The following is a 230686-nucleotide window of genomic DNA, read 5'->3' as shown; positions in this document are numbered from 1 at the left end:
TTCATATCCACGCTCTTTCGCTTCATTCTCCGTAAATCCGATGCTTGCCGCCTCAGGACGTGTATAGACACAGCGTGGTATCCGGTGAGATTCTACCGCGTGAACCTGCTCGCCCGCGATATGATTCACAGCGAGGATGCCTTCATGACTTGCGGCATGTGCCAGTTGCAATCCACCGATACAATCACCAATCGCATAGATATGTCCTTCACCAGTTTGCAGATGTTTGTTCACCGCAATGAATCCTCGCTCCAACTTGATATCTGTGTTCTCCAGTCCAATATTCTCAACATTCGCCTGTCTTCCCACAGATACGAGCATTTTCTCTGCCGTTAATGTCTCTTGCTTGTTATTTCCCAGCTCAACATCAACCTGGATCCCGTCCTTCTGTGCGCTATACGTTTCTGTCAGAATCTTGCTTCCTGTGAGGAAACGAACACCACGTTTGCCGAGCAATCGTTGCATTTCCTTCGCCACGTCTTCATCCTCTGCTGGAAGTACATGTTCCGCCGCTTCCACCACCGTGATTTCAACGCCAAAGTCATTCAGCATTGAAGCCCATTCTAGTCCGATTACGCCGCCACCTACAATAATGAGGGAAGCAGGAAGCTCATCCATCCGCAATGCCTCGTCACTACTCATAATGTACTGACCATCCGGCTCCAGACCAGGCAATACACGTGGACGGGAACCTGTAGCAATAATAAGGTTGGTCGGTACAACGGTGTCCATTTCACCATCTTCAAACTCGACAGCAACCGCTCCACTTTGCGGGGAGAAGATGGATGGCCCGATTACGCGTCCATTGGCGTGTACAACTTGAATTTTATTCTTTTTCATTAAATACTGGACACCTTGATGTAATTGCTCAACGATCGCATCTTTACGTGCCTGCACTTTCGGGAATACAAGCGTTGACCCGGTTGTTTCTATGCCATAGGTTTCGCTCTCTTGAATTTCAGCGTATACTTCCGCACTTCGGAGTAATGCCTTGCTAGGAATACAGCCACGATGCAGGCAGGTTCCTCCAAGCTTGTCCTTTTCAATAATCACGACTTGCTTACCAAGCTGAGCCGCTCGAATGGCAGCTACATATCCCCCGGTTCCTCCTCCAAGAATGGCAACATCACATGTAATAGGCATCTTATCTGTTCTCCTCTATGGTTATAATAATTTCAATCATGTTGTATGAGTAATAATACAATTCCGATAAATCTTTCTTATGTTGTAGCTATAATCCGCTATACTCCATTGTACTCTCCTTCACCTAGCAACTCAAAGTTTACCCTTAACGCCATGGACAGCTCAACGAAACCAAGCTATGATGGAATTAGACATCACCTGTAAGCGCAACCTTTATTTAACGTCGATATAAGGCAGAAAGGGTTATGATGATGAATACAAGGCTTGTCTTTGCGCGTTTCTTGGCTATTATGGTTCTGGTTATACCCGGATTGATGGCGATGAAGGGTTTTCTAATGATGAAAGATGCGCTTTTCCTCTTTTACGCCGAACACGGTAATGAGCAGATCTCACCAGGATTCCAGTGGCTGTCCTTTGGCGGCGGACTTGTCCTATTTGCAGCAGGTATGAGCTTTCTCGGAGGCTGGATTCTGTTTCGTGACCGCAAGAGAAATTATGTAGGCCCTCGTTTTCGTTCCAAAAGCACACCTGAAGCGACTGAGACGCCCGGAGGGACTTCATAAGTCCGGGCTTTTTGTCTGTGTATTTACATATAGCCAAATCGACTTTATAGTACGTTATGAAATGGATTCAGCCACTTGCATTGTTATGCCACAGGGATCGTCTGGAGACCCTGTTTCACATTTAATACAGATAGGATGAAATATACGTGATTTCTTTTTTACTTACACTCAAACGACTGCTGAAAGGAATTTTCCACGCTTTTAAAGACTCGCAGTTTATCGCTCTTTTCACACTGACATTGGCTACCTTACTTTCAGGCACTATATTTTACAGCCGTGTAGAGGGTTTACATTGGATAGATGCGCTCTACTTCTGCGCCGTAACTTTAACCACGGTAGGACATCCTGAATTCGTGCCGTCCACAGGTTTCAGTAAAGCGTTCACCGTGATCTATATGTTTGCAGGTATTGGTCTTACCTTCGCCATGATTGCCAAAATCACAGCAGGTATTCTATTTCCTCGCAAAAAGAAGACAGAAGAGAACCCGGAGTAGTCTCCGGGTTATTCGTATAACGCATCCCTAAGTTTTGTCGACATGCGTGATTCTTTGGAAGAAGATTTAAGAATTGTGCGACGCAAAGCTACATTGCTCGTCTGCAGCTTCTCTACTTCTGACAATAAATCAGCAATGAAGATCTGCGTTGTCTCATCCAATACGGCTTGTTCCATCAAGCGATTATATCTCGCCTGTAACTCAGTTAAAACTTCACTCAATTGTAACACCTCTCTCTTTCGTTGCTGGATGGTGACCTGCCGTCGCCAACCACTTCACATTCCATATAGTAACACAAAGCTGCTAGGATTAGTTCTGGCTCTGAACAAAGATTTTGTGGTACTCTGTAATGGTCGCTTTTTTTGTCAGCATTTTGCAAACTTCAATAATAGGATTATATTTTTGCAGAATGCTGTTCGTTAATTCTGTATGTGAGAGGAGTAGCAGCATCGTGCCAACAGGACGTATAACCGTTATTACAGGACCTATGTTTAGTGAAAAATCAGGGGAACTTATTCGCCGCTGCCAAAAGTTAAGCCAATTTGGACGTAAAAAGGTGGTTGCCTATAAACCCGCTGAAGATGACCGCTTCGCTCAAGACGAAATTGTTAGCCGGATCGGCTATCGACTGACTGCACACTCCATTCCCCGTCAATTGACGAACGAACTGGTGGAGACGATCATAACTCAAACGAAAGATGCAGATGTCGTTGCATTTGATGAAGTTCAATTTTTCAGTAGCGCTATTATGGAGCTTGTCTCAGAACTCGCTTATTGCGGTAAACATGTGATTGTGGATGGACTTAATATGGATTACCGCGGCAAAGAGTTTGGATATATCGGTGGTCTACTTGCGATGGCTGATGACATCGAGAAGCTCTCTGCATTCTGCGCAGTATGTGGAAGCCCCGACGCTGCTTTTACGCAGCGAATTGTAAACGGAGAGCCCGTAACCCTTGGCCCCGTAGTGATGATTGGGGATTCGGAAGCCTATGAGCCACGTTGCCGGAGCTGCTTCATTCCACCTCATAAGGTGGAGTGTTAGGATCCATTGCATTTATATAGGTTTTTTAACAGCGAGTTCTGCTACTCCTGAAACCTAATATATTCCCAAAGCCCTTAGGGGCTTTTTTTTCTACTATTTACTTCATTATATTTTCTTAAGCAATCCTGATTCAACTCCATCCAATTACCCTCTACCGAACTGCCCAATTATCCTCCCAATTTCACGTGTAGCAGAACAAAAAAAAGCACCGCGCACTGGCGATGCTTCCACAGATGAATCTCGCTAATCGCGAGAGACAAAATATTTGTTGGTCATGTAGTAAGCGTCACCTCGAGACGTTTCCACCATTCCTTTTTTGGCATCCAGAAATACAATCTCTTTACACTTCGTGCAATACCACTTCGTACGCTTGTAAGGAGATTCTGTCACGTAAGCCGTGCCACATTTGCAATCAATCTTCATCAATAATTCGGTTGATTTATAAGCACTGGACAAGCGTTCCAGGTTATCCTGTTGCTGTGTAGGCATAATCGTCTGTTGATAATCGGATAAATGATTCTGAACCTTAAAGTCTGCCACAAGACCAGCGTTTAATCCAAAGAACTCTTTGCCGATCTCAGTCACGAAGCGCTTCTCATTTCTGTAGCAATCCAGCCACTCAATAATTTGCTTGTTAGACAGTGGAACCGTACCCTTGATACCGCTGTTTAAGGTGTAGGTCATGATGTATAAAGTATCGTCTTGTCTACCTGAGTACATTAGAATCCTCCTTCGAATACATTTGCTAATGTACTACAAAAACGCGCATAAATCAAAGTAATGTTATTTCCTTAGCGCATCTTTTTGAATTAAATGGGAACCATTTCCTTACAATCAGCAGCCGTTTTACAGGAACTGCATACACCTGCAACTTTTCCCTGTGGGTCTTCATAAAAAACAATAATTTTAACCTTTTTCTGGCACAGCGAGCAGAAGTACCTCCTCTCTACTTGGGTAGTTTAATTCAATCATTTTACTGCGTTTTGAGACTATCTGGATCTGCATAAAAAGCCAAATCACTCCATCTCTCTTACTCTTCCTTAATGTCTACTTCTTCCGAATTGTTTCTTGAGGCTGTGCAATTATGCTCTTATGTATACGTAACCAAGTTGTGCATGGCTATCTCATAAACTATTCGACGTTTTTATTATATTTCCTGTTTTTATTATCGCTATACATATAAAAAAAACCGACAAAACATGTCTCTTCTCTTAACATCAAAAAGAAAAGCTGCGTCGGTTATGTTACTTTATTTATAATACGTACCTAGTACTTCAAGTGCAGATGACCTTTCAATACGAAAAGGATAGATATACCCCATGTTCAATCGTTTGAACTTTCTCCCCCATAGATCAAGGCCAGATGTAAACTGATAAGCCTGATATATAAATTTGGAGCAGTAATTGCGTTCAATGCTACGCAGATTCGTCTGTAAACGATACAGTTTGACTTGTGGATAATACTCTTGCACCCATTCTGCGGCTCTTAGACCTGCCATATTCATCCGAGAACGAAAAACAATAAAACGATCCCCTGCATAAAACCGATTTAGATACCACTCCATCGTATCTGCAAATACAGGTCCATAAGGATGCACATGATAGATCTTACCGTCGAGCCCAATAATACCCATATGCCCTGCATAATATGTGGACTCTGAGCTCGGCGTATATACGATGTCTCCTGGTTCCAGCTTAATCTCACGTATATCAGCAATCGGCCGATCCTGCTGCAGTCGTCTTGCAGCGGTACGTTCACGTCTCCGTTCCACCAACAATCGATGCAATGCACCTGCTAACGCCAAATAAATAACGGAGCCTTTTATTTTCTTTTTCCTTAATAAGTTAAACCACTGTACGATCTGGGTGGATGCACGTCGAAACACATTCTTCATTAATGTCTGCCTCCACAATGATTGAGTTGGTTTATCAAGCTGTTATGCTCTCTAAGCCTATTATAGACAGTGGAGCATAACCGATCAATTAGACTGCTTATATAGAATGTACAGATTAGGGAGATTCATACAATTCCCATGTAAAAAAAGCAGCTCTGGGTTATCCCAAAGCCGCTTCCTTTTTGAATACTTATTTAGTCCAAATCCACATATTCGATCCAATCCATTTACTCTTCTGTAACGCCAAGAGCTTTGTTTTTCTCTTTAAATCTGCTGTTATGGGAAGATACATAAGCTACTTTATCAGCCTCTGGATCCATATACAGCTTCGCACTATTTACCGCAAGTGCTGCGTCCGTAAACGTACCTGCAATGAGATGCAGCTTACTGCCATAGTTTACAAAATCCCCTGCCGCAAACACTCCGGGAATATTCGTATGTAACTTCTCGGATACGCTCACATGCCATTCACCAAGATCTAAGCCCCAATCACGGATAGGACCAAAATCACTCTTCATACCGTGGTTAACAATAATGGCATCCACATCGAGCAATTCACTTTCACCAGATTCAATGTGAGAAATGGTTACTTGCTCAATAACTTCACCATTCGTACTATGCAATGTTTCCACAGCATACGGGGTACGCACATCCACCGAAGATTCCTTCATACGCAGGACGTTACGCTCCAACCCACCAAACCGCTCACGACGATGCACGACGGTCACCTGTTCAGCCAGTGGTTCAAGCTCGTTTGCCCAATCGACAGCGGAATCTCCCCCGCCAGAGATTAATACCTTTTTACCACGGAAAGGTTCCAACTCCTGTACGGTATAATGAAGGTTGGTCACCTCAAATCGATCAGCACCTTCAATCTCAAGCTTAGCCATCTTGTAGATACCATAACCAATGGCCATGATGACGGTTCTAGTCCAATGCTTTTCCCCTGTGGAGGAAGTCAATATAATAGTTCCATCTGGCTGACGCTCGAATCCTTCAATCTGTTGCTCAAACACCAGGGTTGGCTCAAATGTTCTAGCCTGTTGTTCCAACTGCTTAATCAGATCAGCACATAATGTAGGTGTAACACCGCCCACATCCCAGATCATCTTCTCAGGATAAAACAACATGCGTCCTCCAAGCTGATCCCGAGCCTCAATTAATTTGGTCTTCATATCACGCATACCGCTATAAAATGCAGAGTACATCCCGGCTGGGCCTCCGCCAATAATTGTTACATCATACAATTCCAATGGTTGGTCCATTACGTTACCTCCGTTATTTCGATCCATAACACGCGACCATTTGATATCGATTCTCATTATCATTCAATACCTAGTGTAATGGGAAACTTATCAAAATACAATGGATAATTAACAAACATTTTTTGTACAAAGATGATATTTATCTCATCCTACTCTATTTACTTCACTTTCGGTGCATCCAGTAAGTGTTCAACAACGAAATCAAGTTGCTTGTTGATGGAATATACATCTGAATAATAAAAGAAATCGAAATCAATTTCTATTAGCCGTCCTTCTTTGACTGCTGGGATACTACTCCAGATTGGATTATCTGACAAATTGTCCATTCCCTCATATGTGGAGCGAAACAGGTAATCTCCTACGTATTCAGGGAGAACCTCCATGGATACGGTAGAGCCAGCAGCATCCGAAACCACTTCGATCTTCTGTTGAACAACCTCAGGCGCTTTCATCCCCAGGTACTCATAAACTGCTTGCGAGCCTCGGCCAAATTGCTTGCTTTCTACGATGACCATGCCTTTGAATCCACCTTCTACAATGGAAACTGTTTTATCTAGGATACCTGCATTTGCCAGTATTTTCTTACTTTCGTCAACTTTGCTGTTCAGATCGGAAAGCAATTTCTCGGCTTCTTGTTCTTTGCCAAATATAGTCGCGATATTCAAGAGTCTCTCTTCAGTAGTTAATTTCTCATAGGGAATATACACTGTAGGCGCAATATCTTTTAATAGATCATATGTCTCCTCCGAAGGAACAATAATCAGATCTGGATCAAGATCGATGACTGCTTCAGGATTAGGTTCAAACCAGGTACCCAACGAGTTAACACCTTCGAGTTCGTTTTTGTATGCAGCCCCATCATATACATCTGATGTAGCAATCGGTTTAATCCCCAGTGCCACTACATCTCCCTGAAGATAGAGTACAACGACTCTTTTAGGATTAGCTGGTACAACAACATCACCTTTAACCGTAGACACAGTGCGGGTTCCACTATCCGTGTTCACCTGATTGCCCGGCTCTGATGTTGCAGCTACTGTTGTATTGTTATTATTGGAGCTCGCTCCCGTACTCTCACTTGCCATTGGCGTGGCTGAACCCGCCCCACATGCAGCTAACAGCATGGTTAAGCTTAACAAGGCGACTAAAAATATACCTGATGTTGTTTTCTTTCTTCTCATCGGTGTAGACCCTCCGTCTATATATTGATAATGATTCTCATAACCAATATATCCTCGCTTCCATTTCCAGCCAATGGACGATTCGGAGGACTCTAATGGACGATCCTCTATAATCTCTTGCTGACGTACCCTTTGCTGATAGCGAATTGGGGAGATACCAACATGTTTTTTGAACAATCTACTAAAATAATAAACATCCGTATATCCCACTTCTACTGCAATTTCTCTAAGTGTCACATTAGATTTGATTAGCATTCTGCGAGCCTCAGCCAGTCTGATCTGAATTAAATAGTCAATCGGACTTGAACCCGTTTTCTGTTTAAACTGCATCGATAAATGACGAGAACTATAATTGAAGCGTTCAGCCAGATCATCCAATGTCACTTGTTCCCTGTAGTTGTCATGAAGATAACGGAGCGTGTGCTGCACCGGATCTGATATCGTCACTGAGCTCTTTTCTGCGGACAACTGATGCATCAATTCATGGATAAATTGATAAAATAGGCTTTTTACAAATAACCTCTCAATATTCCCCGGCTGAAACCATGCCTTCTCCAAATGATCCAAATGCTTCATTAAACTAAGCGGTGCTTGGGGGATAAATGCATATTGCTGGGCAAAAGGAGAAGACCATCTCTGCTCCCAACGCCCCGTGTTTCGAATATTGGGGAACGCTAGAAATGCTCGATAGAAGAGAAGCACATATTCAAATTCCTCTCTCACCTGAAGTTGAAGACGAGAACCTTTGGCTGCATGGAGCATATAAAATGAATTCACTTCATGCTCTTGCCCGTCTACTACAATCCATGCAGAGCCACGAGTAGCGTACATAAATCCGTTTGCCGGCAAATCATAGGGTTCCACCTCTTCTCCGGCCTTGAGTATCACCCTGCGAATATCGAGAATCTTCACAGCCGCTTGATTCCACTGTTTTATTTGTTCATTCAAATGCATCTGTGACTCTCCAATCCACCTGCGTTATGATCTCTCTATCTTTCATTGATAACCATTATCATTTAAAATGCGTATAGATGCAATACCTTGTTATGTATACAAGCTATATCTCAAATATGATATTCACTTCCTTCACATAACATCCGATATATGTAATTAAGTCTAAAAAATAACGAATAAGGAGAGAAGACGATGAGTTCAATATCGCCTGCATCCAAATCCAATAACAGTTTTAATCCTAGCCACATGCAGTCCAATCGGGATAAAGAAATTCAAGCACTGATGCAACGAAAGACCAAATTAAATGAAGATTTACAGAAAATTAGAGCTAATGATGAGCTTGATACCAAAACAAAAGCGGAACGAGTTAAATCCTTAACCAGCTCTATCGCCCAGGTTGACAGTCAGATTGCCCAGATTAAGGCAGAGGAATTACAGGAGAAGAATAAGTCTAGACAACCTGAAAACACCCAGCAGCAGCAAAACAATAAACCAGATGAGGAGAATCAGCTTCCTTACATGGATCACCTAATCAAGAATAGTCAAACCTATGATCAGCTAGGGAAATTAGTTGGGATGCGCGAACGGATGAACAGCTCCATTCAAACGATTGAAGGCGAAACCAAATTCGATCGGCTGGTCTTGGAGATTAATGCGGAGAATGATACAGGAAAATCAGATATGCTCGCTAATGCGGAACGTACCGTTTTTCAGAAGAAACGTGAGGCTGTGCAAGAAATTCAGTCCCAAATTCATAAAGTAGATCAGAAGCTCGGGGAACTAATTAAGGACATCCATCAGCCATCAAGTCAGAAATCAACAACGGTTCCTTCTACTTCTGCATCCGAAGAGCACACTGTTGAAGACAAACAAACGGGAGAAACTTCTAAGTCAGCGCAAGATTCGTCTCTTCCACAAGACCAAGGATCTAGCACTCAGACATTAAAGGATAGTGCAACCGTTCAATCCTACACGCCTATTGATGTCCGCATCTAAAAGGATTGACTAATAACTTACTAAAAAGGTACATCATAATTCCTAAACTTTACTACAGTCACGAACTACATAAGAACGACAGTCCAATGACATAGTTTATATATACACAAGAATAACCGTTACCGATCGAGATTCTGATCATCAGGTAACGGTTCTTATCGTTTTTAAGGAAAGCACACTTCACATTATGAGTTAAGATTTCTCACCGTTTCTTCATTGTCACAGATGATGCTGCCTATCGTCGATTTACAAATCTTCTTAATCCGTGTAGCTTCATGAATAACTTCATCAATATGAGCAAAGCTTTTGGAACGATTCGTAACTACGGCTATAGATAGAGAAACGAGTGGAATTTGTCCGTGTAACCCAGAGCGTCCTGCCCCTACAACGTGATTATTTTCTAGGTCTTGGCTGCTATAGAACTCTCTTTTGAGCTTTTCAAAACCTGCAACAACTTCCTCGCAGTCTTTCAGATAGTCATGGTGATTCAGGATGACAATAAAATCATCACCGCCGATATGACCTAAAAATGCCTCCGGCACAGTAAAATACTCACGTAATAAATCAGCGGTTGCTTGTATAAGCGCATCCCCCATTTTGAAACCATAGCTGTCATTATATGATTTGAAATAGTCTAGATCGAGATAAAGCACGCTAAAGCGCTCCAGCAGATAGGATTGGCATAAACGATCATCAATAATTCGGTTGCCAGGAAGACCCGTTAACGGATTCATAAAGCTTGCCATCTCGGCTCTAACATCAGCAACGGCTAATAACAAACGACGAATGCTAATCGCCCCGCTCAAAGCTCCCTTGGATGTAATCAGCACAAGATCGTACAGTTCTTCCTCAGAGCGATTCATAGCTTGAAAACTAACGTCCGTGATCTGTTCCATATAGTCAACCACGAGCGGGCTATTGTTCATCACAAGTTCTACAGGACGCCCCATGTACAAGTTATATCCATATTGCGTGCCAATCTGTTGAAAAAAACGGGCCCGCATTAATAACGACGGCATACCTTCTGCTCCTACAATGGATACACCTTCCAGATTCGGATTGGATCTAAAAAGACGATATACAGCTTCACATTTCGTGTCAGACGTAATTACAGGAATACTTTCTGCGATGTCGCCTATATGTGTAAATATACCGTTCACCTTCTTCTCATCGCTCTTTATGTAGAATCGGAAACTTCTATAAATCAAATATACTCCGGTATGCCTATAATGTTATAAAAATATGTAGTCATATCGTACCACCTTCACCTACAAAAAGAATCAATTTAACGTAAAGTTTGAAATTAAATCTGAGTTCAGTCTTGAGGTCTTGAGGTCTTGAGGAGACTTACCTCTATTTTCATTTTAAAGTATCTTATGTTCCTCTTTGCTCGCATAATAAATCCATCCTACGCCAAAACTGAATAATCATCATTTTATCTCTACTGAGAAAACGCATACTTCTATATACCCTGATCTTCCATTTGTCTCATCCATTTTCACCAATAAAAATAAAGCCCAGTAAACTGGAATAGTCTACTGGGTCAAGATAAGTTCATTTATGTGGATCGTGTCGCGGAATGACACCTATCATTAATAAGTTCTCAGATGTGTTGTTCCGGATCCTTTCAAGACACCTTATGCTCAATTCTGAGCTTGTCAGCGACCATCGCGATGAATTCCGAGTTCGTTGGTTTCGACTTGCTGATGTTGATGGTGTAGCCAAACAGGTGGCTGATGCTGTCGATGTTACCGCGCGTCCATGCCACTTCAATGGCGTGACGGATGGCACGTTCGACGCGAGATGGCGTGGTTTTGAATTTTTCGGCAATGGCTGGGTACAACGTTTTGGTGATAGCACCCAAAATTTCGATATTGTTATACACCATCGTGATGGCCTCACGCAAATACTGATATCCTTTAATATGCGCAGGAACGCCGATTTCATGTATGATCGATGTAATGCTTGCATCCAAATTTTTGTGTTTACCCATAGGTACCACATTAGACTTATTCATAAACATGGATGAGCTGCTGTTGTTATTCGAGGACATCGTTGTTTGCGAGCCTACAAGCTGACGCACACGATTCGCGAGAACTTCCATGTCAAATGGTTTCAAGATGTAATACGAAGCTCCGAGTTGCACGGCACGCTGTGTGATATTCTCTTGCCCGAATGCAGTTAACATGATGACCTTAGGCTGTGGAGACAGATTCAAATTACGCAGACGCTCAAGCACACCCAGACCATCCAGGTGAGGCATGATAATGTCCAGAATCAAGACATCCGGTACATTACGAGTCTGTTCCAGCAACTGCAGAACTTCTTCTCCGTTGTAAGCAATTCCGGTTACTTCCATATCTTCCTGTTCGGATATATATTCGGCAAGCAAATTCGTAAATTCACGATTATCATCGGCCAGCAATACCTCAATTTTTTTGCAAAACGGTATCCTCCTTTAATTTAAACATCATTTCGTACATTTCCTTACAGGTTAAATTTTCGACATGAGAGAGGAAATTCCTTCTGTCGAAAATTATTTTTCTTTATTTTTTTTTCTCGTTGCTATATAATAAATAATTTATTTCATTATCCGAGTATTTATGTATTCATTCGACAAAAAATCTTAAGGCGGATTAACCTGCCTTAAGATTTTTAGACGTTTCCTTTTTAAGCATGACTCCTGCATCTTGTAACATCCACTCAATAAAGCAACCATAACCTGATTTAGGATCATTAACGAATACGTGCGTTACTGCACCAATCAGCTTGCCATTTTGAACAATTGGACTTCCACTCATCCCTTGAACAATACCACCAGTCTTTTCAATTAACTTTGGATCGGTGATCCGCAAGACAAGCCCTTTAGTTGCTGGTTCAGACTGATCTGCTACATGCACAATGTCAATGGAGTATCGTTCAACCTGTTGACCTTCAACTACAGTTAGAATTTCAGCGGGACCTTCCTTCACTTCACGAGAAAAGGCTACTGGAATTCCCTTCGAATACAAGCTGTGATCAGGATTGTTAGACATCTTACCGAAAATGCCAAATGCCGTATTACGCTCAATATTGCCCAAAATTTTACTTTCCTTCAGGAAATGTGCTCGCTTTTCCCCTGGATCGCCTGATTCGCTTTTAGAAATAGACGTTACATTAGACTGCACGATCTGCCCACTGCCTACAACGATGGAAGTTTGAGTGTTCATATCGGTGATCACATGCCCCAGTGCCCCGTATACGCCTTGGTCAGGAGCATAGAACGTCAGCGTGCCAACTCCAGCAGCAGAATCCCGAATGTATAACCCAAGTCTCCACGCTTGATCTTCTGCATCATAGGCAGGTGTTAAACGGGTTTTGACCGTTTCGTTGCCGCGTTTAAGAACGACATCAATTCCTTTTTTACTCTTGCCTGCTCGTTCAACTGCCTCGGCTACACCACTTACACCCTCCAGACGTTTACCATCCATATGAGTAATCAGATCACCGAGCTTAATTCCTGCATCTTCTCCTGGCGAAACACGTCGATCTTGCCCAGCACCAATTAAGTGATGACCGACTACAAGAATACCAGCTGACTTGACTTTGACGCCAATGGTTTGACCCCCGGGTACAACACGCAAATCTGGAATAACATTTACGTTAACCGTCTTTACCGGTATTTTGCCCCACAATTTCAAGGTTAATTTAGCATGACCTGTTTGTTGTGGGTGAAGGTGAAGAGGCTCCAGCTTGGTTACGTTTACGGCTTGTTCTTGTCCATCTAGACCAACGATATCCGGTCGGTCCACAACTGCACTTGAAGTAGCAGGCACAGCAAGACGAACCTCTGCTTGCCTACCCGCAAATACCTGAACTTCATCAGGCAAAGAGGCATAACTTTGCACAGGCTGAATCGCCTGGCTAATTAAACAGAGAAAGAAGGCAAATAAAAGACCTAGCAATTTCTTCCTGAGGGGGGAATTCAATGGCAGTCACACTCCCTTTGCTTCTTTCGCTTGACGAAAGGTGGTCGCCAATTGCGTACCTATAAGATAACCTCGCCCCCAGGCTTTTATTACTGTCAATCATTACGCCAGTCGCTCGTTTCCCCCTTTTTTGGCTTCCGCCAAATTCAGCATTTCCTGTGCGTGATGCAGTGTTTTTTCTGTAATTTCCACGCCACCGAGCATACGTGCCAATTCCTTCACTCTACCCTCGTTTGACAGCGATTCTACTTGAGTCATCGTACGTCCATCCACGACGTGCTTCTCAATCAAATATTGATGATCAGCCATACAAGCCACTTGTGGCAAGTGCGTTATGGAGAACACTTGACAGGTCGACGACAGTCGGAATAACTTCTCTGCGATGGATTGAGCCGCTCTACCGCTCACACCTGTATCCACTTCGTCAAAGATCAGTACAGGAATACGATCATGACGTGCAAAAATACTCTTCATCGCCAGCATCATTCTAGACAACTCACCACCTGAAGCGATTTTGCCCAATGGACGAAGTGGTTCACCTGGATTTGGAGAAATTAAGAATTCAGCATTGTCCGCACCCTGACGAGTCAAACGAATACGTCGCCCATTCCATTCGATACCTTTCGGATCTTCAAAGGCAGTAATTTGCACACGTAGCGTTGTCCGCTCCATCTGCAGATCCTTCAATTCACTCTCCACCTGTGCAGCAAGGTCTTCCGCACATTGTTTCCGCACACGACTTAATTCCTCAGCCGATTCCATAACCAGAACAAGCAGCTCATCGCGCTGATTACGGAGCTTCTCTAAGCGCTCATCTTTATTTTCAAGTTGATCTGTCTCGTGGCTAATCTGTTCGTAATAATTCAAAATGAGTTCAACACTGTCTCCATATTTGCGGCGAAGTCCAGAAATTAAGTTTAGTCGCTGTTCGACTTCTTCCAGCCTGTCTGGATTAAATTCAATTTTTTCGCGGTAATCCCTTAGTTGGAACGTTACATCCTCCAATTGATAAAAGGCTGATTGCAACTGCTCCACAATTGGCTGTAGTCCTTTGCTATCATAGCCAGAGATATCCTCAATTCGTGAGAGAGCGATACTTATCGCTTCTAGGCCACGTTGCCCACTAAGCAAATCATATGCACCCGCAACACTGTCCATCATTTTCTCACTATGGGATAGTTTGACCCGTTCTTCACCGAGTAATTCATCTTCCCCGCTTGTAAGGCTGGCTGCTGCAATCTCTTCAAGTTGAAAACGATACATGTCCAGCAACTGATATGCACGCTGACTTGACTCTTGAAGAGCACGTAGCTCCTTCTCCGCAGCGATAAACTGGCTGTAACGAGCCTGATATTCTGATTTAATGGGTCCAATGATTGTAGCTCCGTACGTATCCAGAAGCCCCAGATGGCTCTCTGGTCGAAGCAAGCTCTGATGCTCATGCTGTCCATGGATATTGATTAACTTCTCGCCAACCTCACGGAGCATCGTTAAATTCACCAATTGGCCGTTAATACGGGAAGTACTCTTACCTTGCATATTCAATTCCCGACGAATGACCAAGTGCTCTTCTGGTTCACAGTGAATGCCCAGTTTCTCAAGCGTTTCCCATACCGGATGCCCTTGCTCCATTTCGAAGAGAGCCTCCATCTCTGCCTTCTCACAACCATAACGGATTAAATCAGCTGAACTCCGACCACCAGCAATCAAACCAAGGGCATCAATGATAATTGATTTACCCGCACCAGTTTCCCCTGAAAGCACATGAAAGCCAGCATGGAATACAACGTCCACCTCTTCAACAACTGCCAAATTGCGAATCGATAAAGTAACTAACATCTGCAAAAACACCTCCGGATGACAAAACTTAGCACTTCGATTTATATGATCTTCTAGGAAATATAACCCATTATGCGGTCAATCACAGTAACGCTGCTATCTTCAGTACGGCAGATAATCAGTATCGTATCGTCTCCACAGATCGTTCCCATCACTTCTGTCCATTCGATATTATCCAGTAATGCCGCAATGGAGTTTGCTGTCCCTGGCAAACATTTCATAACAACCAGATTATTCGCATGGTCAATGTGTAGAAAATTATCAACTAATGCGCGTTTCAGCTTTTGGATTGGATTGTATCTTTGATCGGTTGGAAGAGAATACTTATATCGCCCATCATCCATAGGAATTTTAATCAATAACAATTCTTTAATGTCACGGGATACCGTGGCTTGAGTAACTTGAAAACCAGATAGTCGCAATGCTTCAACGAGATCATCTTGGGTCTCAATTTCATTCTGACTTATAATTTCACGTATCTTAATGTGTCGTTGTCCTTTCATAAAAGCCTCCAGTTATAGTAATTGCCTTAATCTTAGTCCAAATCTTCACCATCGTATGCATCTTCCTCATAATCCATCAATCGGATTAGCTTCACACTTGAGTCCTCAAGATCCACATATAACAAGCCTTCACAGCCGGGATATAACAATAAATAATGAAGAAAACGATCGCGAAGGCCTGATCCCGTAAATTCCACAGGTTGCCTGCGTCTAGATGTCTTCACAAGATATCGATATCCATCCTGCTGCGCGACATAATCAATGAATAATCTACTGTGAAACACCGATTCATTCACTTCAAAAGCAAGCGGCACCTTCATCTTACCACCAATGACTTCGTACCCCTGTCCTTCAAGTAGGTCAATCACAGGCGAATCCTGAATAACTACATTCAATTGAATGCCAGTCAAGCTTACAGGCTGCGGCCGATTAATCCAGTTGCGTAACCCGTAGAATAACCACACGATCAAACAGATAGCAAACACACCAATCACGATTGTGTCATATTGCCCATCCATTGTCTTCACCTCGAAGACTTATTCGCGGTTGATCAGCCATTCTCCTGTTATTAGAATCACCTTTCCAGCGAAAAGAAACCCATCTTATGATGAGTTTCCCTTAAATGTATGCGCAGCTTGAGTTGCAACCTGTTGTGCCAGTGCATCTAGGTCAGCTACATTGTTCTCTGGTTGTGTTGCGCCTGGTTCTTCCAGTCGCCAATGTGCAAGGAATTCAATGTTGCCTTCCCCACCAGTAATTGGTGAGAAGGTTAAGTCTTTTAGCTTCAATCCGAGTTCATTTGCATAACGAAGCATCGTTTCCAACACTTCCTTATGCACCCCAGTATCCCGAACAACGCCTGACTTGCCCACTTTCTCACGTCCAGCTTCGAACTGTGGTTTAATCAGAGCTACGATATCCGCAGGTTGATGAAGCAGAGCGATTAGTGGCGGTAAAATAATGCGCAGCGAGATGAACGAGACATCAATACTCGCAAAGTTCGGTACAGGTCCTATCAGATCTTCTGGGGTAACGTAACGAAAATTGGTTCTTTCCATGACCGTGACACGCTCATCGTTACGCAAAGACCAATCCAGCTGATTGTATCCGACATCAATGGCGTAGACATGAGAAGCGCCATGCTGCAAGGCACAGTCCGTAAAACCGCCGGTAGACGAACCAATATCCAGCATAACCCGTTCATTCATATCGAGATTGAAATGACGGATCGCCTTTTCCAGCTTTAACCCGCCTCGACCAACATAGGGATGAACAGAACCTTTAACTTTCAATTCTGCTTCCCGTGGAATCTTCATCCCAGGCTTTTCAATTCGTTCATTATTGGCATACACTAGTCCAGCCATAATCGCCGCTTTTGCTTTCTCACGGCTCTCGTAATAACCTTGCTCGACCAGCAGAACATCAATTCGTTCTTTGGGGAGTGACATGTCTTTCTCCTATCATCAAGTTAATGCTAATCATTCAGGTGATGCGTCACAGGGATCACATCAAAAGTTAGTTGTGAATCGATCTTATGATCAAACTTTTGTAGCTCTATTTATTTAAGAAGGGAATTTGGTTCGTGTCATGCTATATGATGATTGTGCTGCCAACGAACGCAATTCGGAGCTTACATTTTCTACGGTAAGTCCAACTTCTGCCCGCTGCTCATTAATACTTCCATGCTCGATAAACCGATCAGGAATACCCATTAAATGCACCTGGACATCGTGTAATCCTTGTTCTGCGTAGAACTCCAGCACAGCACTACCCATGCTTCCCGCTTGTGACGCTTCTTCAAGCACAATAATCTTAGTGCCTCGTAAAGCCAACTCACGTAACATTTGCTCATCCAGTGGTTTGAGGAATCGAGCATTAATTACACCAGCCGTAATGCCCTCTCTTTTCACTAACTCAGCAGCTTCTTCCGCAATCTGCAACATAGAGCCTGATGCAATAATAGCGTACCCTTCCGCTGGTCTGATCTGCTCCCATGTACCGATCGGAATCGGCACGAGTTGCTCGTCAAGCGGTACCCCAACGACATTATTCCTTGGGTAGCGATATGCGATTGGTCCATCATTATACTCAATTGCAGTCTTCATCATATGACGCAGTTCATTTTCATCTTTAGGCATCATCAGTACAATGTTAGGAATATGACGCATGAACGCCACATCATACACACCTTGATGCGTTTCACCATCCGGCCCTACGAATCCAGCACGGTCGATTGCAAAGATGACGTTAGCGTTATGACGGCAAATATCATGTACAATCTGATCATACGCACGCTGCATGAAGGTCGAGTACACCGCAAAGATCGGTTTCAAACCTTCCATTGCCAGTGCTGCAGACATCGTGGCCGCATGTTGCTCTGCAATACCAACGTCAATCATCCGATCCGGGAATTCCTTACTAAATGGAATAAGACCCGAGCCTGTTGGCATCGCTGGTGTCACCGCTACAATACGCTTATCTTCCTTAGCCAGTTCAACTAACGTTTGGCCAAATATTTCAGTATACATTGGTTTTCCAACAGCTTTTAGAACTTGACCAGATTCGATCTTGTACGGTGAGATTCCATGCCATTTATGCGAATCGGCTTCTGCAGGCTGATAACCTTTACCTTTGGTTGTAAGGACATGAACTAACACAGGTCCTTCAACGTTATCCGCCTGTTTGAACGCTTCGATCAGCTTAGGAATATCATGTCCGTCGATCGGACCCAAATACTTGAATCCCAGCTCTTCAAAAAGAACGCCTGGAACCATCATATATTTCACGCTGTCCTTGATCCAACTCGCTGATTTAGCCAGTTTGTCACCAATGGCAGGAATTCTTTTCAGCATTCCCTCGACATCGTCTTTGGCTTTCAGATAGTGACGATCCGAACGAATTTTACTTAAATATTTATGCATCGCCCCTACATTTGGAGCAATGGACATTTCGTTATCATTGAGGATGACCATCATTTTCTTCTGCTCATGGCCAATATGATTGAGTGCTTCAAAAGCCATACCGCCTGTAAGCGCTCCATCCCCGATAATAGGAATAACTTTATTGTCTTCACCTTTAAGATCACGAGCAAGTGCCATACCCATCGCCGCAGACAATGAAGTACTGCTATGACCGGCTTCCCATACATCGTGTTCACTCTCATTACGTTTAACGAATCCGCACAATCCATTGTGTTGACGTAAAGTATCGAATCGATCCATACGACCTGTAAGGACTTTGTGTACATAAGCCTGATGCCCAACATCAAAGATCATTTTATCTACCGGACTGTTATAACAGTAATGCAGGGCAACCGTGAGCTCAACCACTCCTAAGTTGGGTGCAAGATGCCCCCCTGTAGCGGACAACTTCTCAATGAGAAACTGCCGGATCTCCGCCGATAATAAAACAAGGTCATCCTGAGACATCGGCTTCAGATCGCTGGGTTGTTTAATTTGTGGAAGCAGCACGAGAATCTCCCCGCTTTCCTAGAATGTTTGAATTTTGTGTAATATGTTCATGCATAATTCATAAATTGACATTAAATCATTATAACATAAATGAAAAGGAATCATAATGTACGGTACTTCACTACCCATAGCACGTATTATCGCCAGCAGGGACACCCTGTTCGATCATTATGTATCCTTGGTTAGCTAGACTCCATTCCTACAAAAAGGACATCAATATAATTACACGGTTCTTAATCAATTGAAACAGAACTTTCAGTACTCAATTGAGATGAATCATTAATTAATGATCTCTCCGCATTAAGTAATCTGCAATCTCCATTAGTCTGGAGGAATCGGTTAGATCCGCTCTGCCGAGTGCATCCTTAGCTGATTGAGTCAGCACGCTAACCTGTTCTTGAGACTGTTCCAAGCCAATAAAGAAAGGATAAGTGACCTTTTGTTGATTGACATCACTTTGCGTTTTTTTGCCCATCTTCTGTTCATCGCCAGTAAGGTCAAGAATGTCGTCCTGTATCTGAAAAGCAAGCCCCAAGTCTCTACCGAAAACTCGTAGTGCCTCCAGTTGCCCTTGCGTTGCTCCGCCAATTCGTGCACCTGCAATAAGAGAAAACACAATTAAGTCACCTGTTTTGTGCAAATGGATGTATTGTAGCTGTTCCAGGTTCGTCATTCCTTGCTCGCCTTCCATATCAGCTACCTGTCCGCCAACCATACCTCGAGCACCTGCTAACTCAGACAGATCCTCAACGATGGACAGCAGTGACTCCGCTGAAACTCCGCTCTTGCGCCCTGCTTGAACGATGCTGTAGAAAGCATGTGTTAACAGTGCATCACCCGCGAGGATTGCCGTAGCTTCGCCAAATACCTTGTGATTCGTTAATTTTCCCCTGCGATAGTCATCATTATCCATAGCAGGTAGGTCATCGTGGATCAAGGAGTACGTATGAACCATCTCTACGGCGCAGGCTACCGGAAGCGCAGCTTGACGCTCCGCACCGAAAGCTTCCGCCGCAGCAACGACCAGCAGTGGTCGAAGGCGCTTGCCTCCGGCCATTAATGAATACTGCATCGCATCACGCAGAGACTGCGGCACGTCCCATTCAGCAGGAAGAATTTCCTGCAACTCATTGGTGATCTGCTCTGTGATCTCCTGAAGATACAATTCAAATGCAGGACGATTATTCATTAACATCACCACTCTCATCAGCAAACGGCTTCTTACGAAGTTCCCCATCTTCTTCTACGATCATCTCGATCTTACGTTCCACTTGCTCCAGCTTTAAGCCACAAAGCTGCGAAAGCTTCATGCCTCGCTGAAATAAGTCAATCGCTTGCTCTAGAGGAACATCCCCGTGCTCCAGCTGACTTACGATGTCTTCCAACGCTGCCATCGCTTCTTCAAAATTCAGTTCCGGTTCATTCGCCATGGTCATCGTCCTCCTTCATCCCCCAAACCTGACAGTCCAGCTGCCCGTCTGTTAATTTAATCTTGATTGAATCACCTGGTTGTACATCCTTCAATGATTTAATTAAACGTTGCTCCTGATCGTCATACACGAGACTATACCCACGAGACATGACCTTAAGCGGACTGAGGGCATCCAGGTGCCGAATTGAAGCTTTCCAATGTTGTTGCTTGGATCTGGTTATCGCCTTCATAGCAAGCTCTAGTTGACGTCTAGCAGCTGCATGCTCACGCTGAGCAACTGCAACCTGTTCGCGAGGATTAAAACGCTGGAGCGCTGCAAGCAATCGCTCCTGCTTCTCCCCCGTCCACTTAAGCCTCGTGTCCACAGTTCGAAGCAGACGTTGATGAAGCATGTCCAAACGTTCCGTGTGCTGCAACAACGTCCGTCTAGGATGCACAAGGACTGAAGAGCGCTGCAGTCTTGCAAGACGCTCACGATTATGCACAGCTCGTTGACGCAAGCTTTGCTGGAGCTGACGCTGTCTCCGTTGAATCTGATCAAGCAGTTCAGCACGGTTAGGTACAGCAAGCTCTGCAGCAGCCGTAGGTGTTGCAGCACGTAAATCAGCCGCAAAGTCCGCAATCGTAAAGTCGGTTTCGTGTCCCACAGCAGAGATAACAGGGATTGATGAAGCGACAATAGCTCTAGCTACGATCTCTTCGTTAAATGCCCATAATTCTTCGAGTGAACCGCCCCCACGTCCGACAATGAGGACATCCGCTTCCCCAAGACGATTCAAATTGCCAATGGCTTTGACAATCGAAGGTGCTGCTCCTTTTCCTTGAACCAATACAGGATACAAAACCACTTTGGCAGAAGGATACCTCCGTTGTAACGTCGTTAAAATATCTCGAACGGCCGCTCCTGTTGGGGAGGTCACCACACCGATCGTTTGCGGATAACGAGGGATCGCCCTTTTGCGTGATGGAGAGAATAATCCTTCTTCCTCGAGCTTTTTCTTCAACTGCTCATAGGCCAGGTATAAACTTCCGATACCATCAGGTTGCATATGGGTGGCATAGAATTGATATTGTCCATCCCGCTCATATACGGATACGTTCCCTCTTGCAATTACCCTCGCACCCTCTTTGGGTAAAAAAGGTAATCTCTGATTATGTGACGCAAACATAATTGCTTTAATGCGACTGTCCTTATCCTTCAAAGTAAAATACATATGACCGCTGGAGTGATGTGTGAAGTTTGAGATCTCTCCGCGTAACCAAACGTCCGACAGGATCTGATCGGACTCCAATTTCATCCGGATGTACCGATTCAGATCTTTAATGGAGTAGATCTGTTGCTCTGCCACAGACGAACCTATGCCAATCCGTGCGCACGCTTAGCTGCGATCAATGTATTTTGCATCAACATCGTAATGGTCATAGGACCTACGCCGCCTGGAACTGGAGTAATTGGGCCCGATACAGTTTTTACACTTTCAAAATCAACGTCACCAGCCAATTTACCATTCTCTAAACGGTTCATGCCCACATCAATAACGACTGCACCCGGCTTCACATAATCGGCATCTACAAAATTAGCTCGTCCGATAGCTACCACCAAAATATCTGCCTGGCGCGTAATTTCTTTCATATTCGCTGTACGGGAATGACACATGGTCACAGTAGCGTTCTCCCGTTGAAGAAGCAGCGATACCGGTTTACCCACGATATTACTCCGTCCAATAACAACAGCATGTTTACCTGACATTTCAAGACCTGTACGTTTAATCAATTCGATTACACCAGCAGGGGTACATGGCAACAAGCTATCATCACCGATCACAAGGTTTCCTACGTTAACGGGATGAAAGCCATCCACGTCCTTTTCAACAGAAATCGCATCAATAACTGCTTTCTCTTCAATGTGCTTCGGCAGAGGCAGTTGAACCAAAATCCCGTTAATGTTGGCCTGATTGTTCAGCTTGTCCACAAGTGCAAGCAGATCCTCTTGTGAGGTGCTTTTATCTAAACGATGTACTTCTGAGTAGTAACCAAGGTCGTGACAAGCCTTTTCTTTATTACGCACATAAACTTGGGATGCCGGATCTTCCCCGACGAGCACAACTGCCAGACCAGGCACTACCCCCTGTTCGCTAAGCTGCTTTACTTCTGCTGTTATGCCTGCGCGGATCTCTTGGGACACTTCTTTACCGTTAATAATAGATGCTGTCATTGTACTCTCTCCCTTATGCGAATATATAGTTTGTAATCCTTGAATTAGGACAATTTTTCCTTGAGCGTGTTAACTTCTTGAATCATACGACCTAGCACACCGTTAACAAACTTACCGGATTCATCCGTACCAAAGTGTTTTGATAGCTCAATCGCTTCATTGACCGCAACTTTAGCTGGAACATCTTCACGGAAGACCATCTCAAAAGTCGCAAGACGTAAAATCTGGCGGTCTACACGGGACAGACGACTAATCTGCCAGCCTTTGAGGTAATCCACAAGCAATCCATCGATGGCTTCTTTTTGGTTCCATGTTTCTTTCACAATATCTGTAACATAGGTACGCATGGTATCTGCATCACGAATGACAACATCCGTTTCGTTTTCTTCAGCCGCTTCGTTAATCAACATGTTAACCGCTACAGCCGCGCTCACTTCGTTCATTTCCATTTGATATAGACTTTGTACTGCAATTTCCCTTGCTAAACGTCTTTTCATGTCCTGCCTCCTGCAACGCTTACTCTTAAGCGTCATCCTGCTTATTTTATAATCATTCAGGGCATCCCATCATCTACGAACAGATACAAAATGCCCTTGATGTCTAATTAGTGTTAACTCTTTTCACAAAAAAACCTGCAGTACGTTTCCTCCAAAAAACGGGCATATTAAACTAAGCTCTATTTTCGGAAGAAACCTATTGCAGGGCTCAGATGGTCTTACTTAAACATACGCCAGCGATCTCCCAACCATTGTCCCCATTCCCTCCAGGGAATGAAAGAGCCAAGCTTCGAATCACTTCGTCTGCCTAACGTATAACCGATGAACACCAAAAGTGCAAAGAACAACATATCCCAAAAACCGATCCATACATAAAGAAATCCAAAAAAGATACCAAAGGCAATACCTAATACTCTGCCTCTGTGACTATCCCATATCTCTCTCCACAGCATCAGTGAAACTCACCTCATTCCACTCGACTCTTGTAGTTAGGCGACTGGGTAACGTTGGCAATATATACTGTGACAAAAGAAACCGGGATACCCGTAATCTCCTGTACATGATCATGTATTGCCTTTTGTAGATCGGAAGTCAGTGCAGGGATCGGGCTCTCCCCGTCCACTACTGCACGAATCATAATCTCCAACCCGGACTCCACCACACGAATTCGTGCTTTTACATCACGAACCCCACGAAAACGCGAAGTCGCCTTCAAACAGAGATTCTCAATCGTCTCCATTGAGATCTGCACATCACCGTATTCTGTACGCTGATCTACAGATGGCAATGAAGCACGTTCACGCCGAACCGAGATATAGAAGAAACGTAAACTCAGGATAAACAAAATCGCTGCTGCAACAACGGCTGCAACAATGACGTTCTGTTCCTGCTGGTAATTCAATTCGTAAGGCAGCACTCCACTAACCAGAAGAATAACTGCTGCCGATATTGCTCCAACGCTTATGCTGTATATAAACAACAGAAGCCGATCCAGTATTTTCGCCACGAACTGCACAGCCTCCCTTGCTCACTAACATTGACATCTGTTTCGCATGTTCCATCTTCAGCCAAACTTCAGATGAATTCAAGACTTGTCCAAGACGGGATAACCCCCGGCAGTTATGCCGGGGGAATCTGCCCTTTGTTATTTGACGCGTTGTGTGTTCACGTCAATTTCTTCCACTTTCTCAGCATTCTTGAATTGAACGTCGTGAATATGAACATTAACTTCGTTTACATTCAGTCCTGTCATATTCTCAATAGAGCGTTTCACGTTTTGCTGAATTTCAGTAGCCACCTGTGGAAGGCGGTATCCGTACTCAATAATAACGGAAACATCTACAGCAGCTTCGCGCTGTCCTACTTCGACTTTTACACCTTTGGAAAGGTTTTTGCGACCGAGCAATTCAGCAAATCCGCCTGCGAATCCGCCGCTCATGCCAGCCACTCCTTTTACTTCGACTGTAGCCAGTCCAGCAATGACTTCAATGACTTCAGGTGCGATCTGGATTTCACCGATATCCGTTCGTTCAAATTCTGTCGGTAATGTACTCATAACTGTTCAACACACCTTTCGCGAGATAAGTTTGCGGCAATCCGTGAGGGCGCAGGTACCAAGGTCTACGACCGTCAGATACCGTTCCGATCCGGCTTCACCGGAACTCCTGCATTTTATCTCCGCAAAGCGGGCTTATCCTTTACAGGAGACATGCGCTCTTATTATTAAATACTATATCATTTGGGCTACATTATGACAAACAAGCCCAATATGCATATTAAATCTCGTTTTCTTCAAGAAATTTAATATCGAAGTCACCACGAATGAACGTTGGGTGCTCCAGCAATTTCTGATGGAACGAGATCGTTGTGGAAATTCCTTCGATTGCAAACTCCGCGAGCGCACGTTTCATTTTGGCAATAGCTTCTTCCCGGTTTGCACCCCACACGATCAATTTTGCAATCATGGAGTCGTAGAACGGGGAGATTGTATAGCCTGGGTAAGCAGCGCTATCCACGCGCACACCAGGACCACCTGGTGCCAGATAAAATCCAATTTTGCCTGGAGAAGGCATGAAATTACGATCAGGATCTTCGGCATTAATCCGGCATTCGATAGACCAACCGTTGATCACCACATCTTCCTGACGGAATGAAAGTGGATTACCTTCTGCGACCGAGATCATCTCCCGAATCAGATCGATGCCAGTAACCATTTCTGTTACGGGATGCTCTACCTGAATACGTGTATTCATTTCCATGAAATAGAACTCACCATTCGGGCTGAGCAGGAATTCCAGCGTGCCCGCGCCAGAGTAATTTACTGCAAGCGCAGCGCGCACTGCAGCATCTCCCATCAGCGTACGCACTTCTTCATTCAGAACAGGACAAGGCGCCTCTTCGACCAATTTCTGACGGCGACGTTGAACGGAGCAATCACGCTCGCCAAGGTGAGCTGCATTGCCATGTTTGTCAGCAATAATCTGAATTTCAACGTGTTTCATACCCGTCAAGAATTTTTCGAGATATACGCCTGCATTACCAAACGCCTTCTGTGCTTCCTGCTGAGCTGCGGTAATTTGTTTTACCAGCGACTCTTCATCCTCAGCGATACGAATCCCTTTACCTCCGCCACCTGCGGTAGCTTTGATAATGACTGGGTAACCGATATCACGGCTGAGCATCACCGCTTCCTCGATGCTTTCGACAAGTCCGTCAGATCCAGGGATAACCGGGACGCCCGCGTCCTTCATCGTTTGCTTCGCAACTGCCTTATCTCCCATTTTGGTAATGGCTTCTGGAGATGGGCCGATAAATGTAATATTGCAAGACTCGCAAATTTCTGCAAAGTCAGCGTTCTCTGCCAAGAAACCATATCCTGGATGAACGGCATCACACTCGGTAAGCGTAGCCACACTCATGATGTTAGTAAAATTCAAATAGCTGTCCTTAGACAACGTCGGGCCGATACAATATGCCTCATCCGCTAGACGTACATGCAGTGAATCTTTATCTGCTTCCGAATAGACGGCTACCGTCGAAATACCGAGCTCACGGCACGCACGAATAATACGAACCGCAATCTCGCCACGGTTTGCAATCAGTATTTTTTGAAATTTCATTTCGTTATTGTCCTCCTTCGAAGCTCATGCGGTTGCCAATCTAGGGCAATAAACGTTATTCCGGTTTAACCAAGAACAGAGGTTGTCCGTATTCAACAAGTTGTCCATTCTCAACCAACACTTCAACGATTTCTCCCTTGATATCAGCATCAAGCTCGTTCATCAGCTTCATCGCTTCGATGATACAAACCGTTGTTTTTTCGGCAACTTTATCACCAACGCTTACAAAAGGACCTGCTTCCGGAGAAGAAGCTCTGTAAAAAGTACCTACCATTGGAGATACGATTTTATGTAAATGGCTTGTAGTATCGGCTTGTGGTGCATTTTCAGTGACCACTGCAGCAGGTTGAACCTGTGGAGCAGCAATAATTTGAGGTTGCACAGCAGCTGTTTGAACATATTCCGTTTTACCCGGTTTGCGTATAGAGAGACGTGATCCCTCATTTTCAATTTCCAACTCCTGAACGGAACTTTCATCTACCAGTTTGATCAGTTCTTTGATCTCGCTCAATTTAAACATTAGCATTATTCACTCCTTCGGCATCATGCCAGTCTCACTTAGACGGTCATATGGCTTTATGTATTATATCATAATCGTTAAAAATGGAAAGAGCCCGGGACTTTAACAAGTTCCCAGGCCTCCATACAAGCCCTTTCCTTACTGTTCTGTCACGTATTGAACACTGATTTTATTCTGCGCGACAGCCAGTTCCTTCATCACCAAATCCACAATGGAAACCGCTTGTTTTACATCCAGTTTGTCACTAAGCACCACGACTTTATACTTATCTTCATTTTCTTCGATAATCGCATTGGAAAATTGCTGGGAGAGCGTCTCTTCAATCCCGTTAATCTTAGCTGTTCTCTCTTCAAGTTCACGAATCTGCTCCGTAGCTTTAGCGTTCTCTTCTGGCGTTTTGCTAAGATCCCCAGCCACGGTCATGAGTTCCTCATATTTGCGATTGTTGCTTTCTTCCCTCTGCCATTGATAGTTTTGGAACTGACTGCTTGCGGACACCGCTGTGTTCTGCTCTTCCATCTCTTTCAGAACTTCCTCGTCGGTTTTAGTTGCATTCTCTTCTGTAGCTCCACTTGCCTCAGGGCTAGTTGTTGTTCCTTTGTCTGATTCCTTACCAACCTCACTCTTGCCCTCATTCGATTCAGCAGCTGGGGTTTTGCCTGGTTCTGCCGTTTCCTTACCTTCAACAGCAGCTGGATCATTTGATTCGGCTGTCGTTCCTTCTGTTCCCGTACTCGCATCCGTTTCATCCACTTCTCCGCCAGTAACAACTTCGTTCACAACCAAACCTTCTGTTGGATCAAGAATACCTGCTGTCTCCGTGGCCTCATCTTGCTTCATTCCATCCACTTGCTGGCTATCCGCAACAGGTGGATTCACAGGACCCGAGTCTTCTGTAAAGAGGTAATATGCAGACAAAATAACCATCAGACTGAGCATAGACACAAGCCATACCGTTTGGCGTTTGTTATTCATTAATACTTCCTCCTCGAATTAGCTTCAATCTTGAGTTACATCCTTAGCTCTTGGATCATTGATCCAGGCTAATCCTGCTTGCGCGGTACAACCGAGATTCGATAAGCGGCCACATTCAAGCCTTTTTCCACAGCATCGGTAATGAGATCCTTCACAACTTTGTTCTCTGCGCCTTTGGCTACAACAAGCACTCCGCGAATTTGTGGTTTCAGTTTTTTGGTCACAATCGGTGTCTGATCCCCTGAAATTTCATAAGTAATGATCTCACCATCCCTGGTGTATTGGGTCATGTGCCTCTTGCCCCCATTGGCATCTGTCTCTTCCGTAAGCTGCTGAGAGTCTTTCACATTGCGCTGAACCACTAACTCCTCTGTTGAATCCACGGTAACCATTACATCGACCGTTCCTACACCAACGATGTTCTCCAACACACTCTTGATCTTGTCCTCAAACGCCATCTCAATCGCCTGAAAAGGGTTCGGATCAGTCAAGTCATTTTGCATTGTCGCCATGGATGTCGCTGGATCAGGCGGCTCCCGGCCGATATTTTCCGTATCAATCTGTTTGACGTTAACAAATGAATTGAATAGCATGATGCCAACGCCGATTAACCCCAAAATAATGAGCCATCGGAATGTTTGACTTCGTCGACCTCCATCTTCTCCGCCGCCCAGCCATACTTCGATTTTTTTAAGCCACTTCCTCACCGCACACCCTCCTTCTTATAACGCCTGCGCGTTCTTTTGTTCTGTAACCTGCACCTGGCTCGCATCAATATCCCATTTCTCCGTCAACAGCGAGATAATCTGTACAGCATGCTTCGAACGGGATGAAGTATCACCGCCTTGAGGTTGAGTGAGCGTTTCCTGGCTGTCAGCGCCCGGCTCAGCTTCCGAATCAGCACTACCTTCATGACCATCAGACTGTTCTGAGGGAGAGCTTCCTGGAGGTTGCTCATCGGTTCTCACCTTAATCTGGACAGAAGGAATGTGAATGGCACCAACTTGTATAGGTTCTTGTCGGGATGAGGGTTCAACTGTTGCCTGAGCATCGTCTACTTCAAACACAGAGGTACTGCCTGCTTCGGCTTTGTTTAGTTCATCGCGAATCCTCGTCCCCTCCGCCTGACTACTCATTTTGACCATCACGCTTTGGATCACTGGTAAATGTACTGGAGCAGACGCTTCGAATTCCGGTTGAACCGTATCCATCAGAAGCCTTACCTCTACAGACTGAACTCGTTCCCCCGTGCTTTGTTCAATCTGGCCTTTCATCACTTTGGCTAGTTCCTTCGCAGTCCACGTTAAGGATTGCTCCTGTTCATTCAGCTGCAGGCGTTTCCCCTGTGCCAATATCTGCTCCAAAGTGGCGTTCCCCTCTGATGGAGATTCCATAGCAGTCATTGCTCGCTTGAGTTCAGCAACTGGATCACTCTTAAGCAATTTAGTTATAGGTGATAGGAGGGTAAGCAGGATAAGGAGGCTCAGCACAAGCTTGACGTAACGCTCCATTGAGCGATTGGGCAGTAGCATATCCACAAACGTTGCGAGCAAAACAATCATGATTAATTCCTGGAGCCAGTTGCTCAGCCACCCCATCCTTCTCATCTCCTTTCTATGTATTGTTTCATCACCTCATCATGACAGTCAGGTTCCCTGCTGTGAGCAGGATGGTGATTGCCAAGAAAAACATGAGTCCGACGGCAGCTAATGCTGCGAATACATAAATCATTGATTTCCCAATCGCTTGTAGACATCCTACGATTGGTGTATCACCTAGTGGCTGCATGATCGCTCCAGTAATGTTGTATATGAGTGCAAGGGTTAGAATTTTGAGTGCAGGGAACGCACACAAAAACAGAATGATGATAACTCCCGTAAGACCAATTGCATTTTTCACCAGCAGCGAAGCTGTAATGACCGTGTCTGTCGCATCTGCAAATGTCCTGCCTACGACGGGAACAAAGTTCCCTGCGATATACTTGGCAGCTTTTAAACTAACCCCATCGGCAACGGAGCCTGATGCACCCTGCACCGAAATTACACCTAGAAACATCGTTAATAGAATACCGAGTAAGGCCACGCTGATATTACGCAGGAGATCTGCAAGCTGTGTGAGCTTGTACTTATCCGACAGCGAACTGACAAGATGCAACACGGCTGAGAAGAAAAGCAGCGGAAACACCAGCATGTGAATTAATGTGCTCACGAGGTGAATCATGAAGATAATCAGCGGGTGAGTGACCGAGACGGTCACCACATTCCCCATCGACGCAAGTAACGTGAAGAGCAGGGGAACCATCGCCATCATAAAACTCACCATGCCCTCAATGGCGTCCTTGGCATAACCTATGGCTACGCTGAAACTGTTGATGGCAATGACGATAATGACCATATAACAGATGGAATAGGCGATCTTACTAATGTTGTTTTTCTCAAATGCCGTCTGTAATGTCTCCAGAATCATACTTAGTACGCTTAACATCACTATGGTTACTAACAATTTGCCGTTATACAGGATTTCATGCAGCATGAATGTTCCAATTGCTATAAATACCGACTTCAGACTAAATCCTTCATTGCCCGGAATTAACATATCCATGAAAGAGGGTGTTTTCCCCTCTGGGAAAAATCCACCATATTGCCCCATGAGCTGATCCCAGTATTTCTCCACTTGATCCTTCGGAAGCTGGTCAGCCTGCTGCTGCATCCATCCTCCGGATGGTGCACTTGCGGTAACATGTCCCACCATCGCAAACAGAAAACATAGCATTAGTACAAAAGTAAGGCTCCACTGCGGCTTGAAATGGTTGTTGTTCATCAAAAGTCCGCATGCCTCCTTCTAAACCGGCATTAGTTTCATGACGGTTTCGATAATAATGCTAATAATGGGTATAGCGAGAACCAGAATCAGAACTTTTCCCGTAAGCTCTATTTTCGAAGCAATGCTCTCCTGACCTGCATCTCTTACAATCTGGGCACCGAATTCCGCAATGTAGGCTATGCCTATAATTTTCAATACGGTTTTCAGATAGATGCTCTCCATACCTGAGTTTTCAGCGAGTCGCTTCAACACCTCGATGACTGCACCAATTTTGCCAATCAGTAGCATAAAAATGACTATGCCTGTAGCCGCAGCGATGAGAAATGCAAACATAGGCTTCTGCTCTTTGATGACAAGAATGAGGACTGTTGCAATCAACGCTAGCCCTACCACTTGAATAATTTCCACGGGTCACCACCATCCTGGCTTCATGACCGTTTTCATTGGAAAAGGAAGATCGATTTGATCTCTTGCAGCAATCCGTCTAACATACGAACAACCATGAATAATACAACGACGAATCCGATAACAGTTACCCAGTGCGCCATATCTTCCTTTCCCATTTGTTTCAGCACCGTGTGAATCATTGCAATGATGATTCCGATGCCCGCAATTTGGAAAATTGCGTTCACTTCTAGATTCATGACCTTGGCACCTCACTATCCCGGCAATTTCAGAAGATCAGAATGACGATTAACGCTCCGACAAGCATCCCAAGGCTACGGCTCATCCGTTCATATTTCATTTGGTCAGCCTGTGCACGGGATTCTTCATGCATGAGTTGTTGAATGGCTAGCGAGATATGTTTGGTCTGATCCTGACGGTCGCTGGTGCCAAGACTGAAACTTAACTGCAACATGACTTCTCGCTCATCAGCTTTCATTGCGGACTTGTTCCACATGTATTCAATGCCAGCCTGAAGACTTTCACGTGCAGTGTGTCCGTTTGGCGGATTCATCTGATCTGCTGCATGGAGAAACAATGATCGTACAGGTTCCTTCGTTTGAGCTCCCATTTTCCCCATAGCATCAGGAAGCGGGGTCAATCCATAATTAATCTCCGTCATCAGTCGTTGTAATGCAGCAATTAATTCCCGCAACTGTCGTGGTCTGAGAGCAAATTGCCTTGCACGGTAAAAGCCAGCCAGTGTGCTTGCGAACAAGATAATGACAGCACCCAGCATGTTAACCAAATGCCTCACCTCCTGCATCCGGTTGCTGTAAAACACGCATTTTCCCATCTGCCAAACGAAAGTTCATCCCTCGGCTCGTCCGCCTAAGTTGCACATAACGCTGGAACATCTGTTCCTGGATGAGTGTTCTTAGTGCTGGCCTAGAAGATAACTCTCCCAGATCCCTCCCATGTGCAGTCGCAATCACCGAAACTCCCGAATGCAGTGCCTCCATAACAGCTTCCGCATCCTCTGGACGACCAATCTCGTCCACAATAATTACGTCTGGAGACATGGAGCGAAGCATCATCATCATGCCTTCTGCCTTTGGACATCCATCCATCACATCTGTGCGTGGGCCAACATCGAAGCCGGGTACCCCTTTATAACTCCCAGCGATTTCGGAACGCTCATCCACAATGCCTACCTTAAGTCGAGGACGAAGCCCTTGCACGAACTCGCTTCCACCTACCAGTCTGCAACCATTGCTTATTTGTCTTGCTAGGTCGCGCAGCAATGTCGTCTTGCCTTGTTGTGGAGGGGATAAAATTAACGTATGGAATACCTGCCCGCTTTTCATGTCCAGAAGGTAAGGCAGAATACGATCAGCCACACCATGAACTTCTCGGGCAACCCTTACATTGAATCCATTGATATCGCGTAAGGTTTCCACCCGTCCACCACTTAGCACCGTTCGACCAGCAAGTCCGATCCGATGTCCTCCGGGAATGGTAATGAATCCTTTACGAAGTTCTTCTTCCAATGTATAGAGAGAGTGATTACTAATCAGATCTAGCAGCCTGTGCGTTACTTCTTTCTGCGGAATGTAGGCTTCTTCAGGCTTAGCTGTCAGGCTGCCCTGTGCGGTAAGAAAGTGATAGGTATCTCCAGCATTGATCTCGAGCGGTCTCCCTTCCCGGATGCGCACTTCCTCCACTTTCTCTAATACGGCAGGCGGCATTCTCCCTAGAATGGTTCGGATCGGTTCCGGAAAAAGCTCCTTCCAGTTCACTTTCATGAGTAGGCTCCTCCAACCTTGTAATCAAATTGATCTCGTTGCTGGTGCTTGTTCATATCTCATGTTTATGCCTGTACATCGAATTTATGACGCTGAATCTAGCAATTCTTTTTAACTGCAAAATGAGAGACGTCACTTCTTGCTCCATGTCAAAAAAACCGAAATAGGAAAGCATCGTTCATGCTTCCCTGTTTCGGTCTTTTGTCGAATTAGTATAGAGGTTGTTCAAAAAGTCCTCTTTTGATTACGTAGCATGCCTTGAGGCACCTTACTCATCCATCAACTTGTTAGTGTAGCGGGTACCTCTTCGGCATTTAATGCTGATACGGTGATATGTTGATATTCAAGTGCTTGCCCATCTGCCTGACGTATATCAATGGTTCGCTGCTCCCCTGGAAGAAGATCAAAATAGTTATCACTCATGCGCACATTACCTTGCGGAATCAGAATTTGAACCATTCTAGCTACCGCATCGTTTGCTTGCACAAGCAATTGCTGGGTTTCTTCATTATATGAAGCGTGAATGCTGCTCGAACGAAGTTGTACATCTTTTGCATCGCGTAAATAATAAACGTTATCTAGGCACTCCCATGCAGGCGCAGATAACTTCAGTACCGCTTGTTCTGGAGGCAGATCTTGCAACACTTGCTTTTCGTCCCACTCTCCTAGTTTCACGACACCATTGGCTTCCACTTCGGCATGCAGCTCCATACGATGAATCGAATGACCCTGCATATCATAAACCTCGAGGATGACCAGCCCATAAAGAGAAGATAAGTGATCATTAATCACCCACAACTCTAACAGCTCCCCAGGTTCATGGTTCAGACTTAATAGTAATGGATGATAAAATTTACGTGCATAATAATAGGATGCTTTTGGAAGTAACTCATAATCAATTAACGACCAACTGGTTCCAGGCCAACTGTCGCCGTGCTGCCATATTAATGAGCCACTTGTGCGTGCTTTGTTACGTCTATAATGCTCAATCCCATATTTCAATCCCTCAGCCTGAGTTAGCATTGAGAACTGGATATACTCATCTAGATCTTGGGGTATTCCTGTGAACCCTTCCATAAGCAAAATGCCCTTCTGATGGTTCGTATCCTTGTTACGATAAGCCATTTCAACGCTTCCCCAATAGAATTGATCCTCTGGAATATGTCGTTCCAACGTATACTTCGTAGCCGAGGCATGCATACCAAATTCACTACTGAATAACGTGAAATCATTTTTATAGTTTTTGAACGTGACGCCCTCTACACTGTAATCTAGCAAAGGCACCTCACCAAATTTACGTGGATAGACGGAACCATGCCATACTTGCCAGTTGTGACGATCTCCATGATTCGGATCATTCGCATCATTCCCGCCATAAGGAGATGAGGGCCAATATTGGCGTGCAGGATCAAGCTGTTCTAGCAATTCTGGTAAAATATCATGATAAATGGTCTCACCGTAAAATGGTGTCGTGATTTCGCCAGATGACGATTTCATATCGTACAGCCAGTCAATTTCATTATTGCCGCACCATAAAGCCAGTGATGCATGATTGCGCAGCCTCTGAATGTTGCAAATGGCCTCCTGCCGTACATTTTCCACAAAATCAGCGTTGTAATCAGGGAAAAGTGCGTTGGCAAAAGCAAAGTCCTGCCATACTAATAACCCGAGCTCATCACATAGATCGTAAAAGACATCTTTTTCATAAATGCCTCCTGCCCAGATTCTTAGCATGTTCATATTAGCTTCTACGCCCAGCATAATCAGATGTTTATATCGAGAGTCAGGTGCGGCTCCAATTAGATTATCTACTGGAATCCAGTTTGAGCCTTTGGCAAACATCTTCACGCCGTTAATATGAAAAGCAAATGCAGGCTGTCCATGTTCATCTTCCAGCACCAGCTCCACGGTTCGGATTCCAATTCGTTGCTCTCTTCGATCTATCTCCACCCCGTCTGCATACAAGACAGTTTCCAGTTGATAGAGGTAGGGCTTACCTAGATCATGCGTCCACCATAATTGTGGCTGTGATACTTGCAGATCGAACCCTACCTTACCACTTAGCAACTCATCGTCTGCTTGAGCCACAACCTGCTGATTCTCATCAAGTAGACGAGCACGGTAGGTCAGATGACCACATCCACGATACTTTTTCGCTTCAAGCTCAACTTTAATATCCGCCTCTTGGTTGTCACAGCGCTTCGTGTATGCATATACCCCTTCCAACTTGGCTTGCACATGACGCTCCAGCCTAACCTTGCCCCAGATCCCTACGGTTACGATGCGTGGTCCCCAGTCCCAACCGTAATTCATCGCTGCCTTCCGAATCCATGGACGTTCCTTTGTGTACGACGACCATTGCATCAATGCTTTGTCTCTGTGATGAAGGTAGAGTGGATCAAAGCGGACAGCAATCGTATTTTTGCCTTGGCGTATAACGCGGGAGACATCATACACATACGTTCGGTGCATATTGCTGGCCGTTCCAATCTCAAGACCATTTACATAAACCGTAGCATGCGTATCTAACCCTTCAAAAATTAATTCCCAGCGCTCTTGTTTGGTTGGATCGGAATCCATCTGAAAGCGTGTGCGGTACCACCACTCCTTCTGCTCCACCCAGCGCGAATTGATATCATTATGACCATAATATGGATGATCAATTAGCTTACGTTCAATCAGCGTGGAATGTACATCACCCGGTACACTCGCACTGATCCAGAAACGGTCATCCAAGTCTGCATCCGCAATGGTCAGCGGCGGTTTCTCGCCCACTTCATATTGCTGAATTCTCCAATTATCACTTAATAGCATGGTTTCTGCCTCCATCTATATCATTCAATGTCCATCCAATGAGTTTTATTTATTTTATTTTACTTTCGGCCTGTTTACCTTTCTCCACCAATACATCATAAGCTGCATCCAATGTCACCTGTCCAAACATAACGCTCTCCATCTCCGACTTATACGTAGCCGTAAAATCTTCAGCACCAGCAGGCGCAGGATAGAAAGGTAATGCCTTCGGTTTAGCAACATCAAGCAATTCTTTACCGAAACGTTCTCCATCCGTAAGATTAGGCTCAAGGGAAGCGTACACTTCATCATCAATTGGAATACCGCGTGTCATCCCCAAAGTTTGACCTGCTTCCGGGTCAGATATGAACCATTTGATAAACTCTTTCGCCTGCTCAACATTTTTGGAATTTGCACTTACAGAGAAGAAAATCGTTGACTGAGCCCAGCCACCTCCACTCTCGCCGATCGGATTGCTGTTCACAGCTAGCTGACCTGGTTTAAGTGCTTCAATTGCACTCGCCGAGCCGACCGATGCTGTACGAAGCATAACTTTACCAGAACCCAGTGAGTCGAGCTGCGGATCATTCTCTTTAAAAGCTAACTGCTGATCTGCTGGCGGTACAACACCTTCTTTTTGAAAATCGGCATAGATGTTGTTAAATTCGAAAAAGGTATCTTTATCTAGATTGAATTTTCCATCTTGGAAGATAGGTCCTTTACCTTTGGCAGTCTGATAAAATTGATAGAATTCCCAGATGTTGCGCAGGTCGTCGATCGGATATTTATCCTCTGGCAACTTGCTCCGCGCCTCTTTTGCATAAGCAAAGAAATCATCCCAAGTCCAGTTGTTAAAAGGTAATTTGATTCCGTATTTCTCTAGTGTCACTTTATCATAGACTAATCCTGCACCATTGTAGCTCAAAGGCACTCCGTACAACTTGCCATCAATCTTAATGTTCTCCAGCACCTTCTCATCCACAATGCCACTCAAGTCCAGATCAGATAGGTCCGCCAATTGCCCACGCTTCGCATAGCCTTGAATGTACGCTGCATCCATTTGCAGAATATCTGGGAGAGAGGATGATGCCGCAAGGGTAGGGAGCTTCTGCCAGTATCCATCCCATGATGTAAACTCTGTTGTGAGTTTGACATCCGTATGTTTCGATGTGTATAGTTCGATTGCTTTTTTGGTTGCTTCATGCCGAGCATCCGACCCCCACCACATCATTTTGAGTGTGCCGTTGCCCTGGCCTTCACTTGCGCCAGAATTGGATCCTCCTGCACAGCCTGTCACCATGACCGCAGCCAGCACACCGATCGTCAAAGTCTTTAACCAACGTTTACCTTTGATCACCATTGAATGACACTCCCTTGTATGTGAAGTTAATGTGATACCTCTCACCAAAAATCAACCCTTGATCCCTGTTGTCGCGATACCTTCCACAAAATGCTTTTGAGCGATAAAAAAGACGATTGCTGAAGGAACAACGGACAGTAATGACATCGCGAGCAATTGACCCCACTGTACCTCAAACTGATCAATAAACATCCGAAGTCCAAGCCCCACCGTAAACTTTTCTACCGAATTGAGGTATAGCAATTGCGAGAAAAAGTCGTCCCAGCTCCATAAGAAGGTGAAAATCGCTACGGTCACAAGTGCAGGCTTGATTAGCGGAGCAATAATACGGAAGAAGATACCGTAAACGGAGGCTCCATCAATCTGCGCCGCTTCATCCAGTTCGCGTGGAATACCACGAATGAATTGCACAATCAAGAATATGAAGAATGCGCCGCCCCCGAAGAAATGTGGCAATATCAGCGGAACATAACTATCCACTAAACCAAGTTTGTTAAACAAAATGTACTGTGGCACAACGGTTACTTGCGAAGGCAGCATCATCGTTAGAAGCAGAACCGAAAACCAGAAGTTACGAAATCGGAAATTCAACCGACCGAATCCATAACCGACAAGAGCCGCTGTTACAACCCCACCTAGTACATTCCAAAACTCCATCATTAACGTATTGGCAAAAAAACGAGCAAACGTAAAATCAGACGTAAAGTTCCAGCCGTTGCTGTAGTTCTCCCATAACCAGGTCGTTGGCCATAATGACGGTGAGGATAGCTCCGTTGTGCTTTTGAAGGAGGCTCCAATCCACCACAACACCGGGTAAATCATGAGCAGTGAAAATGGAATCAGAATAAGATGTGCCTTCCATGTCTTCTGACTGCTAGTTATCATTTTGATTTACCTCCTTCGGATTCATAGAAGACCCAGTATTTAGATACGATGAAATTCAGTGCTGTAAAGACACCGATAATGACAAGCAGAATCCATGCCAGCGCTGAAGCGTAACCCATTTGAAACTGCTTGAACGCCTTATCGTAAAGGAACAATACATACATGTACGTAGAATTCGCCGGCCCTCCAGCGGTAATGACAAAAGCTGATGTGAACATTTGAAATGAGTTAATTATGCCGAGTACAAGGTTGAAGAACATGACTGGTGAGAGCATCGGGATGGTGATAGAGAAAAATTTACGAATACTACTAGCTCCATCCACAGAGGCGGATTCATATAGATCTTTTGGAATCTGCTTCAATCCAGCTAGAAAAATGACCATTGTTGACCCAAACTGCCAGGCATTCAGCAAGATCAGAGTACCCAGTGCTGTATTCGGATTGGATATCCAGCCGATTCCGGTAATCCCAAACCAGCCAAGTACGTGGTTTATGTAACCATCCATGCCGAACATGTTCCGCCACAACGCAGACACTGCAATGCTGCCTCCAATCAAGGACGGAAAGTAAATCGCAGTACGATAGACATTCATGCCCTTAATGTCCTTGTTCAGCAAAATCGCAACCATGAGTGAGAAGAAAAGCTTAATTGGTACCGCTAGTAGCACAAATACAAACGTGACTGTAAGCGATTTCAAAAATAATTTGTCAGATTGTAATATTTCGCTATAGTTACGCGTACCTACCCATGTTGGCGAATCTAAAAGAGAATAGTCTGTGAACGAAAGATAGAACGATTGCAGAATCGGCCACAGTGTTAATAGCAGAAAACCAATCAGCCAAGGCGAGATAAACACATAACCAGCCACATTCTGCTGGTAGATCCAGCCGATTCCCCGCTTTTTGCCGAACATAGCATTACCCCGTTTCCATTGTAGTCTGTCAGCGTGAAACGCTGTATCTGAGTACATCATAGTCATTTCCGAAGTATTCTGTCAACTAATTTATCAATAATATTATGTTTACAAAATTTTAATAGGTTTACTTTAAGCGTTTACATAAATAAATAATATGAATATTTCTCGTTTGATAGATATTCATTTCATACCAAATAGGCTATCCTTTACATTCACCTGTAATGGATAACCTCATATGGTTGTATGTTAGACTAGGCTATCAATGCTGCCTTTGATAATCAGCTCACCTTGAATTAGTCTCTTCTCATAAGGCATTGTGATATGCTTCAGCCTCCATTGCATGATTTCTACTGCCTGCACTCCTAGCGCCTCAGTCTCCGCGTTTACAGTACACAACTCAGGATATTGCGCCTGAACGTCAGGATCGTTGTCAAAAGCAACAACTGAAATATCGGCAGGGATTCGTTTACCTTGTCTCTCCAATTCAGCCATGCATAATGAAGCCACCTTATCGTTGGCACATACAATCGCAGTAGTCGAAGAGGCCTCTATCAACTGTTGCATCGCTGTGCGAATCAGCTCTAGATTTTCATGATGATGTGTCGGTCTAATCTGTAGCAGCTCTTTATGTGGGGTGTAAGGTATACCATTTTCATCAAGAATCGCCTTGAATCCACTCCAACGATCGGCAAAACTACGGGCATACGACCAATCTCCTACAAACTGAATATCTCGATGGCCTTTACCAATCAGAAATTTCGTTAGCTTACGATAAATATCATAATTGTTCATAAACACCGTATCTGAAGCAACCAACTCATCCTCGTGATCTATAATAACAAAAGGAATACCAAGTGAACGTAACTCAACCAGCATAGCTGTATCAATCAGTCCGATCCCGATGATACCCAGTAACGCCTCTGGGCGCATGAGTTTGTTAAAATTATGAGGACTGTCGTCTGTAATGAGTACGGATGAAATCCCATGCTCTTCTAAACCGCGAAACACCCCTTCAAGCACGCGCCCCCAATAAAAAGATTCTCTATTCTGACTACGGATATTGGGAAAAAGTATACCAATCATGCGCTCTTCTTCCTCTGTCTGCGTCTTAGGAGCCATCGTGCGTCTAGTTAGTTGCTGATCCAAATAACCTAGATTCGAAGCCACTTCAAATATTCGTTCACGTGTTGCCGTACTGATACCTGCCTTGCCAGATAACGCTTTGGATACTGCATATTTGGATACACCAACTCTATCGGCAATTTCCTGCATCGTTACCTTTTTCTTCTTGTCCAACGCTACTCCACCCGCCTCTTCTAAAAGGTTTACAAAACGATTTTGTAAACCAAACTGACACGTTTACATCATAACAAAAGAGATGCATGCTGTATAGGAATGATGTCGTCGTTCCTAAGACTCATCGGAAGTCAACAATGCGCTGAAGGCGGCATAACGTATAATAACGAACCAAAAAAGGCTAACCGAATGTGCTTCGATTAGCCTTTTCTTATGCCTATCGGTCTATGTTGCTACGAACCAGACTTCCAGACGATATACTGATGCAATTATCGACGAACTTGCGGCCCGCCAACTACAGCTTGTTCCGCTGTGTCGAGGTCATACGCTGTGTGCAATGCCTTGATTACATCATGCAGTTTCTCCCCATCAATGACACAGGAGACTTTGATCTCAGAAGTGCTTACCATTTTGATGCTCACACCTTCACCTGAGATCACTTGGAACATCTTCGCAGCCACGCCTGGATGGCTCACCATACCTGCGCCAACGATCGATACTTTAACCAAGTTATCTTCAGAAGTCACTTCACGATACGGTAAACGGCTATGGAGGCTCTCAATGACACGCAATGCGTTCTCACGATCAGACAATGCTACGGAGAAGGAGAAGTCTGCTTTCCCGTCCATTACACCACTTTGCACGATGATATCAACGTCAAGCTGCTCAGACGCCAGAGCACCAAACACTTCTGCCAGAACTCCTGGGGCATCTGGAACACCCAAAATGCTGATGCGAGCTACGTTTTTGTCATAGGCAATACCACTAACCACTACACCTTGTTCCATCGTTGCTTCCTCCTTCACAACCGTTCCTTCATTATGGTTAAAGCTGGATCTTACAATCAAAGGTACACCGGAATGCTTCGCGTACTCAACTGCACGCGGGTGCAAAACGGCTGCGCCCAGATTTGCTAATTCCAGCATTTCGTCATACGAAATTTCTTTCAGCTTACGCGCAACCTTCACGATCCTTGGATCGGTAGAATAAATTCCGTCCACATCCGTATAGATCTCGCACGCATCCGCTTGAATAGCTGCTGCCAGGGCTACGGCCGTTGTGTCCGAGCCGCCCCGACCTAATGTAGTGATCTCACCGTCTTCCGTCATCCCTTGGAAACCGGCAACGATAACAATATTTCCGTCCTCAAGCGCTCTAATCACTCGCTCAGGCTGAATATCGTTAATACGCGCTTTGCCATGAACTGGCTCTGTGCGGAAACCAGCTTGCCAGCCTGTAAACGACACAGCTTTGCGTCCAAGTGCTTGAATAGCCATGGATAACAAAGAGATTGAGATCTGTTCTCCAGTTGTAAGAAGCATATCCATCTCACGTGCTGGTAACTCACTATTCAATTGTTTCGCTTGATCAATCAAATCATCGGTTGTATCTCCCATTGCCGAAACGACAACTACACACTGATGGCCTTCATCCATTTTCTCTACAACACGTCCAGCTACACGTTTCATACGCTCCGTGTCTCCGACCGAGCTGCCCCCAAATTTCATGACGTACAATGACAACGCAAATCCACTCCCTACCTTGTGCAGTATGCATAATTGATGTCCATCGCCATTATTCTCTCCGAAAAATGACTTTAACCCAGTATATTACGAAAGCGTCTGATAGGCTAATCTTTTTTCGAAAAAACCCTCTGCCAAACAAATGGCAAAGGGTTGATCTGACCGTTTATTCGCTTACAGTCATTAAAAGTTACGCACGGGAAGAGTATTTACCTTCACGTGTATCGATCAGGAGAACGTCACCTTCGTTGATGAACAAAGGAACTTGTACATTCAATCCTGTTTCTACTTTCGCGTTTTTGGTAGCACCTTGTGCAGTGTTACCTTTAACGCTTGGCTCTGTTTCGATAACTTTCAACTCAACGCTTGTTGGCAAGTCAATCCCGAGGATTTCGCCTTGGTAGCTAACGATTTTTACGTTCATGTTTTCTTTCAGGAAGTTCAATTCCCATTCCAGTTGGTCACTAGTCAAAGTGAACTGGTCATATGTTTCGTTATCCATGAACGTGTGCTCTGCACCACTTGCATACAGGTAAGATACGCCACGGTTTTCGATGATTGCACGGCCAATTGTTTCACCTGCACGGAATGTTTTTTCAACCGTGTTACCATTGCGCAAATTTTTCAATTTGGAACGTACAAAGGCAGCGCCTTTACCTGGTTTAACGTGTTGGAAATCAAGTACGGTATAGATATCGTTATCTACTTGTACAGTCAAGCCTGTTTTAAAATCGTTTACTGAAATCACAAAGATCCCTCCTGGTATAGTTGAAAAGTAGGTGATACAGGACAATACGTTGATTGAAGGTGGGGAATCTTCTGATTCGCAGAAAATTACCGCAGAGACCGTTCCAGAGTCGGATCGTTCTTCCGATCGCTGTTGTCTCCCCATTTTTATTGATTAGACTATAATAAGGTTAAAAATGGGGAGACAAAGGCGAACGCTGACGCTTCTTAAGAATCGATTCCGTCTCTTCCACTACTTCGCAATATATTCCTCACCATTCAGGAGATAATCTCCCACCTTCTAAATCAAAACATGTCCTTTATCACCGGTGGATAGTTATTTAGCCGATAACGGTAAATTTCTTATCCGATTTTGTTAAAATATGAATGCCTGTCTCTGTGATAACCACATCGTCCTCGATGCGTACACCGCCAAGACCGTCGATATAAATACCCGGCTCAACAGTTACAACCATGCCCGGTTTCAATACATCGTCGCTAAGCTTGGACAAACGAGGAGATTCATGAACCTCCATACCCAAGCCATGACCTGTACTATGTCCGAACTGATCTCCGTATCCGTAGCCTGCAATGACATCACGTGCCAGTGCATCGGCTTCGCGTCCGGTCATACCCGGTTTCAGGTTCTCCAGCGTATGTAACTGGGCTTCCAGTACGATATCATAGATTTTGCGCAGCTCAGGTACCGGTGTACCTGTTGCAATGGTACGAGTCAGATCTGAACAGTAACCGTCCAGCAACGCACCAAAGTCAAACGTAATCAATTCGTTCTGTCCAATGACCTTCTCACTTGCTACCCCGTGAGGCATTGCGGAACGTTCACCTGAGGCAACGATCGTATCAAACGAAGAAGACGTCGCACCATGCTTACGCATGAAGAACTCCATCTCCAAATCGACCTCACGCTCAGTCATGCCCGGTTTCGCAAACTGTAAAACGTGGCTGAACGTTGCATCTGCCAAATCTGCTGCTCTTTGCATTACAGCGATTTCATCTTCGTCCTTGAACATGCGAAGTTGTTCCACAATACCGGATACAGCTTTTAGTTCAACCGGGTGAAGTGTTTCAGCATAAGATGCATGCGTGCCAAATGTCACGCTATCTTGCTCAAAGCCAACTTCTTTGATGTTTGCGGAAAGCAACAGCTCACGCACGGAATCCATTGGTTTTGGCCCGTGTTCCACAACGGTAAATCCTTTGGCTTGTAGGGGTGCTTGTGTCATATAGCGGAAATCGGTCAGCAAGTATGCTTCCTGTTCCGTAATAAGCACGTATCCCGCTGAACCCGTAAAGTTCGTCATGTAACGACGGTTAATCGGATTAGTAATCAGCATAGCCGTGAGTTCACGCTCGCGCATAGCCTCACGCAACTTATTCACTCGTTTGTTTTCCATCGGTAACCCTTCTTTCTCTCACATTCCCGGGTTCCCGGCTCAGGTTTGTTTGTCCAGATGACGCACGAGAGCCAGCAATCCCAGTTCATAGCTTACTTCGCCAAATCCGGCAATCTGCCCGATCGTTTCTGCAGCAATTACTGAATGATGTCTGAACGCTTCGCGTGCATGAATGTTGGATAGATGAACTTCCACTGTAGGGACTTTTACGGCATTAATCGCATCCCTTATAGCGTAGCTGTAATGAGTAAAGGCTCCGGCATTCAGCATGATTCCGTCGTCTTTCCCCATCGCTGCGTGAATACGATCAATGATGTCACCTTCGTGATTAGATTGATAAAAAGTGATGGAGACGCCAAGCTCTTCAGCCTGTCTGCGAATTTTGTCTTCAATATCCTTCAGACTAAGCGTTCCATAGATGCCTGGTTCACGTACACCTAGCATGTTTAGGTTCGGACCATTGATCACAACAATTCGTTTCATAGCTGCTCCATCCTCTCTGCAAATAACCATCTGCTATTTTAACACAGCCATTGCCGGATTGAGAAGCTTTTTTGCGGCTATGCTCCTGCTTTCTCTGGCTCACGCTTACGTTCGTCTGTGTACTCCATAGCTACTGTATAACCGATGAAGAGTCCCCACAGCAGGAAGAAGCAGAACTCAGTGATGATTGAATCCCAAGTTAATTCATTCTGAGGCTTCATCATATGCACCTTAGGTCCGACCAACACAAAGATAATAAGCCACCAGACGATTCCGTAGATCATACCGGGGATCGGCCCTTTCAGCTTGCGAAGTGTATAGGTATAGAGAACAGAAGCTAGGATCGAAAACGCGATAAAAAACAACCATCCTGTCAGATGCCCTGCCATGGAATACACGAATTCATGTTTAAAAAAGGGCTCTGCCAAAAAACCTAAAGGTACAATCGTAAAATGGATGACATAAAACAGTAAATATATTGCACCCCATATAAATCCCGCGAAAAATCCTAATTCGAGAGCAAACGGAAATGGCTTGGTCAAGTAATGAGCTTCTCCTTGTTTTTGCTTCCTACGACTTTTCCGCTCAGCCGGCCTTTTACTATCCGAAATTTGGTCTTTCCGATGATCTTGATCTTCTATATGCTCAGTCATGTGTTAAGCTCCTTCCATTTCTCTCTTCTGCATCGGTACAAGGTTGGTATCTCCCAATGTGAAGCTTCGATTCACACGGATTGTTTATGGGGTAGTATGTTCCATTCTGACCAAACTTAACAACATCCAGCACGGATTGTCCTGCAAACTAGAAATTGCTCTCAAAATTCGATACAATAGGGTTATTACACCGCCTTCTACCATGAAGGCATAGAACAGAATAGGAAGGTGAGTAATTTGCCTCAACAATCCAAGCCTGTCAGCTATGGGGGGCAAGCTGTCATTGAAGGCGTAATGTTTGGTGGGAAACACGTCAATGTTACGGCTGTGCGAAGAAAAGACGGCGAGATCACGTATTTGGAAGTTCCCAAGCAAGACAAGTCCTGGGTCATGAAATTGCGGCGGATTCCGTTACTGCGCGGGATTGTCAGCATTATAGATTCGAGCGTTAAGGGCAGTAAACACCTGAATTACTCTGCTGACGCGTATGCTGATGATGAACTGGAACCGGAAGAAAAAGCAAAACAAAAAGAAAAAGAAGGCTCTGGCTGGAGCCTGAGCATGATTATTGGAGTAACCGCAGTAGCCATACTCTCATTCTTATTCGGGAAGATTGTACTTACACTGCTACCGGTGGTCATTGAGAATTTTCTTTTCAAGAATGCATTCGACAATCAGTTTTTGCATAATTTACTGGAAGGCGGCATTAAGCTGATTCTGTTGCTTGCTTATCTCTGGTTGATCTCACAGACACCTATGATTAAACGTTTGTTCCAATACCACGGTGCGGAGCATAAAGTAATCAGTGCTCATGAAGCGGGCGAAGAGCTCACGCCAGAAAATGTGCAAAAATACAGCCGACTTCATTATCGTTGCGGCAGTAGCTTTATTATGTTGACGGTGATTATTGGTGTATTCCTATACTCCCTCTTCACTTACGACAACCTATGGGAACGCATGGGTCAGCGGTTGATTTTGCTACCTGTAGTTCTGGGCATTTCCTTCGAATTGCTGAAAATCACCAATTCCGTTCGTGATATTCCACTGTTACGCTATCTCGGATATCCGGGGTTGTGGCTACAGTTATTAACGACGAAAGAGCCTACGAATGAACAGGTTGAAGTATCGATCGCTTCATTCAACCGTATGCGTGAGTTGGATGCAAAACTTGCAAATGCTTCTGCAGTATCAGAAATACCTGTTGCATCACTTGATCCTGTGAAAGGGTGATTGATATGAATAAGCAGGCGATCTTATTTTGGACGTTCATCACACTTGCTGCTGTTGGAGCATTAGGTTTTTTAAGCAGCGGTGGAATCTCCCGAATTGTCATACCTCTGATTGTGTTAGGCGGAATATTCCTGCTGTATAAGTATCCTCCCCAGCGCTGGAGACGTAAATCAACGCCTAAGGTTAAACCATCGGCACGAACGATGGCCAAAGTTAATGCACAACAAGGCAGCACCAAAAAGAGTACTAGCGGATCATCCAAGAAACGCAAAGATTATCCGTTCCAAGTCATTCAAGGTCAAAAGGGTAAAAGTGATGAAGATATTCCTAAATTTCACTAACTTTGAATAAAGGGAATCACCAAAAACAGCAACTCTCTATCATGAGAATTGCTGTTTTTTTGGGTAGTGCATCTGAACAGTTGCATCTTCTTATACAGGTGTCAGGGGTAGTGATTCGGTTTGTTTTTTCCGAAGTTCTTTGCGCTGCTTATTCAATTGTTCGTCATACCATTTTGTATTCCACCCACTAAAAAAGTCCGTGCCAGCAGCTAACCCGGATAAATATAAAGCTGTGCTATCCTGGGCTGAAAGGTGAAACTGTGTGGGTTTAATTCCTATGGTCGGTATTTTGATCGTACGGAAACGATTAATCTGTTCGATATATCGCTCATCATGAGCGGTAAGCATCGTCTCCACCAACGCCTGAAGCATGCTGAGTGGCCCTCTAATTCGTGCTGACTTCCCTTCTGTCTTGCCAACCATTTTAAATCCAACGACCGGAATCGGTTCACCGCTTCGCTCTAAGCGTTCCCCATCAAACAACCACAACGGAAAATTACTGAGCAAACCACCATCCACCACATACACAAACTGATCGGGAAAACGCATGCCTTTAGACAGGATCGGAGATCTTCGAATGACAACCGGATCAAAAAAGTAAGGAATGCTACAGCTCATGCGAACAGCCTTGGCTACCTCAAGCTTACTAGGATCAATGCCAAAGCGCGCAATGTCGTCAGGTAAAACCAATATCGTGCCGTTCGTAATATCCGATGCGGTAATGAGTAATTTGCCTTTTGGAAGATCCGCAAAGGTTCGAATTCCTTTTTGCTTCAGCATATTTCGAATCCATTCTTCAAGTGCTTCCCCAGAGTATAGCCCCTTCTTCAGAAACAACCTTGCCGCAGGACCGATCCAGCGTACATCAAATATAGGAGAACGACGCAACAATGAAGCAAATGGCATATTCTCGATAATGGTCTTCATTTCTTCCGCTCGGTATCCTGCCGCAATCAGAGCAGCCACAATGGAACCAGAGGATGTACCTGCCACACGGTGAAACACCATATCGTAATCCTGCGCTGCCTGCACTGCACCCGCAAGTGAGATCCCTTTAACGCCTCCACCTTCAAACACCGCATTAATTAACATGCTAAATACCCCCGTTCTCCAGACAGCCATGTTTCTACTGCAACTGTATGTGAACAGGGGTTGGTTATATTACGTATATCACACTAAAACATTCTATAGTCCATAATATGCTTTGAGTCTGGCAATCAAGCCCAATGTATTCTTCGTCAAATGCTGTGAGCTGAAGTAGATATCACCCTTGATCATGTCATACTTTTCATTATAGATGAGCTGGTCTATAATCTCTTGTGAAGTATTCCAGCCAATCTCGGATGTCCCCAGCTTATAAGGGGCGTGGCCAATGTACAGTTTAACGTTGGTGTTCGCTACCTCGTTAACCCACCAGTCCACAACTTTATCATAACGAGCAGCACTCAGTGTCATACTCCAGTACACTTGAGGTGCGACATAATCAATCCACCCTTGCTTGATCCATGTGCGAACATCTGCATGCATGCTGTCATAAGCCGGCACTCCTGCTCTTGTATCCGATCCTGTCGGGTCATCCGCTTTATTACGCCACACGCCAAAAGGACTAATGCCGTATTGAACGTTAGGCTTCACACGGTGTACACTCTCTCCAAGCTGTTTCACAAATTGATTAATATTATCGCGTCTCCACTCTGCACGATCCTTGGTATTCAATGTATTATACGTCTTGAATGCCGCATCATCATTAAACGTAGCGTTAGACGGATAGAAATAATCATCCAAATGCACACCATCAATATCATACTGATTAACCACTTCCATGATTGTATCAATAATATGTTGTCTAGCTTGCGGCATACCTGGGTTGATATAAAGCTTGCCTGATACATTGACAATCCAGTCTGGATGTAATTTCGAAACATGATTTGCTGCCAATCCGCTGGTACTCGCTGAATTCGTAGCACGGAACGGATTGAACCAAGCATGGAACTCCATTCCACGTTGATGTGCTTCTTCGATCATGAACGACAGTGGATCATACCCTGGATCTTTACCCTGAGTTCCCGTGAGAACCGTATTCCATGGCACAAGTCCTGATGGATAGATTGCATCAGCATTCGCCCGAACCTGAACGAATACCGCATTGATTCCCATGTCCTTTAATGCATCCAGCTGCTGAGTATACTCTTGTTTTTGCTTCGTAATGTTGTTTCTCGCCCCAGATGACGGCCAATCACCGTTTACTGTTGCAATCCAAGCCCCACGCATTTCTTCTGAAGCAGGCGTCTGTCCAGTTCCGCCTGGTTCAGCAGGGACAGCTGGGGTAGGTGTAGGTGTCGTTGTTCCATCTTCTGTCGTCAAATCGATAACTTGCTCCGATTGATTCCAATTCACACGAATCCCGAGATTCTCACTGACAAAACGAATAGGAACCATGACGCGGCCTTGCTTCAGTTCTACTGAAGCATCCAAACCAACCACTGTGTTATCCACGGTAGCCTGCTGACGACCACTGGTCATGCTGATGACTGAATCAGCCTTTTTGATTGTAACGGTACGTGTCGCTTGAGACCATAATACAGAAGCCCCCAGCCCTTCACTAATGACACGCAAAGGAACCATGGTTACATTCACCTTAGGGATAATGTAAGGCGCTACATCTGAGTCTAAGCGTTGTCCGTCCAAGTTAATGACGATTTCCTTCTGTCCTGCTGCCTGTGCCGTCATTCCTGCTGTCTGCAAACCCAGCACAAAAATAAGCAACAGGATCAATCCTTTACGAAACTTCATCGATAGCAATCCTCCATCATTTTTTAAACTCGCGGCAAATTCTGCTAGTTTAATAGACGCTCCTACCGATGGTTTAGTTGCGATCAATCACCAAATGTTGGGTAGAAAAAAACCAGCTTGCGCGCTTTATCACATGACGATAAGCATCATTGGCTGGTTTTTAGAAGGCTTTTAAAAGCATTCATTTTGCATCATTTCATTACTTACAATCCTATTTCGATGTTATGAATATCTATTATGATTCTGTATTACTCATAACATCCTGCAGGTTTTTGAGGTCACGCAATCGACTTTCATCTTGACGGAAATACTCGACTAAAGACTCGATACACGTAATTGAATCCCAGCTTAAGTGGTGTTCAATTCCTTCTACGTCCTTATAGATATTCTCCTCTTGGACACCAATCGTTGTCAAAAATTGCTCAAGCAGATGATGGCGCTCCATCAACCGTTTCCCCATCTTTTTACCTTTTGGAGTGAGTACCAAGCCGCGGTACTTCTCATAGATCAAGTACTCGTCTTTGTCCAGCTTCTGGATCATTTTCGTCACCGATGAAGGATGCACTTCCAATCCTTCAGCTATATCAGACACACGAGCATAGCCCTTTTCATCAATTAATTTGTATATACGCTCCAAATAATCTTCCATACTGGGCGTTGGCATCTGCTTCCCTCTCTTCTCTCTGATCGGCAGCTGTTCCTGCCTGATCCCTATCTTATAATGATACATGTTATCAATGCGCATTGGCAAGTCCTCTGGAACTGCATGAGCCTGTATTGCGATTTTGAATGTCTAAAAAACACCATCCGCACGCAAGTATTGGCAAGGTTGACATCACCCTTCTTGAGACAAACTAAGTACAGTTTCGTATCGAAAGGAGTGTTGATGTGAGTACAAGTGTAGCGCAGCCCCCAGTTCGCAAAGCAAAGGGTACTAAACCCTTTATTCCCGATTTAGTGTATTTTGAACCTGGTGCGCTGGATTATGATAAAGGAAAACGAATCATGGAATGGGTGACCTCTAGAGATATCCCATACCAGATGACGACATCCCATAATCGCATCACGAACCTCCCTGGTGAGACGGAGCAAGAAAAGTATCGGATGGCTAAGCGTACACTGGTGGTAGGTGTTCGAAAAACGCTTAAGTTTGATCAATCCAAGCCTTCGGCAGAGTACGCTATTCCAATTTCCACAGGTTGCATGGGTCATTGCCATTATTGTTATCTACAAACCACATTGGGTGCCAAACCTTATGTGCGTGTGTATGTGAATACGGAAGAGATTATTGAAGCTGCCAAAGGTTATATCGAGGAACGCGCTCCTGAAATCACACGATTCGAGGCAGCCTGTACGTCAGATCCGGTTGGACTGGAACACATCACAGAAAATTTAAGTGATCTAATTCGATTTATGGCTGATGAAGAGTACGGGAGATTGCGATTTGTAACCAAATATCATCACGTTGATCCATTGTTAAACCTGAAACATAACGGTCACACCCGAATCCGTTTCAGCGTTAATTCCGATTATGTCATCAAAAACTTTGAACCAGCAACGTCCCGCTTTGAAGAACGGATCGAAGCTGCCGGTAAGATTGCTCATGCCGGTTATCCCTTAGGTTTCATTATTGCCCCAATCATGTGGTATGACGGATGGGAAGAAGGCTATTCGGACTTGCTGCAAAAGCTTGCAGATACATTACCTGAAGAAGCAACCAAGGATCTCACGTTTGAGATGATCCAGCACCGTTTTACCAAAACAGCGAAAGCGACCATTGAGAAGCGTTACCCCAAAACGAAGCTTGAGATGGATATGGAAAAACGCAAGATGAAGTGGGGACGCTGGGGACAGTATAAGTATGTGTATAAAGACGACCAACAAGACGCTCTGCGTGAATTCATTACAGAACGGATTTTTGAGCATTTTCCTTTAGCCAACATTGATTACTTCACCTAAAATTTCAAACGATCCAGGGTATGATATGGATACGGACTTCTATATGGATTCCTACAAACAAAAAGCAGGTTACAATGATCCAGAATAATCTGGGCTCACATGTAGCCTGCTTTTTTATACCTTTTTATTCATATCCCTTTAAAAACTTACGGGTTCACACATTAAGCCATTCGTCAGATGATCATCCAATCTGGTGTGATACTCTGCAACCAAATCGTTATTTTGGTCATCTGACCTGTGTATAGCAAAATACCCATAAAGACCATCAAAGTTCCGCCAATCTTCATCAAAACATTCGAATAACGCAAGATCCAGCGTGTTGAACCGATGAAGAAGGCTAATACAAAGAACGGCAAAGCAAAACCGACTGTATAGCCTGTAATCAATGCAAACCACGTCGTTGGTTCGCTAGCTGCCATAGCAATAATCGTAGCCAGAATCGGTCCGATACACGGCGACCAACCAGCGGAGAAACCTATACCGAAAATAAAAGAGCCAAGGTACCCAGCTGGTTTCCATTTCATATCCATTTTACGCTCTTTCATAAGAAATTGCGGTTTGAATACCCCGAGCAAAAACAACCCCATCAATATAATTAAAATAGCGGACAATTGACGGATCAATTCCCGATGATCATTGAAAAACTGACCAAATAGTCCGGCTCCCAGCCCAAGTGTATAAAAAACAGCTGAGAAGCCTAAAATAAATGCCAGCGTATGAGTCAACGTCTTAAAACGAACTTCTCGCAAATTACGATCATCCTTCAAGCGTTGCACCGTCATGCCTGTAATATAAGACAAGTATGACGGATACAATGGAAGACAGCATGGTGATATAAACGAAGCTACTCCTGCAACAAAAGCCACCCATACATTAACATCAGGCATGATGCGGATGTCTCCCTTCTCCGGGCTCGCTTGCTTACTCGTTCAGTCGTTAGGCACGGAACCCTTTTTTTCCAATCATCGTCAGAATAAGCATCATGATGAGCAGCAATACAATGGTTGCTCCTGGTGCGAGATTCCAAATTCCGGCTACAACCAGTCCAATAACAACGGCAATTTCACCAATAACTACGGACAAAATAATAGCTGACTTGAAGCTCCGCGCCATCAGAAGGCTGACAGCCACCGGAATCGTTAATAGTGCTGATACAAGCAGCGCACCTACGATTTTAATAGCTGTACTGATAACGAGCGCAGTCATTATTGTAATCAACATGTTTAACAATCGGACGGGTAAGCCCGTAACTGCCGCAGCATCCTCTTCAAAACTAAGCAGGAAAAATTCCTTATGTAACAGAGCTACAACGATGACCACAATTAGAGTGACCACCCCTACTAGTTTCAAATCCGTAGCATCCAGAGTATAAATACTTCCGAATAAATAACTCATAACATCTGTGTTGTACCCTTTGCCTAACGTGAAGAACAGTGACGCCAGTGCAACGCCTCCGGACATAATAATCGCAATAGATAGTTCTGCGTAACTCTTGTATGCCTTACGCAGCTTCTCAATCGCAAACGAAGCCAGTACTGCAAATACAAGTCCTACGCCAATCGGATATACCTCAATTAGGAATCCAAGTGCAACCCCGGCAATCGTCACATGAGAGAGCGTGTCCCCAATCATCGACAAACGTCGTAATACCAGAAATAACCCGATCAGCGGAGCAGTGATGCCAATTAACAAACCACCGGCTAGTGCCCGCTGAAAAAAATCACTCATTAATATTTCCAAAACATACACGACTCCTTCTTCGGCCTTGCTCTAATCCTACCGTACGCAACACTGCATCTATTTTACCAAGGAAGTAGTATGCTGTAGATTCGTTTCCGCACAGTCTTCAATCTCATGGGAATGGCGAACATGAAAATGAATTTTACCGTTCGTTACAGCCGCCTGCGAACCCAGATAGTTCTCCATCCGATCCATATCATGGGATACCATCAAAAACGTCATCCGATGGTGTTCATGCATATGGGTAATTAATTCGAAGAAGCTGTCCTGCGATTCCGCATCGATTCCAACCGTTGGTTCATCCAGAATAAGCAAATCTGGATGATTGATCAGTGCTCTTGCGAGAAACACACGCTGTTGCTGTCCTCCGGATAATTGTCCAATCCGCTTGTTCGCCAGATCCTCAATGCGCATCACCTGTAAGGCATCTGTACATTGTTGCTGCGCTTTACGCGACATTCTCCGAAACATATTTTTGTTATTGTACAAGCCAGACATGACCACTTCACGCACTGTTGCTGGAAAAAGTGGATTAAAGGCATTTTTTTGCGGCACGTAACCGATTCGCTCCCAATCCTTAAACCGGCGGATGGATTGTCCGAACAACTTAATATCACCCTGCGCGGGAGGTAATAGTCCTACCAGCATCCGCAATAATGTTGTTTTCCCCGCTCCATTCGAACCGATTATACCAACAAAATCCCGTTCTTTAACCATAAAGTTAAGATCATTGATCACTTTCTGATCTCCGTAGGAGAACGAAAGCTTCTCGATCTCGATGATTGGATCATGACATAGTGGCATGATTTGCTGCATTGCAAAGCCGCCCTTCATTATATATGAGGATTCTAAGTTAAAATCCTTCAGTCTACCTTATTTTAATGCGATCAATAGATTTTGCAAATTTTTTTCCATCAAAGTGAAATAATCGTCACCATTATCCACCTGTTCTTTGGTCAATCCTTCAACTGGATTCAATACCATCGTCTCTACGCCTGCTTCACTCGCGAGTGTTTTGGCAAGTTTATCAGATACAAGCTCTTCAAAGAAAATATACTTAATGCCTTCATCCTTAACGAGCTTCGCCAGGTTAACGATGTCCTGACCAGTCGGTTCAGCATCAGGAGATAGTCCCATAATAGCATGTTGAGTCAATCCATAATCGCGCGCTAAGTACCCAAACGCCTGATGAGATACGACAATTTCTTTATTAGGGACTTGAGATAACTGTTCCGTAAAGCGTTGATCAAGTGCTACAAGTTTAGAATGAAGTTCTTCATAACGCTCTTCATACCCTGCTTGGTGGGCAGGATCTGCTTCAACGAGACTATTTTTAATATTCTCTGCCATAATCATAGCCGATTTAGGACTTACCCATGTGTGTGGATCAACATGATGGTCCGCAACTTCTTCAGTGGCCGCTTCTTCATCAGAATGTTCACCCTCGTGCTCATCTGTATGTTCGTCTGCGTGCTCTTCATCATGCTCTGCACCATGTCCGTGTCCGTCATCACCTTCAGCTGTTAACAGCGCAACGCCTTCACTGACAGCAACAGATTTCACTTGTGTATCACTGTTCAGTGATTTGAGGAAATTAGGAACCCAACCCTCAAGGCCTGCACCATTATAAAGGAACAATTGAGCTTTGGATGTATTAACAATATCCTGGCTCTTAGGCGTCCATTCATGGGGTTCAACACCCGTAGGTAGCAAATTAATTACATTCGCATCTTCTCCGCCAATAGCCGCTGTAAATGCATATACAGGATAAAAGGTCGTGACAACATTCACTTTATCTTCCACAATCTTGGCATTATTCGATGTACTCTGGCCACAAGCCGTTAGGAGAATTAAGCTAACAATGAGGAAGCAGCTCCATACCCACTTCATCCGGTTCATCCCTGTATGCTTCGATGCATGATTCTGCCCATCTTTATTACTGTTTATTAAACGCATGTTTATAATCACTCCGTATCTCTTAATCGTAAATATTACTGAAAGAATTATAGGGAACCTGTCTCTCATTGTCAAGCATCTCTCCTATTCATTCTTACCTGGTATACAGAGTTCATAACAATATATGCTTGTTTTCTCACGATCAGATCAGAAGTTACAGAATATGCAAAGAAGATGACCCGAATGATCGGGTCACCTCTTGGGGTAGCCATATGTTGCCATTGATTCGATATGTCCCACTGAACGGTTACATATGAGTCTCGGTGTTAAAGCTTCTTATTTAACTTGAGCACCGTTAGGCATGCTGTCAGGTACGGTAGCGAGTGTAAGCTGATCTCCGTGCGATGCAGCTAGAATCATGCCCTGAGACAGCTCTCCACGTAATTTTACAGGCTTCAGGTTCGTGACACAGATGACTTTGCGGCCAACCATCTCTTCTGGAGAGTAGAATTTGGCAATGCCGGACACAACCTGACGTTTCTCATAACCAAGATCGAGCTGAAGTTTCAACAGTTTATCTGCTTTTTTGACAGGCTCGCAGGCAATAACTTGCGCAACACGCAGTTCTACTTTTGCAAAGTCATCAATGCCGATCTCTTCTTTGCCTTCTGGCGCAGAAACAGGTTCAGTCGCCTCCGAAGCAGCTTGTGGAGCTTCAGACTGTTCTTCGGATTTCTTACCACCAGTCATCGCCTCGGAGATATAAGCAATCTCCTGTTCGGAGTCAAGACGTGGGAAGATTGGATCACCCTTCTGCAAAGCATTTCCAGCCGGAATTACGCCCCATTGTTTCGCAGTATCCCAGGCAGTAAGCTCGCCTTCTTGGATACCTAGCTGTTCCCAGATTTTACGCGGAGCGCGTGTCAGGAACGGCTGTAGCAGGATGGAAGCAATCCGCAAGCTTTCAATTAAGTGAGCCATTACAGAGGCAAGTTCATCGCGTTTAGCTTCATCACGAGCTAGTGCCCATGGCTGTGTCTCATCAATATATTTGTTGCTGCGGCTAACGAATTGGCTAATAGCTGTCAACGCAACGGAGAATTGCAGATTCTCCATAGCTGTTTCTACTTTATCCACAGCTGCTTGACCTGCTTCTTCGAGCGATACATCAAATTCTGTTACACCTGATGTAAATGCAGGCGCTTGGCCTCCGAAGTATTTATCAACCATAGCGACTGTGCGGTTCAACAGATTACCAAGATCGTTGGCTAGATCCGAATTCACACGATCTACGAAGCTTTCTGGTGTAAACGTGCCATCTGAACCAAATGGAACTTCCCGAAGCAAGTAATAACGAAGAGAATCCAGACCATAACGATCAATCAAGGTTACCGGATCAACAACATTACCTTTGGATTTGGACATTTTGCCATCCTTCATCAACAACCAACCATGTGCAAACACCTTTTTCGGCAATGGCAGGTCAAGCGCCATTAGCATGATTGGCCAGTAAATCGTATGGAAACGAACAATCTCTTTACCTACAAGATGAACATCCGCAGGCCAGAATTTATTATACAGTGTAGGATCAGATGATCCGTAGCCTAATGCTGTGATGTAGTTAGACAACGCATCGATCCACACGTACACGACATGCTTCGGATCGCCTTTTACTTTTACGCCCCATTCAAATGTTGTACGTGAAACAGCGAGATCTTCCAAACCTGGCTTGATAAAGTTGTTAATCATCTCGTTTTTACGGGACTCCGGTTGAATGAACCCTGGGTTATCCTCATAATACTTGAGCAAGCGATCAGCGTATTTACTCATGCGGAAGAAGTAAGATTCCTCTTTCACAAGTTCAACGGGATGTCCGCTATCCGGGCTCTTCGCCGAAATGATCTCGCCTTTATCATTCTTCTCTACATCGACTAATTGAGTCTCCGTATAATACGTTTCGTCTGGAATACTGTACCAGCCCTCATACTCACCTTTGTAGATATCTCCTTGTTTCAGCAAACGGTCAAAAATATCTTGAACCACCGTTTTATGACGCTCTTCCGTTGTACGGATAAAATCATCATTGGAGATATCCAGCTTGTTCCACAACTCTTTGATGCCTACCACGATGTCATCTACGAAAGACTGAGGCGATTGACCTTTTTCCTGCGCTTTACGTTCAATCTTCTGTCCGTGCTCATCCGTGCCTGTTAAGTAGCGAACCTCGTATCCACGTAGACGCTTGTAACGCACCATTGCATCACCAGCTACCGTTGTGTACGCATGCCCAATATGCAATTTGTCGCTTGGATAATAGATCGGTGTTGTTAAATAAAATGTTTTTTGATCAGCCATGAATGACTTCTCCTCCTTTAATCCGTTACACGATTAGTTTAACTTGAAAAAGAACACAAAAAACTCCCGTCCCTATGGGACGAGAGTTGTTCTCACGTGTTACCACCCAAATTCCCTGTATCTTTTGCAAAACACAGGCTCTGTCGGTCCTTCGACCGTCCATTAACGCTGGATCACGCCTCAGCCTTACGACAACGGGGTCTCAATCCCTGTGTGTACGCTCGAAAGAGGTTCCTCCAGGACCATTTCCATCCTCCTCCCAGACCGGTTCTCAGCTCATCCGGCTCTCTGCACTGGGGGTGTGTCTGTACTTATCCCTTCACTGGAAATCATTATACGAAAAATATACTGAAACACGGCCCTATTTGTCAAGTTCATAGCGACATTCACCTAGCCTGCCCAGATGAAAGAAAATTCCTCTTCACTCAAGACCTTTACTCCGAAATCACCATTGATTTCTCAGTCTTAGGTGGCACTAAGTCGACTCCTCCTGGGTGAAAAGGATGGCATTTAGCGATCCGTTTCGCAGCAAGCAATGAGCCTTTCAACGCCCCATGTACTTCAATTGCTTCCATTGCGTAAGCTGAGCACGTTGGATAGAAGCGGCAGCTTGGCGGCTTCAGAGGAGAAATATAATTACGATAGACCCGTATAGGAGCTTGCATAATTCGACGAGATATTTTCATTATTAATGTTTCCCGTGGGAATGTTGATGTCCTGATGCAACTTTGGCTGGTGCATGTTCAGCGCAGTCTTTGCAATATCCGAACACTTCAAATTTATGATCCACGACCTGAAATTGTTCGGGCGCGTCTGCGAGTTGCATTGGGCAGAACACGATTGGATATGTCTTCTGACATTTCAGACAGATCATGTGGTGGTGGTGGTGATCCTCACTACAAGAAGCTCTGAACTTCACACCATCTTCAAAAACGACCTGCTCCAATACGCCTAACTCCTGCATGACACGAAGATTACGATACACCGTATCAAAGCTCAGTCCACTATAAGTTTTTCCCATATATTCATAAACATCCTTAGGCGTTAAATACCCTGGAGATTCCGCAAACAAACGAGCCAATGTCTTCCGCTGATCCGTTATGCGAAGTCCCTGCGAGGACATCGTATTAATAATCTGTTCTGTTGACAGCATTACCTAAGCACCTCCTGTCATTCAAGCACTGCAATGATTGTTCAATAGTCTAACAAAATGAAAAAGATTCAACAACTCTCTTATCATAATGCCCTAAATTGAGTTTAGAGTCAACGAGGCTCCTTAATCGCCTATTTTTCACACTGTCTATATTAAAAAAGGACTCCATGGATGGAGTCCTTCCCGACGGTTCAGAAGAAATTAATCCTTCAAAGTGCGTGTTCAAAAAGGTCGGTTTTCAGTACCAAGAAGATGGGATGACTTTTTGAACAACCTCTCATAGACTTTTGGGGTGACAGGGTATATATGATATAAGCTTCACTCCAAACCGTCTTTTGCTGAAACAGTAGCATGTTACGGCTCAACTACTTCTCTTGCGGAAGTGGTGTGAACAGAAGATTTACAGGAAGATTACTTCCTGGTGCAGCCGAGAAGATAATCGTTACACTCTCACCGAAAGAACCAGTACGATGGAGAACACCTTGCTCGTTTGGTGCACTTAGAGATCTGCTGTCACTTGCCAGTTGTACAACTTGACCATTAACAAGCGCTACACCTGAGTATTTACCTCCACGAGGGTTAAATGAAATCAGTGTATTTGGAGCCACGTTATTGAGTGTGATTTTGTAAAGAACACCAAAGTTACCTGCGTTGGAAGCTATTGTGTGAGCCATTGGATCTGTTCCTTCCAAGTTTGGATCACTTGAATTGTCTCCGAGTGGAAGACGGGCAGGCTTCGAACCTACTTCCTGATCGTACGTAATTACACGAGTTGCGTTAGGATACGTTCCACGGTTATGAACCCCGTCACGATCCAAAACTGGCAGCGTCGCTAAAGCTTCAAAAGGATCTTTATTTTCATCAATCATGATGACGTTATAATCGAGTGTATAATCGCTGAAAGCATCCGAATAAAGGGAGATAACTTGCCCTTCTTTCATTGGAATAGCATTAAGCTCAGTCAAGATCAGCTTGCTTTCGCCAGGGAGAATATACATTTTCTTCGTATCGACTCCAGTTTGAATCGATTTGAACCATTTATCAATGGACAATTTACCAGCTACGGTAGCAAACGGTGTAGGTCCGGCAAAGCCCATGTTTTGCTGTTCGAATACAGCTGTATACGGGTTATTATTTGTTGCGATAACGTACATTTTCACTCGTTTACCTGTGTTGTTTACATGGTGAATCATGAAACGTGTCTGTCCGAATGAAGATTCCTGGTATACAATCCCTTCCGTATTTACGGTTTCTGGGCTGTTACTACGAATCAACAAGCTTGGCTCATCAGTGTACGTATAAGGAACTTTCTCCATCGCAGGCACTTCGCCACCGTTGAAGGTAAACTTGTCACCTACTGGCGTGAACAACTGGTTGAAATCGGACAAGCTGTAAAGCGTTTCGCCCGTAATACTAATCGTCTTGGTGTAGCTATCGCTTGCACCATGTTTATCCGTAACGGTAATCGTTACAGTCTTTGGTCCCGGTACAAAGAATGCAAGGGCATTATTGTCCCATACCGTTTTGGTAATTGCATTTTCGTCATCCGTGCTTTGGTCAATATAGGTGATTTTTTCACCCATTTTGTACTCTTCTTTATCTGTTGTAAACATCGCTACTGGCGGAAGGTTTGGTTTCTCCACCTTGATCGTCAGCGAGTATGGGTCACTCCATTGACCGCTTGAATCTTGGACCGCATAGGTTACCGTGTATGTACCTGGTTGGTCAAATATTTCTTGACGGCCTGTCCAGCGCTCGTCCACAATGGCAAGGCCTTTGGGAGAACTGGATTTCGTTGTATATGTCACTACATCACCAGCAAAAATTTCTTTTTGAACAGTGAAGCTAGCTGCTGGCTTTGTATTCAGGTTCAATACTACAGTCTTCGCAGATTGATTTACTGTATAAGTAATGTTGAGCGCCTGTGTAATGGAAGTCAAAGGCACCATAAACGTATTTTTCTCTTGATAAGCAGGACCCTTCATGGATCTGGATTCACCATTTACGGTATAGATCGTGCTGTTTGTCTTAAAACGAAGTTCATCTTCACCACTAATAATAATGGTTTCTTTCGTTGTGTTATCGTATTTCACATCGTATCCAACCCGATCTACCAGAGCACGGATTGCGACATAAGATACACCATTTTTGACAGCCATCGGTTGTCCTGCAAGGTACGTCTTGCCATCTTGCATCATTTTGTTGCTGTTCATGTACAGCGTCAGGTCACCACCTGTGCTTCCTTGCAATGATTGGTTGCCAGCGGACGGCTGTTCAACTTCTACCGGTGCAGGTGCAGGCGTTTCTCCCTCTTCAGCTTCAGCTTCTGGCGTTTCTGTTTCCGTTACCGGCTCAACAGGAGTAACATCCGTCGCTGGAGGTTCTGTTGTTTCAGGACTTACTTCTTCGGTTGCATCATTCTGCGTTGGTTGTGTTTCTGCCCCGGATTTCACATCCGATTCGGAAATCGTTTGTTCTTTTTTCAATACCTCCACGGATTTAACTGTGGCTTTATTTACGGGTGTAGTTTCACTTTGGTCAGTTGATTGTGCGCTAGCTGGAAGTACTGCAAACGCTTGAAAAACAGCTAAAGCGGTAAGTATGGACAAGTTCTTTTTCAGATTCATTCTTTGTCTTTGGCTCCTTCTGCTCCCATTTTATAAATATCCCCCTCAAAAAGTCATACTATTAGACGCTTATAAACGGGAAAAGTTGCTAAAAATATTTTAATAGAAATGTAAACTTTGAATAATGTGAACAAACCTCGCCAAAACTTTACGGACAAGGCTTTAATCAAGCTCATGAATTTCTTCAATACTATGAAACTACTGATCTATCAACATTTACACCTGGTATAAACGTTTGAACAGACGTTTTGGTTTCAACCTATTCAAACAAAAAAGCAGCCTTGCGATTCTTCATCGCCTTGGCTGCTTCTGTATATTCATCATTGGCTTGAACAAGCTGCCCCTGATGTTTCCTCTCTCCCTTGCTGGATCAATCGATAAGCGCGCTCAACCTCTTCTTCACTCGGAGAAGGAACACCTTCAAGCGGGTACACCTTGCCAAGCGCTTCCCATTTGTAGATCCCCATCTGGTGATAGGGAAGAATTTCGAACTTCTCGACCCCATTTAATGTACCAATGAATCTTCCGAGGTTAAGTAAGTCCTCTTCATCATTGTGAATGCCAGGCACATATACGTGGCGTATCCACATTTTACGTCCTTGCTCAGACAACCACTGAGCTGTCTTCAGCGTTCTTTCATTGGATTTTCCAGTCAACTTCATATGTTTCTCATTATCGATGTGCTTCAGGTCGAGCAACACTAAGTCTGTGTTATCCAGTAGTTCATGAATACGCTCAGGTTCGTTGAATCCATTACTATCTAGCGTGGTGTGAAGTCCCCAGCGGCGTTTGACTTCCTTGAACACTTGGGCTACAAAATGAGATTGGAGCGTTGGTTCTCCACCGGATACGGTGAGTCCACCCCCTGAACTACGATAATAGGAAAGGTAAGGCTCGATCTCAGCCAATACCTCCTCTACGGTCGTTTCCTTGCCTCCGTCCAGTGCCCATGTATCGGGATTGTGGCAATACTGACACTTGAGTAGACATCCTTGCATAAAGAGCACGAAGCGGATGCCTGGGCCGTCAACCGTCCCGAAAGTTTCGAGTGAATGAATATGTCCTTTAACCATGCTGCCTCTTCCTTTCTATATCCGCATCCGCTGTGCGTTTAATTTATGACCAGATGTTCCACTGGATTTGTCTTCACACTGTAATACTTGGTTTACATGGAGCCATGGAACGTACGGTTTATGACATCGAGTTGTTGTTCACGAGTCAGCTTGATGAAGTTAACCGCATATCCGGATACCCGTACAGTAAGCTGTGGATAATTTTCCGGGTGCTCCATCGCATCCATCAATTGCTGACGATCAAACACGTTGACGTTCAGGTGATGGGCATTTTGACCAAAGTATCCGTCCATCATCGCAGTCAGATTAGATTTGCGTGTATTCTCCTCTTTACCCAGTGCTTTTGGCACAATGGAGAAGGTGTTAGAGATACCATCAAGGCTGTGTTCATAAGGCAATTTGGCTACAGAGCCAAGGGATGCCAGTGCACCTTTTTTATCACGCCCATGCATTGGGTTCGCACCTGGTGCAAATGGTTCGCCTGCTTTACGGCCATCTGGTGTAGTTCCTGTTTTCTTACCGTAAACTACGTTGGAAGTGATGGTCAGTACGGATTGCGTTGGTACCGCGTTGCGGTATGCTTTGTGCTTACGAATCATGCCCATGAAGCTCTCAACCAGTTCAACAGCGATGCTATCTACGCTGTCTTCGTTGTTACCGTAACAAGGGAATTCTCCTTCAATTTCAAAATCAACGGCAATGCCTTGTTCGTTACGAATCGGTTTTACTTTGGCATATTTGATTGCGCTGAGTGAATCCGCTGCAACGGAGAGACCTGCAATACCACAAGCCATTGTGCGAACAATGTCACGGTCATGCAATGCCATTTCGATCCGCTCGTAGCTATATTTATCGTGCATGTAATGGATGACGTTAAGGGTGTTCATGTACAGCTTCGCCAGCCATTCCATCATCGGTTTGAAGCGTTTCATAACTTCATTGTAATCCAGCACTTCGCTTGTAATAGCAGGGAATTCAGGCCCTACTTGTGCTCCGGACTTCTCGTCACGACCACCGTTGATTGCATACAAGAGAGCTTTTGCAAGGTTCGCACGTGCTCCGAAGAATTGCATTTGTTTCCCGATCTTCATTGCAGATACACAGCAGGCAATACCGTAGTCATCGCCATAGATCGGACGCATCAGATCGTCATTCTCATATTGGATCGAGCTCGTTTCGATAGATACTTTACTGCAGTATTCTTTGAATGCTTCCGGCAGTTTAGTAGACCAGAGTACAGTCAAGTTTGGTTCCGGTGCAGGTCCCAGGTTATGCAGCGTGTGCAAGAAACGGAAGCTGTTTTTCGTTACACGTGTCTCACCATTTACAGACATACCGCCGATGGACTCAGTCACCCATGTTGGGTCTCCACTGAACAGTTCGTTATAGTCCGGCGTACGCAAGAATTTCACGATCCGCAGCTTCATAACAAAATGGTCAACCAGCTCTTGAGCCTGTTCTTCCGTCAGAATACCTTCTTGCAGATCACGTTCAATGTAGATATCCAGGAAGGATGATACACGTCCCAGTGACATTGCAGCACCATTCTGCTCTTTGATCGCTGCGAGGTAACCGAAGTACAACCATTGGAACGCTTCTTTTGCTGTTGTTGCTGGTAAGGAAATATCGAAACCGTGCATTTCGCCCAATTGTTTCAGTTCTTGCAGAGCACGAATCTGTTCAGACAACTCTTCGCGCAGACGGATAACATCTTCATCGATAACATCTACTTCCAAGGCGTTCAATTCGCCTTTTTTGTTACGAATCAGGAAGTCCACTCCGTACAATGCTACCCGGCGGTAGTCCCCGATGATCCGGCCACGACCATACGCATCTGGTAAACCTGTAATGATCCCTGCTTTACGCGCTGCACGCATGTCAGAAGTATAAGCGTCGAATACACCTTGGTTATGTGTTTTACGAATATTTGTGAATATATCAATGACGCCTTGAGGCATTTCGAAGCCATATGCTTCACATGCATCAATCATCATGCGAATTCCGCCGAATGGCTGAATGGAACGTTTGAATGGAGCATCGGTCTGAACGCCGACAATTTGTTCTTTGGATTGATCCAGATAACCAGGTTGGTGAGAAGTAATCGTCGCAGGCGTATTTACGTCTACGTCAAGGACACCACCGTTATCCCGTTCTTTTTTGGTCAGATCAGATACGATATCCCACAATTCTTTTGTATTCTGGGTTGCACCTTCGAGAAATGCTTCATCTCCATAATAAGGAGACAAATTGTGTTCCAAAAAGTCATTCACATTAACGGTTTTAGTCCAAGTTCCTTTGGTAAAGTTTCTCCAGCCTGTTTGTTGTTTGACATCTTTTTCGATCACCGACATCGTAATCCCTCCACTAATTTGGATTTCTGGACACATAACATGCTGCGTCTTCGTATCATTGTGTGTCCAGAGCCGCGATTAATGTGAATTGTTTCACATAAACCGGAACACGTTCTCTCTACTTGGGAACCGGAACCGCGGAATGAATGTTTTTCTTACATTTTCAGTATACGTCGTGGCGATTTCATCATCTGTGATTTTTATCACAAAGTCAGTGAACTTACTCACTCCACCTGCGCTGTGTTATGTTGAACCCTGGGATGGTTCACACTGGCCACTCCGCTGACAGAACAACCTTCCGATCGCTGTTATTCCCGGATTTTTCAATTTACTTTTTCAAAGGTGAAAATCCGGGAATAAAGGCGAGCGCTTCGCTTCTGCAGGTTTTTTCTGTCCTCTCCGTTATCGTGTGAACAACTGGTTCAAACTACCACATCACGGATTCCGTACTACATCTTTAAAGGATAAGTGGCTCCTACTCGATCTGGAGCCCGAGATTAGTGATGAGGTTCCTGAAAAAGCGGGGCTTCGCTTCTCGCTTTTTCTGCCCATCTCCTTTTCGTTGTGAACTGTTGGTTCTACCTGCTACAGCGTGGACTCCTCGTTACTTCTTTTAAAGGATGGGTGGCTCCCTCTCGATCTGGAGCCCGAGCTTAGTGATGAGGTTCCTGAAAAAGCGGGGGCTTCGCTTCTCGCTTTTTCTGCCCATCTCCTTTTCGCTGTGAACCGTTGGTTCTACCTGCTACAGCGCGGACTCCTCGTTACTTCTTTTAAAAGATGGGTGGCTCCCTCTCGATCTGGAGCCTGAGCTTAGTGATGAAGTTCCTGAAAAAGCGGAGGCTTCGCTCCTCCGTTTTTCTGCCCTTTCCGTAACGTGTGAGTGCATTGGTTCCAACTGTTGCATCACGGATTCCGTATTTCCTCAAGACATACGGCAATCGGGGCTCCCCATTTCGGGGAACCCTGAACCTATTGCCCATCCTCACCAAGTGTTGCATGACTCGGATGATTATTATTCAAACTTACCGTAGAATGCGTTGCGGTATACATCTGCTAATTCTGTTACCAGTGGTAGCTTCGGATTCGCAGTTGTACATTGGTCTTCGAAGGCACGATCAGCCAGATAGTCTACATGTGCTTCGAAGTCTTTCGCATCGAATCCAATTTCTTGGAATGATTCTTCGATACCCAATGTTTTGTTCATTTTGCGAATAGCGTTGATTAAGCTGGTAACCCCTTCTTCGGTTGTGCGAGCAGGCAATCCGAGAATGCGGGCAATTTCGGCATATCGTTCATCTGCCACAAAGTGCGAGTATTTCGGGAACGATGCAAATTTGGTCGGTTTTTTCGCGTTGTAACGAATAACGTGCGGCATCAAAATCGCATTGGTACGTCCATGGGCTGTATGGTACTGACCGCCCCATTTGTGCGCCAAGCTGTGGTTAATACCCAAGAATGCGTTAGCAAATGCCATACCGGCAATCGTTGAAGCATTATGCATTTTCTCACGTGCCAGTTTGTCGCCTTGTAATGCTGATTGCTCCAAGTACTGGAACACGAGTTGAATGGCTTTGATCGCTAACCCATCTGTATAGTCATTCGCCATAACGGATACATAAGCTTCAATCGCATGTGTCAGTACGTCCATGCCTGTGTCAGCTACAGCTGTTTTGGGCAGCGAGTATACAAACTCAGGGTCTACGATTGCCACGTCAGGAGTCAGCTCATAGTCAGCCAGTGGATATTTGGTGTTTCCTAGATTTTTATCCGTGATGACAGCAAATGATGTTACTTCCGAACCCGTACCGGATGTTGTTGGGATCGCTACAAATTTTGCTTTTACGCCGAGTCTTGGATATTTGTAGATCCGTTTGCGGATATCCATGAACTTTTGCTTCAGATCGTTAAAGTCTGTATCTGGATATTCATAGAACAACCACATCGCTTTGGCAGCATCCATTGGTGATCCGCCACCGAGAGCGATAATGCAGTCCGGTTGGAAGCGGCGCATCATTTCGGTTCCGCGATCTACTGTCGTTGTGGATGGATCCGGCTCAACATCCGAGAACACTTCAATGGCTACAGGCATTTGGCGTTGGCGTAGATAATGCTCTACTTTTTCCACATAACCGAGCTTCACCATCATGGCATCCGTAATAATTGCAACACGGGTGATATCTGGCATTTTGGCGAGATACTGCGTCGCACCTTTTTCGAAGTAGACCTTGTTCGGTACTTTGAACCATTGCATATTCACGGTACGGCGAGCCACCCTTTTCACATTGATTAAGTTGACAGCAGTTACGTTCGACGAAGTCGAGTTACGTCCATATGAACCACATCCCAGTGTGAGCGATGGCATATTCGTGTTGTAGATATCGCCGATTGCTCCGTGTGTGGAAGGTGAGTTGACGATGATACGTCCTGTTTGCAGGCGATCTGCAAATTTGTTAATGACTTCTTCGTTGTTGGAGTGAATAACGGATGAGTGTCCCATACCGCCAAAAGCAACAACTTCTGCTGCACGTTCAATGCCCTCTGCTGCCGTTTTGACTTTGTAACAAGCCAGTACCGGGCTTAATTTTTCCGCAGACAATGGGAATTTGACGCCAACACCTTCGATTTCGGCAACCAAGATCTTGGTGCTTGCTGGAACTTCAATACCGCACATTTGAGCAATTGCTACTGCAGATTGACCTACAATCGCTGGGTTAACTGCACATTTCTCAACATTGATAGCGCCTGCTGTCAGCTTTGCTGCTTCGTCCTTGTTAACGAAGTAACATCCATTGGCAATCATTTTCTTTTTGACTTGGTCGAAGATAGGCTCTTCAATAATGACCGCTTGCTCGGAAGCACAGATCATTCCATTATCAAATGATTTGGACAAAATCAGATCCGTCACTGCCTGATTGATATCCGCCGTTTTCTCAATGAAGCAAGGTACGTTACCTGGCCCTACGCCGAGCGCCGGTTTACCACAGCTATATGCCGCTCGCACCATGCCTGATCCACCTGTCGCCAGAATGAGTGCCACATCGTTGTGGTTCATCAAGGCGTTGGTGCGATCCATGGATGGATCGTCAATCCACTGAATACAGTCGGCTGGAGCACCATGCTTCACTGCGGCTTCAAGCAATATCCGGGCTGCTTCACGGCTACAGTTCTGTGCAGATGGGTGGAAACCGAAGATAATCGGGTTACGAGTCTTAATAGAGATCAGTGCCTTAAACATCGTCGTTGATGTTGGGTTGGTAACAGGGGTAATCCCCATGATGATGCCAACCGGTTCGGCAATTTTCTGGAAGTTCTCATATTCGTTATCTTCAATAACGCCAACCGTTTTGTCATATTTGATGCTATGGTACACATATTCTGTAGCAAATATATTTTTAGTGATTTTATCTTCATACACACCGCGGCCGGTTTCTTCCACAGCCATTTTGGCAAGCATCATGTGTTTATCCAGACCTGCAAGCGCCATTGCTTGCACAATTCGATCAATCTGCTGTTGATCCATGGACATGAATGCTGCGTGTGCTTTATTCGCTTTGTCAATTAACGTTTGAATATACTGACCTGCTGTCGGTTCTTTTGCTGGGGCGACCTCGTTCTTTACAGCCATCTCCCTCATCCTCCTAAAGGTTCGTATTATGTTGTCTCTCTTCTTTACATTCACATCGTATCATGGGACATGATTTAATTATGTGATTTTTTTCACAAAGTATTCCGAATTTAAATTTAGTTTCTTAATGTCTGCTAACAAGTACACTACTACTGCATTTCCAACAAGGATCTTTCAGCTCCATACTTGCCCACAAAAAGTGAATTTAATCACAATGTTTGAAATATCGCCATTTTTGTTTCCTTTCTATCCCCCTCAAACGGTAAGATTAGGTATATACTGAACTTAAAAATTGAACCACCGCAATTTGTACCGTCCTTCCCGGCCGAGATGACCCCGAACGGACGGCAACCGTTTGCGGCGAACCACAAAGGTCATGTAAGACACATGCAGCCTTTGACTGGAGACAAAGGGGAGATAGACTTATGAGAGACCAACTAGTCATTGAAAAGCGCGGAAATACAAACTGTTTCTCGGACGCGAACTTTAACCATTTGCTTGTAACGATGAAAGATAGAACCTATCCCGAAGGAACTCATCTGTATTGGGAGGGCGATGTCTCCGACAAACTTTATTATATGAAAAGAGGCCGTGCCCAGATTACCAAGTCAACAGATGAAGGTAAAGAATTGATCATGTACATGTATCAATCTGGAGATATGATTGGGCAGGCTGATCCTTTCTTCGGTTCGAAGCATACCTTCTCGGCAGAAGTGCTGGAAGACAGCGAAATAGGTGTACTGGAGCATAAAGACCTGGAAATGCTGATCTGTCAGCATTGTGACTTTGCCATTGATTTTATGAAATGGATGGGTATTCACCATCGACTCACCCAGACCAAGTTCCGTGATCTCATGTTATACGGCAAACCTGGCGCGCTCTGCTCTACCTTAATTCGTTTGTCCAATTCTTATGGTGAACCACACGGCGATCATACCATCATCCACAAAAAAATTACGCATACGGATCTGTCCAACATGATTGGCGCTACCCGTGAGAGTGTAAACCGTATGTTAAGTGATCTACGTAAAAAAGACGCTATCGAATATGATAATGGCATGATCGTCATCAAAGATCTGAAAATGCTGCAAGGCATCTGTCACTGTGAACTATGCCCTAGCGAAATCTGCCGGATCTAAAATGACTAATCACCTACAATAATCCTAAATTTCAATATGTATATAAAAAAAGCCCAATCTTCTCGCTTTAGAAGATGGGCCTTTTGGTATTTAGGATGTCGTTAATTCAAGTTTAATCGCGTCACGTGGACTAAGCTTCATGTCCAAGCCATTATCCATCAATTCCTTATCATTCACCTTAATAACCCAGCGTTGATTCATTCGTGGGATGACATTTTCAACAGCAACCACATATTTGTTATTCTCAGACATTCTGACAACGCCACTGGACTTTAATACATCACGAACGGTGCACTCCTGAATATACACACCGGCATATTGCCGATTAAGATTTGGCATAATGTTGCCGCCGCTCACTTTGAGTAAAGTCGTCTGATACGCTACGCCCTCTCCTGTACTGTCAGCGGCTTTTACATATATTATCACTTCATCTTTGGCATGAAGCTCCATATTCCAATCTTCTGGATCAATATCTTTGCCATTCAATTTAACAGCCCAGGTTAACGAGGAATCAAGCGAGACCTCTCCGACGGATTGAATTCGTTTTCCATCAGCCGTAAAATCAACAAGCCCACTATTGGATAGGGCCTTCTTGAGCGTTAATCCTTCGCTAAAATCCCGTTTGATCGACTTGGTTGCATCCGGTAAAAAGGTACTGCCGTCTACGGCAACCGTAATAGAATTCGTAGGTTCGGTTTCCTGTACCACTGGCTGCTCCGAAGGCCGCGTCTCTGTACATCCGCTGAGAATAACTAAAATAAGTAGGCATATGCCTATGAAACCGGGGATTTTCTTATTCATGTAGGTAACACCACCCTGCGTAAAATCATTCACCCTGTTGTCCATACCCTCTATTATGGCACAGAATCTAGCTAAAAAAAGTGTCAATGCCGTTACTTTTATTGGACAGCATGTGTATAAAGTGGAACGTTCATACATTTTTCTGCTGTGATTGAACCCTCTTTATTACAAAAAGACGCTACAATTCACATCTCAGTGAAATGTAACGCCTCTTAATTTAGAGTGGTCATAACTGCCCCACCACGAATTGTTGTTGTTTGTTTACCTTTACTGAACGCAAGCTTGCATATACGTCCTGCCCCCGTCCCCATCTTTTAAATACGGATTCAGCCCAGAGAATTGCTCCCCGGAAACATATACACCTGTAAGTAATCGTCCCTCTAACATCTCACCATCAAGCTGCACACACAAAGAAGGTGCTGTCACATATTCCTGATACAGCGGAATCTGACCATAAGGACGATGAACCTTGAACAATTTGCCTTGCTCGTTGAGTGGACGCTCTGAGAAGTAGGTAGGTACGATGTAGCGAGCAATGGTATCCAGTTCATCTGCTGTGTAGAATGCTTCATCACCAAGCCATGGGGCAAACATTCGAATCTTCTCATATTGAGCCCACACAATCGCTTGAATCAGCATTTCCGGCTTGAACACATGTCCTTCCCCATTCGCTGTAGATTGAGGGTCACGTAGGAAGTCATCTGCATCTAATGGCATGATGACATCTTCGTTATGTCTCAATTCGCATCCAATGCATTTCCAGCCTCTTGAGGTCTGAATCCATTTCTGCAGCACAATCGGAGCTAATCCTGAGCCCTTGCTGCGATCCAACCGTTGCTTATCGGAAACTTGATTTCTAAACGATTGAGAATACGTATTGCGGACAAATAGTTCTGCTGCCTTCTTATAAATCAAATGTACCTGAATGGATGCGTTCTCAAGTTCTGCAATATCTTGTTTGCCGTATCGTACTTCCCGGGATAAGCTTTCTTCTCTCATGACAAGTGGCCTCCTCGCTCCGACCGTATACGGCCATAGTTGTAAGGAATAGACATTGTTCTTATTCTTACAATTATACTACAACTCATGACAACATGTGCAGAACACACAAGAATTATGTCAAGGATTCCATTATCTATATCATACATAGTTAAGGCTCATAACATACCTATATTGAATTGAGAGTGTACGAACCGACGAAGTTTCTCTACATGCTTTCCTCGTATCTTAAAACAAAAAGCTCTCGATTTCCAGTGAAATCAAGAGCTTTTGCTATTGCCTACTTCGAAATTGGGATTCAAATTGAATTACATCAATTAGTCAACCCAATGCTCTGCCCAGTCCTGAATTTGATTCATAACCGGCTGAAGCGCCTTACCTTTCTCCGTCAACTCGTATTCAATACGAACCGGCGTCTCTGGATACACATGACGGATTAGAATGCCTTCACTTTCCAGATCCTTCATCCGCTCGGATAACATCTTGTCGCTCATTGATGGAATGAGGTTGGAAATATCCTTAAATCGCTTAGACCCACTCATCAACGTTTGAATAATTAGACCGTTCCAACGTTTACCCAAAAAGGAAAACGCGGTTTCAAAACGCGGACACATCCGCAAATCTTGGCCTTCCACATTAATCACCTCTTTAGAGATCACTACACTTACGTTTTGTTAGTATATTTCATAATAACATATTTTAGAGCTAAAGGAAACGTCTCTCGCTAAAAACTTTCAATTGGATAAACCGGTTCCATCTTCTATGATGATATTACACAGTATACCATTACATGGGGCTGAAGAACCATGGGAAATATCGTCTCAGGTTCTTACAACTAAATTACCCAAAAAGAACCCTACTGCCACAGTCATAAAGACTTGGAGAAGGGTTCTTCGATATACCGCTACATTTATCCATTCACGAGAAATTGCGGCTTAGACCAGCACGCCACCAAATGGTCTTACAGGTTCGCTTTTACCGAATTCCGGCTTGAAGCTACGGGCAGGATATGCCCATTTCACTGCATTGCTGATCACTCTTAAGATTTCCGGTTTGTAATAGGTCGGGTATGTCTCATGACCTGGTCGGAAATAAAAGATCTTACCTTCGCCGCGTCGGAACGTGCATCCGCTCCTGAATACCTCTCCACCCTGGAAATTACTCACAAACACCAGTTCATCCGGTACTGGAATATCGAAGAATTCTCCGTACATTTCTTCTTTTTCCAATACAATCTTGTCTTGGATGCCATCCGCTATCGGATGGGATGGATTGACACACCATACGATCTCCTGCTCGTCAGCTACACGCCATTTCAGATCACAGCTTGTTCCCATCAGCGCTTTAAACGGTTTGGAGAAGTGACCGGAGTGTAGCACGATCATACCCATGCCGTTTAATACGCGCTGTGTTACCTTCTGCGAAACTTCATCACTTACGCGATCATGTGCCATATGTCCCCACCATATAAGCACATCCGTGGAATTCAGCACCTCATCACTTAACCCGTGTTCAGGCTGATCCAGTGTAGCTGTACGAATCACAAAACCTTCGCCGCCAAGTCCGTCAGCCAATGCTCTATGGAGACCGTCTGGGTAGACTTCTCTAACTTCATCGTGAATTTTCTCATGGACAAATTCATTCCAAATGGTGACGTTGATCATCATTGATTTCCCCCTAATGTAGCTCTAAACCCACCACATGTCGCCCAGCGGTTCTTCAATTAATACCTGCTGGAGATTCTGTACGGCTTTAGAGAATCCTTCTTCAACCGACATCAGACCGTCTTCGTGTTCAATACTTACAACATAATCATATCCGACAAGACGCAGAGCGCTCATAATATCTGCCCACGTTTTGTTATCATGTCCATAACCAACCGAGCGGAACTGCCAAGCTCGATCCAGCATGTTTGTATAATCTTGCATATCCGTTACACCGTGTTTATTCACGTTGATTGGATCAATGGTTGTATCTTTCGCATGGAAGTGATGGATTGCGCCTTCACGTCCGAGAATGTGAATTGCCTGTACAGGATCAATGCCTTGCCACCACATGTGACTTGGGTCAAGGTTAGCTCCAATGACTTCCCCTGCTGCTTCACGCAGTCTGAGCAATGTAGCAGGTGTGTGTACTGAGAATCCGCCGTGTAGCTCCAGACCTACTTTAACATTGCGATCTGCGGCAAATTTACCCCACTCTGTCCAGTAAGGAATAACTTTGTTCTCCCATTGCCACTTCAGAATTTCTTGGAAGTCATTCGGCCACGGTGCAACAGGCCAGTTCGGATATTTAGCATCCTCATGATCACCCGGACAGCCGGAGAATGTATTCACTACTGGTACTTCCAGCTTCTCAGCCAGCTCTACTGTTTTGACGAAGTCATCGTGGAATCCTTTAGCAATATCCTTTTGTGGATGCAGTGGGTTACCGTGACAGCTCAGTGCGCTGATCATCAAACCACGTGATTCTACGGCATTCTTGAAGTTTTTCAGTGCGGCTGGATTATCAAGCAATTCTGCTGGGTTACAATGTGCGTTCCCCGGGTGTCCTCCTGTACCAATCTCAACGGCTTTCAACCCTTTGGATGCCACATAATCAAGTGCGTCTTCTAATTTACGTCCTCCGAATAGTACCATAAATACGCCGAGTTTCAAGTGCGATTCCTCCCTAGAATAGATGTCGTATAATTGCTAATTCGTTCATTTGTATAAATAACCGCTCGGATCATTTAATTGTATCGTTTATTGTGGAAAATGAAGATCATTTCTATCCCTTTAGGATTCAAAATAAACGGCTTTTCCGGTTTGAGCCGATTCATAGATCGCCTCAAGAATCTGAGTTACAACGAGAGCTTGCTCTGGTTTAACGACAGGTTCTTTGTCTTCAATAATCGCTTCAAGCCACATTCTAGCTTCGCGATCTGCTTCATTTTCAGCACTGCCGCTGTAGAAGGCTACTCCACCTGCATCCAGATCAACCTTCGTTTCGTACAATCGGCTTCGCTTCTCACCATTGATTCGCAAACCATCCTGCATATCAGCACCGCCTTCGGTACCACATAGTAATGATTTGGCTTCACCAAACTCAGCAACATTCAATGCCCAACTTGACTCGATGATAATCGTAGCTCCATTCTGCATGGTGATAAAACCGAATGCCGAATCCTCCACCTTAAATTGTTCTGGATCCCACGGTCCAAAAGCATTTGCCGCATTTTCACGCTGACCAAGCTTGTGGAAGGTAGAACCCATAACACTCTTCGGTTTGTAATTGTCCATTAGCCATAGTGTCAGATCCAGGGCGTGAGTACCAATATCGATTAACGGACCACCACCCTGTTTCTCTTCATCCAAAAACACACCCCAGGTTGGAACAGCCCGTCTGCGAAGGGCAATTGCTTTACCAAAGTAAATATCCCCTAACTCGCCATCCTCACACATCTGCTTCAAATACTGACTATCGCTGCGGAAGCGGTTCTGGTACGCAATCGATAACTTCTTACCGGTACGTTGTGCCGCCTCGAGCATCGCTTTGGCCTGTTCAGATGTCTTCGCCATCGGTTTCTCACACATGACATGTTTACCAGCTTCCAGAGCTGCTACAGTGATGACGGAGTGCGAATCGTTTGGCGTACACACATGAATCACATCGATACTTTCATCCTTCAGTAGTTCATGATAATCCGTGTACACTTTGGCGCCCTCTGCTCCGAATTCAGCTGCCGCCTCTTCCGCTCGTTCTTTCACAATGTCACAGAAAGCGACCATTCGACCCTGAGATTGTTTGGACAGACTCGGCATATGTTTTCCTTTGGCAATGCCACCACAACCAACAATAGCTATGTTAAGTACTTTAGACATGGATAGGTCCTCCGTTAGCGGCATATTGGCGAATCCAGTTCATGCTATTCTCAATGCTTATCAATGATGGATTCTGGCATTCATCCTGTTCCACTACCAGCCATTCAGCTCCAGCTTGGTCTGACGCTACAGCAACCGCTTCCAAGTCTACTTCCCCCTGGCCAAATTCAACGGTTAACACGCGCCCTTCGGTACGACTCATATCCTTCCAATGCACCAGCGGCAGACGTCCTGCATACTTCGCGATCACTTCCGTTGGTGGATAGCCAGCAGCATGCGCCCAACATGTGTCCAGCTCTACCTGTAGGTGAGAAGCAGGAACGGTCTCGTACATCGCGTACAATGCCGGACGACCACCGACTTGCGCTGTAAATTCAAAATCATGATTGTGATAGAACAGCACCAGATTCTCTGCCGAGATCTTCTCACCGATTGCATTCAGCGAAGCGAATACGTCCTCCCACTGCCGTTGTTCCTCTGACAAATAAGGAACGATTAGATTCCGATTGCCCAGTGCTTTGTGATAAGCGATAACCGAATCCAAATCTTCTTTCAAGCTGTTATATTGTACATGTGTACCTACAATTTCCAGTCGGAGTTCATTTACGATAGCTCTGACTTCCTCTGCGCTATGTCCATAGAAATTATGGAATTCCACACCTTGGTAGCCGAGTTCCGCAATCTTAGCAAGCGTTCCTTTAAAATCGCGTTCCAGTTCATCCCGCACGGTGTATAACTGTAATCCGATCTTCAACATTTCCTGCTTCACCTCATCTGAAATCAATTAGTGGATGGTACGGTCTCCGTCTGATTGTCATCTGTCTTCGTTGCAGCATTGTATTCATAGTTGCTTTCAAGCAAAATGTGTTTGCCCTCAAGAGACGAGCGCTGGAATGCATGCATAGCTTCAAGTACATGGTACGCCAGTTTGCCACTTGCTTTGCTCTCACGTCCAGCACGAATGGATTCAACCATCTCGTTCACACCTATGCCACGCTCATTTTGACCACTTTCAAATTTCGGTGTAACCGTCTCCCATGTATCCTGACCATATTTGCGAAGCTTCACTTCTCCATTAAAATAATTCGGGTCAGGTACACTGAGCGTGCCTTCTGTACCGTAAATTTCAATGCGTGGCAGATCTGAAGCGCCTCGAATATCGAAGCTTGTAATCATCGTTGCAATGGCACCGCCATTAAAATCAATGGTTCCCGCAAGATGCGTTGGTGTTTGTACTTGCAACGACGTACCTTCCTTAGGACCAGAACCAATCGTACGATCTACAATCTGAATCCCTGCCGAAGAACTAATTCTACGAATAGATCCAAGCAATGTAACTAAGGCTGTGAGGTAATATGGTCCCATGTCAAACATAGGTCCGCCTCCATCCATATAGAAGAATTCTGGATTCGGATGCCATGCTTCTGGTCCACCACCCATGAAGAAGGAAGTAGCTGCAATTGGCTTACCAATCAGGCCATCTTCGATCGCTTGACGAGCCGTCTGGATACCTGATCCGAGGAATGTATCCGGTGCCGAGCCAACATAGAGTCCTTTTTCTTCAGCCAGTTCAATGACTTTGCGACCATCTTCTATAGAAATAGCCAGCGGTTTCTCAGCATATACATGCTTGCCTGCCTCAAGAGCAGCTATGTCCGTCATTGCATGACTTCCAGGAACAGTCAAGTTGATGACAAGCTCAATTTCCTTATTTTGCAGCAACTCATCTACATTGTAAACGTTTGCGATATTAAATTCATCTGCCCGCTCTTGCGCACGTTCAAGGATCAGATCCGCGACGGCCACAACCTCAATGACGGGACTGTTCTTCAGATTCTCCAGATAAATGGCGCTAATATTGCCGCACCCTATGATGCCTGCTTTCATTTTGTCCACGTTGACGTTCATCTCCTTACGTATCGTGAGAAGCTGTTTTTATTAAATTGTAATTACTGTATCTTAAATCTAACACTATGGTATTCCTTTTTGGCTTCAATTAAAATGAATAATATGATCGAAACATGAACTATCTGATCATAATTTTTGATTTGCAAGGAGTATGCCTATGCCGACCGATCATTCCTGCCAGGTTCTCACGGCAGGCTTCTCATTTCACCGTAAACCCTACGCTATGGTACAGCCCGATGGGGTCAAGAACTACTTGATGAGGCTTCAGACGGATGGACGTTGCAGGGCTCGTGTAGATGGTGCCATGTCACTAGTTGATGCGGGTGATCTGCTTGTTTTTAGCCCGGACGAACCTTATGAATTGAAAATAGACAATGAGCTTAATCCCATGGGAGAACGTCTCGTCGAGAGTGGAGATTATCATGTCTTCTTCAATGGCTCTTGGGTGGATGAATGGTGGAAACGACACAAACGACCAAACCGAATTAAAGTGGAACTTTCGGAGAGCCTGCTTACGCTGTTTCGCCAGCTCGTCTTAGAGCAACGCCGGATTTCCAACCCTTATCCCGAGATTGCAAGTTATTATATGCGTATCCTATGCCTCGAGAGCGATCGGCTATTATCTGAACATCCGACCATTACGAATACGAATTATGTAGCTTATGAGATTAAAAGTTATATTGAGGAGAATGCGTCCTCGTTGTTTAAGCTTGAGGATGTTGCTTCTTCTGTGGGGATCAGTGTTTCGCGGTGTGTTCATCTCTTTAAAGAGGCATTTGGCAAAAGCATTATGCAATATACGCTGGATGTGCGGCTGAACATGGCCAGGGAACGGATTATCTTCAGTCCGATGACCCTGGAACATGTATCCGAGTCCTCCGGTTTTAACAATTATACGTATTTCCACCGTGTATTCCGCTCCCGTTTTGGCATGTCACCTAAGGAGTTTCGCATTATCCATCGGGAGCAGATGTAACAATCAAGGTGCTGAGTTTACGTACAATACACGTTCAAGAAGTCTCAACTTACTTTCTTGAAGCAATAGCCTCTGATACGACCATAGCCAGATCATCGTTGCCAAACATCGATAGAACACCCAGCACGGTATCATCCGGAATATCACCGGCTTCCTCCTTGGATACAACCAGTTTTAGCACCTGCTGTAAACGCTCGTTGCTCTGCTGATCTGGGTAGGCTTGCCGGTACATCTCTTCCGGGTTCAACCCTTGATTGACACACCACTGGGCAAAAACCAGAATCATCATTTCTTCTTCCTGTTTATAACTTTCAATGACAGCTTCCTCAATCTGTTTGTTCCGTTCCTTCTCATACTCGTCCATACGTTACTCCTCCTAATGTGTACACTATGCCAGATTATTTACGAATCAATTGTTCAGCGAGCTCATGACTCTCCATGACATGGCTCGCACTGATTAGACAATCGTCAGGTGTTTCCATGGAAGCGAGGAAATGATCTACCGCCCCAGCAAAACCTCTTCGTGCCAAAATACCATCCCAGCTACCAAACACCTCTTGCTGTTCAAGTCCACCACGTTCTGTATATCTGGCAATTTCCATGTTAACGACTTCCACAGATCTCCCTCTGCCGTGCAGCTCAATCTTCTCTAGATCTGCGCCAGCCTCGCGCACCATATCATATCTTCCGTAGGCTGTTCTTCCAAGCTTCACCGCGCCGGACGCATGAATTAGCCTGTCTGTATCGGTTTTACGAATCCAATGTTGAAGCAACTCGACATCGCCGTCTGAATACCAATATAACAAATCAAGAATGTGAATAAGATCATCATAAATGGTTTCAGCCGAAGGACGATCCTGAATACCTGTCCGATGCTTCGTCACGGTTAAGGAATCATAGCCTCCACCGGCACGCATCCATTCTTTGGCCTTTTGATACATGGGAGCGAATCTACGGTTAAAGCCTACACCTAGCAGCAGGCCTTGTGCTTCTGCAAAAGCGGTCATCTCTTCAGATTCACGCAGCTTATACGACAGCGGTTTATCCACATAGACGGCAAGTCCCTGCTCCAAACATTGCATCACTATTTCAAAGTGCGCTTCCGTTGCTGTATGTACAAATACGGCATCCAGTTCCCAGGATAACAATTCCTTGATATCCGTTGTCCCATTAGTTAATCTATAGGCTTGTTGCACGTTCTCCACTCGTTCTATGGAGCGATTCATTACACCTGCAATCTCTACCTTCGAATGCGTACTTAATAACGGTAAATATACTTTACTTGCAATTCCCCCGAGACCAATGATTCCAACACGGGTTCGCTTAGTTGTGTCCATGATGAGCATTCCACCTTCAACGAGAGTTCTTTATTTCCACGTCCTATAGTTTAACCCTTCAGAGGGCAACATGCCAGTAAGGTTCCTGAGCAGATTCCTGAGTCAGCTTCCAACTAACCGCTCCCTGAACGAACATGGTACAATTACTAGATGTGGTTTTAGGCAAGTTTACTTTTGATTAAACGAGGTTGTTCAAAAAATCCGCTTTTGATTACGAATATGGGATTCAGCCGAAATGTCCGTTGCTCACGTAGTTTTGCCTACGCTCCGCTACTCCATTTCTATCTTCATCCCATCTTCTCGGTACTGAAAACCAACCTTTTTGAACACGCACTTAAACGTAGCTCAGAATGTTCTGATGCTGAAAGGAGCATTAAGATTTTGCGAAAATGGTTTTGGCTCCTGTTATATGTTTTGCTTGCCGGAGTCATGTTTATGTACAGATATGAACTGTTGGAATGGACGGATTCCCATCAATCCATCCCTATGCTTATTATCATTGCGATGTTATTTGCCCTTGTCCCTGTAATTCCATATAAGTTTGTTATTGCTGCTCTGGGTTACAGTTATGGTACCACCATGGCTGCCTGGGTAAGCTGGTCAGGAACAACACTCGCGGCATTGCTGGTATATGCAGGTGCTCGATATGTATTTAGAGCTCAGGCTAGATCCTACTTAGATCGTATACGAGGACTTAACCGATTCACTTCTTGGATGGAAGCACATCCTTTTATGGGCGTTATGACTCTTCGATTGCTTCCCATCGTTCCTCAGACTGCTGTCAATATTTATGCAGGCATCACCTATACTCCCTTCTGGACGTTCATGATCGCTACTGCCATTGGCAAAATGCCCGCTATTTTTGTATTTGCATACGCCGGAGCCCAAGCAAGCGAGTCCATCTGGTTGAGTCTTCTCGTTCTTGGGGTTTATTTATTGTTCATGACGGTTATTTTACTCGTGTTTCGTTTTCGTTCTCGAAAAAAGGTCTGAGTGCCTGTTAGATGAGGATCGGCTAAGGATTAGGTTAGGATCATAAGAATCTTGCTCTCTCTCCGACTTGGTTGGCTTGCCAATTCAGGATATAATAGAGGAGTAAACAAAATTCTTGTGTAATAAGTTTCAATAAAACGATAGATTGCTGGAGTAGTGATCGAAACGGCGTGGCCTTTATTTTTGGACGAACGTGCAAACCGAAGGCACGACAATTTCGACCACGAGCCTAGATCTTCATCAGAAATGGAGTGACTATAGTATGGAACAACAACACACAAGTGAAAAAGCAACTTTTGCAGGCGGGTGCTTCTGGTGTATGGTATCCCCCTTTGAGGAATTGCCTGGTATTCATGGAATTGTATCAGGCTATACAGGTGGACATACCGAGAACCCAACATATGAAGAAGTGTGCTCCGAAACAACTGGGCACGTAGAGGCGGTTCAAATTACGTTTGACCCATCGATTTTCCCTTACGAGAAACTTGTTGAACTGTTCTGGCAGCAGATTGATCCTACGGATGCAGGCGGCCAATTTCATGACCGTGGATCGTCTTACCAAACCGCGATTTTCTATCACACAGAGGAGCAGCGTGAGATTGCGGAAGCATCAAAAGCAGCACTAGAACAGAGCGGACGGTTTGATAAACCGATCTTTACTCCTATTTTGCCAGCAAAAACGTTCTATGAGGCTGAGGAGCATCACCAAAATTACCATCGGAAGAACCCTGCCCACTACAAGCGGTATAGCAAAGGTTCTGGTCGTCAAGACTTTATCGAGCATAACTGGTCGACCAATGTGGACAAAAATAGCCTCAAAGAGCGCCTGACCCCTCTGCAATTCGAGGTTACGCAGAACAATGCAACAGAGCCTGCTTTCCATAACGAATTCTGGGATCACCATGGAGACGGCATTTACGTCGATATCGTGTCTGGAGAGCCACTCTTCAGTTCTACAGACAAATACGATTCCGGTTGCGGCTGGCCAAGCTTCACACGCCCTCTTCGCGACTACAACGTGAAGGAGAAAACCGATCTTAGTCACTTCATGATTCGTACTGAGGTGAGAAGTCGGGAAGGCGATTCCCATCTGGGTCACCTGTTCAACGACGGCCCTGCGGAAGCTGGAGGTATGCGGTATTGCATTAACTCGGCTGCCCTGCGTTTTGTACCCAAAGAGGATCTTCAGAAGGAAGGCTACGGCGAGTATGCCGTACTTTTTAACGAAGCACGTTAAACGTAGGATGCATACACTGAACTGAAATATGAACGATACACAGAAAAGCAACGGCATACTCGCCGTTGCTTTTTATTATGGCTATAGCCTAAACTTCTTGGATGGATTCAGAAATATACATATCAGCGGCTCAAATACGTTGGTACCCCTCAAGATCAGGAGAGATCAATGTATTAAACCTACGATCCAGCCGATCCAATATGCAAAAGGAATCAACAGCAGCTGTGCAAGCAACGTACCGAACAAACGGGATACGAGCATACAGCCATAGATTTGGTTCATCCGATCCAACCGAATCTCGCCGCGTAATGACTTGTCACTAAGAAGAGAAATGCGTGGATCAATCAGGATGGTGAGCAAAATGGTTGCAATACCATTGATTAATCCTGTGGATTGGGAAGCAGCAATTGCCTGACTAGGATACAGGTATGCCGCATACAAACTTGAAAGTACACCCGTTGTATAGATTGCCGTCACGGCAATGTTCAACATCATCAGACGTCTAGGCATGCCATGTTGGACTAATCGCTTCGCCATCACCCATGACGGTGGAGTAATATAATACATCGCATTCTTCATCTTACTACGCTTCAGCATACCACGAACCATCGTTGGAATGGAGCCCGCTGCTTCGAAATGTACGACCATTCGGGAAGACAGCTTGACCATCGTTGGAAAACAAAGAATAGCAAGTGCTGTTCCGATCGTTGCCGCTCCCATTAACCAATGAAGCTGTGTTGCAAAATTCGTTGTTCCCCCATTGGAAGCTGTATCTACCAAATTGCCGACCATCGGCCCTTGTGCCATATTGGACGTGCGTGATACTAACAATAAAATCCCAGATAACGATATCGCTAATGCAATTCTACGAGTACGAAGTCCACCAAGACGCAAAGCATAGGATAAACTATCCGCTGCATGAATTAACATGGTAAATACCATTGGAATAGCTAAGCTTAGACTGAACATATGTAAATCTCCTTTATTCCCCTAATTAGTTCATTAATACCTGAACAGCATTATACCCCTCGTTCCTTCAAAAGTATAGGATCCTCCTCTATGCAGATCAGCTTAGTCACTTTCTCTTCAAACAAAATCCTTTCGTTTATCCCTTCCTGGAGAGGGTAATATACAACTAATCCAATATTGCACAGGAGGGAATTCATATGCCTTGGAACAAACATGATTATCCTGTCTCAATGAAAAATCTAGAGCCACGTATCCGACACAAGGCCATTGAGATCGCTAATGCTCTACTGGAGGATGGTTATGAGGAAGGACGAGCTATTCCTATCGCTACAGCTAAAGCTGAAGAGTGGGGCGAGAATCATCCTGAATCCCCACATTCTAATCCCGACTCCTCTTCCCCTAAAAAATCTGACAATCGCCATTCATCCTCAGCGGAGCGTCGTCATTCTGAACCTGTAGCTTCTTCGAAGAGTCATGATAACATTCATGTTGTGCCTACAGATTCTGGCTGGGCTATTAAGGAGGAAGGAAAATCCTCTTATCAGTCCACTTTCGAGACAAAAGCAGAGGCCGTGGACGCAGCCAAAGCACTCAGCCATAAACAGAACATTCGAGCCATTATCCATAATCAGGATGGACAGATTGCTTCATCGATTAAATCCTAACATGTCCTGAAAAACAAAATCCCATCTGCCGCTGATATCGCAGGCAAATGGGATTTTGTTCATTCAAATATCTTGTTGTACCGTTCATCCATCTATGGTTCTGAAACGTATGGTTAATGTGTTACCCCTCTTGCTACCGAAGTGCGCTGCGAAGCAACGTTCACAGCCTTGGTCGCTACCGATGGGATCGGCAGTTTAACAGCAGAAGTTGTAACAACCGTTCCGCGTGCTGGGATACTCACGACGTACGTAATGACTTTACTCGCAATCCATACGGCCAGAATCGTATATAAAGTTTCTTTTACCGGAAGAAAGAAAAGCGACAATCCCAATACAAATGCATCACTGACAAAGAAAACTGTTCCCAGTTTCCATCCCTTCCAGCGGCTAACCAGTACCGCCAGAATATCGTCTCCACCTGTCGCTCCGCCAAATCGAAGCACAATCCCTGCCCCTACCCCTGTCAACACACCGGATAGAACTGCAGGAATCCACAGGTTCCCATTAAACGACATCACTAGTGTAGAATATCGTTCAAAGCCATCATAGAATAGGGAGAATGCACCTACACCAAGTAGCGCCTGAATCATGAATCTCCAACCCTTAAGGTACCAGGCTAGAATCATGACAGGAATGTCCAGCAGCAGCATGCCAATTGCCGGAGATAAACCTGTTGCGTATTTCCCTAACAGGGCCAGACCGACAAATCCGCCCTCCGATAAATGATTCTGAAAATTAATGTGATAGTAGGCAAACGCCAAAATAAATGTACCGAGCAGCATAATCGCGAGCTTGCCCGCTTCTGTCTTCACTTGTTGCATTGTTAACGATGTTCTCTTCATACAGGTTCCCTCGCAGTTTGTAGGTTGGTTTTTTAGACCGACCGTACCCTGCAAAAGGCAAGCCTGGAAGAAATCATCGTATATGTCCTTCGAATCTTCATTTCCAATCCCCTCTTTCGCAGAGTCAGCCGTTTTTTTTCTACGGTTGGTTTACTCTACAAGGGGCGCTATGTGTATGAGAGATCGTAACGTTTCCAGATCGTCCTTGGGGAGATTGTCCTTCGGGAACTCATGGTATCCTGATCCTTTCTATCTTTTGTTGGTTAGCTGTGCCTGGTTAAACGAACTGAAACATTACAGAGGCACAACATTGAACACCTTGTTTCACACCTAACCACTCCGATTGCAGTACCCTCTTTCGATCGCTGTTATCCCCGGATTTTTGTGATTCCTTTTTTTAAAAGGAAAAATCCTGTGATAAACGCGAGCGCTTCGCTTCTACAGATGGGTTCTGCACTCTCCGTTCCTGTGTGAATATAAGTTCAAAAACGTGACTCCAAATCTGTAATCATTCAATTCTGCTTAAACACCAAAGCTAACTTGCTTGTTCTTCTATTATATAACACCGACGGGAGTGGGTCTAAACAACCGACCCATCAAAAACGCGCATAAAGCAGGCTCTGTCCTTGATTAACCGTCAAACAGCCACACCAGTACTAGGTTCTCTTACTAATCGTGCAACCTGCTCCTTCATTCTATGACCGATGGCTTCAAATATAACTGTCCAGTCACCCATCTGTGACAATTTGGGGCTTTTTTTATTTTTTCGAGAAAAGTAAAGCAATCATCTACCCGTCATACATACACTGTAGCAAATGTATTTTTAAATATTTGGCAACAGGTGCAGACGTTTTCCAGACTTACTCTGCTTTTTATGGTATAATATAACAATTGAATCCCACTACCGTTTAAGCGAGGCGGATTGATGAAAACGTTAAAGCCAAGAGTGTTTATTGGCTGCTCGCTGGAAGCGAAGCCGATTGCAGCAGCAGTACACGAAAACTTGCGTTTCTCGGCCGAGGTTACCCCTTGGTACTCTGGGGTTTTTAATCCAAGCAGTTATACAATGGATGATTTGGAAGCAGAAGTACGTACAACCGACTTTGCCATTTTTATCTTCCATCCAGATGATATATCCAAAATCCGTGGAAAGTACTACGCCTCGGTTCGTGATAATACAATGCTGGAAATGGGTTTGTTTATGGGACGTCTGGGACGAAAACGTATTTTTTTCATTCTTCCTGAGGATATTACAGATATCAAGGACGCTGCAAAAGTCGAAGGATTACGTATGCCTACAGATCTACTGGGGTTAAATCCATTGGTATATGAAATTCGATCAGATGGAAAATGGGCGCCCGCCGTCTCGGTAGCTTGTTCCAAAATTGCGGACAGCATCGAAGAACAGGGACGCTGGAGCGATCCTGAGATGGAGCGAATTATTGAGAAACACAAACTAACCGAAGGAGAGGCGCGGGTGCAGCTGCTCAAGCTGCTGCGATTCTTTAGGGAATTGCTGCGCACCCGCAGAGCAGATGACAAGATGCTGGAGCGAATGAGCGACGCACTGCGAACTGCCTTTGTATCTCAATCTCCATTCGCTGTTAGGGGTACAGCCATCTACCGTACAGATGACCGTGGTTATATAGAGCAATTATGTGGTAATGTTGGGGAACCGGGAAGAAAATATGACTTATCTGCTAATGATGACAAACAACCTGATGATCCAAAACGAATACTAGTCATTGATTCTTACCGCGAAAATAAAATCAAAATCAATCTATACGACGATTACCTTGAGAAAGAATATCTGCTATGCTATCCTGTAGCCAAGAGGTATGTCATTACGGTGCATATCATTGGCCATATTGAAGCGGATGAGGCGGTATTCCAGCAGATTGACCTCCAGAACCGTCAACTGTTCAACGCCATCAACGATTTGTTAGGAGGCGACCCGGAATGAGACCGGAAATGAAAAAAATAAGCAAGCGCTGGGGCAGCGAGAAAAAGGTACGCCTCAGTTCTGCGCCTGAATCATCACGACCGGTTCCGGAACCTAAGGAAGAGGAACGTTTCCACAAACCGGCCGTGCCACTCATTACAATTGGTCCTTCTCTAAAGGGTAAAGAACGACCTTATAAGGTCATTTTGGAAAAAGAAGCTCTTTACGAGAAACCACAATATCTTGCTTAAACTCTCGCTTGTAGCATTGTATTTTAGTCCGAACATATCATTTGACTGCCGCTGAATCGGCAGTATTTCACAGGCTCTGCCGCCCAAGGCAGAGCTTTTTTATTGCTTATACCTACGACTTCAGAAGCTTAACGAAATCTCACCTTATCTGGGATTCCTCCGCATCATCCTTGTTTATTTCGAAGTATTCATTTGTTTCTAATGTTCCTATGGTCATTTCTATATCGCAATTTCATTTCATATATTACTGATTTCACTTTATACTCTACTCCATCAATTCTAAAAGACCTCGTTAGACATCATCAGGCTCAGTTGTTCATGCCCTTATGTTTCCTTCTGCACGCCAAAATTATACCTTATTTTGGAGTGAGCCTGTCCCTTCTCTCATCTCCGAATTACCTTCTAATGGACTTGCACATTCAGTCAGACCTCAACAGCTATCCATCGTGTCTGCCTGCTTCCAATAATTCTCTGTTGTAATACGTATCTATATTGCATATATTGATTATAATATAAGAACATACGTTCTGTAAATAAAAAATTCCAATTATAGGATAAGGAAGTGAACTTATGTCATCCTCTGCTTCCGCCCCATCCCCTGCGGATGAGGATCACCGCCTTATTAAAGGTCTCGTTGTTCGCACATTGCTTCTTGATGTACTTGAACGGGATATTCACACACTAGACACGTTACTGCTAAAGATGCCCGAGGTATACATCCTCTCGTTAACGAACATTCAGAATAATGTACTTCAAGAGATGCTGCAGCTTCGTCAACAGATGAGAACACGCGGAGTGAAAGTGCTGGAGGAAAAAAGGCAAGCTGAGGGGATCGAAACTGTGTATCTATGTAGAGGATACTGGCAACGGTTCTATATGTTATGGACATTTGCACGCAATGAAGTGAAAAAAGAGCTTAGCCGCCATCTGCAAACGGACCTAACACAATCTTGATGAATACATACAGAGGATAGATTCTCTGGACATTTTAATAACAGGGGATCTGCCCACCTGTTCTTCTTTTCCCTTTACACGTACCGCTTATACGCTTCTCCCCCTCCTGAGGCTTCAGCTCGACTTAACTAGTTTAACCAAATAGGTTGACCTCTCAAGGTCGCTTTCATTAAGATGGAAATAGAACATATCCAACCATTCCAATAAGACATGAATTCAAATCGTTTGTGGACAAAACAACAAACCCAGCAGCTTATTGGCGGACAGACTTAACTAGTGGAATGACATTTATTTCTCAACATATCCTAACGTTATCAATCAAGGAGTTGTACTTATGGATTCAAACTCTATACAACCATCAAAACAATATACAGGAATTGCCGCCGATGTCACCGAGCTCATCGGTAACACCCCTGCTGTCAAGCTGAGCCGGCTCACGGGCAGCGATTCTGCCGAGGTGTACGTTAAACTGGAGTATTTTAATCCAAGCGGAAGTGTTAAAGATCGTGCGGCCTACAACCTGATTTACCAGGCTGAACAAGCCGGGCTGTTGCTTCCTGGAGCAACCATCATTGAACCAACCAGCGGCAATACGGGGATTGGCCTTGCAATGAATGCGGCAGCCAAAGGCTACAAAGCCATTCTGATCATGCCTGATAATATGTCGAAGGAACGTATTAACATCCTTAAGGCATATGGCGCAGAAGTTGTGCTTACTCCAGCTGCCGAGCGGATGCCTGGTGCTATTCGCAAAGCGAAAGAGATTCATGCCAGCTTGCCCGGAAGCTTCATTCCACAACAATTCGAGAATCAGGCCAACCCTGATATTCATCGCATCACCACCGCTCCTGAGATTATAGAGCAAATGGACGGACAGTTGGATGCATTCATCGCGACGGCTGGAACAGGCGGTACAATTACAGGCACTGGAGAAGAATTACGTAAACAATTGCCTGGCATTCGCATCTATGCAGTGGAGCCCAAAGGTTCACCAGTGCTGTCCGGCGGCGAGCCTGGACCGCACAAGCTTGTCGGTACAAGTCCAGGGTTCATTCCGGACATTCTCAATACCGACATATGGGATGCCATCATCCAAGTGTCCGATGAGGACGCACTAGATACGATGCGGCAGCTTGCTGCCCGTGAAGGGCTACTGCTTGGCCCTTCATCTGGCGCTTCGGTATGGGCCGCCCTTCGCATCGCGAAGGAATTGGGGCCAGGACACCGGGTGCTCTGTATTGCGCCGGATACCGGGGAACGGTATCTGAGCATGGGTATTTTTTAACACAGCAAGAATCTGTATAAAAAACAAAAAAAACGCCCATCAACGTACTTCCACAGAAGACGGCAGACGGCAGACGGCGTTGGAGTGCACTCTTTAGAATAGACATTGGAAAACCGCTAGGTTAACGATGAACGTCTAGAGGGTGTACTTTTTTATGGTGATAACTGAATTTTCAGGGCGGAGGCAGATTGGTGGAAACATATCACTTCTTGAAGATTCTAAATTCTATCACCTTCAAAAAAGGCTAGTTCTACGTCATGTCATGGCAAAGAGCATGATACGCGTGGCCGAGAAGCCCCCTGTTGTTGGTACTTTCGCTACCCACTCTAAAGCTGATCCCTTGGTAATCTTGATCATGTTCGTTGGTTCTAATGGTTCTAACGGTTCTAATGAACCTGATACACGTTATTGGCTACAATTGGTGGAGGTTTGAATTGTAACGAATCACAGTGACGTTATTTTATGAAAATACAGCCGATTTACAGGTTTTAAAGTTATTTTGTAGCGGGATAGCGTGAATGAGGTTCGTTAAATTTCATCTCTCTTCAATATGACCTCAATAAGGTGAGCTGGGTTCGTTAGATTTAGAGCAAGAGTTTGAGAGAAGGATGATAGGGTAACCAACAAAAAAAAGTCCTTGCTCTCACACGGATCGTGAACCCGCAGAGAACAAGAACTTATCTAGTAAAAAGCCTATCTACTATCTATAACAAACCAAGACGATTTCAATTCCATCGAACGAAAGTTAATTAATGGGTCAAGGTTGTCCATTCCACACCTTCAGGAAGCAGAGCTGCAATGCGGTCTTTGGCTTCCTTTTTGGTATGCAGCGATTCATCAAGGATCGCCGCCGAACCAGAGTCACTGCTCGTCCGAATCAAGCGTCCGAGACCTTGCTTCACACGAAGCAACATATACGGAAGATCGATCTCTTCATAAGGGGAAGAGGATGCATTCCGTTTGGCATTGAACACAGGATCCTGCGGTGGATATGGAAGCGACCAGATCATAACGTTGGACAACGACGGCCCAGGCACATCCAAGCCTTCCCAGAGGTTAACCGAACAGAGTACACTTTCCTCATCTTGTTGGAATGCTGCGATTAAATCGCTAATCTCCCGGTCTCCCTCATACATGAACCGCAATCCTTGTGCCTCCGGAACATGAACGATATCTTGCTTAAACGTCCGCAGCTCTTCCATCGTACGGAATAGAATGAGTGCACGTCCCCCACTCTCTTGGAGCAAGGACACTGCTTCACTCAAACGATTTTCGTTTTCGGGGTGACCTGCTGTTGCTTCATCCGTAATCTTCATCTGCATTTTATCTGCATAATCATATGGAGAAGCTACCGAGAATGACACAAAATCGTCGATACCCAGACTGTCCGCCACATAACGGAATGAATTGTCCACGGATAATGTTGCTGAAGAGAACACAATCGGGATACCCGTATTAAACACACGCTCATTCAGAATTTCCTTCACGGTACGTGGCATAATGGACAATGTCGTCTCATCCTCATTCTCTTCCGCCCAGCAGATGTAGCCATCTTCCTTACGGAATAGAGATAACGCCGTCTGAATCATATCCAGATGTTCTTCCACGACACGCATCTGATAACCATCCAGCGAGAACAATCCGCTCTCAAATACCAGTTCCTCGCCAATCGCATCCAGCACGTTGGTCAGTCGTTCAATCTCACGCAGCAATGGCGGTTCTACCCGAACTTCCTTCCGTTCCGACCCGGGAATCGCCACCGTATACGTATCCAGCAGTCTGAACAATCGCTCACTGCTCTCAATCGCTTCATCCACTCGCTCCGCAAGGGATTCACGAATCTCACCTTCAAGCAAGCGAGTAACCAACTCTTCAAAGATACGATGTTTCAATTTGTAGCTCAGTGCGTTCAGAGCCGCTTCTTCCAGCAAGTGCCCTTCATCAAATACAACCGAGCTGTGATCCGGTAGCAGTGGCAATTGTCCTTCACGCTTGCGCGCTTCATAGGTCCACACATGCTCCATGTAATAATCATGGGAACAGATAATGATGTCTTTGGAACGACGGTAATGATCGCGTGATAGCGTCAGGCCGCAACGTTGTCTTTTTGGACATACAAAACAATCCTGGAACGGATCCCAGTTGATTTTGTTCCACTGACGATCATTCAGATGTGGGTATTGCTTCCGATCCCCATACGGATGGAATGCTTGAAGTGTGCCGGGAGAATTCACAAAGTCTGGTAGACTCTCGTGCACTTCTTCGATCACCTGCGCATCTTCATCCGCGAATCGTACCGCACTTAATTTGTTCAAACATACATATTGATCAGGGGATTTACCTAGACGTGCATCCACTTGCAGATCCAAATGCTCTGCCAGCTTCGCAATATCTCCACCTGGTTTCACGAGTTGTTCAATCAAGGACTCATCGGCACAAGCAATCACCGCTGGTTTCCCCGTATAACGTGCATAACAGACCGCATAGAGCAGATAGACTAACGTCTTCCCTGTTCCAACACCGGCCTCTGCCATAATTGTCTTTTTATCTCCATAGGCCCGTTCGAGCTGGTACGCCATAAAAATCTGTTCATCCCGCACCTCGAAACCGGACTCAGGCAAAATATCATAGAAAACATCGGCAACCCATTCTCCCAGACGGGATACAAAAGGTTCTGCCGGATCATACGCAAAAGGATAACGTTGTGTAGACAATCCTAGGTCAGCCTCCATTCTTATATAGGTGGTGCATTTTTATCTAAAAACCGTCCATAGGGCAAAAGTTAATTATCTCACACCATAAAGTGGGTGACAAGTTTTTTTTGGTAGATATCATGCATAGAACGAGCTAAGAGGGAAAATATATACAGGAATCCATCTTAAGGAAAGGCGGTGCTCCATGAATAACCATTCTTCACCATCCGAGCATTCCTCAGACAAGGCCTCGGACACATTAACAGATCGACAGGGTCACCCCATCACAGATAATCAGAATGTACGCACGGTTGGCAGCAGAGGACCCACGACGCTGGAGAACTATCACTTTCTTGAAAAGATTACACACTTCGATCGGGAACGCATCCCGGAACGGGTCGTACATGCCCGCGGTGCTGGCGCTCATGGCGTATTCGAAGCATATGGAACGGCAGGAGATGAACCGGTATCGAAATACACACGGGCACGCCTATTTCAGGAAAAAGGCAAAGAAACCCCTGTGTTCGTTCGCTTCTCAACCGTCATCCACGGCGGGCATTCTCCCGAGACGCTGCGTGATCCGCGCGGCTTTGCTGTCAAATTTTATACGGAAGATGGCAACTGGGATCTCGTCGGTAACAACCTCAAAATCTTCTTCATTCGGGATCCGCTCAAATTCCCGGACATGGTGCATGCTTTTAAACCCGATCCACTGACGAATGCACAAGATATGGAGCGTTTTTTCGATTTTGTGTCACTCAGTCCTGAGGCTACACATATGGTGACGTTTCTCTTCTCCCCCTGGGGTATTCCGGCTAATTACCGGCAAATGCAAGGATCAGGCGTCAATACATACAAGTGGGTGAATGAGGAAGGCACGGGCGTGCTCATCAAATACCACTGGGAACCGCTCAAACAAGGCATACGCAATCTACTTCAGAAAGATGCTAGCGAGATTCAAGGTCAGAATTTCAACCATGCGACATTGGATCTGTACCATGCCATCGAACAAGGAGACTATCCCGAATGGGAACTGAACGTTCAGGTGATGGAGGATGGAGAGCATCCAGAGCTGGACTTCGATCCGCTCGACCCGACCAAGCTATGGCCACAGGATCAATTTCCTTTTTTACCTGTAGGCAAAATGACGCTGAATCGAAATCCCGAGGATTATTTCAATGAAGTGGAACAAGCAGCGTTTGGCACAGGCGTTCTGGTGGATGGACTTGATTTCTCGGATGATAAGCTGTTGCAAGGTCGTACCTTCTCCTATTCGGATACGCAGCGCCATCGGGTGGGCGCAAATTATCTACAGTTGCCTGTGAATGCGCCGAAAAACCGGGTTGCCACCAATCAAAGCGGCGGACAGATGCAGTATAAGGTGGATCGTGCACCAGGTCAAAATCCGCATGTGAACTATGAGCCTTCCTCGCTTGGCGGACTGAAGGAGGCTACTCCACGTGGTAAGGATCATGAGCCGCTAGTGGAAGGTAGATTGGTTCACGAGAAGATTGAGCGTACCAATGACTTTGGACAAGCCGGTGATACCTACAGAGCTTTCGAGGATTGGGAGCGAGACGAGTTGATCAGTAACATGGTCGGTGCGTTGGCAAAATGCAAACCGGATATTCGGGAGCGTATGATCTCTCACTTTACCCAGGCGGATCGTGACTACGGACGGCGTGTAGCTGAAGGGCTCGCATCAGTATCAACAGACGATAGTGCAACAGTACAACCCAAACATGAACCAAGTGTGGAGCAAGCGGAGCAACGCAGTCGGGAGACGGACGGGTATTAAGATATGTTTTGCTTTTAGATGATGTACCTTAGACGATACACTTTTGGATGGTCTGCTATGAAAATGTTATGCTTCATTGCCATAAACTTTGGAATGAAGTCATGAGTTAGTATGTGGTGAATCGGCATGGCTACATGAAGACATGCTAAGTTTTATTTTGAATTATGCCCGATGGTATGGTTGCCTCTCGCAGCCTCTGTTGGGCTTTTTTTATTTTTCAATGCTTATCCTCTATTGGTCACTCAGTACAATTGGATGGGGAGAATTGATTATGCGCTTACGTTGAATGGATTGTCGTCTTGAGTTGCACTTTGCGGAGGTTGAATGAAGTGGATCATGAGTAAGTGTTGTGCCGTAAGGACGATGAAACAGGGTTATTATATGTTCATTTCGGATGATTCACCGTTAAAATAAGGCGATTAGCCAACAAGCGGATTACATGCAGCCTTTGAAACTTGAGCATTTGGACGTAACCACGCCTGACCTGCCTGCATTTAACTCCATCTGATCAAATGATTATTGATGAGAACGCTTACAACATTTACCATGAACCTGTGTCACATGGATGCCATTCACTCAGCGAATTGCTATTCTCACCCTTTTTAAGTTGTATGGCATTCCACACTATTCACAACTTATCTATGTATCCAATTAACCAAGGAGGTCTGCGTAATGAAATTATTCCCTTCCACATCTACCCATGCATCTGCTCGATCGGAACGTTCCTTGAAATCGAAAATGGCTCATATCTGTCTGAGTGCCACATTTCCTCTATTGTTGCTAGGTGGCGGATCAGTTGGTGCTGCGGAAGTGCTAGAGAATAGCTCATCTATTTCTTCTGAATCGGCTGTGGTTAATTCCAATATCACACTTGCTGCTGGGGATTTATATGTGTCACCTAACGGCTCAGCGAGCAACCCGGGAACGATCAACAGTCCGACTTCACTAGCTAACGCGCTAACCCAGATCGCTCCAGGCAAAACGATCTATCTGCGCGGAGGCACATACAGCTTCTCGGAAACTATTACTATCGAGCGTGGTAATAACGGTACCTCCTCCCAACGTAAAAATCTGGTGGCATATGGTTCAGAGAAGCCGGTTTTTGACTTCTCAGCACAATCGTTTGCCTCCACAAATCGAGGATTGCAAATGTTCGGCGACTATTGGTTCGTCAAAGGGCTGGAGGTTAAAGGTGCGGGAGATAACGGCATTTTCATCGGGGGCAGCTACAATCGTTTAGAACAAATCGAAGCTCACCATAACAGGGATACAGGTATCCAGATTGGTCGTTATGCTTCGACTGCAGCCAAAAGTGAATGGCCTTCATATAACGAAGTCATCCGTTCCTATTCCCATAATAACTACGATCCAGATGATGGCGAAGATGCCGATGGTTTTGCCGCAAAATTAACAGTTGGTCCGGGTAACGTATTCGACGGCTGTATTGCCGCCTATAACGTAGACGATGGTTGGGATCTGTATAGCAAATCGGATACAGGCGCCATCGGCGTGGTCACGATCCGTAATAGTATCGCTTTCGCCAATGGAGCAACCGCAGATGGCACCTCCACCTCTAACAGCGACGGTAACGGCTTCAAACTCGGCGGTGAGAAGATCTCCGTGAACCACATCGTCGAGAATAGCATTGCCTTCAATAACAAGAAGCATGGCTTCACGTATAACAGCAATCCTGGTTCAATCCAGATGAAAAATAACACGTCCTGGAACAATGGGCAGAGCAATTTTGCTTTCGATAAAGGCACACACATCTTCACCAACAACCTGTCCTTCCAAGGCGGCGCAAGCGACAAAACAAGCGGAACCGACGTCAGCAGCACCAATGTTTGGTGGAAAAACAAAAAAAGCGTTAACGACAAAGGTCTTCTCGCTAGCGCAGCCGACTTTGTCTCCCTCGTACCTTCGGTGACACGTAGTGCAGATGGTACACCTATCTTGGGTGATTTCCTGAAGCTTGCCAATGGCAGTGATCTCATTGGTTCGGGCACGCCATCTGGTACGAATGTTGGAGCACGGTAGGTTTAATTTGGATTGAGCTTGAATAGCAAATCCCCTTCATCAAACCAGCTTGTAACGTGGTTATGACCAAGGGGATTTTTGTTATGTATGTTATAGAGATTTTACAACACTCCACAGACTCTATCTAAACTCTAACTCATACACCTCTATACATTTTTTATTGATCCAGTCTACTGCTAATTCTGCTTCATCTTTCAGCATAACGCCTCGCTTACACTTATACTGAAAATTCTCTTCTGCCCATATGAGAATGATTTTTGTGAATTCTAAAGTCTCAATTTTACATGTACCGTCCTCTTCATCATCTTCAGCAAAGATGTCATCAATGGTTGTAAAAATTTTATCAGATCTAATTATGTTCACATTTCCTCCACCCTCGTATAAAGCTGACTTTCCTGCTATTAAATCAAGTAATTTTTCGATTTCATCCTTCACAGTAGCAAAATCGCTAAAAATATCCGAACCCAGTGAATCACTAATCAAGTAGCCATTCTTTAAATATGTATCCATACTGAAATCCAAAATAACTTCATTAAAATCTTCATTATATTCCGTTATGTATTGATATTTTATCATGTCGATATCTCCATTCTTCTTCATAAAACTGGTATAAAGACACCAAAAAAACAGATTAATTAAGGTAGTGTCTGACCATAATTAATCTGCTTGATGTATCGGTGGAGCGTTATTTCGGCTATAAAATTAAATCATCTTATATGCTTACACCCGTGTTGACGAAATCTTTATACGGATATTACATGCGTTAATTGTGTTATTGGTTGAATGATGGATTCATTCGGCACCGGATGTTTTTTTATGGAGATCCGTCACAAAATTAATCAATATCTCCATTATCAAGTGCATCTAAAGTTTCATCGCTTATATCAAGTGGCTCCCTTTCAACTCGATTTGCAAGCGCGAAAGAAGATCAGTAGCACCAGCTACATTTAAATAGCCCGACCTTATAAAGAAATGTCCCCCTCTTTCATATAGCTTTATTGCTGGCTCAAACAAATCTTTATTATCAATAGCAATTTGATTACCTTCATCTATGAGTGCGTTTAACTCTAAATAACTTTTTGCAATATCTCTAACATAACTATTGTCAATCTCCTGTAATATTTTCAAACCATCAACATTCGCTTGTGTCTTAGTTATCGAATTTGAAATGATAATAAAAGGATACCTACACGCCCCAGGATAATATTGGAGGAATATTGATGATCTTCTTAAGTATTCTTTACTCAAATGAATATGTGATCTTGCTTGTTTGTTTCCAATACAACTCCAATCTATTGCAGAGATACGCTTAACTGCCTGATTAAAATTTTCCATTAATTATTTCGCTCCATCTTTAAGATTTTCATGGATCAAATATTATTTGGAAAAATAATTACAATGTTACTATATAATCTTTCATTACAATCCCCTTGAGGGTTTAATTTGGACAATGTATTACATCAATTTGACCCATTCTAGATTCGCTAAAAGTCTTCTGTCAATATATGACTCTGTTATCACTGAGAAGTCGTCAGAATTGTTGTGAAGCCCGTGGGACAGTATAAATTTTTCTCCATTATCCATAACCAGCTCGACACCAACTTCATTCTGTAATTCAGCAAGCAATGCATTCTGTGGGTCTCGCTTGATAATGTTTATCATCTTTATATTCTGCCCTACTATTTGACTCCAGTAAGAATTGCTGTATTGATTATCCAAAGCGCTAATGGTATAGAGATCAGTATCATTTTCGGTAGGCTCTTCAGTTACATATCCTGTATCATTTCTTTCAACCCATATAACAACAGAATTCTGTGCTGGGTCACTCGCTGCTCCTAATACTAACCCTGATTGAAAATATAATAATACTGGCCCCGCAGTTAATGAGAAGACGTCTTCATGTGCTATCTCACATTGCTCCATTGCTTCACTACTTTCCCACCAGCTAAATCGTGTCAACTTGCTGAGTGTCTGATTCTTTAAAACTTCAAACAATTTAACTTTATCAGATGGGATAGAACTTTTTTTATCGTCTGCATTCATCAAGAGTTTCCTCATTTTTAATCTAATTTTTTCGCAGCCTCAATAAGTAGATCTATCATTCTTATATTTGTTTTTTAGCAATTAGGTCATTAATACTTTGTTGGTTTAATAAAGGCGACTCCCCGACTATTCTTATTTTACCATTCTGTAACCTTACTATGTCCTTGGAACCTTGAGCAAATCTGTCCTCTCCAGGAGGTTCGACATTCACAGCTTGCATTTTATTAAAATCCAGATGTCCTTGATCCTTCTGTTTGGATTCTACGTGTCTGTACTACCGACAACCAGACCTAGGTCTTTATATCCAGCAGATATAACCCCTCGCTAGTTTGAACTTATCCGAAGTTGAGTCGTTCTTCTCATGGTACGCATGCCTCATTTTGCTATGATGATTATACTGTTCGTAAATTCACTTAACTGGAATCAATCGGTGAACTTATGTTATTTAAGAAAATTTTTTAGAAAGAAAGGATGTCCCGCATTTATGTTCATTGTCCATCTACTACTCGCTCTAGCACTATTAAGCGGATCGGGCAGTTCGAGCGATACGACTGTTGCCCAACAGGAGAACTACAAACCACACCTCCAATTCACTTCTCCAGAACAAGTCCTGGCATCTGGGTTAAAGCCTTTTCGGCCTAGTAGCGAGATCGATATTTCAAATCCTAATCAGGTTGAGCAGGCTGTGAAACTTCTTAGAGAGAAGCATTCTGAGATCTTTCTATCTACGGACTTCAACAGTGAAGAAACGTTTGATTTTGGAGGTCAGATAACTTCTCTGAACAATGTCCCAGTGAATGTAAGTTTTGATCACGGCTCTCTTAAGATACATATTACGAAGGCTCAATTCATGGAAGCAAGCGATATTCCTGAAGAATCTCAGAAAAACATTTCTATATTAAATCAAGGAGAAATCAGCTCTAAAATCAACTATTTAGACATCCTCTACTCTGTTGAAAATACATCCGAACAGAATATCGGTTTCTATGGACTGAACTCCGTTCATCCAAACACGGGTGATCCAATCTCTTCAGATCGAAATTTTATGAGATCTTTATTAGAATATAATCAGTATGACGGAGTGGTTATCGATAATAAAAATTATGGTCTAGTTTATACAGATGAACCAAATGAACTTCAGTCTATTGAGCTTGTTTTCAACAAAGTCTATGACTATGAAACTGAAGAAACCATTGCGGAGCCCATGTCGCTCATTATTCCTCTTAACACTGAAGAGTTATTTTGATCGATTCTAAACTAAACCTTATCCAACATAGTTTTGTTATGTTATGGCATTACAGCGCAAAAATCCACTTGCTTCTAGCAAGTGGATTTTATTCTTTTGTATCCTATTCAGTTGGTTAGAAAGCAACGCGTGCATTTCAGACAACTAATTAAGGAGATACGTTGCCAGCGCTGCTATTCTGTTCTACTTTAGTACCCGGTAATTGAATCATTGGCGTATTTGATCCACTTACATATGGCAGAGCTCCATCCCATTTCTTGATGGTTTCATATTCAACGAGTTGACTCGATAATGATTGTTGAAGCTCTTTATTCGCTTTGGCTTGACCTTCTGCTTCGATCAATAGTTTGTCTGCATTACCTTGTGCCTCTACGCGCTTGCGCTCTGCTTCTTTCTTCGCAATCTCAAGTTCAGTTGTCTTACGTTCCAGCTCTTGAGAAGCCTCGACACGCTTATCGATTGCTTCCTGAGTTTTAGCATCAGGTTGAGGAACACCTACGGTAACGTTAGATACAATAAAGCCTAATTCTTTAACATCATCAGAGAAACGTTGTTGAACGTCTACGCCTGCTTCAGATGACTTTTCACCATACACATCAATGACTGTAAACTTGGAAATACCTTTACGGGCTGCGTCACGGAAACGTGTTTTGAGATATGTATCCTCAATTTCTTGAATGCTAATGGGCCCAAATGTGTTGAAGATAGAAGATACTTTACTTGGTTCTACCTGGTAGTTGTAAGCAAAATCGATTGTGATGTTTTTCCCGTCAGAAGTAGCAATCTGAATATCCCTGTATTCAACCGTTTGAATTCGAATTGGATATTTCGTCACTTTATCAAACGCTCCAACGAGTTTCCACCCTTGACTCAGTGTACTATCTTTTACCCCTCCGTTTGGTGAATACACGACTCCAACATATCCATTAGGAATTCGTGTGACAAAGAAGGTCACCAATAACACGCCCAAAATAATCACTAATGCAACCGCAATTGCCCCTGCTCTAAACGTCTTTGAATTTTTCATCTGCATTCTCCTCTTGTTTGAATTTATCGTACTTTTTCAGAATTCTACTACCTATTTTATTGAATAGCGGGATCATTAATGCCCATAGAATAAATGCTAGGATAAAGATTAAAATGATTCCCCCAATAAATGGCATGTTTGTCCTCCCCTCTTTGTATGTATGCGGCGCAAACCTCATCTGTACGAAGAAACCCCATAGTTAAATTCGTCTGCGCTTCATCAACATTCATTAGATCCATCCATTTATATGTTTTTTCTCCATACATCTAATTAATAACTACAAGTTATATCCTTAATTATATATACTTTGTAAATACATATTCGGTTTCACAATATCTAGCGCTTCTTGTAGCTCTTGAACATTGAATAGGATTCGATCCAACTTATTTTAAGGCTTGTGAGCATCCATAATTGAACTACTTTAGGCACATCTTCTTTAAAAATGCGCTCACAAAAAAGAGCCATCCGTTTGATGGCATCTTCAAATTCGAATCTTTTTTTCGTTTTTATCCAAATTTAATAACAGAATCCTCACCATATGTACAGGAAACCAACATGTATTTTAGTCTAATTTCTCTCTACGTGTAAGAATACATAAGTTCTCTCATCCGATAATGCTTTGGAGAAAATAAAGTCTAACCGATCAAAGCTTCTAACGTCCTTTATGTCTGTAATCTTATGCTCCGCCATATAACGCACCATCTCACCTCTGGCCATCTTGGCACGTGTTGCCTTCTCAACAAGCTTCCCTTCGACCATCTGTCCAAATACACATGTGATGAACTCTGTTTCCTCGCTCAGAAAAGGCGTGATATTCTTGCTATACTCTTTGGAAGCTAGATTTAGGATGCAGTTACTTTCCGTTTGAAGCTGATCTGCCAACTTGCTGTCCCAGAATTGATAGAGCGACTTGAATCCTGGCCCCTGCAACTTGCCCTGCATTTCCAACCGATATGGAGTGACACCATCCAAAGGCCGTAACATACCGTAGAAGCCGGATAAAATGCGTAAATGCTGTTCCAAATACGCCAGTTCCTCCTGTTGAAAAACACCAGGCGCCATATACTGATACTGAATTCCCTCATAGGCATAGATGGCTGGCGTAAGATTTGTCTTCAGATTCATATTCTGAATTCGCTCCACATTCTGCTCGGCGATGGCATCGTTACACTTCCACATTGCTTTAAGTTCGTCGTAAGTTAATTGTTGAAGCAATCCCAGGAGTTGCTCAGTTTCGTTTATAAATTGGGGTAACTGCTTAGATGCCATCAGATCGGTATCAATCTTCATCTTTTTGGCTGGTGAAATAATCATTCGTATCATGGTGATCATCCTTAATCTACTGTTGTTTTGTCGTTATTCATTTTACAGGATTGGACAGATGAATCCAATGATGAGGCAGATTAACTTTTCCCCAGGTCTTCCTGCCTCTTGACCAAATGGGGTTTTAAGTCTACATTATCCTGAAGAATATTCGATCCTGATCAATCCACGAGAGGAGGAGCTCTTATCACACAATCCTATGACGTCATTATCGTTGGAGCAGGTTCCATGGGGATGAGTGCAGGTTATTATCTGGCACGAAGCGGGCTAAAAACTCTGATGATTGATGCTTTTGATCCCCCACATACCGAAGGGAGCCATCATGGAGAGTCCCGATTAATTCGCCATGTTTACAGCGGGGGGCCTGATTACATCGCGTTGGCGCTTCTTGCCCAGAATTTATGGCAAGAGCTGGAGGATACAACGGGCAATAACTTGCTTGTACGTTCAGGGGTTATCAACCTGGTTAATCCAGAATTCCATTCGTTTCGTGACCGCTTGACTCATGCAGATGATGCCGGAGTCCGATATGAAATGCTGCGTGCAAATGAAGTGATGAAGCGCTGGTCAGGGATTACAATACCTGACCATTATGAAGGCATGTATGAACCGGATGCTGGTTATCTGTTCAGTGAACGCTGCGTTCAGACTTATCGGCAAGCCGCAGAACAAGCAGGTGCCACCCTGCTAACGCATACCCTTGTGGAACATGTCGAATGTGGATCTCAATCCGTATCCGTAAAAACCGCTGGAGGAGATACATATCACGCTAGTAAGCTCATACTTAGCACAGGTGCTTGGTTTCAGACACTGAAACCATTTGTGAATCTCCCGATCCGGGCCGTTCGCAAAACGGTAGGATGGTTCGATGCACCGGAAGCATTGTTCGGTGAAGAACATTTCCCTGGTTTCACCATAACCGAACAGGCCGGTGTCTATTATGGATTTCCCAGTATCGGCGGAGCTGGAGTGAAGATTGGCCGTCATGATACGGGACCTACATGGATGCCAGGAGAGCAACAAACACCGTTCGGAGCGGAAGAAACAGACGAGGGTGAACTCCGGAGGCTGCTTGAGCTTCGAATGCCACTAGCGGCAGGCCAATTAAAGCGTGGCAGTGTATGCAAATACGAAATGACGTCCGATGAGGACTTTATTATTGATCGTCATCCGATGCATGAGCATGTTTGGCTTGCAGGCGGATTCTCGGGTCACGGCTTCAAATTTGCAAGCGCAGTTGGCCAGATCCTGTCCGATTTAGTCCAGACAGGGCATACGGATCAGGATATTAGCAGGTTTGCCCTGTCCCGATTCGCCAAGACCGGCATCTCATCATCACTATAAATCCAACAGACGTGCAGGGACACCATCAATCATTATCGATTGGCGTCCTTGCACGCCTTTTTCATGAACACGCTTAATATTAGAAAATGATTCTGGTGATGCTTGCTTAAAGCAGGATGAATTACAGCATTGAGTCGTCTTTCAGAAAGATCTGAAAGACTCCCCTTATGAAGACCCACACACTGCTGCACAATCATTGAAACGGCTGCTAATATATAATCTTGCGTACGTGAATCCATTGGATCGGTGAACATGCTGTGGGTGGGTGAGTATTCAACGACTTCACTTCACCATTCCGAAAAAAAACCGACGCTTTCGAGCCAAACTCAAACAGCGCGCACCGATTAAATATCGATGTGCGCTGGTGGCTTAGATTTTTTCATCTGTCTGTTGACAGGGGGATGATCAAATTAGCAACTTGTTGGTTTTTGAGCACTGTTGTTTTAATGATCATGATCTACAGCTTATCTCACCTTGTAAAATCATGCTGCCCAATGGTCAACAGTGTTGGTCTGCTCTTACTCCACAGCGAGGTGGCAATCTTCGGATTGTAATAATAGAGCGCACCATGTGTTGGATCAGCGCCGTTCAAAGCCTTACGTGCTGCTTTGTACGAGGTTGCCGTCGGCTTCTGATTGAACTGCCCATCGTCTACTGCTGTAAACTGACCTTTCTGGAAAATAACCTTCGGAATCGACGAAGGGAATTCTCCCGAGTGTACCCGGTTTAACACAACAGCTCCGACAGCCACCTGTCCCTCCAACGATTCCCCGCGTGCTTCCCCATGAATCAGCTTGGCGAGCTGGCGCAGTGTGTTGCCTTCGGCTTTGACCTTATGGTTCAGCCTATTCAGCGTTTTCGGGCCTGCCACACCATCGGCGCTCAGCCCTTGCGCCTGTTGGAATTCGCGGACAGCACTCTTGGTAACGGTACCGTAATACCCCGTCATTCCTGCGTCAAAGTAACCCAGATTGCTTAATTGCTCCTGCAATTGCAGCACATGTTCACTACGAACACCTTGTTCCAGCTTCTGCGCTCCCGCAGAAGGGGCTGCTACTGTAAGCCCAAGAGCCATCGCGCAGGTACCGAGGAGCATACCAACCTTTCCTGCTCGTTTGTTCGCTTTTCTCCCTCTCTGATGGGTTACTTTACGACTCACGGTTATAGAACCTTCACTCACACTATTCTGTTGATTCATCATATTCTTTTTATCCATTGTACTCATATGATCCATTTTAAAATTACGCTTTATCATGTCATTACCCTCCATTTTTCTGAATCCAGATCCCACTTCTTCCCCTGAATCCTCACGGTTCGACATCCCGAGTGTCATTATAGGATATCACCCAAGGGGCGTCTATCGGACCGATGGAGCATGAAAAAATGAGTCTTGAACATAGCAAAAAGAGGCATGAGCCCATGGTCGTATCAGGGTCACACCTCTTCTTATATCAACCTTGTACCGCTTGCCCAACCTACATTTCCGTAGGCAAACAGACCCGCACAAAAGTTGCGCTTGAATTTAGGACGTTTTCTCAAAACTCGCTGAAGTACATCTTTTACCCCCTTTTCGCCCCCTCCTGCGTCAATTTCCCTTGACGTGCCCCGGCACGCCTGCTGAAAATTTCCTTGCTTGGAACGAAAATTCGGCAAAATCTGATCCTTCGGAGTTTTAAGACACGCCCTAATAACAATTACTCAGCCAGCTCTTGTCCTTTCGTTTCCCGGCCCCAGAACAGCACAGCTGCTGCACCAATGAGGATGGTTACGAAGAAAATGGTGAAGATCAGGCTGATTGGAACTGCTCGCTGAACCAGCATACCGACCATGAATGGTGCAATGACGCCCCCAATCCGGCCAACCGATGTAGCTAGTCCAACGCCTGTTGAACGAACCGAAGTTGGGTACAATTCCGGGCTGTAAGCATACAGTCCGCCCCAAGCTCCCAAATTGAAGAATGACAGACAGATTCCTGCGGCCAAGATCGTGGCTTCCGTCGTTGCTAGTCCAAACGCAATTGCACTAATCGCGGTCAAGGTAAGATATACGACAAGTACGAATTTGCGACCATAACGTTCAATGAAGTACGCCGCGGTAAAGTATCCTGGCAACTGTGCAATCGTCATGATTAACACGTACTGAAAGCTTTTGACGAGCGTAAATCCTTTAGCCATAACTACCGAAGGTAACCACAAGAACATGCCATAATAGGAGAAAATAACGGTAAACCACAAGATCCACAGCATCAACGTTGTACGGCGATGAGGTGCTGACCAGACAGTAGCCACTTTTTCGCGGAACGTGATTTTATGCAGCTTCGTATGATTCTTATACCGCGGTGGGTCTTGAATAGCACGGCGCAGATATAATGCATAGAACGCCGGAAGTGCTCCGATGGCAAAGGCAATTCTCCAACCGTACTCCGGGATAACAAAGTTAGCAATGAGTGCCGATACAATCCAGCCTCCTGCCCAGAAGCTCTCCAATAATACAACCGCACGCCCACGTTCTGCCGTAGGCATCGATTCCGATACCAATGTAGAGGCTACGGGCAGTTCTCCACCAAGTCCAATCCCTGCAACCAGACGCAATGCACATAGGACTGCAAATCCGGTAGCCAGAGCAGAGAGACCGCTTGCAATTGTGAAGATTAGCAACGTCCACATCAGAATTGCCTTACGTCCAAAACGGTCTGCAAGTGCACCTGCAAGCAGGGCTCCTAACGCCATACCGATAGAGTTAATACTTGTTAACACGCCGACTTGTCCAGGGCTGAGGCTCCATTCCTTGGCAAGTGCAGCCACGATGAAGGAGATCATGCCAACCTCCATCGCATCAAACAGCCAGCTCATGCCGGCGCTGAACAGCAGCTTGCGCTGCTTGGGATTCCGCAATACTTCCAATTTGCTCATCACTTATAGCTCCCTTGATCTCTATGTAATCATTCTGCCATAGGGCGTTCCTTAAATCTCACTTATCTTTCGGAGTTATAAGCCACGCCCTAAACCATTATTATGCAGAATGATGTAGAAATCAATGCAAAATACGTAAATCTATATCAGACTATTAATCTTATCTTAGAACCTTACCCTTTGAGTGAACCTGCTGTCAGACCTGCAACAAAATAACGCTGGAGCAAAAGGAACAGCACGATCATCGGAATAGCTGTAATCATCACACCCGTGAGCATCATCGGATAATTAGTCACGTATTCACCACGGAACTGCATAAGCGCGAGCGGTAACGTCAGCTTGGATTTACTTGTAAGCATGAGCATTGGAATCAACAGGTCGTTCCACACCATAACGAGCAGGAATGTTGCTGTTGCCGCGAGCGATGGTGCAGCAAGTGGCAACGCAATCTTGGTGTAAAGCCTCCACTCACTGGCTCCATCCATGCTGCCTGCTTCCAATATCTCTGCGTTAAGCATACGCATGAAACCTGTCAACATAAATACCGAGACAGGCATCAGCATTGCAGCGGACACAATGATCAGACCAGTCAGACTGTCCGACCATCCCAGTGTACGTGTTAGGGAATAAATCGGCAGCATACTCACCTGAGAAGGAACGATCAGACCTGCTACGAACAGAGCAAATACGATTTTGCCTACACTTCCGCCCCAGCGCACAATCGCATATGCAATCATACTGCTTAGCAACAACTCAATTGCAACCGTACCTAGCGTCACGACTAAGCTATTTCCGAAATATTGCCACATAGGCTGGTTACGAAACATGCCAATGACGTTGTCCCACGTGAATGGATCAGGCCAGCTGAATGGACTGGTGAAGAAATTACTGCTTGTTTTGAACGAGGACACAAATACAAAGTATAGCGGTACAATGATCAGTAGCGCGTACACCAATAGAATTAGTCGATTAAACCATTTTAAAACCATACGAACTCCCTTCTGCCTAAGATCTGCTTCAATCTCAATAGTTTACCCGGTCAGCGCGCAGTGCCTTGAACTGCAACAGCGTTAAGAGCGCGAGCAATACGAGGAAGATCATCGAACCCGCAGAAGCCAGACCAAATGAATAGCTGCCAAAGGCGGTATGATAGATATATGTCGTCAAAATTTCGGTTGCATAGTTCGGACCGCCGTCCGTCATTGTAAAAATGAGGTCAAACGCCTTAAACGATTGAATGGTGGTGTATGCCACAACAATTGTTGCTGAAGGAGCTAGCAAAGGCCAAGTCACGGTACGGAATACCTGCCACTTGCTACCTCCATCCATTCGAGCCGCTTCGTACAGTTCTGCTGGAATGCCTTGCAGACCTGCGATGAACACAATCATCATCTGTCCGGCATGAGCCCAGACCTGTACTGCAGCGATAGAATAGATGGCAATCTTGGGATCACCGATCCAGTTACGAGCTATACTGCTCATGCCCGCCTCATTCAAGCCGTAGTTGATTAGCCCAATCGATGGATCATACATAAATGCCCAGATTAGTCCGACCGATACAGAGGACAGAATGGTAGGCAGGAAATACAACGCCCGAAGCACAATACGTGTCTTTGTATTACGAACCAAGAGCAAGGCAAGTACAAGTGAAATAAAGGTTTGAGCGATAACTACCGTTAACATGAATTCTACGTTGTTGCCAAAGGCTTTGCGAAATACGATGCTGCTGAGACTGTCCTTATAATTATCTAGCCCTACAAATGCATACGACGGGGATACCCCGTCCCAATCCGTAAAGGAGTAGAACAGCCCCGTCAATGTAGGAAATACGAACAATCCAACGTACAGCAGCAACCCAGGTAACAGAAACAGGGATAGCTGAATACGGTTTTTCATCGTTTATTTCCCGATATGCTGATCAATGATCGCTTGTGCCTGCTGTGCTGCTTCTTCTGGCGAAGTTCCGCTCAGCACAGCCTGAATGGAGTTCGTAACAGCCTTTTGGTTATCTCCATTTAGGATGGTGAACCGTGGCTGGAACACGGTCTTTTTGCTTGCCCATTCTCCGGCAACTTGAAGCTCAGGTGTATCGTATTTCACATCATTAACCGTTACATTCTGTCCGGTCTGATTGGCATACTCGCTAGCTACTTCCGGTTTGCTCAAGAACTCAATGAACTTCTTCGCTTCTTCCGGATGCTTCGACTTGCTATTCACCGCAAGCATAAATGTCGTTGTATGCACACCTTCATACTTCGCCTGATCGGCACTTACTGTAATCGGTGCAAGCAATTTTTGCTCCAGATTCGGGTTTTGTAACTTGTTCTGAGCAAGTTGATATGATCCACTTGCGAGCATCGCTGCTTTTTCTTGAATAAACAACGCACCTGCCGCAGGGTCTTTCGTACCCAGTGCATCCTGCTGGAAGTATCCTTTATCGTTCAGTTCTTTGATCTGCGTCAACGTTTTTACCCAGAACTCATCCGTCAGTTTGGCTTCGCCTGCTTCTACTTTGGTAAAAATGTCGTCACTCGGCGCATTGTTCATGACCATCGTGTTCATGAATTGGCCTGGGCCAATATCCGCTCCGGCAAAGGCAATTGGAATGATGCCATTGTCTTTCAGCTTCTGGCATAGCGCCAAGAAACCTTCCCAATCCGTCGGTGGCGTCAGACCATACTGTTCAAACAGCTTCACATTATAGATGGGATCGTTATATACAAGTTGATACGGAACCGCATATTGCTTGCCATCGTGTTGCCCTGCTTCAATCAGCTTCGAATTAAAAGCAGACAAGAACGATGATCCCGTCAGATCCGTGAACAACCCAGCTTTGGTGAAGGCTTCAAACTGTGCACCCGGGAAGGATGCAAAGACATCCCCGACCGAACCATCACTGATTTTGGATTGTACGGTGGATTGATACTGATCCGAAGGTAATGTCTGCATTTCCACCTCGATGTTTGGATTTTCCTTTTCAAACGCATCGATGGTTTTATTCAATGCTTCTACATCTTCTCCACGCCAGTGGATGAAGCTGATTTTCACTTTCCCTGAACCTGAACCCGAGGAACCATTCTCTCCGGATGCCGCGTTATCTCCGCCACCGCAAGCCGACAGTACGATGGACATGACCAGCATACTGATCAGGGGCAGGATATACTTTTTCTTATTTTTCATTAAAGACGACCTCCTGAGGATGATTAATGTGTTATAAGTTCAACTGCTAAATGGTTTATACTGACCACTCCGATGACAGAATAGCCTTCCGATCGCTGTTATCCCCAGATTTATTTGATTCCTTTTACAAAGGGAAAAATCCGGGGATAGCTTATGCTTACGACGTAGCTTTCTTTCAGAAAGCTTTTAGGCGAACGCTTCGCTTCTTCACGTTATTTCTATCCTCTTCGTTTTTGTATAAAAAGATGAGTTGAAACTTACTTAATTAGTAGTAACGGAGTGCTGCTTTTGTCTTGTTTTCCATCGGTCACGAATGATCGGCATAACCGTCCGTCCGAAGATTTCAGCTTCTTCCAGATGTGGATAACCAGAGAGAATGAATGTAGTCACACCCAGATCCCCATACTCCATCAAACGTTCTGCGACCTGTTCTGCTGTACCCACGATAAGGATGGCTCCGCCAGAGCGTACTACAGACAAACCTGTCCACAGGTTAGGCCCTACAACAAATTGCTGTTTCTCCGACAGTTCACGCAGTTCGTTTTGTCTACGCTGGTTGGTGGCATCCGTCTCAGCAAAGGCTGCTTTGGCCTTCTCGATTGCCTCTGGCGGTACTTTGCTAATAATCTCCCAAGCGGCTGCCCATGCTTCTTCTTCGGTATCCCGAATGAGCACTTGCGCACGCATGCCATAACGCATCTGACGATCTTGTCCTGTTTCCGCTTTTACCTGCTCACGAATGACCTCGATCTCTTCGATCTGCTCTTGGATCCAGTCATGGGGTTCGCCCCACATGAGGAATGTATCCGCATGTTCCACAGCAACTCGCTTTGCAATCGGGGAGCTTCCTCCCAAATAGAATGGTGGGTGAGGTTTCTGTACTGTCTCTGGCATGCCTACTGGGCCTTTGAAGTTATAGTATTGACCGTTAAACTCTGGATATGGATCATTGGACGCATCGGAATTCGATTGTGCACCGCTGCCTGCAAATTCAGTCAGATTGAGTCCTGTGGACTGGGTCCATGAACGTTTCATAACTTCCATATACTCGCTCGCACGTACATACCGCTCATCATGTGCATGTGCCAGCGGATCACCCAGCTCTTCCAGGTCTCGAACCGAGCTCCCCGTAACGACGTTCATCATCGCGCGGCCTCCCGAGAGCTGATCCAGAGCCGCACCCATACGTGCAGCAAGAACGGGTGTAACCAGACCAGGGCGAATAGCGACAAGGGGACGCAATGTCTTGGTATGACTCATTACAGCCGAGCCGACCACCCACGCATCCAGACAGGCTCCCCCTGTCGGAATAAGTACGAATTCAAACCCTGCCGTCTCCGCCGTCTGTGCTACCTGCACCAGATAATCCAGACTCGCCGCTCGCTCTGGTTCAACTCCTACATACTTACCATCGCCTGCTGTTGGCAAAAACCATCCAAACTTCATCTCTTCCTGTTCGCTCACCAAAGTCATTCCCTTCTATGAATAAATAAAGTCTCATGTTAAAAAAAGTTACCGTTGTGCTTCCTTGACGTTCCGCATACGAATCGTTCTTTCGATCACTGTTATCCCCAGATTTTTTTTAATTCCCCTTTTCCAAAGGGAAAATCCGGAGATAAAGGTGAACGCGTTGCTTCTCCAGAATCGATTTCGTCCCCTCCACTACGTTGGCACCTCTTGAAACTTATTTTTAAAGTGCGCCTAATTTCTGTTCATTTTATTAGTACATATGCTCCAAATACCAATTAATTAACTTGGTTTAATAGGTATGGACATCATATCAATTGATTTGTCTGTGATCAATGTCATTTCGCGGCAATTTTATTTTGTCATTTTGTGGTCTTTTCTCAGAATTAGGTCTCGTCGATCTTGAATATGTATAAAACCCACCTGTATAATAGGTTATAAGCAAACCTTTCAGATCGTATCTACACTACTTATTCATTAAAGAGGTGTTCCCGATGACCGAGAGCATGAAGGAGGACCACCACGAGTTTTTGGATATTATTTTCTTCACTCCATCTGAATTCGAGAAAGCCGGTGGCGCCTGGCCGATTCGTATCGGCCGCAATCTAGCCAAGAGCAACTATCATATTGGCCCTCGCACCACACCTTATCATTATTTGCTGTTTGTGTTAGAGGGGGAAGGTACGTTCATTCAGAATGGGCAACATCATGCCTTGCGAGCACGAGATGCGTTCTGTCTATTTCCGCATGTCACTCATGAGTACTGGACCACCCCTGAGAACACATTGCAGAAAATATTTATTGCCTTTGACGGCTCACATGCGGCAGAACTGCTCTCCCGGATTGGTCTGACTCCAGACTCGCCTTATCGTTCAGGTGTGTTAACGCCAGAGACAGCAAGTGCGATGCGTGCATTTATGGAGGATGTTCGCAAACCGCAGGATGGAGCAAGTGATCTGGGAAGACTTACTCGGTTTCTAAGCCTCTTCGACCGAATCGCCCGTTCTCCGGCAATCAAGGGACTGCAGCCAGACTCCGCTACTCCCTGGCTCCAGAAAGGCAAAGAGTATATGGATATCCATTTTGCTGGCGGCATTACAGTGGAAGGCGTGTCTGCTCATGCGGGCGTGGATCGAACCCACTTTGCCAAACAGTTCCGCAGAGCGTACGGTCTCTCTCCCGTCCAGTATATTCAGCAATTGAAAATGGATCAGGCCAAGCGCTTACTAGTGCAGACCTCGCTAAGCTTAACTGAAGTGGCTCATTCCGTCGGTTACCCCGACTTGTTCTCCTTCTCCAAAGCGTTCAAAAAACAGGTTGGACTGCCCCCCAACCGTTATCGGACAACCGAGAGCAGTAAAGAATAAGAGGTGCACAACCTCCCTTACGCCTTCATCCACCTTTGACTATGATGTTTGATCTTTTGAGCTAAGCCAATTTAGCGACTTGGGATGAAGTTTTAACCATCTATGGCATCTCTTACGAGCGTCCCTTAGCATTCGTAACAAAAAGAAAGGCAAGTCCTCTTCATTTCAGGACTTGCCTTTCTTGTTCACTTCATTTGTTCATCTCATATCGCCTGCGCGCTGTAAGATTCCGCTGATCCTTGATTCTCATTACGGTGATCTCTATTTCTGCTCATCATCCTTACGCGCAAGCGGAATACCGTTTTTCTTCGCATACCATGCTTCATAATGATGTACGGCAACACCTGCAAAGGAAGAATGAGTAGAACCAAGTTTGAACACCTTCTCCATTTCCTCATCCATATTGCTGATCGGTTTACGGAAAAAGGTCAGGTGATCTCCCTCATGCGTATCTGCCAATTCTGCTCCGATCCAGACTTTCTTGCCTAGGTCGTCCGCCTCGTCCAGTTCCTCCTTGGACAGATCGTACATCTGTTGCCCACTGTCGCGATACGCCATGATAGCTACTGCATCGAAGTGAGAGATGACCCAGTGGCTGAACGTCCCTTCATTCCCAGATGACTGACGGGCATCGAGCCAGAACGGAATGGCAGCGCTCATGTACAATCCTGCATCCTCTCCCGCTTCCGTCCAAGCCTTCATGTTGTCTTGCCACTCTGCAATCACACGGCTCTCCTCATTCTCCCAGCGTTCCAGTTGATACGGCTCTACATCCAGTTGGACGCCTTCAAAACGTTCATTCTTAGCGGAAGCTGCATTATATGCCCGCACTCGTTCAATAAAAGCCAGCCCTTCTGCTCGTTTCTCCGTATAAGCCCAATCCGCATGACCATTCAAGGCGTGTACCTCAATCTCCGCCACCTTCGCAGCGGCAATAAATGTACGGTACGTATCATCTGATACTTCATCCTGTATTTGCAGGAAGATCACATTCACGCCCTGCTCTTTGGAAAATGAGATAATTTCCGGTGTCTGCTCTGCAATAATGGAAGCGTCCCACAGCCAAGTCGCTTTGTGTTCCTCATGAGAGAACCACTTGAGCAGCCAGGGCAGAAGCAGCAGGCAAAATATCAGCGCCAGAAGTACCCATTTTGCCTTCACCGGAACCTGCTTCCATCGTTTCATCGGATTCCTCAGACGAGCAACGCTTCACTAGGTTCAAGCACAGGGTGTTGTACCGAGTGACCAATCTTATAAATATGAGGCTGTGTATATGTGCGGAATGCATTACGTGTATCAAGAATCGGTACACCGAGCTCTGAAATTTCACGATATGGAAGATCCTTATGATTGGTAATCAGCACGATGCAATCGTATGTTTTGAACTGTTCCAGATTGAACACTTCGCTGTGTACGGTATCGCCATGTTTGTCCAAGAATGAATCAGCATACGGGTCGTAGTAGCTTACATTAGCTCCACTTTCCTTGAACAATTCATATACTTCCAGTCCTGGGGACTCACGCAGATCTGCAATATTCGGCTTGTATGACATACCAAGCAGCAATATATTGGAATTCCGAACAGACTTGGCATATTCGTTCAGAATGGTTGACGTTTTATTCAGAACATAATATGGCATGTTATCATTCGTCGATTGTGCCAGCTCAATGAATTTACTGTAGAAACGGAATCCTTTTGCTTTCCAAGACAGATACATTGGGTCCAGCGGAATGCAGTGACCACCGATGCCGGGACCCGGATAGAATGGCATGAAGCCAAACGGTTTGGTTGCAGCTGCATCAATGACTTCCCAGATGTCGATGCCCATGCGATCACACATCATCGCCATTTCATTCACGAAGGCGATATTCACGCTGCGGAATGTATTTTCAAGCAATTTAGACATCTCCGCTACTTTTGGTGAAGATACGGGTACAACGGTTTGCACATATTTACCATACAACGCCGTTCCTAGCTTAAGGCAAGATTCGGTGGTGCCTCCAATGACCTTAGGCGTATTAAACGTAGTGAATCGTCCGTTGGACGGGTCAACCCGCTCTGGAGAGAAGCAGAGGAAGTAGTCTTTGCCTGCTTCATGTCCGATTTTGTCCAGCTTCTGTTGAATCAGCTCTTCGGTAGTTCCCGGATAGGTTGTACTCTCCAGCGTGATCAACATGCCTGGTTTCATATGCAATTTAATCTGATCAACTACCGTCTCAATGTACGACGTATCTGGATCTTGGTTTTCGCTCAGTGGTGTTGGCACACAGATGCTCAACGCATCGATGACACGCAGCATACTATAATCTGTCGTTGGTTGGAAACGACCTGTCTCCATCACTTTTTTCAATTCCTCAGATGAGATGTCGTGAATGTATGAATCTCCGTGATAGATACTCTCTACCTTAGAAGCATCGAGATCAATTCCGATGACAGTGAAGCCTTGATTCACCATTTCTACAGCAAGTGGAAGCCCTACATAACCGAGCCCGACCACGCCGAGTACCGCTTCTTTATTCTCAATCGCATTTAATAATGAGTGGAAATGTTGATTATGCATGATAGTCCCTCCAACAATGATTTGATTTTGTGTGAAATTTGTTCTTTTTGTCTATCGTTATCTTCTTTGGCATTTGCATAAATTCACAACTATCTAGTGCAGGCACCGCCGAATACGAGCATCCAGCTCTACAGGTGAGAACGGCTTGGTCATATAATCATCAACCCCGCTACGGAAGCATTGGCTGATCGTTTGCTCCACACGCTGCTCCGTCAGAACGACGATTTTGGGTGGCTGCTCTATCTCTAACTTCTGGATATGGTGAATGAACGGCAAGCCGTCGATGCCATACAGGTTCAATTCGGTCAGTACCAGATCTGGTGCCACCTTCTCGATAAGTTCCAGTGCAGCCAGACCATCTACAGCTTCATACGTCTCGTAGCCTTGCATCTTCAATCGCAATTGCAGAAACTCACGTACGGTCGGATCATTATCTACAATCAAAATACGTTCTGGATCTGCTGATGTCTTGTCCAGCGTGTAGATATGAATCTCAGATGAGTCTACTAGCTTCGAGGATTCAGCCATATGCTGAATGGTCGCTTGTGAAGGACGATCCTTATCCGTGAAGCTAGCCAGTGTAATCTGTGGATCGGCACCGGGTACCGTTTCCTGTAGTTCATGCTTGATCCGAAGTCCTGCATAGTGAATCTCATCCAAGGTTAATCTCGGCAATAGAACTGCAATCGTCTGCGTAGCTCCATCTTTCCACAACTGGAAATCATAATCATGTGTCTGTTCCAAATGTGTTCGGATCTGCTGTTCTGGCTGAATATTCCCTGCACAGTGGATGAACATTAAACCGCATGTTCCGGCACCCGTTTCCTTCAACCCTTGCTCTACACTTCGATACACATTGACCGCAGTCTCACGCTGCAATGTTGCCGTATTTGGCATGTTCTTTTCCACCCTTCTCCTTCAGTTATGATCAAGCAGCTTTGCTTGTACCCTTTTCTTCTTCTGACCAGCTCTGGCGAGTCATCGTGCCCCATGAATTGTTGTTTTGCATAAACTGAACGTGACCCTGCAATCTCCAGAGCACACCGAGCTGATGATAACCTACAAATTTTAAGGCAGAGAATACCAGCATTTTGACCAGATCGGATAGCTTGTTGTAACGCTTAAATGCGATTTCCTCCAGCACTAGCGCGCCTACACTTAGCAGATAACCACTCACAAAGTTCAACAATCCGAACAACACGAGAACCGGCCACTGCGTCATATCCATCAGCACGTATCCGGCAAGTGCCAGAAGTCCGGTAATCCGGAAATACGGGTTGAGCGCTTCAAAAATGACATTGTACGGCATCGTCACCATGCCCATTACTTTGTATTTCGGGTTGAACAGCATGCCACGATTCTCAAGCATGTTCTTCAGATTTCCCCGTCCCCAACGCTTGCGCTGACTGGACAAGATCCGGTAGGAATCCGGCGCCTGTGTCCAACATACCGCTTCAGGACAGAACGCCACGCGATACTTCAATTTATTTTCCAGCATATAGCGGTGAAGCTTGATAATAATGTTCATGTCCTCCCCAGGATAACCGTCCCGGTAGCCTCCGACGGCAATCACTGCATCCTTACGGAACATACCGAAGGCACCTGATACAATGATTAAGCCATTCATATGGCTCCAGCCAATTCGTCCGCCGAGAAAGGCCTTGAGGTACTCAATGGACTGGAACATCGGCCACATTTTGCGAGGAAGAGATACATCCTGTACGGCTCCATTTTCAATCTTACAGCCATTAGCTATACGAACGTCGCCGCCAATCGCTACCGTCTCTTCTGGGTTCTCCATATACATGCGAGCCATACGGATCAAAGCATCCTTCTCCAGAAGCGAATCGGCATCGATTGAAGAGATAAGAGGGTAGTGAGACAGATTGATTCCTGCATTAAGTGAATCCGCCTTACCACCGTTCTCCTTATCAATGACATAGAGATCCGGGAATTCCGGATTATGATAGATACCTCGTATGTTTTTACATGCGATTTTGCCATGCATTTTGGTGTTGGTCACGAGCTTCAGATTGTACTCTTGCAGTAACTTTTTCAACGTATCATCACTCGAACCATCGTTAACCACGATGACCTCATACGTTGGATAGTTCAGCGTCATCAGACAGTTTACATTTTCAATAATCGTCAGTTCCTCGTTGTATGCCGGTACCAGCAAGGAAACCGAAGGCACCAGTTCCGAGCCTGACAACGTATTATATTTGGAATAGTGCGAACGCCGGAATATCGTCCATATGTTGCGGAATGAAAGGGCTAAGATGGAGAAATATAGTGTGTTAACAAAAACCACATAATATATAGCCACCATACCGTAGATTAATAAAAGATCTCTAAGCAGTGTAATCCCCTCCTACCGTTGCCACACCTGTACGTTTCTTGCTTGTGCGATGGTCTATTGGTGAGCCAAAATACCGATCATAAAGCAGCCTTTTTTTGTTATGTGCGATCATCTGTTCAACAGCTCTATGATCCGTTCCCGTATGTTGCATCGTGCTCTCAATCTGCTGCATCGCGATTTCACGCTCTACATTTGTACCCTGTACAGCAGCTTGGCACAGTGCTTCGAATCCAGGCTCACCCAGCTTCGCCAAACTCTCGGCACTGTTGTATCGCACTCTCCAATCTTCATCTCGCAGCGCTTTGCGCAGTAACGGGATACTGCCTGATGCATGCTTCGAGCCCAGCGCTTGAGCGACTTCGGCGCGTACCTCGGGATCTGCATCCTGCATTAATTTCAAAATCGTCTCATCTCGCAGTGCAGGACTTGCACTAAGGTACAGCTTCACTGCCTCAGCACGTACATCCCGCTGCTCCGCACCCACCAGTTTGTGAAGAGCAGGCATCACTTCTGGAACAGCCTGTCCCCACATGGCTACAAGTCCTACTTTTACAAAGTCGGGATTACGGTCTTCCAATAATTCAATCAGCATCTTACTCGTATCCATGCTTGTTTCAAGTAGAATATCTGCAGCTAGATGATGAATGGATTTGCCTTTGGTTAACAGCACCTCAAGCATTTCCTTTAACTCTCCTTGACGAACCGTGCTTCTCGCAATTGAGCGAGCAATCATGATCGCCATCGGACCAGGCTTCTCATCCTTCAGCAATTCCATAAGTCCCGGAACAGCCTCTGGACAACGCATGCCCCCTAAGCGATACGCTGCATCGATCTGACGACCATAACGCAGTCTGCCCAGTTCTTTCAGGTCATGCTCTACAAACCCCGACTCACGGCACAAGGCAATCAACTTATCGCGGTACTCTCCCTTGAACTGATCGATCCATTCAATCAACTTATTCTGGATAACCCTGCGCTCTAACGGAGCAAGCTTGCCTGGTGGCAGCTTCAGTTGATGATTCTCCGTCAGTGCAGTTTGCAAGTACGTAAAGTAGTCCCGCTGCTTGGATTCGTACCACTCCATCTTGCGCTGTTTGCCATTGTGGGACATTTTCATGGCAAACAGCAGGATTACGCCTACAACAACAAGCGCTATACAGATATATAGAAATAGATAAGCTAGTGCCAAATTGGGAAACATTCGAAAAAGTCCTCCTTTATACTAATTTATTCGGTCTGAAAACTAGGTATTTGTTCAAAACGTTTCTTCATTTCCTCATAACTTAGCTTCAAACGCTCGCTGTACTCTACCTGTTCCCAAGGTTGCCACTTGTACATAGGCAATGTCTTCAAGTCCAGTGTGTTCGCTTCGCCTCCTGGCCATGATACTTGACCAGTAGAACGCTCCATTAACCATGGAACCAGTGTAACGCCCTCTACTGTTTCAGTTTGGAATTGTCGTCCTTCCTGAAGTGCTCCATAGTTGATGACTTGCAGTGAGCTTGGATCACCGAACCCAAGCAACATCCAAGGAATTCGCATCTCCACCTGGTTCCCGTTATACTGCCACGCCGTTAATGAATCGGTATCAGGCTGCCCGGAAGCTGTAGTTCCCCGCTTCAACGCCCCCACCTTTTCGTTCATAAACGGATGAGCCGATCGGGTATCCGGTGGTGTCATCTTCAGGCTTACCGCCAGGTTCCATGGCTGGAATGGATTAGCTGAATCCGCCGAATCCTCAGATAACATGCCATAGCCATCCTTACCATACAGACGACGATTAAAATCATAATCCTTGGCAATCTCCACTTGCGATTCAGCATCCTGTCCCAGCGTGATCACCGTTTCGAGTCCATCACTGAACGTTCGACCAGGAAGTCGCTCGCCAGGCTGGTTACCTCCTGCAAGTGTATCTGTACCAATGTGCAGCACCGTCTGCTTCGGATCAAACGGCTGATCTAAGGTCATGCCAATGTACAGGTAAGCTTCGTCATGAGTCAGCTTCATCTCCTGAATGCCCTCCACTTTACCCTGCCAGACCGTTACCTCATCATCCTTCAGCTGCTCCCAATCATCCAAGCTGCCATCAATGGTCAACTGCTCCTGTTTACCAGGATCCATCGCGAGCAAACCAAACATCTTCTCGTTGGTCAGCACGTTTAACCAATACGCACGTCGGTCTGCTGGAATTTCGAGTGGCATCGTGTTCCAAGTTTTCTTGAACCATTCGTCCTGCCACATGAACAAAATCGCTCCTGCATACCCTTCATCATAGATATCTTGAGTTAGGGAAGCATCGATCTCACCTTGCTCTGCCTCGTTATGTCCTCCCTGATTCCTTCCTCCCATCCCCAGATGAGAAATACCAAGCGAGGAAGGTACACCGTACTCTGTAATCATTACAGGCATATCGGAAAACTCGGCTTTAAGCTTGCGTAGATAGCTTTTGTACGTGTTGTATTCTCCATTGGCATCCTTAATGGTTTGAAGCGTCTTATCGATGTGGAACAAGTCAGGATAGTAAGGATACACATGATACGCTGCAAAATATCCTCCTTGCCAGTCCTTCGACTCAATATGACGGGCATCCACACTGACCAGGTCCTCTTCATACAATGGTTCACCTGGATGATCAAGCACATCGGTCGTCACCCAATTCGTAAACGTCATTGGATGCTCCCAACCGTACTCTTTCTCTAATACAGCGGTGTAGTCCATCAATTCTGCCAACCAGTTCTCAAATGGTGAAGCATCCGGGGTTCCCGAAAAATGAACTCCCTTGTACTGCGGCACATCAGGATGTGTCTTATTGGTGTTATCCACCATCATAGGATCCCACTCGGTTCCAACATGCCACGCCATCAGATATTTCCCTGCATTCACCTTATACTTCCCGCTAGAAGCTCCCGGTTTATCAGGAATGTCCGCATCCCCATAGACAGCAGATACTGCTTTTTCAATTTCCTGTTTAAATGTTTGCTCGATATGGTCGAGATAAGCATCCTGCTTCTCAATTAACTCTTCCTCAGGTGACCATATCCCCTGTATAAAATATAAGGGCTGCTGCCTACCGCGATTATAATCGACCAAGGCAGTATAAAAAATCGGCTCATGAACCGTATATACCCGGATTACATTAGCGCCCAGATCCTGAATTTGCTGGAACCACCTCTGATAATCCTCTTTAGTCAGCGGGAATTCACCCGGATAGTGTCCTGGTGACGTTGCGCCCAGATTGACGCCTTTGACGAACATCTCCTTCCACGTACCGTCCGATCCGTATTCCATGAATCGGTCTCCCTCTGTTTTGAACTTCATTTCTGTACCATTCTGCGCTGTATAAGTGACCAGTTTGGGCTGCATATAGTACATGCCGGCAAATATTCCTCCGGTCAATACTACGGCTCCAGCCAGCACCGTTAGCATCCAGCGTTTTCGTCTTCGTCTACTCATGCTCTCGATTGCTCACCTCTCTAGTATGCATCCCGTCTTATGCCTGTGTTATCGATCAAACATGAAGACATGCGGCATATTCCGCATGGGATGACCGCATGGAATAGAGCTGTCAGCGGTGTAGTTCTCACTATAGCGCTAAGCGTCTGCATTTGTAACTAGGCTGATGGGAGCAAACATAAACTGCAACATTCTGCCCATTATTCGTAAAATACGCCATCAACTAGCATGCTTTCCCTCTAAACTTCATCCTCTGCTCACCATTGTATCTTTCCCCTGTGAACTGAGGATTTAAGATCCGTTCCTGTAGGGACGTATATGCCTGTTATTGTTATATGCAACGCGGATTACAGCATCTGAGTGTGCTTAGACACTTATCCCATTAAACGCAGGTTGTTTTTTAAAGTTGCGGCCTTTTTTACAGTATTAACCATAAAGATTACAAAATTGATACTATAGTCCGATAACGTATCCGTGAAAATCCGCGTCCTATCAAGCTTTTCTGAAAAATGCAGAAAATGAAAAAAGGACATCAGTCCTGCACTGTAGGACTGTGCCTATTTATATCCCTTTTACAAATTAGTGAATGAACAGGGGGTCATCGCCCAGAGGTCACAGATCTCTAACATTAAATGTAAAAATCCACGTCTTATTTCCTACAATCTGGTCTTCAGCAAGCAATGTAGTAATTGTGTCCAATTTGCAAAATAATTCCGCTTGCCGCATTTTAAATTGTCAGATATGCTTATAAAACAAGAACACATGTTCCATACTGTAAATAAACTGTAAAACAATCACCGGAATGAACCTATTTTGATTCAAACCCTATGGATTGAGAAGTCAAAGGAGAGACTTGTTATGCCCCGCAAAGCCACACGTGTCATTATGCTAGCCGATTGCCAGTCGTTCTATGCCAGCGTAGAGAAATCTGCACACCCTGAATACAGGGACCGTCCACTCGTTGTAACCGGAGATCCCGCACGACGTTCGGGCATTATTCTGGCTGCCTGCCCTTTGGCCAAATCTTATGGCATTACTACTGCTGAACGACTAGGCGAAGCCTTAGCGAAATGTCCGGACGTTGTCGTCATTCGCCCAAGAATGGCAGAGTATATTCGGGTCTCCCTGCACATTACGAGCATTCTACAGACGTACACCGATCTCGTTGAACCTTACAGCATTGATGAACAGTTTCTAGATGTCACCGGAAGTCTCGATCTGTTCGGCAGTCCGGAAGAGATCGCTAAGAGCATTCAATCCAGAGTCATGGAGGAGACCGGCGTATACATCCGTATTGGTATTAGCGACACGAAGGTCGTAAGCAAAATGGCTTGTGACCTATACGCCAAAAAAGTCCCTGGAGGCATCTACACCCTTCCTCGTAAGGATGTACAGACAACATTATGGCAGATGCCAGTCAGAGATATGTTTATGGTTGGTTCTCGTATGGCGAATCATCTCTATAAGATGGGGATTCATACCATTGGTGAGCTGGCTCAGACTCCACTCTCTCGACTTCGAGATCGTTGGGGCGTAAACGGCGAGGTATTGTGGCGAATCGCTCGTGGCATAGACGATTCTCCGGTGAAGCCGGGAACATATGCCCACCAGCAAAAAGGGATCGGGCATCAGATGACTTTACCTCGTGACTATGAGTCCTGGGAGGACATCAAGGTTGTTTTACTTGAGTTAGCCGAACTGGTTAGCCGGCGTGCACGGGACAAATCACTGATGGGGGATGTTGTATCTGTCGGATGTCGTGGACAGGATTATGATCGTCCTACTGGCTTTTCGCGCCAAATGAAGGTAAATGAACCTACGAACATTACGGATGAGGTATACGATGCTGCGGCAGCCCTCTTCTTACGCCATTGGGACGGATTACCCATCCGACGAATCAGCGTATCCTTAACTGGGCTTGTCGCTGATTCCGACATACAACTATCCTGGTTCGACGATCGTGAACGAAAAAGAGAACTGGAACGCGCCACAGATGATATCAAACGTAAGTTCGGAGACACCGCGATTATGCGAGCCTCTTCCTTATGCTCATCTGCCCAGGCACAGGACCGTTCTCATAAAATTGGAGGTCATTATAAATGAGTAAAAAATTACAGCAAAACGGAATCTTTGAATCTTCTCGTATGATGCTCCCTGAACACCGAGAAGCTTACATTCTTCATCAAGAGCATCTGGCTCCACGTACTCGTCCTTCTCTGGATGCTCAGGCGGCAGAGGAAATGTCTCGTTTACTCAGCAATTCGATGGTGTTAGGAGATGCCATCACCATTACCCTGTTCGACGAATATGACGATATTCGTATCACCGGGCAGGTGCTGCGAATGAACCGTCCCGCCCGCACCCTTAAGCTACTTACGAATAACGGGACTCGGGACATTCAGATGAATCTAATCACAGACGTCACCCTAGCCGGTGAGTAATACATCGCCACATACTAACGTCTATATCGTCAATAGGAACTATTGGCTCGTGAAGTCAGATTTGCGGATTTTCGGAGATAGTTGCAGTTCAATTCACGGGGACAGGACTGCTTTCCTACACGAAATGGACTCACTTCATGTATCAAGAATAACGATATAGAAGGCAGCCCTCTCGTACTAAAGGAGCAAAAGGAACCAGAAGTGATTCAAAATATCATCTTAAGGGTATATTTCGCTTTTTTAGAAGAAGCTCCAGTCGAACTCCTTAGAGAGACGCTCAAGCAGATGCACCCCGGCAATACTATTTCCTTTGCGATTTAAAGCTGGCCCCACCAGTCCTATACCGAATTGACCTGGTACAAGTGTCAAAATTCCACCAGATACACCGCTCTTCGCAGGCAGTCCAACCTGGATAGCAAATTCACCGGATGCATTGTACATTCCGCAGGTGGTCATAAATGTTTTGGCAATCTGTACATAACGACGCGGAATTAACTCTTCTCCGGTGACTGGGTCTGTCCCGTTGTACGCAAGCACCAATGCCATACGTGCGAGATCCGCACAGGTTACCTCAATGGAGCAATGACGGAAATACACGGCAAGTACATCTTCAACATCATCCTTCAGCACCCCGTTGTGCTTGAGGAAATATCCAAGTGACCGGTTTAGATGACCGCTCTCTGACTCAGACTGAAATACGGCCTCGTTGTAGTTTAATCGTTCATTGTTTGCGAGCTTACGGAAAAACTCTAGGATACGTCGGGATTTCTCTTCCTTGCAATCTCCTGCGATTAGAGAGGACACGGTGATTGCACCAGCATTGATTAACGGATTAAATGGGATTCCTGGATCAACTAATTCCAGCTTAATCATGGAGTCATAATCGTCGCCGGTCGGTTCTTTTCCTACATTAAAGAACACAGCTTCTTCTCCATGATCCATCAAAGCGAGAATTAAGGTAAACACTTTAGAAATACTCTGCATCGTAAAAGGTACACCACAATCGCCGGCTGATACATGGTTACCCTCAGCGTCCATGATATGTATGCCAAGCTCATCCTGCGAAGCTTTGACCAGCTCCGGAATATAGGAAGCCACCTTACCTTGCCCTGTATGCAAACGACTCGTTTCCAACCATTCGGGCAGTAGGGAGTTCAATTGATCCATCGTAGAATTGCTCATCTCCATCTCCTCCATCTCTCTAATTATTATCATAGGTATTAGAAAGGATTACCCGGAGTGGGTAATCCTTTACCATACGTTAACGTCATTTTACCGTTTCGCTCGCAAGCTCAGTTCCAGAATCTCCCCTGGTAACCCGTCATAATCGCCCACCCAAGTGGAAACAAAGTTCTGTCTAAGCAGAATTTGACGTGAGGCTGCATTCGTTGGATCAATCACAGCGTAGAGCACGCTAATTCCTGCTGCCTGCGCCTTTATAATTAACCGAGCGGCAATGGAAGTCCCATGACCTTGTCCCCAATGTTCAGGCAATATCATATATCCGATCTCCGCGCGCTCTGGATTGGTCTCATCCGGAATTAATTTGGCGTAGGCAATACCATTCCCCTCCTTGCTGGAGACCCGATAGAATCCGGTATCATTGTTGAGGTTGTAATCCAGCATGCTTCCGAATTCCTCTTTCGCTTCCTGTTCAGGAAATGCACGTTCGGTAATCTGTTTCATCACTTCACTATTGGAGACAAGCGCATAATAATCTGCAAAATCAGGCTCTGTGTATTTCATAAAATTCATTATATTCGTACCTCCTCTGAATGAACATCAGGGCTTGCCCTTTTGATTTCCCCTAGAGTATACCAGAAGCAAAGTATGCAATGCACATCCCCCCCACATCCCCGATTCGAACCCCTCCGTTCTTCTCCCTTACGAACCGTATAAGAAAAACGTCAATCGACGTACTTCCACAGAAGATAGACCGGTGTAGGTTGGGATTTTTCTTGCGATAATCGAATTATTCAGCTCCGCTAAAAACGTAGACTTTCAATTAAATTCAAAAAAGCGACCTCATAGAGGTCGCCCAATTCATTACAGATTCTAATATATATGTCCGTTCCGTATTAGCTTGCCCGGGATGAAGGATGCAGACTCAGCTTTTCTTCCCGCTGACGTGTACGACGTTGTTGCCCCGGAGGTGTGATTATACATGCAAGCAACAATGAGATCGTACAGAGAACGGCAATCACGATAAAGGTAAGATGGAACCCACCCAGCAATGCGCTGATAAATGATCCGGCAAGTGCACCAAAACCAAAACCTTGATAAATGACACCATAGTTTTTGCTCTGGTTTTTTAATCCAAAATAGTCTGCCACAATGGCTGGAAATACAGTGATATTCCCACCAAAACAAAAAGCAATGGCTGCCACACAGGCGAAGAACACTCCAAAACTTAGCGGAACCAGGCTCAGTGTCATCACGGCTATCGCCGTAACTAGCAACGCTCCAGCGATAACCTTCATCCGTCCTACTTTATCTGACAATGCACCTAAGATGATGCGCCCAGCCGTGTTAAATATAGCGACCATAGCAACCGCGTTAGCAGCCGTGGCTACATTTAGACCCGCGAGCTGAACACCGATATCTTTCACAATCCCGATAAGGTACAGACCACTCATACATGCCGTGAAGAAAATAACAAACAACATGTAGGCTTCTTTTGTACGCAGCATTTGTTTGACCGTATAATCCTGGCGTACATTCGAGGGCTGGTCTCCCTCTTTTTGACCCGCCGTAGCTTGATTACGAACCACCGCTTCACGGATCAAGAACGAGCCTGCCACGATTAGAACAAGTACGATAATTCCCCAATACATAAATGCCTGAGCAGGACCTACCGAACTAATGAGTGCAGAATTCACATATTTGAACAGAAGACTACCTGTACCAAAGGCTCCGACCGAAATACCTGAGATCAGACCTTTGCGCTCGGGAAACCACTTAATCAGATTAGACAATGAAGTGATATAAGCAGTACCGTCTGCGAATCCAACCACAAATCCAGCCAGAAGATAGAGCAGCGTTAACGAAGTAACTTGAGAACTAAGAACAAGTCCGAGCCCAAGCAGGATTCCTGCAATACGGATCAAGCGCTGAAGCCCCCATCGTTCCTGCAAACGTCCTGCAAACAATGTAGCAAATGCTAATGCAAAACTCGTTATTGAAAAAGTGATCGCTACAGAGCTCACGTCCCATCCGAATCGATCGGAGAGCGGTTGGTTGAACAAGCTCCATGTGTAAATTGTACCTAGGCCCATCTGTACAATAATGGTGCCCAGTACGATAAGCCAGCGATTAATGGATGTAGATCCAGTCGTTGATGTCATATTAGGTGCTGATGAAATGATTGCTTTCATCGTAATCTCCCCTTTGCCGATGTCAAATGCTTGAATGCGTTCACAAGCTAATCATACATGAAAGGGGATTCATTACACCGATTTTGGCATGAGTTGCATCAGAGCGGGAATGAAATGCCTCTAAATGCGCATGAGCTGCCTGAACTCTTTTACCTTCCCACGACTTACAGGCACTTCTGCCTCCAGATCACGCAGGCGTAACAGATAAGTATTGTTAAACCAAGGCACAATTTCACGAATTTGAGCCAGATTCACCACGTACGAACGGTGGCAGCGGAAGAAGGTTTCCTGTGGTAAACGTCCCTGGAAATCCGTAATACTGACGGGCATCGTAAATTCACCATTTTTCGTATATACCTTCGTTACCTTTTCCTGTGCTTCCGCATAATAAATATCCGTAGTATCCGTCACAATGATGTTGTCGTTCCGTAACAGGTTAATCCGCCTCACATCATGGCTGTTCGCTTCCCTCACCTGTTGCGTTCCAGAGGATGAGCTTAATACAGACGAGGAGTCATGTACAGAAGTCGTATGCTGAACTGATCCGTCGCCCATACCACGTTCATGCTCCCCCTGCTCCTGATCCCGGCGGAATGTGGATTCAAGCTTGTTCAGCATAGCTGCAATCCGTTTCTCGTCATAAGGCTTCAATATATAATCCAACGCTTCCAGCTCAAATGCCTCCACTGCATGTTCCTTGTACGCTGTCGTAAATACGATGTAGGGCTTACGGGCAAACTTTCCAATATGATGAGCCAGCGTCATGCCGTCTAACGAAGGAATGTTAATGTCCAGAAAAATAACGTCAACTTCCTGCTCCTGTAGAAACTTCAGCACATCCAGTCCATCTTCAAGACAAGCAACAACTTCAATCTGGCTGTGCTCCTGAATTAAATAATTCAACTCCTCACTCGCCAGGATCTCATCTTCAACAATAAGGGCTCTCATCGACCAATCACCTTGTTATGCATCTCCTTTAGGCACATCAAATAAAATATCTGTTCCTTGTTCCAACCGAGTAATGGTTAAGCCTTGTCCATATATAAGTTTCACACGCCGGTGTACGTTATATAATCCAATCTGATTCCCAGGCATCCGGTCATGGTACACCTGTTCAATAATGTCTGGATGGATGCCTGATCCTGTATCGCTGACACCCACCCGCACAAAATTAGGATAATCCTGTACTCGAATGCGAACCGTTCCCGGCCCTTTCACTTTAAGAATGCCATGGATAATGGCATTTTCAACAAGTGGCTGAATCACCAGACTTGGAATATGCACAGCCACCTCATCTATCTCATAGATTACTTGCAGCCTGTTACCGAAGCGCGCCTTTTCAATTTCCACATAATTACGAACCTGCTCCAATTCCTTATGAATATCGATCAGCTCGTCTGACAGCTCCAGATTATAGCGCATATATCCCGACAAATTCACAATTAACTCCCTTGCTCGATCGGGCTTGGTACGAATGGAGGAGGCAATGGCATTTAACGCATTAAACAGAAAATGAGGATGGATGGTCGTTTGCAGAGCCCTAAGCTCTGCTTTGTTCGCAGCAGCCTTAATCTCTTCAACACGGGATACCTCCATCTGCGTAGAAATAATCTGTGATAGCCCTACTGCCATGGTCTGCAGAGGATACGTGATCTTGTACGCTTTTCGATAATAAATTTTTAGTGCTCCAGTCACTTCGCCCCGCTCTTCTAGCGGAATAATAAGCAGGGAGTGAATATCCGGCGTTTTCTCATCAATCACATCATTACTAATGGTAATCTCTCCGCTGGAGATCGTTTTCTTCGTCATCTCACTAATAATCTCATTTCCGATATGATACCGTTCTTCACCAAATCCCACATAAGCGAGTACATTTCGTGTATCGGTAATGGCCACCGCATCTGCCTGGATGTCCTCCTGAATAATTCGGCAGATTGTACGAAGAGAGTCTTCGTCAATGGAACGGAAATACGGCAGCGTTTTGTTGGCAATATCTAATGCGAGCTTCGCCTGGCGAGCTGCGATCATTTCTTTTTCCCCTTCAACACTCTGCACGAGAAGCACAATCAACCCAATATTCATCTCACCTAGAATCATTGGTAGTGCAATCTGAGACACGATATCCGCCCCCAGTGGGTCTGGGTAGGAATACAACAAAATGAGTAACATCGTAAGTGCTTCACAGATCATTCCAGCAGCAATCCCAATAATCCAGCGTTTGGACTTCGGCGTATACTTGTGAATATAACCCGATCCGAGACCTGCAATAATACTTGTAATGAGACAAGGAATAGCCGTTACTCCGTCCATATCAATCAAATAACGGTGTACTCCGGATACAATCCCCGTAATAATCCCTACTGGCGCTCCAAACAAAATACCACCAGATAACACGGCGATGATTCGTACATTGACAAGAGAACCTTCTACATTAATCCCCGTATATGTCCCGAAAATCGCAAAAGCACAGAATAGTAGTGTAACTGCTACATATTCTTGCCACCTTAATTTGCCCTTCTGCAGGATCTGCCGAAATCGGGGTACTCTGGACAAAAAGAATAAAAAGATAATTAATAATGCCGCCCGTTCAAACAAACCAAGCAGCATAATAAACATTTCAGACAATCGAACTTCCTCCATATCTATTAGACATTAGCGTACCTATGTTGGTACAAGCTCCTATGTGTAGAACCTACTCATCATGCTCGTATGCAACAGTTTACCGCTCCCCCTGCAGGAAAGCAAAGCTCTAACCGAAAATTCAAAATCCATAGGTAATCCATCAATAGCATTCATTCTACATTTGCGGAGTACTTCATCGACACTTATCTGTTAAATTTCATTGTGATATAATTAGAATGTTATTCCAATTTGCTACAACTTTTGTTGAGAAAGGTGTATTTCATGCTTGTATTACTACTGCTCCTAGGTTCAGTGCTTTTGTTTGGTTTATTAGGGGGTATCCTCTATTTTATCTCCACACGATCCAAAAACCCTCAGCGATTCTCTGTTCATGCGTTGAAAGTGATCTTAAGTATTTCCATTCTCGTACTCATTGTTCAGAACTACGTATATAAAACCGTACCTTCTAATGCAATTTTAATAGTAATTCTAATTGTCTCTTTGATAGCTATTGGTTCTCCACATGTCCAACATCATAACAAAAACAAGAAGTGAGAATCCACGCGCATGCATCAGTTTCCTAACTTACATATGTACTTATTCATTATTCTTCACTATCTATTTATTAGACGGATTGCCATAACCCTCGTACAGATAAATCGATTGCGTCACCAAACTCCTAATTCCATTGAAATAATAAATAGTAAAGGAGCTGTCCCGCATGACTATTGGGACAGCTCCTTTGTAACCTATCATTGTTCAATGTCATTTGACATCACACCGAACACCTATCTAAACATTCCCCATAGCTTAATCAGATGGAACGTATTATTCGGGTCAATCTTCTGTGCGATAACAAAAGCTACAAATTGCTCCTCTTGAGCAGACGAGAAGCTCTCATTCATAATGACTGCTGAAGACTTCACAAGTCTTCTCACTTTTGCACGATCCTGAAGATCCGACTTGGTTACTCCATCGATCAGTTTTTTGATACGCTCTTTTACAGCAGGATTTTTCATCTTTGTTTTGATCCGCTCCACTAACTGCGGACTAATTCCATATTGTTGATAACCCAACGGACTTAGCACCTCCTGAATAATGAACTCACTTCTTATTCATATGACAGGAGGGCTTGTACACTTGACCTTTTTCCCAAGGAAATACGGAAAGCAGCAATATCTTCTATTCGCTAAAGTCCTTTTTTTCAGTACCAAGAAGATGGGACGAAGCTAGAAATGGAGTAACGGAGCGTAGATAAGACTACGTGAGCAACTACATTGTTTCTGAAGGAAACAACCTTCGTAAGCATCTACTTATTTCGGCTGAGTCCCAGCTTCGCTGCTGATGATGCCACTAGGCATCCTTCGTAATCAAAAGCGGACTTTTTGAACTACCTCTTTACAATCGAAGTTCAAAAAGTCCGGTTTTCAGTACCAAGAAGATGCGATGAAGCTAGAAATGGAGTAGCGGAGCGTAGATAAGGCTACGTGAGCAGCGGACATATCGGCTGAGTCCCATATTCGCCGCTGATGATGCCGCTAGGCATCCTTCGTAATCAAAAGCGGACTTTTTGAACTACCTCTAAGTTAATCAATGAGGTCGCCTTGAAACACTTGTTGCCCCTGTAAATACTCACGCAGTGGTGCGTAGTCGATGGATGTCCAGAAGTTTGCATCTGTAATTAAACTGGAGACGTCATCTCTGGCCTGCTCCAATACCGCAAAGTCAGCAACCATATCTGCTAATCGAAACTCGGGCAATCCGCTCTGCTTGGTGCCGAAGAAATCACCAGGACCTCGCAGATCTAGATCGCGCCGAGACACCTCGAAGCCGTCATCCGTTTCCGTCATGACCTTCATGCGTTCTTGTCCAACTTCTGACTTCGGATCAGCAATGAGCACACAGTAGGAAGCATGAGCCCCACGGCCAACTCGGCCTCGAAGCTGGTGAAGCTGTGACAGACCGAAACGATCCGCATCCATGATCACCATAAGCGTAGCGTTAGGTACATCTACCCCTACCTCGATGACCGTCGTCGAAACGAGCAGCTGAATATCGTTACTGTAAAAGTCACGCATCATTTCCTCTTTTTCCGTCGCCGTCATTCGTCCATGAAGCAAACCCACACGATAGTTTGGAAAATTCTGCTGCATCTGTATATGCAGATCAATTGCATTCTGAACGTCCAGCTTCTCCGACTCTTCAATGAGTGGACAGATCAGATATGCTTGCCGCCCCTGATCCACTTCTCGGGATATAAAGCCCAGCACCCGCTCCATCTTGTCATGCTTCACCCAGTAGGTGGAGATCGGAATACGCCCTTTAGGTCGCTCTGAGATCGTAGATACTTCAATATCGCCAAAAGCTGTAATCGCCAGTGTCCTAGGAATCGGCGTAGCTGTCATCGTCAACACATCCGGGTTATATCCCTTACGGCGGAGAACACTGCGCTGATTCACACCGAAACGGTGCTGCTCATCGGTTACCACGAGTCCTAAATCACGGAAGAATACATCCTCCTGAATCAGAGCATGCGTGCCTACTACGATATCAATCATGCCCATTTGCAAAGAAGCAATCAGATCTTTACGTTTGCGGCCGTTCACACTACCTGTCAGCAAACCAACGGTCACCCCAAACGGTTCGAACAGCTTTTGTAATGATCTCATATGCTGCTCTGCCAGAATCTCTGTAGGTACCATTAGAGCTCCCTGAAACCCAGACCGCACCGTGGTATATAGGGCAATCGCCGCAATGACGGTTTTGCCTGACCCTACATCTCCCTGAAGCAGACGATTCATCGAATACGGCGAGCGCATATCATGCAAAATTTCAAGCTCTACCTTCTTCTGTGCATCTGTCAGCTCAAACGGCAAACTGCGTACAAATTCCCGAATAGTCGTATTATCCGTCGTATGCACGACCCCGTCCATACGATCTCGGTTAAGAGCACGGTATGCCTGCATTTTAAGTTGGAATAAGAAGAGCTCTTCATACACCATCCGTTGTCTGGCTCGCTGGCCTTCTTGGTTATCCTGTGGATGATGAATCCCAGCAATCGCTTGTTTGCGAGGCAAGAGACTGTATTTATTTAATAAGCTTCGAGGCAAAATTTCAGGAATTAACTCCCCATATTGCACGAGTCCTTGCTGAATGGTTTTGCGCATCCACGTTTGTGTGAGCTTGCCCGTTACTGAGTATACAGGTTGAAGTGTACCTGAACGCCCTTCCCCTTTATCGGGAAATTCAGAATCGGATACCGTCATCTGCATGCGCTTTTGTTCCCATTTGCCTGTGATGACAATCTCACGGTTAGGTGTTAGCTGGTCTTTCAGGAAATGTCGATTAAACCACGTGGCTGTAATCATCCACTCCTCTATCATCACCTTACACGTAAGCCTGGATTTTTTCCCGTATCTCTGCAGCACAGGAATGCCCATAATTTTGCCCTGAACGGTAATCTTGTCTCCATCCTTCACTTCACTGAGAGAACGCAGTCGATAATCCTCGTATCTGAACGGATAATATTCTAATAAATCTTTTACAGTAGAGATGCCAAAGGCGTGAAGCTCTCCCTCTTTGAGAGCACTCACGCCGTTGATTTGTTTTACGGATATTTCATCCCATTTCATGTCTAATCCCTCATTCCGGAACAGGCCACATAAAGATAGCTATTACACCAGGACCGACATGGCTACCGATGACAGCGCCGATGTTGGTATACACTACCTCATTCAGTGTAAAATGCCCACGTAACTGCTCTGCACAAGCAATGGCTGATCCGGGATCTGCGGTGTGGCCGATTGCCACATTTACGCGTTTACCCGCGAAATCCTGCTGAAACAGCTCAATGATGCGAGCCATGGCCTTTTTTTGACCTCTGACCTTCTCAACGGCATAGATAATGCCTTCTTTATCAATAGATAGAATTGGCTTAATATTCAAAAGGGTTCCAAAAATCGCTGCCGCTTTGCCGATTCGACCGCCTTTCTGTAGATACTCTAGCGTATCCACAAGGAAGAACAGCTTACGAGTCCGGTGCATACCTTCTACAGCACTAGCAATATCGGCTGCTGATTTGCCCTGTAAGGCAAGCTCAGCGGCCTGCACCACCAGCAATCCATATCCGTAAGATGCCGACTTGGAGTCCAGCACCGTGATGTCACCTTCACGCTCTAACAGAGACTTGCCAAGCAGAGCAGATTGATAAGTGCCACTCATGCCAGACGACAAGTGAATGGATACGATGGCACGTTCCGGATCCTCGTCCAGCAGTGATTGATATACGTTCATGAACTCAGTAGGAGAAGGCTGTGACGTCGTTGGCAATGTCGCAGCCTTTCCAAGTTTCGTATAAAACTCCTCTGGGGTCAGTTCAACTCCGTCAGCATACGTTTCTTCACCAAACAATACACGCAACGGCACAACATGAATCCCATACTTGCGAATCAGTTCTTCCGGTATATCTGCTGTACTGTCCGTTACGATCGCAACCTTATGGCTCACTAGATCCCCTCCTTCTTGGCTAGGTGAACACTACGACTCTACAGAGAACAAATAATAATAAACAGGCTGTCCTCCAGCATGTACCTCTACTTCAGCATCCGGATACTGCTCTTCGAGCCAAGCAACCAGTGCAGTTGTAACCTCAGAAGACGCCTCTTCCCCTTCAAGCAGGGTAACAACCTCGTCTCCACTCTCTAACATGCGCGCAAGCAAACCTTGGCAGGCCTGCAACAGATCTTCATCCGTAGCCACAATTTTGGAGTTGTGAATCCCGATATAATGACCTTCCTTAATATCCAGCTCATCATATTGGGTATCTCTCACCGCATGGGTCACTTGACCAGATTGCACCCGTGCCAGAGCATCCAGCATCTGATCCCGATTCACCTCTGCCGATTCATCTTCTTGGAAAGCAAAAGCAGCCGCCATACCTTGTGGAATGGTCTTACTTGGAATTACAGTAATACGGCGTTCATCCTCCAGCAATTCACGTGCCTGCTCTGCAGCAAGTACGATATTAGAATTGTTTGGCAAAATAAAAATCTGTTCCGCTGCGATTGAACGCACCGCTTTTACAAAATCCTCCGTGCTCGGATTCATCGTTTGTCCACCAGACAAAACGACATCCACACCGAGGCTACGGAAAATTTCAGCAATACCATCACCTGAAGATACAGCGATAAATCCATATGGTGCCATCTCATCCGCAGGCGGCACAGCTTCCTCGTGACCACGCGACACTTCTGGTGGAATCTCTGCGAACAGTTCAGGCGAAGGTGCGATATCCATGCCAGCAGTAAGCAGGTCTCTATGCTGTTCACGCATGTTCAGAATGTGAATCTGCGTAATTTCACCATAGCGTAGAGCCAGGTTTAATACATCGCCAGGTGTCTTGGAATGCACATGCACTTTAATGACTTCATCATCGGCAATAATGATAATGGAATCTCCGTTCACTGATAACGCTTTCCGGAAAACATCCTCATCGAATGCGACTCCTGCGTTGTCGCCAAGCTGTCGGTTAATGAAAAATTCCATATCATACAGGAATTCAATATCTTCCGTAACAAGTCTTGCTTGTGCCGATAAAGGCATCTCTGGCGCGATAACCTGTTGTACAGGTTTAGCAGGTGTTACTTCTGGCTTCGCAGCAGGTTTGAGAGCAGAAGACGATACCGAAGGTTGAACTTCTTTTGGCAGAGTCGTCAGGCTTCCTCCATCTTGCTGCAATAGAACTTCCATGAAACCTTCGTAAATATATACAAGCCCCTGACCACCTGAATCCACAACGCCAACCTGTTTCAGTACAGGCAGCAATTCTGGAGTCATCGCCAGTGCTTCTTTTGCTTTTAACAATACTTCATTCATTAATTCTGTAATATCATTCGTCCGTCTAGCGTAATAGTTGGCATGCTTAGCAGCTTCCTTAGCTACGGTCAGAATGGTGCCTTCTACAGGCTTTACCACTGCTTTGTATGCTGCATCCACACCGTTCTGGAGGGCTGCCGCAAATTGGATTGTATTCAGTTCCTCATAAGGCGCAGCGGAACGGCTGAATCCTCGGAACAATTGCGATAAAATAACTCCGGAATTGCCGCGAGCACCCATAAGCAGGCCTTTCGATAAGATACCAGCAGCTTCTCCGATTGAGGCAGAGCTCTTGCGTTTAATCTCAGCGACTCCTGCACTCATTGTCAAATTCATGTTCGTTCCCGTGTCGCCATCTGGCACAGGGAAAACATTCAGGGAATTGACGTGCTCTGCATGCTGCCCAAGTTGTTCCGCTCCGGCAAGTACCATTGCGGTGAAATCTGTTCCATTTAAAGAACGTATACTCAAGTGAGAATTCCCCTTCCTAGCTTGATACACGAACATCTTGCACCAAGATGTTATCTGGTCTGTTCATGCGTTAACGCTATTGCGTTATTCTTCGTCCATACCTTGTCCGGCATAGGCATATAATACAACATGTCAGCCGGGTTTAACGGTCTGGGCGGCCTGGCCACCGATATCCTGCAACCAATTACAGCCCCAAGTTCGGGGCATACGGATATGCACCGGTATCGAGAGCCGGCATGAATGCCGCATGGAGACTGGTGCCAATGATGGAATGCCGCAGCGCGCAGCGTTGCCAAAAAGCAGACCCCCGACCTTTAAGGCCGGTCTTTTCTCCGGCTTCCCCGCGGCAAAAGCCTGTTCACCGCTGTATTATGGACTATTCAACATTGTACTATATTAGACAGGAGAAATAAATAAAGTTTTTGGATCAGTTGACGAAGCTTTTTTAGATATGATATTATATTCAAGTATTGTTTTAAGCAGGTTTAGTAATGGAAATGATCCGGCGATGCTGGCTTGAACAACCCATTAGCTACTGGAAACTGACTTTTCTAGTCAGGTAGAACAATTTAGTCCTTATGGAATGACTTTCGTCTCTCCGAAGGCACTGGTTATTTTAGGATAGGAGGTGTAATCTATGTCTCGCAAATGTTATGTGACAGGTAAGAAACCGGGCACCGGTAACCACGTATCCCACGCTAACAACCGTAACCGTCGTTCTTGGGGCGTAAACGTTCAGAAGGTCCGCATTCTCGTGAACGGCAAACCGAAACGTGTATACGTAAGCACCCGTGCACTGAAAGCCGGTAAAGTGACTCGCGTATAATCACGCAAAGCTACTATAAATCGGATAAGCAAAAAGCACCTTGTCTATCGCAGGTGCTTTTTTGGTATTTAAACATGAAAGCCCCCACCTTAAACACCATAGACATGTGAATGGCCGCCGCATCGTGCTTCGTAAGCTAATTCTCAGGACGCCCTGAAGCTAACAAAGCGGCGGTATTCGCATTGTAATGGATCAGTTCTTTTGAAACGTATTAAGAATCGCCTTTACAAACCCTCCCAAAAACTTCGGCAGTTTGAACGTGTAAAATTTCATACTTCACCCTCCCCATCATGCTCATACATCCGCCGCATCCTATGCTTCATGCCTTCCCTACCGCAAACACGACAAAAAAGGCTACATGAGAAACCTGCTCATGTAACCATATTTATGCGGAACTACCTGTCCCTATTCCATAATGACGAGCCTGAAACAAGGGATTTACATCTGGGTCGGAACAAATTGATAGACAGCAATCATGAATACACTCATTAAGTAGTAGAGTATGCTAAAAATGACAAATGTAACCCGAAGTCTCGTTCGGTCAAATTTACGGAAGTACAAGATGACAATTCCAACCCCAAGTAAAGAGGTAAATGCATTAAATGGAGATTGTACTACCGCAAATAAAGCGAGCACTAGTCCTGTAACGAGACTTGCAGCCATGGTCCACAGCGTCTCTTTCAGATTCATGTTTAGCCCCCGTAGCTGTTGCGAATGTCAGTAATTGCAGCTGCACGATCTTCACGTCCAAATACTGCACTTCCTGCAACGAGCACATCCGCGCCAGCTTCCACCACAAGTGGAGCCGTATCGGCAGCAATTCCGCCATCCACTTCAATATGAACGTCATGACGTCCTTTTTCATTCAGCCAACTGCGAATTTGCTTGATTTTGTTCATTGTTCCGGAGATGAAGGCTTGTCCACCAAATCCTGGGTTAACCGTCATGACCAGCACCAAGTCCACATCATCAAGAACTTCTTGAATCGCACTTGCAGGTGTACCCGGATTCAGAGCAACGCCTGCTTTTACACCTTGTTCTTTGATTAAGTGAATAACACGGTGAAGGTGCACACAAGCTTCGGCATGAACAGTAATGACCGCAGCGCCTGCTTTGGCAAACTCCTCAACATACCGCTCTGGATTCTCAATCATCAGATGCACATCAAGCGGCAAGCTCGTATGAGGCGCAATAGCTTTTACAATCGCAGGGCCAAGCGTAATATTAGGGACAAAGTGACCGTCCATGACATCAACGTGAATCCAATCTCCACCTGCGGTTTGAGCTTCCGCTACTTCTGCACCAAGACGGGCAAAGTCAGCAGATAAAATGGATGGGGCAATTTTAATCATGTTAGTACCTCCGCTTCTTGTCTTTCATTTCTGTAAGAAACAACACATAGTGCCGGTACCGGCTTTCGGCGATTAGTCCTTCTTCCTTAGCTTCAAGTACCTTGCATGATGGTTCGTGGGTGTGTGTACAGCCTCGGAATTTGCACTGATCTGCATACTGAGCAAATTCACGGAAACAGGTAGAGAGCTCCTCTACACCAATCTCTAGGAAGTCCAGCTGGCTGAAACCAGGAGTATCGGCAACAAAGCCCCCATTATCCAGTGGAATTAATTCTACGTGCCTAGTGGTGTGTCTGCCTCGTCCTAGACGCATGCTGATCTCACTCGTTTCCAATGTAAGACCTGGCATCAAAGCATTCAGCATGGAAGACTTACCTACCCCGGATTGACCAGCAAATACGCTAATCTTACCTGCAAGCCGTTCCTTCAGCATTTCACTGCCTTCTCCGGTTCGCGAACTGGTAGAGATGACTTCATAACCAATCTGTTCGTAGAGCGCCTTTACTTCAGCGACAGTATCTTTGTCATCTGCTCCTGGATTAGCCAAGTCTTGCTTCGTTACGACGATAAGCGCATCCAGCCCTGCCTGTTCGATATGAACAAGGAACTTGTCCAGCAGATTCAGATTCATATCCGGTTCCTTGACGGAGAATAGGAGAACAGCCAGATTGACATTAGCCACAGGAGGACGGATCAGTTCCGTGTCACGCTTTTTAATTTCATCTACTGTTCCTTCCCCATTCTCAGTCAACATGTAGCTAACACGGTCACCCACAAGCGGTGAAGTGCCCCGCTTCCTAAAGATGCCTCTAGCTCGGCATTGAACGGCAGAGCCTTCAACCGAAGGCACCCCGTTATCTTCCAGTGGCATGACATAGTAGTAACCGCTTAGCGCTTTAACGATGATACCTTCAGGCATAGCTCCGTCGCCCTCCTTTGATTTGGCAATACGATTGTGCAAGTTCCAGACGTACGATTTTCAGTGAATGGTTAGAACTAACCTTTACTGGCTAAACGTCAGCAATAAGCCGTCCTTTAAGGACGGCTTGATGCATTAACAACTTCCTTGGTTCTACCCTTAGCCTTACCGTTACCATTGCCATTACCATTCCCTTGATCCATCGCTGAGGTGTCTCCCTCTTCGTTGTCAGTTTCACCATCCGCAGGTGTTGACTCAGGTTCACCTTCCTGGTTGGTTTCCGTACTATCCTCTTCCACATTCCCTGGATCCGGTTGTTGCTCATCCGGTGGTGGCTGCACGCCGCCCTCAGGCTCAATGGAAGGTACAACAACGGTTCCATTCTTGGCATCAATGTAGGTAACAAGGTACGTATCAAGGAATTTCCCATCCCGATAGACGGACACAGCGCCATTCTCATTTGGTGCAAGTACCAGTGGGATCGTCAACGCTTGGTTAGACTTGTTAATGGTACGTGTTCCCCACTCTTGGTTTTTGCCACGTGCATCTTCAAATGTAATTCGAATACTGCTGTTTTTGCCCTCTTCTTTTGGTGAGACATTAATATTAAACGAATATTCTAACGCTTCTGGTGGATAACCTGTACTGATGTAAATGGTAATATTGTCACCAGGACTAACCTCTGCACCCGCTTCAAAAGGCCATTGTTGGGTTACTTTACCGCGGTCAATGGTATAACTTGACTCCTCTTGAACCTGAGCCAGCGTTAATCCGGCGGATTTAAGCAAACGCTCCGCTTCACTACGGGTTTGATTTTTAAGATCAGGCATCTTAATCGTTTCAGCGCCTCTACTTACGGTTAAAACAATTTGAACTGATTCCAGATCGAATTCTTCATTGACTCCAGGCGTCTGGGAGATCACGTTTCCGGATGCGACTTCATTGGAGTATTCATCCTTACGTTGGATCTGATCCTCCTTAATGCCTAAAGCGGTCAGACTCTTCACAGCAGCATCATAAGAGGAACCTTTTACATCAATCATTGTAGATGGCTCTTTCTCTATACTGACACTAAGCTGGATCTCCGTGCCCTCTTTGACGACATCGCCTTCTTTTCTGCTCTGGTCAAACACAATCCCTGGATCAAAACCTTCTTCGTGAGCTCTAATGACTTCATTACTTATGACAAGGCCACTATCCTCCAAGATTTTACGGGCATTTTCCTCAGTCTCATTAATGACACTAGGAACCTGCACTTCAGGAACAACGAGCATGCCCTTGACGTACCATACCACGCCAACCATGGCTATCAGAATTAGAAGCGTCAACGAAATAAGAAGAGTTGGCTTTTTCCAATTCTTTGTTTTGCCCTTTTCTTTGCCCGCCTCGACGTCAGACTCCATCACAGGTACTGAACCTGTTGAAGTAATACCACGTGGCTCAGGCTTAATTGCAGGCATGACACGGGTTTGATCAATATCATCCTCATCCGGAAAATCAATCTTGTTTTCATTGCGACGCTCTGGCATCAAACAAGTTTCCAGATCGGTCTGCATTTCTTTTGCTGATTGATACCGCTCTTGAGGATTCTTACGCATAGATTTCAGAATTACATTTTCCACACTTTGCGGAATCAATGGATTAAATTTGCGTGGTTCATCGAATTCTTCCTGCAAATGCTTCAAAGCAACGCTAATTGGACTCTCTCCCAAAAACGGAAGCTGCCCAGTCAGCATTTGATAGAGTACGATACCAAGAGAATATAAGTCCGATTTTTCGCCTGTTACAATGCCTTTGGCATGCTCAGGCGAGAAATAATGAACAGAACCGATCACAGAACCAGTCTGAGTAATTGTCGTCGAGGTTACGGCACGAGCAATTCCGAAATCCGTCACCTTCACACGTCCATTGCGTCCAATCAAAATGTTATGCGGTTTAATATCCCGATGAATAATCTGATTATGATGTGCGTGATCCAGGGCATCTGCGATCTGAGAAGCGATACGAACGGCTTCATCGACTTGCAGAGGCGCCCTTTCCTTTATAATTTCATTCAAGTTTTTGCCTTCGACGTATTCCATAACAATATAATGCACATCATCTTCTTGCCCTACATCATAGATACTCACTACGTTAGGGTGAGACAAAGATGCAGCAGATTGTGCTTCTCTGCGGAAACGTCGAATAAACTCTTCGTCATGGACGAATTGCTGTCTTAACACTTTGATCGCGACATTTCGATTCAGCAGAAGATCCTGTGCTTTATATACAAGCGCCATACCGCCGCCACCGACCCGCTCAATCACTTCATAGCGTCCGCCTAGCTGGTGCCCAATCATGACTCGCACCCCGTTTCCGCAACTACGGAACTTTCCTCTTGAGCCTCAAACAACGCAACGGTGATGTTATCATCTCCGCCAGCGAGCAGAGCCAGCTGGAGTAGACGATCCGCTCGTTCCTCAAGAGGAAGATCCAAATTGCCAGCAACTTGAATGAGCTGCTCATTGCTGACTAGGTTGCTTAACCCATCACTGCATAACAAAAGGACTTCGCCCTTTTCCAGCTTAACGGGATCCAAATCTACCTTTACCTCAGCGTCTGTGCCAAGTGCACGAGTCAGTACGTTACGACGTGGGTGATGAGAAGCATCTTCCTTTTTAATGATACCGTTCTTTAACAAGTCATTGACCAGTGTGTGATCTTCCGTCAACTGAGTTAATGATTTGTTGGCAATTTTGTAAGCGCGGCTATCTCCGATATGACCGATAACTCCCTCAGCATCATTCAATAAGGCAGCAACCACTGTCGTCCCCATGTTATGGTACTTTTCATCTGCAGATGCTGTGCGGAATATTACCTCATTCGCATGCAGTATCGCGTCGCTGAGAGCAGCAGACAAAGAGGCATGCGACAAGCCCGGTTCTAATGTACCGAGATCGCTCACGAGTGTCTCCACCGCAAGACGACTTGCGGTATCTCCCGCAAGATGTCCGCCCATGCCATCGGCAACAATGCCTAAGATATAACCTGTTTCCAAATTGCGAATCCAAGCTGAATCTTCATTAACCGAACGTACACGTCCGATATGGCTCACATGAACTGTTTTGATCAAAACGTTCTCACCTCAACTCCATATGCTTGGCACGAAGCTGACCGCAAGCGGCAGCAATATCATGTCCCTGTTCACGACGAATCGTTACATTGACGCCTTGCTCCGAGAGAATTCTCTGGAAGTTAAATATATCGCTTCGTGATGTTCTTACGTATTTGCGCTCAGGCACGTGATTGACCGGAATCAAGTTAACGTGGCACAGCATGTTCTTGAGCACACCTGCTAGTTCAGCAGCATGTTCAGGCTGATCATTAACTCCACCAATCAGGGCGTACTCAAACGTAATTCTCCGACCTGTTTTGGCCAAGTAATAACGCAAGGATTCCATAACGTCTTCAAACGGGAAACGACGGTTAACCGGCATCAATTTGGAACGAAGCGCATCGTTCGGTGCATGAATGGAGATCGCCAGATTAATCTGTGTATCTTCATCAGCAAATTTGTAGATGTTTGGTACGATTCCGCTCGTAGATACGGTAATATGACGTTGACCGATATTCAATCCTTTTTCATGAATCATCGTGCGCAGGAAGGTCATCGTAGCTTCATAGTTTTCAAATGGTTCACCTGAACCCATGATAACAATGCTGCTGACACGCTCGCCACGTTCATCCAGAATTTTCTGTGCCTGTACCACTTGAGCAGTAATCTCTCCAGCCGTAAGGTTACGTTTGAGACCACCTAGAGTAGATGCACAGAATGTACAACCAATTCGGCAACCGACCTGTGTCGTTACACAGATGCTGTTCCCGTAGTTATGCTTCATGATAACTGTTTCAATGGCATGATCATCATGCAGACCAAACAGGAACTTAACCGTTCCATCCTTGGATTCAAATTTCGTAATTTCTGTGAGCGTTACAAATTCGAATTGCTCTGTCAATTTTTCGCGTAGTGCCTTCGGTAAGTTACTCATTTCATTAAAATCATTCACACGTTTCACGTAGATCCAGTCAAAAATCTGACCCCCACGAAACGCAGGCTCCCCATTATTAACAGCCCACTGCTGCAGCTCTTCTAGGGAATAATCATATATAAAAGGTTTCATTTTGTTTTCAACACCTATTCCTTCTTTTCATTTAGATTGAACCATAAATATTTACACTTCCACTCCGATGACAGAATAACCTTCCAATCGCTGTTATCCCCAGATTTTTCGAATTCTCTTTTGCAAAGAGAAAATCCGGTGATAGCTTATGCTTTCGACGTAGCTTTCTTTCAGAAAGCTTTCAGACGAACGCTACGCTTCTTCACGTTATTTCTGTCCTCTCCGTTCTCGTGTAAATGTCTAATTCAATCTATATAGCTTCCTTCTTTTCGTTCCATCCGTCCTATTCTATCATAAAGACCACTTTACATCCATGTATACCCTCGAAGCACACACTTCATGCATTATAACACCTCTATGCGCCTATCGCACCCTAAGATCGTTCGTCAATCACGAAAATCGCCCACTTCTATAGCTTAATCATACGATATTAAAGTGTTCAACCATTTCATTATGACCCCATAAAAAAGGCATGCTTCTCACAAAGAAATCCGCCGAAGTTACCCTCGGCGGCCCTTGCTCATGCACTATACAATTCATCAATTCGCCGTGCGGATCAAACGGGCAATGTAAAATCCGTCGCTGTGTGCATATTGCGGCAAAATTTGCACACCTCCGTTGACGGATTTCAATTCAGTCAATGCCTTATCAGACCATGTCGAATCAGCCGCTTCGAATTCAGGATGACGTTGCAAGAAGTCAGACACCATCATTTCATTTTCCGCTGGTTCGATCGTACATGTGCTGTATATCAGCACCCCTCCTGGCTTCAGAAGTGGGGCTACACGATCCAGCAACTCACGCTGTAGACCTGAAATGTCGTCGATATCTTCAGGAGACTTGGTCCATTTGACATCTGGCTTGCGACGGATAACACCAAGACCTGAGCATGGCGCATCCAGCAAAATTCGATCAAATGAAGCGGCAGGATAACGTTCATTCAGATCTAGTGCATCACCAGTAACGGCATCAATGCAGCCTAATCCCAGACGATCCGCCTGATCCATAATCAATTGACGTTTATGAGCATGCAGGTCATTCGCTATAATTCGCCCACGATCTTGCATTTTCTCAGCCATATGTGCTGTCTTGCCACCAGGGGCTGCACAGCAATCCAGCACGGTTTGTCCTTCTTCGGGTGCGACTGCTTCAGCCACCAGCATGGAACTCTCATCCTGCACAGATAACAGACCATCACGATACCAGGATGTAAGAGCCATATTGCCTCCGCTACGCACCAGAATACCATCAGGACTCAGTCGGGAAGGCTCTACCGTTGCTCCCGCGCTCTCCATCTCGCCCATCAGCTTCTCTCGTGTTGTCATCGTTGTATTCACACGAACACTGACTGCAGGAGGCTCATTATTGGCACGGCAGATGGCTTCTGCTGTCTCTGCACCATATTGAGCGATCCAGCGCTCTACCATCCACAGCGGATGTGAATGCTCCAGCGCAATCCGTTCAGCAGCAGGTAGATTATCCGGTATTCGAAGCTCATCACGATTACGAATCATATTCCGCAAAACGCCATTCACCATACCAGAAACACCTTGGTGACCCAGCTTTTTCGCCAGATTCACCGCTTCACTGACAACTGCATGCTCAGGAATCCGATCCAGATACAACATTTGATACACACTAATCCGTAACAAGCTTCTTACCCACGGCTGTAACTTAGACACACCTTTGGCTACATAACGCTCCAAATAATAATCCAGTGTGTTCAGCCTTGCGATTGTTCCATAGACTAATTCGGTCGCTAAACCTACGTCTGCTGGGCTTAAATCAGCTTCTTTTAATCGGCGATTCAACTCTAGATTGCTGTATGCCCCGTCTTGTTCAACTGCACTAAGTACCTTTACGGCAACGTTACGGGCAGAGGTTTTGGGACCAGACGAGCGTTCAGCCCCTCGTGAAGCAGACCTAGCAGCGGTTTTAGTTTGAGCATGAGCAGGCTTGCCGTTGCTCTGACCCTTCTTAGAGTGGGTACGTTTCGTTGAATGTTGTGCTTGTTTCCCCTGGCTTGATGTACGGCCTGATGTATTTCCGTTCATCGCAGCACCGTGCCTGGTTTCAAAGTACCGCCACGACCAAAGTCTACAGCCTTCATCACTTTTTTACCTGCCGGCTGAACTTCGGTCAACCAGAGTGAACCGCTGCCTGTTGACACCTCGATACCATTAGCACCCAGTTGCAAAACAGTGCCCGGCTCGGTTTGACCCGTTTGAGAAGTCCCTTGGACATCTGAATTCGGATTCATCGCTGCCCATACTTTGAAGACTTGATCATCCCACATGGTGAATGCTCCAGAGAATGGTACAAGACCACGGATCTGATTAAACAGCTCTCGTGAGGAGCGACTCCAGTCTAGTTTCTCATCTTCTCGAGTCAGATTGCGGGCATACGAAGCTGCGGCATCATCCTGAGGGACAGCCGTTGTTTCTCCTGCAATTAATCTAGGCATTTCTTCCTGTAACAATTTAGAGCCCGCTTGACTCAGCTTGATAAACATCGAGCCTGATGTATCTTCATCTGTGATCGGTACTTCTACGCGCGAGATCATGTCCCCGGTGTCCAGTCCTTCTGCCATATACATGAGCGTTACTCCAGTAACCGACTCCCCATTGATAATGGAACGTTGAATTGGGGCACCTCCGCGATACTTAGGCAAAAGTGATCCATGTACGTTCACACAGCCACGAACAGGCATGTCCAACACGGCTTTGGGCAGAATCTGCCCAAATGCTGCGGTAACAATGAGATCAGGTTTCCACTCTGCGAGCCGAGCCACTGCTTCTGGATCGCGAAGTTTAACCGGTTGAAATACAGGTAAGCCATAACGCTCGGCTGCAGCTTTTACAGGTGTTGGTGTGAGTATCTTTTTGCGGCCTTGTGGTTTATCCGGCTGTGTTACGACACCGACCACATTGTATCCTTCCGCAATTAGCATATCTAGAGAAGGAACAGCAAAATCTGGGGTTCCCATAAAAACAATATTCAAATCCATCACTCCTTAATTACGTCGAGGTCCTGTCTGATCCGCAGAAATTTCGTATACTTTCTCGGCAATATCAGTAAAGAGCACTCCATCCAGATGATCAATTTCATGTTGGAATGCACGGGACAACAGACCGCTGCCCGTAATAATCAGTTCATTACCTTCACGATCCAATCCTTTGACGGTCACTGTCTCAAAGCGACGTACATCCCCATTAATTCCAGGAATACTCAGGCAGCCTTCCGGTCCGAACTGCTCGCCTTCACTTGAGATAATTTCAGGATTAATCATTTTGATCAGGCCCTGTTCATCTCCAGCATCAATAACAATCAAACGTTTCAAAATACCTACTTGTGGCGCCGCAAGCCCTACACCCTCAGCATCGTACATCGTATCTGCCATATCATCCAGCAGCTTTTGTACATTCGGTGTGACTTTAGTTACTTCTTTAGCTCTTTTGTGTAGCACTTCATCCGGTTCTTTCACGATAATGCGAATCGACATGTTGTAAGCACCTTCCTAATCCTCATCATAATTTCAAAACATCAAGCTGTGTAGTTATATCTCCAGCTACGATGCATGTTTTTACTAATCTATGTTTATACCGCCTGTTCACATTAACATTTGCGGGTCTACATCAAGACTAATTAGCAACTTCTGCGCTTGCACATCATCGTCCATGCGCCGAGCTGTCGCTAGAGCGAGCCCAATAGCGTCTACATCCCCACGCCATTTTATCATACATTGGAATCTGTATCTATTCTTGATCCGAGGAATCGGCGAGGCTACAGGCCCGAGTACGTCAAAGGCTTCGTTGCTGAAACGATCCATACTTCCTAACCACCCTGCTGCGTTTGCACGTTCTTTTAACATTCGGGTGTAGTTTTCAGCAAGCCGGATCAGTACCGGTAGTTGCTCGTGTGAAAAAGTCACCAGAATGAGCCGACAGTATGGCGGATATTGAAGATTACGTCGATGCAGCAATTCTTCACGTACAAACGATACATAATCGTGCTGACTAGCATGACCGATCGAGTAGTGCTCTGGCGTATAAGATTGCACAAAAACTTCACCTGGAAGCTGATGTCGTCCTGCCCTGCCGGCAACTTGAGTCAGCAGCTGGAATGTTTTTTCCGCAGCTCGGAAATCAGGTAAATTTAATGCCGAATCGGCCGTAATGACCCCTACCAGCGTCACATCTGGGAAGTCCAGCCCTTTAGCGACCATCTGTGTACCCAGTAGGACATCCGCCTTCTTCTCCCGAAACTGTTTCAGCAACTTCTCGTGTGAACCCTTCTCTGTTGTTGTATCCACATCCATCCGAATGACGCGAATTCCGGGGAATAACTTAGCAAGCTCTTCCTCTACACGCTGAGTCCCTGTTCCAAAATATCGAATGTGTTCACTTCCGCAATCCGGACATACTTCCGGAGCCGCTTCCGCATAACCACAATAGTGACAACGAAGATTATTAGATCGTTGATGGTACGTCAGAGAAATATCACACTCTGGGCAACCGGCTACATAACCACAACTTCGGCACATCACAAAAGTAGAGTATCCGCGGCGGTTTAGAAGCAGCACCGTTTGTTCTCCACGTTCCAAGCGTTCCTCCAGACCTTTGTGTAACGCCCGGCTGAACATCGAACGATTGCCGTCCTTAAGTTCCTCACGCATATCAATAATACGTACATCAGGTAGGTTATTACCAAGCGCCCGAGTGGGCATCTCTAGCAGGAGTGGCGCGAATTCATCATTACTTTGAGAGCGAGCAGCGTAATAACTTTCTAGCGAAGGCGTCGCAGAACCAAGAACCACAACGGCCTGGTGCTGCTGAGCTCTTTTTACCGCAACATCACGAGCATGATATTTTGGTGTTTCCTCCTGCTTATAAGAGGTCTCATGCTCCTCATCCATAATAATTAATCCAAGACGGCTGAACGGTGCAAATACCGCTGATCGTGCGCCAATCGCTACCTTGACCTGACCCTCTCTAATTTTACGCCATTCATCGTAACGCTCCCCACCTGACAGACGACTGTGCATGACCGCGACTTGATCCCCAAAGCGCCCTTTAAAACGCTCAACCATTTGAGGAGTCAGGGCAATTTCGGGTACAAGCACTATGGCTTGACGATCCTGATCAATGCACTGTTGTATCGTTTGCAGATAGACTTCCGTTTTGCCACTTCCCGTTACACCATGAAGCAAAAAGACGCCGTGGCGTCTCTCCAGTAGTCTACCGTTGATGCTATCATACACATGTTGTTGTTCCGGTGTGAGCAAGAGCGGTTCGGTCGCCCGAAACTGTCTGCCCTGATAAGGATCACGAAAGACTTCAACGTCCTCTGTTACGAGTAATCCCTTCTCTTCCAGTCCTTTGACAGTAGCCGCAGATACCTGAAGCGTTGACAACAATTCCTTCATTGGCATAGGCAACAGTTCTTTCATCTCGAGCAAAAAGGACAATACTTCCTTCTGACGCTGCGCCTTCGCTGGGAATGCATCAAGTGCTTCTTGTGCTGCCATCGTGTCAACCGCAAGATCCACAGACTTCATCGTCTTTTTGCCCATTTTATCCTTGATGGCCTGGCTTTCTAACAATATGCCACCTAGGAGCAGTTTTTTGATCAAGGGTGCATGATTAGGGTACTTTCGACTTAGCTGTTGAAGAGGGACTTGTCCACGGCTTTGTACGAATCGAATGATATCCTGCTGTACCTTCTCCGTAGTTGATTCTTCTCCCCACACAAAAAGAACCTCTTCATTCGGCGACGAACTCGCCGTCTTAGCATCGAGTGCATCTCCAATAGAGATGTAACGCTCCGCTTTCCCTTTTAAAGCTGTGGGTACCATCACTTGTAGAGATAGAATGCGATTGCTCGCATAACGATCACTCATCCATTCTGCTAGTTCCACCAGATCTTTGGACAAAGGCGGAACAATATCCAGCAGCTCCTGAACAGGCTTGAGCTTAAATGTCTCATTTCCAGTGCGAGGTACGAGATCAACGACGAATCCCTGCACCGTCCGATGTCCAAAAGGTACACCTACCCGACTGCCAATTTCGATCCATTCTCGCATCGATTCTGGCACAAGATAATCAAAAGGTCGGTCGGTTTCCTTCACAGGAACATCGACAATAACCTTGGCGATCTCCATATTAATTCCTCCCGGCAATGCGCTCCGCCGCAATTGAAAGCAACTGGCGTGCCACGTCTTCCTTGGCCATTACCTGAAGCTCTTCTACCAAACCCTCACGGTCATAAATGTTCACCGCATTGGTATCTGTTCCAAATCCTACACCTGCACGGGTGACATCATTGGCTACGATCAGATCACAGTTTTTCCGTTCCAGTTTTTCTCGTGCATACCGTTCAATATCATTCGTCTCTGCTGCAAAACCGATCAGAAATTGATGGGTTTTCTGCTTCCCTAATGTTTCGAGAATATCTATATTTTTAATAAGTTCAAGCGATAATGTATCGCCAGTTTTCTTCATCTTTTCCTTATAAGTTTCCTTAGGACGATAATCAGCCACAGCCGCTGCCTTCACTACAATATCTGCTTCATTCCATTGGCTTAGGACAGCATCATACATTTCATCAGCAGACAGCACCCGAATCACCTGTACATTCGCGGGTGGGCTGACCTGTGTATTGCCCATGATGAGTGTAACTTCAGCTCCAAGCTCCTGCGCTATAGCCGCAACTGCAAAGCCCATCTTGCCTGAAGAGTCATTCGTAATGTAGCGAACTGGGTCAATACGTTCAATGGTACCTCCCGCTGTGACAACGACTTTTTTTCCTGTTAATAGCCGTGCTTCTGTAGCCGTTTGTGTAGTCGTTTGCTCGGTTGCTGGTGCCGAAACATAAGAGACGTGTCCAGTATTGTTACCACTCGCTTTATTCGCAAAAAATTGTTCAACCACGTCAACGATTGTGTCTGGCTCTTCCAGCCTTCCTTTGCCTACATAACCACAGGCCAATTGTCCTTCGCTTGGCTCAATCATTAACGTTCCACGCTGGACTAATAGGTTCATGTTATGTTGCACAGCCGGGTGATCATACATATGAACATTCATAGCCGGTGCAATCATTACTGGAGCAGTAGTAGCTAGGAGCGTGGTGGATAACATATCATCCGCCATACCATGTGCCATCTTCGCAATCACATTCGCGGTAGCTGGAGCTACCAATACAAGATCGGCGAGATCAGCCAAATGAATATGTGAAACAACCGATGGTTCGCGCTCATCAAACGTATCGCTATATACAACATTGCGCGTCAAGGTTTGCAGTGTTAACTCCGTAATAAACTGTTTAGCAGATTCCGTCATGATAACATGAACATCCGCTCCTCTTTGCACAAGTCTACTGCATAGTGTTGCTGCTTTGTAAGCAGCGATGCCTCCTGTGACTCCAAGCACGATCTTTTTGCCGTTCAACATGTTAATTTCCCCCAGTCTATGCGACATATAAACGATGAATAGGAATCTATCTTGTCATCCCTTTAGAGGTTGTTCAAAAAGTCCGCTTTTGATTACGAAGGATGCCTGGAGGCATCTCAGCGTCGAAGATGGGATTCAGCCGAAATGTCCGTTGCTCACGTAGTTTGGCCTACGCTCCGCTACTCCATTTCTACCTTCATCCCATCTTCTCGGTACTGAAAACCGACCTTTTTGAACACGTACCTTTGGTTCCTTATAAGAAGAATTCAATAGAGAAAAAAATAACAACCTCGCGGTTGTCAAATAAATCCGGCTTACGCCGTATGCAGTTGAAGAGCAGCCGCTGACGGCTTACTCTTCCTCTTCTTCGTCCTGTCCTTTGATGACAACGAGCAAGTCACCATAAATCTCTTCAAGCGCAACGCCAACCTGTTTATTGGATTTTGCATTTCTCAGATCGGATTTTTCGCCTTCACGAAGTTGTCTAGCCCGGCGAGAAGCAGCAACAACAAGAGAATACTTGCTGTCGACTTTGTTCATCATTTCATCAATAGAAGGATACAGCATAGTTACAAAACACCTCTTCACATTAGTATAGTCACCCTTCACCGCCAGACCGAACTTCAAGAGGCTGTTCAAATAGATCATTTTCACGGTAATGAAAACACCACGATTAATTCGAACATGCACCTACACAGTCCAGTCTGTATCCGTCATCCTCACGAACGCGTTCTTTATCTATATATCCTATGACTGTAGTCGTGTGGAATATCGCATGTTGCTGCGGTAAAAGAGATTATTTATTGATCTTACAATGTTCGGCGATAATGATGCTTTCTATTCGTTTACACGCCAAATCAATTTCATCATTAACAACTGCGTAATCATACTGCTCCAATAAGCTGATCTCATCTACAGCAACGGACATCCGGTGGTCAATTGTTGCCTGACTTTCCGTACCGCGGCCTTGAATGCGATCTTTAAGCTCGTCCAAAGAAGGAGGAAGTAGAAACACAAAGATCCCTTCCGGGAACTTTTCTTTTACTTTTAACGCACCTTGGACTTCAATCTCAAGAATGATGTCCCGGCCTTCGTTAATTGTTTTCTCCACAAAATCACGCGGAGTTCCATAATAGTTGCCAACATATTCTGCATGTTCCAGCAGTTGATCTTCAGCAATCATACTTAGAAACTCATCATGCGAATGGAAGAAGTAGTTGACTCCATGCTCTTCACCCAGACGAGGCTGGCGGGTTGTTGCCGATACGGAATAAGTCAAATTCGGCACCCGTTTGCGCAGCGCGCTGCATACTGTACCCTTCCCGACCCCAGATGGGCCGGACAACACTATCAGTAATCCCTTAGACATATTACACTCCATTTTATTCGTCGTTATCATCATCTTTCGAAGAAAGACGATGGGCAACCGTTTCTGGCTGTACCGCAGACAGAATGACATGATCACTATCCGTAATAATTACGGCACGAGTACGTCTTCCATACGTTGCATCAATCAGCATATGACGGTCTCTTGCCTCTTGTATAATCCTCTTGATCGGCGCCGATTCCGGGCTTACGATGGATATAATCCGGTTCGCCGATACGATGTTACCGAATCCAATGTTAATGAGTTTGATTGCCATAATCAGGTTCTTCCCCCTATACATGCGACTCTTCTGCCGAAATATGACCGTTCATTCGATATTCGCTGCTTGCTCACGAATTTTCTCCAGTTCCGCCTTCATCTCGACAACACGGTTCACTAGAGCCAAATGGTTGGCTTTTGATCCAATCGTGTTAACTTCACGATTCATCTCTTGAATAAGAAAGTCCAGCTTGCGTCCCACAGGTTCATCACTCTTCAGCAGTTCCCTGCTCTGTCCAAAGTGACTGAGTAAACGCGTAAGCTCTTCTTCTATGTTAGAACGATCGGCAAACACAGCAATTTCCATACCCAATTTATGCTCATCAAAAGGGAAAGAGCCTTCTTCCTGCATTTCCGTAAGCCTTTGTCTTAGCTTGTTGCGGTAATCACTTACCACAGTAGGTGCAAGAGTAAGCATCTCGGTATGCAGTGACTCCAGACGACTCATTCGTCGTTCCAGGTCACTGGCCAGATGAAGACCCTCGCGAGCGCGCATCTGTTCCAGACCGGACAGAGCTTCTTCAAGTCCCTCCTGCAGAACACGTTCCCACTCGTCCTTCTGTTCTTCCGTCAGGAGATTAACCCCTTCCGAATGAACCATGACATCTGGCAACGAAAGTATGTCCATAATGGTCGGCTTGCCCTGCATCCCATACCGGGTCTCCAACTGCTCTGCAGCCTGCAGATAGGCTCTAACCGCCTGCTCATTGAGCATGGCAGGGAGAGCCTGGTCTTCATCTTTTTCTTTCATTACATAAACATCAATCCGCCCGCGTTTCAAACGGCCCTGTACGATTTTCCTCAATCCGTCTTCATAACATGTCCACTCTTTCGGTAGACGCATCATCACTTCACAATAACGATGATTGACCGATTTGACTTCCAACTGTACCTTATAGCCGCCAAAATGAAAAGCGGATTGACCGTATCCGGTCATACTGAATGACATCGGCATCACATCCGTTACACTATTGTAATTGATTATTAGGGTTGAAACAAGTAGGACATTGGTGCTCTGACTTCTCCCACACATATTGCGTAAGTTCCGCCGTCATGTTGTAGAACATAAATGGCGTCATTAGATAGATGCCTTTAAAATACATGGTGGCTACATCCAATAGTTCCTTGGCGATTTTCACGCCCATCGCGCGGCCTTCTTCGCCTTCCAAACCAGCCATGCGTGACCGCACTTCATCCGACAGCTGAATTCCCGGTACCTCGTTATGGAGATATTCCGCATTTCGTCCACTTGCGAGCGGCATTACGCCAACGAAAATAGGGATTTCCAGATGTTTGGTTGCTTCATGCATTGCGACAATTAATTGTGGATCGTAAATCGGCTGGGTCATGATGTAATCAGCGCCGGAGGCAATCTTTTTCTCCAAACGTTGAACGGCTTTGTCCAGATGTTTCACGTTTGGATTGAATGCGGCTCCAATTACGAACCCCGCTTTTTGCTTGAGTGGTTTACCCGAGAAAGCTACACCATCGTTCAGTTGCTTGATCATTCGAATAATTTCGAAGGAAGTTAGATCATATACCGAGCTTGAACCCGGGAGGTCACCGAAACGGGCTGGATCTCCGGTTACGGCGAGCACATGATTAATTCCGAGCGCATCAAAGCCCATCATGTGGGATTGCGTACCGATGAGATTACGATCCCGGCATGCGATATGCACAAGCGGGCGCAGTCCTGTGCGATCTTGAACGAGATGTCCCAGAGCCATATTACTCATCCGGGTAACAGCAAGCGAGTTGTCAGCGAGTGTTAATGCGTCAGCTCCTGCTGCCTTTAGTACCTCGGCACCTTTCATGAATTTAGCGATATCTAGATCACGTGGTGGGTCAAGTTCAACGATAACCGTATGACGTTGCTTCACTAGATCAACAATTGTAGGTTGTCCTCCACGACCAGCACGCTCATCCACATGTTCATGTAGGACAATACGTGGTTTGGGATCCGTTAGGTCAGGCTGGACAATTGGAGCAGCTTGGTAGTCGGCTAAGGCTCCAGCCATAGCAGCGATATGATCAGGCGTTGTTCCGCAGCAACCACCGATAATCCGAGCACCCAAGTCGGCAAACTGTACTGCTGTCTGACCGAAGTACTCCGGAGTTGCACCATAACGGAATTCACCATCTACGTAATCCGCGGCTCCCGCATTAGGATAGACGGACATTGGAATACCAATTCGGCCAGATACCGTTTCCATCGCACGCATAATACCGTTAGGACCTGTGCGACAGTTGAAGCCAATCACATCGGCACCTTGTTCACGCATAATCCGGAACGCCTCAGGCATTGTATATCCATCCAGTGTATGACCAACATGCTCAACCGCAAATTGTCCAATTACGGGCAGGTCACTCAGCTTACGAGTCTGCAGAAGGGCAATGTCCATCTCCTCGATATCATAGAAGGTTTCAAGGAGAATACCATCTACTCCTTCGTCAAGAAGTGCAAAAATCTGTTGCTCATAAAAGCGTTTCAGCTCGCTTGTAGATACATTCGTGCGTTTCCCCCCGCGAATTGAACCTACAGCACCAAGCACATAACCTTGGCTACCTGCCACTTCCTTGGCGATACGCACACCAGCCCGGTTCACACTCTCAACCTTAGACTCCAGGCCAAACTTGGATAACTTATCATAATTGGCAGAGTATGTGTTCGTCTCGAATATTTCTGTCCCTGCATCTCGATAACGACGATGTACATCAGCCACTACTTCAGGTGAAATTAAATTCAACTCTTCATATGAAATACCTACCGGGAATCCCATTTGATAAAGGAATGTTCCCATCGCCCCGTCTCCCACGAGAACCCGCTCCTGCATTACGCTCCGTAAATCCGCCTTCATCCCATTTCCCCCCGCCTGGCTGTGATCAATTTCATACTAATGTAACACAAAAAACGCTAAAAAACGAAGGAAAACACAGGTTTTTTCCCGGAATTATGATGATATATGTTCTGTTCTGTCTGTTCTCATGGAATGTATGACTGAACATATATACCCAATTTCTATTTCTGCAATACAAAAAGAGAGGCTCACAGGCCTCTCTTGGCTTAAATCTTCATTTTATGAGGTGATCCCTTTGAAAACAACTTCCGCAGGCCCTGTCATATAAACATGGTTATCTGATTCATTCCACTCAATGTGCAAATCTCCACCTTTGAGGCTAACGACAGCAGTACGGTCGGTATGTCCGTTCAGAACTGACGATACGAGTGTTGCACAGGCTCCTGTTCCACATGCCAGCGTTGGCCCCGCTCCACGTTCCCATACACGCATATCTACATAACCGCGGTCACGAACAGTGGCGAATTCCACATTAATTTTTTTGGGGAACATCGGATGTACCTCTAGCAGTGGCCCCCATGTTGAGAGATCAAAATTCACAGCATCTTCTACATAAATAACAGCGTGTGGGTTCCCCATGGATACGGCGGTAAACTTAAATTGTTGACCATTCGCTTCAATGGAATGATCAACCACAGGATTTGCATCCACTGTCGTTGGAACCTTAAGCCCGTCCAAAATCGGCTCACCCATATCCACACGAACCGTCTCTACCTTACCATCACGAATGTTAAGGTTAACCGGTTGTACGCCTGCACCAATCGTCTCTATCGTAATATTCTCACCGGATACATGACCGTGATCATACACATATTTTGCGACACATCGAATGGCATTACCACATTGTTCGGCTTCGGAACCGTCTGAATTCATAATGCGCATCTGAAAATCTGCTTTCTCGGAAGGCAGTATATAGACGAGCCCATCCGCACCAATTCCGAAAAATCGGTTACACCATTTCACAGCCAATTCTGGCGCGTCTGCGGGAAGCTTCTGTTCTCCAAATACAACGATAAAGTCGTTGCCTAGTCCATGCATTTTCGTAAATTCCATATTATCTTCCCACTCCTTTTGGCAGTATGCTGCCAAAGCGTTTATTCATTTCAAGTTATGTTTTTTTTGAAAAGTCAGGCTCTCATGACTGGAAGAAGAGATGAAGCTCCGCTTCCAAAAAAAGCTATCCTGCAAAATGGCGAAGCCGTTTGCTTCGACGCATTTTGAGGATAGCATAACGAAAATGGGAAGTAAAAGGTATTGATTTTATGCAGAAAACTTTGTACTTTTCGGAACGAAACGCCCTGGCCCCATACGGCGACGGTTGCGACGGCCTCCCCACACGCTGCCTGCTCCCATAAGGAACGTAGGAATTCCGGCAGCAACGATACAGATCGCCCATTCACGCAAGCCGAGCGGTACAGTTTTGAAGATCGGTTGCAACGGCTCTACGTACATTACAATCAGCATCAGCACGACAGATGAAATGACGGCAAGAACCAAATATTTGTTTTGGAGCGGATTCCGATGAAAAATAGAACGTGAACTCCGGCAGTCAAACACATGGATCAGTTGAGCCAGAACCAACGTCGCAAAAGCCACAGACTGCGCTTTGATCAGTTGACCCGGATGATCCGGAGCCGCTTGTAAGGTAAGCCAGAAAGCGCCCAGCGTACATAAACCGATCAGGACACCACGACTTATAATTTTCCAGCCCAATCTACGGGCAAAAATATTTTCCTTCGCACCACGTGGCTTGTGTTCCATGAGATCCTTCTCTGGCTGATCCACGCCCAGCGCCATAGCCGGAAGACCATCCGTCACGAGATTGACCCATAAAATCTGGATCGGTACGAGTGGCAAAGGCAAGCCCATCATCATTGCGAAGAACATGGTCAATATCTCACCCACATTGGAGGCAAGTAAGTAACGAATAAATTTACGAATGTTCTCATAGATGTTACGCCCTTCTTCAATAGCAGCTACAATAGTTGAGAAGTTATCGTCACTCAAAATTAGGGCAGACGCTTCTTTCGTTACATCGGTGCCGGTAATCCCCATCGCGATGCCGATATCTGCTGCTTTGATGGCTGGAGCGTCATTAACGCCATCCCCCGTCATCGCAACGACATGCCCTTTCCTTTGTAGCGATTTGACTATTCGTAATTTATGCTCAGGAGAAACCCTTGAGAAGACATAAATCCCCTCAACATGTTTATCCAGTTCTTCATCCGCCATGCCCGCTAACTGAAGTCCACTTAATGACTTTCCTCCTCGCGGCAGAATACCGAGTTGTTGTGCAATTGCTTCAGCGGTGGTGCCATGATCACCCGTAATCATCACGGTTCGTATACCTGCTCTGCGGCAGGTTGCAATAGCATCCCTAACTTCACGGCGCGGTGGATCAATCATGCCTGCTAAGCCAACAAACACAAGCTGGCTCTCCGCAGTGTTCTCATCTTCGACTCTTTCTTCTGGTCGTACATCACGATAAGCCATCCCAAGCACTCGAAGTGCTGATGCAGCCATATTTTCGTTCGCAGCCATGACCTTCTGTCGTAAGGTTCCTGTGAAGGGTACTACTTTACCCTCCCATAAGATGTAGTTACATTGTCCAATCAGGACATCAGGAGCACCCTTGGTGTAGATCATTCGTCCTCCCTGATGATGAACAAGGACAGACATACGCTTCCGATCAGAATCGAATGGGAACTCTTGCTGACGTGCGTATAATTCTTTGAGCCCGTTAGGTGTAAGTCCCATTTTGGAAGCCAGCGTAACTAGTGCGCCCTCTGTCGGGTCACCTTTCAGTTCCCAAACCACACCTTGGTCGGAATCTTTCTTCGAATCTTTGCCTTTTTTCTTATTCCGAAGCTCTTCTCCTCTATTCTCAACAATACTGGCGTTATTACAAAGAGCACTGATCTGCAATAGGCGTCGCAACGTCTGGTCACTCTTCAGATCAACAGGACGTCCATGCTCAAGCATCTGTCCTTCTGGCGAATACCCATCCCCGGTTACCTTAATTCCGCGGCCTTCTAACCAGACATCTGTCACCGTCATTTTGTTTTGGGTGAGTGTACCTGTCTTATCTGAACATATGACTGATGCGCAGCCTAACGTTTCGACAGATGGCAATTTCCGCACGATGGCTTTTCGCTTGATCATACGCTGCACACCTAACGCCAAAGCAATGGTAACAATTGCGGGCAATCCTTCTGGAATTGCGGCAACCGCAAGGCTGACCCCAGCGAGAAACATACCTACAGCTGGTTGTCCATGAAGAATACCTGCAACGACAACCATGACGGTGAGCCCGAGTGCTACGAAAATCAGTATTTTCCCCAACTGTTCAAGCCTGTGCTGTAGTGGTGTTTCTTGTTCATCGGTATTTTGGATCAGATCAGCGATTTTGCCCATCTCGGTATCCATACCTGTACGAATAACAACACCGCGTGCCGTTCCGCGTGTAACCATCGTTCCCATGAATCCGATGTTCTTCTGATCTCCCAAGGGCACATCATCAGCGGCAATAGGCATACAATGCTTGCTTACAGGTACGGATTCACCAGTCAGAGCGGATTCTTCCACATCCAGGCTGTTCGTTTCCAGCCAGCGCACATCGGCAGGAATACGATCCCCACTTTCAACCAGCACAATATCACCAGGCACAAGCAGTTTAGCCGCAACCTGAATCTCTTGTCCTGATCGAAGTACTTTAGCGGCAGGAGCTGATAATTGCTTCAAGGCACGAAGAGATCGCTCCGCCCGAAATTCCTGTACAAACCCTAGAATAGCGTTGAGTACAATAATGGCTACAATTGTTACCGCGTCCAGATACTCCCCAAGCAGTCCGGATACCAGCGTCGCTCCCATCAACACCAGTACCATAAAATCCTTAAACTGATTCAGCAATAATGTGATTGGAGATATGCGTTTTCCTTCGCTCAGTTCGTTTGAACCGGCAACTTTCCTCTTCTCTGTTACAGCTTCGTCCGTTAATCCCTCCTGCGGGCTAACGCCAAGAGTATTACGTAACTCTTCATCACTTAGCTGATGCCACTTGGTATGTTCCATGCTTCTTGGTTCCCTCCCAGTCTGTATTTCATCTGCAAAACTAGCTCACATGCTTCACCGGCGCGCTGGTCGACAGGCTGTACACTATGCCGGACAAACTACCTAATCTATATGTATTCGGACAGGGCCTTGATTAGCACACGGAAGGTGAATCCTTTCCCTAAGGGGCATAATAGGCTAAAATAAAAGTCTGTGGTTATATACGCAATCGAGTTTAGCGTTCCATAGGTAAGTAACAGCAAAACTACAACCGCCCTATCTTTTGTATACATAGCCCGGTTGCTCGTTTCAGTTAAAGAAGTAGTTCAAAAATCGGTCTTTTTGAACACACACTTATAGATGTAGCCTCTGGCATGAAGTCAGACGCTCGATAGAGAGGAAGTGGAGAAAATGGCACTCGACGGCATTGTAACCCGAGCCATTGTTCATGAACTGCAAGGTTGTATCGGTGGACGTATTAGTAAGATCCATCAGCCTAATGGTCATGATGTCGTGCTCACCCTACGTGCTCAGCGCGGTAACAGTAAACTGCTTGTATCAGCAAGTCCAACCTATCCCCGCGTGCATTATACAGAAAAGACATTTCTGAATCCCACGGAAGCACCGATGTTCTGTATGTTGCTTCGTAAACATTGTGAAGGGGCAATTATAGAGAACATTCGTCAGATCGGCATGGAGCGTATCATCCATATCGATGTGCGGCAACGCGACGAATTGGGTGATGTTTCAGTAAAACGCATCATCATTGAACTTATGGGAAGGCACAGTAATATTATTTTGCTTGATCCCATCACCGAAACTATTTTAGACGGTATTCATCATGTCACTCCGTCCATCAGCAGTTACCGGGTGGTCATGCCTGGTTTCTCGTATACTGCACCGCCAGAACAACATAAGAGCAATCCGCTTGAAATAAGTAAAACGGAGTTCGAGAACAGCTACACCACTGCCGAAGAGGATGCTTCACGCTGGCTCGTGAATGCGTTTAGCGGTCTTAGTCCGCTAATTGCAGGTGAGATTACTGCTCGGGCAGTTGCTGCTGACAGTGAAAAGCTAACTTCAACTGAGGGTGAGCACCGCATCGAGGCGGAAGCGCTCTGGAATACTTTTGAATCCCTGATGGGACTCGTTAAGAACAATGCCTACACCCCTGTCACTGGCATGAATGCCAAGGGCAAAATGATCTTCTCTGCCATCCAGCTTCAGAGCATTCAAGATGGCGAGAAGACGTACGACACGATCAGCAAATGTATGGAAGATTACTACGGAGATAAAGCCGAACGGGATACCGTAAAGCAAAGAGTAAGTGACTTGCTCCGCTTCCTGCAAAACGAACGAAGTAAAAATATCAAAAAGTTGGACAACCTGAATAAGGATTTACTAGAAGCGGATGATGCGGACAAGTTCAGATTGTGGGGAGAGCTTCTATTTGCCTCGCTGCACCAAGTTAACAAAGGCGACAAAACGGCTCAGCTTGTTAATTTCTATGATGAAGATCAAGCAACCATTACGATCCAGCTTGACCCGTTACTTACGCCGTCCGATAACGCCCAGCGTTATTTCAAGCGGTATAACAAGTACAAGAATAGTCTAGCTGTCATTCATGATCAGCTTGGAAAAACGAAAGACGAGATTGCTTATCTCGACAACCTGCTGCAACAGCTATCCATCGCATCCATGAACGACATTGAAGAAATTCGAGATGAGCTTGTGCAACAGGGGTACCTTCGTGACCGTAACAAAAAGGGCAAAAAGAAAAAGAAAAATGATCGTCCTACTGTGCATCAGTTCACCTCCTCAGAGGGGATTGATATTCTTGTAGGTAAGAACAATTTGCAGAATGAATATGTGACGAACCGCCTTGCATCCGCTAATGATACGTGGCTGCACACAAAAGACATCCCGGGATCACATGTCGTCATCCGCAGCACCGACTTTGGCGAAGCTACATTGGAAGAAGCCGCACAGCTTGCAGCCTATTTCAGTCAAGCCAAAGAGTCCAGCAGCGTACCTGTGGATTACACATTTATCCGCCATGTGCGTAAACCAAGCGGTGCCAAACCTGGTTTTGTCATCTATGATCATCAGAAAACCTTGTTTGTTACACCCAATGAGGAACTGATCAAAAGTCTGCCTTCCACCATCAAAAATGGATAAATCATTTCTCATCCTAAACTGAGTGTAAATAAAGACAAGTAATCCCCTGACCATCGCATGGTTAGGGGATTTTAATTTTTCGGGAATAGACGGGCTTACGTATCAATCCCCATATGCAGTATTGCATTTTTATTCAATAAACAGTATTATAATTCAATTAATATTTTATTACCTTATCGAAAAGAAGGTTATTACATGACTGTTATTATTCGAACTACCCAACCTGAGGATTTAATCCCACTTACTGCACTTATGCATGAATATGTAGTAGGATTTTATAACAACCTTTGGCCTGGTGACGAAGCTATCCACCTATTGATCAACAACCTGCTCAATCATCAGATCGGGGTTCAATTCGTGGCGGAGCAAGATAATCAACTGATTGGATTCTCCACATTATATTTTACCTACAGCACAATGAAAGCAGAACGTGTAGCGATTATGAATGATCTTTTTGTGGTAGAAGCATTCCGAGACAGCGAAGTTGAAACTAAATTATTCGAACAGTGTCAGCAATATACGCGTGAACACGGGTGCCCTTATATGTCCTGGATCACAGCAGAAACCAATGTACGCGCGCAGCAATTATTCGAACGTCTTGGAGCAACGCGTGGTGCATGGGTGAATTACTCAATCACATAATTTTATAATTCAAAAAACATGTGAGCACGATGGGTTACCCCCTCATGTTCACATGCCCTACAATGATTATTTAACCTGACTACCCATCTTCGGAAAAGAGAAATCATTTCTACGTTGTTCTTAGGCTCTCTTCTCTAACCAACGATCAAGACTCCCTATTGCGCCTCGCTGCTATTTGCAAGCTCTGCAACACGTCAACTGCGACTGACTTGCTGCCAAGATCGCCATGGAAAACCACACCTTGTCTCACACCGTGATAATCCGACCCTCCGGTCTGAATCAAGCCAAATTCTAGGGCAAGGTCAGCATACTTGCGCTCCTCTGCCAAATCATGATCCGCATGGAACACCTCAATGCCGTCGGGTTTCGAGTTCTGAATGATCTCTCGAACAAGCTCGTCATTCCCATACAAACCAGGATGCGCTATAACAGCAGCTCCGCCTGCCTCCCGAATCCATCGGCACGCCTCCTCTGGAGCCACCCGGGGAACTGACACAAATCCGGGCTTTCCTTCTGCTAGATAACGATCAAATGCATCTCGCATATCCGTCGCATATCCTTTACTTACTAGTACATCAGCCACATGTGGTCTGCCAATACTCTCATCCGGCTCCAGTGGTCGTCCGAGTCCTTCAATTACTTCCTGCCAGTTAATAGCGAGCCCAAGCTCTTGCAGCTTAGCAATAATCCGATGGTTGCGCTCCTCACGGGCTTCCCTTAAGTTTCGCAAGCGTTCCAGAAACGTCTTATCCTCAATATCTACATAATAGCCAAGCACGTGGATGTCTTTTCCACCCGCACGAGTACTAATTTCAACGCCAGCAACAACCTCGATTCCCATTTCTTCACCTGTACGTAGTGCTTCAGCAACACCGGCCACCGTATCATGATCTGTGAGTGCCATTGCCGCTAAACCTTTTTGTTTAGCAAGCTCCACATTCGCGGCGGGTGATTGCATTCCGTCAGAAGCTTGGCTATGTGTATGAAGATCGCAACGTCCGTTAGGCTGATTCATCAAGAACGACTCCCTTCGATATGGCTTGAATTATTGTTGTAACTCGACCTGCTCCTGCTCACGCAAATAGTTTAGAAAAGCTACCGCTGATAAGGGCAGCAACGAAGATTTGAGATGAATCGCATAGAATTGACGTTTGAATTCCAGCCCACGAATATCAACGATATGAACCAGACCAAGCGCAATTTCGTGTTGAACAGATGACGGTGATAACATCGTTATGCCCACACCAGCCTCAACGGCTGATTTTACCGCACCTGTACTGCCGAGCTCCATGACTACGTTCATATCCTGAGGGTCTATTTTTCTTTTTTGCAGCTGATCCTCCATCACTTGCCTTGTTCCTGAACCCTTCTCACGCAACACAAATGGATATGACATCACTTCTTCCAGCTCTACCTCACCCCGCTGAGCAAGGGCATGACCCGCTGGAACGATTAGCTTCAGCTCATCCCGCATAACAGGCTCTACGATCATATCTGGATGATGAATAGGCGCTTCAATCAAGCCAAAGTTTAACTGGTGCTTCAGAATCTCGTCCATAATTTGTGATGTATTCATGACTTTCATCACGATTGAAATATCGGGATATTGACGAGCAAAAGGTCCCAGCATTCGAGGTAACACATACTCTCCAATCGTCAAGCTAGCTCCGAGCTGTAATCTCCCCTGAAGCTTTTTAGTGAATGCAGACATCGCTTCATCTGTGTGTCTAACCAATTCAACACTTCGTTTCGCATGAGGGAGTAATGTCATTCCCGCCTCAGATAATTCTATTTTTTTGGTGGAACGGTGCAGTAGTTTGGTGCCAAAGTAATCCTCCAGCGACTGAATCTGCATCGTCACTGCAGGTTGAGTCATATGTAACGCCTGAGCAGCCGCAGAGAAGCTTCCCTTCTCGGCAACCGTATAGAAAATGTGTAATTGATGGAAATTCATATCTTCGCCCCTCTTCTGTACACTTACCTCATTGTATCCGATTTCGCGAATTCCAACAAAAAAGCATGCAGCTTGTCTGCATGCCATGTAGCCTGAATCTATCATTTAAGAAAATGTGAGATCTCCCGATATCACTTATGCTTCCGACTGTTCTTGACTAGAGTCATTCGTCTTGAATGTCTTAGCCACGAATAATACGATTTCAAATCACGTAGCTCAATAGTCTCTGACATACGACCCAAAAACGTAACCACAATCATTTTGTGAAGTGGGTTGCCGGCAATATCATATTCCCCTTCAAGTTCGGAAAATTCAGCAACAACAACCAAATCTTCATCAATGAGGTATACATCCTGCTCATTACGGTAGTATGGTGTAATACGATCCTGCTTCAGACACTCCCATAACCATGCCGCAATATGGTCATCATCATTACGTGTGGGCTCAATGCGATCTGCATACCGCATCTTGGCATGATGGGTAATGACGATGTCTGCCACTTTTTTGTCTCCAAGAGCTACGAAAAACGGCTCGTAGGTGCTCCAACGTTGCATCACCTTATCACGCATGGGAATCACTCTCCACCAGATAGGACTTTCTATCTATTTATTACCAAATATATTACAACATAAGTCCCGTAAGCTCAAGGTATATGTTAAGATTTTTTTCACAAGACATGTACGATGTCAATTGAATAAAAGAGCGACTCCGAGGAGTCACTCTATATACTTGATGCACCATGAATCATGGATAATCGTTTGTTATGCGATCATACATTGATATTTAGATGCCGTAATAACTTGTCTTGTCCATCGTTTTACTTGCGTACTCCGTTTTGATCTCATTCCGATAGGAACGTTCAATTTTGCGCACATAGGAAAGTCGTTTCACATTTTTCATCGTATCTTCAGCACGTTCTGCATTAACATACATCACAACATAATGCATACGACGGGAGATGTAATGAACAGTGCCATACTTTTCTAAATTACGAGCCGCTTTCAAATCACTTACCCATATAATGAATCCTGTCCTTTCCGCAAACATCTTCTTCCCCCGCCTTTCGATCATGGAGACCGGATGCTCCTGCATCCGGCCTAATGGATTAAATCAAACGTCATTTTAACCGCAGCTGCACTTCCCGCCGCTTCCGCAACCACCTTTGGGATTCGGATCATTGCTTGGAACTTTAATCGTAGTAGACACAGCATATGCAATCGTCTCTGACATCTGATGCAGCATGTCGTCCAGGGATTTCTCAGCCTGCTTGAAACGTGCCACTGCCTCAAAACCCTCTAATTCTAATTCCAACGCTGTAACCTGATCCTTGGCTGCATGGAAGTCTGGATGAAAATGTCCAAAGCGCTGGGTTTCCTCGAATAGCTCTTTCTTGGCATTCAGCTTTCGTATACCGGCTTGAATCTCCGGGTTTGTCTCAACTTGCTGTTTCCAATATAAATAATCCGATACTTCGGCAGATTGGTTAATCATGTCGCCTAATTCATATGCGCCCGTTAACACTTGGGCCATATCGACCGTGTTCATTTCCGCTACGCTCATGAAATTCATCCTATCTATATATAAAGTTCTACGTAATGTAGATTACATTATCATAGCATATCCCCGATTAGTTAAGAAGCGTTTTTCCTGCAAATAGAAAACAAGGTAACGCAGAGGGTTATGCTGATCAAGGTCTATTGGTGTTATCTACCTCACTCTTAGTCCCATACTATGTGTCACTTCGTTCATGCTCAGGAACAATTAACCGTATGTTGCCCCAGTCTGTTGGAGAGAGCACCTGCCGTTCAAGGACATTCTCCCCGTTACTGGATGTCACCCAACCCGATAATGTCCAGTCACCGTGACCCTCAATCCGATCCGGTATCACATAGACTATATCTTCATTTCGTTTCAGCTCTAGCTTTGTCTGCCACTCAATCGCTTTAGAGGCAATTTGCCGAGTGGTTGATAGGTGGTACTTCCTCCATTCTCTGTGCCACATTTCAGGAATATCCTTATAGCCAGGCCATAAGTTATCTCGTTCTGTGATCACGTATGGCTCATCTTCTTCCTCGTAAAGCTTATCCGCTATGTGTATGATGCCCTGGCTTCGTACATTTAGATTGACGGCTGATTCATCGCCCTGATGTGCCACTTCGAGAGTGGGGTCACTTGGGTTAGGTGGTTTAGCTAGACGTTCTTCCGGTTCTTGTCCCCATTGCTGCATCGCCAAGTGTACATGTTCTGGAATGCCAGTCATGGCATGATTATTCAGGAATAGAACGATCTGATCCAGCGTAAAGCCAATCCTTACTGCTTTCATTACCGATTCCCTTGTAAGCCGGTAAATACTCATTCGATCACGAGTCACAAGCTCAGCACATAACCCCAGTCTCCAGCAAACATGCGAAGGTGCTTCGGAGGGAAATAAAATCTCAAAATCAGGCTGTATAAACAGTCCCGATTTTTCCCCCTCTAACCTTTTATCATGTAGCGGATGACCCGAGCAGCATAAATCAGCCGGCTGAACTAACCAACGATAAACCACTTCGCCTGCCGCATCGTGACCTACTTCGCCGAACCCCAAGCCTACAAGAGCTCGTAGCCAGCCTTGAACAACATGTAGAGACGATAAACTCTTTGGATTGGGATTCTCGCATCTCAATAAATCTTGGACTTCGACCTGTAGCTCGTCCCTCCATGGAAGCAAAGGCCCTATAGGAAACCACTCATTCATTGCAGGTGCAAGTATAAGCAATCGAGATCGAAAATGCTGAGCATAAGGATCGGGCATCCCGTAACGCTCTACGCAAATGTTATAAATTTCACAATGCATAGATGACCAAGATCGTTTAATCCAGGCTTGCAACTGTTCATTGGATACGAACACGTGTTTATCACTCTTTTCAAGCAATCCTAAATGCAAAAGCAAATCCAGTACGATGGCGATATGAACAGGATATACCTCTGGATCATCATAACGAATATGCAGTGCTTGAAAATGACTCTCGTGCAATGCAGTTATGTTACATAATTGTCGAATCGATTTTTTATGTATTGTACCTTTACTGGTTAATGGCAAACCCTCATGTATGATCCACGCCATAAGATGAAGAAGCTCAGCAGCAATATCTACTTCAGCCTCATAAAGCACCTGCATGTGATCCTTTGTTATCATTTCAGATCGCTCAACATGCTGTGCATCTGCTGATCCATCATGTGTGTTACCAGCGCCAACTTTAATGGCAAAAACTTCAGTCAATTGGGGAAGCAGGACATTAGGAATATAGTACAGATGCTCCCCCCAGGTTTTGCGAGTCGTTTTGATCCAGCCCTTCTGTCTAAGACCGATCAGAGCCACCTTGGCTTCGGCACCACTCAATCCTTCTGTTACCCACACTGCGGAAGAAAACTTCGGAGAGAAAAAGGCTGCAGCATGCTGCCGAAAAAGAATACTTAGTACAATTTGCTCCGCACGTGATAGGAGCTCTGTACTCAATTGTACTTGTTGTGTGTTATGATTCCGCATTGGTTAGTGCACTCCTTTCCCGAACAATTGCATATTCATAACCCTGCTCCACCAAAAACATCTGCCGCCGCAATGCAAACTCTTGTTCTTTGCTATCCTCGGATACAAGCGCATAAAAATAAGCTTTATTATCCCCTGGCTTAGGCCTTAGAATTCGTCCCAAACGTTGTGCTTCTTCTTGCCTTGAACCGTAACTACCCGATATTTCCAAGGCAACAGCAGCATCAGGCAGGTCAACAGCGAAGTTCGCTACCTTAGAAACAACGATCGTTTGAATCTCGCCGCGCCGGAATGCAGCAAACCATTTCACTCGTTCTTGTTGTGACATTGCACCAGATACAAGTGGAGCCTCAATTTCCCGGGCAATGGTCTCCAGTTGATCTAAATATTGCCCAATGACAAGTGCAGGAAGACCTCGATGATGATCTAAAAGCCTTCTAATCACATCTAATTTAGCTGGATTCTCAGCGGCTAAGCGAAACTTATGCTTCCCTTCTGCCTCCAAATAGGTCAATTTTAATTCTGGAGGCAACGGAATCCGTATTTCCTGACATTTCACATCCGCGATCCAGCCCTGCCGTTCTAGCTCCTTCCAAGGCATGTCGTACAATTTAGGACCAATCAGCGAAAAAACATCTTGCTCACAGCCATCTTCTCGAACCAATGTTGCTGTCAATCCCAATCTTCGAGTAGCTTGAATATCCGCTGTCGCTCGGAATACAGGTGCTGGAAGCAGATGAACCTCGTCATAGATGATCAATCCCCATTTTCGTTCACTAAGCAGTTTGATATGGGTAAAATCAGCATCCTTGGACTTTCGATGAGTTAGAATCTGATACGTTGCCACAGTGATTGGCCTCACCTGCTTTTTCTGACCTGAGTATTCGCCGATGAGTTCACCAGTAATCGTTGTCTTACGCTGTAACTCTTCAATCCATTGGCGTACCGATGTTGTATTTGAGGTCAAAATAAGACATTCACATTGCAGCCGTTCTAATACGCCCATGCCAATAACCGTTTTCCCTGCCCCGCAAGGTAATACCAACAGGCCACTTCCGCCCATCCCTTCACTGCCCTCGAATGCTTCTATCGCTCTTTGCTGATAGGAACGTAGCTCAAACGCATCATCGTTGTCTGTCTTCTTCCAGCCAAAATGAAGATGTGTTCCTTGACGATAGCCTGCATAATCAAGAACCGGATAGCCTAGGCGAGTGAGTTCCTGCTTCAACAACCCACGCTGTTCTCCTCGCACGATGAATTCCTCAGGTGCAGCACGCTCCATTCGAAAGGCCGCAACTGTTTTCATCATGGATAATTCATTCAACAGCTGCTCCCGGTCTCCAACTAGACGCATATTCTCCTGATCTTGATCCCAATGCAGCTTCAGCCTGCCATACTGTTCAACTATTCTCCGAATATCTTGTATCAATGCTGCCGGCACAGTCCAACGCGAAATAGACTCCAAGCTATGGATGATGCGATCAGCATTCCAACCAATGGCCGCAGCATTCCACAGGGATAAGGAAGTCATCCGATACGTATGGAAGCCTGTAGGGGTTTTAATGAGTTCAGCATACATGCCGATCTGTGATCTAGCTTGTTCAAATTGGGGATGACCTACCTCAAGTAATAGGGTAAAATCCCGTTGGACAATACAGGCACCTGAGATTTCCATTACACACGCCTCCTAACTGCTGGTCTGTTCGTTGCTGAATGGGTATCACATGCATGACAAAAAGCCCAGTCCCGGTAAGCTCCGAAAATGAACCTTATGAACCTACTAACGATCTAGCTCACCAAATAAAAAAAGAGCATCCTATGTTTAAGGATGCCCAATGAGTTGGTTAATCATTCTATACTTCAGCCGTGTAACCTGTCGCCATAGCAATAAACAGCTTAACTGCATGCTGCATCGCATCTTCATCAAAGTCAAACTTCGGATGATGGTGCGGATAGACTGCGCCTTTATCTGGATTGCCTGCACCAACAAACATAAAGCAGCCAGGAATCTGCTGTAAATAATAAGCAAAATCCTCTGCAGGCATGATCATCGGTGAAGCTTGTACATTTTGCGCGCCAAACACATGCACCGCTTCTTGGAAGAACCGTTCTGTTTCCCGCTCATCATTAACAACTGGCGGGTAACCCATAATATATTTGATATCCGTCTTAGCTCCATAAGCTGCACCCGTCTGAGCCACCATGGTGTGAATGCGTTCTTTCATCCCCGATCGGGTCTCTTCATCAAACGTTCTGACCGTGCCACTCATTTTACAGGATTCCGCAATAACGTTCTGTGCAGCTCCAGCTTGCATTGTACCAATCGTCAGCACCGCCGGGCGCAATGGATCGACGGAACGGCTAACTACGGTCTGTAATTGCATCACCAGTGCTGAACCTGCCACCAAGCTGTCCACAGTCGACTGCGGCATCCCCCCATGACCCCCTTTACCTATGATCTCAATATAGAAATCATCCGCCGCAGCCATCATTGATCCCGCCGTACTCGCTGCAACACCTACAGGTAGAGGGGTCCACAGATGAATTCCATAGATGACATCTACGCCATCAAGCCCACCGTCGGCAATGACGTGAACTGCTCCGCCAGGCAGTAACTCTTCTGCTGGTTGGAACAGAAAACGAATCTCCCCTTTAATCGCAGCCTTATTACGACTGAAATACAATGCTGTTCCCAGCAGAATCGAAACGTGTCCATCATGACCACACGCGTGCATGGCTCCATCTTTTCTAGATGCATATTCTACATCCTTCTCGTCATGGATAGGCAAAGCGTCCATATCAGCTCGAAGCATGACCACAGGGCCTGGCTGATCTCCGCGGATCGTACCGATAACTCCATGTCCCCCTACATGACGCTTCACTTCCACGCCAAAGCTCTCCAGCATATCTGCTATAAAAGATGAGGTCTTCTCCTCATGAAAGGAAACTTCAGGATTGCGATGAAGATGACGGCGCCACTCCACCATATGGATTTGCAGATCATCCCACCATATATTATTTGTCATATTTCCTCATCCTTTCGCTCTCGATCGGTACTTTCATCAAGCCCGAACCTCTCACTTCAAACCTATTGCAGTATATTGTAGCAGAATTGGAAGAAAACCGATATGAACAAGCCCTTGAAAGCTTGCACGGGAAGGGGAAACATACTATCATAAACTAGAGAAACAACGAGAAATTATACTCGGAAGCTTATGAGGAGGATCAAACGCTTATGATATTTGAGAATACAGGCTTAGATGGCTTGAAAAGCGACTTGGCATACCTGGATGAGAGCGCCGAGAAAGTCGGATTTGTCCGGTGGCAATGGGAGTATTACCGTGCTACATATGACTACAAAATTGAAGATGAACTTACTAAATCGGAATACTTTGTACGTATTAATACTCGTGTTGTGGATGGCAAGCTTGAAAAACCAGATTCTGTTCTTTCTGTAGAAGCAGTCTATCTTGGAAAAGCTACCTTCCCGCATGGTCTGGATTATGATACTACCGTTCCACAGCCAGTCGTGAAGCTGGCCGCTCAAAAATTACAGCAGCTCAAAGAACTGCTGGAAGCTTAGGTTGGGCTGAGCGATGAAACAACAAACAGCCCAAACGAAAACGAAGAGAGGCACGCCGGATTTCCAACTGCTAATCCTCACTTTATTGTTGGTGGGCTTTGGACTGGTAATGGTATTCAGCTCCAGTTCCAGCATTGCAATTGCAAGCGAACGCTTCAACAATGATCCCCTGTTCTTCACGAAAAAACAACTTATGTGGGCGCTCATTGGTGTAGTTGGTATGTTCTTTGCTATGAATATTCGTTTTAATAAGTACAAAAAGCTGTATGCACCTTTTTTTCTCTTCACGACCGTCATGCTATTGCTTGTTCTCATTACGGGTAAGGTGCTCAACGGTGCTCGAAGCTGGATTCATATTTTTGGTTTTAGTGTTCAACCAGCCGAATTCGCCAAAATCGCCATTATTTTGTATCTCGCTGCGCTAATCACCAAGAAAGGCGAACGCTTTAGAGATCTTAAAACTGGTTATTTTCCTGTCCTTATCATTGTAGGTTTCGTTGCCGGACTCATTATGCTGCAGCCTGACTTCGGTACGTGCTTCATTCTCGTCTCCACGTGTGGTTTGGTGATCTACGCAGGTGGTGCGAGCATGAAGCATATTATGGGTTCAATTCTGCTCGTTGTCCTAGGAGGGGCGCTGGCTTTTGGAGCCAACGCCTTGTTCTCCTCTATGTCTTCGCCAGATGATGCGACAAGTACGGTAACAGAAGCCAAGACGAACTATAAGATCGGACGGATTCAGGCATTCCTTAACCCGCTCTCTGACCCTACCGATGGAAGCCTTAACCTCTATCGCTCCCTTGTAGCGATTGGAGATGGCGGAATTACGGGTTCAGGAGTTGGACAAGGTACAATTAAATTACATTACCTGCCCAATGCATATAACGATTTTATCTTCTCCGTTATTGGTGAAGAGCTTGGATTCTTAGGAAGTACCTTGTTCCTACTTGTCTATCTCTACTTTATCTGGCGAGGCATCATTGTGTCTCTTCGTTGTCCCGATCCATTTGGTACATTGGTCGGCATTGGAATTATGGGACTCATCGCCATCCAAGCCTTTATTAACATCGGCGGTGTTACTCAGACCATACCTGTAACAGGGGTCACGCTTCCGTTCATCAGTTATGGAGGTACGTCACTTTTCGTTATGATGGTCGCCATGGGCATCGTGCTCAGTATTTCACGCACCAATAATCTGGACGTCATCAAGGAAGAGAGAACAAAGTCCGTAACCGTACAGACTCGAACCTCTCCTGCCCTTCGTTCAAGAGAAGCGATCCGTCGTATTCGATAATCATAGAACGTAAAAAAAGACTTCCCATCCATTATGGATAGGAAGTCTTTTTTTGTTGAGTTTCACTTCGTGAGCGCACGCTACGAATGAACACTCTACGCTGGAAGCCGATCAGCTTATACGTCGTCACCTTTGAAAGATACACCTTCTACCTTCACATTAACTTCGACAACTCGTAATCCCGTCATGGTCTCTACCGCTTCTCTCACATTCTGTTGAAGCATGCGGGAAACTTCATGAATCGGTGTCTCGTACAGGACGATGATGCGCAGATCAATGGCTGTTTCCAGCTGGCCGACCTCAACGCCCACGCCTTTCTGTACGTTTTTACCGCTGAGACGTTTGGCCCAGCCCTCTGACAATCCTCCAGACATTGCGGCAATCCCGGGTGTCTCAAGCGCAGCCATTCCGGCAATTTTCGCCACCACGTCGTCAGCAATCCGGATGTTACCGCCATCTAGTTGAAGTTGTTCTGCCATGCCACATCCTCCTTCACTTCGTTAATCGTATTTTAAATCCTTTCCACCCCAAAAAGCAAATTAAACTCAAAAAGTTGCGTTTACAACCTACTATGATTTGGTTATATTGAAATATGAAAATAATCTCATAATCATTTCGTCACCTTTTCACAAGATTTGGCATGATTCGAATGATTATGATGACCAACATGTGATCACGTGTTGCAAACCAAATAATATGTAACCGAGGTGTGTGTTTGTGAGAAACCGGATTTCATCCATTCTGCTGATTGTTACTTTTGCACTCAGCGCGATTGCCCACTACATGAAATGGGATTCGATTCTACAGTTTGTGATTTCAGCCATTTCGGTTATTTTTGTCGCTGGTTTTTTAGGCAAAGCTACTGAAAATGTTGCCCACTATGCCGGACAGCGGCTGGGTGGTTTTTTGAATGCTACCTTCGGCAATGCTGCCGAGCTGATTATTGCGATCTTCCTCGTTAAAGAAGGATTGTTCGACATGGTCAAAGCCAGTCTGACGGGCTCCATTATCGGAAACCTGTTACTTGTTCTAGGACTGAGCATTTTCGCCGGTGGTCTCAAGTTCAAAATCCAGAATTACAATGTTTCGCTTGCAGGCCTAAACGGCTCCTTGATGATTGTAGCTATCATCGCTTTATTCATTCCCGCCGTGTTCCTTAACACCCATTCTATCACTCAACAAGACACAAATACACTCAGTCTTATTGTTGCGGGACTGTTGATTGTGGCCTACATTGCTTGGTTGCTGTTCTCTATGGTCACACATAAGAAGTATCTTGCCGATGTCACGGTAGACGAGGATGAGGAACTTCCGCATGAACATGCACCTGAATGGTCGAAGAAAAAATCAATCCTTTATCTCGTATTGGCAACGGTTATGGTGGCCTTTGTCAGTGAGTGGCTAGTTGGCACGCTTGAAGTATTTACAGAGCGATTCGGACTGAGCGAGCTATTTGTCGGTGCGTTCCTTGTTGCCATCATTGGTAATGCAGCGGAACACAGTGCAGCCATTATGTTAGCGATGAAAAATAAAATCGGTGCCGCAGTAGAGATTGCGGTCGGCAGTAGTTTGCAAATTGCATTATTTGTTGCACCTGTCCTGATTTTTGTCAGCTACTTCACAGGCAGAACAATGGATATTGTATTTACCACCATTGAACTTGTCGCGATCGGTGTATCCGTGTTTATTGCGAAGTCGATCACGCAGGATGGTTCAACGAACTGGTATGAGGGCTTGCTGTTACTTGTGGTCTATATCATCCTTGGGGTGTCATTCTTTCTGGTATAAAATAAAGCACATAAAAAAGGTAGCTAGGTGATGTTTCACCAGGCTACCTTTTTTACATCCATTCCTCTGAAGCTCCATTCCGCTCTCAGGCTGCAGTTAGTTAACTACCCTTAGCATCAAGCTGAGCAGAGGACTACTTGCTGGAACTGCACACATTAGCGAGGAGCAATTCAAGAAAGAGCACACAAAAAAAGCATGCAATAACCTGCATGCCTTCTATTCTGACCCGCGCATATGCAGGCTATTGCTCATTCTTTTTGTTCAAGGCTTCATATAGAATCGCTAGATTCCGCTCAAGCGCGCTAACCATCTGCTTACCAGCACCTTCTGGAAGGAGACCTGCACGAACAGCAAAATCAACTTCTTTGGAGAACCCATACATCTGTGTATCCAATACTTCCTCATAGAGAGGGCAGTAGCGGGTAGCCAGATTCTCCATCTGTACTTCAATAAGCTTCTGTATTTTATCTGCATCTTCTTGAAGAAGACTGATCGCTTTCAAATTCAGCTGGTCCTGCAGATCAGATGAAGTCATGCATTTTTCCCCCCTATGTCCCAAAAATCGCGTAAAGACGTTCTATCTCTAATATTAGACGAAATCAGTAGGTAATACAAGAACCTGACCAAAATATCCGAACAAAGTGAGTGTCTTCAGGATTGCTTATTTCAGATACAGCGCAAGGGGCTTTTCGTATGATTCAGCTCAGAATACAAAAGAAGCACCCTCGCCGCCATTGGCGAAGGTGCTTCTCATAACCATTACTCCGATGCGATCTTTACATTCAGTCCATGCTTAGCAAACACATCAGACATGGCTGCTTTAGCCTCATCGGCATCTGGACCATGAACATGCAATTCATAGCTATGAGTGCTGATCAGTGTTGTAAACAATCCCAAGATACTTTTCACATCAATATACTTGTTGTCTGAATGAAGCACGATTGAAGAAGTAAACTTGCCTGCTGTTTGAGCAATTTCCACTACAGCCACATTATTACTCGACATAGGAATCCCTCCGTCTTTTCACTTTTGGTATCATCTATTAATTACCACTACATGATACCGTGAATCCGCTTTCCTAGCAACAGCAAAATACAGATGCTATTTCAAACGGTCTGGATTCAAGCATTCCAGTTCAGGAATAACGAAAATACCGTCTTTACGGATCAGTACATCGTCAAAATAAATCTCTCCACCGCCGTAATCTGGACGTTGAATCAATACCAGATCCCAGTGAATGGATGAACGGTTTCCATTATCTGTTTCTTCATATGCCTGTCCTGGTGTAAAGTGCAAGCTACCCGCAATTTTCTCATCAAACAAGATATCTTTCATGGGGTGAAGAATGTATGGATTGAACCCAATGGCGAATTCACCAATATGACGTGCACCATCATCCGAATCCAAAATATCATTCAGGCGCTCTGTATCATTGCTTGTCGCCTCAACAATTTTGCCGTCTTTAAACGTGAACTTAATATTCTCAAACGTAACACCGTTATACAGTGTTGCCGCGTTATAGCTGATAGATCCATTAACGGAATCCCGTACAGGAGCACTATACACTTCTCCGTCTGGAATATTTTTTTGACCAGAGCACTTCACAGCACCGATATCCTTGATGGAGAAGCTAAGGTCTGTTCCAGGACCTGTAATCCGAACTTTATCCGTACGATTCATTAGGTTAGCCAGTGCGTCTTGTGCTTTATCCATTTTGGCATAATCGAGGTTACATACATCGAAGTAGAAGTCTTCAAATGCCTCTGTGCTCGTGTTCGCGAGTTGTGCCATACTTGCATTCGGGTAACGCAATACAACCCATTTGGTATGCTTCACACGCTGCTCGCTATGTACAGGATGAGAATATAATGAATTATACATTTTCATCTTCTCTTCAGGTACATCGGACAGATCGTTTACGTTCTCGCCCGCACGAATCCCGATGTAACAATCCATTTGTTTCATCCGGTTCAGATCAATCTCTGCCCATGTTTTCATCATTTCTTCCGTTGCATTCTTGAGCATTGCACGCTGTACCGTTCGGTCAGTCAACTGCACAAATACGTTACCGCCCTTTTTCCCTACTTCCTCAACCACAGCGTTGATTAAGTCACGCTCACTTCCGATCATCTCGACCAGGACGTTCTCGCCTGGTTGTACATCTACAGAGTAACCGACCAAGTTAGCCGCCAGCTTCTGAATTCTTGGATCTTTCATCTTGTATAATCCTCCTGTCATGTGTCATTCATAATTGAACGACGGTAAATTACGATACTATTGTAGCACGCTACCGTGATCCCGTCAGCAAGCAACCCTTAACTAGGGCTGTCTTTCATCACACTGAAGGGCTTCTTTAAGCGCTTTTTCCGCCCCACTGCGTCACTTTCTCTTAACGCACTCCCGGTATGCCCGGTACGCCTAAGAAAAGGTTTCTGACTTTGAGCATAATTTCAGCATAACTGCTGCTTTTGGAGCTGTAGCAAACTCCCTTGTCTACTCATAAGCTCCAAAGTTTACATCTGTAACGAGAGCCTCTGTATTCTTTTTATTATTCATATCCCGATAGCTAACCTGACTTTCAGATGAGAGCCGAAGAGGCAGGCTGGTTTTGCGATCGACGGTAAGATGGTACACGGTCTGCACACTAGCTTGCTTCATCATCTTATCCATCGTTACCTCTCCCTGCTCCCATACCCGCTCCAGCTCCTGCTCAAGCTTCTCCTGATTTGTACCCCCGATTGCTTTTGCCTTACGCATGTACTCCTCTCGCATAGCACCCATCTCAGCATCCAACTGTGTCGTAGCCCATGCCTTGGCATCCTCAGGCTTAAGCTCAATCCGCAGAATCTGTGTGCGTCGTCCTCCGCCATATTCCGCCTTAATCGTTTTATTCATACGATCAATATTCTCTAGCTGTGAAATAGGGTTATAACGAGACAACGCCCCACGTAATGGCTCCTGTTCATTAGACATAGCCATCCATTGCCCCTTCTTCCGCTGGAAGGATGCACTGAAACCCCCTGGTTGCCCGGCAGGTTGCACAGAGGTAGCGCTCATCTGTGTACCTCCTGAAGTAGCTACACCGGGAAGCCGAGTCTGCAAAGTCAGACGGTTATGATCTTCCAATTTGCCTGCAAATTTGAATTGGTTCTCAAACACGCCGTTGCTCTCAAGTCGCAGTCCAGCCTGACCCTCAAAACTGAGCTTCTCCTTGCCAGCAAGTCCGGATAAAGCAAGCGAAAAAATCTCCTCTGGCGTTTGATCTTTCTGTATAAATCCGCAACCTGGCGTGCAGATCAGTATCAAACTCAAAATCAGTAACATTACGCGTATATTCCGATAACTAACCATGGCTACCCCCACCTTTTTGTCAAACGTTCTCCATAGGCTACCCCTCCGTTAATGACTTATACTGTGTGACCCACAATCTGTTTGCATAAAAAAAGAGAGAACGACTCCGACTTCGGAATTGTTCCCCCTTAACGCGTTACTTCTTGTTCTTCTAATACGATACGGTTACGTCCTCCGTGCTTAGCTTGGTAGAGAGCCATATCTGCACGATAAAACAGCGACTCAACACTCACCTTTTCATCCATCCAGCTCCACTCCGCGATGCCGCTTGAGACAGTCACCGATGGCCTTGTCTCTTCCGACACCCGGAGACGTATCGTCTCGGCATATTCAAGAGCCTGTCGTATCCCCAATTGAGGCATATAAATCGCCAACTCTTCGCCGCCCCATCGGGCACATATATCCTCTGGACGAACTGAACTGACAACGATGTCACTTACCTGCTTAAGCACCTGATCCCCGGTTTGGTGTCCAAATGTATCATTCACTTGCTTGAATTGATCGATGTCAACCACAATGAGAGAACCACAGAACTCATGCGCCTGCCGTTCATGAATAACGTTATCTAGATAATGACGAACATATAATCCTGTCAGCATGTCCAGATTAGCCAAACGTCGTACTTCGGCATGGAGCGTTGCATTGGTCAGCGCAAGTCCCATATGAATCACTAACATCTGCAACAAACGATAATTATCGTAAGAGAAAAATTGCTCCTGAGTATGTCCAAGCATGATTACACATTTCACTTCACCGTTCACCCAAACTGGTGACGCAATCAGAGATAACGATTTCGTTTGCTCCATAAATTGAGAAGGAAATTGAGCATGTTGACGATAGTTAGACATAATAAGCGGCTCTTCCGACTGATACAACGCACCGGCAATACCGTAATTATTCGGAAATGATTGGCGCGTTAGCTGATGAACGTTAGAGGACATCACTTCAAATTGGTTCGTACTATCATTCAACTGGAGAATACAGCATGATTCAGCTTGAAATATACCAAGCATCTCTTGCTCAGCAAATTGAAAAATTTCCATCAGTTGAAGACTTTTATTCAAACGTTGTGTCAAATCGTTAATTAGACGAAGTTCCTGGATAAGCATATTGGATTGTTCATGCAATTTCGCATTCTCGAAGGCTGTTCCCGCCGTATCTGCCATCATCGTAATCAATTGCAGATCTGACTCTTCCATTAGTTCATCATTCATTTCAATGTAAAACACACCATATATGCCCTGTTTGCCTTTGAGAGGCAACCCCACCTCAGTAATTCTGTTCTCCCCATCGATCGATCGAGCAACAATCAGTCGTCCTTCCATAAAAGAACGTACACAGATATCCTCGCCTCGTTCATGAACCAATAAAGGTTTAATCCGGGCATTAGTGCTACTCTGATCCTGAGACATAAAAAGCGTAATTCGCATTGTAGGATATAAATAATCCATACTACCAAACACTTCATCCAATATCGTATCCACATCCATGTTGTCGTGCATCCGTTGAACAATCTGGAACAGTATTGATCTCCGATGTTCTTCACGTGCCGTTTGCTCATGAGCATGTAACAGATCCGTCATGAATATGTATTCAAACCTGCGGTAAAAACAAGTCCGATAATGTGATGCCTCAGATCGAACCAAGGCTTCTGACGTTTCATATGGATTAGGTTCGTAGATCAATGCAGTGAATACAGCGAACATATCCTTATTGCTTCTCGAATAGAGAGGAAGGGCAAGCAAATGAAACTGACCATGTTGATCACTGCTACGCAGGGTTTGTTCTTGTCCCGTTTCCAGACATCTTAATACGGTGAGACTCACATCCATACTTACGGCATCCTCATATGGATCTCCCACCCTAACGCCTTCAGTATTCCATACATTAAATATCATCGCTGCATGGTCTTGTGCGGGGCTGCGTTGTTGCTGCCAATCGGCAAAAGCCTGCTGTAGCAGGCTCCCCAAATATGAAAAATCAAAAGGTGTGATATCCACTTGCTGCATCCAGAGCGCATGCTCGTTATGAAGAGATGCAGCAGATGCGGGATCGCCCGAACTTGGCGAGTTCAAACTGGCTGGTAAACTTCCTAGATGTTCTAACATGTCAGGCGCTCCTTTGCACCGTTTTTGCATCTCATAGATGCATTAATCTGCATAGGTTATCGCAAACCTGCAAATTCGTCTGATAACCTTACAGCATAAGTTTATTTAAAGTTAAGATAGAATCTATTTTACTCTCTTTGCAACTTTTTTGCATCCATATTTCAGAAAATTGTCCCATTATTTTAGGCCTAATGACCTATCGACAAATTTAGACGTTTTTTTCTTTTATCTTAACCTTGACTTTGTTTCTCCTAAACTGTAATATGAATTGTTGATGAAGACTACTAAATGGGTCTTTAAATTTGGGCATTACCGGTTGTGTCACCCTCATTCTTTTTGTTGCTTTCAGGACAGCGGCTGAACTCTCCTGATCGTCCTATGCGTGGCTGAGCCCGCATCAACAAATTGGAGCGCAAACAGAGCCCTATATGAACTTTAACTAAAAAGGAGCTACTTTAAACATGGCACGTTACACTGGTCCTAAATTTAAATTGAGCCGTCGCCTCGGCATTTCCCTTAGCGGAACAGGCAAAGATTTGAAACGTCCTTTCCCTCCAGGTCAGCACGGAGCTAACCAACGCAGAAAAATGAGCAACTACGGTATGCAGTTGCAAGAAAAACAAAAACTGCGTCATATGTACGGTTTGGGCGAAAAACAATTCCGCACTCTGTTCGCTAGAGCGCAAAAAATGCAAGGTATCGCGGGTGAAAACTTCATGTTCTTGCTTGAGTGCCGCCTTGACAACCTCGTTTACCGTCTTGGATTTGCTAACTCCCGTGCAGGAGCACGTCAGTTGGTATCCCATGGTCACATCACAGTAAACGGTAAAAAAGTCGACATTGCTTCTTACCAAGTAAGCACTGGCGACGTAATCAGCTTGCGTGAAAGAAGCCGCGGTTTGTCTTCTGTTAAAGAAGCATTGGAAAACCGTACGCATCTTCCAGCATACGTTGAATTCAACGATACAGCAGTTGAGGGTAAATTCATCCGTCTGCCTGAGCGTTCGGAATTGTCCCAAGAAATCGATGAGAAACAAATCGTCGAGTTCTACAACCGTTAATCGTTGCGATTACATTAAATCTTCAAATAAAACAGCTGTCGAGATTTTCTCGGCAGCTGTTTTTCTATGTTTTTGACTAAGCAAAGTAGAATTTAGGGGTGATATTGAGAAATTCGCCGTATCCATCAGCAGAATAACACGCGAAGGATACCGTTTTGATCAGGAAGTGATGATCTAATAACGTAAGAACTTATATGCAAAGTACGTCACAGCTGAAAAAATACCACTCACCATGATAATAATTGCTGATTCAAACATCTCTATTTCGATTCCAAACTGATATATCACAAGCATTGTGATTATGACTAAAATCATGACTATAAATCCAAGTGAAAATGAAGATTTACAATGTGAAATTATTCTTTCATCATGTTCCGAGTCCATAACCCGTTTAATCCCCTTGTTGTCCATAGCCAACACACTGAAATTTAAAATGGAGCACCCAAGCAACCCAAAACCTAAAGGCATAGCAAACGACAGGTTAGAATTATTTAACGCAAACTTCTGGTAAAGCGCAATTGAAAAAACAATTAACCCGACAATGCACATAACAACAGATACTAAAGTCCACTTCCTCACTCAACATCCCCTTCTTCCTCAAAAATAAAAACTTGTTCAATGTTTTTATGAAATACCTGGGCTATTAGATAAGCTAGCATAATCGACGGATTGTAGCGCCCTCTTTCCAATGAAATAATGGTCTGACGTGATACGTTAACCTTCTCGGCCAGATCCTGTTGTGTCATGTTAAGCTCTCGACGGTAGATCTCAATTTTATTCTTCATGGATTTCGTGACCTCACTCTTTATTTGTAAAGCTAACTTTACAAAAAATATATCTCTCACGCCTCAAAATGTCAAGCTAACTTTACACCATATCCGTAACTTAAAACAGGCTGATAGAAAGGAACCCCTCTGGCCATATTCTTATCTCATTATGATATGGTACATTTACAAGCATAATAAATAACATAATTTCGAAAATAATGGCATTATTCGACTATTGCTTGTATTTCTCAGGCATGCAAAGCCACCTTTTTATGCTATAATAAGTGCTGTTAAAAGGAGGAAGACACTGAATGGTTGATGTTAATAAGAAAAAGCCCGATGAACAGCCTGTCCGCAAACGTAGCTTCATTCGCAGACTAGGCAGTGTCGTCAAATGGATGGTCGTCCTGGGTATCATGGGGGTACTATTTGTAGGCGGCGCTTTAATGGGATACGTCAGTTCCATTGTGAAAGACGAGCCTGTCCGTTCCAGGGCCCTGATTGAACAGAAAGTCAGCGAAAACTCCATCACAGGCTTTGCTTACTTTGCCGATGGCAGTCCAATCGGTCAATTACGTACAGAAGAAGACAGACGTCCAGTCACCATTGACCAGATCCCACAGAAGGTTATTGATGCAGTTATTTCGATTGAAGACAATCATTTTTACGAACATAAAGGTGTAGACATGAACGGTACACTTCGTGCCGTAAAACAGAAAGTGCTTAAAGAGTCTGTCCAAACAGGCGGAAGCACACTTACACAGCAATTAGCGCGTCGTGTGTTCCTCAATCTAGATCGTACCGAGGATCGGAAAGTAAAAGAAATTCTTCTCTCGCTCCGTCTGGAACGTTTCTTGACAAAGGACGAAATTATGACTGCGTACTTGAACAAGGTTCCATTCGGTAATGGCTCCAGTGGATATAATGTCTATGGCATTAAGGCTGCTGCCAAAGGTTTGTTCAATATTAATGATCTAGAGAAAATAAATACGGCTCAGGCTGCTTACCTTGCTGGCTTACCACAGCTCCCCTCTTCATACTCTGCTTTTAATGGAAAAGGCGATTTTGTTGAGGATAATTTTGAGCGCGCTATTAATCGCCAGCACTTGGTTTTACGTCGAATGTTAGAACTGGGTAAAATCAATCAAACCGAATATAACGAAGCGCTTGCTTTTGACATCAAGAGCTCTCTCGCGCCCAAAACGATTAAAGCTTACAACACTTATCCTTATCTTATGATGGAAACTGAACGGCAAGCTGCTCAAATCTTGATGACGCAGTTGAATACAGATACTACCAAAGGCACAGATGAAGCTACCGACAAGGATGCAGCACCTAAAGATAGCAGTGCATTATTGGAAGAAGCTCAGCAGCAATTGCGCACAGGTGGATATCGTATCTATACCACAATTAACAAAAGTGTATATAAAACCATGCGTACGATTGCTGAAAATGATAGTAATTTTGCCGCAGACGATCCCAAAAAGGGAAAAGAACAAACGGCAGCTATGTTGATCGACCATAAGACTGGTGCCATTCTGGGCATGATCGAAGGTCGAAGCTTCCAAGATGAGCAAATGAACTACGCTACTCAGATGGTGCGTCAACCGGGTTCTGCTATGAAACCAATTGCAGCATACCTACCTGCTATGGATGAAGGTTTAGTTCAGCCAGGTTCCATCGTAGATGATTCACCAATTATTCTTAAGAATGGCCCAAGCGGATATCATATTCCGAAGAATGCAAATAACCGCTACCAAGGCCTGATCACTGCTCGTAGAGCACTGAATTACTCACTGAATACCGTGGCACTTAAGTTGTTTAATGAAGACGTTGGAATTGATAAAGCCTGGGCTTTCGCCCAAAAACTTGGCATTACCACCATTCAGAAAAACGATTATCAAGCACAAACTGGTGTTCTCGGCGGTCTTCAATATGGTGTAACCGTTGAGGAACTCACCAATGCCTATGGTGCCATCGCCAACAACGGTGTGTACAACGATTCATATATGATCAGTAAAATTGTAGACTCTAAAGGAAACATCGTATATAAACACGAAGCTGCCCCTGTTCAGGCGTTCTCCGAGCAGACAGCATACCTCATGACTGACATGCTTCGTACAGTTGTCACAGAGGGTACAGCGGATAAAGTACGTGAGAGCTACAAATATTCGAAGAGTGTACCGATTGTCGGAAAAACAGGCTCTACCCAGAACTATGCCGATGTCTGGTTTGAAGGTTACTCCCCAGATGTCACTTTGGGTGTATGGGTTGGATACAAACAGCCTGTTAACACACTAGAGACCAAGTCTCAGCGTAAACGTGCACAGCAATTATGGACTCAAATTATGAATGAGGTCATCGCCTCAGACAAAGAGTTATTTGTTACAGATAAGTTCGAGAAGCCATCAGGCATAGTAACGAAGACCGTTTCCGCTTATAGCGGCAAACTGCCTACGGCTCTGACAGACCGCTTTGTCACAGATATTTTCAACAGTAAATTTGTTCCTAAAGATAGCGATGATGGCGTCGCCAAAGCGAAGTACATCACTTACAATGGTGTGAACTACATCCCTCGTGATGAAACGCCTAGCGATATGCTAAAAGAAAAAACCGTAATCAAACGTAAAAAACCAATCTCCGATCTCATTAAAGAGTTGCAAAATGCATTCTCTCGTATGAGCCGGCATGAGTCACTTGCTTATTACCTGCCACAGGACGCAGATTCAGACATGCCAACTCAGATTGATCCACGACAAGATAACGGTAAAGCTCCTGATGCTCCAGGAAATGTAAGACTGTCTATGTCCAATGGCAGAGCTATCATTACATTCAATGCTACACCGGAAAGTGATGTTGTCGGGTACCGGTTGTATCGTTCTGTTAATGGCGGAGGCTTCCAGAATCAAGGGCAAGTCGTCCTTACAGGGGAATCTCGATCATTTACGGCGTATGCACAAGGTGGTAACTTCTCCTTCTACGTTACAGCAGTTGATGTAGCTGGCAGAGAGTCTGCACCAAGCGCAATTGCTACTAGTGCTGCCGTTGTAGAGCCGCCACCAGAGGAAGAAGTGAAGGAACCGATTAATGTTCCTGGAACGATCATCACGCCTGGCGAAGGATCAGACGATACTGCAGCAACTTCACCAAGCACACCGAGTCAGGTAAGTGTTACAGCTCTATCCCAGGGTATTCGTATCCAATGGGGATCAAATGCTGAAGCAGAAGGTGTACAGAGCTATTCCGTCTATTACAGCGAAACGGGCAATGCTCCATTTAACAAAATCGGCTCTACCTCGGGTACCTCGCTTGACTTCGGCGTACCCGCAACAACCAGCGGATGGTTTAAGGTCTCTGCGAACAACAGTGCAGGAGAATCTGAACCTTCAGTAGCGGTACATTATCAACCTTAAAGTTAGATCAATACGATTACACCAAACGGCCTCCTAAGTTTAATCTTAGGGGGCCGTTTGTTTAACACGTCAAAAAGCCTGATCTGTTAGACATCGCAGATCAGGCTTCTTCATGATTATATCAATTGCAATACGGCGAATCATGGCTTGCCACATTCAACATTTAGTCTTCAATCGTGGACAGGTCTCCTGTCGGCAAATCGAGCTCCCAGGCTTTCAAGACACGACGCATAATTTTACCAGAGCGTGTCTTCGGCAATTTATCCTTGAATTCAATCTCACGCGGTGCAGCGTGGGCAGACAGGCCTTCTTTTACAAAACGATAGATCTCTTCCTTCAACTCCGGTGTCGCCTCATACCCATCACGAAGCGCTACAAAGGCTTTGATGATCTCCCCCCGTGTTACATCCGGTTTACCGATTACGCCAGCCTCAGCTACAGCAGGGTGCTCTACGAGCTTACTCTCTACCTCGAAAGGGCCGATACGTTCGCCAGATGAATTAATCACATCATCAATTCTGCCCTGAAACCAGAAGTAGCCGTCTTCATCCATATAAGCAGAGTCCCCAGATACGTACCAGCCAGAGAGCCGGAAATACTCCTCGTATTTAGCTGGGTTGTTCCAGATCTTCGCCATCATCGACGGCCATGGGCTACGTATTGCCAAATTCCCCATACTGTACGGAGGTAACTCCTGCCCACGATCATCGATAATTGCAGCTTCAATTCCGGGCAAAGGTCTTCCCATTGAACCTGGCTTAATCGGCATACCCGGATAGTTACAGATCAATTGCGCACCTGTTTCCGTCATCCACCATGTATCATGAATTCGTTGATCATACGCTTTCCAGCCCCAACGAACCACTTCAGGATTGAGCGGCTCGCCGACAGACATGACGTGACGCAGACTACCCAAATCATGCTGAGCGATCGTCTCGTCTCCTGCACCCATCAACATCCGGAACGCCGTTGGTGCACTGTACCAGACGGTCACTTTATTTTTTTCAATCGTGCTATACCAGTCTTGTGGACTGAAACGACCTCCACGAATAACATTGGTTACCCCGTTCAGCCATGGTGCAAAAATACCATAAGACGTGCCTGTGACCCAACCAGGGTCTGCGGTGCACCAATAAACATCATCCTCGCGTAAGTCGAGCACAACTTTGCCTGTATAATAATGCTGAACCATTGCATTCTGCACATGATATACGCCCTTCGGTTTCCCAGTAGAACCCGAAGTATAATGGATAATGAGTCCATCTTCACGAGTGAGCCATTCCACGTCCATCTCATCCGAAGCAATAGACATCTCTGCATCAAAATCAATGAGTCCATCTTCCGTCTGCTCCCCACCACCAACGACAAATATATGCTTCAGCTCCGGTAATTCGGAGCGCTTAATTCGTCCAAGAAGCTCAGGTGTCGTTACAAGTGCAACCGCCTCACTGTCCTCCAACCGGTCTTTGACGGCGGTCTCCATAAAAGCTTCAAACAGCGGCCCTGCGATTGCACCCACTTTCAAGATACCCAAAAGGCTGAAATATATCTCAGGGCTTCTCGGCATAAAAATAAATACTCGATCCCCCTTGGTCACGCCATATTTCCGAAGTACATTACCAAACCGGTTGGATTGCTCGCTAAGATCGGCAAAGGTGTATGCCTCTTCCCGTGAAGCATCACTGTATAGCAATGCCGTTCTACCGCCTCTTCCTTCCAGCACATGGCGATCTATCGCCTCATGAGCCATATTCACTTTTCCGCTGGCGTGCCACGTAAAGTGCCTTTCCACCGATTCCCAATCGAATCGGCTTCGAGCCTCCGCGTAATCGCCCAAGTTAGATTCAGACACAACCGTTTGCAGCATCTCTTCAAATGCTTGACTCATGCTTGCCAGCCTCCTTCAACTCGACATTTCGATTCCCTTAAATGGGTGACTTCTCATTGCCTTGTGTTGACTGAACTTCCAGTTAGCGCTTACATTAATAGAGAGAGCATTCTCTTCATTTACTTGCTTGACCTACTGAATGAATTTTGAGCTGCACTTGAATTGTGAACATTTTTTGTCTACGCCATTATAGCAAATCTTCTCAATCATCGTCTAGGGGGAAGAAAGGAGCATGAACCATGGAGCATATTAAGAAGCATCATATGCGTTCCATCTTCAAATCCGGTCACCACATCACGATTGAAGGCCCTATACCCGCTGAGGCCATTTCACAGTTAGGTTTCCATCCGGATCTCGATGCTTTTCGGAGACCATCAGAGCAGCAGGAAGCTCTAACGGAGATTGCCGATCTGCCGGAAGGTCGTATCATTCTAGCACATGAAAATAGCATCATTATTGGTTACGTTACGTTTCATTACGCTGACGAATGTGAACGTTGGTCTGAAGGTAATATGACGGATCTCATAGAACTGGGAGCTATCGAGGTGGCTGACGAGTATCGCTCTCTAGGCATAGGACGTGAGATGTTGCTCACTGCGTTCGAAGGTGAACAGATGGAGCGATATATCATTTTTACGACCGAATATTATTGGCATTGGGATCTGAAGGGCAGCGGTCTGTCCGTGTGGGATTATCGTAAAATGATGGAGAAGTTAATGCAAACTGTAGATATGACTTGGTACGCGACCGATGATCCTGAGATCTGCTCTCACCCGGCAAACTGTCTTATGGTGAGAATCGGCAGCCAGGTACCACTCGCGTCTGAGGAACAGTTCGATCGTGTGCGCTTCCGCTATCGGTTTATGTATTGAGTTAACCTTGAATTATGCTTACATAAAAAACGTCTATCGTCTTACCTCCACAGGAGACAGACTGCGTTTAATTGTAGTTTTTCTTGCGATAATCAAATGGTTCAGCTCCGCTGAAAACTTATACATTCTATCATCTAAAAAAAACCGCTTCTCACCTAGCTCTGCATACCTTAGGAGCTATCCGTTGAGAAGCGGTCTTTTTATTTTTTTTGTTCAGGCGGCTCACTGTGAGTTTTTTTATTTATCACATAAAAACTTACATGTTCTCCAACATATGCTCCACGATGCGATGTGAGCGCTGGGAAGACTGCACTGTAAATTCAGCAAAGTTAACATGTGCTGAACCATCTGCTTTATCGGACATGCCTCTCAGAACGACAAAGGGTACACGATTCATAAAACTTACTTGAGCAACAGCCGCACCTTCCATTTCTGCACAAGCTCCATCCATTTGGTTGTATAACATATTTACCGTTTCTTTGCTCGCGATGAATTGGTCTCCAGACAGAACTTTTCCGATCAAGTACTTCGCCCCTTGCGCCTTACAAGCTTCTTCAGCAAGAGCAATCAGTGAAGCATCGGCAGGAAATGCAGAGATTTCTTGATAAGGGATAACACCCCGTTCAAACCCAAGTGGAGTAACATCCATATCATGCTGCACGCATACCGAAGAAATGACGATATCTCCGATATTTAGCTCAGGGTGAACTGCACCTGCAACACCTGTAAAAATAATTCGATCCACTTGGAAGCGGTCAATCAGAATCTGCGTAGTTACTGCCGCATTAACTTTACCTACACCCGATTTGCAGACAACGATTTGTTTACCTAACCACTCGCCTGCAACATAGGTTATTCCGGTCTGTTTGACCGTTTCTAATTGCTTCATACCTGCAAGTAACAGTTCTACTTCCTCATCCATAGCACCAATAATACCGATTGTTTCGCGCATGTCCTAAGCCCTCCAGTAGATTCTATTCAGCACAAAAGCTCCGTCTCCGGAGCTTCTGCTAATTCGATATGTAGAGAGAATGTCTTCTCCCTGCCCTATACCATTTCCAATGCTATATTTACTTATCCAGCATGGCTTACAGACAAACGTAGAATCGTTTCATGCGGTAGAATAACCCGTGGGTTCTCCACATTTTCTTTTTTCATCAGCTTCGTCAACAAACGCATCGCAACAGCACCAAGGTCATACATTGGCTGAGCGACCGTTGTCAATTGCGGACGCACCATAGAAGCCATACGAATGTTATCCACACTAATGATGGAGAAGTCATCCGGTACTTTCAGCCCCTCATCCTGAATGCTGTGAATCGCACCAATAGCCATCTCATCTGTTGCAGCGAAGATTGCTGTTGGTTTCTTCTTCAGTCCGAGGAAATATTTCATTGCTTCCACGCCGGACTCATAACGATAGTTACCGATGCGCACCAGATCCTCCTGATAGTCCATACCTGCTGCTTCAAGAGCTTTCTTGTACCCTTGGAAACGCGCGTAGCCGTTAGCAGGATCTTGTAACGTGCCACTAATCATCGCAATTTCCTTATGACCATGACGAATCAATGTATTCACCGCATCAAATGCTGCAGATTCATGATCGATATCTACAGAAGGATATGTTCCCTTCTCGTCACTTGTCGCACAGAGCACGATAGGTACTGCTGCGGATTGAAAGGCTTGGATATGTTCATCCGTTACTGTTCCGCCCATGAAAAGCAAACCGTCGACTTGCTTTTCTAGCAACGTGTTAATAACACGAATTTCTTTTTCTTTCTTCTTGTCCGCATTACATAGAATGATATTGTAGTGATACATATTAGCAATATCCTCAATTCCGCGAGCAATCTCAGCGAAAGTCGAGTTCGAAATATCAGGAATTACCACACCGACTGTTGTCGTCTTTTTGCTAGCCAAACCTCTGGCTACAGCATTTGGACGATATCCCAACCGATCAATGGCTTCATATACTTTTTTACGTGTTTGTGGCTTCACATTAGGGTTATTGTTAACTACCCGTGATACCGTTGCCATGGACACCCCAGCTTCGCGTGCCACATCATAAATGGTTACCGTCACAGTACTTCTCTCCATTACCAGTAAATTTTCAACCCATTTTCATTAAGAATTATATTACGACAAATTTTTGCATTAATCAATTAAAATAGGCTCTAGGACTCACTTAAAACCTGCGTGAGCGTGGTCGAAGTAATATCAGAATGGGAAGTATGCCATATAGGCGTTCCCTTTTTAACTAGAATTGCCTGTGGAGATTCATGCTTAACACCCAGTTTTTCTGCTGCTTCGTTTGATACAGGGCGGTCTTCCACAACATAAATAATGCCGTATTTCACTTGTTCATTAGGATTGTTTTGCAAATAGTTGTTCATCTCCTGATAAGCATTCGCGCTAATTGGGCAACGTGTACTATGCTTAAACAGAAGCAAAGGTTGTTCCTCGGTAGCCTCCACTGCGGAGTTTAGCTGTTCAATACTTGTCATTTTAGTCATGTCAGCCATTGAATATACATCCCCCTTTTTCAGGAATACCGCTATGTTGAGCGTTTTCACTCTTCGATATCTTAACAAAAAGCGCGCGAAAAAGCCAATTTTCATGAAAACAAGCATTTCACACGTCAAAACTAGACAGCATTCGAGAAATGCGCCTGCCAAACAAACCCCGATAACTGACCCAGTCTACGCTGCGTTGTCTCAATCCATTCTGCATCACCCGACTTTTGAGCATAACCCAAAATATCAAGCAATAAATTAATCCTTTCCTTCACAGCATGCTGCATCTGGTCTTGCATCTCTTGATCCGTTGCATTGGGTCTAGCAAGCAGTTGCTCGTGGAACAGGTCTGCAAGCTCATTTTGTTCACCAAATAAGACATCCTGCTTATTGGGCTCTTCACCCAATTTACTAATACATTCTTTCAGGTCAGGCTTGACCGGTTGAAGCACTTCGTATGAAATACAATCTGTACATGCAAATACAGGTACGTTACGAATCTCTACTTTTTTGGCGTACACAACCGTTCTTAGTTCTAATTCCATTACATGTCCGCATCTGCACGATTTGCGCACATTCATCACCTCATTCGTTCTATACTCGTATACTGTTACCATTCGACCTTTTTCCGCTTAAATCCTGCTGCAAACCAAAGGTTGCACAAATTACCACTGACGCCAGGTTAAGGGTTGCTTGCGTATGCTAACAACGATTGAAATCGGTTACTCATCTTGGAGGGTTATGTGTCCCGTGAAGCGAAGCTAGGAATCTGTTACAATGAAGTCGATTCATGCTACCGCAAAAGGAGAGATGGATATGAGATTAACAGGTAAAAAAGTTATCGCTCTAGTTGATGAAGAATTCGAGGATCTGGAGCTATGGTATCCCGTACATCGTGTACGTGAAGAAGGTGCCGAGGTGCATCTAGCTGGAGAGAAAAAAGGTAAAACCTACATTGGAAAATACGGTGTTCCCGCCGAAGCGGAATACAGCTTCGACGAGTTGGACAGTTCTGCATATGATGGTATTCTTGTGCCTGGCGGTTGGGCGCCGGACAAGCTCCGCCGCTATCCTAAAGTGCTTGAACTTGTGAAGGAGATGCATGCAGATCGCAAGCCGATCGGACAAATCTGTCACGCAGGCTGGGTGCTGATTTCCGCCAAAATTCTGGAAGGTGTTACCGTGACCTCCACTCCAGGCATTCGAGACGATATGGAGAATGCAGGTGCAATCTGGAAAGACGAACCGGTTGTTGTGGATGGACATATCATATCGGCGCGTCGTCCTCCAGACCTTCCCCCTTATGGAAAGGCGTTCTGTGATGCGCTCGCTACAGCCAAAACGGAATAAACACTGAATCACCAAAAACCCCCTCGCTCTGTCGCGTGGGGGGTTCATGGTTTAGGTGGAACTCTTCTCATCAATCCACTTAACAGAATACGTGAGGATTGATTGATGTTTAACCTATTAGTTAAGACCATTTAAGATATTTTTACTACATTCAGATCATTAAGAGGCATTCGAGCCACTCTGTTCATCCGGACTGCCTGCTCCGTCATTAAACGTCTGTAGACGTTGTTCGATATCCAGGCTTGTTCGCAACGTGAAGCACTCGTGTGCTATTTCTTTGGCCGCTGCTGCAGTTGTGTTCAACACTCTATGCTTCACACGCAAAAGTGATTGAGGAGACATACTTAGATTGCGTATGCCTAGCTCAAGCCATAGTGGAATCGAACGCTCGTCCCCTGCCATCTCTCCACATACACTAATCTCAATCCCAGCAGTGTGGGCTGCTTCTACCGTTGCTCTCAGCATACGCAACACAGCTGGATGATATGGATGATACATATGAGCGATCTGTTCGTTCATCCGATCGACAGCCAAGACGTATTGAACAAGATCATTCGTACCGATGCTGAAGAAATCCGCTTCCTCTGCCAATAAGTCTGCAATCATCACCGCTGCAGGCACTTCAATCATAATACCCACTTGGATATGTGGATCATATGGCAATTTACGCTCATCCAGATCGGCCATAGCTTCACGCAAGATTTCATTCGCCTGTTGTAGTTCTTCAACTGACGAAATCATAGGGTACATTATTTTCACATTCCCTGCAGCACTTGCGCGCAGAATTGCCGTAAGCTGTGTTTTGAATAGATCCTTACGATCCAAGCTGATGCGGATGGCCCGGTATCCAAGAAACGGATTATCCTCTTCAGGTAGCTCGAAATAATCAAGCTGCTTATCTCCGCCAATATCCAGTGTACGAATGACGACAGACTGACCAGCAGTTTTTTCAGCGACCAATCTGTATACCTCATACTGTTCCTGCTCACCAGGGAACGTAGCACGATCCATATAAAGGAACTCCGTACGGAACAACCCTACCCCCTTCGCCCCATGCTTCAGAGCGAGATCCAATTCCTTCACAGAACTGATATTGGATGCTAGATGAAGTACTGAGCCGTCTTTGGTCACGGCATCAACTGTAGCAAGCACCTGCAATTGTTCCTTTTTCTGAAGCTGTTTGCTACGAATCATCGTGTAACGCTCAATCGTTTTGCGATCCGGCTCAGTAAATACAAGTCCGTTGTCCCCATCTACTACAAGCATATCACCTGTCTCAACTGGCATGCCAAGACTCGCCTCCAGACCGGAAACGAGAGGTATACCCAGGGCACGAGCCATAATAGCGGAATGAGATGTTTTGCCACCAATTAGAGTAACGATGCCAAGCACATGCGTAGGATTGAGATGCGCCAGTTGTGAAGGCGACAGCTCCTTTGCTACAAGGATATATGGCTGAGTATCTGAAGGAAGGGTAATCTCTGGTGCACCCAATAGATGCTTTAATAATCGATTGCCGACATCCTTGATGTCGATCGCCCGCTCCTTCATGTACTCATCATCCAACAAGTCAAACATCGTTACAAAGTGGTCAATCGCTTCTTTTACCGCCACTTCGGCAGCCTTATATTGCCGTTCAATAATGCCTCGAATTTCGTTCATAAACACAGGGTCTTCCAAAATCGCTAGATGAGCATCAAAGATGCTTGACTCTTCTGGACCCACAACTTCCTTGAATTCATTCTTGATGTACTCTATCTCATCCCGTGAAGTCCGGATGCCCTCATACAGCCGTTCGAATTCCTGGGCGAGATCCACCGAATCCATCTTCTGATCCGGCAGATCCCATTCCCAACTGGGCAGGACAAATGCTTTGCCGATGGCTATGCCTGCAGCGCCGTTGATGCCTTGTATCTTCATTCTACCCCTCCAACGTTCCTGTCATAGAGCACCACGGACATAACGGATGCCTGACCTTTCTTGACTTGCTTGAATGGAGCAAAACTCCATGATTTGACACGATCCGGATTGGTAATTACCATCGGCGTTGTCAATGATGCTGCTTGTTCCCGAAGAACCGCAAGATCGAATTTAATCAGCAATTGTCCTGGCTCAACCGTATCGCCTTCCTGAACAAAAGCTTCAAAATGACCTTTCAATTGTGAAGTATCAATCCCGATATGGAGCAGAACCTCTAGCCCTTCTCGGGTGGAAATGCCTAACGCATGCATCGTTGGATATAGGTGCATAATTGTACCGAAGACAGGAGAAACCAGCTCTCCCCGCTCTGGGACAAAGGCTACCCCATCCCCGACAAGCTTGGCTGCGAATATCTGATCCGGCACCTCTTCGATCGGCAGCATTTTCCCTTGTACGGGCGCACAGAACAGCACTTGTGGCAGATCTCGTTCCAGTAGCTTCGCAATCTCCTCACGGATCAATTCGGAATAGGTACCGAATACCACCTGCACATTGCCTCCACCGAGCTTAATTAACCCAGCCGAGCCCATGCTCTTCATCGCCCCTGTATCAATCAGGCGATCATCGTGCACCGTCAGACGCAGACGTGTGATACACGCCTCCACCTGCACAATGTTACTCTTGCCACCCAATGCTTCCAAAATCAAAGGTGCCTGATAAGGAATATTGCCTACCCAATCCTCTAACATCGAACCTTCTTCACGTCCTGGTGTAGGAATCTTAAATGTACGAATCGCCCAGCGGAATAAGAAGTAATAAACTAGCCCATATAGTATGCCAATCGGGATAAGCTTCCAAGCATTCTCTGATAGATGGAAATTGAGTATGTAATCAATTATACCTGCCGAGTACGAGAACCCGTGGCGTATATCAAGCCAATAACTAATCCACATCGCAACACCAGACATAACCGCATGCACAATAAACAGATAAGGAGCTGCAAATAAAAAGGCAAACTCAATTTGCTCAGATACTCCTGTCAGGAAGCAGACTAATGCTGAAGTAAGAAATGTTTTCTTAATCTTCGGCTTCAAGTCTTCCCGAGCTTCCTGAATAATGGCAAAAGCAATGGCTGGAATAGCGAACATCATGATTGGGAACAACCCGGCCATGAAGAAACCTGCCGATGGATCACCTGCAAAGAAACGGGGCAAATCCCCCTGTACAATGTTTCCGTCAGGCGTTTCGAACGTTCCCAATTGAAACCAGAATACATTGTTCAGCAGATGATGTAAGCCAAAAGCAACCAATACCCTGTAGAGCACGCCATAGATGAACAATCCAAAGCCACCGAGACTGTATTCCCATGTGGCAACCGCATTCAATCCATGCTGTAGTATTGGAGCGATCCATAACATAAAGCAGGAGAACAACGCCGAGCAGAGCCCAACGATGAGCAAAACGAACCTTGAACCGCCAAAAAATTGCAAAATCTCTGGCAGCTTAATGCTTTTAAACCGATTATGCATTACCCCAGCCAGTGCGCCGAGTATAATTCCGATTAAGGAAGCAGGCTGAACGGTGCCATCACCGAAATTACGAGTCACCTGATCATATATGACGATACCAGCCAGTGCAGCGAGTCCCGCTTGTCCGGCCTGGTTGGAGAGTCCCAGCGCTACACCGACCGCAAATAAATAGGGCAAAAAATAAAAAATACCGTGTCCAGCCACGGTAGACACTTCACCAACAACTTTTATGCCCCAGGCGTCCCAGGGTAAACTGCCAACACTAAGCAATATTGCGGCGGCGGGCAGGACCATTGTAGGCAGCATTACCGCTCTTCCGAGCTGCTGCAAGGATCCGAGCCAATTCATGGCGACCTCTCCTTTCTATCCTTGATGGTAAGCTTTAAGAAACGTTTTGTCAAAGCAAAACAGCAACCTGTTGGAAAGTTAATTAGACTCCGCAATCACATACCAAAAAGACCACATGTTGATGTGGCCATAACAATAACAAAACGTTATATAGTCTCTAGAAAGACAAGATGCTCATCTAAGCCACTGGTGTTATATTCCGATCAACCTAATGCAGTTATGCTATAAAAAAAGAAATATCCCGTTAACTTATTCTCCGTTAACGGGATTCTCTACGTGCATAGCCTGATCCTATAGAATGGACTTTCCTAACACCTGGCATAACACAATACCAAGACCGCCACAAAACGACGGAAATAGCACTTAGTCGCGTCCAGCACCGCGCAGAACGATGGAATCTTCGACCTTGATACAACGATTCGTAACAGCCGTCAGACCGTTCTCAGCCGCAATCTGCACTGCTTCATCATTATGGATGCCCAGTTGCAGCCACAATACGTTAGCTTTGATCGCCGCAGCCTCTCGTGCTACATCAGCACAATACTCTTCGCGACGAAACACATTAACGATATCTACTGGCTCTGGAATATCTGCGAGCGTGGCGTACACCGTTTCTCCAAGAATCTCACCTTGCACCTGCGGATTCACAGGAATGATGCGATATCCTCTGCTCTGCATAGCTTCAGCAACCATGTAGGATGTGCGATCCGATTTGTCTGATAAACCAACCACTGCGATGTTGCCTGCATTACGCAAAATTTGTCCAATTTCTTCACGAGTAGGGTTGTTAAATTCCATGTTCAAGCACCATCCTTTTCTGCTTAAAGATATCAGCTGATTTCCAACTTCGATGCTGATCATACCGCCAGGCATGTTTCGTACTCACAAGCGGACTTTTGGAACTACCTCTTAACGTGAGTGTTATTTACTCTTTTACCCATTGTACAGAGGCACCAAGCGCCTGCAAGTGATCAAAGTATTGTGGATAAGACTTGGCTACATGGTGTGCATCCCGAATGCGGAGCGGTTGCTTGGCACGAAGTCCAACAACGGTTAGAGCCATGATGACCCGATGATCATAATGAGCATTAATCTCAACGCCACCTTCGACGCCTTCTGGACGTCCATGCACGATGATCTCAGCCTGACGCTCTTCAACGTTAGCCCCCGCCTTACGGAGCTCATTCAAGTAATCCGTAATTCGGTCACATTCCTTATAGCGTAGGTTCTCTACATTATAAAACCGTGAGGTTCCTTCCGCAAATACAGCCGCTGCTACCATGGCCAGAACAGCATCTGTTGCAGCATCTCCGTCGAATTCAATTGCCTTTAATTTTCCGTTACCTTGCACGTGTACAACATTGTTCTCATGCGTCAGAGGCACTTCCATCATTCGCAGCACATCCACGATAGCACGTTCCCCTTGTTTGCTCTGTTCCATCAAACGCAAGATTTTCACATCCGATTGTGTCACCGCTGCCGCTGCGAGAACTGCTGCTGAACCTGGGTAGTCTCCTTGAACGGTATACGTCTGTGGTTGGTATGACTGGCCGCCAGGTACACGGAAGGACATATAATCATCGCTTGCATGGATAACGATTCCTGCTTGCTCCAATACCTCCAGCGTTTGTCCGATCACGACCTTGGATTTCAGGTCATTCAGCACTTCAATCGTGCTGTCTTCTGCTAGCATAGGTGTCACAAATAGTAATGCACTGAGATATTGGGAGCTCACAGAACCGGACACGCGGATATGTCCACCTTTGGGCTTGCCACCTTTGATTGTAATAGGTAGACGTCCTTGTTCATGCTGAACCTCCACACCAAGTTGTCCCAAGGCATCGATCAGATCATCATGTGGCCGCTTGCCGAGGGAATCTGGATACGTATTAACAAAAGTAACCTCAGGACATAATGCCGTTACACCCATCAGAAAACGTAAAACAGCACCTGCATTACCTACATTTAGTTCACGTACATCGCTTGGGCGACTACCGAAACCTTGGATTACGATTTTGCTATCGTCTTCTTCCAGAACTGCACCTAGATCACGAATACATCTACGCATCGCGTCACTATCTTCACTATGCGCAGGGAAATGGATAGTGCTTGTACCTTCTGCCAATGCAGCAGCTAGCAAATAACGTGTTGTGTAGTTTTTGGAGGACAAGGCTCCAATTTCCCCTTTCAGGGAGGGAGTAGGTGTTACGATAACGTCCATGAATGAATTCTCCTTCATTATTCAAATTAATTAAACACTAGAATCATACCCAAGGGTATCTTGCCTAAATTGACATTCCCTGCATCGCTTGGGTATCATTATAAGCGTAAAGTCGATACAGAAAAGAGGATCTGAAAATGACGCAAATTGCTGAAATTGAAACGTCTGAGCTACGCCGCCGTTTACAAGCTGGCGAGAAGTTGCAGATGATAGACGTCCGCGAGGACGAAGAAGTCGCACAAGGCATGATTGAGGGAGCGAAGCACATCCCCCTTGGACAAATTCCAGACAGATTGTCTGAAATTGAGAAGTCTGGTGAGATTGTCCTCATCTGTCGCAGTGGTTATCGCAGCGAGCGTGCTGCTGAATATCTACAACAACTCGGCTACGAAGGCTGCACCAACATGGTTGGCGGCATGCTGCAATGGCAACAGGAAGACTAATTGAACGAGCCGATCGGCTCGTTTTTTTCTTTCACCTTCACTTCTCACACCTCTATCGAAAACACACAACGATTACAGGCTTAGACGCGGTAATGCGCTAAAATTAAACGAGTCACTTCTGCCGCGGATAACGACGTGGTATCCACCGTGTAATGTGCAAACCGATATGCGTCTTTGCGTTCCTCCATAATCGTCTGAATCCGTTCCTCCGCATTGCCTGCCAGTAATGGACGATTGTCACAACCACTCACACGCTCTACAATCACTGCGGGATCTGCAGTCAGCGCAACGACCCAGCCATTCTTGGACATCACATCACAGTTGTCAGCACGCAGTACAACACCGCCTCCAGTTGCAATGACCTGCGCCTTCTTCTCTAGTACAGAGCACAGCACCCGACTCTCTGCATCCCGGAAGTAAGTCTCACCTTTGCCTGTGAACAATTCAGGGATGGTGCAACCTTCCTCTTTTTCCACTGCGGCGTCCACATCAACCAGTCGATAGCCTAGTTCGCGTGCAAGCAGATCTGCAACTGTTGATTTGCCGGTTCCCATCATACCGATGAGTATAATATTGTTAGCCTTGCTCAAAAGGTACACTCCTTTATTTCAAGAGGTTATTCAAAAAGTTCGCTTTGGATGACGAAACATCATTTTGAATTCGCATTTCAAGCATTTCTTGAGCACTTTTGTCCTATCATAACACAGGCCTGCTAACTGGGGAAGGCTAGAGCGCCGACGGCAGAGGTGAGAGCCATCTATGACCTTCTGTATGAAATAAAAAAGACCCACAACTCGGCATTGCCGAAATTGTGGGTCTCTGGGTCAGAGGTCATTTCCGCTCTAAAACTACTCCATCCAGTTGTGGTGGAAGCTGCCTTCTTTGTCCAAACGTTTGAACGTGTGCGCACCGAAGTAGTCACGTTGTGCTTGCAACAGGTTTGCAGGCAAACGCTCTGTACGGTAGCTATCGTAGTAGGACAGTGCGCTGGAGAAGCCAGGAACTGGGATTCCTTGTTGTACAGCTGCTGCTACGACTTCACGCCATGCGCCTTGGTAAGATTCAACGATGTTTTGGAAGTATGGATCTAAGAGCAGGTTTTTGAGCGCTGCATCTTTATCATATGCTTCTTTGATGTTTTGCAAGAACTGTGAACGGATGATGCAACCACCACGGAAGATCATAGCGATGTTGCCGTATTTCAGATCCCAGCCGTACTCATCGGATGCAGCACGCATCTGAGCGAAGCCTTGAGCATAGGATACGATTTTACTTGCGAACAGTGCCTTACGCACGTTCTCAATGAATGCTTTTTTGTCGCCAGAGAACGCTTCTGTCGCAGGACCATTCAGAATTTTGCTTGCTGCTACGCGCTCGTCTTTCATCGCAGACAAGAAACGGGAGAATACGGATTCGGTAATCATGGACAGTGGTACGCCGAGATCAAGCGCACTTTGGCTTGTCCATTTACCTGTTCCTTTTTGTCCAGCTGCATCCAAGATCACGTCTACCATTGGTTTGCCGGTTTCTGGATCGTATTTGGAGAAGATGTCTGCTGTAATTTCGATCAGGTAGCTATCCAGCTCACCTTGATTCCATTCTGTGAAGATTTCATGCAACTCTTCTACGGAAACGTTAAGTACGGATTTGAGCAGGTGGTATGCTTCGCCAATCAATTGCATATCACCATATTCGATACCATTGTGAACCATTTTGACATAGTGTCCTGCGCCATCTGGTCCGATATATGTACAACAAGGATCATCGCCGACTTTAGCTGAAATTGCTGTCAGAATCGGCTCTACTAATTTGTAAGCACTCTCTTGTCCACCTGGCATAATGGAAGGACCTTTCAATGCGCCCTCTTCACCACCAGATACGCCTGTACCGATGAAACGAATACCTTTGTCTTCCAGCTCTTTGCTGCGACGTTGGGTATCAGGGAAGTATGCATTTCCTCCATCAATGATGATGTCGCCTTCATCCAAATGAGGTAGCAATTGTTCAATGGTTGCGTCTGTCGCTTTACCTGCTTGAACCATGATCAAAATTTTGCGCGGGGATTCCAGGGATGCTACGAATTCTTCAATCGAGAACGTACCTGTCAAATTTTTACCCTCGGCTTCTTTCAGAAGATCCTCTGTTTTCTCTCGGGAACGGTTATATACCGACACCGTGAAACCTCTGCTTTCAATGTTAAGGGCCAAATTCTTGCCCATGACAGCCAGTCCGATTACGCCGATCTGTTGTTTAGTCATCTGGTCTCCCATCCTTTACTCCAATTGATTTTTAATGATATTGTCTCTCAACAACACTCTCATTTTAACGGTTTTATGTATAGAAGTGAACCCCGCAGAGCATCTACACAACGAGAAAACGCGCCAATCCAACAAGGTGTCATTGTATTTTCATAATTACCTAGGTTAGGGCAGACACATCGTGTGCAAAACACCAGCTGGTTGGAATGCAACTGCTCTACTTATTGATGAATTACGTGGAGAAAACGAATCTTTGGAACAAATCCAGGTAGGCCAAGAGACGATTCCCCTACTGTGGGTCGTACCAATTACTCCATATGAAGCTGACCTGATCCTGAATCAAGGGATAGAAGACTTTGATGTCTTGGTTGAAAGCTCGCACTTCTCTATTATCGACCCTAGTCGCTCGTAACGTCACCATTGTCCCTTTCACGAGAATTTTTTCTATACAGCAATAAAAGCCCTGGCGTGTGCCGGGGCTTTGTTTACAGGTGTAGTCTAGAATGGGTATGTTTCATGCTTCCAGCATCAACAGATGTCCGGATAACCGCTGTAATACTTCGCGGCAAGCGTTTGCTTTTTCCATGTTATTGAGCTGTATAGCGTTATGCAAACGTTCCAGTTCATCATCCACTTCCATGCGCAACAGCATTAGTCGCTCCTCTCCTTCACGCGAGAGGAACATTTCTTCCATCTCTTCCGCCGTAGGCGCAGGTTCCTTTTGAAAAATAACACGTTGCTTGAACCCAGATACCTCCACCAAACGAATCACTTCACCAAATAAAATGTTCTCTACCGTCATCTGCTGATCCTTGAATCGTTTTACAACGGCATGCCCTCGTGTGTCACCAATAAGCTTCTCCAGCCATTCCGCTAGCTTCGCGTCTTTGATGATGTAATCACCCGTCATTTTGTAGTTGCCACTGCGTGTTTGTTGAAAACGGAGCTTTACCAGCTTACGCCCAGTGCGGACTGACAAGATAAAGAAGGATTCGTCCTCGCTCCAATATAGTGAATAGCCCTCACGAATAAGGTCTTTGATCAAATTTTGGATATGCCGACGGTTGAACCGCAGCTCCAGATTGCAATATTCAACTTCATAACTCTTATTCACGGCACTCCCCTCCATCTGTACCGGATCTACACCGGTTCGCTTCTTACATCGCTTTTTACATGGCTTCTTCTACATCGGCTTACCCTATTTTATACTTCATTTTATGTAAGGGTACTTGGTTATTTGACTATTTTTCACCGAATCAGCCCAGTGATCGGACCTTTCCGCAAGCGCACAGGGGCAAGCCCCCTGATTTTCATGATATAATAGACGCGAAATGGAGGAATACAGATGAATTTTTCTGGGTTTAACAGTCGTGATTTCGATGTATTTCAAGTTCCTGGGCTAGAGCCACGTATGGAGATGCTGATTGAACGAGTTCGTCCGAAGCTAGAAGCACTTGGTGCAGAGCTAGCACCTTACCTCACTGAATTGTGCGGGGAAGAGATGTTTGTGCATGTCGCCAAACACGCACGTCGTACCGTTAATCCTCCCATAGATACATGGGTTGCCTGGGGATCTTCCAAACGGGGATATAAAGCACTGCCTCACTTTGAGGTGGGCATGTTCGATACACATATGTTTGTCATTTTCGCTGTCATCTACGAAAGTCCGAACAAAATTACGTTTGCCGAAGCACTGGAGCGTGAGTTGGATGAGGTGCGCCGCAATCTGCCTGGAGAGTTCTATTGGTCGATGGATCATATGGATCCACAGGGTACATTTCATAAGGATATGAAGTCTGAGGATTATGACAAGATCATCACTAAGCTTAAGACGGTTAAAAAAGCTGAGGTTATGTGTGGTCTTCGTATTGAGCGAGATGATCCACTTGCTGCAGATCGGGAACAATTACTCAAAACGATTCGTTCCACGTTCAAAACGTTACTACCGTTATACAGAATGTCTTTCTAGTAATGGGATGGATGTCATTTTTTAAAAAATGCAGCTTGTTCTCTGACGGATTATAGATATCTACAACAGGATACAAATAACAAAGGGAATGTCACAACCGATCTGGTTGACGACACTCCCTTTTTTGAATTGAATCTTTTATTCATTAAAATGCGCTATTTGGCAGGTGCTGTACGATATGGATTGCGTGACAATATAAAATGCACTATCGCAAGTCCAGCCATCACAATCGCGCTACCGATAAATGGTGCTGGGTGGCTGATATGATCCCACAACAACCCGGAGACGATCGGTCCAACCACCATGCCTGACCCCTGTAATGTAAGGAAAAATCCCCAGATGGCGCCCCGTTCTCCTTTGGGAATAAGTGTGGCTACGAATGCGTTCCACGCCGGCAAAATCATAGCGTAACTAACTCCAACGAGCATTACAATTCCAAAGACCACCGGTATGGCGGTAATGGAAGCGAACGCGAACAAACTTGCGGATGCCATCAAAAAACCGATGTGCAAAAACACGGATGTTCCGAACCGATCCACCATTTTCCCTACGGGCAGCAATGCAATCACGGTAATGCCTCCACCCGCAATCAGTAACAAGCTGTAGAGATTGGGTGAGATATGCAGATCGGTACGCGTATAAAGTGTAATGACTGGACTGAGTAACCCAATAACGAACGATTGCATGAACAATGCAGGATATACGAGCGGGTTCACATTCAGTGTACTTCGCACACGCTGTAAGGTGGCTTGAATGCTTTTTTTGAGCTTAATAAATGGTGTAAGCAGGTTAGGCTTAGGTGGATAAGGTACAGGCGTGCTTGTTGCCTCTGCATGCGCATGCTCCCCTTCCACAACGACACGTCCTGGCAAAATTAAGGCAACCAGAATGACGAGAATGGCACAACCCATTAACACTAGAAACACCATACGGTAATCATGATGAGTACGTTCCAGCATCCAGTTCATACCGACAGGTCCAAGCCCCGTTCCTCCAAGAGCGGCCATTTCCAGTGCACCCATCGCTGTTCCATTTTTGTTCTGTGGGCCTGACATCGCCGTCACACCTGTCATGGCACAAGGCCAGAGTGGTGAAGTACCTATGCCCAGAACGAGACAAGCCATAGCCAGACCGAAGGCACTTTTGAAAAATATAATCATAATGACCGCAATCAACGTACAGATTAAAGCAGTCACCATCGTTGCACGAAACCCAATTCGTTCAGCTGCCCAACCCGAGGGCGCTCGGAATAGGTTGTCACCTAAATATTGAAGGGCAAATGCTACACCAATCACACCTGCTGACAATCCCAAAATGTTGTCCATATACACAGGTAAAACAGCGACCAGCAAGGCTCCTTTGATAATTTCGACTAAGAAAAGCGTCAGCCACATTGCGATAAAAAAAGGTGACCGCAAAATTTTGGCAGGTTTCGTGTTGGTTTGCATTCTTTTTTCTCCTTTCGACGCTTCATTGCCCTTCCCTTAACCTTAGTGTAACCGCGGGGAATGTGACCAAATCTCGGCAATTCAAAAATTTGTCGCTCATACCGCTTGCATTCGGTTCTTAATTTGCTATACTCATCTTTGCTTACCAATTTTATTAAGAAGGGTTGTGACAGCACTGATGAATCACCACCGTACGCCGCTGTTTACCGCTTTAAAAAATCATGCGGCACTCAATCCGGTACAGTTTCATATTCCGGGACATAAAAAAGGATTGGGAGCGGATACCGAATTCCGTGAATTTATTGGCGATAATGCCTTCTCCATAGATTTAATCAACATCGCACCACTGGATGACCTGCATCAGCCGACAGGTGTGATCCAGGAAGCTCAGATGCTGGCTGCCGATGCCTTCGGAGCAGATTATACCTATTTTAGTGTACAAGGTACAAGCAGTGCGATTATGACGATGATTCTATCGGTCTGCGGACCTGGCGACAAAATTATTGTGCCCCGTAATGTGCACAAATCGGTACTGTCTGCCATCATTTTCTCAGGTGCGAAACCTGTCTTCGTTTCTCCTGCACAAGATGTGAATCTTGGTATCGATCACGGAGTAACGATTCAATCCATACGTCGCGCTCTTGAGCGCCATCCGGATGCTAAGGCGTTACTCGTCATTAATCCAACCTACTACGGCGTATGTACAGATCTAAAATCAATCGTTGAGCTGGCGCACAGCTACCAGGTTCCTGTCCTTGTAGACGAGGCACATGGCGTGCTTATTCATTTCCATGAGGATCTTCCCCTGTCTGCAATGGCAGCAGGAGCCGATATGGCTGCAACAAGTGTCCACAAGCTCGGTGGCTCCATGACACAGAGTTCCGTACTCAATCTGAATACGAAGAATGGATTCGTGAATCCACAGCGTGTACAGACAATCCTGAGCCTGCTCACATCGACATCAACTTCATACATTTTGCTTGCTTCACTCGATACATCTAGACGCAATCTGGCTCTGCATGGTCATGAGATTGCACAGAAAGCAATTGACTTAGCTGAATTCGCAAGACGAACCATTAATGATATCGATGGATTGTATTGCTTCGGCAAGGAACTGCTGGGTACGGAAGCGACGTTTAATTACGATCCAACCAAAGTTACGATTCATGTTCGCCACCTGGGTATTACAGGTTACGAAACGGAGAACTGGTTACGTGAACATTACAACATTGAGGTCGAACTCAGTGATATGTACAATATTCTGTGCCTTGTGACGCCAGGTGATACGGACGACTCTGTAGGAATCTTACTCAATGCCTTGCAGGATCTGTCCAGAACCTATTATCAGGTTAATCCAGCTCACGAGCTTGTTGTTAAAGTTCCAGATATTCCGCAACTGATGCTCACGCCGCGTGATGCTTTCTACGGAGATACGGAAGTCATTCCTTTCAGAGAATCTGCAGGACGTATTATCTCGGAGTTTATCTATGTATACCCACCAGGCATTCCAATTCTACTTCCAGGTGAAGTCATTACTCAAGAGAATATTGACTACATTATCGACCATGTTGAGGTTGGATTGCCCGTTAAAGGCCCTGAAGACCGAAGCGTGACGAATGTAAAAGTAATCGTGGAAGCAGATGCGATCTTCTAGAAGATCTTACTGCAGTCATATATAAATGTTTAGACCAAGAGCCAGGCTTGCCCGCCTGGTTCTTTTTTTGTGCAAAAGAACAAACAAAACAACAAGACCCCTTGATATCAAGGAGTCTTGTTGTTATTCCGAAAGAATGACTATTCTTGGCTTGCAACGAGTTCGTTGTACGCCGCTTCAACACGGCCCCACTCGGCTTCGTCTTCAATATTGTAGAGCACCATTTCTTCGTCTTCTTCTTCCATACGCAGAATGATGCCGTCAGCTTCAGGATTATTACGTTCCAGCAGGAGCGCATAAACATGGTTCTCCACGTCAAACGTCTCCACCAAAACCATCTCCACGTCGTTTCCGTTCTCGTCTGTTAGTGTCAGAAGAACTTCTTCATGCTCGTGGTCGTGGTCATGGTCGTGACCGCATCCGCAGTCAGCGCCGTGTTCATGTGTGTGATCGCTCATTGAAATACCTCGCTTTGTAAATAGTAATAGTGTAACCTTGCATATCGTAACATGTTCATGAATCCAGGTCAATTTACCCAGCTAGGTTATTTTTGGTTCAATCGTTCAGAGCGGTAATGATTTTCTCAGCTACCAGAACGTAGTTACTGTTTGCATTTTCTTTAATATGAAATCCGACTTGGTATTTACCAGCACGGTTGAAGTCATACGTAAAATCATAGGTGCGGAACCAGAAGTTATCTTTCTGCGTTGTAAGCTCCTGTGACTGAATATCTTTCACTTGACCATTTGGATTCGTAATGGTTACTTTAACGGCAGCCACATCTGCTGTTAGACTGTCCACTTGAGAAAACACGTTGAATTTCAGTTTACCTACGTTGACGTTACCAAACACAGTGTCTCCTTTGAACAGAAAAATATGTACATTCGGCTTGATCACCGTGACTCTCTTGTTGTTACTATCCCATCTGGCGATACCGCCAGCTTCTCTAACAGGTACATATGTCGTTCCATCAATTAAATAACCGCCATCGGCCGCTTCCTTGCCATTAATTAGAACTCGAATTTTCTCATTCACTGAATCAGCAAATAATAAGGATCCGCCGAGCAAGGAAAAAACCGTGACACACAGCAAAACTCTCTTCCATTTCATCCCGTCATATTCCCTCCCCGCTGCTAGGTGTTGTACATTTATACTCCATATTCAGCCACAAAGTTGCGCTGTTTTTCATCATTTTTCATTTTTTATCCAGAATTTTTTCCACGCCTTGGAACGTTCAAAAAGAAGCACTCCCTAAAAGGAAATGCTTCTATAATATGTTTCTTATGAATGCACTATTATACGCAGCTGCTACATGTCGCTTGTTACTCCATCTATTGGGTCAAGATGACGTATGACGGGTCAAAATGCAAGGTACGCCTTTACCGATTGCTCCATCCACCCGCATTCTGGCTGCATAGCCCATGCCCCGGGTACAGGGCGTTTTACAGCGTTCACATACATCCGATGTAACCAGCTTCATGGATACACGCACTTTGTCACTCTTTAATGCAGCCGTCTTTTTGCCTTTTGCTTTTGCCATCCTGGATTCCCCATTTCCCCAAGTGCTTACTGATGTAGTGCATCATATGGGGGTTCGCCCAGTTTGGTGTCAATCTTAGGTCTTTTATCAAAAATTTCAGGGTTATTCCTCGGAGAAGTAGTGAGCAATTGGATTTTCTACTTTTTTGACAGCTACCTCTTTACCTTGCTCATCCATCACATAGTACTGATAGTAGTCGTTAGTAAATCTAATTGTGTTCTGCATTTGTAATACGTAAGCTTGGGCAGCCTCTTCACTCAGATGATCCTCATTCCAGAAATAATGTAGCATCAACCGATTCTGGTTATACGGATGTTTGGTGATATATGCTCCTGAGGCATGAGGCTGCTCCATCGTATTTTTCCAAGCAAAACCAATCTGCTTTGCTCGATCCATAATGCTAGGCTTCAACGCTTGCACGAATCCATTGTTCTCTGTGTTACCAAAGACAATCAAGTTGCTTGTTGATATCTCACTCTTCATCTTTTGCTTTAATTCCCCGCGGTCTTTCACCACATCATATTTCACACCACTTGTATTGAAAAAAGCCGTTAATTGACTCATTATCGCCTCTTGCTGCTTGTCAGCTTGTTTACTTACCTGATCACTGAGGACAATAGTTAATGGCTCATCCTGAAGAACCTTGGCCATCAGACGATTCATCACTTCAACAGGCAGATCGGGAACCAGATTTAATGATGCTTGATATTGCAATTGAAAAACGTCATGAAAATAGGCGGTTCTCTCTTCGAGCGATAACTGGAATTCAGGCTCCAGCACAAAATTAGGCTGTAATAAGGCGGTCTCCATCTCCTTGCGCTGTTCATTACCTAACACATCTTCAATGGTCCGAAGTAGTCCATCAACCGTCGCATTCTGGTAGACATATCGCTTGAAATAGGCTTGCATAAAAGCATCAAATTTCTCTTCGCCAACAGAGCGGTATAGCTGATAGATGGCTTGTCGTCCTTTCTGATAGTACAACAGTCCTGCCATGTCTCCTGCCTCTTCATTCGTTGAAGCGATCGCTAAGTCTACAGGTTCATTATCGAAACGTAAGGCGTTAAAGCCATTGAGCTTATCTCCCTGCTTCTCTTGAAAATATACCATGGAGAAGTCAGCAAATGCCTCATCTAAGAACGATTCGTTCTCTGAATCATTACCAATTAAGGCATGAAACCACTGATGCGCGATTTCGTGTATGAATGTGGTGTCTTTCTCTGGCAAAGAGTCCGTTGACAACTGTCCCATCTGAATTAGTCTTGAATACTCCACAGCTACATTCTCCACATACGATTCAACAATTCGGAATTCTGGATAAGGATACTGCCCATACTTCTTGCCAAAGAAATTCATGGCTTTGAATGCCTGATCGATATATTGTTCAGCAATTTCTTTCTTCCCAGGCTCGTTGTCCAAATAATAATATTCAACCGTCAAACCATTCCGGGTAACGCTGGCCACTGTGTAATTCGGGCTGGCAAATAAAACAAATTCCCGCGTATTGTTCGCCTGAGCGGATATGATTTTTCGACCTTGCTCTGCATCCTCCCTTGTTGTCATGACACCAGGCATCGCGACCTCATAATCCGCTGGCACGCTCAGTTGCACGTCAAAATCGGATGAGGTGTAATAATCACTCTCGAAAGTGCGGCTATATGGCGCTGTATTCCATACTTGTTTACCTTCATCGTAGACAGACATAACAGGGAACCAATGTGCTCCATTAATAATGTCATTGTAGTGCGATATGCGTTGCAATCCATACGGTATCTTCAAATGAAAATCAATCTGCAGGGATACGGATGCCCCTGGTTGAAGCGGAGCCTGCAACTTCACCGTTAATGATTGATTTTTATTTTGATAATTAAGAGCTTGACCTCCTACCATTGTCACATGCTTGATGTCGATCCCCCCGAGAAAATCCTGCGCTGTTTTATCCGGACTATTCTGGCTGATCTGCTCATTAGATTGTTCAAAAGTGTCTGCCTGCGTGGATGCTGAGCGGTTCGCATCCGCATATGTATGAAGAACCAATTGCTCCAATGTATCCTTACTTGTGTTGAGATACGTAATTCGCTCACTCCCCTCCAAGGTCATGTCCTTCTCGTTCAGTTTAGCTTGAATGTGGTATTGGATCGATGCCTGTTGCTTAACATTGTCTTGGATCGTTTGCGTTAACCCTGTAGTTGGGATCGTTGCAGATACCGATTGTGCGATAGCATAATCGGTGTTCACAAGTGGATAAGCTGCAAACATGAGTGCAAGTGCACCCGTAATCCCTGTTTTGACAAACTTCGACTTGAATGGACTGGAATGTTTCATATGTTCTCTCCTCTACGTTATGTTGAATGTTGATTTAAGTTTAGAAGAAGAACCTTATGTTGAATTTGTGTTTTCTTTAATTTTGGTTTAAAAAAAGGCAGTGTTTCGTTTAAAAGATAGAAATTGTACATTTAACGATACGGGGGAAATGCTGTTATGATTCTGGTGCAGGCACTTTGTCTTGATCTGTTGAACAAGCTGAGATGGGATAAGTGATGTATGTTGATCAAGTTAGGAAGCCCCATTTGTTGGTAACAGATTTGACAGCATGTGGAGTATTACATAATATGGAATAAATATCATTTTACAAATGATTGGTGTTTGGGGGAGAGTAGATGAAGCAGGTTTACTTGTTATTTTTACTTTTAATCATGCTTAGTGCATGTACGAATGTTAATGAGGACAACGAGGAGTTAGTCCGCCCTGTTACAGATGTTCAGCAAGAAGTTATAAATCCAGAGAATCAAACGACTGCGATTACCGAGAACACTCCGAATACACCATCCACGTTTGTAGCATTAGGTCCGAATAGTCTATCTGTACGAGATTTCGAATCAGCTTATGCCATGTGTGTATCTGCTCTGACAGCGTATTACAAAGCCACTTGGAATGGCTCAGAATTTGATGTGAACACTTATTTGGACAACGATAACTTAAAACAATATATGCAAGCGAAAATTGATTCCCAGCATGAATTATTTCTCCAAAATAACCTTACGGATAATACAGTAACAGGTCTTAAAGCAGGTGTTGAGAAAGCAGAGTTTCATGATGAAGGTGACTTTTTCTATCTTAAAATAGACGCAGAGGTCATTAAGGATGTGGGAAGTTATGCCGAGCCTACTGAATTTATCATTCAGAACTCACGTGGAAATTTAGTTATCATGGATTGGTATACTAGCGGGAAAGATAGCTATGATTCTATGATCCGCGGGGAAGACCAGGTGATTGATAATCCTGATATCTGGAAAGATGGTGAGTGGGTTGAAGGTTCCCCAATTCGTCCCTAAAACTATTATTCACCTTCCTGTCAGAGGTTGAAAAATTAAAAAAGCCCTTGATAATCAAGGGCTTTCAGCTATGCTCTGTAGTGAGCTCGAACCCCTAAGCTGTCAAGATAGTTATCTCCCAGCATCTTTACTTTCACCGGAATAATGATCTAGGAATTCTTTTAATCTTACCTTGATCTCCACTGAAATCTTCTCTTTGCTTACGTAAACCACATCAATAAGTGTACTCAGCATCATTTTCTTCTTTTCCGTAGACGCTTTATCAAATACATCTTGCCAAATAGGAATGTACTCTTTTAACGTTTCCATTTCAGATATCACAATTTTCTTCGACGAGAGTAATTTTTTAATCTCATTAATCTCATTTGAAGTTTGCGTGATTTCATTCTCTTTAGTCTCTATGAGTCCACTAAGCATATCCGGCTTAAAGGTACTCTTACCCATAATCGCCTTTGGAACTTCAGCATTTAAGACAGAAAGTTCATTATAATGCTCTTCGAGGATACTTTGTAATTTCTTTATCTTCTTTTCTTCCTCATTTGACGTTTTCTTTTTAATAGATTCAATTTTTGATCCAAAGTCTATAGTTTGAAGTTGGTTTAAATAAATATTGACTTGCTTCATTACCTGTCCTTCAACTTTCCTAGATGAAAAAGTTGCTTGACCATTGCAATCTGTTTTGCCCTGCAATTTGCCACTACAACGGTAACTTTTATTTTGATTGTATCTGAGTATTTCTCCATTGGCTGCTTTATACTTATTTACAAACGTTGTTGAAGTTAATCTTGAATTACAACATCCACATCTAGCTATTCCTGTAAGAAGCAGACTTCCTTTTGTGCTCATGGGTACAGAATTGTCTTTATTTTGTTTACTTTTTGGGTTTTTCTTTTCTCTGATATCCTGTACTGAATTCCACTCTTCTTCGGGGACTATAATTAACTCAGGAATAGGCTTTGAAAATGTATCATCTCCAGATTCTTTCCTATACCTCATTACCCCTTTGTATATAGGATTCTTGAGTATAACATTCACAGTAGCTGCACCCCATTGTTTAGCTTTTCGAGTAGGAATCCCCTCTTCATTTAACAATTTAGCTATTCTCAGTTGTCCATATCCCTCATCCAGCACCAGTCTAAAAATTCTATGTACTACAGCAGATTCTTCCTCATGTTTGACTAATTTAAGTAGTATCTTACCTTTCTTGTTTACATCTCCTGAATCAATACCCTTGTAGCCATAAGGTATTCCGCCACCCCTGAAAATTCCATCCTCAACCATCTGCATGTGTTTTTCGTTGACACGGTCAGATGTCTTTCTGCTTTCTCCACTTGACTGCCAAAACCTTAAATAGTTAACAAGTCTATCTGTGTGTGCCTCAATTTTTTGTTGCCCTTCTATTACAGACCACATTTCGATTCCCATATTTACAAACCACTCAAGTACAAAGGGAGTCTCATCATCTTTCCTTCCCAATCTATCGAACATGAACACTAACAAAACATCAAACAAACCGTTTTCTGCATCCTCTTTAGCCTGTTGAATAACATCACGATTCGAGGCAGACACTTTGAATCCTGAGACGCCTTTTTCGGTATATTCCTTAACTAACTTCCAGCCTTTTTGCTTTTCAATCATTCCTCTGCATGATCGCTGCTGCATCGGTATATCGTTTCCATCTAACTGTCCTTTTGTAGATACACGATACAGAGTTGCTACACGTTTAATTTGCACCAATTTTTGCACCACCATATCTTTTTTCTGTTATAAAATAACGATATCTCTTTCTCTACTTTAACTATAAAATTATACCCAGAATATTCCATTAAGTCAATAAAATAAAGTGAAAACAACCCACATAATCTGTTGTAGGTAGTCCTTTGGTTTATATCTCTCTTATTTGTTGTTCTATGTATTCATCCGATAGCATACGGAACCTTCATTTTACATGAATCCGGCCATGGGCCATTTTTATTTATTTCCAGTAGGTGTCGCACTTTCTATTACAATCCGAAGGCTCCTGATTTAGAATACACACATGATATTGAAAAATCCTATATAACTAAAATGTTAGTTGAGTTCTTTTTGAGAGATACTAATACATCGGGATAGTTAGCTTTCTTCGATAGAAAGACAGAATATTTATTTAGTGTAAACTTCAATTGATAATAATATTTAACTACACGTCAGAGCCATATTTATAATGCTCACAAATTGCACAGTATTCTTCTTTTCCTGTTATTCATTTAAATGCAAAAAAATCAATGAACAGCCATAGTTGACTGTTCATTGATCTCATGTATATAGGACGAGTGGGGATCGAACCCACGACCCTTACCCTGTCAAGATAATGCTCTCCCGCTGAGCTATCGCCCTTCAATAATTGTATTATATCCACTGATAAAAAATATTTCAATATGGCTATTAACTCATTAGTCCCAGCTGAGCTAACAGATCATGTACATATATATGTAAATCAAGTAACAGTATCATACCAAGTAACCGCGTACATTGTCAATTGTTTTGTGGTTAGATTACCACCATATTGGAGAACAATAAAGGAATGATTCCCAATTGAATAATGAGGTGATTCTCTATGAAGCACATACAATTACGCAACGTACAGTACGTTACTGTCAAACTAGTGGCTCTGCTCGGTACCTCCCTAATCATTATTGTCGCTTCTGGCTGCAGTTTGGAACGGGATGAGCATACTGTACAATTTCAACAGTTACAGAGCCCAAGTGGGACTGAAGCACTTCCGGTCTGGCTTGATGTATATTCCAAATCGGTTATTCAGGACGTATATTCTCCGCAGGGAAATAGTGAGGTTCTACCTTAAGTTCCGCTTTAATCGTGTAACTCGCAACTACTCATCTTCATCCCACTTCTTAGAATACGCCTTCTTGGTGACATAATATAATAAAGCAAACATGCCGGCAGATAACAAGAGTGTTATGGTCATAACCCCTGCCATACCCATCATCAACACCCCTTTCCATTATGTTCCACTTTAACTATACAGGAATTGCATTTTTTTGTATAATGCATTCTTACATGTCGCGCAAGAGCAGAAAGAAGGAATGGAATTGGCAGCGGAAATTAGTTATGTAACAACAGAGGAACAGCTCCAAGAAGCTCTGGAGATACGCAATCAGGTTTTTGTAATCGAACAACAGGTGCCCGCCGATCTGGAGATTGATCAATATGATGTTATTAGTCCCGATGCACACCATGTGTTATTGTATGCGGATGGACAAGCGGTAGCAACAGGACGACTTCTCTATTACAGCAAGGATACCGCCAAAATGCAGCGTATCGCTGTACTTCAATCCCACCGTTCATTTGGTTATGGACGCGTGCTTTTGTTAGCGATGGAAGAGCGGGCACGTGAGTTAGGCTTAACGTATTCTGTACTGGATGCACAATGTCAGGCTCAGAAATTCTATGAGAAATTAGGATACGAAGTGATTTCGGATGAACCTTTTTACGATGCAGGTATTCTGCATGTTCGCATGAGAAAAGCACTATAATTAACACTTACGGCTTATACCTCTTCTCCAATGCATACTTTCTACTGTTCCGGACAGGATAAGGTTGAAACCAGAATCCTACTTGTTCAGATAAGGAGAGTGTGACAACATGGATCAGACAACTCGTGAGAGCTTCACCGCCGTGCAGAAGAATGGAGATGGTGATCTAACTGCCTTTCAAACTTCAACAGGTCGGGTGTTAGATTATCAACAGGCACTGACAGAAGTACAGGCTGGCGCAATTGCTGGTGTCAATGTATTCAAGGGCAAGGATGGGGAGATGTATATCCGTGGTGATGCCGATGGCGATCCATCCAATAATCTGGACCAATTGCCAAGCTTCTAAGTTGAGATCATCGATCTGATATATAAAACGCTAATCCGTGTTAACGGGTTGGCGTTTTTGGTATTACTTTTATTTTGCCAGTTTAATATTCCGTAAAATATTTCAGGGCATCCACTTTGGGTTTGGGCTTTTGAATCGGTGTAGGCACCTGCTCCCATGCCTGCAATATTTGAATACCTTCCAGTGTTGACTTGTTCTCCCAGTAAATATATTGTCTGCGCTCAAGCTCCTGCAAGGACTCTTGGATGAGCGTTTTACTCCTCCCTGTCTTGGTCTCCAGCTCATCCATACGAGGCATACGACGGCGCTGTCCCGCGTAATTCACAATAATTCGTAAGACTTTACGATCAAAATCATTTAGCATAGTCCAGCTTCCCTTCCTTCTGAAGTACTGGCCGCCAGGCTAGGATACCCTGTTCAAGAAATGTTCGGGGTGCCCCATCTTTTCCTGCGGATGCTTTAATCAATCCACCTCGTACACTGTTAATTCGAATCTGCCGCTGTGTAATGTGCCCTGCACGATCCATGTATACAAGCTCAACCATCTGTCCGATGTATTTACCTAACATTAACGACCCCTCCTATATAAGAACATATGTTTGTTATTTATTATATGCGAACATAAGTTCTTTATTCAACAACTAAAAAAAGGATTTAGATAAAAAAATAAATAAAACCAGACATCCTCTGCTCAGGGCTGCCTGGTTTCTATGGACCGCTATCCGCTATAACAAGTTTTACACTCAGTGTCGATCTGATTCTGTAAATTGTACGTTTTTTAATTGCTGAGTTGAAGGATTAAAATCAACATTGACATACACCGCGAATTCTCTGCCGTCTTTGGCTCGTACCCATAACTTGAATTGCTCCCTAGACTGATTAGCTGTAAGAGAGGTACGACCAATATGTTTATAATCTACAATATCAACATTATACTTAGTCTGGGTTTCCTTAACCGCAATAATTCCCCACTTCGCATAGTCCGGCATCGTCGCTCCATTACTTGTTGCAAAAACTCCCGTAAAACTGAGAATCACCGACATGAAAGTAACGATGAGCATTTTCATATTACTCACTCCTTGGGATTGTTTCCCGTTAGCCTGCCCCGCCAGGGCTCCAATTACACCAAGAGCTTACAATTATGATGATTGGATGCCTAACCCACAGAATCATACTTATGATGATCTCATACCTAGTTGTTGAAGGATCGAAGCTCGCCCCCCAATCACCTGACAATAAATTAGGACGAGACGTCGCATCTTCCGTTGGTTCAAGACCATATTTTTCAGCTATGGCATCTCTGGTTTGTTGATCGAGCCTACTTTCACTCGCTACACTTGCCTCAGCATTCCCTAACCCTACATTTGAGAATAAAAGAATGATCCATCCTACAACTATCCAATGTTTACACACAATAGCTTCTCCTTCACACACCAAATTGATAACAAATATAACCAATGCCACTTAGCTGATTGTACTTAAATCTCACTTCATTGAAAATAAAAAAACTATAACTGCTAGCTGATGACTACATCCCACAAAAGAACCATTTATGTATAAAACTGTTTGAATACCTCCAATCCAGTGTAATAGGCAAGTGACAGAACGACTTCACTGATCTAGCACTTATTCTAGAGGAGGTTACATTTGAATGTTCAAACGCATGGATGAAATTGCAATTGAAATTCCTGATGTCGAGAAGCCGGATCCGAATGCAGCCGCAGCAATACAAGAATTATTGGGTGGCAAATTCGGAGAAATGTCAACATTGAACAACTACCTCTATCAGTCCTTTAATTTCCGCTCCAAAGAGAAGTTAAAGCCGTTCTATGACCTTGTGATGAGTATTACTGCGGAAGAACTAGGCCATGTTGAGCTTGTGTCACACGGCATTAACAAATGTCTTAGAGGCTCAACGGAGTACAAAGAGCCTGACGACACCCCGCTAGGTTCCGTGAAAGATGCTCGCCTCTCGTATCACTACTTGGCAGGGGCACAAGGAGCTATGCCTTTTGATTCAATGGGGAATCCATGGACAGGTGCTAACGTCTTCAATAGCGGCAATCTCGTCGAGGATTTGCTACACAATTTCTTCCTTGAATGTGGCGCACGTACCCATAAGATGAAAGTGTATGAAATGACAGATCATCCTGCAGCAAGAGAAGTTGTTGGTTTCCTGCTAGTTCGCGGCGGCGTTCATGTTGTGGCTTATGCCAAAGCATTGGAGATTGCAACCGGCGTCAACGTAACAAAGCTGGTTCCGATTCCTTCCTTGAACAATAAAGCCTTTAATGAAACTCGCAAATATGAAGACAAAGGCGTACACACCAAGCTATATACGTGGAGTGATAACGATTTCAATGCGATCAATCAGATCTGGAAAGGAACTCATCCTGAAGACGGGCTGCCTTTAGAGGTCATTCAAGGTGCACCAGAAGGTGTTCCTATTCCTGAAGCTCCTCCGGTCGAGGAAGAGTTTGCTCCAGGCATTTCACAAGAGGATTTCAAAGAAATTGCACGTCGCCTCAAAATGGCTGGTAATATTACAGATTAAGCTGACTTCTTGTGTGATAAAGTTTGATCACCAATAACGAATATAGATAAGGTAAAGCCCTCAGTTCCTGCTCTTTGCATGGAGTTGAGGGCTTTTTGCATTTGTAAATATTATAAGATTGATTCTATCGGATTACTTACTGTTTGCCTTTTTATACATGTATCTTCCCCAGATCACCAAGGTCACACACAACAAAATAACACAGTATGCCCACACAAATAGCATGGCAAGTCCCAATCCGATATTAGCATCCAGACGTTGATCAAACATCTCCGTATACAGTGCAAATCCAAGTGGTACCGCTCCCACGATAAACAGTCCAATCAGTCCAGCACCCCAGCGTTTTGACTCCCAGCCGGTTCCACCGCCGGAGAGCTTACGAATGCCTTTTATTAGAAACATTAGAATTAAAATAAATCCAACGCAGGTCATCAGAATTTTCAACATTTTCATTACCTCCTTCTTCAAGATCAGGACGAATAGTGGCAATCCATCTCTTTATATTTTGGATTTATTCATGAACGATGGTAATCACATATTACATAAGGCCGATACTTAAAATTACCCATTTGGCATACAGATACCACAAACCCTCTTCCTCCTATTCCATGTGCCCTCTTTCTCTCCACTTCCCACTCCTTTGTATACGTCCATTTCATTCAAAGCGGTTCAGAGCAATTCATTAAATAAGCGTTACTGCTGGTATCCTATCATCTACAATACGCTAGTCTTATTTCATTCATAACAAAAAAAGCCATCACCCGACTCCTTCCAAGTCAAGGCGATGGCACATATAGAATTCCCTCTGAACAATTCTTAAAACTACGTCACAAGTTATGCCCCAAACTGAGCGTAATGCAGACGACTATACACGCCTCCTGCGGCAAGCAATTCATCATGACGTCCCTCTTCAGTAATGCCCTGCTCAGCTACGACGATTATGCGATCAGCATTCTTAATCGTAGCCAATCTGTGAGCAATGACAAGTGTTGTCCGACCTTCAGACAATTCAGCAAGAGATTGCTGGATCGCTGCTTCTGTTTCAGTATCCAGTGCAGATGTCGCTTCGTCGAGAATCAGGATTGGCGGGTTTTTCAGGAACATACGTGCAATGGACAAACGCTGCTTCTGTCCTCCTGATAACTTCACACCGCGCTCCCCAATTAACGTATCTAGACCTTCTGGCATGGACAATATCAAGCTCTCCATCTGGGCGCGACGAGCTGCCATCCAGATTTCTTCTTCACTCGCATCCAATTTTCCATACGCGATATTCTCACGAATCGTGCCATCGAACAGGAATACATCCTGTTGAACGATACCGATCTGGCTACGCAATGAATCCAGCGTCATATTCCGGATCTCCTGTCCATCGATCAAGATGCGTCCTTCCAACACATCATAGAATCGAGGAAGCAGACTGCACAGTGTTGTTTTGCCCGCTCCTGAAGGCCCCACAAGCGCAACCGTTTCACCTGCTCGAATACTTAAATTAACATTTTTCAGCACAGGCTTCTGATCCGGCTCTTCCGAATATCCAAAAGTCACTTGCTCATAACGGATATCCCCGCGTAGCTGCGACACTTTCACTGCACCAGGACGATCTTCTACATCAGGCTCCATATCAAGCAGATCTGTATACCGTTTAAAACCTGCCATTCCTTTTGGATAGGTCTCAATGACGGAATTAATTTTCTGGATTGGCGTTAGGAATACGTTAGATAACATAATAAATGCAATAAATTGACCGTAACTCATGGTTCCCTGAATGACAAACCACGTTCCACATACAAGTACAAAGAGAGAAACAAGCTTCATTAACATATAACTGATGGACGAATTCCACGCCATAATCTTGTAAGCAATTAACTTGGTTTGACGGAAACGACTGTTGTTAACTGCAAATTGTGCTTTCTCATGCTCTTCATTAGCAAAAGCTTGAACAACACGAATTCCTGTTACATTGTTTTCAACGCGAGCATTGAAATCGGCGATATCTCCGAACATTCGGCTAAACGCTTTGGACATCTTACTGCCGAAGTATAAGGATATATAAATAATTAATGGCACAATGATAAACGTTAGTATAGCGAGATTGCCATTAATACTCATCATGATACTGAATGCACCAACCAATGTCATCACGGCGATAAATACATCCTCTGGCCCATGATGGGCAATCTCGCCAATATCCATCAGGTCATTCGTCATTCGGGAGACCAAATGACCGGTTTTTGTATTATCGAAGAAACGGAATGATAACTTCTGCACATGATCGAACAATTTTTTGCGCATATCCGTCTCAATGTTAATCCCCAGTTTATGCCCCCAATAGGTTACCACATAGTTCATGAAAGAACTGAGAAAGTACACACCGAGCAATCCAAGACATGCCCATAAAATCCAGTCCCAGCGCCCTCCTGGCAGCAGTTCATCCACAACTTTATTTACAGCTAACGGAAAAGCAAGCTCTAAAGCTGCTACGAAAATCGCACAGCTGAAGTCTAGAATAAATAGTTTTTTGTAAGGTCTATAATAGGCCATAAAACGGCGAAGCATATGCAGATTTCCCCCTTATAGCAACCACTCCATTATGATCACTTTCTATTTCGTCCTGCTCAAGAGATACAGGAAGTATGGTGCACCAATAATTGAAACTAGAATGCCGGCTGCCATCTCAGAAGGCTGTAGTATAACGCGTCCTACAGTGTCTGCCACCAGAACCAACAACGAACCGATCAATGCAGATGCAGGCAGCAAAAATTGATGTTTGGGTCCAACCAGACGACGAGCCAGATGTGGACCAATGAGTCCAACAAACCCAATACCACCACTAACGGATACACATGAGCCAGCAAGCCCTACCGCAGCAGCCAGCAAAATCAATCGTTCCCGATCTACCGGAGCACCAAGACCGGTTGCTGTCTGATCCCCGAGATTAAGTACATTAAGTACACGAGCCTTATACAGTACCAACGGTACCAAAATGACGATAAACGGTAGTAGCGCCCACACAAACTTCCAGTTGGAACCCCAGATACTACCCGCCATCCAAGTAGCTACGAATTGATATTTCTCTGGGCTTAGTCTAAGGGTTAGCACGATCATTGCGGAACTAATCCCTGCGGCTACCCCAATACCTGTAAGCAACATACGCGTAGGCATGATGCCCTCTCCCTTTTTATAAGAGAGTACGTAGATAAGAAATGCAGCAAAGCTTGAGCCGATCAAAGCCAGAATAGGCAGCAAAAAGATCGGAGCGGCTGTAGTTGTTGGAAAAAATGAAACAAACAACATCACGACAAGTCCAGCTCCAGCATTAATCCCAAGGATACCCGGATCTGCCAAAGCATTGCGGGATACCCCCTGCAAAATCGCACCTGATAAAGCAAGGCCAGCCCCAACCAACACGGCAATTACAATCCGCGGTAAACGAAATTCAAAGAGGATTAGCTCTTGCTTAGGCGTGCCGGCTCCAAACAGTGTTTTTAATACCTCAATTGCTGACAGCTTGGTAAACCCTGTGTTCATGCTTATGATAAATGCAGATATAATTAGCGCACCAAGTACAAATAGCACAATCGTGCTTTTCAATCTCTTCTTACGCTCTGTTCCAACCATACTTGAGGATGCCATCTTTACAGAGCTCTCCTTTCTTTCCGCGCCAGATACAGGAAGAAGGGTACCCCGATCAGGGCAACCAGAGCGCCTATTGGCATCTCGTATGGCGGGTTAATCATGCGTGCAGCCAGATCTGCAAATACAATAAGCAGACTTCCCAAGACGGCCGAACAAGGAATAATCCAACGATAATCGACTCCAACCAACTTACGTGTAAGATGGGGAATGATAAGTCCAACAAAACCAACAGCGCCAACGATGGATACTGCTGTTCCTGCCAGAATAAGTACGACAACAAGACCAACGAGCTTAATGAGACCTGTACGTTGACCTAATCCCATAGCGATTTCTTCCCCGAGACTTAGCAGGGTAATCGAGCGAGAGATGATCAAACCTCCAATGAGTGCAATCAAAACCCAAGGGAACATAATCTCCAATTGAGACCACTTGGTTCCTGCGACACCACCTGCTGTCCAGAAGGCAATATCTTGTCCCACTCTGTAATACAAAGCGATCCCTTCGCTAAAAGCGGACAGCATTGCGGTTACCGCAGCACCAGCCAGGACAAGTCGCAGAGGTGTGAGACCCGATTTGGACGATGCGCCGAAGCCGTAGACGAGCAAAACCCCAAGCCCTGCACCGAGGAAACAATACATAATGATGTACATATACGGTAGACCTGGAAAAAATGCAAAACAGATCGCAAGCGCGAACCCTGCACCTGCGTTCAGTCCGAGCAATCCCGAGTCCGCAAGCGGATTCCGCGTCATCCCTTGCATGATTGCGCCAGCTACGGCGAAGCAAGCACCGACCATTGCACCACCTAGAATTCGGGGTAACCGAATTTCCCAAATAATCTGATGTTGGTTAATATCTGGGTTAAAGTTGAAGATGGCTTCCCATACCACACTCAACTTAATACTTGCAGCTCCGAAGGAAACGGATAACGCCATGCTCAAAACAAGTAATATGGTTCCGCCGATCAAAATTAGCGTTGCAGCCCAGGGACGAGTATGTATTTTGGCTGTCGGCGAATCTGTATTCTGAGTTGCTGATGAATCTTGAGGAATCATATGCTGCCACCCTCGTTATGAGTGCAAACCGATTCTATGTACATAACAATCACCTCTCTGTAAATGCCGAACTTTAATGATATTGATTCTCATTCCCATACAACATTGTATGTCAATGAACGATTTCTCGCAATGGACAAAATGGACAAGTTTGTTGCACTTATTTTATTGGATAGCCCATTTAGAGCAAAAAAACCTGAAAACCAGCAGTTCTACAGCTGTTTCTCTAATACGAAAAAAAAGCCACACTGGCAAAAACCCAGTATGGCTATATGTACATCATGTGTCCGCATGATGTTTACGTGTTATGTGTTATCCCTCTCTCTATTTAGTCAATACATGTATGAAACATTAAATCATCAACGCGTATGTGCAGCAGTCAATGCTGCCAATACATCAGGTACATCCGTAATGATACCCTGAACCCCCATCTCAATCATCGCTTTCATCTCTTCAGGATCATTCACGGTAAATGGATGAGTCGCCACCCCTTGCGCGATTGAAGCAGCAACCTCTTCTCGAGTTACAGCGAATTTATAAGGATGCAATGCGGATGCCTCCAATTTAACCGCGTAATCATAAGGGCGATACAACTTTTCCATGTATAGAAGCGCTGTTTGAATCTCGGGCGCCAGACGTTTACATCTCACTAAGGAAGCGTGATTGAAGCTAGAGAGAATGACCTGTTGCTCGAGATCCCAATCTCGAATGACCTGTACGATCTTCTCTTCCATTCCTTTGTAACTAACAATCCCATTTTTCAGTTCAAGATTCAGCAGGATGTTTTTCCCTCGAATTAGTCCAAATAGTTGCTCTAAAGAGGGAATGCGTTCCGCTGCAAACGCTGTATGAAACCATGAGCCTGCATCAAGTTCTCGCAATTCCTCATAGGTCTTATCTTTGACCCAGCCCTCTGCACTCGCTGTCCGCGTTAATGTCTCATCATGGATAAGCACGAGTCGACCATCGCTTGTCATCTGCACATCCGTCTCGATTCCTGTAGCACCCAGCTCCAAGCAATGTTCAAATGCAGCCATTGTATTTTCTGGGCACACTGCCGATGCTCCTCGATGGGCAATAATCTCTAACTTTTTCACTTCCGTAGCCTCCTCACATTACGATCCCTCTATCTCCTCACTATACATATCGTTTGTCATTCCAGTATTAACAGAGCGTTTACTTATGTACTTGCTCATCGTCTAAGGTAAAGATATAGGGTAACATCCAGCAGGCTAGGGATTCACTCATTTTTGCGAACTCAATCTGTGAATTTGACATAACATAGTATGAACGATAGATGTTTCTCACTGCGCCATAAGGAGGTTGACTATTGAAGCCTTCAACGAAAATTCCATCTAGCCAGCGCCACCGCACATCACAATCACAGTCGGCTTCCAGGCTTTCCAAACCTACTGCGCACATTAAAAACAAATCCACCAATTCAGCCAATCAGCGCAATTCCACTCCCATCACAAGCAGGACGTTGGATCAGCTTGCAGTTATCGCGGCAATACTTTCCTTGATCGCGGCTGCCATCGGGCTGTATATCGCCTGGAAATCCTTAAGTATCCCAGATCAGACTGCTGTTGTGGTATAAACTGTGCAAACTCAAATGTTTTACACTAGCGATGATTAGTCCTGCTTCTAACTATTCCATTGGAGGCAGGATTTATCTTTTTTCTAATCGACTCATTTCTTGGTGAAAAAGCAAAAAAACCTTTCCCCTGAAACGCCGGAACATCCCCGGCGTTCCTTGGAAGGGCCATTTATCTACCGGGTTCGGTCACACGTCTGTGCCCCGCCCAATCTTAGAATGGCTGACGAAATTACAGAATGAACGCACTGGAGATAATAACCAGCAAAATGAACAATACCAAAATCGCGCCTGTAGATGTCCATGCTCCGCCGCCGAAACCTCCGCAATAACCATAGCCTGCACCTTTAAGTCCGCTCATGAGTGACACTCCCTTCTGTAAGAAAGTACACTATAGAATATGTCTAAGGCTGTAAATTGCTTGGGCAGAACGGAAAGTTTTCCATAGCGGCTACAGCACCCCGTTTGTCACTTTTTATCTAGCTGGGACCACTTTTGAGATAATTCAGCTGGAACATAGGCAGACATGTGTTCTAGCAATGTTGCTGGATCTGATTGCAAACTCCATAGACTAAGATGTGAAGTATTCGAAAATCCTTCATGCACGCTATGTTCCACCATCTTCATAAGGGGTTCGTAGTACCCTTTCACATTCAATAGACCTACAGGTTTACGGTGAATACCAATTTGAGCCCAGCATAATACTTCGAACAATTCCTCAAACGTGCCCATACCCCCAGGTAGAGCGATGAACCCATCCGATAGCTCAGCCATCGTAGCTTTCCGCTCATGCATTGTGCCTACCTCGATCAGCTGTGTGAGTCCTCCATGTACAATTTCTCCCCGAAACAGCCCTGTAGGCATAACACCAATCACTTCACCACCATGCTGCAGCGTTGCGTCGGCTACCGCACCCATAAGTCCCATACATGACCCACCATAGACGAGAGTAAACCCGCCTGTAGCAATTCGTTTGCCTAATTCAATAGCTTGCTGTGTATATTCCGGCTGATGACCTGGATTAGAACCTGCAAAAACACATATACGTTTCAAACGTCTTCACTCCTTGTCTCTTGTTGTGATCTCACTAGTATATATCACAAATGTCATTGCTATGTTACTCCAATTTACATTCCCACAAGACCAGAAAAGCCCGACCGTTTGCAGCCGGTCGGGCTCCCATGTTATTACACATCATTTAGAAGGGGTTGTTACACTTAATATAACGACTAAAGATTAAATCCAGATGATCTGTACATGAAATGAATATTAAATATATTCGTATGTTTAACGAATTCCTCGTCGTGAACGCACGACAAACATATACTTGTCCTTACGAAGAAATCGCCCATCTGCAATCTCAACCTGGTCTTCGTCATGGCGGAGGATGGTGGTGGATAAAGCTACAATTTTGGCTCTTCTCCATATCATCACTTCTGATTTAAAGTAAATCGCATTATCAAACTGTATCGCCTTCTTCATGACATATCCAACCTTATGCACCTCAGAACGCGCCTTCTTCAAAGGCAGGCTCTCCTCGGGCAAGGGTCTGATCATTGCGATATTATCGAACGATACTTTGATACGTTTAGGCCCAATCCGTACACAACCCGATTCTTCGTCCCAATCGACCAGCGTTCCTTTTAACGGTTCTCGAATGCCAGTCGCTCGGTATACAGCTACTTTTCGTCCCACCCAATGTCGCAATGTCCTCACCCTCATTTGTCTAGTTTTGCGGTATATTCCAGTCGATCGGTTCAATACCTTTGGAGGTCAAGAAATCATTGGCCTTAGAGAAGGGACGACTGCCAAAGAATCCACGATGGGCAGCAAGTGGACTTGGATGTGTGGACTCCAACACCAGATGCTTGTCTCGATGGATAAAGGCACCCTTCTTCTGGGCATGACTGCCCCATAGCATAAATACCATAGGCTCCGAACGCTCGTTCAATTCCCGTATAACGGCATCCGTAAATGTCTGCCAGCCTAGACCTTGATGTGAGTTAGGTTGACCTTCACGTACAGTTAACACATTGTTAAGCAGCAATACCCCCTGTTTGGCCCAATGAACCAAATAACCATGTTCAGGGATAGGAAGACCCAGATCAGCATGCATTTCCTTATAGATGTTTCTCAAGGATGGCGGAATGCGTACACCTGGCATAACTGAAAAACTCAACCCATGAGCTTGGCCTTCACCATGATAAGGGTCTTGTCCAATAATGACTGCTTTTACCTGATGATACGGGGTGAGCTTTAGCGCTGAGAACAAATTTTCCTTAGTCGGATATACAGTTTGAGTTTTGTACTCTGCCGCCAGCGCATAACGAATTTTATTGAAGTACTCGGCATTCACTTCTTCATGCAACACCGAATCCCAATCATTTCCAAACATAGATGTAGGCTCCTTCCCCTGGATGAATACGTACCTTTGCAGCCATCTAGCTGGCTGCTAGCTGTGTGAGCCGCTACCATCGGCTCATAGACTATCCATCATTTTAACATAACCGAAGACCACAGGCTAGAAATCTGCACACCACCTGCAATTTGAGCCGCTCTCTGCTGGTCTACTATGTGCCGCACGAACCGCACTTTTAGTTGTTAAACCTATCTGATATTGAGCCACAACGGTATCAAATACAAACACATATGCACATGAGCAAAAACGCCTTCTCCAAGGCGTTATCCACCGGAGAAGGCGCTAATTGGTAACATTTTAAGTGCGTGTTCAAAAAGGTCGGTTTTCAGTACCGAGAAGATGGGATGAAGCTAGAAATGGAGTAGCGGAGCGTAGGCAAATCTACGTGAGCAACGGACTTTTCGGCTGAATCCCATATTCGATGCTAAGATGCCGTCAGGCATCCTTCGTAATCAAAAGCGGACTTTTTGAACAACCTCTTTAAGTCAAGTCAAATGGCTCTGGATGCTTATGATTAATACTTGATCAAATCAAGCGTTTCGTCGAACAAGTCACGTTGTTCCTCAATTTTGCTCTCGTTACCAATAACGCACCGATGTTTCTCCTCAAGGATTGCAGAGATCAGCGGAGCAAAGTTAACGATGTGTGCTTCTGTGGTGCTCAGCACTTCATCTCTTTCTTTCTGGAGGTCTGCCTCCGTCACATTAGACAAGTAACACTCCAATGAGAAGGTTCCCTCTGCGTATGGAGTTCTAGGCGCATCGAGGTCTTGAATTGCACCAATGATATAACGTGTCATTTCGCGCGAATCTGCTTTGAATTTTTGCAAATACTGCGGCATCTCTTCGTACACATTATAGGTTTTCTCTAGGTTAGGGTCTCTGTAGGATGCCATATAGCTGTCGCCACTCCGTCTGAAACCTGTCATACAGCCATATGCGCCACCTTTAGCGCGAATATTTGTCCATAAATAGTCCAGTGACAGAATTCCCTGCAATACGCGAAGTGAGCCTGTATACTCGAATCCTTTATGGATGAAGTTGCCTGTCTGCACGACGTACTGAACCTCTGATGGAGACTTGAAGCCCTCGTTGTGATGGACTGCTTGGAACTCAGTATGTTCTTTAACAACCTCTTGCGTATATAGCTTCGCTTTTAGTTTCGATACGTGCTGCTCTAGACTAGCATATCCTTGATCATCAGCCGTATAACTTACCAGTAGGTTCTCAGGTCTAAAGATCATTCCCGTCAGTTCTTTCAAACGATCCGCTAGCTCTTCTTTGCGATCTTCATAATTTGCCTGCAGCTCCTCAAGCCACTGGTAGAACGCTACACCACTTACCGCTTCACGAAAGGCAGCTACGGCTGAATGCTTGGCAGAGGATCTGCCCATTGCTGCCGAGTGTCCACTATTGATTAAGCTACGCTGCAGTCTGCCCTTCAATTGGGAAATGATCTCGTACAACCGCTTCGTATCATGGAACTGCGAAGTCAGTACAATCTCCTCAATCATATCAAAAGCAAAATCCAGCTTATCATATAGAATTTTAGCTTCAATCTCAAAATGAGCTTTATACGTATTGTATTGACGAGCATCGGCGCTCGCCCCTACGCTGGCACTGATTCCACCGGAATGAATGTGGATTTCATTGGACAGACCATTGAATTTGAAGTTTGCGGTATCCACGTAACCTAACACACTTTTCAAAAGTCCTAAGTACGGCTGTAGATGCTCGGGAACTTCCTTCACATTAAACAACAATTTCAGATATCCAATTCCGTTCGTGTACAGATTGTGATGTACAATCGTTGTTCCATCGACGGACTTTAATGTATTCGATAATTTGGACGCTTGCGGATCGATATCTTCAATCGACAAGGTTGGAATGACCTGCTGTTGTTCTTTGGTTGAAGGTGCATTCTGATAATCCGCGAGTTCCTTGGTACGTTGAACCAGTTGCTCGATCTCTTCCGTACTCAGACTGGCTTGGAGTGATTTCAAACGCGATTTCAATGCCTCTTCCTTACGCAAACTGAGCCCTTTATCCGGAGTCACGGCCACAAATGACGTATGCGTATTTTGCAATAAATATTGCAGAATCAATTGCTCGAAATATCCTTCGTTCATCTTCGTTCTGAGCGAAGCAAATACAGCATTGGCCTCCAAATGGGTGAACGGTGCCTTGTCGTCATATAACCAGCTCTGTAGCGTATAGAAGCCGTAGATCAGCCCTTTAGGCATTCTTCCAAAGTCTGCTTCCCGATGATTAAATTCATATGAATTAATTCCGGCTAGAAGTGCTTTCGGATCGATCCCTTCGCGCACAACGCGCTCAAGCACTTCGTGAACCGTCTCGAGGAACACCTGTTTACTCTCCAAATTACTCTTCTTCAGCCCAATCGTCATGACCGGCTGGTACAAGCTATCATCATATGAGCCATATACGTCCTTGGCAATTCCTTTGTCGAGCAACGCCTGCTTCAATACCGCACCTGGAGCATTCAGAAGCGCATATTGTAATATTTGAAAGGCGATATTCAGCTCTTGATCCAAGCTTGTTCCAATAACTGCATTATAGGTTAAGAAGCTGTTGTCCACTTCCGACTCTGTCGTTCCAGCCGAATACGTTTGTACCACATCGACACGTTCACCAAATGAAGGCTGCAGCTCAATCTCCGAATCTGTCTCCATCCGATCGTATTGACTCAGATACGTTTCATCCAACCACTTAAGCTTCTCTTCCATATCCATGTCTCCATACAAATAAATAAAGCTATTAGAAGGATGATAATACTTCGTATGGAAATCCAAAAGTCCTTGATAGGTTAGATCTGTAATCTCGTCCGGGATACCTCCCGATTCCTTGGAGTACGTTGTATCTGGGAATAGAGAGTTGAGCACAGCTCTGCGAACAATCCGTTCAGGTGAAGAAAAAGCACCTTTCATTTCGTTGTAAACAACGCCGTTATATGTTAAATCATCCTCTGCAGAAGGTAATTTGTAATTCCAACCTTCCTGCAAAAATATTTTTTCGTTCTCATAAATATTCGTATTTAACACCGCATCCAGATAGATGTCCATCAAATTATGAAAATCATGCTCGTTACGGCTTGCAATAGGATAGATCGTTTTGTCCGGGTACGTCATTGCATTCAAAAATGTATTGAGTGAACCCTTCAACAATTCAACAAAGGAATCCTTCGCTGGAAACTTCTTAGATCCGCATAATACGGAATGCTCCAGAATATGAGGTACGCCTGTATTATCGCTAGGTGGTGTTCTAAAACCGATACTAAATACTTTATTGTCGTCTTCGTTGGACATAAGTACAATTTTGGCACCTGACTTTTTGTGTTCCAGCAAGTAGCCGTCAGATTTCAGTTCCTCCATCCTGCGTTCCTGGATTACTTGATAAGACTGAAGCTGTTTCAACATATGTCGAGTCCTCCATTAAAAATGTATTTGGTTAACTTTGAGCTCCGCAAGATAAAGGTAATATATGCCTATAGCCAGTATACACCAACATCCCTTGTCTTCATAACGACCACCACGGATTGTTTCATTACCCATTCCACAATGCCCCATAACAAAGATCGGACACTGATCTGAACGCAAAAAAATACAACAAAAAATATGAATATTCAGCTATACTGTAGCTAATTATTCATAACCAACGTTGGCGGAGGTTTTAAATTTGTCTAAGTACACTAAATTCTATGTATTAGCTTTTGTTTGGATGACATTAGGGGTCTTGCATCCAACAGGATATGCGCCAAAAGAAATTTACTTCTTTACATATTTACCGGGTTCAACTCTGTTAATAATCCTCAGCTTTATTGAATACAGGAATTCCAAGAATTAATCGCGCTTATGATTCAAGACCCTCATAAAAAAAGTATAAAAAAAAGGAAATCCCCTGATATATCAAGGAATTTCCTTTTCTCTTAATGGATGCCGAGGACCGGGATCGAACCGGTACGGTAGTCACCTACCGCAGGATTTTAAGTCCTGTGCGTCTGCCAATTCCGCCACCCCGGCATGTGTATGTATCACACAATCAATTGTGGCGACAAGAAATATCTTATCATGTATTTAAATAATATGCAATACTTTTTTCTAAAAATATTTCTAATAATAAAACAGGCACCACCAGCATAAGCCAGCAGTGCCTAGAAAGGTCGAGTTGCGGTCTCGAACTTTCTTATAAACCATCTATATTAAGGGAGGTGTAAGGTAAGAATACCTCCCCAACATTAAAGAAACCTAAAATCAGGATTAAATTAAGCTAAAAAAGAAAATAAGTTCACTTTTTCTTAGTCACGCTTCATGATAATAGGCGTGATCCGAGCAATCTCGTCTTCACTGGTTTCCACAATCACAAGCAAATGTTGTTGCATAAGCCATTGCTCATAATAGCTTGCGTCTTCCTCAGAGATACCGGCTTCCGTCAGGGTAAGTACAAAATCATCGGTCTCTTCACCGATTTCATTACCTGCAAGCCGGCGAACGGCCTTCCCGGCAGACATCGTATGATCCTTACGTTTACCAAGCGCAGCCAGCACCCCCTTAAAAGCTCCTAATGCTCCATCAGTACCTGCACCCTTAAGTGGTTTAGGTAAACCTGCCTTCTCACTAATCAATTCCAAATTAAGCTGTTCTTTAGCGACTACGCCGAGTGAATCGGAATCAACTCCTGCCTGTCGAAGCTGATTCAACATTAAAATGGCTTCGTTCTCAGTACGTACCATTCCAATCAATAACTTTGTCATACGGAATCCTCCTTAACATACACTTTAGCTTCAGTACCCTTTATAACCCTCTAACTGAAAGAAACAAACGCTAATCACGCGATAAGGCGAATCACCTAACCCACAAAATCACTTCTCTTCTGGAAATTCATACCTAGTTCTGATAGACTAGATAAAGAAGACAAATTAACCATTGAAATTATTGACATATCGAATCTAATCTCATAACCAGGAGAAATGACATATGAACAAAGAGGTAGAAATTGCCATCCGTCGTAATCAACAAATTATGGTTCGTAATACAAGTGGTGAATCTGTAACCGGATTTCCAGAACGCTCTGCCGACTCCTCCATCCTCCTTCTACGTACAGTACAAGGGAACCTTTGGATTCCGTTTGAGGAGGTTGAGCAGGTCACACGCCTGTTAAGCATTCGTTCGCATCACCTAAGCAGTATGGCACTGTGAACAGCCGTTTGTAGCCATCAGTGAATCAAGTGAATCATTGGACGATGAAGAACGCCAGACTTTGAGGAGTCTGGCGTTCTTCATTACTATATAAATAGGATCTGTCTTAGATCTCGCTATTCAACAACAAACTTCACTCGTGTTCCATTTGGATATGTACTAAGTTGATTGCCAACCCATGAACCTGCTCCGCGATTGTCCTTTGGCGTAATGTATTGGATATCCGCATTAGCACCACCCTCTGCACACATAGCCATTGGCCACTCGTCTCGATCCTTCCCCTTCTTCACTGGCACTCCCTTCAGCGAAAGATCCCGATTCGCCTCAGCACCATCACGATCGATTGTACACACATCAGAATGACCTGCCTTAACGGCCGATCGAATATGATTAGCTGTCTCTGGGTAGCGTTCAGAAGGGAAGATCAGCGTATGATCTACACCTTGGCTACTACTCCCATTAAATATAGAAGTCCAATCCCCCAGCTTATAATCTCCATTAAACCATGCTAAACAGGCGACTAAAGCAAGGGTGACCAAGGTGACCCATTGCTTCTTCAACCTGGCTGTCCCTTTATTTCTTCTCTTCCTTGTGCGTTTACGCGTCATGCTGTCTCTCCCCCATTCACCATTACATTATATCAGAACATTCGTTCGCGGAACAACGGAAATGCACAGAAAAAAACAGCCCGGATCTCTCCCGAACTGCCCTCTTCCGATCATATAATAATCCTTCAACCTACATGACCCATACTTGGCATCACCGGTTGCCGCTTTAATGGTACAGTGACCTGGAATTGTGTACCCTGACCTTCTTGACTTTCCACCGTGATTTCACCATGCATCAATTCCAGCAACTCTTTGCAGATCGTTAATCCAAGACCGCTGCCCCCAAACCTCCGTGCATGAGACACATCTGTCTGAGTGAAGGCTTCAAATAATTGATTCATCTGATCTTGTGGAATCCCAATCCCTGTATCTTGAATGCTAAAGACCAGCGTCGTTACATCCTCCAATGTCTCTTCTACATCCAATTGAATATGCACTTCACCTTGCTCCGTAAACTTAATCGCATTGTTTATTAAGTTATCCAGCACCTGTCGTAAGCGCAATGGATCTCCAACGAGCACTTCTGGCACTTCAAGATCAACATGGCAGACTAAGCAAATCTGCTTCTGTATAGCAGCGAGTTCATGCGTCTTAATGATCTGCTGGATCAGTTTGGAAGGCTGAAACTCAATCTGCTCTACCTTCATTTTCCCACGACCTAACTTTGCCATATCCAAGCTCTTGTTTACAATGTTCAGCAAGGCCTCTCCCGATTGACGAGCAAGCTCCAGGTACTCCTTTTGCTCGTCACTGGTTTCTTCCATTCCCACCAGCTCAATCATTCCCATAATTCCATTGAGCGGCGTTCGTAACTCATGATTCAGTTTGCCGATAAATTCTAGTTGTCCTCGGCTGTTCAATTCAGCCATGTTCGCTGCCATACGAAGCTGTTCTTCGGCATATTTCCGCTCTGAGATGTCATATTGTATCCCAACAAAAAAGAGGCATTCTCCCTCGTCATTAAAGATCGGATCTATATTCAACTCGTTCCAAAACTTGTGTCCACTTTTTGTGTAATTCAGAATATCTATCTTAATTGACTTCTGCTCTCTGAGTGCTTCACGAATCTTAGTTACTGTCTCTGGAAGGGTATCACGCCCTTGAAGAAACCTACAATTTTGCCCAATAGACTCTTCTAACGAATATCCTGTCAATGTTGTAAAGTGCTCGTTTACATAGATCAGGGGCAGTTCTGGTGAGGTTGCGTCGACCACAGTTACGGAAGATTTAAGCTTAGAAATTAAAAACTCCCACTGAATGGGCATGGAATACTGATTTTGAATGGTCATGCTTCCCTCCTGCTTCTATCTACCTTCAACAATGATCAATAATAAATGGTTGCATGTCATCAATTTGGTATGTGATCATACTAATTCAATATCATTAATTGTAACATAGTTGTTCAAACGGTGCCGGAAAGGTTAATGTTTTCATAAACTTAGGAGGAATACACATGAAGTTTCTGTTCATTCTCATC

211 protein-coding genes and 2 tRNA genes (1 of these 213 only partly in view) are annotated in these 230686 nt (G+C 44.9%); 45 read left to right on the top strand and 168 right to left on the bottom strand.

Going from position 1 to position 230686, the window contains the following annotated elements:
• Positions 1-1143, bottom strand: partial view of a dihydrolipoyl dehydrogenase gene (gene lpdA / locus ASD24_RS13850; RefSeq protein WP_056696580.1) — the 5' portion only. The gene continues 282 nt to the left of window position 1, outside the view; the window shows 1143 of its 1425 coding nt (coding positions 1-1143); its start codon is at positions 1141-1143; its stop codon lies off the left edge, out of view.
• A gap of 245 nt (positions 1144-1388) precedes the next feature.
• On the opposite strand from lpdA, the gene ASD24_RS13845 reads away from it, so the two are divergent.
• Positions 1389-1706 carry a DUF2627 domain-containing protein gene (locus tag ASD24_RS13845; protein WP_056696578.1) on the top strand — a complete coding sequence of 106 codons (318 nt, stop codon included), beginning with the start codon at positions 1389-1391 and terminating at the stop codon, positions 1704-1706.
• 146 nt (positions 1707-1852) lie between these two features.
• The gene (locus tag ASD24_RS13840; RefSeq protein ID WP_056696576.1) at positions 1853-2200 is read left to right on the top strand and encodes a potassium channel family protein; all 348 of its coding nucleotides are present in this window, start codon (positions 1853-1855) and stop codon (positions 2198-2200) included.
• An 8-nt stretch (positions 2201-2208) separates the two neighbouring features.
• Here the strand turns inward: ASD24_RS13840 and ASD24_RS13835 are convergent, their stop codons facing one another.
• Positions 2209-2421, bottom strand: coding sequence for a hypothetical protein (locus tag ASD24_RS13835; protein WP_056696574.1), 213 nt, complete (start codon positions 2419-2421; stop codon positions 2209-2211).
• Between the two features lie 230 nt (positions 2422-2651).
• On the opposite strand from ASD24_RS13835, the gene ASD24_RS13830 reads away from it, so the two are divergent.
• A complete protein-coding gene (locus tag ASD24_RS13830; RefSeq protein WP_156395444.1) occupies positions 2652-3245 on the top strand; it encodes a thymidine kinase in 594 nt (197 codons plus the stop codon).
• A 243-nt stretch (positions 3246-3488) separates the two neighbouring features.
• Here ASD24_RS13830 and ASD24_RS13825 read toward each other — a convergent pair whose 3' ends face one another.
• The 4 genes from ASD24_RS13825 to ASD24_RS13810 form a co-directional block, all read right to left on the bottom strand.
• Positions 3489-3965, bottom strand: a complete 477-nt coding sequence (locus tag ASD24_RS13825; protein ID WP_017687614.1) for a hypothetical protein — start codon at positions 3963-3965, stop codon at positions 3489-3491.
• Positions 3966-4494: 529 nt separating this feature from the next.
• The gene (locus tag ASD24_RS13820; protein ID WP_056696571.1) at positions 4495-5139 is read right to left on the bottom strand and encodes a hypothetical protein; all 645 of its coding nucleotides are present in this window, start codon (positions 5137-5139) and stop codon (positions 4495-4497) included.
• 227 nt (positions 5140-5366) lie between these two features.
• Positions 5367-6404, bottom strand: a complete 1038-nt coding sequence (locus ASD24_RS13815; protein ID WP_056696569.1) for an NAD(P)/FAD-dependent oxidoreductase — start codon at positions 6402-6404, stop codon at positions 5367-5369.
• 158 nt (positions 6405-6562) lie between these two features.
• Positions 6563-8539 (bottom strand): AraC family transcriptional regulator, encoded by a 1977-nt coding sequence (locus ASD24_RS13810; protein ID WP_056696567.1) that lies wholly within the window; start codon positions 8537-8539, stop codon positions 6563-6565.
• A 192-nt stretch (positions 8540-8731) separates the two neighbouring features.
• Between ASD24_RS13810 and ASD24_RS13805 the strand changes: the two genes are divergently transcribed.
• The gene (locus ASD24_RS13805; RefSeq protein WP_056696565.1) at positions 8732-9535 is read left to right on the top strand and encodes a hypothetical protein; all 804 of its coding nucleotides are present in this window, start codon (positions 8732-8734) and stop codon (positions 9533-9535) included.
• 185 nt (positions 9536-9720) lie between these two features.
• Here ASD24_RS13805 and ASD24_RS13800 read toward each other — a convergent pair whose 3' ends face one another.
• From ASD24_RS13800 to efp, 33 genes are all read right to left on the bottom strand, one after another.
• On the bottom strand, positions 9721-10695 hold the full coding sequence (locus ASD24_RS13800; RefSeq protein ID WP_235540559.1) for a GGDEF domain-containing protein: 975 nt from the start codon (positions 10693-10695) through the stop codon (positions 9721-9723).
• Between the two features lie 467 nt (positions 10696-11162).
• The gene (spo0A, locus tag ASD24_RS13795) at positions 11163-11987 is read right to left on the bottom strand and encodes a sporulation transcription factor Spo0A (protein ID WP_056696563.1); all 825 of its coding nucleotides are present in this window, start codon (positions 11985-11987) and stop codon (positions 11163-11165) included.
• Between the two features lie 184 nt (positions 11988-12171).
• Positions 12172-13503, bottom strand: a complete 1332-nt coding sequence (gene spoIVB, locus ASD24_RS13790) for a SpoIVB peptidase (protein WP_056696560.1) — start codon at positions 13501-13503, stop codon at positions 12172-12174.
• A 102-nt stretch (positions 13504-13605) separates the two neighbouring features.
• Complete coding sequence (gene recN / locus ASD24_RS13785; protein ID WP_056696558.1) at positions 13606-15342, bottom strand: DNA repair protein RecN; 1737 nt, start codon at positions 15340-15342, stop codon at positions 13606-13608.
• Between the two features lie 53 nt (positions 15343-15395).
• Positions 15396-15845 carry a transcriptional regulator AhrC/ArgR gene (gene ahrC / locus ASD24_RS13780; protein ID WP_056696556.1) on the bottom strand — a complete coding sequence of 150 codons (450 nt, stop codon included), beginning with the start codon at positions 15843-15845 and terminating at the stop codon, positions 15396-15398.
• A 32-nt stretch (positions 15846-15877) separates the two neighbouring features.
• Positions 15878-16363 carry a hypothetical protein gene (locus tag ASD24_RS13775; RefSeq protein WP_056696553.1) on the bottom strand — a complete coding sequence of 162 codons (486 nt, stop codon included), beginning with the start codon at positions 16361-16363 and terminating at the stop codon, positions 15878-15880.
• 84 nt (positions 16364-16447) lie between these two features.
• Positions 16448-17293, bottom strand: coding sequence for a TlyA family RNA methyltransferase (locus ASD24_RS13770; RefSeq protein ID WP_056696551.1), 846 nt, complete (start codon positions 17291-17293; stop codon positions 16448-16450).
• 114 nt (positions 17294-17407) lie between these two features.
• Positions 17408-19315 (bottom strand): 1-deoxy-D-xylulose-5-phosphate synthase, encoded by a 1908-nt coding sequence (dxs, locus tag ASD24_RS13765; RefSeq protein ID WP_056696548.1) that lies wholly within the window; start codon positions 19313-19315, stop codon positions 17408-17410.
• 283 nt (positions 19316-19598) lie between these two features.
• The gene (locus tag ASD24_RS13760; RefSeq protein WP_056696964.1) at positions 19599-20504 is read right to left on the bottom strand and encodes a polyprenyl synthetase family protein; all 906 of its coding nucleotides are present in this window, start codon (positions 20502-20504) and stop codon (positions 19599-19601) included.
• Positions 20497-20745 carry an exodeoxyribonuclease VII small subunit gene (gene xseB / locus ASD24_RS13755; protein WP_056696546.1) on the bottom strand — a complete coding sequence of 83 codons (249 nt, stop codon included), beginning with the start codon at positions 20743-20745 and terminating at the stop codon, positions 20497-20499. Before xseB ends, ASD24_RS13760 begins: the two co-directional genes overlap by 8 nt.
• Positions 20735-22096, bottom strand: a complete 1362-nt coding sequence (gene xseA / locus ASD24_RS13750) for an exodeoxyribonuclease VII large subunit (RefSeq protein ID WP_056696544.1) — start codon at positions 22094-22096, stop codon at positions 20735-20737. Before xseA ends, xseB begins: the two co-directional genes overlap by 11 nt.
• A gap of 8 nt (positions 22097-22104) precedes the next feature.
• Complete coding sequence (gene folD, locus ASD24_RS13745; RefSeq protein ID WP_056696543.1) at positions 22105-22962, bottom strand: bifunctional methylenetetrahydrofolate dehydrogenase/methenyltetrahydrofolate cyclohydrolase FolD; 858 nt, start codon at positions 22960-22962, stop codon at positions 22105-22107.
• A gap of 44 nt (positions 22963-23006) precedes the next feature.
• Positions 23007-23459, bottom strand: coding sequence for a transcription antitermination factor NusB (nusB, locus tag ASD24_RS13740; protein ID WP_056696541.1), 453 nt, complete (start codon positions 23457-23459; stop codon positions 23007-23009).
• A 218-nt stretch (positions 23460-23677) separates the two neighbouring features.
• Positions 23678-23911, bottom strand: a complete 234-nt coding sequence (locus tag ASD24_RS13735; protein WP_056696540.1) for a DUF2273 domain-containing protein — start codon at positions 23909-23911, stop codon at positions 23678-23680.
• A 14-nt stretch (positions 23912-23925) separates the two neighbouring features.
• Complete coding sequence (gene amaP / locus ASD24_RS13730; RefSeq protein WP_056696538.1) at positions 23926-24465, bottom strand: alkaline shock response membrane anchor protein AmaP; 540 nt, start codon at positions 24463-24465, stop codon at positions 23926-23928.
• 138 nt (positions 24466-24603) lie between these two features.
• Positions 24604-25014 carry an Asp23/Gls24 family envelope stress response protein gene (locus ASD24_RS13725; RefSeq protein WP_056696536.1) on the bottom strand — a complete coding sequence of 137 codons (411 nt, stop codon included), beginning with the start codon at positions 25012-25014 and terminating at the stop codon, positions 24604-24606.
• Between the two features lie 220 nt (positions 25015-25234).
• On the bottom strand, positions 25235-26578 hold the full coding sequence (gene accC, locus ASD24_RS13720; RefSeq protein ID WP_056696534.1) for an acetyl-CoA carboxylase biotin carboxylase subunit: 1344 nt from the start codon (positions 26576-26578) through the stop codon (positions 25235-25237).
• A gap of 55 nt (positions 26579-26633) precedes the next feature.
• Entirely contained in the window at positions 26634-27098 is a 465-nt protein-coding gene (accB, locus tag ASD24_RS13715) for an acetyl-CoA carboxylase biotin carboxyl carrier protein (protein WP_056696532.1), read from the bottom strand.
• Between the two features lie 138 nt (positions 27099-27236).
• The gene (locus ASD24_RS13710; protein ID WP_056696530.1) at positions 27237-28073 is read right to left on the bottom strand and encodes a SpoIIIAH-like family protein; all 837 of its coding nucleotides are present in this window, start codon (positions 28071-28073) and stop codon (positions 27237-27239) included.
• Positions 28074-28141: 68 nt separating this feature from the next.
• Positions 28142-28780 carry a stage III sporulation protein AG gene (gene spoIIIAG, locus ASD24_RS13705; protein ID WP_056696528.1) on the bottom strand — a complete coding sequence of 213 codons (639 nt, stop codon included), beginning with the start codon at positions 28778-28780 and terminating at the stop codon, positions 28142-28144.
• Positions 28781-28795: 15 nt separating this feature from the next.
• Complete coding sequence (gene spoIIIAF / locus ASD24_RS13700) at positions 28796-29671, bottom strand: stage III sporulation protein AF (protein WP_056696527.1); 876 nt, start codon at positions 29669-29671, stop codon at positions 28796-28798.
• A 31-nt stretch (positions 29672-29702) separates the two neighbouring features.
• A complete protein-coding gene (gene spoIIIAE / locus ASD24_RS13695; protein ID WP_056696525.1) occupies positions 29703-30893 on the bottom strand; it encodes a stage III sporulation protein AE in 1191 nt (396 codons plus the stop codon).
• Between the two features lie 21 nt (positions 30894-30914).
• Positions 30915-31304 carry a stage III sporulation protein AD gene (spoIIIAD, locus tag ASD24_RS13690; RefSeq protein ID WP_056696523.1) on the bottom strand — a complete coding sequence of 130 codons (390 nt, stop codon included), beginning with the start codon at positions 31302-31304 and terminating at the stop codon, positions 30915-30917.
• A 32-nt stretch (positions 31305-31336) separates the two neighbouring features.
• A complete protein-coding gene (gene spoIIIAC / locus ASD24_RS13685) occupies positions 31337-31540 on the bottom strand; it encodes a stage III sporulation protein AC (RefSeq protein ID WP_056696521.1) in 204 nt (67 codons plus the stop codon).
• Between the two features lie 29 nt (positions 31541-31569).
• Complete coding sequence (gene spoIIIAB / locus ASD24_RS13680) at positions 31570-32088, bottom strand: stage III sporulation protein SpoIIIAB (RefSeq protein ID WP_056696518.1); 519 nt, start codon at positions 32086-32088, stop codon at positions 31570-31572.
• Complete coding sequence (spoIIIAA, locus tag ASD24_RS13675; RefSeq protein WP_056696516.1) at positions 32081-33085, bottom strand: stage III sporulation protein AA; 1005 nt, start codon at positions 33083-33085, stop codon at positions 32081-32083. The genes spoIIIAB and spoIIIAA overlap by 8 nt, the downstream gene beginning before the upstream one ends.
• Before the next feature lie 279 nt (positions 33086-33364).
• Positions 33365-35899, bottom strand: a complete 2535-nt coding sequence (locus ASD24_RS13670; RefSeq protein ID WP_056696514.1) for a beta-mannosidase — start codon at positions 35897-35899, stop codon at positions 33365-33367.
• Between the two features lie 49 nt (positions 35900-35948).
• Positions 35949-37238: an ABC transporter substrate-binding protein gene (locus ASD24_RS13665; protein ID WP_056696512.1), complete on the bottom strand. Its 1290-nt coding sequence runs from the start codon at positions 37236-37238 to the stop codon at positions 35949-35951.
• A 51-nt stretch (positions 37239-37289) separates the two neighbouring features.
• Positions 37290-38123, bottom strand: coding sequence for a carbohydrate ABC transporter permease (locus tag ASD24_RS13660; protein ID WP_156395443.1), 834 nt, complete (start codon positions 38121-38123; stop codon positions 37290-37292).
• Complete coding sequence (locus ASD24_RS13655; RefSeq protein WP_056696959.1) at positions 38120-39037, bottom strand: carbohydrate ABC transporter permease; 918 nt, start codon at positions 39035-39037, stop codon at positions 38120-38122. The genes ASD24_RS13660 and ASD24_RS13655 overlap by 4 nt, the downstream gene beginning before the upstream one ends.
• Positions 39038-39286: 249 nt before the next feature.
• Entirely contained in the window at positions 39287-40336 is a 1050-nt protein-coding gene (locus ASD24_RS13650) for a substrate-binding domain-containing protein (RefSeq protein WP_056696510.1), read from the bottom strand.
• Between the two features lie 269 nt (positions 40337-40605).
• Entirely contained in the window at positions 40606-41859 is a 1254-nt protein-coding gene (locus ASD24_RS13645; protein ID WP_056696508.1) for an aspartate kinase, read from the bottom strand.
• A gap of 190 nt (positions 41860-42049) precedes the next feature.
• Positions 42050-42607, bottom strand: coding sequence for an elongation factor P (efp, locus tag ASD24_RS13640; protein WP_056696506.1), 558 nt, complete (start codon positions 42605-42607; stop codon positions 42050-42052).
• Between the two features lie 31 nt (positions 42608-42638).
• Here efp and ASD24_RS31325 point away from each other — a divergent pair, with 31 nt between their 5' ends.
• Entirely contained in the window at positions 42639-42764 is a 126-nt protein-coding gene (locus tag ASD24_RS31325; protein WP_268795330.1) for a hypothetical protein, read from the top strand.
• A 162-nt stretch (positions 42765-42926) separates the two neighbouring features.
• Here ASD24_RS31325 and ASD24_RS13635 read toward each other — a convergent pair whose 3' ends face one another.
• The 3 genes from ASD24_RS13635 to ASD24_RS13625 form a co-directional block, all read right to left on the bottom strand.
• The gene (locus tag ASD24_RS13635; RefSeq protein ID WP_056696504.1) at positions 42927-44000 is read right to left on the bottom strand and encodes a M24 family metallopeptidase; all 1074 of its coding nucleotides are present in this window, start codon (positions 43998-44000) and stop codon (positions 42927-42929) included.
• 39 nt (positions 44001-44039) lie between these two features.
• Complete coding sequence (aroQ, locus tag ASD24_RS13630; RefSeq protein ID WP_056696502.1) at positions 44040-44483, bottom strand: type II 3-dehydroquinate dehydratase; 444 nt, start codon at positions 44481-44483, stop codon at positions 44040-44042.
• Positions 44484-44560: 77 nt separating this feature from the next.
• Complete coding sequence (locus tag ASD24_RS13625; protein ID WP_082560398.1) at positions 44561-45136, bottom strand: YqhR family membrane protein; 576 nt, start codon at positions 45134-45136, stop codon at positions 44561-44563.
• A gap of 237 nt (positions 45137-45373) precedes the next feature.
• On the opposite strand from ASD24_RS13625, the gene ASD24_RS13620 reads away from it, so the two are divergent.
• Both ASD24_RS13620 and ASD24_RS13615 read left to right on the top strand, forming a co-directional pair.
• A complete protein-coding gene (locus ASD24_RS13620; RefSeq protein ID WP_056696501.1) occupies positions 45374-46366 on the top strand; it encodes a DUF1385 domain-containing protein in 993 nt (330 codons plus the stop codon).
• Between the two features lie 5 nt (positions 46367-46371).
• Positions 46372-46707 (top strand): hypothetical protein, encoded by a 336-nt coding sequence (locus ASD24_RS13615; protein ID WP_056696498.1) that lies wholly within the window; start codon positions 46372-46374, stop codon positions 46705-46707.
• A gap of 90 nt (positions 46708-46797) precedes the next feature.
• On the opposite strand, the gene ASD24_RS13610 is transcribed toward ASD24_RS13615, so the two are convergent.
• The 3 genes from ASD24_RS13610 to mntR all read right to left on the bottom strand — a co-directional run bounded on the left by ASD24_RS13610 (position 46798) and on the right by mntR (position 50164).
• The gene (locus ASD24_RS13610; protein WP_056696496.1) at positions 46798-47799 is read right to left on the bottom strand and encodes a patatin-like phospholipase family protein; all 1002 of its coding nucleotides are present in this window, start codon (positions 47797-47799) and stop codon (positions 46798-46800) included.
• Between the two features lie 93 nt (positions 47800-47892).
• Entirely contained in the window at positions 47893-49500 is a 1608-nt protein-coding gene (locus ASD24_RS13605) for a family 10 glycosylhydrolase (RefSeq protein ID WP_056696494.1), read from the bottom strand.
• 235 nt (positions 49501-49735) lie between these two features.
• Positions 49736-50164, bottom strand: coding sequence for a transcriptional regulator MntR (gene mntR, locus ASD24_RS13600; RefSeq protein WP_056696954.1), 429 nt, complete (start codon positions 50162-50164; stop codon positions 49736-49738).
• 224 nt (positions 50165-50388) lie between these two features.
• Here mntR and splB point away from each other — a divergent pair, with 224 nt between their 5' ends.
• Entirely contained in the window at positions 50389-51459 is a 1071-nt protein-coding gene (splB, locus tag ASD24_RS13595) for a spore photoproduct lyase (protein WP_056696492.1), read from the top strand.
• A gap of 173 nt (positions 51460-51632) precedes the next feature.
• Here the strand turns inward: splB and ASD24_RS13590 are convergent, their stop codons facing one another.
• The 11 genes from ASD24_RS13590 to adhE all read right to left on the bottom strand — a co-directional run bounded on the left by ASD24_RS13590 (position 51633) and on the right by adhE (position 68279).
• Positions 51633-52346: a cytochrome c biogenesis CcdA family protein gene (locus ASD24_RS13590; RefSeq protein WP_056696490.1), complete on the bottom strand. Its 714-nt coding sequence runs from the start codon at positions 52344-52346 to the stop codon at positions 51633-51635.
• A gap of 49 nt (positions 52347-52395) precedes the next feature.
• Positions 52396-53199, bottom strand: coding sequence for a metal ABC transporter permease (locus tag ASD24_RS13585; RefSeq protein ID WP_056696488.1), 804 nt, complete (start codon positions 53197-53199; stop codon positions 52396-52398).
• Between the two features lie 57 nt (positions 53200-53256).
• A complete protein-coding gene (locus tag ASD24_RS13580; RefSeq protein ID WP_056696487.1) occupies positions 53257-54015 on the bottom strand; it encodes a metal ABC transporter ATP-binding protein in 759 nt (252 codons plus the stop codon).
• A gap of 57 nt (positions 54016-54072) precedes the next feature.
• Positions 54073-55098: a metal ABC transporter solute-binding protein, Zn/Mn family gene (locus ASD24_RS13575; protein WP_056696953.1), complete on the bottom strand. Its 1026-nt coding sequence runs from the start codon at positions 55096-55098 to the stop codon at positions 54073-54075.
• Between the two features lie 333 nt (positions 55099-55431).
• Positions 55432-57450 carry a methionine--tRNA ligase gene (gene metG, locus ASD24_RS13570; RefSeq protein WP_056696485.1) on the bottom strand — a complete coding sequence of 673 codons (2019 nt, stop codon included), beginning with the start codon at positions 57448-57450 and terminating at the stop codon, positions 55432-55434.
• 434 nt (positions 57451-57884) lie between these two features.
• Positions 57885-58136: a membrane protein insertion efficiency factor YidD gene (yidD, locus tag ASD24_RS29955; protein WP_082560397.1), complete on the bottom strand. Its 252-nt coding sequence runs from the start codon at positions 58134-58136 to the stop codon at positions 57885-57887.
• Positions 58137-58138: 2 nt separating this feature from the next.
• Positions 58139-58603: a Fur family transcriptional regulator gene (locus ASD24_RS13565; RefSeq protein ID WP_056696483.1), complete on the bottom strand. Its 465-nt coding sequence runs from the start codon at positions 58601-58603 to the stop codon at positions 58139-58141.
• A 365-nt stretch (positions 58604-58968) separates the two neighbouring features.
• Positions 58969-61230 carry a stalk domain-containing protein gene (locus ASD24_RS13560; protein ID WP_056696480.1) on the bottom strand — a complete coding sequence of 754 codons (2262 nt, stop codon included), beginning with the start codon at positions 61228-61230 and terminating at the stop codon, positions 58969-58971.
• A gap of 320 nt (positions 61231-61550) precedes the next feature.
• Positions 61551-62303, bottom strand: coding sequence for a pyruvate formate-lyase-activating protein (gene pflA, locus ASD24_RS13555; RefSeq protein ID WP_056696478.1), 753 nt, complete (start codon positions 62301-62303; stop codon positions 61551-61553).
• A 92-nt stretch (positions 62304-62395) separates the two neighbouring features.
• Positions 62396-64654, bottom strand: coding sequence for a formate C-acetyltransferase (pflB, locus tag ASD24_RS13550; RefSeq protein WP_056696476.1), 2259 nt, complete (start codon positions 64652-64654; stop codon positions 62396-62398).
• Positions 64655-65666: 1012 nt separating this feature from the next.
• Positions 65667-68279, bottom strand: coding sequence for a bifunctional acetaldehyde-CoA/alcohol dehydrogenase (adhE, locus tag ASD24_RS13545; RefSeq protein WP_056696474.1), 2613 nt, complete (start codon positions 68277-68279; stop codon positions 65667-65669).
• 425 nt (positions 68280-68704) lie between these two features.
• On the opposite strand from adhE, the gene ASD24_RS13540 reads away from it, so the two are divergent.
• Complete coding sequence (locus ASD24_RS13540; protein ID WP_056696471.1) at positions 68705-69418, top strand: Crp/Fnr family transcriptional regulator; 714 nt, start codon at positions 68705-68707, stop codon at positions 69416-69418.
• A 90-nt stretch (positions 69419-69508) separates the two neighbouring features.
• On the opposite strand, the gene ASD24_RS13535 is transcribed toward ASD24_RS13540, so the two are convergent.
• The 8 genes from ASD24_RS13535 to ASD24_RS13500 form a co-directional block, all read right to left on the bottom strand.
• A complete protein-coding gene (locus ASD24_RS13535) occupies positions 69509-70219 on the bottom strand; it encodes a hypothetical protein (protein WP_056696469.1) in 711 nt (236 codons plus the stop codon).
• 267 nt (positions 70220-70486) lie between these two features.
• Positions 70487-71218, bottom strand: a complete 732-nt coding sequence (locus tag ASD24_RS13530; RefSeq protein WP_056696467.1) for a hypothetical protein — start codon at positions 71216-71218, stop codon at positions 70487-70489.
• 317 nt (positions 71219-71535) lie between these two features.
• Entirely contained in the window at positions 71536-71832 is a 297-nt protein-coding gene (locus ASD24_RS13525; protein WP_164848841.1) for a winged helix-turn-helix transcriptional regulator, read from the bottom strand.
• 321 nt (positions 71833-72153) lie between these two features.
• The gene (locus tag ASD24_RS13520; RefSeq protein WP_056696951.1) at positions 72154-72882 is read right to left on the bottom strand and encodes a ThuA domain-containing protein; all 729 of its coding nucleotides are present in this window, start codon (positions 72880-72882) and stop codon (positions 72154-72156) included.
• 24 nt (positions 72883-72906) lie between these two features.
• On the bottom strand, positions 72907-73875 hold the full coding sequence (locus ASD24_RS13515) for a sugar phosphate isomerase/epimerase family protein (protein ID WP_056696464.1): 969 nt from the start codon (positions 73873-73875) through the stop codon (positions 72907-72909).
• A gap of 120 nt (positions 73876-73995) precedes the next feature.
• Complete coding sequence (locus tag ASD24_RS13510; protein WP_056696462.1) at positions 73996-75081, bottom strand: Gfo/Idh/MocA family protein; 1086 nt, start codon at positions 75079-75081, stop codon at positions 73996-73998.
• Positions 75074-75838: a sugar phosphate isomerase/epimerase family protein gene (locus ASD24_RS13505; RefSeq protein ID WP_056696948.1), complete on the bottom strand. Its 765-nt coding sequence runs from the start codon at positions 75836-75838 to the stop codon at positions 75074-75076. Before ASD24_RS13505 ends, ASD24_RS13510 begins: the two co-directional genes overlap by 8 nt.
• Positions 75839-75861: 23 nt before the next feature.
• The gene (locus ASD24_RS13500; protein ID WP_056696460.1) at positions 75862-76977 is read right to left on the bottom strand and encodes a Gfo/Idh/MocA family protein; all 1116 of its coding nucleotides are present in this window, start codon (positions 76975-76977) and stop codon (positions 75862-75864) included.
• 169 nt (positions 76978-77146) lie between these two features.
• Between ASD24_RS13500 and ASD24_RS13495 the strand changes: the two genes are divergently transcribed.
• Complete coding sequence (locus ASD24_RS13495) at positions 77147-77965, top strand: AraC family transcriptional regulator (RefSeq protein ID WP_056696458.1); 819 nt, start codon at positions 77147-77149, stop codon at positions 77963-77965.
• A 49-nt stretch (positions 77966-78014) separates the two neighbouring features.
• Here the strand turns inward: ASD24_RS13495 and ASD24_RS13490 are convergent, their stop codons facing one another.
• Both ASD24_RS13490 and ASD24_RS13485 read right to left on the bottom strand, forming a co-directional pair.
• The gene (locus tag ASD24_RS13490) at positions 78015-78329 is read right to left on the bottom strand and encodes a hypothetical protein (protein WP_056696456.1); all 315 of its coding nucleotides are present in this window, start codon (positions 78327-78329) and stop codon (positions 78015-78017) included.
• 34 nt (positions 78330-78363) lie between these two features.
• Positions 78364-79302: a Gfo/Idh/MocA family protein gene (locus ASD24_RS13485; RefSeq protein ID WP_056696454.1), complete on the bottom strand. Its 939-nt coding sequence runs from the start codon at positions 79300-79302 to the stop codon at positions 78364-78366.
• A 381-nt stretch (positions 79303-79683) separates the two neighbouring features.
• Between ASD24_RS13485 and ASD24_RS13480 the strand changes: the two genes are divergently transcribed.
• Positions 79684-80295: a TVP38/TMEM64 family protein gene (locus ASD24_RS13480; RefSeq protein ID WP_056696452.1), complete on the top strand. Its 612-nt coding sequence runs from the start codon at positions 79684-79686 to the stop codon at positions 80293-80295.
• Between the two features lie 262 nt (positions 80296-80557).
• Positions 80558-81532, top strand: a complete 975-nt coding sequence (msrA, locus tag ASD24_RS13475) for a peptide-methionine (S)-S-oxide reductase MsrA (RefSeq protein ID WP_056696451.1) — start codon at positions 80558-80560, stop codon at positions 81530-81532.
• Between the two features lie 165 nt (positions 81533-81697).
• Here msrA and ASD24_RS13470 read toward each other — a convergent pair whose 3' ends face one another.
• Positions 81698-82501 carry a lipid II flippase Amj family protein gene (locus tag ASD24_RS13470; RefSeq protein WP_056696449.1) on the bottom strand — a complete coding sequence of 268 codons (804 nt, stop codon included), beginning with the start codon at positions 82499-82501 and terminating at the stop codon, positions 81698-81700.
• A 197-nt stretch (positions 82502-82698) separates the two neighbouring features.
• On the opposite strand from ASD24_RS13470, the gene ASD24_RS13465 reads away from it, so the two are divergent.
• Positions 82699-83166, top strand: coding sequence for a DUF2188 domain-containing protein (locus tag ASD24_RS13465; RefSeq protein WP_056696447.1), 468 nt, complete (start codon positions 82699-82701; stop codon positions 83164-83166).
• Positions 83167-83279: 113 nt separating this feature from the next.
• Here the strand turns inward: ASD24_RS13465 and ASD24_RS13460 are convergent, their stop codons facing one another.
• Complete coding sequence (locus ASD24_RS13460; RefSeq protein WP_056696445.1) at positions 83280-84008, bottom strand: YitT family protein; 729 nt, start codon at positions 84006-84008, stop codon at positions 83280-83282.
• Between the two features lie 925 nt (positions 84009-84933).
• Here ASD24_RS13460 and ASD24_RS13455 point away from each other — a divergent pair.
• The 4 genes from ASD24_RS13455 to cysK all read left to right on the top strand — a co-directional run bounded on the left by ASD24_RS13455 (position 84934) and on the right by cysK (position 88440).
• Complete coding sequence (locus ASD24_RS13455) at positions 84934-85971, top strand: nucleotide-binding protein (RefSeq protein WP_056696443.1); 1038 nt, start codon at positions 84934-84936, stop codon at positions 85969-85971.
• Positions 85968-86201: a hypothetical protein gene (locus ASD24_RS13450; RefSeq protein WP_056696440.1), complete on the top strand. Its 234-nt coding sequence runs from the start codon at positions 85968-85970 to the stop codon at positions 86199-86201. Before ASD24_RS13455 ends, ASD24_RS13450 begins: the two co-directional genes overlap by 4 nt.
• Positions 86202-86771: 570 nt before the next feature.
• Positions 86772-87155 carry a hypothetical protein gene (locus ASD24_RS13445; protein WP_056696438.1) on the top strand — a complete coding sequence of 128 codons (384 nt, stop codon included), beginning with the start codon at positions 86772-86774 and terminating at the stop codon, positions 87153-87155.
• A 334-nt stretch (positions 87156-87489) separates the two neighbouring features.
• Positions 87490-88440, top strand: a complete 951-nt coding sequence (cysK, locus tag ASD24_RS13440) for a cysteine synthase A (protein WP_056696436.1) — start codon at positions 87490-87492, stop codon at positions 88438-88440.
• Positions 88441-89189: 749 nt separating this feature from the next.
• Here the strand turns inward: cysK and ASD24_RS13430 are convergent.
• Positions 89190-91172, bottom strand: coding sequence for an ATP-dependent DNA helicase (locus tag ASD24_RS13430; RefSeq protein WP_056696433.1), 1983 nt, complete (start codon positions 91170-91172; stop codon positions 89190-89192).
• A 166-nt stretch (positions 91173-91338) separates the two neighbouring features.
• Between ASD24_RS13430 and ASD24_RS13425 the strand changes: the two genes are divergently transcribed.
• Both ASD24_RS13425 and ASD24_RS13420 read left to right on the top strand, forming a co-directional pair.
• Positions 91339-92931 (top strand): catalase, encoded by a 1593-nt coding sequence (locus tag ASD24_RS13425; protein ID WP_056696431.1) that lies wholly within the window; start codon positions 91339-91341, stop codon positions 92929-92931.
• 672 nt (positions 92932-93603) lie between these two features.
• Positions 93604-94968, top strand: coding sequence for a right-handed parallel beta-helix repeat-containing protein (locus ASD24_RS13420; RefSeq protein WP_156395442.1), 1365 nt, complete (start codon positions 93604-93606; stop codon positions 94966-94968).
• A 120-nt stretch (positions 94969-95088) separates the two neighbouring features.
• Here the strand turns inward: ASD24_RS13420 and ASD24_RS13415 are convergent, their stop codons facing one another.
• The 3 genes from ASD24_RS13415 to ASD24_RS13405 all read right to left on the bottom strand — a co-directional run bounded on the left by ASD24_RS13415 (position 95089) and on the right by ASD24_RS13405 (position 97011).
• Positions 95089-95544 (bottom strand): hypothetical protein, encoded by a 456-nt coding sequence (locus ASD24_RS13415; RefSeq protein ID WP_056696429.1) that lies wholly within the window; start codon positions 95542-95544, stop codon positions 95089-95091.
• A 303-nt stretch (positions 95545-95847) separates the two neighbouring features.
• Positions 95848-96303, bottom strand: coding sequence for a hypothetical protein (locus tag ASD24_RS13410; protein WP_235540557.1), 456 nt, complete (start codon positions 96301-96303; stop codon positions 95848-95850).
• 120 nt (positions 96304-96423) lie between these two features.
• On the bottom strand, positions 96424-97011 hold the full coding sequence (locus ASD24_RS13405; RefSeq protein ID WP_235540555.1) for a hypothetical protein: 588 nt from the start codon (positions 97009-97011) through the stop codon (positions 96424-96426).
• A 484-nt stretch (positions 97012-97495) separates the two neighbouring features.
• Here ASD24_RS13405 and ASD24_RS13400 point away from each other — a divergent pair, with 484 nt between their 5' ends.
• Entirely contained in the window at positions 97496-98257 is a 762-nt protein-coding gene (locus ASD24_RS13400) for a hypothetical protein (RefSeq protein WP_056696427.1), read from the top strand.
• Positions 98258-98405: 148 nt separating this feature from the next.
• On the opposite strand, the gene ASD24_RS13395 is transcribed toward ASD24_RS13400, so the two are convergent.
• The 3 genes from ASD24_RS13395 to yaaA form a co-directional block, all read right to left on the bottom strand.
• Positions 98406-99284: a prohibitin family protein gene (locus tag ASD24_RS13395; protein ID WP_082560394.1), complete on the bottom strand. Its 879-nt coding sequence runs from the start codon at positions 99282-99284 to the stop codon at positions 98406-98408.
• Complete coding sequence (locus tag ASD24_RS30760; RefSeq protein WP_200956156.1) at positions 99262-99420, bottom strand: hypothetical protein; 159 nt, start codon at positions 99418-99420, stop codon at positions 99262-99264. Before ASD24_RS30760 ends, ASD24_RS13395 begins: the two co-directional genes overlap by 23 nt.
• Positions 99421-99851: 431 nt before the next feature.
• Complete coding sequence (gene yaaA / locus ASD24_RS13390; protein ID WP_235540553.1) at positions 99852-100607, bottom strand: peroxide stress protein YaaA; 756 nt, start codon at positions 100605-100607, stop codon at positions 99852-99854.
• A gap of 186 nt (positions 100608-100793) precedes the next feature.
• Between yaaA and solA the strand changes: the two genes are divergently transcribed.
• Positions 100794-101951 carry an N-methyl-L-tryptophan oxidase gene (gene solA / locus ASD24_RS13385; RefSeq protein ID WP_268795333.1) on the top strand — a complete coding sequence of 386 codons (1158 nt, stop codon included), beginning with the start codon at positions 100794-100796 and terminating at the stop codon, positions 101949-101951.
• Between the two features lie 469 nt (positions 101952-102420).
• Here solA and ASD24_RS13380 read toward each other — a convergent pair whose 3' ends face one another.
• The 6 genes from ASD24_RS13380 to ASD24_RS13355 all read right to left on the bottom strand — a co-directional run bounded on the left by ASD24_RS13380 (position 102421) and on the right by ASD24_RS13355 (position 109489).
• On the bottom strand, positions 102421-103206 hold the full coding sequence (locus ASD24_RS13380) for a cell wall hydrolase (protein ID WP_235540551.1): 786 nt from the start codon (positions 103204-103206) through the stop codon (positions 102421-102423).
• Between the two features lie 439 nt (positions 103207-103645).
• Complete coding sequence (locus ASD24_RS13375) at positions 103646-104863, bottom strand: MFS transporter (protein WP_056696420.1); 1218 nt, start codon at positions 104861-104863, stop codon at positions 103646-103648.
• Between the two features lie 173 nt (positions 104864-105036).
• The gene (locus ASD24_RS13370) at positions 105037-105852 is read right to left on the bottom strand and encodes a carbohydrate ABC transporter permease (protein ID WP_056696418.1); all 816 of its coding nucleotides are present in this window, start codon (positions 105850-105852) and stop codon (positions 105037-105039) included.
• 34 nt (positions 105853-105886) lie between these two features.
• Positions 105887-106759, bottom strand: coding sequence for a carbohydrate ABC transporter permease (locus ASD24_RS13365; protein ID WP_145045400.1), 873 nt, complete (start codon positions 106757-106759; stop codon positions 105887-105889).
• 3 nt (positions 106760-106762) lie between these two features.
• Positions 106763-108043 carry an ABC transporter substrate-binding protein gene (locus ASD24_RS13360; RefSeq protein WP_056696416.1) on the bottom strand — a complete coding sequence of 427 codons (1281 nt, stop codon included), beginning with the start codon at positions 108041-108043 and terminating at the stop codon, positions 106763-106765.
• A 261-nt stretch (positions 108044-108304) separates the two neighbouring features.
• The gene (locus ASD24_RS13355; protein WP_442952592.1) at positions 108305-109489 is read right to left on the bottom strand and encodes an LLM class flavin-dependent oxidoreductase; all 1185 of its coding nucleotides are present in this window, start codon (positions 109487-109489) and stop codon (positions 108305-108307) included.
• A gap of 515 nt (positions 109490-110004) precedes the next feature.
• Here ASD24_RS13355 and ASD24_RS13350 point away from each other — a divergent pair.
• Positions 110005-110877, top strand: coding sequence for a helix-turn-helix transcriptional regulator (locus ASD24_RS13350; RefSeq protein WP_056696412.1), 873 nt, complete (start codon positions 110005-110007; stop codon positions 110875-110877).
• A 261-nt stretch (positions 110878-111138) separates the two neighbouring features.
• Here the strand turns inward: ASD24_RS13350 and ASD24_RS13345 are convergent, their stop codons facing one another.
• The 6 genes from ASD24_RS13345 to ASD24_RS13320 form a co-directional block, all read right to left on the bottom strand.
• Positions 111139-112062, bottom strand: coding sequence for a hypothetical protein (locus tag ASD24_RS13345; protein WP_056696410.1), 924 nt, complete (start codon positions 112060-112062; stop codon positions 111139-111141).
• A gap of 8 nt (positions 112063-112070) precedes the next feature.
• Positions 112071-113438, bottom strand: a complete 1368-nt coding sequence (locus tag ASD24_RS13340) for a nucleotide sugar dehydrogenase (protein WP_056696409.1) — start codon at positions 113436-113438, stop codon at positions 112071-112073.
• A 93-nt stretch (positions 113439-113531) separates the two neighbouring features.
• Entirely contained in the window at positions 113532-114335 is an 804-nt protein-coding gene (locus ASD24_RS13335; protein WP_056696407.1) for a response regulator transcription factor, read from the bottom strand.
• Between the two features lie 31 nt (positions 114336-114366).
• A complete protein-coding gene (locus ASD24_RS13330) occupies positions 114367-115767 on the bottom strand; it encodes a glycosyltransferase family 2 protein (RefSeq protein WP_200956155.1) in 1401 nt (466 codons plus the stop codon).
• 22 nt (positions 115768-115789) lie between these two features.
• Positions 115790-116998, bottom strand: a complete 1209-nt coding sequence (locus ASD24_RS13325; RefSeq protein ID WP_056696405.1) for a HEAT repeat domain-containing protein — start codon at positions 116996-116998, stop codon at positions 115790-115792.
• 26 nt (positions 116999-117024) lie between these two features.
• Positions 117025-119250, bottom strand: a complete 2226-nt coding sequence (locus tag ASD24_RS13320; RefSeq protein ID WP_056696404.1) for a hypothetical protein — start codon at positions 119248-119250, stop codon at positions 117025-117027.
• Between the two features lie 858 nt (positions 119251-120108).
• Between ASD24_RS13320 and ASD24_RS13315 the strand changes: the two genes are divergently transcribed.
• Both ASD24_RS13315 and ASD24_RS13310 read left to right on the top strand, forming a co-directional pair.
• The gene (locus tag ASD24_RS13315; protein WP_056696403.1) at positions 120109-121353 is read left to right on the top strand and encodes a DNA polymerase IV; all 1245 of its coding nucleotides are present in this window, start codon (positions 120109-120111) and stop codon (positions 121351-121353) included.
• Positions 121350-121691 carry a YolD-like family protein gene (locus ASD24_RS13310; protein ID WP_056696401.1) on the top strand — a complete coding sequence of 114 codons (342 nt, stop codon included), beginning with the start codon at positions 121350-121352 and terminating at the stop codon, positions 121689-121691. The genes ASD24_RS13315 and ASD24_RS13310 overlap by 4 nt, the downstream gene beginning before the upstream one ends.
• A gap of 240 nt (positions 121692-121931) precedes the next feature.
• Here the strand turns inward: ASD24_RS13310 and glsA are convergent, their stop codons facing one another.
• The 9 genes from glsA to ASD24_RS13260 form a co-directional block, all read right to left on the bottom strand.
• A complete protein-coding gene (glsA, locus tag ASD24_RS13305) occupies positions 121932-122873 on the bottom strand; it encodes a glutaminase A (protein WP_056696398.1) in 942 nt (313 codons plus the stop codon).
• Positions 122874-122963: 90 nt separating this feature from the next.
• The gene (locus ASD24_RS13300) at positions 122964-123446 is read right to left on the bottom strand and encodes a GNAT family N-acetyltransferase (protein ID WP_056696397.1); all 483 of its coding nucleotides are present in this window, start codon (positions 123444-123446) and stop codon (positions 122964-122966) included.
• 323 nt (positions 123447-123769) lie between these two features.
• Positions 123770-125065 carry an L-lactate MFS transporter gene (locus ASD24_RS13295; RefSeq protein WP_082560393.1) on the bottom strand — a complete coding sequence of 432 codons (1296 nt, stop codon included), beginning with the start codon at positions 125063-125065 and terminating at the stop codon, positions 123770-123772.
• A gap of 120 nt (positions 125066-125185) precedes the next feature.
• Entirely contained in the window at positions 125186-126013 is an 828-nt protein-coding gene (locus ASD24_RS13290; protein WP_056696395.1) for a LytR/AlgR family response regulator transcription factor, read from the bottom strand.
• Between the two features lie 15 nt (positions 126014-126028).
• Positions 126029-127672: a sensor histidine kinase gene (locus tag ASD24_RS13285; RefSeq protein ID WP_056696933.1), complete on the bottom strand. Its 1644-nt coding sequence runs from the start codon at positions 127670-127672 to the stop codon at positions 126029-126031.
• An 803-nt stretch (positions 127673-128475) separates the two neighbouring features.
• Positions 128476-128763, bottom strand: a complete 288-nt coding sequence (locus tag ASD24_RS13275; RefSeq protein WP_056696392.1) for a stage VI sporulation protein F — start codon at positions 128761-128763, stop codon at positions 128476-128478.
• A 510-nt stretch (positions 128764-129273) separates the two neighbouring features.
• Positions 129274-131319, bottom strand: coding sequence for an ATP-dependent DNA helicase RecG (gene recG, locus ASD24_RS13270; RefSeq protein ID WP_056696391.1), 2046 nt, complete (start codon positions 131317-131319; stop codon positions 129274-129276).
• A 10-nt stretch (positions 131320-131329) separates the two neighbouring features.
• On the bottom strand, positions 131330-132193 hold the full coding sequence (locus ASD24_RS13265; protein WP_056696389.1) for a DegV family protein: 864 nt from the start codon (positions 132191-132193) through the stop codon (positions 131330-131332).
• A 30-nt stretch (positions 132194-132223) separates the two neighbouring features.
• Positions 132224-134032 carry a DAK2 domain-containing protein gene (locus ASD24_RS13260; protein ID WP_056696387.1) on the bottom strand — a complete coding sequence of 603 codons (1809 nt, stop codon included), beginning with the start codon at positions 134030-134032 and terminating at the stop codon, positions 132224-132226.
• A gap of 637 nt (positions 134033-134669) precedes the next feature.
• On the opposite strand from ASD24_RS13260, the gene rpmB reads away from it, so the two are divergent.
• Complete coding sequence (rpmB, locus tag ASD24_RS13255; protein WP_024631107.1) at positions 134670-134858, top strand: 50S ribosomal protein L28; 189 nt, start codon at positions 134670-134672, stop codon at positions 134856-134858.
• A gap of 192 nt (positions 134859-135050) precedes the next feature.
• Here the strand turns inward: rpmB and spoVM are convergent, their stop codons facing one another.
• From spoVM to ASD24_RS13160, 19 genes are all read right to left on the bottom strand, one after another.
• Positions 135051-135131 (bottom strand): stage V sporulation protein SpoVM, encoded by an 81-nt coding sequence (gene spoVM, locus ASD24_RS13250; RefSeq protein WP_019424875.1) that lies wholly within the window; start codon positions 135129-135131, stop codon positions 135051-135053.
• 165 nt (positions 135132-135296) lie between these two features.
• Positions 135297-135548, bottom strand: coding sequence for a hypothetical protein (locus tag ASD24_RS13245; RefSeq protein WP_056696385.1), 252 nt, complete (start codon positions 135546-135548; stop codon positions 135297-135299).
• Between the two features lie 2 nt (positions 135549-135550).
• Entirely contained in the window at positions 135551-136210 is a 660-nt protein-coding gene (gene rpe / locus ASD24_RS13240; protein WP_056696383.1) for a ribulose-phosphate 3-epimerase, read from the bottom strand.
• Between the two features lies 1 nt (position 136211).
• Positions 136212-137129, bottom strand: a complete 918-nt coding sequence (gene rsgA / locus ASD24_RS13235; RefSeq protein ID WP_056696381.1) for a ribosome small subunit-dependent GTPase A — start codon at positions 137127-137129, stop codon at positions 136212-136214.
• A 116-nt stretch (positions 137130-137245) separates the two neighbouring features.
• Positions 137246-139468 carry a Stk1 family PASTA domain-containing Ser/Thr kinase gene (pknB, locus tag ASD24_RS13230; RefSeq protein ID WP_056696380.1) on the bottom strand — a complete coding sequence of 741 codons (2223 nt, stop codon included), beginning with the start codon at positions 139466-139468 and terminating at the stop codon, positions 137246-137248.
• A complete protein-coding gene (locus ASD24_RS13225) occupies positions 139465-140241 on the bottom strand; it encodes a Stp1/IreP family PP2C-type Ser/Thr phosphatase (RefSeq protein ID WP_056696378.1) in 777 nt (258 codons plus the stop codon). Before ASD24_RS13225 ends, pknB begins: the two co-directional genes overlap by 4 nt.
• Before the next feature lie 7 nt (positions 140242-140248).
• Entirely contained in the window at positions 140249-141289 is a 1041-nt protein-coding gene (rlmN, locus tag ASD24_RS13220) for a 23S rRNA (adenine(2503)-C(2))-methyltransferase RlmN (protein ID WP_056696377.1), read from the bottom strand.
• Positions 141290-141828: 539 nt separating this feature from the next.
• On the bottom strand, positions 141829-143343 hold the full coding sequence (gene rsmB, locus ASD24_RS13215) for a 16S rRNA (cytosine(967)-C(5))-methyltransferase RsmB (protein WP_056696375.1): 1515 nt from the start codon (positions 143341-143343) through the stop codon (positions 141829-141831).
• Positions 143340-144296, bottom strand: a complete 957-nt coding sequence (gene fmt / locus ASD24_RS13210) for a methionyl-tRNA formyltransferase (protein ID WP_200956153.1) — start codon at positions 144294-144296, stop codon at positions 143340-143342. The genes rsmB and fmt overlap by 4 nt, the downstream gene beginning before the upstream one ends.
• A 6-nt stretch (positions 144297-144302) precedes the next feature.
• The gene (gene def / locus ASD24_RS13205; RefSeq protein ID WP_056696370.1) at positions 144303-144791 is read right to left on the bottom strand and encodes a peptide deformylase; all 489 of its coding nucleotides are present in this window, start codon (positions 144789-144791) and stop codon (positions 144303-144305) included.
• A 108-nt stretch (positions 144792-144899) separates the two neighbouring features.
• Positions 144900-147449 (bottom strand): primosomal protein N', encoded by a 2550-nt coding sequence (gene priA, locus ASD24_RS13200; RefSeq protein ID WP_056696368.1) that lies wholly within the window; start codon positions 147447-147449, stop codon positions 144900-144902.
• A 1-nt stretch (position 147450) separates the two neighbouring features.
• On the bottom strand, positions 147451-148737 hold the full coding sequence (gene coaBC, locus ASD24_RS13195; protein WP_056696367.1) for a bifunctional phosphopantothenoylcysteine decarboxylase/phosphopantothenate--cysteine ligase CoaBC: 1287 nt from the start codon (positions 148735-148737) through the stop codon (positions 147451-147453).
• A gap of 351 nt (positions 148738-149088) precedes the next feature.
• The gene (rpoZ, locus tag ASD24_RS13190; protein ID WP_056696365.1) at positions 149089-149304 is read right to left on the bottom strand and encodes a DNA-directed RNA polymerase subunit omega; all 216 of its coding nucleotides are present in this window, start codon (positions 149302-149304) and stop codon (positions 149089-149091) included.
• Positions 149305-149533: 229 nt separating this feature from the next.
• Positions 149534-150106, bottom strand: coding sequence for a guanylate kinase (gene gmk, locus ASD24_RS13185; protein WP_056696363.1), 573 nt, complete (start codon positions 150104-150106; stop codon positions 149534-149536).
• Positions 150107-150119: 13 nt separating this feature from the next.
• Positions 150120-150380: an extracellular matrix/biofilm regulator RemA gene (gene remA / locus ASD24_RS13180; RefSeq protein WP_006209218.1), complete on the bottom strand. Its 261-nt coding sequence runs from the start codon at positions 150378-150380 to the stop codon at positions 150120-150122.
• Between the two features lie 51 nt (positions 150381-150431).
• Positions 150432-151331 carry a YicC/YloC family endoribonuclease gene (locus tag ASD24_RS13175; protein ID WP_056696361.1) on the bottom strand — a complete coding sequence of 300 codons (900 nt, stop codon included), beginning with the start codon at positions 151329-151331 and terminating at the stop codon, positions 150432-150434.
• Positions 151332-151350: 19 nt separating this feature from the next.
• A complete protein-coding gene (locus tag ASD24_RS13170) occupies positions 151351-153240 on the bottom strand; it encodes a bifunctional homocysteine S-methyltransferase/methylenetetrahydrofolate reductase (protein WP_056696359.1) in 1890 nt (629 codons plus the stop codon).
• Between the two features lie 219 nt (positions 153241-153459).
• Positions 153460-154293, bottom strand: a complete 834-nt coding sequence (gene dapF, locus ASD24_RS13165) for a diaminopimelate epimerase (RefSeq protein ID WP_056696358.1) — start codon at positions 154291-154293, stop codon at positions 153460-153462.
• Positions 154294-154500: 207 nt separating this feature from the next.
• Positions 154501-157311: a calcium-translocating P-type ATPase, SERCA-type gene (locus tag ASD24_RS13160; protein WP_056696355.1), complete on the bottom strand. Its 2811-nt coding sequence runs from the start codon at positions 157309-157311 to the stop codon at positions 154501-154503.
• A gap of 390 nt (positions 157312-157701) precedes the next feature.
• Between ASD24_RS13160 and ASD24_RS13155 the strand changes: the two genes are divergently transcribed.
• Together ASD24_RS13155 and ASD24_RS13150 are read left to right on the top strand one after the other, a co-directional pair.
• Positions 157702-159468, top strand: coding sequence for an Rqc2 family fibronectin-binding protein (locus ASD24_RS13155; protein ID WP_056696354.1), 1767 nt, complete (start codon positions 157702-157704; stop codon positions 159466-159468).
• A 195-nt stretch (positions 159469-159663) separates the two neighbouring features.
• Positions 159664-160110: a GNAT family N-acetyltransferase gene (locus tag ASD24_RS13150; protein ID WP_056696351.1), complete on the top strand. Its 447-nt coding sequence runs from the start codon at positions 159664-159666 to the stop codon at positions 160108-160110.
• Between the two features lie 145 nt (positions 160111-160255).
• On the opposite strand, the gene ASD24_RS13145 is transcribed toward ASD24_RS13150, so the two are convergent.
• The 8 genes from ASD24_RS13145 to ASD24_RS13110 form a co-directional block, all read right to left on the bottom strand.
• Positions 160256-161125 carry a PHP domain-containing protein gene (locus tag ASD24_RS13145; RefSeq protein ID WP_056696349.1) on the bottom strand — a complete coding sequence of 290 codons (870 nt, stop codon included), beginning with the start codon at positions 161123-161125 and terminating at the stop codon, positions 160256-160258.
• Between the two features lie 30 nt (positions 161126-161155).
• Complete coding sequence (locus ASD24_RS13140; RefSeq protein WP_056696931.1) at positions 161156-162064, bottom strand: selenium metabolism-associated LysR family transcriptional regulator; 909 nt, start codon at positions 162062-162064, stop codon at positions 161156-161158.
• Between the two features lie 131 nt (positions 162065-162195).
• Positions 162196-162633 (bottom strand): hypothetical protein, encoded by a 438-nt coding sequence (locus ASD24_RS13135; RefSeq protein WP_056696348.1) that lies wholly within the window; start codon positions 162631-162633, stop codon positions 162196-162198.
• 214 nt (positions 162634-162847) lie between these two features.
• Positions 162848-163111 (bottom strand): YlbG family protein, encoded by a 264-nt coding sequence (locus ASD24_RS13130; protein ID WP_056696929.1) that lies wholly within the window; start codon positions 163109-163111, stop codon positions 162848-162850.
• Positions 163112-163186: 75 nt separating this feature from the next.
• The gene (locus tag ASD24_RS13125; RefSeq protein ID WP_056696347.1) at positions 163187-163624 is read right to left on the bottom strand and encodes a YlbF family regulator; all 438 of its coding nucleotides are present in this window, start codon (positions 163622-163624) and stop codon (positions 163187-163189) included.
• A 169-nt stretch (positions 163625-163793) separates the two neighbouring features.
• Positions 163794-165593: a helicase-associated domain-containing protein gene (locus ASD24_RS13120; protein WP_056696345.1), complete on the bottom strand. Its 1800-nt coding sequence runs from the start codon at positions 165591-165593 to the stop codon at positions 163794-163796.
• Positions 165580-167268: a DNA repair helicase XPB gene (locus ASD24_RS13115; RefSeq protein ID WP_056696343.1), complete on the bottom strand. Its 1689-nt coding sequence runs from the start codon at positions 167266-167268 to the stop codon at positions 165580-165582. The genes ASD24_RS13120 and ASD24_RS13115 overlap by 14 nt, the downstream gene beginning before the upstream one ends.
• Positions 167269-167446: 178 nt before the next feature.
• On the bottom strand, positions 167447-168619 hold the full coding sequence (locus ASD24_RS13110) for an amidohydrolase (RefSeq protein ID WP_056696342.1): 1173 nt from the start codon (positions 168617-168619) through the stop codon (positions 167447-167449).
• A 209-nt stretch (positions 168620-168828) separates the two neighbouring features.
• Between ASD24_RS13110 and ASD24_RS13105 the strand changes: the two genes are divergently transcribed.
• Together ASD24_RS13105 and ftsW are read left to right on the top strand one after the other, a co-directional pair.
• Positions 168829-169176 (top strand): YugN family protein, encoded by a 348-nt coding sequence (locus tag ASD24_RS13105; protein ID WP_056696340.1) that lies wholly within the window; start codon positions 168829-168831, stop codon positions 169174-169176.
• A 13-nt stretch (positions 169177-169189) separates the two neighbouring features.
• Positions 169190-170470, top strand: coding sequence for a putative lipid II flippase FtsW (gene ftsW / locus ASD24_RS13100; protein WP_056696338.1), 1281 nt, complete (start codon positions 169190-169192; stop codon positions 170468-170470).
• A gap of 116 nt (positions 170471-170586) precedes the next feature.
• Here ftsW and ASD24_RS13095 read toward each other — a convergent pair whose 3' ends face one another.
• Positions 170587-170949, bottom strand: coding sequence for an Asp23/Gls24 family envelope stress response protein (locus tag ASD24_RS13095; protein WP_056696336.1), 363 nt, complete (start codon positions 170947-170949; stop codon positions 170587-170589).
• Positions 170950-171187: 238 nt separating this feature from the next.
• On the opposite strand from ASD24_RS13095, the gene cax reads away from it, so the two are divergent.
• On the top strand, positions 171188-172258 hold the full coding sequence (gene cax, locus ASD24_RS13090) for a calcium/proton exchanger (protein WP_056696334.1): 1071 nt from the start codon (positions 171188-171190) through the stop codon (positions 172256-172258).
• A 241-nt stretch (positions 172259-172499) separates the two neighbouring features.
• On the opposite strand, the gene ASD24_RS13085 is transcribed toward cax, so the two are convergent.
• The 5 genes from ASD24_RS13085 to ASD24_RS13065 all read right to left on the bottom strand — a co-directional run bounded on the left by ASD24_RS13085 (position 172500) and on the right by ASD24_RS13065 (position 177717).
• Positions 172500-172793, bottom strand: a complete 294-nt coding sequence (locus ASD24_RS13085) for a YlaN family protein (protein ID WP_056696331.1) — start codon at positions 172791-172793, stop codon at positions 172500-172502.
• A 224-nt stretch (positions 172794-173017) separates the two neighbouring features.
• Positions 173018-173263: an HPr family phosphocarrier protein gene (locus ASD24_RS13080; RefSeq protein WP_056696330.1), complete on the bottom strand. Its 246-nt coding sequence runs from the start codon at positions 173261-173263 to the stop codon at positions 173018-173020.
• 96 nt (positions 173264-173359) lie between these two features.
• On the bottom strand, positions 173360-174475 hold the full coding sequence (locus ASD24_RS13075; protein ID WP_056696328.1) for an aminopeptidase: 1116 nt from the start codon (positions 174473-174475) through the stop codon (positions 173360-173362).
• Between the two features lie 276 nt (positions 174476-174751).
• Entirely contained in the window at positions 174752-175609 is an 858-nt protein-coding gene (locus ASD24_RS13070) for a hypothetical protein (RefSeq protein ID WP_056696327.1), read from the bottom strand.
• 128 nt (positions 175610-175737) lie between these two features.
• The gene (locus tag ASD24_RS13065) at positions 175738-177717 is read right to left on the bottom strand and encodes a sensor domain-containing diguanylate cyclase (RefSeq protein WP_056696325.1); all 1980 of its coding nucleotides are present in this window, start codon (positions 177715-177717) and stop codon (positions 175738-175740) included.
• Between the two features lie 461 nt (positions 177718-178178).
• On the opposite strand from ASD24_RS13065, the gene rpsD reads away from it, so the two are divergent.
• Complete coding sequence (gene rpsD, locus ASD24_RS13060; RefSeq protein ID WP_056696322.1) at positions 178179-178778, top strand: 30S ribosomal protein S4; 600 nt, start codon at positions 178179-178181, stop codon at positions 178776-178778.
• A gap of 174 nt (positions 178779-178952) precedes the next feature.
• Here the strand turns inward: rpsD and ASD24_RS13055 are convergent, their stop codons facing one another.
• Both ASD24_RS13055 and ASD24_RS13050 read right to left on the bottom strand, forming a co-directional pair.
• On the bottom strand, positions 178953-179357 hold the full coding sequence (locus ASD24_RS13055; RefSeq protein WP_056696320.1) for a hypothetical protein: 405 nt from the start codon (positions 179355-179357) through the stop codon (positions 178953-178955).
• Complete coding sequence (locus ASD24_RS13050; RefSeq protein ID WP_056696318.1) at positions 179354-179563, bottom strand: helix-turn-helix transcriptional regulator; 210 nt, start codon at positions 179561-179563, stop codon at positions 179354-179356. Before ASD24_RS13050 ends, ASD24_RS13055 begins: the two co-directional genes overlap by 4 nt.
• 293 nt (positions 179564-179856) lie before the next feature.
• Here ASD24_RS13050 and ASD24_RS13045 point away from each other — a divergent pair, with 293 nt between their 5' ends.
• The gene (locus ASD24_RS13045; protein WP_056696316.1) at positions 179857-182958 is read left to right on the top strand and encodes a penicillin-binding protein 1A; all 3102 of its coding nucleotides are present in this window, start codon (positions 179857-179859) and stop codon (positions 182956-182958) included.
• A gap of 163 nt (positions 182959-183121) precedes the next feature.
• Here ASD24_RS13045 and acsA read toward each other — a convergent pair whose 3' ends face one another.
• Positions 183122-184846 carry an acetate--CoA ligase gene (acsA, locus tag ASD24_RS13040; protein ID WP_056696313.1) on the bottom strand — a complete coding sequence of 575 codons (1725 nt, stop codon included), beginning with the start codon at positions 184844-184846 and terminating at the stop codon, positions 183122-183124.
• 239 nt (positions 184847-185085) lie between these two features.
• Here acsA and ASD24_RS13035 point away from each other — a divergent pair, with 239 nt between their 5' ends.
• Complete coding sequence (locus ASD24_RS13035) at positions 185086-185718, top strand: GNAT family N-acetyltransferase (RefSeq protein WP_056696312.1); 633 nt, start codon at positions 185086-185088, stop codon at positions 185716-185718.
• 256 nt (positions 185719-185974) lie between these two features.
• On the opposite strand, the gene ASD24_RS13030 is transcribed toward ASD24_RS13035, so the two are convergent.
• The 4 genes from ASD24_RS13030 to ASD24_RS13015 form a co-directional block, all read right to left on the bottom strand.
• Positions 185975-186670 (bottom strand): 5'-methylthioadenosine/adenosylhomocysteine nucleosidase, encoded by a 696-nt coding sequence (locus ASD24_RS13030; RefSeq protein WP_056696310.1) that lies wholly within the window; start codon positions 186668-186670, stop codon positions 185975-185977.
• Between the two features lie 122 nt (positions 186671-186792).
• Positions 186793-187800 carry a catabolite control protein A gene (ccpA, locus tag ASD24_RS13025; RefSeq protein WP_056696308.1) on the bottom strand — a complete coding sequence of 336 codons (1008 nt, stop codon included), beginning with the start codon at positions 187798-187800 and terminating at the stop codon, positions 186793-186795.
• A gap of 92 nt (positions 187801-187892) precedes the next feature.
• Entirely contained in the window at positions 187893-188240 is a 348-nt protein-coding gene (gene ytxJ / locus ASD24_RS13020) for a bacillithiol system redox-active protein YtxJ (RefSeq protein WP_056696307.1), read from the bottom strand.
• 122 nt (positions 188241-188362) lie between these two features.
• On the bottom strand, positions 188363-188776 hold the full coding sequence (locus ASD24_RS13015) for a hypothetical protein (RefSeq protein WP_235540548.1): 414 nt from the start codon (positions 188774-188776) through the stop codon (positions 188363-188365).
• A 271-nt stretch (positions 188777-189047) separates the two neighbouring features.
• On the opposite strand from ASD24_RS13015, the gene ASD24_RS13010 reads away from it, so the two are divergent.
• Entirely contained in the window at positions 189048-189581 is a 534-nt protein-coding gene (locus tag ASD24_RS13010; protein ID WP_056696928.1) for a type 1 glutamine amidotransferase domain-containing protein, read from the top strand.
• A 159-nt stretch (positions 189582-189740) separates the two neighbouring features.
• On the opposite strand, the gene ptsP is transcribed toward ASD24_RS13010, so the two are convergent.
• The 4 genes from ptsP to aroA all read right to left on the bottom strand — a co-directional run bounded on the left by ptsP (position 189741) and on the right by aroA (position 195599).
• Entirely contained in the window at positions 189741-191501 is a 1761-nt protein-coding gene (gene ptsP / locus ASD24_RS13005; protein WP_056696304.1) for a phosphoenolpyruvate--protein phosphotransferase, read from the bottom strand.
• Complete coding sequence (locus ASD24_RS13000) at positions 191498-193378, bottom strand: glucose PTS transporter subunit IIA (protein ID WP_056696302.1); 1881 nt, start codon at positions 193376-193378, stop codon at positions 191498-191500. The genes ptsP and ASD24_RS13000 overlap by 4 nt, the downstream gene beginning before the upstream one ends.
• Positions 193379-193741: 363 nt before the next feature.
• Positions 193742-194176: a CoA-binding protein gene (locus tag ASD24_RS12995; protein WP_056696926.1), complete on the bottom strand. Its 435-nt coding sequence runs from the start codon at positions 194174-194176 to the stop codon at positions 193742-193744.
• 127 nt (positions 194177-194303) lie between these two features.
• Positions 194304-195599 carry a 3-phosphoshikimate 1-carboxyvinyltransferase gene (gene aroA / locus ASD24_RS12990; protein ID WP_056696300.1) on the bottom strand — a complete coding sequence of 432 codons (1296 nt, stop codon included), beginning with the start codon at positions 195597-195599 and terminating at the stop codon, positions 194304-194306.
• Between the two features lie 137 nt (positions 195600-195736).
• Between aroA and ASD24_RS12985 the strand changes: the two genes are divergently transcribed.
• Positions 195737-196042, top strand: a complete 306-nt coding sequence (locus tag ASD24_RS12985) for a rhodanese-like domain-containing protein (protein WP_056696298.1) — start codon at positions 195737-195739, stop codon at positions 196040-196042.
• 80 nt (positions 196043-196122) lie between these two features.
• Here the strand turns inward: ASD24_RS12985 and ASD24_RS12980 are convergent, their stop codons facing one another.
• Together ASD24_RS12980 and gndA are read right to left on the bottom strand one after the other, a co-directional pair.
• Positions 196123-196632 (bottom strand): shikimate kinase, encoded by a 510-nt coding sequence (locus ASD24_RS12980; protein ID WP_235540546.1) that lies wholly within the window; start codon positions 196630-196632, stop codon positions 196123-196125.
• A 258-nt stretch (positions 196633-196890) separates the two neighbouring features.
• On the bottom strand, positions 196891-198300 hold the full coding sequence (gene gndA / locus ASD24_RS12975; RefSeq protein ID WP_056696296.1) for an NADP-dependent phosphogluconate dehydrogenase: 1410 nt from the start codon (positions 198298-198300) through the stop codon (positions 196891-196893).
• Positions 198301-198481: 181 nt separating this feature from the next.
• Here gndA and ASD24_RS12970 point away from each other — a divergent pair, with 181 nt between their 5' ends.
• On the top strand, positions 198482-198712 hold the full coding sequence (locus ASD24_RS12970; RefSeq protein WP_056696294.1) for a suppressor of fused domain protein: 231 nt from the start codon (positions 198482-198484) through the stop codon (positions 198710-198712).
• A gap of 102 nt (positions 198713-198814) precedes the next feature.
• On the opposite strand, the gene ASD24_RS12965 is transcribed toward ASD24_RS12970, so the two are convergent.
• Positions 198815-199414: a hypothetical protein gene (locus ASD24_RS12965; protein ID WP_056696292.1), complete on the bottom strand. Its 600-nt coding sequence runs from the start codon at positions 199412-199414 to the stop codon at positions 198815-198817.
• 231 nt (positions 199415-199645) lie between these two features.
• Here ASD24_RS12965 and ASD24_RS12960 point away from each other — a divergent pair, with 231 nt between their 5' ends.
• Positions 199646-200269, top strand: a complete 624-nt coding sequence (locus ASD24_RS12960; protein ID WP_056696290.1) for a YktB family protein — start codon at positions 199646-199648, stop codon at positions 200267-200269.
• Positions 200270-200424: 155 nt separating this feature from the next.
• Here ASD24_RS12960 and ASD24_RS12955 read toward each other — a convergent pair whose 3' ends face one another.
• Positions 200425-201717 (bottom strand): MFS transporter, encoded by a 1293-nt coding sequence (locus tag ASD24_RS12955; RefSeq protein WP_056696288.1) that lies wholly within the window; start codon positions 201715-201717, stop codon positions 200425-200427.
• Between the two features lie 178 nt (positions 201718-201895).
• Between ASD24_RS12955 and ASD24_RS12950 the strand changes: the two genes are divergently transcribed.
• Positions 201896-203371, top strand: coding sequence for an aminotransferase class I/II-fold pyridoxal phosphate-dependent enzyme (locus tag ASD24_RS12950; protein WP_056696922.1), 1476 nt, complete (start codon positions 201896-201898; stop codon positions 203369-203371).
• Positions 203372-203511: 140 nt separating this feature from the next.
• On the opposite strand, the gene ASD24_RS12945 is transcribed toward ASD24_RS12950, so the two are convergent.
• The 4 genes from ASD24_RS12945 to ASD24_RS12930 all read right to left on the bottom strand — a co-directional run bounded on the left by ASD24_RS12945 (position 203512) and on the right by ASD24_RS12930 (position 207236).
• Entirely contained in the window at positions 203512-203829 is a 318-nt protein-coding gene (locus ASD24_RS12945; RefSeq protein WP_056696285.1) for a DUF1292 domain-containing protein, read from the bottom strand.
• Positions 203830-203926: 97 nt separating this feature from the next.
• Positions 203927-204481 carry a hypothetical protein gene (locus ASD24_RS12940; RefSeq protein ID WP_056696275.1) on the bottom strand — a complete coding sequence of 185 codons (555 nt, stop codon included), beginning with the start codon at positions 204479-204481 and terminating at the stop codon, positions 203927-203929.
• Between the two features lie 229 nt (positions 204482-204710).
• Positions 204711-204911: a hypothetical protein gene (locus tag ASD24_RS12935; RefSeq protein ID WP_056696274.1), complete on the bottom strand. Its 201-nt coding sequence runs from the start codon at positions 204909-204911 to the stop codon at positions 204711-204713.
• A 102-nt stretch (positions 204912-205013) separates the two neighbouring features.
• On the bottom strand, positions 205014-207236 hold the full coding sequence (locus ASD24_RS12930) for a M1 family metallopeptidase (RefSeq protein WP_056696272.1): 2223 nt from the start codon (positions 207234-207236) through the stop codon (positions 205014-205016).
• Between the two features lie 335 nt (positions 207237-207571).
• On the opposite strand from ASD24_RS12930, the gene ASD24_RS12925 reads away from it, so the two are divergent.
• Positions 207572-208246, top strand: a complete 675-nt coding sequence (locus tag ASD24_RS12925; protein ID WP_056696271.1) for a hypothetical protein — start codon at positions 207572-207574, stop codon at positions 208244-208246.
• 111 nt (positions 208247-208357) lie between these two features.
• Here ASD24_RS12925 and ASD24_RS12920 read toward each other — a convergent pair whose 3' ends face one another.
• Positions 208358-209998: a recombinase family protein gene (locus ASD24_RS12920; protein ID WP_082560391.1), complete on the bottom strand. Its 1641-nt coding sequence runs from the start codon at positions 209996-209998 to the stop codon at positions 208358-208360.
• Between the two features lie 552 nt (positions 209999-210550).
• Positions 210551-210622, bottom strand: a tRNA-Val gene (locus tag ASD24_RS12915).
• Positions 210623-210842: 220 nt separating this feature from the next.
• Between ASD24_RS12915 and ASD24_RS12910 the strand changes: the two genes are divergently transcribed.
• The 3 genes from ASD24_RS12910 to ASD24_RS12900 all read left to right on the top strand — a co-directional run bounded on the left by ASD24_RS12910 (position 210843) and on the right by ASD24_RS12900 (position 212125).
• Positions 210843-211088 (top strand): hypothetical protein, encoded by a 246-nt coding sequence (locus ASD24_RS12910; RefSeq protein ID WP_056696267.1) that lies wholly within the window; start codon positions 210843-210845, stop codon positions 211086-211088.
• A gap of 247 nt (positions 211089-211335) precedes the next feature.
• Entirely contained in the window at positions 211336-211779 is a 444-nt protein-coding gene (locus ASD24_RS12905; protein WP_056696921.1) for a GNAT family N-acetyltransferase, read from the top strand.
• A 109-nt stretch (positions 211780-211888) separates the two neighbouring features.
• Positions 211889-212125 (top strand): DUF3892 domain-containing protein, encoded by a 237-nt coding sequence (locus ASD24_RS12900; protein WP_056696265.1) that lies wholly within the window; start codon positions 211889-211891, stop codon positions 212123-212125.
• An 82-nt stretch (positions 212126-212207) separates the two neighbouring features.
• Here ASD24_RS12900 and ASD24_RS12895 read toward each other — a convergent pair whose 3' ends face one another.
• The 4 genes from ASD24_RS12895 to ASD24_RS12880 all read right to left on the bottom strand — a co-directional run bounded on the left by ASD24_RS12895 (position 212208) and on the right by ASD24_RS12880 (position 213538).
• On the bottom strand, positions 212208-212489 hold the full coding sequence (locus tag ASD24_RS12895) for a hypothetical protein (RefSeq protein WP_056696263.1): 282 nt from the start codon (positions 212487-212489) through the stop codon (positions 212208-212210).
• Positions 212479-212694 (bottom strand): hypothetical protein, encoded by a 216-nt coding sequence (locus ASD24_RS12890; RefSeq protein ID WP_056696260.1) that lies wholly within the window; start codon positions 212692-212694, stop codon positions 212479-212481. Before ASD24_RS12890 ends, ASD24_RS12895 begins: the two co-directional genes overlap by 11 nt.
• 174 nt (positions 212695-212868) lie before the next feature.
• Positions 212869-213192 (bottom strand): DUF3889 domain-containing protein, encoded by a 324-nt coding sequence (locus tag ASD24_RS12885; protein ID WP_056696258.1) that lies wholly within the window; start codon positions 213190-213192, stop codon positions 212869-212871.
• A gap of 28 nt (positions 213193-213220) precedes the next feature.
• Entirely contained in the window at positions 213221-213538 is a 318-nt protein-coding gene (locus tag ASD24_RS12880) for a hypothetical protein (RefSeq protein ID WP_056696255.1), read from the bottom strand.
• A gap of 238 nt (positions 213539-213776) precedes the next feature.
• On the opposite strand from ASD24_RS12880, the gene ASD24_RS12875 reads away from it, so the two are divergent.
• Complete coding sequence (locus ASD24_RS12875; RefSeq protein WP_056696252.1) at positions 213777-214679, top strand: manganese catalase family protein; 903 nt, start codon at positions 213777-213779, stop codon at positions 214677-214679.
• 132 nt (positions 214680-214811) lie between these two features.
• Here the strand turns inward: ASD24_RS12875 and ASD24_RS12870 are convergent, their stop codons facing one another.
• From ASD24_RS12870 to ASD24_RS12850, 5 genes are all read right to left on the bottom strand, one after another.
• Positions 214812-215126 carry a hypothetical protein gene (locus tag ASD24_RS12870; protein ID WP_056696250.1) on the bottom strand — a complete coding sequence of 105 codons (315 nt, stop codon included), beginning with the start codon at positions 215124-215126 and terminating at the stop codon, positions 214812-214814.
• 387 nt (positions 215127-215513) lie between these two features.
• A complete protein-coding gene (locus ASD24_RS12865; protein ID WP_056696248.1) occupies positions 215514-217238 on the bottom strand; it encodes an ABC transporter ATP-binding protein in 1725 nt (574 codons plus the stop codon).
• Between the two features lie 45 nt (positions 217239-217283).
• On the bottom strand, positions 217284-218315 hold the full coding sequence (locus tag ASD24_RS12860; RefSeq protein ID WP_056696245.1) for a FecCD family ABC transporter permease: 1032 nt from the start codon (positions 218313-218315) through the stop codon (positions 217284-217286).
• 2 nt (positions 218316-218317) lie between these two features.
• Positions 218318-219373 (bottom strand): FecCD family ABC transporter permease, encoded by a 1056-nt coding sequence (locus ASD24_RS12855; protein WP_056696244.1) that lies wholly within the window; start codon positions 219371-219373, stop codon positions 218318-218320.
• A 359-nt stretch (positions 219374-219732) separates the two neighbouring features.
• Positions 219733-220470 carry a glycerophosphodiester phosphodiesterase gene (locus tag ASD24_RS12850; protein ID WP_056696242.1) on the bottom strand — a complete coding sequence of 246 codons (738 nt, stop codon included), beginning with the start codon at positions 220468-220470 and terminating at the stop codon, positions 219733-219735.
• 233 nt (positions 220471-220703) lie between these two features.
• Here ASD24_RS12850 and ASD24_RS12845 point away from each other — a divergent pair, with 233 nt between their 5' ends.
• Complete coding sequence (locus ASD24_RS12845) at positions 220704-220970, top strand: hypothetical protein (protein WP_056696240.1); 267 nt, start codon at positions 220704-220706, stop codon at positions 220968-220970.
• A 229-nt stretch (positions 220971-221199) separates the two neighbouring features.
• On the opposite strand, the gene ASD24_RS30755 is transcribed toward ASD24_RS12845, so the two are convergent.
• The 7 genes from ASD24_RS30755 to ASD24_RS12815 form a co-directional block, all read right to left on the bottom strand.
• Complete coding sequence (locus ASD24_RS30755; protein WP_200956152.1) at positions 221200-221328, bottom strand: sporulation protein YjcZ; 129 nt, start codon at positions 221326-221328, stop codon at positions 221200-221202.
• A gap of 107 nt (positions 221329-221435) precedes the next feature.
• Positions 221436-222020: a TIGR00730 family Rossman fold protein gene (locus ASD24_RS12840; RefSeq protein WP_056696238.1), complete on the bottom strand. Its 585-nt coding sequence runs from the start codon at positions 222018-222020 to the stop codon at positions 221436-221438.
• A gap of 234 nt (positions 222021-222254) precedes the next feature.
• A complete protein-coding gene (locus ASD24_RS12835) occupies positions 222255-222674 on the bottom strand; it encodes a hypothetical protein (protein WP_056696236.1) in 420 nt (139 codons plus the stop codon).
• A 19-nt stretch (positions 222675-222693) separates the two neighbouring features.
• Positions 222694-223362 carry a uracil-DNA glycosylase gene (gene ung, locus ASD24_RS12830; RefSeq protein WP_056696234.1) on the bottom strand — a complete coding sequence of 223 codons (669 nt, stop codon included), beginning with the start codon at positions 223360-223362 and terminating at the stop codon, positions 222694-222696.
• 538 nt (positions 223363-223900) lie between these two features.
• On the bottom strand, positions 223901-226822 hold the full coding sequence (locus ASD24_RS12825) for an insulinase family protein (RefSeq protein WP_056696232.1): 2922 nt from the start codon (positions 226820-226822) through the stop codon (positions 223901-223903).
• Positions 226823-227339: 517 nt separating this feature from the next.
• A tRNA-Leu gene (locus ASD24_RS12820) sits at positions 227340-227425 on the bottom strand.
• A 275-nt stretch (positions 227426-227700) separates the two neighbouring features.
• Positions 227701-228156 carry a general stress protein gene (locus tag ASD24_RS12815; RefSeq protein ID WP_056696231.1) on the bottom strand — a complete coding sequence of 152 codons (456 nt, stop codon included), beginning with the start codon at positions 228154-228156 and terminating at the stop codon, positions 227701-227703.
• A gap of 223 nt (positions 228157-228379) precedes the next feature.
• Between ASD24_RS12815 and ASD24_RS12810 the strand changes: the two genes are divergently transcribed.
• On the top strand, positions 228380-228601 hold the full coding sequence (locus tag ASD24_RS12810) for a hypothetical protein (RefSeq protein ID WP_056696229.1): 222 nt from the start codon (positions 228380-228382) through the stop codon (positions 228599-228601).
• A 116-nt stretch (positions 228602-228717) separates the two neighbouring features.
• On the opposite strand, the gene ASD24_RS12805 is transcribed toward ASD24_RS12810, so the two are convergent.
• Entirely contained in the window at positions 228718-229209 is a 492-nt protein-coding gene (locus ASD24_RS12805) for a NucA/NucB deoxyribonuclease domain-containing protein (protein WP_056696227.1), read from the bottom strand.
• Positions 229210-229334: 125 nt separating this feature from the next.
• Positions 229335-230498: a sensor histidine kinase gene (locus tag ASD24_RS12800; protein WP_056696225.1), complete on the bottom strand. Its 1164-nt coding sequence runs from the start codon at positions 230496-230498 to the stop codon at positions 229335-229337.
• Positions 230499-230686 lie beyond the last annotated feature (188 nt).

This window comes from Paenibacillus sp. Root52 (assembly GCF_001426865.1).
Taxonomy (GTDB): domain Bacteria; phylum Bacillota; class Bacilli; order Paenibacillales; family Paenibacillaceae; genus Paenibacillus.
The sequence above is the reverse complement of the archived record's forward strand: the minus strand, read 5'-3'. Positions and strand labels throughout refer to the sequence as shown.

Bases quoted from the DNA above. Each gene is read 5' to 3' on its own strand.
- ASD24_RS13455 (WP_056696443.1), top strand. From the start codon at position 84,934: ATGAAAACGTTAAAGCCAAGAGTGTTTATTGGCTGCTCGCTGGAAGCG.
- ASD24_RS13290 (WP_056696395.1), bottom strand. From the start codon at position 126,013: ATGAGAGCCCTTATTGTTGAAGATGAGATCCTGGCGAGTGAGGAGTTG.
- rpe (WP_056696383.1), bottom strand. From the start codon at position 136,210: ATGATTAAAATTGCCCCATCCATTTTATCTGCTGACTTTGCCCGTCTT.
- ASD24_RS12950 (WP_056696922.1), top strand. From the start codon at position 201,896: ATGAATCACCACCGTACGCCGCTGTTTACCGCTTTAAAAAATCATGCG.
- ASD24_RS13415 (WP_056696429.1), bottom strand. From the start codon at position 95,544: ATGATAAAATATCAATACATAACGGAATATAATGAAGATTTTAATGAA.
- ASD24_RS13625 (WP_082560398.1), bottom strand. From the start codon at position 45,136: ATGACTGAGCATATAGAAGATCAAGATCATCGGAAAGACCAAATTTCG.
- ASD24_RS13710 (WP_056696530.1), bottom strand. From the start codon at position 28,073: ATGAATAACAAACGCCAAACGGTATGGCTTGTGTCTATGCTCAGTCTG.
- folD (WP_056696543.1), bottom strand. From the start codon at position 22,962: ATGACAGCATCTATTATTAACGGTAAAGAAGTGTCCCAAGAGATCCGC.
- ftsW (WP_056696338.1), top strand. From the start codon at position 169,190: ATGAAACAACAAACAGCCCAAACGAAAACGAAGAGAGGCACGCCGGAT.
- ASD24_RS13845 (WP_056696578.1), top strand. From the start codon at position 1,389: ATGATGATGAATACAAGGCTTGTCTTTGCGCGTTTCTTGGCTATTATG.
- ASD24_RS12810 (WP_056696229.1), top strand. From the start codon at position 228,380: ATGAACAAAGAGGTAGAAATTGCCATCCGTCGTAATCAACAAATTATG.
- ASD24_RS13725 (WP_056696536.1), bottom strand. From the start codon at position 25,014: ATGAGTACATTACCGACAGAATTTGAACGAACGGATATCGGTGAAATC.
- rsgA (WP_056696381.1), bottom strand. From the start codon at position 137,129: ATGCCTGAAGGTATCATCGTTAAAGCGCTAAGCGGTTACTACTATGTC.
- ASD24_RS13145 (WP_056696349.1), bottom strand. From the start codon at position 161,125: ATGAATCAGCCTAACGGACGTTGCGATCTTCATACACATAGCCAAGCT.
- ASD24_RS12815 (WP_056696231.1), bottom strand. From the start codon at position 228,156: ATGACAAAGTTATTGATTGGAATGGTACGTACTGAGAACGAAGCCATT.
- ASD24_RS13120 (WP_056696345.1), bottom strand. From the start codon at position 165,593: ATGCGGAATCATAACACACAACAAGTACAATTGAGTACAGAGCTCCTA.
- ASD24_RS13045 (WP_056696316.1), top strand. From the start codon at position 179,857: ATGGTTGATGTTAATAAGAAAAAGCCCGATGAACAGCCTGTCCGCAAA.
- ASD24_RS13300 (WP_056696397.1), bottom strand. From the start codon at position 123,446: ATGAATTTTATGAAATACACAGAGCCTGATTTTGCAGATTATTATGCG.
- rsmB (WP_056696375.1), bottom strand. From the start codon at position 143,343: ATGAACGGAAATACATCAGGCCGTACATCAAGCCAGGGGAAACAAGCA.
- spoIIIAF (WP_056696527.1), bottom strand. From the start codon at position 29,671: ATGGGGTGGCTGAGCAACTGGCTCCAGGAATTAATCATGATTGTTTTG.
- ASD24_RS13320 (WP_056696404.1), bottom strand. From the start codon at position 119,250: ATGAGTAGACGAAGACGAAAACGCTGGATGCTAACGGTGCTGGCTGGA.
- ASD24_RS12985 (WP_056696298.1), top strand. From the start codon at position 195,737: ATGACGCAAATTGCTGAAATTGAAACGTCTGAGCTACGCCGCCGTTTA.
- ASD24_RS13670 (WP_056696514.1), bottom strand. From the start codon at position 35,899: ATGCTATTAAGTGATAATTGGAGAATTCAGCAATATGAAGTGGGCGAG.
- ASD24_RS13820 (WP_056696571.1), bottom strand. From the start codon at position 5,139: ATGAAGAATGTGTTTCGACGTGCATCCACCCAGATCGTACAGTGGTTT.
- aroA (WP_056696300.1), bottom strand. From the start codon at position 195,599: ATGGACGTTATCGTAACACCTACTCCCTCCCTGAAAGGGGAAATTGGA.
- pknB (WP_056696380.1), bottom strand. From the start codon at position 139,468: ATGATTGGGCACCAGCTAGGCGGACGCTATGAAGTGATTGAGCGGGTC.
- metG (WP_056696485.1), bottom strand. From the start codon at position 57,450: ATGGCTGATCAAAAAACATTTTATTTAACAACACCGATCTATTATCCA.
- ASD24_RS12960 (WP_056696290.1), top strand. From the start codon at position 199,646: ATGAATTTTTCTGGGTTTAACAGTCGTGATTTCGATGTATTTCAAGTT.
- ASD24_RS13560 (WP_056696480.1), bottom strand. From the start codon at position 61,230: ATGAATCTGAAAAAGAACTTGTCCATACTTACCGCTTTAGCTGTTTTT.
- ASD24_RS13030 (WP_056696310.1), bottom strand. From the start codon at position 186,670: ATGCGCGAAACAATCGGTATTATTGGTGCTATGGATGAGGAAGTAGAA.
- ASD24_RS13665 (WP_056696512.1), bottom strand. From the start codon at position 37,238: ATGGTGATCAAAGGTAAACGTTGGTTAAAGACTTTGACGATCGGTGTG.
- ASD24_RS13340 (WP_056696409.1), bottom strand. From the start codon at position 113,438: ATGCATAATCAACATTTCCACTCATTATTAAATGCGATTGAGAATAAA.
- acsA (WP_056696313.1), bottom strand. From the start codon at position 184,846: ATGAGTCAAGCATTTGAAGAGATGCTGCAAACGGTTGTGTCTGAATCT.
- ASD24_RS13085 (WP_056696331.1), bottom strand. From the start codon at position 172,793: ATGACTTCATCTGATCTGCAGGACCAGCTGAATTTGAAAGCGATCAGT.
- ASD24_RS13465 (WP_056696447.1), top strand. From the start codon at position 82,699: ATGCCTTGGAACAAACATGATTATCCTGTCTCAATGAAAAATCTAGAG.
- ASD24_RS13295 (WP_082560393.1), bottom strand. From the start codon at position 125,065: ATGAAAGCAATCATTTCATCAGCACCTAATATGACATCAACGACTGGA.
- ASD24_RS13010 (WP_056696928.1), top strand. From the start codon at position 189,048: ATGAGATTAACAGGTAAAAAAGTTATCGCTCTAGTTGATGAAGAATTC.
- ASD24_RS13015 (WP_235540548.1), bottom strand. From the start codon at position 188,776: ATGGAATTAGAACTAAGAACGGTTGTGTACGCCAAAAAAGTAGAGATT.
- ASD24_RS13430 (WP_056696433.1), bottom strand. From the start codon at position 91,172: ATGGAGGCTGACCTAGGATTGTCTACACAACGTTATCCTTTTGCGTAT.
- ASD24_RS13405 (WP_235540555.1), bottom strand. From the start codon at position 97,011: ATGAATGCAGACGATAAAAAAAGTTCTATCCCATCTGATAAAGTTAAA.
- ASD24_RS13115 (WP_056696343.1), bottom strand. From the start codon at position 167,268: ATGGAAATCTCAGGTGCCTGTATTGTCCAACGGGATTTTACCCTATTA.
- ASD24_RS13075 (WP_056696328.1), bottom strand. From the start codon at position 174,475: ATGAAAGATCCAAGAATTCAGAAGCTGGCGGCTAACTTGGTCGGTTAC.
- ASD24_RS13605 (WP_056696494.1), bottom strand. From the start codon at position 49,500: ATGAAGTTTCGTAAAGGATTGATCCTGTTGCTTATTTTTGTGCTGGGT.
- ASD24_RS13610 (WP_056696496.1), bottom strand. From the start codon at position 47,799: ATGTTAATTAATGCGGTGTTTGAAGGTGGAGGCGTTAAAGGGATCTCA.
- ASD24_RS13425 (WP_056696431.1), top strand. From the start codon at position 91,339: ATGAATAACCATTCTTCACCATCCGAGCATTCCTCAGACAAGGCCTCG.
- ASD24_RS12825 (WP_056696232.1), bottom strand. From the start codon at position 226,822: ATGTTGAAACAGCTTCAGTCTTATCAAGTAATCCAGGAACGCAGGATG.
- ASD24_RS12895 (WP_056696263.1), bottom strand. From the start codon at position 212,489: ATGCTAAATGATTTTGATCGTAAAGTCTTACGAATTATTGTGAATTAC.
- ASD24_RS13370 (WP_056696418.1), bottom strand. From the start codon at position 105,852: ATGGTTTTAAAATGGTTTAATCGACTAATTCTATTGGTGTACGCGCTA.
- ASD24_RS13490 (WP_056696456.1), bottom strand. From the start codon at position 78,329: ATGGACGAGTATGAGAAGGAACGGAACAAACAGATTGAGGAAGCTGTC.
- ASD24_RS13615 (WP_056696498.1), top strand. From the start codon at position 46,372: ATGAATAAGCAGGCGATCTTATTTTGGACGTTCATCACACTTGCTGCT.
- rpsD (WP_056696322.1), top strand. From the start codon at position 178,179: ATGGCACGTTACACTGGTCCTAAATTTAAATTGAGCCGTCGCCTCGGC.
- ASD24_RS13050 (WP_056696318.1), bottom strand. From the start codon at position 179,563: ATGAAGAATAAAATTGAGATCTACCGTCGAGAGCTTAACATGACACAA.
- priA (WP_056696368.1), bottom strand. From the start codon at position 147,449: ATGGAGATCGCCAAGGTTATTGTCGATGTTCCTGTGAAGGAAACCGAC.
- ASD24_RS13660 (WP_156395443.1), bottom strand. From the start codon at position 38,123: ATGATAACTAGCAGTCAGAAGACATGGAAGGCACATCTTATTCTGATT.
- ASD24_RS13035 (WP_056696312.1), top strand. From the start codon at position 185,086: ATGGAGCATATTAAGAAGCATCATATGCGTTCCATCTTCAAATCCGGT.
- ASD24_RS12875 (WP_056696252.1), top strand. From the start codon at position 213,777: ATGTTCAAACGCATGGATGAAATTGCAATTGAAATTCCTGATGTCGAG.
- ASD24_RS13080 (WP_056696330.1), bottom strand. From the start codon at position 173,263: ATGTCGAGTAATAATGTGGCTGTAGTGGAAATTGCTCAAACAGCAGGC.
- gndA (WP_056696296.1), bottom strand. From the start codon at position 198,300: ATGACTAAACAACAGATCGGCGTAATCGGACTGGCTGTCATGGGCAAG.
- accB (WP_056696532.1), bottom strand. From the start codon at position 27,098: ATGTTTAAATTGAGCGAGATCAAAGAACTGATCAAACTGGTAGATGAA.
- ASD24_RS13575 (WP_056696953.1), bottom strand. From the start codon at position 55,098: ATGAACCGGATGAAGTGGGTATGGAGCTGCTTCCTCATTGTTAGCTTA.
- recG (WP_056696391.1), bottom strand. From the start codon at position 131,319: ATGAAATGGGATGAAATATCCGTAAAACAAATCAACGGCGTGAGTGCT.
- ASD24_RS12855 (WP_056696244.1), bottom strand. From the start codon at position 219,373: ATGATTCCTCAAGATTCATCAGCAACTCAGAATACAGATTCGCCGACA.
- ASD24_RS13110 (WP_056696342.1), bottom strand. From the start codon at position 168,619: ATGACAAATAATATATGGTGGGATGATCTGCAAATCCATATGGTGGAG.
- ytxJ (WP_056696307.1), bottom strand. From the start codon at position 188,240: ATGGCTGACATGACTAAAATGACAAGTATTGAACAGCTAAACTCCGCA.
- ASD24_RS13535 (WP_056696469.1), bottom strand. From the start codon at position 70,219: ATGAATAAGAAAATCCCCGGTTTCATAGGCATATGCCTACTTATTTTA.
- ASD24_RS12945 (WP_056696285.1), bottom strand. From the start codon at position 203,829: ATGAGCGATCACACACATGAACACGGCGCTGACTGCGGATGCGGTCAC.
- dapF (WP_056696358.1), bottom strand. From the start codon at position 154,293: ATGGAATTTACGAAAATGCATGGACTAGGCAACGACTTTATCGTTGTA.
- adhE (WP_056696474.1), bottom strand. From the start codon at position 68,279: ATGGCTGTAAAGAACGAGGTCGCCCCAGCAAAAGAACCGACAGCAGGT.
- ASD24_RS13065 (WP_056696325.1), bottom strand. From the start codon at position 177,717: ATGTTAGAACATCTAGGAAGTTTACCAGCCAGTTTGAACTCGCCAAGT.
- ASD24_RS13520 (WP_056696951.1), bottom strand. From the start codon at position 72,882: ATGATCAACGTCACCATTTGGAATGAATTTGTCCATGAGAAAATTCAC.
- ASD24_RS13135 (WP_056696348.1), bottom strand. From the start codon at position 162,633: ATGCGTGATAAGGTGATGCAACGTTGGAGCACCTACGAGCCGTTTTTC.
- coaBC (WP_056696367.1), bottom strand. From the start codon at position 148,737: ATGTTGAACGGCAAAAAGATCGTGCTTGGAGTCACAGGAGGCATCGCT.
- ASD24_RS13760 (WP_056696964.1), bottom strand. From the start codon at position 20,504: ATGAATAATCGTCCTGCATTTGAATTGTATCTTCAGGAGATCACAGAG.
- ASD24_RS13505 (WP_056696948.1), bottom strand. From the start codon at position 75,838: ATGTTGAAGATCGGATTACAGTTATACACCGTGCGGGATGAACTGGAA.
- ASD24_RS13070 (WP_056696327.1), bottom strand. From the start codon at position 175,609: ATGGTTAGTTATCGGAATATACGCGTAATGTTACTGATTTTGAGTTTG.
- remA (WP_006209218.1), bottom strand. From the start codon at position 150,380: ATGGCAATCAAACTCATTAACATTGGATTCGGTAACATCGTATCGGCG.
- glsA (WP_056696398.1), bottom strand. From the start codon at position 122,873: ATGAGCAATTCTACGATGGATCAATTGAACTCCCTACTGCCCGAATGG.
- ASD24_RS13125 (WP_056696347.1), bottom strand. From the start codon at position 163,624: ATGAGCGTAGCGGAAATGAACACGGTCGATATGGCCCAAGTGTTAACG.
- ASD24_RS13460 (WP_056696445.1), bottom strand. From the start codon at position 84,008: ATGAAGAGAACATCGTTAACAATGCAACAAGTGAAGACAGAAGCGGGC.
- ASD24_RS12930 (WP_056696272.1), bottom strand. From the start codon at position 207,236: ATGAAACATTCCAGTCCATTCAAGTCGAAGTTTGTCAAAACAGGGATT.
- ASD24_RS12940 (WP_056696275.1), bottom strand. From the start codon at position 204,481: ATGAAATGGAAGAGAGTTTTGCTGTGTGTCACGGTTTTTTCCTTGCTC.
- ASD24_RS12935 (WP_056696274.1), bottom strand. From the start codon at position 204,911: ATGGCAAAAGCAAAAGGCAAAAAGACGGCTGCATTAAAGAGTGACAAA.
- ASD24_RS13155 (WP_056696354.1), top strand. From the start codon at position 157,702: ATGGCACTCGACGGCATTGTAACCCGAGCCATTGTTCATGAACTGCAA.
- ASD24_RS13815 (WP_056696569.1), bottom strand. From the start codon at position 6,404: ATGGACCAACCATTGGAATTGTATGATGTAACAATTATTGGCGGAGGC.
- ASD24_RS13485 (WP_056696454.1), bottom strand. From the start codon at position 79,302: ATGGACACAACTAAGCGAACCCGTGTTGGAATCATTGGTCTCGGGGGA.
- spoIIIAC (WP_056696521.1), bottom strand. From the start codon at position 31,540: ATGAATCTAGAAGTGAACGCAATTTTCCAAATTGCGGGCATCGGAATC.
- ASD24_RS13565 (WP_056696483.1), bottom strand. From the start codon at position 58,603: ATGCTGTCAACAGAACAGATTATTAATACGATGTCCTCGCAGGGACTT.
- spoIIIAE (WP_056696525.1), bottom strand. From the start codon at position 30,893: ATGAACAACAACCATTTCAAGCCGCAGTGGAGCCTTACTTTTGTACTA.
- spoIIIAA (WP_056696516.1), bottom strand. From the start codon at position 33,085: ATGAAAGTGAACTGGAAGGAGCTTTTTCCGGAACCGATCCGAACCATT.
- ASD24_RS13375 (WP_056696420.1), bottom strand. From the start codon at position 104,863: ATGAGCAAATTGGAAGTATTGCGGAATCCCAAGCAGCGCAAGCTGCTG.
- rpoZ (WP_056696365.1), bottom strand. From the start codon at position 149,304: ATGCTGTATCCTTCTATTGATGAAATGATGAACAAAGTCGACAGCAAG.
- ASD24_RS13160 (WP_056696355.1), bottom strand. From the start codon at position 157,311: ATGGAACATACCAAGTGGCATCAGCTAAGTGATGAAGAGTTACGTAAT.
- ASD24_RS13530 (WP_056696467.1), bottom strand. From the start codon at position 71,218: ATGAGAGAAGAAAGCTTATCCCGGGAAGTACGATACGGCAAACAAGAT.
- ASD24_RS13770 (WP_056696551.1), bottom strand. From the start codon at position 17,293: ATGTCACTCCCCAAAGAACGAATTGATGTTCTGCTGGTCGAGCAAGGT.
- ASD24_RS13310 (WP_056696401.1), top strand. From the start codon at position 121,350: ATGAGTAAAAAATTACAGCAAAACGGAATCTTTGAATCTTCTCGTATG.
- ASD24_RS13330 (WP_200956155.1), bottom strand. From the start codon at position 115,767: ATGGTGGCTATATATTATGTGGTTTTTGTTAACACACTATATTTCTCC.
- ASD24_RS13410 (WP_235540557.1), bottom strand. From the start codon at position 96,303: ATGGAAAATTTTAATCAGGCAGTTAAGCGTATCTCTGCAATAGATTGG.
- ASD24_RS13140 (WP_056696931.1), bottom strand. From the start codon at position 162,064: ATGAATTTCCATCAATTACACATTTTCTATACGGTTGCCGAGAAGGGA.
- ASD24_RS13400 (WP_056696427.1), top strand. From the start codon at position 97,496: ATGTTCATTGTCCATCTACTACTCGCTCTAGCACTATTAAGCGGATCG.
- ASD24_RS13285 (WP_056696933.1), bottom strand. From the start codon at position 127,672: ATGCTGCTTGGTTTGTTTGAACGGGCGGCATTATTAATTATCTTTTTA.
- ASD24_RS13395 (WP_082560394.1), bottom strand. From the start codon at position 99,284: ATGAAAAATTCAAAGACGTTTAGAGCAGGGGCAATTGCGGTTGCATTA.
- ASD24_RS12885 (WP_056696258.1), bottom strand. From the start codon at position 213,192: ATGAAAATGCTCATCGTTACTTTCATGTCGGTGATTCTCAGTTTTACG.
- ASD24_RS13580 (WP_056696487.1), bottom strand. From the start codon at position 54,015: ATGCAGCAAATCATGCCACTATGTCATGATCCAATCATCGAGATCGAG.
- ASD24_RS12955 (WP_056696288.1), bottom strand. From the start codon at position 201,717: ATGCAAACCAACACGAAACCTGCCAAAATTTTGCGGTCACCTTTTTTT.
- aroQ (WP_056696502.1), bottom strand. From the start codon at position 44,483: ATGAAACGAATTGTTGTGATCAATGGTCCGAACCTAAACATGCTAGGT.
- ptsP (WP_056696304.1), bottom strand. From the start codon at position 191,501: ATGAAGATACAAGGCATCAACGGCGCTGCAGGCATAGCCATCGGCAAA.
- ahrC (WP_056696556.1), bottom strand. From the start codon at position 15,845: ATGAAAGGACAACGACACATTAAGATACGTGAAATTATAAGTCAGAAT.
- ASD24_RS13470 (WP_056696449.1), bottom strand. From the start codon at position 82,501: ATGTTCAGTCTAAGCTTAGCTATTCCAATGGTATTTACCATGTTAATT.
- ASD24_RS13350 (WP_056696412.1), top strand. From the start codon at position 110,005: ATGACCGAGAGCATGAAGGAGGACCACCACGAGTTTTTGGATATTATT.
- accC (WP_056696534.1), bottom strand. From the start codon at position 26,578: ATGAAATTTCAAAAAATACTGATTGCAAACCGTGGCGAGATTGCGGTT.
- ASD24_RS13510 (WP_056696462.1), bottom strand. From the start codon at position 75,081: ATGTCTAAAGTACTTAACATAGCTATTGTTGGTTGTGGTGGCATTGCC.
- ASD24_RS13245 (WP_056696385.1), bottom strand. From the start codon at position 135,548: ATGAATCTGAAAGAGACGCTGTGGACCATGGCTGCAAGTCTCGTTACA.
- ASD24_RS13150 (WP_056696351.1), top strand. From the start codon at position 159,664: ATGACTGTTATTATTCGAACTACCCAACCTGAGGATTTAATCCCACTT.
- ASD24_RS13000 (WP_056696302.1), bottom strand. From the start codon at position 193,378: ATGAATTGGCTCGGATCCTTGCAGCAGCTCGGAAGAGCGGTAATGCTG.
- ASD24_RS13825 (WP_017687614.1), bottom strand. From the start codon at position 3,965: ATGTACTCAGGTAGACAAGACGATACTTTATACATCATGACCTACACC.
- ASD24_RS13635 (WP_056696504.1), bottom strand. From the start codon at position 44,000: ATGGAAAACAAACGAGTGAATAAGTTGCGTGAGGCTATGCGCGAGCGT.
- ASD24_RS13445 (WP_056696438.1), top strand. From the start codon at position 86,772: ATGTCATCCTCTGCTTCCGCCCCATCCCCTGCGGATGAGGATCACCGC.
- ASD24_RS13735 (WP_056696540.1), bottom strand. From the start codon at position 23,911: ATGCTGTGGAGAGAGATATGGGATAGTCACAGAGGCAGAGTATTAGGT.
- xseB (WP_056696546.1), bottom strand. From the start codon at position 20,745: ATGGCGAATGAACCGGAACTGAATTTTGAAGAAGCGATGGCAGCGTTG.
- ASD24_RS30760 (WP_200956156.1), bottom strand. From the start codon at position 99,420: ATGCCATTTATTGGGGGAATCATTTTAATCTTTATCCTAGCATTTATT.
- ASD24_RS13420 (WP_156395442.1), top strand. From the start codon at position 93,604: ATGAAATTATTCCCTTCCACATCTACCCATGCATCTGCTCGATCGGAA.
- ASD24_RS13525 (WP_164848841.1), bottom strand. From the start codon at position 71,832: ATGTGTCCGCGTTTTGAAACCGCGTTTTCCTTTTTGGGTAAACGTTGG.
- ASD24_RS13130 (WP_056696929.1), bottom strand. From the start codon at position 163,111: ATGTTTGCGGAAAGGACAGGATTCATTATATGGGTAAGTGATTTGAAA.
- ASD24_RS13540 (WP_056696471.1), top strand. From the start codon at position 68,705: ATGAGAGACCAACTAGTCATTGAAAAGCGCGGAAATACAAACTGTTTC.
- recN (WP_056696558.1), bottom strand. From the start codon at position 15,342: ATGTTAGTTACTTTATCGATTCGCAATTTGGCAGTTGTTGAAGAGGTG.
- ASD24_RS12995 (WP_056696926.1), bottom strand. From the start codon at position 194,176: ATGGAATTTAACAACCCTACTCGTGAAGAAATTGGACAAATTTTGCGT.
- pflB (WP_056696476.1), bottom strand. From the start codon at position 64,654: ATGTCGGTGATCGAAAAAGATGTCAAACAACAAACAGGCTGGAGAAAC.
- pflA (WP_056696478.1), bottom strand. From the start codon at position 62,303: ATGGTTAAAGGACATATTCATTCACTCGAAACTTTCGGGACGGTTGAC.
- yaaA (WP_235540553.1), bottom strand. From the start codon at position 100,607: ATGATACGAATGATTATTTCACCAGCCAAAAAGATGAAGATTGATACC.
- ASD24_RS12860 (WP_056696245.1), bottom strand. From the start codon at position 218,315: ATGGCATCCTCAAGTATGGTTGGAACAGAGCGTAAGAAGAGATTGAAA.
- ASD24_RS12800 (WP_056696225.1), bottom strand. From the start codon at position 230,498: ATGACCATTCAAAATCAGTATTCCATGCCCATTCAGTGGGAGTTTTTA.
- ASD24_RS12890 (WP_056696260.1), bottom strand. From the start codon at position 212,694: ATGTTAGGTAAATACATCGGACAGATGGTTGAGCTTGTATACATGGAT.
- spoVM (WP_019424875.1), bottom strand. From the start codon at position 135,131: ATGAAATTTTACACGTTCAAACTGCCGAAGTTTTTGGGAGGGTTTGTA.
- ASD24_RS12910 (WP_056696267.1), top strand. From the start codon at position 210,843: ATGAAGCACATACAATTACGCAACGTACAGTACGTTACTGTCAAACTA.
- nusB (WP_056696541.1), bottom strand. From the start codon at position 23,459: ATGAAAAGACGTTTAGCAAGGGAAATTGCAGTACAAAGTCTATATCAA.
- ASD24_RS13495 (WP_056696458.1), top strand. From the start codon at position 77,147: ATGCCGACCGATCATTCCTGCCAGGTTCTCACGGCAGGCTTCTCATTT.
- mntR (WP_056696954.1), bottom strand. From the start codon at position 50,164: ATGCCAACGCCCAGTATGGAAGATTATTTGGAGCGTATATACAAATTA.
- def (WP_056696370.1), bottom strand. From the start codon at position 144,791: ATGTCGATTCGCATTATCGTGAAAGAACCGGATGAAGTGCTACACAAA.
- ASD24_RS13450 (WP_056696440.1), top strand. From the start codon at position 85,968: ATGAGACCGGAAATGAAAAAAATAAGCAAGCGCTGGGGCAGCGAGAAA.
- rlmN (WP_056696377.1), bottom strand. From the start codon at position 141,289: ATGAAACCTTTTATATATGATTATTCCCTAGAAGAGCTGCAGCAGTGG.
- ASD24_RS12925 (WP_056696271.1), top strand. From the start codon at position 207,572: ATGAAGCAGGTTTACTTGTTATTTTTACTTTTAATCATGCTTAGTGCA.
- ASD24_RS13095 (WP_056696336.1), bottom strand. From the start codon at position 170,949: ATGGCAGAACAACTTCAACTAGATGGCGGTAACATCCGGATTGCTGAC.
- msrA (WP_056696451.1), top strand. From the start codon at position 80,558: ATGGAACAACAACACACAAGTGAAAAAGCAACTTTTGCAGGCGGGTGC.
- gmk (WP_056696363.1), bottom strand. From the start codon at position 150,106: ATGTCTAAGGGATTACTGATAGTGTTGTCCGGCCCATCTGGGGTCGGG.
- ASD24_RS13590 (WP_056696490.1), bottom strand. From the start codon at position 52,346: ATGCCTGATGTTAATGTATGGGTGGCTTTTGTTGCAGGAGTAGCTTCG.
- ASD24_RS13345 (WP_056696410.1), bottom strand. From the start codon at position 112,062: ATGAAACGATGGAAGCAGGTTCCGGTGAAGGCAAAATGGGTACTTCTG.
- ASD24_RS13105 (WP_056696340.1), top strand. From the start codon at position 168,829: ATGATATTTGAGAATACAGGCTTAGATGGCTTGAAAAGCGACTTGGCA.
- ASD24_RS13315 (WP_056696403.1), top strand. From the start codon at position 120,109: ATGCCCCGCAAAGCCACACGTGTCATTATGCTAGCCGATTGCCAGTCG.
- ASD24_RS13775 (WP_056696553.1), bottom strand. From the start codon at position 16,363: ATGGATGGGCAATATGACACAATCGTGATTGGTGTGTTTGCTATCTGT.
- ASD24_RS12920 (WP_082560391.1), bottom strand. From the start codon at position 209,998: ATGGTGGTGCAAAAATTGGTGCAAATTAAACGTGTAGCAACTCTGTAT.
- cysK (WP_056696436.1), top strand. From the start codon at position 87,490: ATGGATTCAAACTCTATACAACCATCAAAACAATATACAGGAATTGCC.
- ASD24_RS13325 (WP_056696405.1), bottom strand. From the start codon at position 116,998: ATGTTTCCCAATTTGGCACTAGCTTATCTATTTCTATATATCTGTATA.
- ASD24_RS13805 (WP_056696565.1), top strand. From the start codon at position 8,732: ATGAGTTCAATATCGCCTGCATCCAAATCCAATAACAGTTTTAATCCT.
- yidD (WP_082560397.1), bottom strand. From the start codon at position 58,136: ATGAAAATATCTCGTCGAATTATGCAAGCTCCTATACGGGTCTATCGT.
- ASD24_RS13365 (WP_145045400.1), bottom strand. From the start codon at position 106,759: ATGAAAAACCGTATTCAGCTATCCCTGTTTCTGTTACCTGGGTTGCTG.
- ASD24_RS13380 (WP_235540551.1), bottom strand. From the start codon at position 103,206: ATGATAAAGCGTAATTTTAAAATGGATCATATGAGTACAATGGATAAA.
- rpmB (WP_024631107.1), top strand. From the start codon at position 134,670: ATGTCTCGCAAATGTTATGTGACAGGTAAGAAACCGGGCACCGGTAAC.
- ASD24_RS12870 (WP_056696250.1), bottom strand. From the start codon at position 215,126: ATGTTGAAAATTCTGATGACCTGCGTTGGATTTATTTTAATTCTAATG.
- ASD24_RS13360 (WP_056696416.1), bottom strand. From the start codon at position 108,043: ATGAAAAATAAGAAAAAGTATATCCTGCCCCTGATCAGTATGCTGGTC.
- ung (WP_056696234.1), bottom strand. From the start codon at position 223,362: ATGTTTGGAAATGATTGGGATTCGGTGTTGCATGAAGAAGTGAATGCC.
- ASD24_RS13810 (WP_056696567.1), bottom strand. From the start codon at position 8,539: ATGCATTTGAATGAACAAATAAAACAGTGGAATCAAGCGGCTGTGAAG.
- ASD24_RS12805 (WP_056696227.1), bottom strand. From the start codon at position 229,209: ATGACGCGTAAACGCACAAGGAAGAGAAGAAATAAAGGGACAGCCAGG.
- ASD24_RS12865 (WP_056696248.1), bottom strand. From the start codon at position 217,238: ATGCTTCGCCGTTTTATGGCCTATTATAGACCTTACAAAAAACTATTT.
- ASD24_RS30755 (WP_200956152.1), bottom strand. From the start codon at position 221,328: ATGAGCGGACTTAAAGGTGCAGGCTATGGTTATTGCGGAGGTTTCGGC.
- ASD24_RS13335 (WP_056696407.1), bottom strand. From the start codon at position 114,335: ATGCCAAATACGGCAACATTGCAGCGTGAGACTGCGGTCAATGTGTAT.
- ASD24_RS13175 (WP_056696361.1), bottom strand. From the start codon at position 151,331: ATGTCATTCAGTATGACCGGATACGGTCAATCCGCTTTTCATTTTGGC.
- fmt (WP_200956153.1), bottom strand. From the start codon at position 144,296: ATGGATTTGAATATTGTTTTTATGGGAACCCCAGATTTTGCTGTTCCT.
- ASD24_RS13655 (WP_056696959.1), bottom strand. From the start codon at position 39,037: ATGTTCGGCAAAAAGCGGGGAATCGGCTGGATCTACCAGCAGAATGTG.
- ASD24_RS13170 (WP_056696359.1), bottom strand. From the start codon at position 153,240: ATGAAGGCGGATTTACGGAGCGTAATGCAGGAGCGGGTTCTCGTGGGA.
- ASD24_RS13355 (WP_442952592.1), bottom strand. From the start codon at position 109,489: ATGAAGTTTGGATGGTTTTTGCCAACAGCAGGCGATGGTAAGTATGTA.
- ASD24_RS12900 (WP_056696265.1), top strand. From the start codon at position 211,889: ATGGATCAGACAACTCGTGAGAGCTTCACCGCCGTGCAGAAGAATGGA.